The sequence below is a fragment of the Pseudomonas taiwanensis DSM 21245 genome (genome assembly GCF_000425785.1).
Lineage (GTDB): Bacteria > Pseudomonadota > Gammaproteobacteria > Pseudomonadales > Pseudomonadaceae > Aquipseudomonas > Aquipseudomonas taiwanensis.
Genome location: NZ_KE384450.1, coordinates 278,216 through 455,682 on the forward strand (window position 1 = coordinate 278,216; position 177,467 = coordinate 455,682).

Here is a 177,467-nt window from a genome sequence, read left to right on the forward strand (position 1 = left end):
GGACTGATGCCCAGTTCGTTGGCGATCTCAAGGGTCGAGACATTGGGTTCGCCCTGCTGGTTGAACAACTGCAGGGCGCATTCGAGGATACGGTCGCGGGTCTTCATCCGGTCAAGGTGCTCAGCGTGCCAGTACGTAGCTGCCTGGCGCGGGGCCCAGCGGTGGATAGGTGCTGTTGCCTAGCTCCAGGCGCGGGGCCTTGAGCGGGCCGGAACGCGGTGTGATCCATTCCAGCCACAGCGGCCACCAGCTGCCATCGCTGCGCTTGGCGTCATGGAACCAGGCGCGAGGGTCGCTGGAGAGCTTTGGGTTGTCCAGGTAGTAGGACTTGGGGTTGCCAGGCGGGTTGATGATGCTCTGGATGTGCCCGCTGTTGGCCAGCACGAAGCGCCGCTCGCCCCCCAGCAGCAACGCCGATCGGTACACCGCGTCCCACGGGGTGATGTGGTCGTTGCTGCCAGCCACGGTAAAACTGTCGAGATCGACCTGCTTGAGGTCGATGGGCGTGCCACACACTTCCAGCCCCGCAGGGTGGGTCAGTGGATTGTGTTTGAAGAAGTCCAGCAGGTCGCCATGCAGCGCGGCGGGTAGGCGCGTGCTGTCGGCGTTCCAGTAGAGGATGTCGAAGGCCGGTGGGGCCTTGCCGAGCAGATAGTTGTTGACCCAGTAGTTCCAGATCAGGTCGTTGGGCCGCATCCAGGCGAAGATCCGCGCTACCTCGGCGCCATCGAGGACGCCACGTTGGTACGAGCGGCGTTTGGCTGCCTCGATGGTCTGCTCGTCTGCGAACAGGCTGGCCGGGCTGTCGAACTTGCTGTCGAGCAGGCTGACCAGGTAAGTCGCGCTGCGTACCCGGCGCAACTGATGCTTGGCTTGCAGGTGGCCCTGCAACGCCGCCATGGTCAGGCCACCCGCGCAGGCGCCCATCAGGTTGGGGTCACGGTTGCCGCTGATACTGCGGCAGGCATTGAGCGCTTCTTCGACGGCCTGGACGTAGGTGGACAGCCCCCATTCGCGGTGGCGTGGGTCGGGGTTGCGCCAGCTGATCATGAATACCTGCAGACCATTCTTGAGCATGTACTGGACGAAGCTGTTGGTCGGCCCCAGGTCGAAGATGTAGAACTTGTTGATCTGCGGCGGCACCACCAGTAGTGGCCGTGCATGCTGCTTCTCGCTCATTGGCTTGTACTGGATCAGCTCCAGCAGCTCATTGCGAAACACCACTGCGCCCGGGGTCGAAGCCAGGTTGCCGCCGACTTCGAAGGCGCGTTCGTCGACCTGGCGTGGCAGACCGTCGTTGTGGCGCAGGTCGTCGAGCAGGTGGGACACGCCCCTTAACAGGCTTTGGCCGCCAGTATTGAGCAGTTCTTTCACCGCCAGCGGGTTGAGCAGCGAGTTGCTTGGCGCCAGGGCATCGTTGATCAAGGTGAACAGAAACTGCGCGCGAGCCCGGTCGTCATCGGACAGTGAACTGTCTTCGATCCAGAGGCGGGTTTGCTTCTGCCAGGCCAGGTAGGCTTGCAGGCCACGACTGTAGAGCGGATTCTGGCTCCAGGTCGGATCGCTGAAGCGGTTATCGCGGGGGTTGGGCTGGTTGGGCGTATCGCCGAGCATCACCCGTCCCAGCTGGCCACCCAAGGCCAGCAGGTGGCGTGCGGTATGCAGCGGGTTGCGCAGGCCATGGCGCCCGACATGGCGCAGGGTGGAAATCAGGTCGCGACCACGCAGGCCGACGATGGCGCTCTGCACGTTCATGCTGCTCACGGGAGCGTGGATCGTCCCTCTTTCCGGTTTCTCTTTCATGTCAACACTCCCTCGTTGAACCGTTCTCACCTTCACGCCGTACAAACAAGAGCGCAGCGCGCTGCTCAGCCACCAGAGGCGGGCCGAGGGTGCATGACTGCCCGTTGGCGTTCTTCGTGGAGGAACTTCATGATGATCGGGGCCACGGCTTCTGCCCGTGTAATCAGGAACAGGTGGCCATCGTCGATTATGTGTAGCTCGGCGTTGGGAATTCGCCAGGCCAGCAAACGCATGTTGATCAGCGGGATCAGTGGGTCGTCGTCGCCTGCCAGTACCAGCGTGGGCTGGCTGATCTTGTGCAGCCAGTGAATGCTGGTCCAGCCAAGCCCCGCGAACAGTTGCCAGTAGTAGCCCATCTTGCCGCCGGAGCGAACCTTGGCGGCATGGTGCATGGCCAGTTCAGGGTCGCGGCGAAAACCGCCGCCGTAGATCAACGGTGCGATGCGGATTACATGGGAAGGCTGCACGTAGCGCCGGGGACTGGCCATCATCCACAACACCTTGGGCTTGCCTGGCACCATCACCGCGCCCGCGGCAGTCGCCGCCAGCACCAGTTTCTTGCAGCGCTCGGGGTAGTCATGAGCGAATTGCTGGGCAAGCGCTCCGCCCCAGGACACTCCGATGACGTTGACTTGGCCATAGTCGAGGTAGTCGAGCATGCGTGCGGTAAGCTTGGCCAAGCCGGGAAAGCGATAGGGGTGGCGTGGGGTCGACGAACCCCCGACGCCGGGCACATCGAAGGCGATGACTTCCAGGTCTGGGTCCAGGGCCTCGATGAACGGAAACACCAGTTCCAGGTTGGCACCGATGCCATTGAATATCAGCAACGGCGTCAAGTGCGGCTTGCCTGGTCGGACGGCGGTGCGGATGGACTGGTTGTCCAGCTCGACAGTCCTGAATATGTAAGGTTGCGGCATGCGCGTGACTCTGTGGTGAAAGTAGCGCCGTGGCTCACCGCTCGGTGGCCACGGCTGTGCAACTTAACGTTCGTGGACGTAGGTGCCTGGCGATGCCTCCCCGGCAGCGTAGGTGCGATTGCCAAGGCGCGTCGGTGCTTTCTTGAGCTCGCCTGCACGCTCGCCCAGCCAGCTTTGCCAGTGCAGCCACCAGGAGTCGGCGTGCTTGGTGGCGTTTTCCTGCCAGGCCAGTGGGTCGCCGGGGCGGTCGGCACCGGTCATGAAGCGCGCCTTGGGGTTGCCCGGCGGGTTGAGAATGCTCTGGATATGGCCGCTGCTGGAAAGCACGAACTCGATCTTGCCACCGAACAGATGCGCCGAGCGGTAGCATGACTGCCATGGCGTGATGTGGTCGGCAGTACCGGCAAGGCTATAGATATCGCATTTGACCTGTTTCAGGTCGATGGCTGTGCCGCACACTTCCAGCGCGTCGGGGCGGGTCAGCGGGTTGTTCTTGAACATCTCGATGAGGTCGCCGTGGAAGGCGGCCGGCAGGCGCGTGGTGTCGTTGTTCCAGAACAGGATGTCGAACACCGGTGGCTCGTTGCCCAGCAGGTAGTTGTTGACCCAGTAGTTCCAGATCAGGTCGTTGGGGCGCATCCAGGCGAAGACCTTGGCCATGTCGCTGCCTTCGAGCACGCCGGCCTGGTAGGAGTGGCGCTTGGCCGACTCGAGGGTCTGCTCGTCGACGAACAGCGCGACCTGGTTGTCCACCGTGGTGTCCAGCACACTGACCAGCAAGGTCAGGGCATTGACCTTCTTCTCACCCAGTGCGGCGTAGTGCCCGACCAGCGCGGTGCAGGTGATGCCGCCGGAGCAGGCGCCGAGCATGTTCAGGTCCTTGCTGCCGGTGATCGACAGCACGGCGTCCACCGCCTCCTTGAGCGCATCGATGTAGGTCGACAGGCCCCATTCGCGCTGGGCCTTGGTCGGGTTGCGCCAGCTGATGATGAATGTCTGCTGCTGGGAGCGCAGGCAGAAGCGTGCCAGGCTCTTTTCCGGGCTCAGGTCGAAGACATAGAACTTGTTGATCTGCGGCGGTACCACCAGCAGCGGGCGACTGTGCACCTGTTCGGTGATCGGGCTGTACTGGATCAGCTCCAGCACGTCGTTGCGGTACACCACCGCGCCCTCGCTGGTGCCGAGGTTCTTGCCCACTTCAAACGCCTTCATGTTCACCTGGCTGGGCATGCCGCCATTGTGCACGAGGTCCTTGGCCAGATTGGACAGGCCATCGAGCAGGCTCTTGCCGCCGGTTTCGAAGAAGCGTTTGACTGCTGCCGGGTTGGACAGGGTATTGGTCGGCGCCATCGCTTCGGTCATCAGGTTGATGACGAACTGGCCGCGACTGATGTCTTGCGGGGACAGGTCGCTTTCACCGATCCAGTCGTGCAGCTCCTTGCGCCAGGCCAGGTAGGTCTGCAGGTAACGACGGTACAGTGGGTTGTTGCTCCAGGCCGGATCGGTGAAGCGACGGTCGTCGTTCTCGGGTTTCAGGGCGGACTTGCCCAGCAACACGTTTTTCAATTCCAGGCCGAAATGCGCCACGTGCTTGGCACTGTGCAGGGGTTGGCGCACCGCCTGGCGCAGTACGGTACGAGCAGAGCTCAGCAGGTCCTTGCGGCGAATGCCGATGACCGGGTTCAACCCCAGGGTGTTTTCCGAGGCTTGCCGCTGCAACTCATCGTTGTTCTTGTTACTCATCTACGACGCTCCGTTGTCCTGAGACGCGTACCGGTTTTCCGTGACAGGTGCACGGACGACAGCCCGGTACTACTACTCGGTTGACCAGTGATAAGGAACAGCGGTACTGCGACCGGGTGCGTGTCGGTGATGAGCTGCGGGGATTCTGCGTGTGAAGACAGCCTGCTTTCGCTCGCGACCTCTACAACAACCAGCCTCTCCCCCGAACGCATGAATAGCGATGCAGGGAACTTGCCAGCTCCATTGGTTACCCGACTTTCATGTAATGCGCAAGACAACCCGTAGCGGGTCGTCACTAAGGCATTCAAGCAGATGAGATTAGAAAATGCGCTCTAATGCGTGCGGCCATTGAGCTAGAGCATCAGCTTGACGACGGATTCCGAGGGATCGCGGGATTTTCCGGCCTTGTGCAGTTCATCCAGGTACTCGGCCCAGAGTTGTTCCTGGCGCAGGCACAGTTGCTCGAGGTACTCCCAAGTGAACAAACCGCTGTCATGCCCGTCGTCGAAGGTCAATTTCAGTGCATATTGACCCGCCGGTTCCAAACCGACCAGACCGACGTTGATCTTGCCAAATTGCAAGATGGGATTGCCGTGGCCCTGGACCTCGGCGGAGGGGGAGTGCACCCGCAGGAATTCGGCAGGCAGGTGGTAGACCTCGTCGGGGCCGTAGGTGAGGCTGAGGGTTTTCGAAGCTTTGTGCAGGTTGATGGCGGTGGGCAGGCGGGCCATGGGGCGAATCTCTCGGACGCGGATATCGCTAGCTTCCAGCTTCCGCTGCAGGGATTCAAGGGCCCATTCGCGGCTAAACCCACCGCCACAGGCTCACGGGTGATCCTATGGCGGCGGGTTTAGCCTTGATGCAGTTGCCAGTCTTACAGGATGTAGCGCGACAGGTCTTCGTTCTGCGCCAGCTCACCCAGGTGGCCATTGACGTAAGCTGCGTCGATCTTGATCGGCGTCTCGTCATGAGCGCTGGCCAGATCGCCAGCACTGAACGACACCTCTTCGAGCAGGCGCTCGAGCAGGGTGTGCAGGCGACGGGCACCGATGTTCTCGGTCTTCTCGTTGACTTGGTAGGCGATCTCGGCCAGGCGCTTGATGCCGTCGGCGGCGAACTCGATGTTCAGGCCTTCGGTTTTCAGCAGCGCGGCGTACTGCTCGGTCAGCGATGCGTGCGGCTCTTGCAGGATGCGCTCGAAGTCTTCCGGGGTCAGCGCCTTGAGCTCCACGCGGATCGGCAGACGGCCTTGCAGCTCGGGCACCAGGTCGCTTGGCTTGCTCAGGTGGAACGCACCTGAGGCAATGAACAGGATGTGGTCGGTCTTGACCATGCCCAGCTTGGTATTGACGGTGCAGCCTTCGATCAGCGGCAGCAGGTCGCGCTGCACGCCTTCACGGGACACATCGGCACCGCCGACGTTGCCACGCTTGGCCACCTTGTCGATTTCGTCGATGAACACGATGCCGTGCTGTTCGACCGCTTCCAGGGCCTTGGCCTTGAGCTCTTCCTCGTTGACCAGGCGGCTCGCCTCTTCGTCGCGCACCATCTTAAGCGCTTCCTTGACCTTGAGCTTGCGCGACTTGCGCTTGCCCTTGCCCATGTTGGCGAACAGGCTTTGCAGCTGGTTGGTCATCTCTTCCATGCCCGGCGGCGCGGCGATTTCGACGCCCATGGAGTCAGCCACTTCGATCTCGATTTCCTTGTCGTCCAGCTGGCCTTCGCGCAGGCGCTTGCGGAACAGCTGGCGGGTGTTGGAGTCGGTGCTGGTCTGTGCGGCCTCTTCGGCGAAGCTGCTGACACGGGCTTGCGGCAGCAGTGCGTCGAGGATGCGATCTTCGGCAGCGTCTTCGGCGCGGTGGCGCACGCGGATGATCTCTTGCTCGCGCAGCATCTTCAGGGCGGCATCGGCCAAGTCGCGGATGATCGATTCGACATCGCGGCCCACATAGCCCACCTCGGTGAACTTGGTAGCTTCGACCTTGAGGAACGGCGCGTTGGCCAGCTTGGCCAGTCGGCGGGCGATTTCGGTCTTGCCGACGCCGGTAGGGCCGATCATCAGGATGTTCTTCGGGGTTACCTCGGCGCGCAGCTCGGCGGGCAGCTGCATGCGCCGCCAGCGGTTGCGCAGGGCGATCGCCACGGCGCGCTTGGCGTCGTCCTGGCCGATGATGTGGCGGTTGAGTTCGTGGACGATCTCGCGGGGGGTCATGGACATGGTCAAAACGGTCCTTGGGCGGAGTGGTTCAGTGTGGAAAAGCCCCATCACCGGGAGGGGGCGCCAGAACAACTGATTACTCGGCCAGGTCCTGCTCCTCGATGGTCAGGTTATGGTTGGTGAACACGCAGATGTCGGCGGCGATGTTCAGGGCGGATTCGGCGATCTCGCGCGCCGAAAGGTCGGTCTTGTCCAGCAGGGCGCGGGCTGCGGCCTGGGCGTAGGCGCCGCCGGAACCCATGGCGATCAGGCCATCTTCGGGTTCGACTACGTCGCCGTTGCCGGTGATGATCAGGGAGGCGTCCTTGTTGGCGACGGCCAGCATGGCTTCCAGGCGGCTCAGGGAGCGGTCGGTACGCCATTCCTTGGCCAGCTCGACGGCGGCGCGGATCAAATGGCCTTGGTGCTTTTCCAGCTGGCCTTCGAAGCGCTCGAACAGGGTGAAGGCGTCGGCAGTGGCGCCAGCGAAGCCCGCGATGACCTGTCCGTGGTACAGGCGGCGCACCTTCTTGGCATTGCCTTTCATCACGGTGTTGCCAAGGGATACCTGGCCGTCGCCGCCCATGACGACTTTGCCGTTACGGCGGACAGAAACGATGGTGGTCAAGGGGAGAGTCTCCACGCAGCGGGGCGAAAGTGCCTGATGCAGACTCATATGGGGGTGTGGGGAAGGATTTCAACCGCGGGGGATGAATGGTCAGGCTTGGCAGGTAGGCCTGTGTCGGATCATTCGCGGGTAAACCCGCTCCTACAGGTCTTGCGCTGCCCTTGAAAACAGCCGTGTCCCAGTAGAAGCGGGTTTGCCCGCGAATGTCTTGACTCAGGCCTCGTGGCAGAGGTGCCCATCGACCAAGGTATAACGCACCGCACCCGGCAGGCAGTGGCCGATGAACGGACAGTTCTCACCCCGGGAGAACCACTGTTCGCCAGCAACCGTCGACGCTTTGGGATCGAACAGCACCAGGTCGGCCGCGCCGCCTGCTTTGAGCTCACCGGCCGGCAGGCGCAGGGCTGCAGCCGGGCCACTGGTCAGGCGAGCCAGCAGGGTCGGCAGATCCAGCAGGCCGTCGTCAACCAGGGTCATGGCCAGTGGCAGCAAAAGCTCGACGCTGCTGATGCCTGGCTCGGTCGCGCCGAAGGGGGCCAGCTTGGCGTCACGTTCGTGGGGTTGGTGGTGGCTGGAGATCGCCTGGATCACCCCCGACTTGACCGCCTCGCGCAGGCCATCGCGGTCAGCGGCGGTGCGCAGCGGCGGTTGTACGTGGTACAGGCTGGAGAAATCTCGCAGCGATTCGTCGGTGAGAATCAACTGGTACAGTGCCACGTCAGCGGTCACCGGCAGCCCCAACTGCTGCGCCTGGGCGATCAGCCGGGCGCCGCGGGCGCTGGTGATCTGGGTGAAGTGCGCACGCACGCCGGTCTGCTCGACCAGCAGCAGGTTGCGCGCCAGGGCAACGGTCTCGGCGGTTTCCGGGATGCCCGGCAAGCCGAGGAAGCTGGCCATGGCGCCTTCGTGAGCCAGGCCGCCTTGGGCCAGGTCGCGGTCCTGGGAGTGGAACACCACTGTCAGGTCGAAGGTGGCGGCGTACTCCAAGGCACGAGCCAGGGTGCGGTTGTTGGGGATTTCCTTGAGGCCGTTGCCGAAGGCTACGCAACCGGTGTCGCGCAGGGCCACCAGCTCGGCCAGTTGCTCGCCTTCCAGGCCTTTGGTCAGGGCGCCGATGGGGTAGACCTTGCTGTTGCCTGCCTCGCGCGCGCGGTCGAGGATCAGTTCGGCCACCGCCGAAGTGTCCAGCACTGGGCGGGTTTGTGGCGGGCAGCACAGGCTGGTCACGCCGCCAGCCACGGCCGCACGGGTTTCACTGGCAATGTTGCCTTTGCGGCTGTAGCCCGGTTCGCGCAGCGAAACACCCAGGTCTACCAGGCCGGGCGCGGCGACCAGGCCGTCGGCCTGGATCGTGCGGCTGGCGCTGAAACCTGCCGGTGCCGCCCCGATGGCAGCGATGCGGCCACCGTCCAGGTGCAGGTCGGTGACCTGGTCCAGGCCAGTCTTGGGATCGATGACCCGGGCGCCGAGAATACTGATGGTCACTGGGCGTTCTCCTGGTCGAGTTGACGTTGCGCGTTCTGCCCGCTCATGGCCATGGACAGCACGGCCATGCGCACGGCGATGCCGTAGGTGACCTGATTGAGGATCACCGAGTGTTTGCCATCGGCCACTGCCGACTCGATTTCCACGCCGCGGTTGATCGGCCCCGGGTGCATGACGATGGCGTCGGGCTTGGCGGTGGCCAGACGAGCGGTGGTCAGGCCGAACAAACGGTAGAACTCGCCTTCGCTGGGCAGCAGGCCACCGGCCATGCGCTCGCGCTGAAGGCGCAGCATGATCACCACGTCGACATCCTTCAGGCCTTCGGCGAGGTCGGTGTAGACCTTCACGCCGTATTGCTCGATGCCGATCGGAATCAGGGTTTTCGGGCCGACCACGCGGATGTCCGGGCAGCCCAGGGCCTTGAGCGCCAGCATGTCGGAGCGGGCGACCCGCGAATGCAGGATATCGCCGACGATGGCCACCGAAAGGTTCTCGAAGCTGCCTTTGTGGCGGCGGATGGTGAGCATGTCGAGCATGCCCTGGGTGGGGTGTGCATGGCGGCCGTCACCGCCGTTGATCACCGCGACATCCGGGCAGACATGCTCGGCGATGAAGTGGGCGGCACCGGAGTCGGAGTGGCGTACGACGAACATGTCGGCGGCCATCGCTTCGAGGTTGCGCAGGGTGTCGAACAGGGTCTCGCCCTTGCTGGTCGAGGAGGTCGATACGTTGAGGCTGATCACGTCAGCCGACAGGCGTTGGGCAGCCAGTTCGAAGGTGGTGCGGGTTCGGGTGGAGTTCTCGAAGAACACGTTGCACACGGTCTTGCCGCGCAGCAAAGGAACTTTCTTGACGGCCCGGGCGCCGACTTCCAGGAAGGAGTCGGCAGTGTCGAGGATCTCGGTCAGCAGTTCGCGGGGCAAACCGTCGAGCGAGAGGAAGTGGCGCAGCTGGCCCTGATCATTGAGCTGCAGCGGGCGCTTGGCGTCGAGTGGCGTCATCGCGGGGGACTCTTAAAGGGCGGAAGCGGTGGCGAGGTCCTGGCGCTCGAGTGCGAGCGGTGCGGGTCCGGTCAATTTTACCCGCTCATTGGGGGCCAGCGACAGGGTGGCACCGAGCACGTTCGGACGGATCGGCAGTTCACCGGCGTCGAGATCGACCAGGCAGACCAGTGTCACGCTGGCCGGGCGGCCGTAGTCGAACAGTTCGTTGAGGGCGGCGCGGATGGTGCGGCCGCTCATCAGCACGTCATCGATCAGCACCAGATGCTGGCCTTCGACCTCGAACGGCAGCTCGGACGGCCGCACCTGCGGATGCAGGCCGTTCTGGCTGAAGTCGTCACGGTAGAACGAGACATCCAGGGTCCCCAATGGGCTGCTATCACCCATTTCCTGCTGCAGGGCCTGGGCTACCCAGACACCGCCCGTGCGGATGCCGATGAAGCGGGGTTCGGTAATGGCGCGGCGGGCCAGATGGGCGCGAAGATCGACAGCCATCTGCCGGATCAGCTCGGCGGGGTTGGGTAGGCTCATTGCGTGCTCCTTGGGAGGGCGCCGGGTTGGCCCGGCGGCAAAGCGGATTTAAGTGTTGGCCTCCAGCCAGCCTTGCAGCAGCAGGGCAGCGGCGATGGCATCGACCGGGTTGTCGCGGTAGCTGCCGTGCCGGCCGCCACGGGCCATCTGCTCGCCTTTGGCTTCAAAGGTAGTCAGGCGTTCATCGTGGGTGTGCACGGGCAGGTTGAAGCGGCCATTGAGGCGGCGGGCAAACTTTTCAGCACGCTCGCTCATGTCGCTGGGCGTGCCGTCCATGTTCAGCGGCAGGCCGACGACGATGGCGTCGGGTTTCCATTCCTTGATCAGCTTCTCCACCTGGTTCCAGTCCGGTACGCCGTTCTGCGCCTTGAGCACACATAGCTCGCGGGCTTGTCCGGTGATCACTTGGCCCACTGCCACGCCAATTTGTTTACTGCCGTAGTCGAAGCCCAGCAGCAGGCGAAGTTCGGCCATCAGGCGTGGCCCGCCTGGCTGGTCAGCAGATTGAGGTTGATCCCCAGGCTGGCGGCGGCGGCATCAAGCCGCAGGTCGCTGGCCAGGCCAAAGATGATCTCGGGGTCGAAGGGGCAGTTGAGCCAGGCGTTGTCGGCCAGTTCGGCCTCCAGCTGGCCAGCTTCCCAGCCCGCGTAGCCCAGGGTGATAAGGCTCTGTTTAGGGCCCACCCCGGCAGCGATGGCCAGCAGCACGTCCTGCGAAGTGGTCAGCGACAGGCCGTCGAGGGCGACGGTGGCCTGGAAGCTGCATTCGTTGGTGTGCAGGACGAACCCTCGGTCGGTCTGCACCGGGCCGCCTTGGTAGATCGGCACCTGCAAGGTGCTGGCCGGTGGCTCCTCGTCCGGGCGCAACTGCTCGAGAATGTCGGCCAGGTTCAGCTCCTGAGGTCGGTTGACCACCAGGCCCATGGCGCCATTGGCGTTATGCTCGACGATGTACGTGAGGGTCTGGGCAAAGTTCGGATCGGTCATGTGTGGCATGGCGATCAGGAACTGGTGCTTGAGGTAGCTCGGAGTGAGGGTTTTCATGGGAGATAGTGTGGCGCCAGGTGGCGAGACTGACAAGGTGCTCTGTATGTCGGGAGGTTTTTGGCGTTTGTGGGATTGGGCGCCGCTTGTGCGGCGCATCGCGAGCAAGGCTCGCTCCTACGAGGGGGGAGCGGTGTCGGGTGCAAGTTATGCTGGCGTGACTGGCCCGGAACAAGCTGGCGTTTGTGGGATTGAGCGCCGCTTGTGCGGCGCATCGCGAGCAAGGCTCGCTCCTACGGGGAGGGGCGGGTGCTAATTACGCTGGCGTGACCGGCCCGAACAAAGCGTAGGAGCGAGCCTTGCTCGCGATGCGCAGCGCGAGCGACGCTCGATTCACGCCCCACCACAAGCCCCAGACCGTACCCTCTCGATCAATTACTGGACAGCCGGTCCCCACGGGCAAATCGCCAGGTCCGAATGATCTCCAGTCGATCGAACTCCGCCAGATCCCCGGTAAACGGCGCAAACGGCGCAGCCAGCCGCACGATTCGTTGCGCCGCCTGGTCCAATACTGGCTGTCCGGATGACTCCAGCACCAGCACCTCGTACAGCGAACCATCGCGGTTGATCGACACCATCATCCGCAAGTTGCCGTAGATCTGCTGCCGGCGCGCCTCTTCGGGGTAGTTGAGGTTGCCCACCCGTTCGACCTTCTTGCGCCACTCCTCTTTGTACCAGGCGCCCTTGTCGCGCATGGTCGAGGCCGCGTTGAGCCGGTGGATGCGCGGGCGTTTGGCATACAGCTGCTGCTCGTGGGACAACTCGGCCTCGAGGCTGGCGATCTGGCTGGACAATTGCGAGCTGTCGAAGTCCGGTGCGGGCACCGCAGGCTTGGGCTGCGGTTTGCTCTCCTTGGGCTTGGGCTCGACCTTCTGCGGTTTGGGCGCCTTGGTGGCCACTGCGGATTGTTGCGGCGCCGGTGGTGGCTCCACGTCAGGCTTCGCCGCTGGAGGAGGGGTGACCTTGTTGATCTTGCTGTCCTGGAACGGTGCAACCTCGGTGGTCTTCGGGACCGCCTTTTTGTCCAGGGTACCGCTGCCTTGCTGGTCGTTCTGTGCCTGGAAGTCGGCCTTCTCCGGCGGCTTCTCGCTCTTGAAGGTGGCCAGGGTGATGTCCATGGTGTGACGGATCTGCGCCGGTTCGACGGCGCTGAAGCCCACACCAAGGATCAGCGCCAGGTGAACCAGGGCAGCCAGGAACAGGGTGAAGCCAAGCCGGTCCACCGGGCGAACGCGGGGTGGCAGCAGGTCGGCGGGGATGTCGGCAGGCAGCGTCATCAGGTATCCAGCAACCGCGGGGCGGGGCAGCAGGTCAGTTGTAAAGGACCGGCATCATACCCCACTCCGCGTATTTGCCGCGTGTCGGCGGTCAGCGCGTCTTCAACTGGCGATCAATGGCGTCCATCAGCTTGCCGCCGATGTCCGTGTTGTAGGCCGCATCGATCTCGCGGATGCAGGTCGGGCTGGTGACGTTGATTTCGGTCAGGTAGTCGCCGATCACATCCAGGCCGACGAACAGTAGGCCCTTCTCTCGAAGGGTCGGGCCCACCTGGGCGGCGATCCAGCGGTCGCGCTCGGTCAGCGGGCGGGCTTCGCCACGGCCGCCGGCGGCCAGGTTGCCACGGGTTTCGCCACTGGCCGGAATGCGCGCCAGGCAATAGTCGACCGGCTCGCCGTCGATCATCAGGATGCGCTTGTCGCCGTCCTTGATCTGGGGCAGGTAGGCCTGGGCCATGATCTGCTGGCCGCCGTGCTGGGTCAGGGTCTCGAGGATCACCGAGAGATTGGGGTCGCCCGGGCGGTGGCGGAATACCGAAGTGCCGCCCATGCCATCCAGTGGCTTGAGGATCACGTCGCCATGGGTGGCCGCGAATTTGCGCAGGATGTCGGCGCGACGGCTGACCAGGGTCGGGGCCATGCACTGCGGGAATTGCGTGGCAAAGAGCTTTTCGTTGCAGTCGCGCAGGCTTTGCGGGCGGTTGACCACCAGCAGGCCGTCACGCTCGGCCTGCTCCAGCAGGTAGGTGCTGTAGACGAACTCCATGTCGAAGGGTGGGTCCTTGCGCATCAGCACCACGTCCAGATCGGTCAGCGCGCTGTCCTGCTCCTCACCCAGCTCGAACCAGCGGGCCGGGTCGGCGAATACCTTCAGTGGGCGCATCTGCGCACGGGCCTGGCCTGCACCCAGGTACAGGTCACGCTGTTCCATGTAGAACAGGCTCCAGCCACGGGCCTGGGCGGCCAGCAGCATGGCCAGCGAACTGTCCTTCTTGTAGGAGATGGACGCGATGGGGTCCATGACAATGCCGAGGCGAACGCTCATGGGGTGGTTCCTCTTGGCGGCCCGAGGCCGCGATGGATCGAAAGAAAAGTGGCTCAGGGTGGCGCCGGGAACGCGGCTGGTCAAGGGGCGCGGCAGATGGAATGGCCTTGCGGAGTATGCTAAAAGTGCAGCTGCAAGCACTTTGTGGCGTCTGTGTCGCAGCGGGCGCACAGCCCATCGCCGGCAAGCCTGCGCTCACCGTGTAGGCGCCGGCTTGCCGGCGATGGCCGCACCACTTGCAGCTAACTTCCACTGGTAGGCATTTATGGAACAACCCCTGAAGGTGATGGTGATCGACGATTCACGCACGATCCGCCGCACCGCGCAGATGTTGCTCGGCGAAGCGGGCTGCGAGGTGATCACCGCCAGCGACGGCTTCGATGCCCTGGTCAAGATCGTCGACCACCAACCGCAGATCATCTTCGTCGATGTGTTGATGCCGCGTCTGGACGGGTATCAGACCTGCGCCGTGATCAAGCACAACAGCGCCTACAGGGACATCCCGGTCATTCTGCTGTCGTCCCGCGATGGCCTGTTCGACAAGGCTCGCGGCCGGGTGGTCGGCTCGGACCAGTTCCTGACCAAACCCTTCAGCAAGGAAGAGCTGCTCGACGCGATCAGGGCGCATGTCCCTGGTTTCGCCGCGCCCGAACAACACGCACCCTGATCGCGCCCGCCATGGCGCCGTTTTCATTGTCCTGATGGGGAACCAGCATGGCCCGAGTTCTGATTGTCGACGATTCGCCGACAGAGATGTACCGATTGACCGAGTGGCTTGAAAAACGCGGCTACCAGGTGCTCAAGGCCAACAACGGTGCCGATGGTGTCGCCTTGGCCCGCCAGGAAAAGCCCGACGCGGTGCTGATGGACATCGTCATGCCAGGCATGAATGGTTTCCAGGCTACCCGGCAGCTCAGCAAGGACCCGGAAACCAGCGCCATCCCGGTGATCGTGGTCACCACCAAGGACCAGGAAACCGACCGCATCTGGGCCACGCGCCAGGGCGCCCGTGACTTCCTGACCAAGCCCGTGGAAGAAGACGCACTGATCGCCAAGCTCAAAGAGGTGCTGGGCGCTTGACCACCCGTCCGCAAGGCGCGTCGCTCACCGCTTTCGAGCTGTTGCTGGACATAGACCGGCGCTGCCGTTTGCTGGTGGCTGACCAGCCACCGCAGGATACCCGCCTGCAACAGTGGAGCGGCATCGGCTTTCGCATTGCCGGACAATGGTTCGTAGCACCCATGGGCGAAGTCGCCGAAGTGCTGCGTGAGCCGCGCAGCAGTCGGGTGCCGGGCGTGCAGCCGTGGGTATGCGGTGTGGCCAATCTGCGTGGCCGGTTGCTGCCGGTCATGGACCTGAGCAGCTTTTTCGGCCTCGGCCCGGCGGCTCCGGGCAAGCAGCGTCGGGTCCTGGTGCTGGACCACGAAGACCTCTTCGTTGGGCTGTTGGTCGACGAGGTGCTGGGCCTGCAGCACTTCGCCTTGAGCAGCCTTGAACTGTCGCCGCCCCAGCCGTTGCTGCGTGCTGCGACGCGTTTCGTCCAGGGGCATTTCCCCCGCGAGCGCAACTGGGCGATTTTCAGCCCCTTCGCCCTGGCCCAGGCCCCGGGCTTTCTCGATGTGGCGTTATAGGACCTTCGAACGTGAACAAGCCGGCCACCAGTGTCACTCCGCCCCCAGTGACCCAGCGCACGCGCAGCAGCGCGCAGATCACCGTGTTGTTCGTGGTGTTGATTCTGTCGATCATCCTGCTGTTCGCCAATTTCGCCTACCTCAACACCCAGTCCAACCACGACAAGCAGTACATCGGTCATGCTGGCGAGTTGCGCGTGCTGTCCCAACGCATCGCCAAGAACGCCACCGAGGCGGCCGCCGGGAAGGCCCTGGCTTTCAAGCTGCTGTCCGATGCACGCAACGACTTCGAGCGGCGCTGGAGCTACCTGCGCGAAGGTGACAAGTCCACTGGCTTGCCTGCAGCGCCTGTCGCGGTGCGCGACGAGATGGAGGCGGTGCGCCAGGACTGGGAAAACCTGCGCAAGAACACCGATACCATCCTGGCCAGCGAGCAGACCGTGTTGTCGCTGCACCAGGTAGCGGCAACCCTGGCTGAGACCGTGCCGCAGTTGCAGGTCGAGTACGAAAAAGTCGTGGAGATCCTGCTGCAGAGCGGCGCCCCGGCCAACCAGGTGGTGGTCGCCCAGCGCCAGTTGTTGCTGGCCGAACGTATTCTCGGTTCGGTCAACACGGTGTTGGCGGGTGATGACACGGCCGCCCAGGCTGCCGACGCCTTTGGTCGCGATGCCAGCCGGTTCGGGCAGGTGCTCGAAGGCATGCTCGGGGGCAACCCGGCGATTCAGGTCACGCGCGTGGAGGACGCCGATGCGCGGGCGCGGTTGGCCGAAATTGCCGAGCTGTTCCAGTTCGTGGCCGGTTCGGTGGACGAAATTCTTGAAACTTCGCCCGAGCTGTTCCGCGTGCGCGAGGCTGCCAGCAACATCTTCAGCCTCTCGCAAACGTTGCTGGACGAGGCCTCGCACCTGGCCAACAGCTTCGAGAACCTGGCCAGTGGGCGCACCCTCGACACCGTCGGCGGTTACGTGCTGGGTCTGCTTGCACTGGCCTCGATCATCCTCATCGGCCTGGTGATGGTGCGGACAACGCATCGGCAGTTGCAGGAAACAGCAGAAAAGAACGAGCGCAACCAGCAGGCGATCATGCGCCTGCTCGATGAGATCGAAGAACTGGCCGACGGCGACCTGACCGTGACGGTGTCGGTGACCGAGGACTTTACCGGCGCCATCGCCGACTCGATCAACTATTCCGTGGACCAGCTCCGCGATCTGGTCGCGACCATCAACCACAGCGCCGAACAGGTCGCCGCGGCGGTGCAGGACACCCAGAACACCGCGCGCCAGCTGGCCAAGGCTTCGGAGCATCAGGCCGAGCAGATCAGCGAGGCGTCGCTGGCGGTGGGCGACATGGTCGAGTCGATCGACCGGGTATCGGCCCATGCCTACGAGTCGGCCAAGGTAGCCGAACGGTCGGTGGCCATCGCCAACAAAGGCAATGAGGTGGTGCACAACACCATCAACGGCATGGACAACATCCGCGAGCAGATCCAGGACACCGCCAAGCGGATCAAGCGGCTTGGCGAGTCCTCCCAGGAGATCGGTGATATCGTCAGCCTGATCGACGACATTGCCGACCAGACCAACATCCTTGCCCTTAACGCGGCAATCCAGGCATCGCTGGCGGGCGAAGCCGGTCGCGGCTTTGCCGTGGTCGCCGACGAGGTGCAGCGCCTGGCGGAGCGCTCCTCCTCGGCAACGCGGCAGATCGAGGCCTTGGTACGCACCATTCAGGCCGATACCAACGAAGCGGTCATCTCGATGGAACAGACCACCGCCGAAGTGGTGCGCGGCGCGCGCCTGGCGCAGGATGCCGGGGTAGCACTGGCTGAGATCGAAGGCGTGTCGCAGAACCTTGCCGAGCTGATCCACAGCATTTCCGATGCCGCCCAGTTGCAGACGTCGTCGGCTGGTCAGATTTCCCACACCATGGCGGTGATCCAGCAAATTACCGCGCAGACCTCCGCAGGCTCTGGGGCGACCGCCGACAGTATCCGCCACCTGGCTCGCATGGCCAGCGAGATGCGTCGCTCGGTGTCCGGCTTCACCTTGCCGGCACCTGCCGAGCCACGCTGAGGAGTTGTCCATGGCGTCTGCCGCAGTCACCCCCGAACGTCACGATACGGTTGCCCTGGCCTGGACCAAGGCAGCCATCCTCGATTGCCTTGGTCAGGCCCGCCAGGCGCTGGAGCGCTTTGCCGGGGAACCGGGCGACCTGTCGATACTGGCGTTCGTCGTCGATAACCTGCACCAGGTTCATGGTTGCTTGCGCATGCTTGAATTGCGGGGCGCGGCCCACCTGGCTGAAGAATTGGAGCTACTGGCCAGGGCCTTGGCCGAAGGCCAGGTCAGCCCACGAGGAGAGTGCCTGGGCGCGGTGTTCCGGGGCCTGGAGCAGTTGCCCTCCTATCTGGAGCGGTTGCGCGGTGCGCGCCACGACTTGCCCTTGGTGATGTTGCCCTTGCTCAACCAACTGCGCACCTGCCGTGGTGTAGGCCCGCTGGCCCAAGGCAGCCTGATCGGCGGCGCCGCCGAGCGCTTCGCCGGGGCCGACGACCTCGCCAACCTCGACCTGTCGCTGGGCAACTGGCGCGAGCAGATGCAGGCGGGGCCAGGGCGCGATGCCCTGCGCTCGGTGGTGACGGCGTTGTGCGATGACCTGATGCGCATCAAAGAGCGCCTGGACCATTTCGTGCGTGGCGACCGTCAGCACAGCGAGCAACTGGAAGACTTGCTGGCGCCCCTGCGCCATGTCGCCGACACCTTGGCGGTGTTGGGTTTCCAGCAACCACGACGGGTGATCATCGACCAGGTTCTGGCCCTGCAGGCACTGGCGCTCGGCGAGCGTGCAGCGGATGACGCCGTGCTGATGGATGTGGCAGGCGCGTTGCTGTACGTCGAAGCCACCCTCAACGGCATGGTCGGGCCACTGGAGGAAGGCGGCCAGGGCGGGCTGCCTGGCTCGGACCTGGCCGAAATTCGACAGCTGGTGCTGAGCGAGTCGCTGTCAGTGGTGCAGCAGGCCAAGGACCTGATCGGTGACTGCCTGGAATCCGGCTGGCCCCGGCAACGTCTGCAGCCCCTGCCAGGCTTGCTGCAGCAGGTGCGCGGCGCGTTGTCGATGCTCATGCTGCCGGTTGCCGCCGAGGTGTTTGCCGGCTGCGCAAGTTACGTCCAGGGGTGGTTGCAGCACCTGGACGTCGAACCGCCAGCGGACGAGCTCACGCACCTGGCCGAAGCACTGAGCGCTGCTGAGTGCTACTTGCAATGGCGGGTGGCCGATCCATTGGCCGATGGCCAGCCCTTCATCGACATGGCCCGTGCCAGCCTGGCGGCATTGGGGGTGCAATGCACGCTGGTCGAGACTGGCGCCGACTCGTCGGCCGGAAGCGACGGCATCGACGACGAACTGCGCCAGGTGTTCCTTGAGGAAGCCGGCGAATTGCTGCCGGACATCGAACGGCATTGGTTGCGCTGGCGGGCCGACAACCACCTGCGTGAAGCCTTGATCGAAGTGCGCCGCGCCCTGCACACGCTCAAGGGCAGTGGGCGCATGGTGCATGCCGAGGCGGTAGCGGAGCTGGCCTGGGGCGCCGAGCATTTGCTCAACCGCGTGCTGGAAGGGCGCATCGCGCTGGTGCCGGAGGCCGTGGTGACGTTGCAGCGGGTATTCGTTCACCTGCCCGACCTGCTGGCCGACTTTGCGGCAGGGCAGTTGCCACAACTGACCGAAATCGAACAGCTGGCGAGTCACCTGCACGTGCTGGCCGAGAACGATGCACCTGCCAGCACCGAGGTCGAGGGTCTCGACCCGCAACTACTGGACATTTTCCGCAACGAGGCACAGGGGCACCTGGCTTGCCTGGACAGCTTCCTGCAGGAGGCGGCCGGCCACGACACCCCGGTGAGCGATGCCCTGCAGCGTGCCTTGCATACCTTGAAAGGCAGCGCGGCCATGGCGGGTGTCATGCCGATCGCCGAGCTGGCCACCGCATTCGACCGGCTGGTTCGTGAATACAAGGGGCATCAGTTGCCGCTGCAAGTCGCCGAGCTGCAATGGCTGGAAGCAGCGCGCACCTTGTTCCACCTTGGCCTGGCCCAGCTCGGCAGTACGCCGCTGGCGGCCATTGCCGGTGCGGCGCAATTGATAGAGCAGGTCGGGCAAAGGGTGGACGAGCGCCTGGCCACGCTGCATGAAGACCCCCAGCATGGGCGTCGAAGCAAACGGGATCCGCAATTGATCGCCAGTTTCCTGGGGCAAGGCATGGACATCCTGCTCGATGCCGAGTCGCTGCTTTCACGCTGGCAGGAGCACCCCGGCCAGCGGCAGGAACTGGACACCCTGCTGGATGAACTGACCACCCTCGGTCACGGCGCGCACTTGGCGGACCTGTGGCAGATGGATGATGTCTGCGAGGCGCTGCTGGATCTTTACGGGGCAGTGGAAGAGGGCAGCCTGGTTGCGGATGCGCGCTTCTTCGCCCAGGCCCAGCAGGCCCACGAGGCGCTGCTGGACATGCTCGACGAAGTGGCGGCGGGGCAGGAGGTCACGGCCAGGCCGGAGCGGATCGATGCGTTGCGCAGCCTGCTGGCCGAGGCCCTGGCACCGGATGCCACCGGCCTGGTGGGCCGCGATTCGGTCAAGCCTCTGCCGCCCGCCGTGGACCTTGAAGACCCGGCGTTGGCGCAACTGTTCCTCGAAGAGGCGCGGGACATCCTCGACAGTGCCGACCAGGCCTTGGAGCAATGGGGTCAGGAACCGGACAATCTTTCCACGCTCTCGTCCCTGCAACACGACATGCAGACCCTCAAGGGGGCTGCACAAATGGCTGCGGTCGGCGCGGTCGAGCGGCTGGCCCAAGAGCTTGGCCTTTTTTACGAGGCCCTGGTCGACCGCCGTCTTGGCTCAAGTACCGGGTTGATCGCTTTGCTACGGCGGGGCCACGCGGCCCTGGGCGAGATGCTCGACACTTTGCGCCAGGGCCAGCCGCCGTCTTCGGCGGTCGACTTGTTGGGCGAAATGCGCGAGGTGCGCCACGCGCCGCCACCGCCCAGCAGCGAGGCGATTGTGGAAGAGGCGGACAGCCCGGGCGACAAGGAACTGCTGGAAGTCTTCCTGGAAGAGAGCTCGGACATCGTCGAAAGTGCCGCCGAGGCCCTGGCGCGCTGGCAAGCCGACCCGCGCAGCAGCGTCGAGGTGGATAACCTGCTGCGTGACCTGCACACCCTCAAGGGCGGGGCACGCATGGTCGAAATCGCGGCCATCGGCGACCTGGCCCATGAGCTGGAGTTCCTCTACGAACTGCTGGCCGCCGGGCGTCTGCCACCCAGCCCGCCATTGTTCGCCTTGCTGCAAAACTGTCACGACCGCCTGGCGCACATGCTCGATGCCGTGCGCCTGGGCCAGCCGTTGCATGCAGCCACGGCGCTGATCGACTACATCCGTAACTTCAGCAGTGCGGCCCTGACCGACAGCGCTGCCGGCCAGGCCCCGGCCGACGCGACACCGGCCGAAGCGCCCGCCACGACGCCCGAGCGGGCAGCGGGCGATATGGTCAAGGTCGATGCCGAGTTGCTCGATGAGCTGGGTAACCTGGCCGGCGAGCATTCGGTGATTCGCGGGCGTATCGAGCAGCAGGTCAACGACGCGCAGTTCGCGTTGAACGAAATGGAAACCACGCTGGAGCGCATGCGCGATCAACTGCTGCGCCTGGACATCGAGACCCAGGGGCGGATTTCCAGCCGTCAGCAAATCGAGGGCGATGCCTACGACGACTTCGACCCGCTGGAAATGGACCGTCACTCCCAGTTGCAGCAGCTGTCGCGGGCACTGTTCGAGTCGGCCTCCGACTTGCTCGACCTCAAGGAAACCCTGGCTCAGCGCGCCCAGGAGGCCTACAGCCTGCTGCAGCAGCAGGCACGGGTAGCCAGCCAGTTGCAGGAAGGCCTGACCGCGACCCTGATGGTGCCGTTCGAGCGGCTGGTGCCGCGCTTGCAGCGAGTGGTACGGCAGGTGGCGACCGAGCTGGGCAAGCAGGTGGAGCTGGTGGTCGGCAATGCCGAAGGCGAACTGGATCGCAGCGTTCTGGAGCGCATGGTAGCGCCCCTGGAACATATGCTGCGCAATGCCGTGGACCATGGTCTGGAGTCGCGTGAGGCACGCCTGGCCGCTGGCAAGCCGGAGCAGGGCACCATTCACCTGAACCTGCTGCACGAAGGCGCCGACATCGTCATCGAAATGACCGACGATGGTGCCGGTGTGCCGTTGGAGGCGGTGCGGCGCAAAGCGATCAAGCGCGGGTTGCTGGACCCGCAAGCACAATTGAGCGATCACGAAATCCTGCAGTTCATCCTGCGCCCAGGTTTTTCCACGGCCGAGAAGATCACCCAGATTTCAGGGCGCGGACTGGGCATGGATGTGGTCCATGAAGAGGTCAAGCAGCTGGGCGGCTCGATGAGCATCGAGTCGGCCCAAGGCAAGGGCGCGCGTTTCCTGATTCGCTTGCCGTTCACGGTGTCGATCAACCGCGCTCTGATGGTGCACCTGGGGGAAGAGCAGTACGCCATTCCGCTCAATACCATCGAAGGTATCGTCCGCGTGCCGCCAGCGGAACTCGATGCCTGCTACCAACTGAGTTCGCCTCGCTATGTGTACGCCGGCCATGCCTACGAGCTGCGTTATCTTGGCGAGTTGCTGCAGGGCGTGGCGCGGCCCAGCTTGCTGGGCCAGAGCGTGCCCCTGCCGGTCTTGCTGGTTCATTCCCAGGAGCAATCGTTCGCCATCCAGGTCGACAGCCTGTCACCCAGCCGTGAGATCGTGGTGAAGAGTCTGGGCCCGCAGTTCGCCGCAGTGGCGGGGCTGTCCGGTGCGACCCTGCTCGGTGACGGCCGCGTGGTGCTGATTCTTGACCTGCTGGGCCAGCTGCGGGGTCAGCAACGGCGTCTGGCACGCCTGCCGGGAGGCAGCGATGCGCAGCGCCAGGCATTTGGCCCCGCGCCACGACGGGCGCTGCTGGTGATGGTGGTGGACGACTCGGTTACCGTGCGAAAGGTCACCAGCCGCCTGCTGGAGCGTCACGGCATGAGCGTGTTGACGGCCAAGGACGGTGTAGATGCCATGACCCAGCTCGAAGAGCATCGGCCCGATGTGCTGCTGCTGGATATCGAAATGCCGCGCATGGACGGTTTCGAGGTGGCCACCCGCATTCGCCGCGACGAGCGCCTCAAGGACCTGCCGATCATCATGATCACCTCGCGTACTGGGCAGAAGCACCGTGATCGGGCGATGGCCATCGGCGTCAACGAATACCTCGGCAAGCCTTATCAGGAGTCGGTCCTGTTGCAGAGCATCGCCCACTGGAGCCAGACCCATGCTTGAACTGATCGCAGGTCAGCGCAGCAGCCTGACCGGGTTGCTGCTGCCCCTGGGGGACCGCACCTTGGTATTGCCCAACGTTGCCGTGGCCGAGTTGCTTGGCCGACGTTCGCTGCCGTGCGAGCGCAACGCGCTGGCCTGGCACCTGGGCTGGATCGACTGGCGCCAGCAGCACTTGCCGTTGATCGGTTTCGAAGCGGCCTGCGGCGGCGAAACCCCCTGTGGCGAACGCGCGCGCATCGTCGTGCTCAATGCCTTGGGCGACACCGGGCTGCGTTACCTGGCGTTGTTGCTGCAGGACATTCCCCGTTCGTGCAAGCTCGACAGCCAGCTCAACTATGTGGATGTGGCGCTGGGCAGCCTGGAGCTGGCAGCGGTGCAGGTGGGCGAGCAGGTGGCGCGGGTGCCGGACCTGGTGGCGCTGGAGCGGTTGGTGCGTGACGCGCAACTGCAACCTGTCGCCAGTTAGCATGTGCTTTGGCTGGCCCCTACACACAGCGAGTTGTAGAAGCCGGCTTGCCGACGATAGAGTCGGAATCGACCAAGACAGGAACCCTGCCCACCTCAGGAGGTCTGTGTTTGCATGTATTACGGTGAACGCTTCAACGCCTGGACGCATCTGGTCGGTGCTGTGCTGGCCTGCATCGGCGCCATCTGGCTGATCGTGGTAGCGGGCCTGCAGGGCGACCCCTGGAAAATCGTCAGTTTCTCCATCTATGGCAGCACATTGCTGCTGCTTTACAGCATTTCCACTCTCTACCACAGCACTCGTGGACGGGCGAAAGTGATCATGCGCAAGCTCGATCATCTTTCGATCTACCTGCTGATCGCCGGCAGCTACACGCCATTCTGCCTGGTCAGCTTGCGGGGGCCTTGGGGCTGGACCCTGTTTGGCGTGGTCTGGGGCCTGGCGGTGATTGGGATGCTGCAGGAAATCAAGCCGCGTTCCGAAGCTCGGATCCTGTCGATCGTCATCTACGCGGTGATGGGCTGGATCGTCCTGGTCGCGGTCGAACCGTTGTTGCGCAGCCTGGGTGGCGCCGGCTTCGCCTGGTTGGCGGCCGGCGGGGTGTTCTACACCGTGGGCATCATCTTCTTCGCCTTCGACAGTCGCTTCCGCCACTGGCATGGCATCTGGCACCTGTTCGTGATCGCCGGCAGCCTGATGCACTTCATTGCCGTGTCGTTCTACGTGCGTTAGAAGTCGCCCCACAACTGCTGTGCCACCGACAGCGCCACCACCGGTGCAGTTTCGGTGCGCAGCACCCGTGGGCCGAGCCGGGCGGCGTGGTAGCCGGCGGCTTTTGCCTGGTCGACTTCCGCTTCGCTCAGGCCGCCTTCCGGGCCAATCAGGAAGGCCAGGCGCGTCGGTTTGGCGTGGCGGGTCAGAGGCTCTGCTACCGGGTGCAATACCAGCTTGAGGTCGGCTTCGGTGCTTTTGAGCCACTCGGCGAGGGTGACGGGAGGGTGAATGATCGGCAGGGTGGATCGGCCACATTGCTCGCAGGCGCTGATCGCCACCTGGCGCCAATGGGCCAGGCGCTTGTCGGCGCGCTCGTCCTTCAGGCGCACTTCACAGCGTTCGCTGACGATTGGGGTAATCTCGTTCGCCCCAAGCTCGGTGGCTTTCTGAATCGCCCAGTCCATGCGTTCGCCTCGGGACAAGCCCTGGCCGAGATGAATGTGCAGTGGCGATTCGGCCTGCCCAGGCAGAGCCTGGTCAAGGCTGACGCGTACGCTTTTCTTGCCCACCTCCAACAGTTGGCCGAGGTACTCCTGGCCGCTGCCGTCGAACAGTTGCACGGCATCGCCAGCCGCCATGCGCAGCACGCGGCCAATGTAGTGGGCCTGCGCTTCGGGCAGGTCGTGCTCGCCTGGGCTCAGGGGGGCGTCTATGAAGAAGCGGGACAGTCTCATGGTTCTGCTCGGAGTATTGAGGGTACGAATCTCCCGGTGGGAGCGGCGAAATGCGAGGTCAGCCCGGATCACGGAAGCCAGGGTGGAAATCAGCCGGCACCGCGACACTCACACTGTCGCGCGTGGCGATGTCGATACCTTCGCTGGCCACGTCGGCAAGGAAGTCGATCTGCTCAGGGGTGATCACGTACGGCGGCAGGAAGTACACCACGCTGCCCAGCGGGCGCAGCAGTGCGCCGCGTGTCAGGGCATGCTCGAACACTTTCAGGCCGCGACGCTCTTGCCAGGGGTAGGCGACCTTGCCGGCTTTGTCCTGGACCATCTCGATGGCCAAGGCCATGCCGGTCTGACGGATTTCCGCGACATGCGCGTGATCGGCCAGGTGCGCAGTGGCACTGGCCATGCGCTTGGCCAGGGCCTTGTTGGCTTCGATGACGTTGTCTTGCTCGAAGATGTCCAGGGTCGCAAGTGCCGCTGCGCAGGCCAACGGGTTACCGGTGTAGCTGTGCGAATGGAGGAAGGCCCGCAGGGTCGGGTAATCGTCGTAGAACGCCTGGTACACGGTGTCTGTGGTCAGGCACGCGGCCAACGGCAGGTAGCCGCCGGTAAGGGCCTTGGACAAACACAGGAAGTCCGGACGTATGCCAGCCTGTTCGCACGCGAACATCGTCCCGGTGCGGCCGAAGCCGACGGCGATCTCGTCGTGGATCAGGTGCACGCCATAGCGGTCGCAGGCTTCGCGCAGCAGTTTGAGGTAGACCGGGTGGTACATGCGCATGCCGCCGGCACCCTGGATCAGCGGTTCGATGATAACGGCCGAGAGGGTCTGGTGGTGCTCGGCCAGGGTTTGCTCCATGGCCGCGAACATGTTGCGCGAGTGCTCTTCCCAGCTCATGCCTTCCGGGCGCAGGTAGCAATCCGGGCTAGGCACCTTGATGGTATCGAGCAGCAGCGCCTTGTAGGTTTCGGTGAACAGCGGCACGTCGCCCACCGACATCGCGGCGATGGTCTCGCCGTGGTAGCTGTTGGTCAGAGTGACGAAGCGCTTTTTCGCCGGCTTGCCGATGTTCTGCCAGTAATGGAAGCTCATCTTCAACGCCACTTCGATGCACGATGAGCCGTTGTCGGCGTAGAACACCCGGTCGAGCCCGGCCGGTGTCATGGCGACCAAGCGCTCGGACAGCTCGATGACCGGCTGGTGGCTGAAACCGGCCAGGATGACGTGCTCCAGCTGGTCGACCTGGTCCTTGATGCGCTGGTTGATGCGTGGGTTGGCGTGACCGAATACGTTGACCCACCAACTGCTGACGGCGTCCAGGTAGCGCTTGCCTTCGAAGTCCTCGAGCCACACACCTTCGCCGCGTTTGATCGGGATCAGCGGCAGCTGCTCGTGGTCTTTCATCTGGGTGCAGGGGTGCCACAGGACCTTCAGGTCACGTTGCATCCACTGATCGTTGAGGCCCATCGGCGCTTCTCCTGGCATTGCAGCTTGGTTTGACCGCGTAAGCCTAAGCAATGCCGCCGGGCACGACAACCGCTGCCGTCAGATGGCGACAGGTGCGCGTCCAGGCCCGCTTGGGCAAGGTGCTGAAAATCGTGTGCTGGCGAGACGCAAAAACAAAAATGTCAGTTGGCAAAGGCACTTGATATCACTGAGCTGGCAGGGTCTGCAGACCTGACGTATTCTTAACGCATCTCCCTCGGGGCATCCCTGCCTCTCCCTATTCTGTTGCTTTTAACTCGGAGTTCGCCGATATGGCCGCTGCTTGGGTGCGCCTGTGCGCGTTGGTATTGATTGGTGTGTCCAGCGGTGCCGCGCTGGCAAAGGACAAGACACCCTCGGCAATCGTGGTGGGTGGCGGCCTGGCAGGCCTGACCGCCGCTTACGAGCTGCAGAACAAGGGCTGGCAGGTGACTCTGCTGGAAGCCAAGTCGGGCATGGGTGGTCGCTCGGGGCTGGCCACCAGCGAGTGGATCGGCAACAGCAAGGCCCAGCCGGTGCTGAACCAGTACCTGGACCGTTTCAAGCTTGAAACACTGCCCGCGCCAGAGTTCGTTCGTACCCCTGGCTACCTGATCGACGGCGAGTATTTCAGTGCCACGGACCTGGCCGCCAAGCAGCCGGCCACCGCCGAAGCCATCAAGCGCTACGAGAAGACGCTCGATGATCTGGCCCGCTCGATCGAGGACCCGCTGAACCCGCAGGCAACCAGCACCCTGTTCGCTCTGGACCAGATCAACGTCTCCACCTGGCTCGACAAGTTGCAGTTGCCGACCACTGCACGACAGTTGATCAACCAGCAGATCCGTACCCGCTATGACGAGCCGTCGCGTCTGTCGCTGCTCTACTTCGCACAGCAGAACCGTGTCTATCGTGGGGTCAGTGACCGCGATCTGCGCGCCGCCCGTCTGCCCGGGGGTAGCCCGGTCCTGGCGCAGGCTTTCGTCAAGCAGCTCAAGACCATCAAAACCAGCTCGCCGGTGACCTCCATCGTGCAGGACAAGGACGGCGTGACGGTCAAGGTCGGTAGCGTCGGCTATCAGGCGGACTACCTGGTGATGGCCGTGCCGCTGCGTGCCCTGGCCAAGATCCAGATGACCCCAGGCCTGGACAGCCAGCACCTGGCGGCCCTCAAGGGCACCAACTATGGCTGGCGCGACCAGCTGATGCTCAAGTTCAAGCAGCCTGTGTGGGAAAGCAAGGCCCGGATGTCGGGTGAAATCTTCAGCAACGCTGGCCTTGGCATGCTGTGGATCGAACCAGCGCTCAAGGGCGGTGCCAACGTCGTTATCAACTTGTCCGGCGACAATGCCCGCCTGTTGCAGGCATTTGGCGACAAGCAGATGGTCGACCAGGTACTGATCCGGTTGCACGCGTTCTATCCAAAGGCCCGTGGCTCGTTCTCTGGGTATGAACTCAAGCGCTACAGCACCGACGCCAACACTGGCGGCGCTTACTTGGCCTATGGCCCAGGCCAGATCAGCAAGTACTGGCGCCTGTGGGAGCGTCCGGTGCAACGCATTAGCTTCGCCGGCGAGCACACCGATGCATTGTACCCAGGCACTCTCGAAGGCGCCCTGCGCAGTGGTCAGCGTGCTGCCAGCCAGGTTCAGGACCTGCTGGCAGGCAAGTCGTTCGACCCGGCTAAAGCGGCGCCGGTGGCTGCAGCTGCGGCAACCGGTGCTGTAGCGGCCAAGAAGGAGGGTGGGTTCTTCTCGCGTCTGTTTGGCGGCGGCGACAAACCCGAAACCAAACCAGCAGCCGTTGTGAAAACAGATGCGGTGGCTCCGGCCCCGGCCCCGGCCCCTGTCGCCACCCCTGCGCCGACCCCTGTAGCAGCGCCTGCGGTCGTGGCCAAGGAAGAGCCGGCCAAGCCTGCCGCTACCAAGGCCACCCCGGCCAAGCACGCCCCGGCGCACAAGCCGGCAGTCAAGCAGGCGCACAAACCTGTCGAGGCGAAGAAGGCTACGGTCAAATCGGAGCCGGTCAAGAAAGCGGTAAACAACACCCAAGCGAAAGCTGACTGAAGCCCGCGTACCGGCTCCTGCACGACCTGCAGGAGCCGGCCTGTCGGCGCTGAGTCCGGCACTGACAAGCGATCCCTCCCCGACTATTGTTAATGTTTCCTTAATAGGAAACGTTCACAATCGGCATCGGAATTTTCGATTAATCGAAGCAACTTTTTGTGCTTTTCTTCGATACGTTACGCGTTAGTCTGTGCACAGCTTTCACGGGGGAACACGTCGACATGCAACTGCGCAACTCACCCGCTCGTTACGGCGCGGTCAGCATCTTTTTGCACTGGGGCGTGGCCCTGGCGGTCTTCGGGCTTTTTGGCCTGGGCCTGTGGATGGTCGGCCTCGACTACTACAGCCCATGGCGCAAATCCGGCCCTGATCTGCACAAGAGTATCGGTCTGGTGCTACTGGTGGTGATGGTATTGCGTGTGGTTTGGCGCTTCATCAGCCCACCGCCTCCAGCGCCGGCCAACCATGGGCCGCTGACGCGTGTAGCTGCCAAACTGGGCCATCTGGCACTGTACCTGGGGCTGTTCGCGGTGATGATCGCCGGTTACCTGATCTCCACCGCCGATGGCGTCGGTATTCCGGTGTTCGGCTTGTTCGAAGTGCCGGCTCTGGTCAGTGATTTGCCCGACCAGGCCGATCTGGCTGGCGAGATTCATCTCTACCTGGCTTGGGCGCTGGTGATTTTCGCCGCCTTGCATGGCCTGGCAGCGCTGAAGCACCACTTCATCGACCGTGACGCGACCCTGACCCGCATGCTGGGCCGCAAAGCTTGATTCTCAACCTCAATTGCAAAGGAAAGAAAGGATGTTGAAAAAGACTTTTGCCGCTCTGGCGCTCGGTACCGCTCTGATCTCTGCTGGCCAGGCCATGGCCGCCGAGTACAAGATCGACAAGGAAGGCCAGCACGCGTTCGTCGACTGGAAGATCAGCCATCTGGGCTATAGCTTCATCCACGGCACCTTCAAGGACTTCGACGGTAACTTCACCTGGGACAGCGCCAAGCCTGAAGCCAGCAAGATCAATGTCGACCTGAAGACCGCCAGCCTGTGGTCCAACCATGCCGAGCGTGACAAGCACATCGCCAGTGCCGACTTCCTGGATGTGAAGAAGTATCCGCAAGCCAAGTTCGTCTCCACCAGCGTCAAGTCCACCGGTGCCAAGACTGCTGACGTGACTGGCGACCTGACCCTGCACGGCGTCACCAAGCCGGTCACCTTCAAGGCTGTGTTCAACGGCGAAGGCAAAGACCCATGGGGCGGTGAGCGTGCTGGTTTCAACGCCACCACCACGCTGAACCTGAATGACTTCGGAATCAAAGGCCCAGGCCCTACCTCGCAGACCCTTGACCTGGATATCAGCGTCGAAGGTGTGAAGCAGAAGTAATTCGCGCTAGCAATGAAAACGCCGCCCAATGGGCGGCGTTTTCATTTGTAGCCGAACGATCAGCGATTGCGGGTCAGCAGCGCAGGGCGCTCACCACGCGGCCGGCTCGGCAGCTCTTCCAGTTGTTCCGGCGTTGGGTAGCGGTCGAGCTTGGATTCCTTGCGGATGATCACCGGCTGATGCTGCGGTTCGCGCGGACTACGCACTGCCGGTTCCTGCCGTGTGTTGTCGCTGCGACCGGCCGAGCGGTTACGACCACCCGCGTTACCATCACGGCGCGCACCGCCACCTCCACCGCCATTGTTGTTGCGGGGCGGGCGTTTCTCGCCGCTGGCGCCGCGTTGCTGGCCGCCATTTCGGCCTTGGCCCTGGCTGCCGCCGTTGCTGCGCTGTCCCTGACCTTGCTGTTGACCCTGGCCTGCGGCGCCTGGGCGACGGTTGCGGCCCTGGTTCTTGGCGTTTTGGTAGGGGCTGACGTAGTCGGCACGGTTACCGAAGTTGTCGATCTCGTCATCCAGGAACTCTTCTGGATCACGGTCGGCAGGTACTTTCGGCACAGCGTTGGTGCTGGCCTGCTGCTGGCGAGGCTTCTTGTCGCGTTGCTTGCGCTGCTGTTGCTGGCGCTCGCCGGACTTCTCCTTGTCAGCGGGTTTGTCGGCGGCCTGTTGCTTGGCCTTGCCTTTGTCCTTTCCCTTGTCCTTGCGTCCGCCACTGCCTTCCTGGCCTGCTTCGCCACGGGCCTGCTGGTTGCGACCACCACGGCCATTGTGCTGCTGACGCTCACGGGTTTCTGGCTTCTCGGCTTCGACCTTGCTGGCATCGAAGCCCATCAGGTCGCCGTCCGGGATCTTCTGCTTGGTGACGCGCTCAATGCTCTTGAGCAGCTTCTCTTCATCAGGAGCGACCATCGAGATCGCTTCGCCCGAACGTCCGGCGCGGCCGGTGCGGCCGATACGGTGGACGTAGTCTTCCTCGACATTGGGCAGCTCGAAGTTGACCACATGGGGCAACTGGTCGATGTCCAGGCCGCGGGCGGCGATGTCGGTGGCGACCAGTACGCGAACACTGTTGGCCTTGAAGTCAGCCAATGCCTTGGTGCGGGCGTTCTGGCTCTTGTTGCCATGGATCGCCGCGGCGGTGAGGCCGTGCTTTTCCAGGTATTCGGCCAGGCGGTTGGCGCCATGCTTGGTACGGGTGAAGACCAGCACTTGTTCCCAGGCGCCGAGGGTGATCAGGTGAGCCAGCAGTGCGCGCTTGTGGCTGGCGGGCAGACGGTAGACGCGCTGTTCGATTCGCTCGACCGTGGTATTCGGTGGTGTGACCTCGATACGCTCCGGGTTGTGCAGGAGCTTATCGGCCAGGTCGGTGATGTCCTTGGAGAAGGTAGCCGAGAACAGCAGGTTCTGGCGCTTGGCCGGCAGGCGGGCAAGGACTTTCTTCACGTCATGGATGAAGCCCATGTCGAGCATGCGGTCGGCTTCGTCGAGCACCAGGATTTCCACATGGGATAGATCGACACTGCCTTGGCCTGCCAAGTCCAGCAAGCGACCCGGGCAGGCGACCAGGACATCGACGCCCTTGGCCATGGCCTGAATCTGCGGGTTCATGCCGACGCCACCGAAGATGCAGGCGCTGACCAGGGAAAGGTCACGGGCATAGACCTTGAAGCTGTCATGGACCTGGGCCGCCAATTCGCGGGTTGGCGTCAGAACCAGCACGCGAGGCTGGCGTGGGCCATGGCGTTGCGATTTGTCGGGGTGGCCACCCGGGAACAGGCGCTCGAGGATCGGCAGGGCAAAACCGCCAGTTTTGCCAGTACCTGTCTGGGCGGCGACCATCAGGTCGCGACCTTGCAACACGGCGGGAATGGCCCGCTGTTGCACCGGAGTCGGCTGGGTGTAGCCCGCTGCCTCGATAGCGCGGACAAGAGCCTCGGAGAGACCGAGGGAAGCAAAGGACATGGGCAATCCTGTTCTCGTGGGGGCTGGGCCCGTTGGGATATTCTGCCTGGCGCGACGGGCATCGGCGGGATGCGATCGCGTCCGGTCCAGCTGGGCTTTCACTGCGCATCCGGGCAGCGGAGGGCGAGCGCGAAGGGGCGTCGTTACCGATCAGGATGCCTGTTGCGAGGCCGAGCGTCCGGGCGTGAGCCGGGCGGGAAGGCCCGAGTATAACAGAGCTATCGCTGCGTGCTGCGTTCCTGCTGCTCAACGGCGCCAGGAATATTGCCGAAGTCGTCGGAGTAGCGGTTGTTGATCGCCGCGTAGGCCGGTTCCTGCTTGAAGCGTTGCAGCTCTTCGGAGAAATGCCTGGCCAGGTCCTCGCGCCCAGGTTTGCGGGCCAAACCCAGGTATTGCGCCTGGCGACTGATCATCAGTGGCAGCTCCTCGACCTGCCGTTCGAGCCCCAATTGCTTGCGGAGATAACGACCGACCCGGCGGTCGGTCACCAGCAAGTCGATGCGGCCGAGCATCAATTTGCCGAAGTTGGCCTCATGGGTAGGGGCCGCCTCCCGGCGAAAGTAAGGCGATTCGCTGAACGAGGCGCCGTAGGAGTAGCCGGGCGAAGTGCCCACCGTCAGCCCGGTCAGGTCTTCCAGGCGGGTGACGGGGTGGCGGCGCACGCTGGCTTGGAACAGGACGAACTCGACGTCCGACATAGGCTCGTCGGGGTAGACCATGTACGGTTTGCGCGATTCGGTCTCGAAAATATCCATCACCCCGTCGGCCAGCCCTTGCTCGACCATGGCCAAGCACCGTTTCCAGGGTAGGAACTGCCATTCGACATCGAAGCCCAGTCGCTTGAACACTTCGGTGGTGACTTCGTAGTCGATGCCTTTGGGCTGGCCGTCGTGCTGGTACACGTACGGCGCCCAGTCGTCGGTGACCAGGCGCAAACGTTCACCCAAGGCCAGAGGGCTCAGGCAGGCGAACAACAGGAGGCACAGCAGGCGGGCGACGTCATGCATGGCCGCAGATTACGCGCTCGCTTAGGCCAAGGCCAGATATCGGCGCGCCAGTTCAGGTCTGCGGGACGTCGAGCAGGTGGCCCTCGATTTCCTTACGCCGGCCACCGAGTGACAGACGCATGCCCGGATGGCGCAGGCAGCGGCGCAATTGCTCGGGCTCCATGCGGCCCTCGCGCGCCACATAGTTCTCCAGGGCTTTGTCCCACCAGGCCGGGGCGCAGGCCCGGTCGAACTCGTTGCCATACGGGTAGCAGCCGTACAGCAGTTCTCGGGCGAACTGGCGTTCCTGGCTCGGCAAGGTCAGCGTCAGTGCCTTGTAGCCCAACCGGTGCAGGGCTGGCGGGCGCGGCAGTCGGTCATTGACCTGCAGCACGTCGGCCCGGGCCGCCTCACTGAGTGGTTCATCGGCGTGCTTGCGCAGCCAGGCCTGGATCTTGGCGCGGAACTGCTGCTTGCGGCTCCAGTAGTGGTGGATCACATCGGTGCACTCGGCCAGCGCGAGGGTGCGGTGGGCGGCCACTGCAAGGCAGAACTCTTCGAGTGTGTAGGCGGTGGGTGCCAAGGGATAGAACTCGTCCATCATGGCAATGGAGCGGTCCAGTATCTGAGCATCAGCCTGGGTCAGGCCGATGACTCCGGAGTTGACCATGCGCGTCTGATCGTCAGCCAGTCCGCGTTGGCGAAGTATGGCGTGAAGGCTTTCGTACAGCACGGCCTTGCGGTTCGCGCCGTAGGGCGCGCCAATGAAGTTGCACAGCAACTGGCCTGGCTTGACGCGTTCGAACAGGCGCAGCGGCGAGGTGCGGAAGAACGTATCGGTGTCGATCAGTACCGCCAGCGGATGCTGTTCGAGCACTTGGCGCAATAGCACGTGCTTGCTGCGAAAGTGATAACCATGGGGAAGATTCCAGGCCGTGCGCGTCGCAGCGTCCAGCACGTGGACGTTGACGGGCAGTTTGCCGTAGGGCGCCGGGTTGTCGGTGTAGACATGGATGTCAACGGCGGCGCCAGGCGTTTCACCCAGGTGAGTGAGGGCGCTGACGATGCTGAAACAGGCCTCTTGGTGATAAGTCACCGGGCCGAACGCGAGGTAGATGAGCTGCGAGCGTGCAGGCGACGGTGTCTGCATATCGGGCAAACCTGGCTGTCCACAGGGATAATAAGGCTTTAGTGTAAGACTAAAGCCTTAATTGTTCCTTAAACAGATGTTTCCAAGTTGTTTCAGCGAGGCAGCTTCAGGTTGTTCCAGATAGCCAGACTTGGCTCGGCCTGGTTCAGGGTGTAGAAGTGCAGGCCCGGTGCGCCGCCTTGCAGCAGTTGTTCGCACATGCGGCTGATCACGTCTTCGCCGAAGGCCTGGATGCTGGCGGTGTCATCGCCATAGGCTTCCAGCTGCTTGCGGATCCAACGTGGAATCTCGGCGCCGCAGGCGTCGGAGAAACGGGCCAGCTTGCTGTAGTTGGTGATGGGCATGATGCCCGGCACTACAGGGATGTCCACGCCCATCTTCTGTGCGCGCTCGACGAAATAGAAGTAGCTGTCGGCGTTGAAGAAGTATTGGGTGATGGCGCTGTCGGCACCGGCCTTGACCTTGTGCACGAAATTGGCCAGGTCGTGTTCGAAGTTGCGTGCCTGCGGATGCATTTCCGGATAAGCGGCAACTTCCAGGTGGAAGTGATCGCCGGTTTCCTGGCGGATGAACTCGACCAGATCGCTGGCGTAGCGCAGCTCGCCGCTGGCCATGCCCATGCCCGATGGCAGGTCACCACGCAGGGCGACGATGCGCTTGATGCCGGCGGCCTGGTACTGGTTAAGCAGGGCGCGCAACTCGTCCTTGCTATCGCCGACGCAGGACAGGTGGGGGGCGGCCGGTACCTTAACTTCGCTTTCCAGCTGCAGCACGGTATTGAGCGTGCGGTCGCGGGTCGAACCACCGGCACCGTAGGTGCAGGAGAAGAAGTCGGGGTTGTAGCTGGCCAGCTGGCGGGCAACGCCCATCAGTTTTTCGTGGCCGGCATCGGTCTTGGTGGGGAAGAACTCGAAACTGTAGCGGCGTTCTTGTGACATCTCTCGTTCCTTCAGCTGCCAGCGCCAGGCGGGCAACTGCAAATAAAAGCCAGGGCGGTTTGGGCCGGCCTGGCTCGGGCATCGTTGCGAAGCGTTGCCTGCAAGGGCCAGGCAAGGTGCCTGGCCCTTGGGCCGCTGATCAGTAGCGGTAGGCGTGCGGCTTGAACGGGCCTTCGACAGTCACACCGATGTACTCTGCCTGCTGCGGGGTCAGCTGGGTGACCACGCCGCCGAAGCCGCGGACCATTTCCAGGGCCACTTCTTCGTCGAGTTTCTTCGGCAGCACTTCAACGGTCAGGCGCTCGGCTTTCTTGGCGGCTGGCAGGTCGGCGAACTTCTGCTCGAACAGGAAGATCTGGGCCAGTACCTGGTTGGCGAACGAACCATCCATGATGCGGCTTGGGTGGCCAGTGGCGTTACCCAGGTTAACCAGGCGGCCTTCGGCCAGCAGGATCAGGTAGTCGTCGTTGTGCGGGTCGAAGGTACCAGCGCCGGTGCGGTGGATCTTGTGGACCTGTGGCTTGACCTCTTCCCATGCCCAGTTCTTGCGCATGAAGGCGGTGTCGATTTCGTTGTCGAAGTGGCCGATGTTGCAGACCACGGCACGCTTCTTCAGGGCCTTGAGCATGTTGGCGTCGCAGACGTTGACGTTACCGGTGGTGGTGACGATCAGGTCGATGCGGCCCAGCAGGTCGGCGTTGATGCCAGCTTCGGTACCGGTGTTGATACCGTCCTTGAACGGCGAGACGACTTCGAAGCCGTCCATGCAAGCCTGCATGGCGCAGATCGGGTCGATTTCGGTGACCTTGACGATCATGCCTTCCTGGCGCAGGGACTGGGCCGAGCCCTTGCCCACGTCACCGTAGCCGATCACCAGGGCTTGCTTGCCCGACAGCAGGTGGTCGGTGCCGCGCTTGATGGCGTCGTTCAGGCTGTGACGGCAGCCGTACTTGTTGTCGTTCTTGCTTTTGGTGACCGAGTCGTTGACGTTGATCGCCGGGACTTTCAGCTCGCCCTTGGCCAGCATGTCCAGCAGGCGGTGCACGCCAGTGGTGGTCTCTTCGGTCACGCCGTGGATTTTCTCCAGCATGGCCGGGTATTTCTTGTGCAGGATTTCGGTCAGGTCACCGCCGTCGTCCAGGACCATGTTGGCATCCCATGGCTGGCCGTCCTTGAGGATGGTCTGCTCGATGCACCATTCGTATTCCTGCTCGGTTTCGCCTTTCCAGGCGAACACAGGGATACCGGCGGCGGCGATGGCCGCGGCAGCCTGGTCCTGGGTGGAGAAGATGTTGCAGGACGACCAGCGAACTTCGGCACCCAGGGCAACCAGGGTTTCGATCAGCACGGCGGTCTGAATGGTCATGTGGATGCAGCCGATGATCTTAGCGCCCTTGAGCGGTTGCTCAGCCTGGTACTTGCGGCGCAGGCCCATCAGCGCTGGCATTTCCGATTCGGCGATGATGACTTCCTTGCGGCCCCAGTCGGCCAGGGAGATGTCGGCGACCTTGAAGTCGGAAAAACCTGCAGGCGTGTTTACAGCGCTCATTGAGAGCCTCCATTCGTAGTGTGCGAATGGGCGCCGTTGTGCGTTGAGCGTCCGCGTCGCGGACAACGCCCCAACCGAGCCTGACAGGCCGAGCCTGCTGCAGCGCCCCTCGGATGGGTGGCGGGCATGGCGCCACAGTGGGCGACCATGTTAAACGGCAGGGATTATAGCCTTGGCTGTGTGACACACCCAAGGCTTTCTGTCGATTAATCGCGACGATAGTCGATGTTCAATGGAGCGCCGGCGGCCGCTCTGCCATCATTACTCCACGTTAGCCAAGCAGGTCAGGAGTACCGATGAACTTTCACACCCGCAAATGGGTAAAGCCCGAAGACCTCAACCCCAATGGCACCCTGTTCGGCGGCAGTCTGCTGCGCTGGATCGACGAGGAGGCGGCGATCTACGCCATCGTGCAGCTGGGTAACCAGCGCGTGGTGACCAAGTACATGTCGGAGATCAACTTCGTCAGCGCCTCGCGTCAGGGCGACATCATCGAGCTGGGCATCACCGCCACCGAATTCGGCCGCACATCCATCACTCTCAAGTGTGAAGTACGCAACAAGATTACCCGCAAGATGATCCTCACCGTCGACAAGATGGTCTTCGTCAACCTGGGTGAGGACGGGCTGCCGGCGCCGCACGGGCGGACCGAAATCAAGTACATCCAGGACCAGTTCCCGGATACCGCTGTCGAGTAAGCGTCGCCCAAAGGTAGGAGCCAGCCTTGCTGGCGAACCAAGCACCACGGTGCATGGCGCCGGCTGTGCTGGTGTTCGCCGGCAAGGCCGGCTCCTACGCCGCGTGTCATTCGGCCGGTTGGCTCACCTTGCGCACCATCTTGCCGACCGTCAGACCCTGCACCAGGATCGACGACAGCACCACGATGTAGGTGATCGACAGCAACAGGTCACGCTCGTCGCCCACCGGCAGCGACAGTGCCAGTGCTACCGACACCCCTCCACGCAGGCCGCCCCAGGTCAGCACGCGCACGGTCCCCTTGGGCACGCTTCTCCAGCGGCGCAGCAGGACGATGGCCGGTGCCACGGTCAGCAGCCGTGACAGCAGTACCGCAACCGCCAGCACGCCGCCTGCCGCCAAGTGCAGCCAGTTGAATGGCAGCAGCAACAGTTCCAGGCCGATCAGGGCGAACAGCAGGGCGTTGAGCATGTCGTCGATCAGTTCCCAGAAACCGTCCATGTAGCGACGGGTCATGTCGTTCATCGCCAGGTTGCGCCCCAGGTTCCCGATGATCAGGCCTGCCACCACCATGGCGATGGGGGCCGAGACATGCAGTTCGTAGCACATCGCCGAGCCACCAATCACCAGCGCCAGGGTCAGCATCACCTCGACCTGGTATTGCTCGACGCTTTTGATCATCCGGTAGGTGGCATAGCCGATCAGTCCGCCAAACAACACGCCACCCACGGCTTCGTGAACGAACAGCATGGCGGTTTCAGCGACGCTCGGCGTCTCGCCCATCTGGATGATGCCCAGCAGCACGGTGAACACCACGACCGCGGTGCCGTCATTGAACAGCGACTCGCCAACGATGGTGGTCTTCAGCGGTTTGGAGGCGTTCGCAGTACGTAGTGCACCGAGTACGGCAATGGGGTCGGTCGGTGAAATCAGTGCGCCGAACAGCAGGCAGTAGATCAGCGGCACGTTCCAGCCGAACAGGGCGAACACCCAGTGGGCGAGATAGCCGATGACGAAGGTGGCGATCAACACGCCAAGGGTGGCCAGCAGGCCGATCGGCCAACGGTAGCTGCGCAGGTCGGTGAGGTTGACGTGCAGTGCGCCGGCGAACAGCAGGAACGACAGCATCCAGTGCATCAGCAGGTCGTTGAAGTCGATCTGGTTCATCAGCCCTTCGACGCGCTCTTCCAGGCCAGGAAAGCCAATCAGGCTCAGGCCCTGCAGCATCAGGGAAAACAGCAGAGCAGTCACCATCACGCCGATGGCGGGGGGGAGACCGATGAACCGGTAATTGACGTAAGTGAGGAGGGTGGTAAGGCAGATAAACGCTGCAACTAGTTCAAGCATCCCAAATCCTGTGACGGTGGCTTCCAAGTCGTAACCCGAATGGCTCGGGCAGTTCTTTGATGGCCTGGCGCGGGGTTCGGGACACATACTTTGACCGGATTCTTTCGAATCGTTCCCGATATGGACTGTTGCACTGCCTAGATTCCATAGCAGCCGGTCTGCCGGCGATGCGGCGCACAGGGCGCCTCAATCGCTATATATTCACAGGCTTGAAACGTCACAAGGATACAAGGCGTGTTGGCAACATCCCTGGTGCTGGTCGCCGCCCTGCTGCATGCGACCTGGAACACCCTGATCAAATTCAGTGGCGAGCGACTGCTGGTCATTGCCAGCATGGATGCGGTGGCATTGGTCTTTGCGGTGTTGGCGGTAGCCTTCGTCGCGTTTCCTCCGGCTGAAATCTGGCCATGGCTGCTGGCGTCGGCCCTGGCCGAGCAGTTGTACCGTGTCCTGCTGATCAAGGCCTACCGGGTTGGCGACCTGGGGCTGGTCTATCCTCTGATGCGTGGCTTGTCGCCGCTGGTGGTGCTGGGGCTAACGCTGGCATTCGCGGGCGAGTCACTGAGCCAGCAGCAGATCATCGGTATCTTGCTGATCCCCTGCGGCATGGCGTGTCTGCTCTGGCAGGGCGGCGGCGGTGAGCGGCTGCCGTGGTCGATGCTGCCAGTGGTTGCACTGATCGGCTTGTGTATCGGTTGTTACACCTGGTTCGACGGGCAGGCCGTAAGGCTCTGGGGCAAGCCCTGGGACTACCTGGTCTGGCTGACGTTGCTGAGCGCCTGGCCCTTCCCGGTCCTGGCGTGTGTGGCCCGGCGGCCGCAGTTTGCGCTGTTTTGGCAAACCCAGTGGCGGCTGGGGTTGGCGGTGGGTTTGTGCGTGCTGTTCAGCTATGCATTGGTGTTGTGGGCCATGCACCTGGGGTCGGTGGCCGAAGCTGCCGCGCTGCGCGAACTGAGCGTGATTCTGGTGGTGCTGCTTGGCATGCGCTATCTCAAAGAACCTTTTGGCGGCCCGAGACTCCTAGCTTGCGGGCTGGTCCTGGCTGGCATGCTGGTGATGAAGCTCTAACCCCGAACTCGAACAAGGAGTCCTGAACATGACCGTTGCCCTGTGGTGCATCCTGATCGCGCTCGTGCTGCCACCGCTTTGTGCCTTGATCGCCAAGACGAGTGGTCGTTTCGGCCTGAAGGATAATCACGACCCGCGCGGCTTCCTCGACACATTGTCGGGTTTGCCACGTCGTGCCCATGCTGCGCAGCAGAACGGGTACGAGGCATTCCCAGCGTTTGCGGCGGCGGTGCTGGTGGCCGATATCGTCGGCAATGCGGAGCAGGTGACCCAGGATGTGCTGGCGGTGCTCTACATCACCAGCCGGCTGCTGTACATCATCTGCTACCTGGCAGACTGGGCTGCCCTGCGTTCGCTGGTGTGGTTTGCCGGGTTGGGCCTGATCGTTTCGTTCTTCGTGGTATCGATCTGAGTTGAAGTGGCGCTCATCGCCGGCTTGGCGGCGATGAGCCTGTGCAACCTCAAGGCACTTTAGGCACCTCAGGCAGCGGCTTGTCCTTGGGCCAGAGCATCCAGATCTGTCCCTGCTGCTTCATGTTACCGGCCAGTTCACCCGCTTCGGGCCCAGTGCCCCAGAACAGGTCCGCGCGCACCTCGCCGGTGATCGCGCCACCGGTGTCCTGAGCGCCCACCGGGCGTACCACGGGGGAGCCATCAGGGCGAGTGGTAGACAACCACAGCAAGCTGCCCAGCGGGATCACCTTGCGGTCGATCGCCACGCTGTAGCCAGCGGTCAGCGGCACGTTGAGCGAACCACGCGGCCCTTCGTTGCTGTCTGGGCGGGTGCTGAAGAAGACATAGCTGGGGTTGCTGGCCAGCAGCTCTGGCACTCGTTGTGGGTTCGCTTGTGCCCAGGCGTGGATGCTGCCCATGGTGACATCTTCTTTCTTCAATTGGCCTTGTTCGACCAGCCAGCGCCCAATGGGGCGATAGGGGTGGCCATTCTGGTCGGCGTAACCCAGGCGCACCTGTCGGCCATCTTCCAGCTGGATACGGCCCGAACCCTGGATCTGCAGGAACTGCAAGTCCATCGGGTCGGTCAGCCAAGCCAGCACTGGCGCTTTCACGCCATCGCGGTTGATCACTTCGGCCGTGTCATAGGGCTTGAGCACGCGACCGTCGAGCCGCCCGCGCAGGCGCTTGCCCTTGAGCTCCGGATAAACGCTGGCCAGGTCGACCACGATCATGTCCTCGGGAACGCCGTACACCGCGACCCGTGCTGCGTCGGTGCGCTCCAGGCTGCCGGGGTAGACCGGCTCGTAGTAGCCAGTGATCAGGCCGGTGGCGTTGTTCTCGGCCGAGCGCAGCCCCAGTACTTGCAACTGCTGTTGCAGGAAGGCGCGGATCTGCATCGCGTTGTCAGGCACTTTGGCCGCTGCTTCGCAGGTTGCAGCCCAGACAGGGTCGCGCTTGAGCTTTTCGCAGCCGTTGCGCCAAGCCTGGAAACCGGCCCGCAGGTCACTGTCGCTGACGCTGGGTAAGTCGTTCCAGGTGGCGGGGGCGTAGGTGGCAATGGCGTGGGGTTCGGGTTTGGCGTTCTCACCGCCGTTGCAGCCGGCCAGCAGGGCCAGGGCAGGCAGCGCCCAGGCGAGGTGGCGCAGAGCAGATTTCATGGCTGAATCCTTGAGGGGAGGCCTTGGAGCTTCCCTTGTTTTTCGTAAGGGTATTGGTCTTTGTCGAGCAGGCGAGGATACTGTCGGCCCTTTCCTTCTGCCAATGTGACCGTGATGTTCAAATGTTTCACAGCCCTGCTGCTGATCAGCCTGGCCCTGGTGGGCTGCGACCGTGTCGATCCTAACTCACCTTTGGGGCAGCGCAAGGCGATCTTCAAGCAGATGCTCAAGACCAGTGAGGATATGGGCGGCATGTTGCGCGGACGTTTGCCGTTCGATGGTGTGAAGTTCGCCGACGGGGCGGTGAAGCTCGATGGCCTGGCTCATGCGCCGTGGCAGCATTTTCCCCAGGTCAAGGATGAAGGTGACAGCAGTGCCCGGCCTGAAGTCTGGGAACGACAGGCGCGCTTTCACGACCTGGCGATGCAGTTGGAAGGGGTGACGGGCGAGTTGGTCGATGTTACCCGTAAGCAACCGCTGGATGCGGCAAGTCTGAAAGCGCCGATGGACAGGGTCGAAGCGGCTTGCAAAGCCTGTCATACGGAATTTCGTAACCATTGAGGGAGGGCGCCTCTCCCGAAGGTTCAGGGGAGGCGATGGGCGGGTCAGCGGTCCAGTTGGTCCACGGCTTCCTGCAGTTCCTTGCGGGACTCGGCAAGCTTGTCCTTGCGCTTGTTGATTTTTTCCGCGTCGCCTTTGGCTTCGGCCTTCTTCAGGTCCTTCTCGCGTTGCGCCACTTCATGGCGCGCATCGAGCACCTTCTGTTCGCGCTCTTTGCGCAGGCTGGCATCATTGCAGTTCTCAACCCCGCGCAGGGCTTCCTCCAGGCCCGCGACCTGAGCATCGTTACCGTGATCGCGGGCAATTTTCAGCTGATTCTCGATGGCGCTGCGCTTGGCGGCGCAGCCGGTCAGGCCTTCGTCCGGTTGAGCGGCCTGTACGGCGGTGGCCGCAAGGCCAAGTGTTGCCAGCAGGACGAGGGTGTGAACGCGTTTCATGAGGGCCTCCTTGACGGGGCGGGGCAGCAAAAGTTGGGGGAAATCCTGCCTTGGTTTTGCGGATTTATAAACCCTTGTTGGTTTTTCTAGCCCAGACAAAGATTTTTCCTACATGTTTTTAGGGGGTTCTTTGTTGAGCGGACCCGTCACCGATCATGAAACCGCGAATACCCGCCGCGCTCAGTCGAGCGGCTATGGTTTGCAGTTCATCGTCCACGAAAAAGGCGGCGAGCTGCTTCGATCGGGTGTCACCGATGCCTGGCAAGGCTTGCCAGTCCCTGGCGGACCTACCCGCCAGCGTTTCCCAATCGCCATCAAGTGCCAGGTTGCCCGGTGCGGGTATGCCGAGGCCGCGCAGCCAATGGGCAAAGGGGCGTGATCGGCCAGCTTCGAAGCTGTGCTTGAGCTGGCGGGCGCTGGCATGGCTGATGCCCGGAACTTCGGTCAATTGCTCCGAATCCAGCGTCAGCCAATCCGTCAAAGTGCGTACCTTGCCGCCCTGGACCAGGCGGCGCCAGGTGCCGGGGCCTACACCAGGCATGGCCAGCCCATGCTTGCCACTGAGCCAGGTGAGCCTGGCGATGAATTGCTCTTCGCAATCGTGGCTTGCTTGCCAGCAGCTTCTGGTGTGATACCGATCGGGCGTGGGGGATGCCACGGGTTGCCGCGCCAGGGCGCGGTGCACCACCTGCTCGAAGCGTGGAATGGTCAGTCCTGCCAGGCTGATCGCTACCTGGTCTCCCGGGCGTACGTCGAGTGCCTGCCAGCGAGCCAGTGAGCCCAGACTTACCTGGCTGATCATCCGGTCATCCAGGCGTATGGGCTGCAGTTGCAGCACAGGAGTGACCTTGCCCGTGCGCCCGACACGAAAGCGTACTTCGCGAACCGAGGCCAGCGCTTGCGAGTAGGGGTACTTCCATGCGGCGATCCAGTATGGCGCCTTGGCTTGCCAGCGCTCGGCGGGCGGTCGGTTGTCCTGGCGCAGAATGATGCCGTCGGTAGCGAAGGGCAGAGGGGTGCGGTACCAGTGTTGCCTCCAGTGGGCGGCATCGCTCGCTTGAACGATAGCCTTGCTGAAGCGTTGGCTGTCCGGAAACCCCAGCGCAGCCAACTGCGCCATGCGTTCGACCTGGGTGGACGGCCCATGAGGCCAGTCCCACACGAACAATCCGATGCTGGCGCCTTGTTCGGGTGAAAGCTGCTGACGCGCCAGCAGCCCTGCGACGGTCCCTCGGGCATTCATGCCACCGGCCTTGGCCTGAACGTGCTCTTCGAGGCGGTGGTACAGCTCTCCCTGCAGCACCAGGTCGATGGTTTGGGGTAGCTGCCGGGTGATCGACCCCAGATGCGGGATGTGGCGGCTCCAGTCATGGCCGTGGATGCCATCGCCCCGGCTCAGCAGACGGACCAGTCGACCTTGCCGGTAGACCAGCGAGACGGCGACCCCGTCGACCTTGGGTTGCACCCAAACGTCCGTCTTCCCAGTCAGCCAGCGTTCGGCCTCGGTGTTGTCGCTCAACTTGTCGACGCCGGTGTGGGGGACCGGGTGCGGGATCGGCCCTCGTGCACTTGCCAGGGGATTTGCGTGACCGGCGAGGCCGAAGCAGGTTTCCAGGTGTTTCAGGCGCAGGCGGCTCTGGTCGTAGATGTCGTCAGCGACTTCGGCCTTGCCCAGGCGATGGTAATGGTCATCCCAGCCGGCCAGGGTGCCGCGTAGCTGGGCGATTTCGGCCTTGGCTTGTGAGAGTGGCCAGTCATGGCATGGCGCGGCGAAGGCCCCGCAGGCTTGGAACAGCAACAGCGAGAGCAGCAAGCGTTTGAGTGGCATGGCCAGCATCCTTGCATGGCGGGTGGAGCCCTCAGCCTAGGCAAGTACGGGGTCCGCTGCGGTGAACAGTTGTCAGTGCATATGTCATGAAAAAGCCCCTGCCGATCACTCGGCAGGGGCTTTCATTTCACCGCTGTAGGAAAATTACAGCCCGGCAGCGTCACGCAGCGACTGGGCGCGGTCGGTACGCTCCCAGGTGAAGGTGGTGAAGGTGTCGTCGCCGACAGTCTTCTGCTGCGGGGTACGGCCGAAGTGACCGTAGGCGGCGGTTTCCTGGTACATCGGGTGCAGCAGGTCGAGCATCTTGGTGATCGCGTATGGACGCAGGTCGAAGCACTCGCGCACCAGCTGGATGATCTTGTCGTCGGAGACCTTGCCGGTACCGAAGGTGTTGATCGAGATGGAGGTTGGCTGGGCTACGCCGATGGCATAGGACACCTGGATCTCGCAGCGCTCGGCCAGGCCGGCGGCAACGATGTTCTTGGCCACGTAGCGGCCAGCATAGGCGGCGGAGCGGTCGACCTTGGACGGGTCCTTGCCGGAGAACGCGCCACCACCGTGACGGGCCATGCCGCCGTAGGAGTCGACGATGATCTTGCGACCGGTCAGGCCGCAGTCGCCCACCGGGCCACCGATGATGAAGTTACCGGTCGGGTTGATGTGGTACTGGGTGCCTTTGTGCAGCAGCTCGGCCGGCAGGGTGTGCTTGACGATCAGCTCCATCACCGCTTCCTGCAGGTCTTTCTGCGAAACCTCAGGGTTGTGTTGGGTCGACAGCACCACGGCGTCGATGCCGACTACCTTGCCGTTCTCGTAGCGGCAGGTGACCTGCGACTTGGCGTCCGGGCGGAGCCATGGCAGCAGGCCGGACTTGCGCGCTTCAGCCTGGCGCTCGACCAGACGGTGCGAGAAGCAGATCGGTGCCGGCATCAGTACTTCGGTTTCGTTGCTGGCATAGCCGAACATCAGGCCCTGGTCGCCAGCGCCCTGGTCTTCAGGCTTGGAGCGGTCAACGCCTTGGGCGATGTCCACCGACTGCTTGCCGATGATGTTCATCACGGCGCAGGTGGCGCCGTCGAAGCCGACGTCGGAGCTGTTGTAGCCGATGTCGATGATGACTTTGCGCACCAGGTCTTCCAGGTCGACCCAGGCAGACGTGGTGACTTCGCCGGCGATGATGGCGACACCGGTCTTGACCAGGGTTTCACAGGCTACGCGAGCGTACTTGTCCTGGGCGATGATGGCGTCCAGGACCGCGTCGGAAATCTGGTCGGCGATCTTGTCCGGATGCCCTTCGGACACGGACTCGGAGGTGAAAAGGGAATATTCGCTCATCTCGACGGGTTCCTAAAATTTACCGATGGTGAGTGTCGCCAGCCGTCCGCTGGAAATGTCGGACCTGAATCTGGAAACCGTTACGCAAGCCTACATAGAGGCTGTCCCCGGGTGTCAGCCCGGCAGCATGGGCCCAGCGGGCCAGGTCGTCCTGCTCGAAACCTAGCCAGAGGTCGCCGCAGGCTTCCCGCGCCCAACTCTGGTCATGGCTGCACAGCTCGGTGACCAGCAGGCTGCCGCCGGCCTTCACCCGTTTGGCCAACTGGCACAAGGCCTGGGCCGGGTCGCTGAAATGGTGCAGGACCATGTTCAGCACAACGCAGTCGGCTTCCACATCCGTTGCACCCAGTGCATCGGCCAACTGCAGATTTACATTACCCAGGCCTTGGCGTTCGCAGACCTGGCGGGCCAGCTCGAGCATGGTCGGGCTGTTGTCCATGGCGGTGACCTGAGTGAAGCGCTGGGCCAGGTCTGGCAGGAAACCGCCGTCCCCTGGGCCGACTTCCAGGGCCGTGGCCGTGGGCGTGAAACTGAGATTGTCCAGCAGTGCCAACAGGCTTTCGCGGTACTGGGGCAGCCCCGCGATCAGGTCTTGCTGGGCGCGGAATTTTTCTTCCACCCGCAGGAAGAAGTCCTGGCTGGTGGCGGCGCGGCGTTGTTGCACCTGCGCGATTCGGGCCAGCACGTCTTCTGGCAGGGCCAGGTCGTCGACTTCTTCGAGCAGCGCCGCATGCAGCCGGCCGCCTGGGCGAAGGCCGTCGGGCAAGGCGCGGCGGTAGAAAATGGCATTGCCTTCGCGACGGGTGGCCACCAGTTCAGCCTGGGCCAGCACTTTCAGGTGATGGCTCATGCCCGACTGGCCGATGTCGAAAATCTGTGCCAGCTCCAGCACCCCGAACGAGTCGCTGGCCAGTGCGCGCAGGACATTCAGGCGCAGCGCGTCGCCACTGGCCTTGCACAGGGCGGCCAGGGTGTCGCTTCGCTGAATGGAAATGGGCTGCGCACGTAGGTTCATGACGCGGCAGTCTAGACAGGCAGGGCTACCCCCGCAATAGCAATATCAAAAAGTTTTGATATTGGGTGATGAGCGGAGCACGCACCCAGCACCACGTGAGCCTGCGCAAGCGGGTTTACCCGTGATCAATCCACCGCCGCTCCCTGTGTTTCCCCCGAATTGGAGGCCAATCACAGGAAAAATGCCCGACTGCGACCATCCGTCATTGCCCCCGAGCCCGCCTGTGGGCGAAAATGGCCGCCTTTTTTCGTTTCACTACCTATTCAAGCCCCAGGAGATTAGCGATGCCCAGCCGTCGTGAGCGTGCCAACGCCATTCGTGCCCTCAGCATGGATGCCGTGCAAAAGGCCAACAGCGGCCACCCAGGTGCCCCCATGGGCATGGCGGATATCGCCGAAGTGCTTTGGCGCGATTACCTGAAGCACAACCCGAGCAACCCGAAATTCGCCGACCGCGACCGCTTCGTGCTGTCCAACGGCCACGGCTCGATGCTGATCTACTCGCTGCTGCACCTGACCGGCTACGACGTCACCATCGATGACCTCAAAGGCTTCCGCCAGTTGCACAGCCGCACCCCGGGCCACCCCGAATATGGCTACACCCCAGGCGTCGAGACCACCACTGGCCCACTCGGCCAAGGTATCGCCAACGCCGTGGGCTTCGCCCTGGCCGAAAAGGTCCTGGCAGCCCAGTTCAACCGTGAAGGCCACAACATCGTAGACCACCACACCTACGTGTTCCTGGGCGATGGCTGCATGATGGAAGGTATTTCCCATGAAGTCGCCTCGCTGGCCGGCACCCTGGGCCTGAACAAGCTGATCGCCTTCTATGACGACAACGGCATTTCCATCGACGGCGAAGTGCACGGCTGGTTCACCGACAATACCCCGGCACGTTTCGAAGCGTACAACTGGCAGGTGATCCGCAACGTCGACGGCCATGACGCCGACGAAATCAAGACGGCCATCGAGACCGCTCGCAAGAGCGACCGTCCGACCCTGATCTGCTGCAAGACCATCATCGGCTTCGGCTCGCCGAACAAGCAGGGTAAAGAGGATTGCCACGGTGCCCCGCTGGGCAACGATGAGATCGCCCTGGCCCGCAAGGAACTGAATTGGAACCACGGCCCCTTCGAAATCCCTGCCGACATCTATGCCGAGTGGGATGCCAAGGCCGCTGGCGCCAAGGCAGAAGCCGACTGGAACCAGCGTTTCGACGCCTACGCCAAGGCCTACCCGGAACTGGCGGCCGAGTTCAAGCGCCGCGAGAGCGGTGAGCTGCCGGCTGACTTCTCCGAGAAAGCCCAGGCCTACATCAACGAAGTGGCTGCCAAGGGCGAAACCATCGCCAGCCGTAAAGCCAGCCAGAATGCCCTGAACGCATTCGGCCCGCTGCTGCCGGAGTTCCTGGGCGGTTCGGCCGACCTGGCCGGCTCCAACCTGACCCTGTGGAAAGGTTGCAAGGGCGTCGAAGCCAACGATGCCAGCGGCAACTACGTGTTCTACGGTGTGCGCGAATTCGGCATGACCGCCATCATGAACGGCGTTGCCCTGCACGGCGGCCTGGTACCTTACGGCGCGACCTTCCTGATGTTCATGGAATACGCCCGCAACGCCGTGCGCATGTCGGCACTGATGAAGCAGCGCGTCATCCACGTCTATACCCACGACTCCATCGGTCTGGGCGAAGACGGCCCGACCCACCAGCCGATCGAACAACTGACCAGCCTGCGCAGCACCCCGAACCTCGACACCTGGCGCCCGGCCGACGCGGTCGAATCCGCCGTGTCCTGGAAAGCTGCCCTGGAGCGCAAGGATGGCCCATCGGCGCTGATCTTCTCGCGTCAGAACCTGCAGCATCAGGACCGCGACGCCGACCAGATCGCCAACATCGCCCGTGGCGGCTACGTGCTGAAGGACTGCGCCGGCGAGCCTGAACTGATCCTGATCGCTACCGGTTCGGAAGTCGGCCTGGCCACCCAGGCACACGCCAAGCTCACCGAGCAAGGCCGCAAGGTTCGCGTCGTCTCGATGCCGTGCACCAGCGTGTTCGATGCCCAGGACGCGGCTTACAAGCAGTCCGTGCTGCCGGTCGAAGTCGGTGCGCGTATCGCCATCGAAGCCGCCCATGCTGACTTCTGGTACAAGTACGTCGGCCTGGAAGGTCGTATCATCGGCATGACCACCTACGGCGAGTCGGCTCCGGCCAGCGCGCTGTTCGAAGAGTTCGGCTTCACCCTGGACAACATCCTGGGTACCGCCGAAGAGCTGCTGGAAGACTGATACAGGCGTAAGGCGAGGGCATAGCCCTCGTTTCGCGACACAAGGCCGCTCCCACAAGGTTACTGCACGTGCGGTCCCTGTGGGAGCGGCCTTGCGTCGCGATGGGCCGCAACGCGGCCCCAACCGCCATCATGCGTTAGCGAGCCAACGAATGTCCCACCTGCGTCCCTACAAAGTTGCACTCAACGGTTACGGCCGCATCGGCCGCTGTGTCCTGCGCGCACTGTTCGAACGTGGGGCAACGGCCGGTTTCGAGATCGTTGCGCTCAATGACCTGGCCGACCAGGCCAGCGTCGAATACCTGACTCGTTTCGACTCCACCCACGGGCGCTTCCCCGGCGAGGTGAAGGTCGATGGCGACTGTCTGCATATCAATGGCGACTGCGTGAAGGTAATGCGCAGCGCCACGCCGGAAGGCGTCGACTGGGCGGCACTGGGCATCGACCTGGTGCTGGAGTGCTCCGGCGCCTACCACACCCGTGCCGATGGCCAGCGTTTCCTGGATGCCGGCGCGCCACGGGTATTGTTCTCTCAACCGATGGCCAGCGAGGCGGACGTGGATGCCACGGTGGTCTATGGCATCAACCAAGACTGCCTGAGCGGCAATGAACGCCTGGTGTCCAACGCCTCCTGCACCACCAACTGCGGCGTGCCTCTGCTGCGGGTGCTGGACCAGGCTTTCGGCATCGAGTACGTGCAGATCACCACCATTCACTCGGCGATGAACGACCAGCCAGTGATCGACGCCTATCACCACGAAGACCTGCGCCGCACGCGCTCTGCCTTCCAGTCGGTGATACCGGTGTCCACCGGTCTTGCTCGTGGTATCGAACGCCTGCTTCCGGAACTTGCCGGACGAATTCAGGCCAAAGCGGTACGCGTGCCGACCGTGAACGTGTCGTGCCTGGACATCACCCTGCAGACCGCCCGCGACACCAGCGCGGCCGAGGTCAACCGGGTGCTGCGAGAGGCGGCGCTGGATGGCCCGCTGAAAGGCTTGCTGGCCTATACCGAGCTGCCGCACGCCAGCTGTGACTTTAACCATGACCCGCATTCGGCCATCGTCGATGCCAGCCAGACCCGTGTTTCAGGCCCACGCCTGGTCAACCTGCTGGCATGGTTCGACAACGAATGGGGGTTCGCCAACCGTATGCTCGACGTAGCCGAACATTTTCTGCACGTCGTACACCCAACCCGCACCAAACAGCCCTGAAGGACTGCATTCATGACCGTGTTGAAGATGACCGACCTCGACCTGCAAGGTAAGCGCGTTTTGATCCGCGAAGACCTCAACGTCCCTGTGAAGGACGGTGTGGTAGCCAGCGACGCGCGTATCCTGGCAGCGCTGCCGACCATCAAGCTGGCCCTGGAAAAGGGCGCGGCGGTAATGGTTTGCTCGCACCTGGGCCGCCCGACCGAGGGTGAGTTCTCTGCCGAGAACAGCCTCAAGCCAGTTGCCGACTACCTGAGCAAGGCGCTGGGCCGCGAAGTGCCGCTGGTGGCCGACTACCTGGACGGCGTCGAGGTCAAGGCGGGTGATCTGGTGCTGTTCGAGAACGTACGCTTCAACAAGGGCGAGAAGAAGAACGCCGACGAGCTGGCGCAGAAGTACGCCGCCCTGTGCGATGTGTTTGTCATGGACGCCTTCGGGACTGCCCACCGCGCCGAAGGCTCGACCCACGGTGTCGCCAAGTTCGCCAAGGTCGCCGCTGCCGGCCCGCTGCTGGCTGCCGAGCTGGATGCCCTGGGCAAGGCCCTGAAGGCCCCGGCCAAACCGATGGCGGCCATCGTTGCCGGCTCCAAGGTGTCCACCAAGCTGGACGTGCTGAACAGCCTCAGCGCGGTCTGCGACCAACTGATCGTCGGTGGCGGCATCGCCAACACCTTCCTCGCTGCCGCAGGTCACCCGGTTGGCAAGTCGCTTTACGAACCGGACCTGGTCGATACCGCCAAGGCCATCGCCGCCAAGGTCAGCGTTCCGCTGCCCGTGGACGTGGTGGTTGCCAAGGCGTTCGCCGAGAGCGCTGAAGCCACCGTCAAGGCCATCGCCGACGTGGCTGCCGACGACATGATCCTGGATATCGGCCCACAGACCGCTGCCAACTTCGCCGAGCTACTGAAGTCGTCCAAGACCATCCTGTGGAACGGCCCGGTTGGCGTGTTCGAGTTCGACCAGTTCGGTAACGGCACCAAGGTACTGGCCAAGGCCATCGCCGACAGCGCCGCCTTCTCCATCGCAGGTGGCGGTGACACCCTGGCGGCCATCGACAAATATGGCGTTGGCGCCGATATCTCCTACATTTCTACCGGTGGCGGTGCGTTCCTCGAATTCGTCGAGGGCAAGGTCCTGCCTGCCGTGGCAATCCTGGAAGAACGGGCCAAGGCCTGATAGAGAAGGCGCCTGGCAAAGGGAGCGACCGGATGGTCAAGCAATTGCCTGTGATGATCCTTGCCGGACTGCTGGGCGCATGCTCCAGCAGCCCGTCCTCGGATGCCGAAGGCCCGCAACCGCCCAAAGGCGGTTGCTACCAGTCTGAATGGCAGGCCGAGACCGTGCCGGTGATCAACAAGCGCCTGGGGCCGACCGGCCTGGAAAAGTACGACGACGAGCATCAGCGCAAAGCGCCCGGCTGCCCTTGATCGGGTGGCAGGCAACCTGACGGGTATTTCGTGGTCTGCGTGATGAGGAGCCGGCTTGCCGGCGATGGGCTGCAATGCAGCTTCAAGCGGAGTAATTTGATGAAAGCGCTGCTGGCCTCGATGGCCCTGGCGACACTGGCAGGATGCTCACTGCTGCAACCGGCGCAGCCCGCGCCGACGGACAACTGGACCCGTTGGGTCTGCGACACCCAGACCGAAGTCCTGTGGCGTTTCGCTGATGCGAAACGGGATGAAGTCGACGTACGCCTTGGCGGCGGTGACCAGGTCTACCGGCTCAAGTCCGAACCGGGTGCTTCCGGCGCGCTGTACAGCGATGGCGTGCTGGCCTTCCACACCAAGGGCGAAGAAGGCCTGGTGTACTGGGTGGCGACGAACGATCTGATTGGGCGGGGCTGCAAGGCACCGTGACTGGCCGGGCCGCGCTGGCGGCCCACACTACTTGAACAGCAACCGCCCCTGCGGCAGGCTTGCACGAAACAAACGACGCTTGTCGGGAGAGAGATACACAATGGCACTCATTAGCATGCGCCAGATGCTGGACCACGCCGCCGAGTTCGGTTACGGCGTTCCGGCTTTCAACGTCAACAACCTCGAGCAGATGCGCGCCATCATGGAAGCGGCCGACAAGACCGACTCCCCGGTGATCGTCCAGGCCTCGGCCGGCGCCCGCAAATATGCCGGTGCCCCTTTCCTGCGCCACCTGATCCTGGCGGCCATCGAAGAATTCCCGCACATTCCGGTGTGCATGCACCAGGACCACGGCACCAGCCCTGACGTCTGCCAGCGCTCCATCCAGCTGGGCTTCAGTTCGGTCATGATGGACGGTTCGCTCAAGGAAGACGGCAAGACTCCGTCCGACTACGAGTACAACGTTCGCGTCACCCAGCAGACCGTGGCATTCGCCCACGCCTGCGGTGTATCGGTAGAAGGCGAGCTGGGTTGCCTGGGCAGCCTGGAAACCGGCCAGGCCGGTGAAGAGGACGGTGTGGGCGCCGAAGGCATCCTGGACCACAGCCAGATGCTGACCGACCCGGAAGAAGCCGCTGACTTCGTCAAGAAGACCCAGGTCGATGCCCTGGCCATCGCCATCGGTACCAGCCACGGTGCCTACAAGTTCACCAAGCCGCCAACCGGCGACATCCTGGCCATCGACCGCATCAAGGAAATCCACAAGCGCATCCCGAACACCCACCTGGTGATGCACGGCTCCTCCTCGGTACCTCAGGAGTGGCTGAAAGTGATCAACGAGTACGGCGGTGACATCAAGGAAACCTACGGCGTGCCGGTCGAAGAAATCGTCGAAGGCATCAAGTACGGTGTACGCAAGGTCAACATCGACACCGACCTGCGCCTGGCTTCCACGGGTGCCATCCGTCGCTACATGGCTCAGCACCCGAGCGAGTTCGACCCACGCAAGTTCTTCGCCGAAACCGTGAAGGCCATGCGTGACGTGTGCATCGCCCGTTACGAAGCCTTCGGCACTGCGGGCAATGCCTCGAAGATCAAACCGATCTCCCTGGAAGGCATGTTCCAACGTTATGCCAAGGGTGAGCTGGCCGCCAAGGTCAACTGATCCGGCTGCTGCGTAACCCGAAAAGCCCGCATTCGATATGCGGGCTTTTTGTTTGTGCAAGGCTTGACCGGCTTCCCAGGCCTTGCTCGACTTTTTGCTGGTGGCGGGTTGACCGTTAGTCGGCTACCGTCCTAGTTGATGGCGCTTAGCCATTCCTTGCATTGCGCGTTTGGTCATCAAGGCTAGAGTTCATAATCGGATCCAATTGGATTCGAAGGCAGTCTTACAAGAGAAGCAGCATGGATGGCGCTCATACTCAATTGCCGGATGGCAACTCGGTTTTACTGGTTGTAGACGACTACCCGGAAAACCTCATCAGCATGCGGGCGCTCTTGGCCCGCAAGGATTGGCAGGTGTTGACGGCGAGCTCGGGGATGGAAGCCCTTAGCGCGTTGCTCGAGCACGATGTCGATTTGGTGCTGCTGGACGTTCAGATGCCGGAAATGGACGGCTTCGAAGTCGCCCGCCTGATGCGCGGCAGTCAGCGCACGCGGCTGACGCCGATCATTTTCCTGACGGCCAACGAGCAGTCCGACGAAGCCGTGCTCAAGGGGTACGCCAGCGGCGCCGTGGACTACATGTTCAAGCCGTTCGACCCGCAGATACTCAAGCCCAAGGTCCAGGCTTTGCTCGACCAGCAGAGTAACCGGCGCATGCTCCAGCGCCTGACCCGGGAGCTGGAGGCTGCCAGGGCGTTCAATGCCTCGATTCTGGAGAATGCCGCCGAGGGCATTCTAGTGGTGGATGCTACAGGCATCATCAGTTTCGCCAACCCGGCTATCTCGCGGCTGTTGCAGGCGCCGGTCGAGCAATTGCAGGGCGTGTCCGTACTGGACTTGGTGCAACTGCCCAATGTCAGCCTGTGGGTCGATTCAGAGTTCTACCAGGCCTACCTGGCACGGCGGATTTTTCGTGTGCATGACGCCCAGCTGCGTACCCAGACCGGTCAGTTGGTACCGGTGGCGCTGTCGTGCGCGCCACTGCCCGCCGAGCAGCAGGCCATGGTAGTGACGGTGCTGGACATGTCGGTGGTGCGCAACCTGCATCAGCAGCTCGAATATCAAGCCGTGACCGACCCCCTCACGGGCCTGCTCAATCGTCGCGGCTTCTATCAGGCGGCCGACGCGGTGCTGATGCGTAACGAACACTCGGACAAGTGCCAGGCGCTCATGTACATGGATCTGGACGGGTTCAAGCGCATCAATGACTCCCTGGGTCACGACGCCGGTGATCGTGTGCTGCGTTGGGTCGGCGAGCAGCTCAAGGACTGCTTGGGTAATGAAGCCCTGCTGGCACGCATGGGGGGCGATGAATTCACCGCGCTGTTCGACGGGCTACCGTATCCGGAACAGGCCGGGCGTTTTGCCGAGCGACTGCTCGAGCGGATGTCCAGCTGCCAGCATATAGATGATCTGGACCTGAACCTGGGGGTCAGCATCGGGATCGCCACGTACCCGGACTGCGGTGCCAGCGTCGAAGGCCTGCTGCGGGCCGCCGATGTGGCGATGTATGCAGCCAAGCGAGCCGGACGTCAGCAATACCGCTTCTATGATCAGGAGCTCAACGGCCGAGCACGTTCGAGGCTGATGCTCGAAGACGGTGTCCGCGCTGCCATCGAGGAACGCGCCTTCACCCTGGTGTATCAGCCCCAGGTCAGTTTCGCCGACGGTCACCTGCGTGGTTTCGAGGCATTGTTGCGCTGGCAGCACCCTAGTGTCGGCGATGTGCCGCCGGGGCTGTTCATTCCATTGCTGGAAGAGGCCCGGTTGATCAACCGCCTGGCCAGTTGGATCTATCGTCAGGGCGTGTCCCAGCGCCGGGCCTGGCGTGAACACTTCGCGCCGGACGTGGTACTGGGTATCAGCCTCAGTCGCGCACAGTTTTCCATGCCCAGCCTGGTGGACGAACTGCAGCGGGTAATCAACGAACAAGGGCTGAGCCCGTCGCAGTTGGAGGTCGAGGTCGCGGAGACTTCGCTGATGTACAACATCGACGAGGCGGTCAAGCAGGTCAATCGTTTGCGTGAGCTGGGTGTTCGGGTAGCCCTGGACGACTTTGGCGCAGGCGATTGTTCGCTGCGCATGCTGCGCGACCTGCCAATAGATACCTTGAAGATCGACCGTCATCTGGTTGCACGACTGCCGGACTCCGCGGTTGATGCAGCCCTGGTGCGCAGCGTGATCGCCTTGTGCGCGGACTACGCCATCACGGTCATCGCCGAAGGCGTTGAAACCCCGGCCCAGGCAGCTTGGCTCAAAGCCAACGGTTGTGCGTACGTGCAGGGTTTCATCGTCGCCCACCCGATGACGGCAGCGGATGCCGGGCGCTTCCCGACAATTTTCCCCTGGCCGAGGCTATGATTGGCTAAACTCGCCCTTCGTTCCGCCATACCCTGTGCCATGACCGCATTACGCTACTTGCAAGCCTACCCGCCGCACCTGCAGGCGCAGGTGCGCCAGATGATCGACAGCAACCGCCTGGGCGATTACCTGCAACGCCGTTACCCTGAACGTCACGACATTCAGAGCGACAAGGCGTTGTACGGTTATGCCCAGGATTTGCGTCAGCAGTACCTGCGCAGTGCGCCGAGCCTGGACAAGGTGTTGTTCGATAATCGTCTGGACCTCACCCACCGTGCGTTGGGGCTGAACACGGCGGTGTCGAGGATCCAGGGCGGCAAGCTCAAGGCAAAGAAGGAAATCCGCATTGCCTCGCTGTTCAAGGAGGCTGCGCCACAGTTCCTGCGCATGATCGTGGTGCATGAGCTGGCCCATCTGCGGGAGCGGGAGCACAACAAGGCGTTCTACCAGCTCTGTCAGCACATGGAGCCGGACTATCACCAACTGGAATTCGACCTGCGCGTCTACCTGACCTATCGGGAGCTGCAGGGCAATTGTTAAGGACCAAGCGGCATGGATGTGAGCAAGACCAAGAGCAGTTTCTATCGTCGTCTGTATGTGGCCTGGCTGATCGATAGTCAGACAGCCACCAGCGTACCGGCGCTGATGGAGGCCACCGGTATGCCACGGCGCACGGCGCAAGACACCATTGCCGCGCTGGCCGACCTGGATATCGTCTGCGAGTTCGAGCAACAGGAAGGTGCGCGCAACCATGCCGGGCATTACCGCATCCATGACTGGGGGGCCATCGACAAGCAGTGGATCATCCAGCACCTGCGGCAGATCCGTGAAGTCTTGGGGTACCCTTGACCGCTGTGGCGCGAGCCCCCTTGAACAGCGCAAGGCCGTCCTCCAGATCGCATCCATACGCCAGGAATTTGCAGATGTCCGCTAATCGGCAGGCTCTATCCCCTCGTTTCAGTAATTACGCCGCCATGGCCGATGGCGTTGCTACCCTGCTGTTCCCCCATGCCGAAGTCGTGGTTCACGACCTGCGCAGCCAGACCGTGGTGCATATCGCCAACAACATCTCCAAGCGCCAGCTGGGGGATGATTCGGCGCTGGATGACCTGCCCGCCGAACTGGACCCCTCGGCGCCCCTGGGGCCCTACGAAAAGCTCAATTGGAATGGCCAGAAGATCCGCTCCATCAGCAGCGTGATGGTCGATGAGTCCGGTCAGCCGGAAGCGCTGCTGTGCATCAATTTCAACATCTCGGTGCTCGAGCAGGCCAAGCAGGCGCTGGACCTGTTCTTCCAGGCCAGCCGCTTGCTGCCACAGCCAGAAGCACTGTTCCGCGACGATTGGCAGGAGCGGATCAATACCTTCCTGCACGCCTGGCTCGCGGACAAGGGGTTGAGCCTCGGCAGCCTCGACCGTGACCACAAGCGTGAGCTGGTGCAGGCCCTGCATGGACAAGGGGCTTTTCGTGGCAAGAGTGCCTATGACTACGTGGCCAATGTCCTGGGCATGGGGCGGGCGACGGTCTACAAGTATGTGAAGCTCATGCGGGAAGCGTGAAGGCAGGTCTCCAGCGACAGGCGATGCTTGCTGTTTGTAGATAAATATTCTACGGTGGACGAATATTCTATTAGTGGCGGCACTGTGGCCGCCTTTCACCCCGGAGAACCCGTCCATGGAAATCAACGATGCCGAGCTCGACGCGCTGTTTCTGTCGATCTTCCAGGCCCATCAGGCGCTACGCCCGCAGGTACCCGTCACCCCGTTGCTCCCCAGTGCTGGGTTGTCCGCGCTGACCGGCTGTAACGTTCTTCTGAAGTGCGAGCACTTGCAGTGCACGGGGTCGTTCAAATTCAGGGGGGCCAGTAACAAGCTGCGGCTGTTGGATGCTCAGCAGCGTCACCTCGGGGTAATCGCCGCGTCCTCGGGCAACCATGGCCAAGGCCTGGCGCTGGCTGGCCAATTGCTGGGGGTGCCCGTCACGGTCTACGCCAGCAGCGAGGCATCGCCGGTGAAGATCGACGCCATGCGCGCGCTGGGTGCCAATGTCCAATTGCTGGATTGCGACCCGCTTGAGGTCGAGCTCGAGGCAGGACGCCGGGCAAGGCAGCAAGGCAAGCCGTTCGTCTCGCCGTACAACGATCTGGAGGTCATCGCCGGGCAGGGCACCATCGGCATGGAATTGCTGGAGCAGCATTTCGACCTGGATGCAGTGTTCGTTGCCGTCGGTGGCGGGGGGATGATTTCCGGCATCGCTGCCGCGCTGCATAAACTCAAGCCGTCGGTGGAGGTGATCGGTTGCTGGCCGGTCAATGCGCCGACGCTGCAGCGCTCGCTGGTAGCGGGACGGATCATCGAGGTCGAAGAAACCGACACGCTCTCGGACGGCACCGCAGGCGGAGTCGAACCCGACAGCATCACTTTCGGCCTATGCCAGCGGCTGCTGGACAGGACCGTGCTGGTCAGCGAGCGTGAAATCAAGGACGCAATGCGCGATGTCGCCTCCCATGAACGCTGGATCATCGAAGGCGCGGCAGCGGTCGCTCTGGCGGGCATGAAGCAATTGGCCAAAGACTATCAAGGCAAGAAAGTCGCGGTGGTGCTGTGCGGGCGCAACATCCAACTGGAGCAATACCTGGAGGCGATCGCATGAACGTCTTCGACAGGCACCGCATCGAACAACATCTTGACCTGGGCGTGGCCGAGCGTTGGCTCGAAGAGGGTTTCATCGCCTATTCCCAGGGAAAGGTCCAGGCACCCCCGGTCCAGACCTTCGTTTTTGCCCAGTCCAATGGTGACTGTTGCATCAAGTCGGCCTACGTGGAAGGCAGCGAGACCTTTACCGTCAAAGTGTCCACCGGCTTCTACGACAACCCTGCACGAGGATTGGAGAGCAATGACGGCTTGATGCTGGTGCTCTGTGCCCGAACCGGTCAGCCGCTGGCGTTGCTGGCGGACCAAGGTTGGCTGACCGGCATGCGTACAGCATTGGCCGGGCGGATCGTCGCGCGGCGGATGGCACCCGCGAAGGTCGAGGCGATCGGGATTCTTGGGACTGGAACCCAGGCGCGAATGCAACTGGCGCAACTCATGCCCGTTACCACGTGCCGCGAGGTGAGTGTGTGGGGGCGCAGCGATGCGGGGCTGGCTGCCTACCGGGATTACGCCCAGGCACTGGGGTTCGACGTGCGGGTGGAACGTGAGCCCAAGGCGGTCGCCGAAGCGGCCAACCTGATCGTCTGCACCACCCCGTCTCGTGAGGCCTTGCTGCAACGTGAATGGATACGGCCCGGTACGCACATCACTGCGTTGGGCGCCGACACGTCCGGCAAGCAAGAACTCGACCCAAGGCTGGTAGCCAGTGCCGACCGCATCGTGGTCGACTCGATCCGCCAGTGCAGTCAATATGGCGAGGTGTCCCACGCCTTGCAGGCTGGCTTGATGAGCCCGGCCAGGCTAGTGGAAATCGGGACTGTGCTCGCCGGTGACGCCATCGCTCGCGAAGATGAGGGGCAATTGACCGTGGCGGACCTGACCGGTGTCGCGGTTCAGGATGCGCAGATCGCGCGCTGTGCCTTCGAGTCGCTGCGTGGCTGAGAATCAGGCCTCGCAATGAGGCCTGAACATTACGCCCAGTCATGGCGGCATATCGTAGACCAAAATAGAGGCTATTTGACATCATTGCCCGCTATCGCTTACCTCTCCCGATGTGTAACCTGCAAGTCCTGTAGTTGCGAAGACCGCCTTCAATAGCGTGAGCCCTCTACTACAAAAGGACTTGAGCATGCGGCCACTGCTGTGCGTTCTGGGGTTACTGGGAGTGTTGCTGGCCATGCCTGCCGTGGGCCAGGAGAAGTTGCGGCTGGTAGCCGACAACTGGCCTCCGTTCACCGACAGTGGCATGCCAGGGGGGGGATTAGCCACCCGCATCGTCACCACGGCGTTCGCCCGCGCAGGCTACGACAGCGAAGTGGAAGAGGTGCCTTGGGCGCGGGCACTGATGGGGGTCGGGGAGGGGCGCTATGACGTCCTGATCGACGCGTGGTACACCGACTCACGGACGCAGATTGGCCACTTTTCCAAAGCCTACCTGACCAACCGCATTCGTCTGCTCCAGCGTAAGGGAAGCAACGTGCGCTACCAGCGTCAGTCGGATCTGTATCCCTACAGCATTGCCGTGGTACGCGATTATGCCTATTCGCCGCAATTCGATGGCGACAGCCGTCTGAACAAGGTGACTGTACGAAACTTTTCCACTGCCTTGCGCATGCTGGCCGCAGGACGGGTTCAGCTGGCGGTGGAGGATGAGTACGTTGCCCGCTACAACCTGCAGCGTGAATCTTCGAAAGTGCGCGATGAAGTCGAGTTGGTCGAGCCACCACTGGGGGAGAACAGCCTGCACATTCTGGTCAGCCTAAAAAGGCCCGACCATCTGCAGATCGTCGATCGTTTCGAGCACGCCATCGCAGCGATGAAAGCCGATGGCAGCTATGCCCGCCTCATGCACCAGTACGGCTTCTGATCCCACCCTCTGAAACCGGCGTGCCGGCGATAGGGTGTACAGGTCAATCAGCCCGGTGCACCCTCCTTGATCAGATGCGCCGCCAGCGTTCGCAGCGGCCCCAGTTGCCGGCAGATCAATGCCAATTGGGTCTGTACCAACCGCTGTTGTTCATCCAGCTCTTCCGGCATCTGCTCCAGCGTGTTGGCCAAGGCCTCTTCGGTATCGCTATGGATCGGCACCGGCAGTCGCGCCGCCAGTCCGTTGGCGATTTCGTCCAGGCTGCTGGCCAGGCTCTGGCCGGCACCTTCGATCAACTGCTCCTGAACTTCGGTCGGCAGCGTCGTATCGCGGTGGGCACCCAGCCCGGAGAGGTAGCTGAGCAAGGTATGCGACAGCACCAGGAAACGGAAACCGACATCGGCCTCTTTGCGAAAGTGCCCAGGCTCCATCAGCATGTTGGCCAGGGTAGTGGACAGCGCCGCATCGGCGTTGTGAGCATTGCGCCGCGCCAGGCGATAGGCCAGGTCATCGCGCTTGCCATGGGCATACTGCTGCATGATCTGGCGCAGGTACGCGCTGGCGCAGGTCAGGGTGTTGGCCAGCGCCTTGTTCAGGTTACGGCCCTGCCAGTCAGGAAGGAACAGGAATACCGCGAGAATGGCGATCAGGCTACCCACCAGGGTATCGAACAGACGCGGCAGGAACAGCCCGTAACCGTCGCCGATCTGGTTGAAGCAGAACAGCACCATCAGGGTGATCGCAGCGGTGGCCAAAGTGTAGCGGGTCGTGCGGTTGACGAAGAACACCACGCCGGCGACCACGGCGAACATTGACTGGATGATCGGGCTGGGGAACAGGTCGAACAACGCCCAACCCACCGTGAGGCCGATGGCTGTGCCGATGACCCGCTGCACCAGTTTGCGCCGCGTGGCGCCGTAGTTGGGCTGGCAGACGAACAGCGTGGTAAGGATGATCCAGTAGCCCTGGGTCGGGTGAATCAGGTGCACCATGCCGTAGCCGACCGACAGTGCCAACGGCAGGCGCAGGGCATGGCGGAACAGCAACGAGGTGGGCGTAAGCTGCGTCCGCAGGCGGTTCCATACGTCCTTGAGGTTGCGTGGCGAACGGTCGAGCAGGCTGCTGTCGCTGGCGTCGGCAAGGCTGTCCGGGTTGCTTGCCGCCCCTAGAAGCCGGTCAAGGGTGGCAAGGTTGGCCGCCAGCGCACGCAATGAGCGCAGCAGCCCACGCCAGGCCGGGTTGCTCTGGATGCGCAAGTGCTCCAGTGAGGCGTTGAGGTCTTCCAGTGCTTCGGCAAAGCCAGTGTCCAGGACGAAGGGCTGGCGCAGGCGGATCGAGCGCGACAGCTCCTGGCACGCCGAACCCTGCTGGCGCAGCAGGCGCTGGCAGCGGAACATGACGTCACTGTGGAAGAACGCCTCGGCCAGGGCATTGTAGGGGTAGTGCGAGGCGCTGACCCGCTCGTGAATGTCTTGTGCCAGGAAGTACAGCTTCAGGTAGCGGCTGAGCTTGGAGTTCGGCTGGCTGTTGCCTACCCGGTGCAGAATGATTTCCTTGGCTGCGTTCAAGGCCGCTACGACCTTGCCGTTCTGCTGGGCCAGTTCCAGCCGCCGGGCCTCCACGTCGAGGTTGCGGATGGGCTCGAACAGATTGGCCTTGAGCTTAAGGTAGTGCCCCAGTTCACGGAATAACTTGGCCAGACTCTGTTGCACCGGCTGGTTGGAAAACAGTGCCTGCCACAAAACCGACAGCAGACCATACCAGGCGGCGCCTGCCACCAGCAGCAGTGGTTCGTGCCAGAAATCGGTTACCTGGCCGCCGCGCTGGTCCACGCCAATCATGGTGTAGACCGAAAGAATCAACGTTGCCGAGGCGATCGCGCCGTAGCGCTCGCCCAAGGCGCCGAGCATGGTCAGGCTGAAGGCTGCCAGGGCCAGGGCTGCGGCGAAGATCCAGGGATAGGGGAACAGCAACTCGACCGACAGGGCGGCGATGGCGAAGCACGCCAGGGTAACCGCCAGTGCGCTGAGACGGCCCTGCCAACTGTCATCGGTTTCGGCCAGGGCGCTGGCGATGATACCGAGGAACAGCGGGATCAGCAGTGCCATCTCGTCTTGATACCAGCACAGGGCCATGCTGCCGGTCAGGGCGATCGTTACCCGAATGCTGTAGCTGAACTTGTCTTGGCCCCACAAACGACGCAATGAATGGCGGAACGAGCTCGATGACATGATGGCCTTGGGCAGTGATCGAATGAATACCTTTCGAGGCCGGGCAATCGGGGCCGTTCACATCAGCCCCGGAAAACCGGCACTCCGCGCACAGACCAGCAAGAAGCGTTCCGTGCTGCTGAATGGATTCTACTCTACACGAACTGCGCCGCGGCGTTAGCAGATGCCCAAGCCCATTGGAAATTGAAGCCGCCCAGGTGCCCGGTCACGTCCAGCACTTCTCCGATGAAGTAAAGACCTGGGCTCTTGAGCGACTCCATGGTCTTGGACGACACCTCTCGGGTGTCCACGCCGCCCAGGGTTACCTCGGCGGTGCGATAACCCTCGGTGCCGGCGGGCACCAGTTGCCAGGCCGACAACTTGTCGGCGATCTGGCCAAGCTCCGCCGGGGTGTACTGCTTCATGGGCTTGGACTCGAACCACTGCTCGGCCAACAGGTTGGCCAGCTTGCGGGTGAAAACTTCACCAAGCACGGTCTTCAGTTCGGCGTTGGCGCGCTCGGTCTGCTGTTGCTGCAACCATTCCAGCGCGTCGCGATCCGGCAGCAGGTTGATCTCGACCGTGTCGCCGGCTTCCCAGAACGACGAAATCTGCAGAATTGCCGGCCCGCTCAGGCCGCGGTGAGTGAACAGCAGGTTCTCGCGGAAACGGGTGCCGTTGCAGCTGGCGGTGCAGTCCAGCGAGGTGCCCGAAAGCTCGCTGCACAATGCCTTGAGTTGGGGCTCGGTGATGGTGAATGGCACCAAGCCGGCGCGGGTCGGCAGTAGGGTATGGCCGAACTGGCGGGCCACCTGGTAACCAAAGCCGGTGGCGCCCAGTGTCGGGATCGACAGCCCGCCCGTGGCGATCACCAGCGACTGGCAGGCGAACGGGCCGGCGCTGGTCTGCAGCAGGTAACCCTGCTCGGTCTTTTCGATGTGCTCGATGCGCGTTTCCATGCGCAGTTCGGCACCCGCTTCATCGCACTCGGCCAGCAGCATGTTGAGGATGTCGCTGGACTTGTTGTCGCAGAACAGCTGGCCGAGCTTCTTCTCGTGGTAGGGCACGCCATGCTTGGCCACCAGTTCGATGAAGTCCCACTGGGTGTAGCGGGCCAGGGCCGACTTGCAGAAGTGCGGGTTCTGCGACAGGAAGTTGGACGGCTCGGTGTACATGTTGGTGAAGTTGCAGCGCCCGCCGCCGGACATGAGGATTTTCTTGCCTGGCTTGTTGGCGTGGTCGAGCAGCAACACACGGCGGCCTCGGCGGGCACTGAGCTGGGCGCACATCAGGCCGGCGGCGCCGGCGCCGAGGATGATTACATCGGTGGAATGCACGGTGTAAACCTGTCGGTATGAAACACGGAACCCTATGGCAGCGGGTTGACCCGCGAATACGGGGGTGCATTCGCTGGCGCATTCGCGGGTCAACCCGCTCCCACAGGATAGGCGTTTGGTTTTAGAGGATGCGAACCTTCAGGGAGCGTCCCTTGATCTTGCCGCTATTGAGCCGCTGCATGGCCTGCTTGGCCAGAGGACGCTCCACCGCCACGAACGCCTGGAAGTCGAAGATGGCGATCTTGCCCACCTGCTTACCCGGAATTCCGGCGTCACCCGTCAGCGCACCCAGGATATCGCCCGGGCGCAGCTTGTCCTTGCGGCCAGCCGCGATGCACAGCGTGGTCATTGGCGGAAGCAACGGCTCGCCGCCCTTGTGCTTCAGGCTGTCCAACTGGTCCCAGCGCAGCGGGCTCTTCTGCAGGGTCTCGATGGCCTGGGCGCGGTGACCTTCAGCCGGGGCCACCAGGCTGATGGCGATGCCTTTCTCGCCAGCACGGCCAGTCCGGCCGACACGGTGCACGTGGATTTCCGCGTCGCGGGCCAGTTCAACGTTGATGACCATGTCCAGGCCGTCGATATCCAGGCCTCGGGCGGCCACGTCGGTGGCCACCAGTACCGAGCTGCTGCGGTTGGCGAACATGGTTAGCACCTGATCGCGATCACGTTGCTCCAGGTCACCATGCAACGCCTGGGCGACGATGCCTTTGGCGGTGAGGTGGGCGACCACGTCTTCGCATTGTTGCTTGGTGAAGCAGAACGCCACGCAGGACTGCGGGCGATAGTGGCCCAGTACACGGGTGACCGCCTCCAGGCGCTGCTGTGGGTCGATCTCGATGAAGCGCTGCTCGATCTGGTTGTCGGCGTGCAGGCTCTCGACCTTCACTTGCTGTGGCTTGCGCATGAAATCGGCAGCCAACTGCTCGATGCCTGCCGGGTAGGTGGCGGAGAACAGCAGGGTCTGACGGCGCGACGGGGTCTTGCCGATGATGCTGGCGATGGCGTCGAAGAAGCCCATGTCGAGCATGCGGTCGGCTTCGTCCAGCACCAGGGTGTTAAGGCCGTCGAGCACCAGGGTGCCCTTGTCCAGGTGCTGCTGCACCCGGCCTGGCGTGCCGACGATGATGTGCGCACCATGCTCCAGCGAAGCGATCTGCGGGCCGAGCGAAACACCGCCACACAGGGTGAGGATCTTGATGTTGTCCTCGGCACGGGCCAGACGACGCAACTCCTTGGCCACCTGGTCGGCGAGCTCGCGGGTCGGGCATAGCACCAGGGCCTGGCAGCCGAAGTAGCGCGGGTTGATCGGGTTGAGCAGGCCAATGCCGAAGGCGGCAGTCTTGCCGCTGCCGGTCTTGGCCTGGGCGATCAGGTCCTGGCCCTTGAGAATGACCGGCAGGCTCTGGGCCTGGATCGGCGTCATCGAGGCGTAGCCGAGGGCGTCCAGGTTGGCCAGCATGGCAGCGGACAACGGCAAAGTGGCAAAGGCGGTGGTTTCGGTGGTCACGAGGCGGGCCTGCGGTGCGAAGCGAAAAATGCCGCACAGTCTACCAGCCTCGTGGCCATTCGCCCTACGAATCCATGTGGGCTTCCTGACGACGGGCACGCCTTCCGTCAGTCGGGGCCAGTTGCAGGAAGATCGCAGCGGCCAGCATGGCCATGATGCCAACCGTCAAGAACGTGAGCTGGAAGGCGCCAAGTGTCGTTTCCACGCCTTCGGCGCTGCCCGCCGCGGTGAAGCCGCCAAGCAGGGCGCCAGCGCAGGCTACGCCCAGGCTCAGCGACAATTGCGCGACCACCGACAACAAGCTGTTGCCGCTGCTGGCGCTGGCGTCGTCCAGGTCGATCAGGGTCACCGTGTTCATGGCGGTGAACTGCAACGAGTTCACCGCGCCGAGCAAGGCCAGTTGCACCAGCAGCAGGGCATAGGGCGTCTGCTCATCGACCAGGCCCAGGCTGGCCAGGAGCATGCCCAGCAGCAGCGTATTGCCGGTCAGCACGATGCGATAGCCCAGGCGCTCGATCATCGGTCTGGCGACCGACTTGGCCACCATCGCTGCGGCGGCCAACGGAATCATGCTCATGCCGGCCTGGGACGGCGAGTAGCCTAGAGCGACCTGCAGCAGCAACGGCACCAGGAAGGGCAGGGCGCCGCTACCCAGGCGTGCGAACAGGTTGCCAAGGATGCCGATGGCGAATGTACGCACGCGGAATAGGCTGGGCGAAAACAGCGGCTGTGGGTCGCGCCCGGCGCGCAGCCAGTAGGCGGCCAGGCAGGCCATGCCGGCGAACAGCAACAGCATCACCCGCAGGTGCGGCAAATGCAGCTCGCCCAGGCCCTCCATGGCGATGGTGATCAGCACCATCGCTGCGCCGAACAGGATGAAGCCGGGCGTGTCGAAGGAGGTACGCTCGGCGCCGCGCAGGTCGGGGATGAACTTCCACACCGCCAGGCAACCGATTGCCCCTACCGGCAGGTTGAGCAGGAAGATCCAGTGCCAGCTCAGGATTTCTACCAGCCAGCCGCCCAGGGTTGGGCCCAGCAGCGGGCCGAGCAGGCCGGGGATGGTGATGAAGCTCATGATCCGCACCAGCTCTGAGCGCGGATAGGCACGCAGCACCACCAACCTGCCGACCGGCAGCATCAGCGCGCCCCCCAGGCCTTGCACGACGCGGGCGAAAATCAGGAAACCCAGGCTGTTGGCGGCGGCGCACAGCAGCGAGCCGAAGCTGAACAGCAAGATGGCGCTGAAGAAAATGTGCTTGGTACCGAAACGGTCGGCGATCCAGCCCGAGGCTGGAATCAGCAAGGCCACGGTCAGCATGTAGGAGATGATCACGCCCTGCATGCGCAACGGGTCCTCCTGCAGCGAGCGGGCCATGGCCGGCAGGGCGGTGTTGAGGATGGTGCCGTCCAGGGACTGCATGAAAAAGGCGATGGCCACCACCCAGGGGATCCAGCGGGCGGTGACGGGGTCCATCGGTGCACGATCAGGCATGACGTCCTCTTTTGTCTGTGCCGGCCGCTTCGCGGGCATACCGGTAATGCACCGGATGCTGTGCACTACCCTCAGGTACGGGCTTGCCCACGAAGAGGCCGCTAATGCCTATCACAATGTCAGGGTCAGGCTTTTGACCAGCGCCCCTGGTAAATGACTCGACCCGGTACTGCGCTGTCCATAGGTGCTGGTCGACAGGATCATTTCGCGCTCGCGGGTCAGGTCCTGCAGTTGGCTACCCAGCAGGTTGAACAGGCTGTCATCGAAACGCATGGTGCTCACCGGTCCCTGGATCTTGCCGTCTTCCACCCAGAACGTGGCGAAGCGGGTCAGCCCGGTCATGCGTGCTGCCGGCAAGTCCGAGTAATTCAGGTACCAGAGGTTGCTGATGTACAGACCAGTGCCAAGCCGTTGGAGAACCTCCGAGCGGGACAGGTTTCCTGCAGCCATGCTCAGCGCGCATGGCGATTCATGGCTGTCGGCCCCATTGGCCACCCCTTCGAACTCGGCTGCACTGCGCGCACTGATCAGCCGCTGCAACGCCTCGCCTTGCTGGATCAATGGCACGTCCATGCGCGGCGAGCCCTCATCGGAAAATGCCGGGCTCAGTGAACCGCTGACTTGCTCCGTGAAGCTGACCAGCGGACTCAGCCTGGCATCCCCGTTGTAAAGGCGCTGCAAGGGGCTGTTACCGGTAGCCAGGGCCTGGGCCGAAAAGCCTCCCCAGCACAGCATGCTGGCGATTTCGTCCATGGCGGCGGGCGCCAGGTAGGCACGGTAGCTGCCAGGTTCGAGGTTAATCGCTGGGCGACCGAGGAAGCCCAACTGCTCGCGTGCCTGGCGCAGGCGGGCGGTGAAGTCATCGGCGCTCCAGACCTGTCCTGCATAGTTGGACTTCACGGCCTGGCCGTTTGCGTGGAACAGGCTCCAGTCGAAGTTGAAACTGTTGGCCTGGTGCCAGCCGAAAGCCCCGAACGAGCTGGCAAAACCTCGGTAGATCGGCCCGGCGGCGTAGATGCCGACCAGATCCAGGTCGCCGGCCTCCCGGTCAAGCAGGGCCAGTACTTCGCTCAGTTCCGGAAGTGACTGCTCCTGCAGGCTGTGGCTGTTCCAGGCGTTTTCGTCCAGGCGCAGGTAGGGGTCGACTGCCAACAGTGGCAAGGTCTGGCGCAGTTGTGCGAGAGCGTCGAACAGGCGCTGTTGGTCAAGCTGGGCGTCACCACTCAACGTCACGTGCTGTTCCGCCTGGCGTCCGTCGCGAATCAGCCGCATCTGCGCGCTGGCCTGGCTGACTTCGCCGGCCTGGCGCACCCTGGCGTGGTTGAAACGCACGAATTGCGACTGCTCGGCGCCATAGCCGAGCGTGAACTGCTCGCCCGGTTGCAGGGCGCTGCGCACCGCGCCGACCAGGGCTTCGAAAGTGCGTTTCATCAGGCGTCTCCCCCGAATACGTCGATCTGGCGGAATACGCAGGCTGGCGAAGCATGGCCGACCCGTACCACTTGGTTGGGTTCGCCCTTGCCGCAGTTGGGCGTACCGAGAACCTGGAAAGTACTACGGTCGCCGACCGCCGAGAGGTTACGCCAGAACTGCGCGGAGATGCCGCGGTAATTGGGGTTCTTGACGATGCCCTTGAGCTCGCCGTTCTCGATCAACTGGCCCCATTCGCAGCCGAACTGGAACTTGTTGCGTGCGTCGTCAATGGACCATGAGCGATTGGTGCGCATCAGGATGCCATGCTCGATGCCCTGGATCAGTTGTTCGAGCGACTGGTCGCCTGGCTCGATGTTGAGGTTGGCCATGCGGTCGATGGGTGCGCGGTTCCAGCCGCATGCCCGGCTGTTGGCCACGCCATCGAGGCCGGAGCGGAACTGCGACAGGGCGCCGCCCAGCGGGCGCAGCAACAGGCCGTCGCGAATCAGGAATTGCTTGCTGGCCTCGGTGCCGTCGTCATCGAAGCTGTAGCTGGCCAGTTCTTCGCCGATGGTGGGATCGAAGGTCACGTTCAGCAGCGTCGAGCCGTATTGCAGGTGACCGAAATCAGTGGTCTTGACGAAGCTGGTGCCGGCGTAGTTGCGTTCGTCACCCAGGATTCGGTCCATTTCCAGCGGATGGCCGATGGACTCGTGAATCTGCAGCATCATCTGGTCAGGCATCAGCAGCAGGTCACGTGGCCCGCTGGGGGTATTGGGCGCCAGCAGCAATTGCAGCGCTTCATCGGCAACACGGCGGGCCGCGCCAACCAGGCCGCAGCGCTCGATGATTTCGAAGCCCCCTTGCTGGCCAAAGTTCTCGCGGCCCAGGCTCCGGCTTTGGCTGTCCTGGCCATCGCTGGCGGTCACGCTCAGCCCAGGGAACAGGAAGCGTTGGGCATGGCGCAGCTCGGCACCGGCAGAGTTCAGGAAGGTTTGCTCGACCAGGCTAAGGCCAAGGCTCGCCTGCCAGTCCACCAGGCGGCTGTCCTTGGGTACGCTGGCCGACTCGTCGGCGAGCAGATCCAGGCAGTCGGCAAGGCTCGGCAGCGACTGGTCGTAGTTGGGCGAGATGTGATCGTGGCGTGCGCAGGCGACTGGTTGTTCGCGCAGGTCGAGCAGGCTGTGCGCAGCAATTTGCCGGGCCAGTGCCTCGGCCTGCTCCAACGCCCGCTGCAGGCCCACCTGAGACAGGTCGGCGGTGGCCGCGTAGGCCTCGACGCCATTGAGCCGGACGCTGAGCATGGCACCTTCGTCCTGGCTGAAGAGCGGCGGCTCGGCCACGTTGCGACGTACGGAAAGTGACTGGTGCGACTGCTTTACATGACGCAGGGAAAACAACTCGGCCGTACTGCGCAGCGCGGCGAAGCGCTGACGCAGCAGGGCGCCGGAATCGAACATGCGGAAACCTCCGTTGGCACGGTGGCTCCCCCTAGAACCACCCGTCTTGCATGGCGAGGCAGGTGTCGTCGCGTGCCTCGAGCAATGCCAGGTCATTATGGCAGGGCGGCAGTTCCCAGGTCAGGAAATAACGAGCGGCTTGCAGCTTGCTGAGCCGGCTCACGCCGCTACAGCGCAGAGAAAAGAGAAAAGCCCTACGCGCTATCAGGAATTGGCTGGCTAACCTTTTTTGTGGAGTGGGAGCTTGATGGATTTTTGATCAGTTGGTGTCCACATGATACTTCTGATTCCTCGCTCGAAAGCGGACGTTCACTGTTCATTTCGCTTCGAAACGCCTTTCTTTGCCGTTTATCGTGTGTCCGAATCCTTGTTAAGGCCGGACGATTTGCCGGGGCTGCATGAGCTAATCCAAGAGTGCGGATTTTCACCCCATGAGTGCTTATTTGAGTACGCCAAAAATATCACTCTAAAAAAAGTCGGTGATGGTGATTGGTTGCTAGCGTGTTCAGAGCCAATCAGTCCATTCAAGCCTAAAAGGGCTGAGTTTTGGCCCCTGCACAGCTCTCATGGCCAAGATTATTTGGAGTCAGTGACAGACAGTGCACGGGCAGAGGTTTTTTCAGCAGGATCGAACCCAACGGAAACCAGCGGGCCAGGAAAGTGGTTGTTAAAAGTGATCGATAATGATGCGTTGTGGAACATATTGGCAATAGCCTCGAATAGAACCGGCACGATTGCCAATGAAGGAAGTATGTTTTTTTCGGATGGTAAGGACTGGGCAAATACTAGCCGTACACTCACACATGAATGGACTAGACTGGCGGATGACGAGCAGCACTTCGAGTCGGGCTCTGCGGTTTACCGTTATGGCACTCTGAAAAAAACGGTTCAGAAGTATGTGGAGTCGGATGACAATTGGGCGGTGAAAGGCCTGTCATGGTATTGGGTGCCGGTGACGCCCAATATTATTTTCGAACGGAAGCATTAAATGGATGAGAGGGTAGCGAGGAAGTACGTGTGGTGGGGATGGGGCGCCTTGGATGCACTGTATATGTTGAACTATGTGGCGAAGAGTGTGCTGCAAGATCGGCTCCCCTTTTTCTCAGACGCGCTGAGTGCGTTGAGGATCATTGATGATCACGGCAGCTATGCCGCTGTATTCATAACGCTGGGGTGGTGTTTGCAGTTGTCCATTGCTGCAAGTGGTATCTTGCTCTTGCGCAGGAGTCGGTGGGGTGAACGCTTGGTTTGGCTGCAGTTGCCATTTAGGTTATTGCTGTTCGTACCTTCTGCATCGGTGCTGTTTTATTATATGGCTCCTCATTTTTCGCAGGGCTCAGTTGTAGGGATTGCACTTGTGGTTGCTAGCGAGCTCGCAAAGGTCTGGAGCCTGTGGTTTTTCAAAGAATCTGCACCCTCCACAGGAAGCATCACATAACGGGGAGTCGAGTTGGTATGAGCCACCGTGTTCTCGGTGGCTCCCCCTTTAGAACCACCCGTCTTGCATGGCGAGGCAGGTGTCGTCGCGTACCTCGAGCAATGCCAGGTCATTATGGCAGGGCGGCAGTTCCCAGGTCAGGAAATAACGAGCGGCTTGCAGCTTGCCGAGGTAGAAGTCGCGGTCCGCTTCGGTGCCCTTGATCAAGCCCAGCTCGGCATGAATTGCCTGCTCCAGCCAGCGCCAGCCAATGACGCAGTGGCCGAAGGCCTTGAGGTACAGCGCCGAGTTGGCCAAGGCTCCTGCGACCTTGCCCTGGGCCAAATCGCCGAGCAAGGCAAGGGTCACGGCTTGCAGCCGATTGACCAGCTGCTCGAGAGGTTGGCGCAGCGCGTCGAGGCTCGGGTGGTGGCTGGCGCGCTCGGCAGTGGCGGCGATCAGACGGACCAGCTGCTTGAGCCCGGAGCCACCGTTTTGCGCGAGCTTGCGGCCCAGCAAATCGAGTGACTGGATGCCGTGGGTGCCTTCGTGGATCGGATTCAGGCGGTTGTCGCGGTAGTACTGCTCGACCGGGTATTCGCGGGTGTAGCCGTGGCCGCCGAGAATCTGGATGGCCAGTTCGTTGGCCTTGAGGCAGAACTGCGAAGGCCATGACTTGACGATGGGCGTCAGCAGGTCGAGCAGTTCGTGGGCCTGGCGGCGTGCTGCGTCGTCGCTGGCGGTTTGAGTGTCATCGAACAGCCGCGCGGCATACAGGCCGAGGTCGAAGGCACCCTCGACATAAGCTTTCTGTGCCAGCAGCATGCGCCTGACATCAGTGTGAGCGATGATCGGCACTGCCGGGCTCTGAGGATCTTTGTTGTCCGGTAGTCGTCCTTGTGGCCGCTGGCGGGCGTATTCCAGTGAGTACAGGTAGCCTGCATAACCCAACATCACCGCACCCATGCCCACGCCGATGCGAGCTTCATTCATCATCTGGAACATGCACGCCAGGCCTTGGTGTGGCTGGCCGATCAGGTAGCCGACGCACGCGCCGTTGTCACCGAAGTTCAGTGCAGTGGACGTGGTGCCGCGCCAGCCCATCTTGTGGAACAGCCCGGCCAGCAGTACATCGTTGCGCGCGCCGCGGCTGCCATCTTCGTTGACCCGGTACTTGGGCACGATGAACAGCGAGATGCCCTTCACTCCGGGGGGCGCATCCGGCAGTTTGGCCAGGACCATGTGCACGATGTTTTCCGACAGTTCGTGATCGCCGCCGGAAATGAAAATCTTGTTGCCCTTGATGCGGTAGCTGCCGTCGCCAGCAGGTTCGGCGCGGGTGCGGATGTCGGCCAGCGACGAGCCCGCGTGGGGTTCGGTCAGGGCCATGGTGCCGAAGTAGCGGCCCTCGATCATCGGCTGGAGGAACAGGCGTTTCTGTTCCTCGGTGCCGAAGCTTTCGATCAGGTTGGCCGCACCCATGGTCAGGAACGGGTAGGCCGTGGTGCCAGCGTTGGCGGCCTGGAAATGGGCGAAGCAGGCCTGCGAGAGCAGGCTTGGCAGCTGCATGCCGCCCACTTCGAAGTCACGGTTGGCGTTGAGGAAGCCGGCTTCCAGAAACGCATCGACGGCCGGTTTCACGTCCGGGATCAATTCCGCGCGGCCATCCACGTAGCGCGGCTCGTGCTCGTCGCCTTTGCGGTTGTGTGGGGCGAAGAACTTTTCGGCGATGGTACGGGCGGTGGTGAGCGCCGCGTCGAAAGTCTCGCGGCTGTGCTCGGCGAAGCGCGGGCGCTGGGTCAGGGCCTCGGCGTCGAGGACTTCGTAGAGTTCGAAGGCAAGGTTGCGTGGGCTGAGCAGGGTCTCGGGCATGGTGGCGGTCCTTGGACGGGCTTGGGGCGAGTCTAGGGCTGCTGTTTTGGTAGGGACAGGGTTATTGGTATTGGTGATATGGGAGAAGAAGGCGGAGCGGCAGCTGGATGGAAGGCGTGATGGCGGGCAGGTGCTTGTCGTTGGTTTGGCTGGGGTCTTGAGATCGAGCGCCGCCCGCGCGGCGCATCGCGAGCAAGGCTCGCTCCTACGGCTGTTTCGGGCCAGTAACGCCAGTGGCAGACGCGCGCGACCGTCTTGTTTGGACGACTCGATATCGCGCCGTTCACCAAAGCGGTCGCGCGCCAATATCACAGGAATAATTGGCCCGAAACAAACGTAGGAGCGAGCCTTGCTCGCGATGCGCCGCGCGGGCGGCGCTCGATCTCACGGCCACTGCAACGCCAACGTCGAACCCCCCTGAAGCATCGCCATATGCATTACCTGAACGCCAGCCAAAAAAAAAGGAGAGCCTAAGCTCTCCTTCCTTTTCGCATCAGCCCAATCAGCCAATGGTCATCAAGCTGGCGTTACCGCCCGCCGCTGCGGTGTTCACACTTACCGCGCGCTCGATCACCAATCGCTCCAGCGCAATCTGATGGTCGCCGCTGGACAGCCCGTGAACGCCGACGATCGCACCGGCACGCTTGGCCACCTGTTGGCAAATGCCGCGCAGCTGGTCCGAGTCGCCATGATGGAGGACTGCATCGAAGGCCACTTCGTCCTTGTTCCAGTCAGCCACCAGCTTGACCTTGGCCTGCAGCTCTTTCGGCAGGCGGGCGCGCAGGCTCTTGGCCGGTTCGCCATCCTGGAACACCGCCGAGCTGCCGACCGCCAGCACTGCAGCCAACTGAGCCAGCAGGTCCGCTTCGTTGTCCGCCAGGCACAGCACGTGCTCGCGTGGCAGGATGGTGTAGCTGTTGCGCTCGCCAGTCGGTCCTGGCAGGACGCGGGAGATACCGCTTTGCGACTGCGCGGCGAACTGCTCGCAGAGGGCGGCCAGATCGCTCAGCTGGTTGCTGTCTGCCCAGGCCTTGAGGCTGTGCAGCGGCTTGGTCAGCTGTTCGTGCAAGGTGCGGTCCGGCTTGCCTTCGCCATCCTGATGCTGGAAGTGACGGGCAATGGCATCGGCCGGACGGGTCGACAGCAGGCGATACAGGTACAGCGGGCCGCCCGCTTTCGGGCCGGTGCCGGACAGGCCTTCGCCACCGAATGGCTGTACACCCACCACCGCGCCGACGATGTTGCGGTTGACGTACATGTTGCCAGCGTTAGCGGTCTCGACCACCTTGGCGATGGTCTCGTCGATACGGGTATGCACGCCGAGGGTCAGGCCATAGCCGGAAGCATTGATCTGCTCGATCAGCTGGTCGAGGTTGCGGCGGTTGTAGCGCACGACGTGCAGCACAGGACCAAAGATCTCGCGCTTGAGCTCGTCGAAGCTCTCCAGTTCGATCAGGGTCGGCATGACGAAGGTGCCGCGCTTGCATTCCTCGGCGTTGGCGATGGCGACCTGGTAGACCGAGCGACCTTTCTCGCGCATACCCTGGATGTGCTTCTCGATGCCAGCCTTGGCCTCGGCGTCGATCACCGGGCCGATGTCCACGGCCAAGCGGTCCGGGTTGCCCAGGCGGCTTTCGGCCATGGCGCCCTTGAGCATCTCGATCACGCGGTCAGCGGAGTCTTCCTGCAGGCACAGGACCCGCAGGGCCGAGCAACGCTGGCCAGCACTGTCGAAGGCCGAGGACACCACGTCGATCACCACCTGTTCGGTCAGGGCCGAAGAGTCGACGATCATTGCGTTCTGGCCACCGGTTTCGGCGATCAGCGGAATTGGGCGGCCCTGATTGTCCAGGCGACCGGCGACGTTGCGTTGCAGCAGGCGAGCAACTTCGGTGGAGCCGGTGAACATGACACCCTTGACGCGCTCGTCACCGACCAGGCCGGCGCCGACGGTTTCACCGCGGCCTGGCAGCAGTTGCAGCACGCCTTCCGGAATGCCGGCTTCCAGCAGCAGACGCACGGCCTGGGCTGCGATCAGCGGGGTTTGCTCGGCCGGCTTGGCCAGCACCGGGTTACCGGCAGCCAGCGCCGCGGCCACTTGGCCGGTGAAGATCGCCAGCGGGAAGTTCCACGGGCTGATGCACACCACCGGGCCCAGTGGGCGGTGGGCGTCGTTGCTGAAGTCGTTGCGTGCCTGTACTGCGTAGTAGCGCAGGAAGTCCACCGCCTCGCGCACTTCGGCGATGGCGTTGGCGAAGGTCTTGCCGGCTTCGCGGATGAGCAGGCCCATCAGCGGCTGGATCTCGGCTTCCATCAGGTCGGCGGTGCGTTCGAGGATCGCCGCGCGTTCGGCCGGTGGAGTGGCCTGCCAGATCGGCCCGGCATTGAGCGCGCACTGGATGGCGTTGTCTACGTCGGCAACCGTGGCTTCCTGAACGTGACCGACCACGTCACGATGGTCGGCTGGGTTCAGTACCGGCGCGGCAGTGCTTTCGCTGGCGGCGCAGGCCAGCAGCGGGGCGGCTTTCCAGTCGTTGTGAGCGGTGGCCAGCATGGCGCAGGACAGCGACGCCAGGCGATGTTCGTTGGCCATGTCGATACCGGCGGAGTTGGCTCGCTCGGTGCCGTACAGATCACGCGGCAGCGGGATGCGCGGGTGTGGCAGGCCGATGCTGCCTTCCTGAGTGGCCATGCGCTCGATGCTGGCGACTGGGTCGGCGACCAGTTCCTGGATCGAGATCGAGTGGTCGGCAATGCGGTTGACGAACGAGGTGTTGGCGCCGTTTTCCAGCAGACGACGTACCAGGTAGGCCAGCAGCGTTTCGTGCGTACCGACCGGTGCATAGACGCGGCACGGGCGGTTGAGCTTGCCTTCGGAGATCTTGCCGACAACCTGCTCGTACAGCGGCTCGCCCATGCCGTGCAGGCACTGGAACTCATACTGGCCCGGATAGTAGTTCTGGCCGGCGATGTGGTAGATGGCCGACAGGGTGTGGGCGTTGTGGGTGGCGAACTGCGGGTAGATGGCTTCTGGCACCGACAGCAGCTTGCGGGCACAGGCGATGTAGGAAACGTCGGTGTACACCTTGCGGGTATAGACCGGGTAGCCTTCCAGGCCTTCCACTTGGGCGCGCTTGATCTCGCTGTCCCAGTAGGCGCCTTTCACCAGTCGGATCATCAGGCGGTGACGGCTGCGCTTGGCCAGGTCGATGACGTAGTCGATCACGTACGGGCAGCGCTTCTGATAGGCCTGGATAACGAAACCGATACCGTTCCAGCCTGCCAGCGACGGCTCGAAGCACAGGCGCTCGAGCAGGTCGAGGGACAGTTCGAGGCGGTCGGCTTCTTCGGCGTCGATGTTCAGGCCGATGTCGTACTGCTTGGCCAGCAGGGTCAGTGACAGCAGGCGCGGGTACAGCTCTTCCATCACGCGCTCGTACTGGGCGCGGCTGTAGCGTGGGTGCAGGGCCGACAGCTTGATGGAGATGCCCGGGCCTTCATAGATGCCGCGGCCATGGGAGGCCTTGCCGATCGAGTGAATGGCTTGTTCGTAGGACGCCAGGTATTTCTGCGCATCGTGCTCGGTCAGTGCGGCTTCGCCGAGCATGTCGTAGGAATAGCGGAAACCTTTGGACTCGAAACGGCTGGCGTTGGCCAGGGCTTCGGCGATGGTTTCACCGGTGACGAACTGCTCACCCATCAGGCGCATGGCCATGTCGACGCCCTTGCGGATCATCGGTTCGCCGCTCTTGCCGATGATGCGGGTGAGCGAGGAGGTCAGGCCGGATTCGTTGTGGGTGCTGACCAGCTTGCCGGTCAGCAGCAGGCCCCAGGTGGCGGCATTGACGAACAGCGACGGGCTGTTGCCCAGGTGCGGCTGCCAGTTGCCAGTACTGATCTTGTCGCGGATCAGGGCGTCGCGAGTGCCTTTGTCAGGGATGCGCAGCAGGGCTTCGGCCAGGCACATCAGGGCTACGCCCTCCTGGGACGACAGCGAAAACTCCTGCAGCAGGCCCTGGACGATACCGGCACGGCCTCCAGCGCTCTTCTGGTTACGCAATTTTTCAGCGATGCCGGCGGCCATCTTGTTGGTGGCTTCGGCTTGCGCTGCGCTCAGGCGAGCCTGCTCCAGCAGCATCGGAATGACTTCCTGCTCCGGACGGCGATAGGCGGCAGTGATGGCCGAGCGCAGTACCGATTGCGGCAGGATGCTCTCGGCGAACTCGAGGAAGCACTGGTGGACGTGGTCGGGCTGGACTTCGCCAGCTTCGTCCGCCAGGTTGCTGGCATGACCGTTGAGTTCGGTCAGGGTGGCGCCACCCTCTAGCTTCTCCAGATAGTTGAAGATCGCTTGCTTGATCAACCAATGCGGCGTGCGGTCGATGGACTGCGCAGCTGCTTTGAGTCGCTCACGGGTCGGGTCGTCGAGTTTGACCCCAAGGGTGGTCGTCGCCATTTCTTATCCTCGTTATTGCCACGGCTGTGGCCTAAGCTGTGCCAAGAGTATCCGTAGGTGTTTCCGGGTGCAACCAGGTGCAACCCGAATTTTTTCGGGAAAAGGTGCAACTCGTCCGGTCGGGTGCTTGGCATCCGAAAATGAGGCGTTCCTGGTGCATTTTCTTCTGAAAAACGGGGTTTTTGCTCCAAAAGGGAGCAAGAAATCGGCTTTCTCTGAAAACGCTCGGGCAGGTGCAACTTGCAAGTGAAAAATGGTTGCACCCACTTTGCGTTGTTGCATAGGATTCGCCGCCTGGGTGCAACCGTCTCGCTACGGTTGCGCATGAGATAAAAACAAACGCCAGGGCACACGCATGGGCAATCCACTAACGATCACCTTCGTGATCTACATCGCGGCAATGGTGCTGATCGGCTTCGCCGCCTATCGCTCCACCAAGAACCTTTCCGACTACATCCTTGGCGGTCGTAGCCTGGGCAGCGTGGTTACCGCGCTTTCCGCCGGCGCTTCCGACATGAGCGGCTGGCTGCTGATGGGCCTGCCGGGCGCCATCTACTTCGCAGGTCTTTCCGAAGCCTGGATCGCCATTGGTCTGACCATCGGTGCCTACCTCAACTGGCTGTTCGTCGCCGGTCGTCTGCGTGTGCAGACCGAGTACAACGGCGATGCGCTGACCCTGCCGGACTATTTCTCGAGCCGGTTCGAGGACAACAGCGGTCTGCTGCGAGTCATCTCGGCCATCGTGATCCTGGTGTTCTTCACCATCTATTGCGCCTCCGGCATCGTTGCGGGCGCCCGTCTGTTCGAAAGCACCTTCGGCATGTCCTACGAGACTGCACTGTGGGCCGGTGCTGCCGCGACCATCGCCTACACCTTCGTCGGCGGCTTCCTGGCAGTGAGCTGGACCGACACCGTGCAGGCTTCGCTGATGATCTTCGCGCTGATCCTCACCCCGATCATCGTGCTGATCTCCACTGGCGGCTTCGATACCACCTTCCTGGCCATCGAGGCGCAGAACCCGGCGAACTTCGACATGTTCCGCGGTGCGACCTTCATCGGTGTCATCTCGCTGATGGGTTGGGGCCTGGGCTACTTCGGCCAGCCGCACATCCTGGCACGCTTCATGGCAGCCGATTCGGTCAAGTCCATCGCCAACGCCCGTCGCATTTCGATGACCTGGATGATCCTGTGCCTGGCCGGTACCTGCGCCGTCGGCTTCTTCGGCATCGCCTACTTCTCGGCTCACCCTGAGCTGGCAGGCCCGGTCACCGAAAACCACGAGCGCGTATTCATCGAGCTGGCCAAGATCCTGTTCAACCCTTGGATCGCCGGTGTGCTGCTGTCGGCCATTTTGGCGGCGGTGATGAGCACCCTGAGCTGCCAGCTGCTGGTGTGCTCCAGTGCGCTGACCGAAGACTTCTACAAATCGTTCCTGCGCAAGAATGCGTCCCAGAAGGAACTGGTCTGGGTCGGTCGCCTGATGGTGCTGGCCGTTGCCCTGATCGCCATCGCCATGGCGTCCAATCCGGAAAACCGCGTGCTGGGCCTGGTGGCATACGCCTGGGCAGGCTTCGGCGCCGCGTTCGGTCCGGTCGTTCTGATCTCGGTGCTGTGGAAAGGCATGACCCGTAACGGCGCGCTGGCTGGCATCGTGGTCGGTGCACTCACCGTGATCCTGTGGAAGAACTATGTAGGTCTGGGTCTGTACGAAATCATTCCAGGCTTCCTGTTCGCCACCCTCGCCATCCTGTTGGTGAGCAAGCTGGGCAGCCCGTCGAAGAGCATGGTCACTTGCTTCGAGAAGGCTGATGCCGCGTATCACGCTGGCAAGTAATGCCTGCTGACTCGGTGTAGTCCTGCGCCGCCAAGCCGGCTCCTGCGTCCCCTGCAGGAGTCGGCCTGCCGGCGAAGGCTGGCCACCGATCGGCTGCCGGGCCTGACTCCGCCCGCAAGGCAAGGTAAACTTGCCGCCCCCGCAGGAGTTGCCATGAACTATCGTCACGCCTTCCACGCCGGCAACCACGCCGACGTCCTCAAGCACATCGTGCTGACTCGCCTCATCGCCCTGATGTCGCGCAAGGAACAGCCGTTCGCCTATATCGACACCCACGCCGGCCTTGGGCTGTATGACCTGCAAGGCGACCAGGCTACCCGCACCGGCGAGTATCTCGAAGGCGTCGCCCGGCTGTGGAATCGCGATGACCTGCCGGCAGCGACCGCCGATTACCTGCGCATCATCAAACGCCTGAATGCCGATGGCGAGCTGCGTTACTACCCCGGTTCGCCTGAGCTGGCCCGGCGCCTGATGCGCCAGCAGGACCGTGCGCTGCTCAACGAGAAGCACCCTGAAGACGGTCCGCTGCTCAAGGAAAACATGAAGAAAGACCCGCGTGTGGTCGTGCACCTGGGTGAGGGTTGGCATGTGCCGCGGGCATTGCTGCCGGTACAGGAAAAGCGCGCGATCATGCTGATCGATCCGCCATTCGAGCAGGCTGACGAGCTCAAGCGTTGTACCGTGGCGATGAAAGAGGCCATCGGCCGCATGCGCCAGACCGTCGCGGCCATCTGGTACCCGATCAAGGACCAGCGCTCGCTGACCCGCTTCTATCAGGACCTGACCAGCACCGGCGCGCCGAAGCTGCTGCGGGTCGAGCTGTACGTGCATCACCAGGACAGCCCGCAGGGGCTCAACGGCTCCGGCCTGGCCATCGCCAACCCGCCATGGGGCCTGGAGGAAGAGCTCAAGGAGCTGCTGCCATGGCTGGCCAAGGAGCTGGCCCAAACCGCGGGCAGCTATCGTATGGACTGGCTGATCGCTGAATAACCGATCGGCATGTTTCACTGTGGGGGCGGCCTTGTGTCGCGAAAGGCTTGCACGACACCCCCGCCAATCCCGCAGTGAGCTCGGCGCGCGTCGGCGGCCCTTTCGCGACACAAGGCCGCCCCTACAACGACCGTGCAGGCCATGCTGTTTGCGTTATAATCCCGCCTTTTAGCCGCCACCCGCCTATGAGGCCGCTGGCGCATCTCTACCGAATGAAGAGGCTAGTCCCTTGGCATTGACGATTCTTGGCCTGTCCGGCGCCCTTAGCCATGACCCTTCCGCGGCCCTGTACATCGACGGCAAACTGATTGCCGCCGCCGAAGAAGAGCGCTTCGTGCGTGACAAGCATGCGAAGAGCCGCATGCCCTACGAGTCGGCGAAGTTCTGCCTGGAGCAGGCTGGCATCAAACCGTCCGATGTGGACGTGGTGGCCATTCCGTTCGCCCCGATCAGCCTGTTCGGCAAGGCCCGCTGGCACTATGCCAAGCGCTATTGGTACGCCCCGGACCGCGCGCTCGACGCCATCCTGATGGGCAACCGTCGCTACAAGCGCTACCGCAAGAAGATCGTCTGGTGCCTGGAACAACTCGGCTTCGACCCGAAAAAGGTCAAGATCGAACCCGTCGAACACCACCTGGCGCACGCTTCCAGTGCCTACCACTGCTCGGGCTTCAAGGAAAAAACCGCGATCCTCGGCATCGACGGCAAGGGCGAGTACGCCACCACCTTCTTTGGCTACGGCGAAAACGGCAAGATCCACAAGATCAAGGAGTTCTTCGATCCGGACTCGCTGGGCGGCCTGTATGGCGCGATCACCGAGTTCCTCGGTTTCGAAATGCTCGACGGCGAGTTCAAGGTCATGGGCATGGCGCCGTACGGCGATGCCAGCAAGTACGACTTCTCCCGCCTGGCCAGCTTCGAGAATGGCGAACTGGTGATCAACACCGAGTACGCCAACGTCATCGGCCTGCGCCGCTATAAAGAGAAGGGCAAAGGCTTCTACTTCTCGCCGAAGCTCATCGAGTGGCTGGGGCCGAAGCGTGAAGGCGATATCGCCGACGAGCCGTACATTCACTACGCGGCCAGCATGCAGGCGCTGTTCGAGAAAATCGCCCTGCAGATGATCGACTACTACCTGGGCGACACCCTCAAGCAGACCGGCAAGCTCGCTTTCGCCGGCGGCTGCGCGCTGAACGTCAAGCTCAACCAGAAAATCATCGCTCGCCCCGACGTCAAGGAGCTGTTCGTCCAGCCGGCTTCCGGCGACGCCGGTACCGCCGTGGGTGCCGCAGCCTATGTTTCCCATGCCCGGGGCGTGCCGGTCGAGAAGATGGAACACGTCTACCTCGGCCCGTCCTACTCCAACGAGGACGTGATCGCCGCCTGTGCCCGTCACCCGAGCGCGCCGAAGTGGCGCAAGATCGACGACATGCCGCAGCGCATCGCCAAGATCATGGTCGACGGCAACCCGGTGGCCTGGTTCCAGGGCCGGATGGAGTTCGGTCCGCGTGCCCTGGGCGGCCGTTCCATCATCGGCTGCCCGAGCGTGCCGGGCGTGGCCGACCGCATCAACGAGCAGATCAAGTTCCGCGAACGCTGGAGACCTTTCTGCCCGTCGATGCTCGACACCGTGGCACCGCAGATGATCAAGGTCGATCACCCTGCGCCGTTCATGACCTTCACCTTCGAAGTGGCCGAAGAGTGGAAGACCCGTGTGCCGGAAGTGGTCCACGAGGACGGCACCTCCCGTGCCCAGGTGCTCAAGCGCGAGTACAACCCGCGTTACTACGACATGATGAAGGCCCTGGAAGACCTGACTGGCAACGGTGTGTCGCTGAACACCTCGTTGAACCGTCGTGGCGAACCCATGATCTGCTCGCCGACCGATGCCTTGAACATGTTCTTCGGCTCGGACCTGCAGTACCTGATCATGGAAGACATCCTGGTCGTCAAGGACGGTGCGGCCCCGTATGACCAGCCGCTCTGACCTGCGCGTCCTGCAGTTCTGCCATGGCTATGACGGGCCGTTCCTCGACTGTGCCCGTCAGTACGCCAGCCTGTTCCAGGGCACCGGCTACAAAGTCACCACGGTGTTCCTCACCGGCGCCGCCGACCCGCAGGTTGCCGCTGGCTGTGCGTCGGACGAGGTGCTGTTCCTGGAGTTCAGCTCCAAGGCCGTGCGTGGCCTGAAGCTCGGGGCTATCCGCGCATTGCGCCGGATTGCCGCCGAGCGCGAATTCAGTTTCTGCATCGCCCACCGCTTCAAGCCGATCTATATTGCGTTGCTGGGCACAGGGTTGCCGGTGATCGGCGTGCACCATGCCTTCGGTGACTATGAGCGCAAAGGTCGTCGGCTGTTCGCCAACCTGTTCAGCAAGCGCTTGAGCCTGCTCGGTGTGTCCGATGCCGTGCGTGACGACATGCGCCGTTGCTTGCCACAGTGGCCGGCTGAGCGTATCCAGACGCTCTACAACCGAATCGACATCCAAGCCTTGCAGGCCTCGCTCGTGCCCCGAGCCCAAGCCCGCGAGGCCTTGGGCCTGGATGCGCAGGCCTGGGTCGTCGGCAACGTTGGCCGGCTGCATCCAGACAAGGACCAGGCGACCTTGCTGCGAGGCTTTGCCCAGGCACTGCCAGGGCTGCCCGCCGGATCGCGGCTGGCCATACTGGGGCAAGGGCGTCTGGAGGGTAAGCTCAAGGCGCTGGCCGGCGAGTTGGGTATCGCCGGCCAGGTGGATTTCCTGGGCCAGGTGCCGAACGCTCGCTGTTATTTCCAGGCGTTCGATGTTTTTGCCCTGAGCTCTGACCACGAACCTTTCGGCATGGTCCTGCTCGAAGCCATGGTTGCCGGGGTGCCGGTGCTGGCCACGGCCTGCGGCGGTGCCCGCGAAGTGGTCGAGGGCGTGGGCGTGCTGTTCACGCTGGGCGATGCTGCGCAGCTGGCGCAGGGCCTGCAGCACATGGCGCAGCTGGATGCGCAGCAACGCCAGGCCTGCGCCGGACACATGCTTGAGCGCCTGCACGAGCGTTTCTCCGACGCGGCCGTGCGTGAGGCCTTCTGGCAGTTGCCGCAGGTGCGTGCGATGGTGGCGCAGGCGTGATGCTCAATCATATTCAAGCGTTTCGCGAGCGTGGCTGGCAGGCCATCGACGCTGCAACCTATGCCGAAGTCTGGGGGCGGTACGGGGGAAGCGTCGCGACGCATCCGCTGGTGGTCGAGCAGTTGGCCCAACTGGCGCGAATTCCCGTGCGTTACCTGGGCTGGCAGCAGGGCGGCGAGCTCAAGGCCGCGATTCCCACCTGGGGGCGACACCTGGCGCTGTCCAAGGACGTGCTCAAACGTGCCGGCAAGAAAGGCCTTTTCGACCTGGGCAATGCCGAGATCATCCTGCCTGCCGCCGCGCAGGCAGGAGCCCCGTTGCGTCATGCCGGGCGTTATTTGTCCGAGCTCAACCAGGGGCGGTTCATCGGCCTCAAGGCGCAACCAGAGCAACTGGCTATGGCGCGGGCACACGAAGACCTGTCGAAGAAATTTCGCTACAACCAGCGCCGCGAGCTGCGCCTGTTGGAAGAGGCGGGCGGTGTGGTACGCCCGATCGGCGACTTCAGCGCCAGCGACATCGCCGCCATGTACTGCGACCTGTTCCAGCGGCGCTGGGGCTTCCCGGCCACCGGTGCGGCGCACATGGCCGAGGTGCTGGAGCGTCTTCGCGAGCTGCTGATCGGCTCGGTGCTGATGCTGGATGGCAATGCTATTGCGATCCAGTTGGTGTATCGGGTCGAGGCGCCGGAGTGGGTCAGCGTCGAGTACATCAACGGCGGCGTCGATCCCGAAACCAAGGCCTTCAGCCCCGGTAGTGTGTTGAGCTTCCTCAATACCCAGGCGGCCTGGGACGACGCACAGGCGCGCAACAAGCCACTGCGTTTCTCGTTCGGGCGCGCCGACCGCGAGTACAAGGACCGCTGGTGCAACCCCGTGCCGGTGTTCCAGGTATGAGCCGCAAGCAGCAGTTGCTCAAGCGTCACCGGCGCAACAAACGCCTTGGCCTGCTGGCCAGCCTCGGGCTCTTGCTGGCCTTGGGCTGGCTGACCTGGTGGTGGCTGGCGCTGCTGCTGTTGCCTGTCCTGTGGGCGGCCCATGAGGCTTGGTTCGCCGACCACCTGTTCTATACCCCGGGGGAAGACTACGTCTATCGCTTCGGTGACCAGACCCGCGAGGCAAAGGCCAGCCTGCAAGGTGGCACGCTGCGCACCGACGCCGCACTGAATGGCGATGAAACCTTGGTGCTGCAAGTGCGCGTCAAGAGCCGCTGGCTCGGGCGCTTCCTCGACCCGCGTGTCGAACTGTTCAGCGACGGAGGGCAGGACAGCCAGGCATTCGAGCGTGGCGTCGATGGCGTGCGTTTTCTCAACCTTACCGGCCTTGCTGCCCCGCTACAGGCAGGGAAATTGCGGTTGCGCGGACGTTGCTGCCGGCTGCAGGGCGAGCCACGGCTGTGGATAACCCCCAGCGTCGAGCTGCAGCGTCGCCGGGTGATGGTCATCGCTCCCCACGCCGATGACGCCGAGCTGGCGGCCTATGGACTCTACAGCCAGGCTGACGAAACCTGGGTGGTGACGCTGACTGCAGGCGAGATCGAAGCCGAGCATTACCAGCGGATGGGAATGAGCGGTGCCGAGGCGGCGCGGTTGAAGGGTCGCCTGCGCGCCTGGGACAGCATTGCCGTACCGCGTTGGGCCGGCGTTCCGGAGTCTCGCTGCGTCCAGCTGGGTTATTTCTGCCTGCAATTGCCCGCCATGCAGGCCGCGCCCGACCAGCCAGCTGTTTCCCGTGAAGCCGAGATGGTCGATATTCGCCCGTTTCGCCAGTTCAACCCGTTCCCGTTGCCGGCCGACAGCGATGGCCGGCCGACCTGGAACAACCTGCTGGCCGACCTGCGTGCCCTGTTGGAGCTGGCCAGGCCCGAGGTGCTGGTGATGCCGCATCCGCAACTCGACCCTCATCCAGACCATATCTGTGCCCAGGCTGCTGTGCTGGAGGCCCTGCAGGGCCTGGCGTGGCAACCGCAGACCCTGCTGTGCTACGCCAACCATCTGCACGACAACGACCGCTGGCCGATGGGGGACAGTGGCGATGGCGTAGCCTTGCCGCCGCAGCTGAGCGCCGACCAAGCCTGGGCGCCTTGCAGCCTGGTGCTGGACGTGGCAACTCAGCGCGACAAGGCGATGGCCCTGGGCATGATGCACGACCTGCAACCGCCCGCGCCGTTCAAGCGACGTGTGCGTCGGCTGCTGCAGCGCTGGCTGGCCGGGCGCCGTCCATCGCCCTACGGGGAGAACGAATTCTTCCGTAAGGCCGTGCGCCGGCATGAACTGTTCTGGCGGCGTGAGCTGTAACACGCCTCCGGTTGACCGAGTTGGCGCCGAGCGCCCAAGGAATGCAATGAAAGTCCTATTTCTGGTGCAGAAGGAACAACGGGCGATTCTCGACCGCCTGTACGATGGCGTCGCGGCCAACTGCGAGTGCGACCTGCGCTGGCTGAGCAGCGAGGAGCAACGCAACCTGCGCCGTTACTTCAAGCATGAAGTGGATGTCGAGCGCTACGACCGGATTCTGTTCTTCCTGCGTTTCAAGCAGGAGATCCGCCAGGTGGCATTCATCCGCAGCGTACCGAACCTGGTCATCCTCGAACACGATGCCTACCAGAACTACATCCCCTGCAAGTACACCGGCAAGTTCAGCGCGCACTACCGCAAGCTGCCGTGGGCGCGGGTGATCAGTTCGGGCTACATGGTCAGCGAACGCCTGCGCCAGGAGGGTTTCGACGCGGTGTTCGTGCCCAAGGGCTATGATGAGCAACTGCTGGCCGACCAGGGGCGCGAGCGCGATATCGAACTCGCGTTCGTCGGCAGCACCAAAAGCGTGGCCTACAGTGGCCGCAAGGCCCTGCTGGACGAACTGGGACGGGTCGAAAACCTGGTGGTGACCCGCACCAAGTCGGGTGAGGACTACTGCAACACGCTCAATCGCATCCGCTTCTTCGTCAGCGCCGATGTCGGCATGGGCGAGTACATGATCAAGAATTTCGAGGCCATGGCCTGCGGCTGCGTGCTGCTGGCCTATGATCAGGGCGAAGCGGAGAACCGCGCCCTGGGACTTGAGGACATGCACAACGTAGTCCTTTACGACAGCATTCCAATGCTGCAGGAAAAACTTCGTATACTGCGTGCAGACCCTTCTCTGGCTCAGCGGATTGCAGAAAATGGACGACGTTTGTCCGTATCCCGTTTCAGCTTCGCGGAAGTAGGTCGTAGCATCGTCGAACACATGCGCCCTGCACTGAGGCCTCATCCCCCGCTGACGTTCTTGCAGCGGCTTCGTCTCAAGCTCGGCATCTGACCAGCAGGCGTTTCGCTCGCCAGGGACGGTGAGCAGCGGTTGAAAGCATTGCGGAGGGAATCCGGTGCGCTTTTCCGTTGATAGTGACATCACGCTCGTCGTGACCAGTTGTGGACGGTTCGATCTGCTCAGGCAGACCCTGGACAGTTTCGACCGTTGCAACACAGCACCCATTCGCGAGGTCTTCATCACCGAGGACTCAGGCGACGACGCCGTGCACGCCTGCGTGCCCGAGCACTGGAAGCCCCACTGCCAGGTGTTCGTCAATCGGCCCAAGCTCGGTCAGTTGGCCTCGATCGACCTGGCCTACCGTCACGTCAAGACACCCTACATCTTCCACTGCGAGGATGACTGGAAGTTCTACCGGCAAGGTTTCGTCGAGGACTCCCATGCCATTCTGGAGGCCAGTCCGAGCCTTTTGCAGGTCTGGCTTCGCAGTTACGCGCACGATCTGGCGATTCACAGCCCCTACATTCACCTGGGTGAGCGCCAGGTGATTGCCGGCGTGCCCTGTTATCCGTTGCTTTCCGACAAGGCCGACTGGCAGGCGTTTTCCCTCAATCCCGGCCTGCGACGGCTGAGCGATTATCAGCGGCTTGCACCATTTGCCGCCTATGCTGGGGAGAAGGCGCTTTCCCGACGTTACGCCGAGTTGAACCTGGCCGCCGTGACTCTTGAGGGCGATGCGGTCTTGCACACCGGCTTCGGCATGCATGTGACCTTGCCCGGAGAAGACCGGCGCAAGGCCAGGCGGCGCAAGCGTGATCGGGTGAAGCTGGCATTGACGCTGCTGATAGGCGCGCTGCTTGGTATGGGAATTACCCTGTTCGTTCACTGAGATCGCAGTCCCACCTGGTTCGAGCGGGAGGGGAGCGTTATGCCATGAACATCGTCAACATGATGTGGTCGGGTGGTTCGCGGTACATCTCCATCCACAAGGTGCATTGTCAGGTGCTTGCCTGCATTGGCACCGATGCGCGCATCAGCAACTGGTTGTTGCTGGGCAGCGGCGTGTGCCATGCACTCGGACCGACCCAGGAGTGGCATCTGCCACCGAGGGCCCTGAAGGGCCGCCACCTCTGGCGCCTGCTGCGCCCGTGGCTGCGCAGGCGCCTGCGCAAGGCGCTGGTCGAGGCCCGGGCCGAAGTGCTGCTGCTCGACGGCGTGGGTGTTGCCCGTCTGGTCCTGCCGCTATTGCGACAGGTGCCAGAACTACGGGCCAATGTGTTGTTCCATGGCGGAACCCGGCTAAGCGCCGCCGACATTCGCCTGCTGCGTGAACAGCCCTCCGACCGTCTGAATCTTGCGGCGGTTTCGCAAACCCTTGCCCAATCCCTGTCGCACGACCTGGGCAAGCCGGTCAGGACGCTGCGTATCGCGCTCGACCCGAAGGCTGTTGCCGAGTCGTCACTCAACGCGGCGCAAGCCCGACATACCCTGAAGCTGCTGCCGCCGCCAAACCTGGTCTTTGGGGCCGTGGGCCGCCTGGTGGAGGGGAAGGGGTTCGAGATGCTGATCGAGGCCTTCGCCAAGGCCGCCTCCCGGCAAGCGCACCTACACTTGGCGATCCTCGGCGATGGGCCGCTGCACGCCACCCTGCAGGCGCGAATCGAGGCGTTGGGCTTGGCCGAGCGCATACATTTGCGCGGTCATCGAGAGGACGTGCAGCAGCTGTACCGCGCATTCGACTGGGTGTTGATCCCTTCGCGCTCGGAAGGTTTGGGGCTGGTGGTGCAGGAAGCGGTGCTGGCCGGTGTGCCTGTGATTTGCAGCGACCTGCCGGTATTTCGCGAGCAGTTGCAGGACGCCGGCTGCTATTTACCTGTGGGCGACGCTTGCGAGTGGGCGGTGGCGATAGAGCGCTGCATCACGCTCGACCCTGCCTCCATGGCTGCTCGGCAGCGCCAGGTGCTGGCGCCGGAACAGGCATGGCAGATGTTTCAGGAAAGCTCGGCGAGCCTTCTGCGTGGCTGACCCTCAGCGGGCCAGCAGACTGGCTTCGAATTCGGCGAGCGGGAAGCGATCGCCCAGTTTCTCTCGTTCGATATAGCGCACCATGTGCTGGACGTTGCGTCGGATCATCCGCGCCGACAGCGGTGGGCGCAGGAAGCGCATGTCCGCCACGTCGATCAGCCCCAGGCGCTGGTCGGGGGTAACGACCACGTTGCCCAGGTGCAGCGAGCGGAAGTAGATGCCAGAGCGGTGCAAGTGGCGAATCAGCGTGATCAGTTCTGGCAGGTAGGTGTCCCAGCTGAAGCCTTCGTCGCGCGACATCTGCAACAATGTCCGGCCTGGCAGCGGGCGGTACAGCACCGCCGTCCTGCCCGGCAGGTCGAGCTTGTGCTGACTGATGACCTCCAGTGTCGGAATACCCAACTGCGCCAGGCGTGCGGCGTTGTCGACGAAGCGCTGGGAGTAGGGGCGCAGCAGCGCAGATGAAATCAGACGCTTGCGGCGGAAAACCTTGAGGAAATTGCCATCCTTGAGCAGATAGACTTTGGCTCCATGGCTGTCTGCCTCGAGCACCTGGGCGCCGAGTGTCAGCTGATCGAATTCGACCTGGGTGAGCCGGGAGCTATGCATGAGTAGGGCCTTGCCGTCTGGCGAACAAAATGACCGGCAATAATGCCGAAAATAACGCGTGAGCACCATGTCGGTGTCGGTGATTCACAGGGAGCGCAGATGTTGCATCAGAAAAGCTGGGCGCAGGTCTGGTTGGGTTTCGGTCTGGTCTGGTTCATGGCGGCAATCGCACTGGCACCCAGCAACAAGGTCTACCAGCAGGGTTTGATCCTGTTCCTTTGGTTGCCGACCCTGATCATGGCATGGCCTGCCCGACAGGTGCTGGCCGAGGCCTTTCGGCGTCAGCCCGTATTGTGGTGCAGCGTGCTGTTGCTGCTGGCCTGGGGCGCCATCAGCCTGGCCTGGTCAGCGAACCCTCAAGTGCTGCGTGAAAGCAAGCGCCTGCTGTATATCCTGGTGTTCCTGCTGGCGTTCCCCTTGCTGGCGCAGGCTGGCGAGCCCAGGCTGCGGCGCTTGCTGCAGGCCGGTGGGCTGTTGCTGGCGGTCGCGGCGCTGGTATCGATGATCAACTTCTACGGGGTGCATGGGCTCGCGCTGCGGTCCAGGCTGCAAGGCATCGGCGAGATTTCGCACCCCATCCTGGGTGCCTATGTCATTGGCGCTGGATTGCTGGTGTTGTTGTACGAGGTTCCGCTTCATCGTGGCCTGCAGTTGGCCTGGCTGCTGGCTTTGCTACTGCTGGGGGCATTCGTCGCGTTCAGTCAGAGCCGTGGGGCGATCCTGTCGCTGGTCTTTACCGTGGTGGTTGCGCCGCTGTGGTTCCGTGACCGGTACAGCCGCCTGGTGGCGGCTTTGGCACTGCTGGCCAGTGGCATGGCGTTGTTCTTCATGTACGACCTGCTCACCCTGCGCGGTGCGTCCTATCGGCCCGAGATCTTCCAGGTGGCGTTGCAGATGATCGCCCAGCATCCATGGACCGGCGTGGGGCTGGGGGGTGATTACAACGTGTTTGCAGCGGGCAGGCGCTTCGACCACACCCATAACATGTTCACCCATGTGGCCCTTGAACTGGGGGTGCCGGGGATGTTGCTGTGGATTGCCGTGTGGCTGTCGGCCCTGCGGGAAATCCTGCGTGCCCGGAGCAGCCTGTTCGGCAAGGTGTTGCTCGGCCTTTGGCTATTCTCCACGCTGGCCATGCAATTCGATGCCGCCAGTCTTACCGCTACGCCCCGTGCAGAGTGGTTCATCAGCTGGCTGCCCGTGGGTTTGGCCATGTTGTTACCCTGGGGAGTGCCGAAAATGACGCCTGTGGTAAAATTCGCCGTTCAACCTCAACAGCGAGCTCAATGATGGCCGAAACACCGCGACCTGCGGAGCATACCTCCAGCCTGAAGATCTATTTCCGGCTGCTGAGCTACGTGAAACCTTACGTCGGCATTTTCCTGCTGAGTATCGTGGGTTTCGTTATATTCGCCTCGACCCAGCCAATGTTGGCCGGGATCCTCAAGTATTTCGTCGACGGCCTGAGCAACCCGGAAGCGGTGTTGTTCCCCAATGTACCTTACCTGCGCGACCTGCAATTGCTGCAGGCAGTCCCCTTGCTGATCATTTTGATCGCCGCGTGGCAGGGGCTGGGGTCCTTCCTCGGCAACTACTTCCTGGCCAAGGTTTCCCTGTGCCTGGTGCACGATCTGCGCGTCGAGCTGTTCAACAAGTTGCTGGTGTTGCCTAACCGTTACTTCGACAACCACAACTCGGGGCACCTGATTTCGCGCATCACCTTCAACGTGACCATGGTGACCGGCGCGGCAACCGATGCGATCAAGGTAGTCATCCGTGAAGGCCTTACCGTGGTGTTCCTGTTCGCCTACCTGCTGTGGATGAACTGGCACCTGACCCTGGTGATGGTCGCCATCCTGCCAGTGATCGCGGTCATGGTGAGCGTGGCCAGCAAGAAATTCCGCAAGCAGAGCAAGAAGATCCAGGTGGCCATGGGCGATGTGACCCATGTTGCCTCCGAGACCATCCAGGGCTACCGCGTGGTGCGCAGCTTCGGCGGCGAGGCCTACGAAGAGCGCCGCTTCGGTCGTGCCAGCCAGAGCAACACCGACAAGCAGCTGCGCATGACCAAGACTGGCGCGTTGTACACGCCCATGTTGCAGCTGGTGATCTACACCGCCATGGCTGCCCTGATGTTCCTGGTCCTGTTCCTGCGTGGCGAGTCCACCGCCGGTGACCTGGTGGCTTACATCACCGCGGCAGGCCTGCTGCCCAAGCCGATCCGTCAGCTTTCCGAAGTCAGCTCGACCATCCAGAAAGGCCTCGCAGGTGCGGAAAGCATCTTCGAGCAGCTCGACGAAGAGCCGGAAGTCGACACGGGCACGGTCGAGAAGGCGCGTGTGGACGGCCGTCTTGAAGTTCGGAACCTGAGCTTCACCTATCCAGGGACCGACCGCGAAGTGCTCAGCGACATCAGCTTTGTCGCAGAACCTGGGCAGATGATCGCTCTGGTAGGGCGTTCGGGTAGCGGCAAGTCGACCCTGGCGGCGCTGATTCCGCGCTTCTATCACCATGACAAGGGGCAGATCCTGCTCGATGGCGTGGAGATCGAGAACTACCGCTTGCGCAATCTGCGTCGCCATGTGTCTCAGGTGAACCAGCACGTGACCCTGTTCAACGACACCGTGGCCAACAACATTGCCTACGGCGACCTGGCCGGGGCTCCGCGCGCGGATATCGAAGCCGCAGCCGCCGATGCCTATGCCAAGGAGTTCATCGACCAGCTGCCCAAGGGCTTCGACACCGAGGTCGGCGAGAACGGCGTGCTGTTGTCCGGCGGCCAGCGCCAGCGCCTGGCCATTGCTCGTGCGCTGCTCAAGAACGCGCCATTGCTCATTCTCGATGAGGCGACTTCGGCGCTGGATACCGAGTCCGAACGGCATATCCAGGCGGCACTGGACCATGTGATGCAAGGTCGTACCACGCTGGTGATCGCCCACCGATTGTCTACCATCGAAAAGGCAGACCAGATTCTGGTGATGGACCAGGGGCGTTTGGTGGAGCGCGGCACCCATGCCGAGCTGCTCGCAGCCAATGGCTATTATGCCCGCTTGCACGCCATGGGCCTGGACGAGCCCGAAAAGGCCGACATCACCTGAAACACCCTGTGTCGGGGCCCTTGTGGCCCCGATTGTCACCGGAATTTTCCAGGGCCTGATCTGGCCGTAAAGCCGTCGTCCACCCTGTGCTAATATCCTGCCCCTGTTCATTTTTTCATTTTGGGTTGCCCATGAAGTTGTCCATGCCGCGTTTCGATCAAGCCCCGGTACTGGTGGTCGGCGATGTCATGCTTGACCGCTACTGGCATGGCGGTACTTCGCGTATCTCGCCGGAAGCGCCAGTGCCGGTGGTCAAGGTCGATCAGATCGAGGATCGTCCCGGCGGTGCGGCCAACGTTGCCTTGAACATCGCGGCGCTCGGCGCGCCTGCGTTGCTGGTCGGTGTCACCGGCCAGGACGAGGCCGCCGACAGCCTGGCCAACAGCCTGCATGCCGCTGGCGTGCGTTCGGTGTTCCAGCGCATTGCGCACCAGCCGACCATCGTCAAGCTTCGGGTCATGAGCCGTCACCAGCAGCTGCTGCGTATCGACTTCGAAGAACCCTTCGCCACCGACCCGCTGTCGCTGGGCGCTGAGGTCGACAACCTGCTCGAAGGCGTCAAGGTGTTGGTGCTATCCGACTACGGCAAAGGCGCTTTGCGCAATCACCAAAGCCTGATCCAGGCGGCGCGGGCCAAAGGCATTCCGGTGCTGGCCGACCCCAAGGGCAAGGACTTTTCCATCTACCGTGGCGCGAGCCTGATTACCCCGAACCTCAGCGAGTTCGAAACCATCGTCGGCCGCTGCGCCGATGAGACCGAACTGGTCGCCAAAGGGCTGCAACTGTTGCAGGACCTGGACCTGGGAGCACTGCTGGTGACCCGTGGCGAGCACGGCATGACCTTGCTGCGTGCGGGTCAGCCAGCCCTTCACCTGCCCGCGCGTGCCCGTGAAGTGTTCGATGTCACCGGTGCCGGCGACACCGTGATTTCCACCCTGGCGGCCGCCATCGCTGCTGGCGAGGACCTGCCCCACGCGGTGGCGCTGGCCAACCTGGCGGCCGGTATCGTGGTCGGCAAGCTGGGTACTGCGGCCATCAGCGCGCCTGAATTGCGCCGGGCGATTCAGCGCGAGGAGGGCTCCGAGCGCGGTGTGCTGGGCCTGGAGCAGTTGTTGCTGGCTATCGACGATGCCCGCGCGCACAAAGAGAAGATCGTCTTCACCAACGGTTGCTTCGACATCCTGCATGCCGGCCATGTCACCTACCTGGAGCAGGCAAGGGCCCAGGGCGATCGCCTGATCGTCGCGGTCAATGACGATGCTTCGGTCAGCCGTCTGAAAGGCCCTGGGCGGCCGATCAATAGCGTCGACCGGCGCATGGCCGTGCTGGCAGGCCTGGGTGCGGTGGACTGGGTGATCAGCTTCCCTGAGAGTACGCCGGAGAACCTGCTGAGCCAGGTCAAGCCGGATGTGCTGGTCAAAGGCGGTGACTACGGCATCGACCAGGTAGTGGGCGCTGATATCGTCAAGGCTTACGGCGGTACCGTGAAGGTGCTGGGGCTGGTCGAGAACAGCTCGACCACGGCGATCGTCGAGAAAATCCGCAAGCACTGAAATAGGTTAGAGGGGCCGCTTCGCGGCCCCACGCGTTACTTGTGCAACGAGGTTCGCGCCCGCGCCAGCAACGCCCGTGCCTTTTCACCGAACCGGCGCAAGTGCGAGCCGGTATTGCTATCGGCCAACCCCTGCTGTTTCAGCCAATCCTTCCAGCGTATCCGCTCTTCCTTGACGACCCATCCTGTCTGGTTGGCGAAACTCTCCGCCAGGTAAAGCCCTCGTGTGCTGGCCGGCACCAGTTCGTCTTTCTTCAGGGTGTACAGCTCGGCCAGCGGTTGGCCGTCTTTCAGGGGCATCAGGTACAGGTCAGGCCGTTTGCGGTTGAGTCGCGCCACCAGCTGGTCACCCTCCAGCCGCTCATCGACGTGAAACAGGCTGAGTTTCTTGGCGTCCCGGGGTACCTGCAGGCGCATGTCGTAGATCAACTGCAACGAGGCGGTGGGCAAATGCACATAGGCCCTGGGCCGCTCCAGTAGCATCAGGTTGCCGCAATGCACAGGGCGAGCGGCGCCGGATTCCGGTGTGAGGATGAAGGGCAAGGTTTCACGATAATGCAAGGCAGCGGCATAGGGCGCGGGTAGCCAGGTGTCGTTGAAGCGTCCCCCCAGCCAGCCTTCCGGGGTTTCCAGCAAGCATTCCTCGGCCACCTCCTGCACTGCCGTGTGCAGGGGCAGGTTGAGCTCTTGTGCGGGGACATATCCGGATATCAGTTTCAGCACCACATCGCCCCGGTCCTGGCGGCGCTGGCGCACCAGCACCCAGTAGTCGCGGTGCTGCCAGTGTAGGGTCAGGCGTACCGAGACGCCCAGGTTGGCTAGCTCGACCACGAAACGCTGGTCGTCCGGCAGCTCGATGGCCTTGCGCCGCTGCTGGGTCTGAGCGAAGTTCAGCGGCATGCCGATGCTCTGGTAGATCAGGCCTTCGGGCGTCGCTTCGACATGCAGGGGCAGTGTCTTGAAGTTGCTTGGGTTCTTGCGAATCAGCGTACGCGGCACGAGGCTCCTCCTTGCGTCGGATCAGTCTCCAGACCTTGGGCCCAGACGGCTCAGTGCTGGCTCAGGATGCGGGCGACAGTGGCCACGTTGTGGGCCAGATGCAACGGATTGATGGTGCCGACGATAGCACTGCTCACACCAGGGTGGGAGAACAGCAGCTCGAAGCTGGCTTGCACCGGGTCGACACCAGGGGCCAGGCAGATGTGCCCGCTGGCCAGGGCCTTCTTCACCAGAATGGCTTTGCCATGTTCGGCAGCGTAGTCCAGGACCGGGCGCTCTGCCTGCTCGTTGAGGTTGTAGGTGACCATGGCGCAATCGCCGGTTTCCAGCGCCTTCAGGCCGCCGGCGACCGTCTTGCCGGAAAAGCCGAAGCCCAGGATCTTGCCCTCTTGCTTGAGCTCGGCAAGGGTCTGATAGACCTCCTGCTGCTCGAGAATGGCCAGGTCATTGCCGTCCGAGTGCACCAGCACCAGTTCGATGCGGTCGGTTTCCAGGCGGCGCAGGCTGCGCTCAACCGAGCGGCGGGTATGGGCGGCGCTGAAATCGAAGTGCGACTGGCCGTTCTCGAATTCCTCGCCGACCTTGCTGACGATCACCCATTGCTCGCGCTGGCCGCGCAGCAGTGGGCCCAGACGTTCTTCGCTGCGGCCATAGGCCGGTGCGGTGTCGATCAGGTTGATACCCAGCTCGCGGGCCTGGGCCAGCAGCAGGCGTGCTTCGTCATCGTCTGGAATGGTGAAGCCGTTCGGGTATTTGACGCCCTGGTCGCGGCCGAGCTTGACCGTTCCCAGGCCCAAGGGCGACACCTTGAAGCCGGTGCTGCCCAGCGGGCGGTGAATGTCGTGCAGGGTAGGCAGGGTCATGGCAGCAGTTGCTCCCAGGCCGGTACGCCCAGCGCCGGGCGCGGAAGGTTATCGAGGGCGGGTTGAGCGCTTGGGCGAATGCCATCGCGATCGAGACTTGCCAGTACCCGATCACTGAAGTCGGGGGCCAATGCCAGTTTGGTCGGCCAGCCGACCAGCAGACGCTGCTGGTCGGCCAGGAAGGCATTGTCCGGGCGTACCAGGCCAGATTGCGCGGGTTCGGCGCGATCCACACGCAAGGTCGCCCATTTCAGTAGCGTCTGGTCTACCCATGGCAGCAGGTGAGCGATTTCCTTTTGCGCCGCGGCGATCTGCGCGGCTGGGTCGCGGGCTACGCCATCGGCTTCGGCCAGGTCGCCACCCATGTACCACACCCACTGGCCATCGGCTGCCGGGTGAGTGGTGATCGTCACCCGTGGCTTCGGGCCGCCGCCCAGGCAGTGGGCGTAGAGGGGTTTGAGGTTCGGCCCTTTGGCCATGACCATGTGCAGCGGCCGCAACTGCATCGCTGGCTGGTTGAGGCCGAGGGCCTGCAACAGCGCCTCGGTACCGCCACCTGCACTGAGGACGATGCGCTGGGCGCGGATTTCACGGCCATCGACGCGCAAGCCGACCAGCGCTTGGCCTTCACGCAAGGGTTCGATCTGCTCGCCCGCCAGCAGACTGTCACCGGCCAGCTCGGCCAGGTTGGCAAGCAGGCTGGGGACGTCGATCACCAGTTCGGCCAGGCGATAGACCTTGCCCTTGAACGCGCGGTCTTGAAGGGCAGGCGGCAGTTGCTCGCCCTTGACCTGGTCTACCCGGCCACGCACTGCCTTGCTGGCGAAAAAGCTGGTGAGGTTGCCGGCCAGGGTGCCGGGGGACCACAGGTAGTGCGCATCGGACAGCAGGCGGGTCTTGTCCAGCGCCAGCTCGCCGGTGCCGGCCAAGGCTTCGCGCCAACGTCGCGGCATGTCGGCGATGGCTTCCGAGGCGCCGGTCAGGGCGCCGTGCAGGGCGTACTTGGTGCCGCCATGGATGATGCCTTGCGATTTGATGGTCTGCTCACCGCCCAGGCTGGCACGCTCCACCAGCACTGTCGAATAGCCCAGTCTGCGCAGACGAGCATTGAGCCAGAGGCCTGCGACCCCGGCGCCGACGATCAATACGTCAGTGGAAATGGCAGATGGCATGGCGGTACCTCGGAGACTGGGACAGCTGGCAAGTATACAGGCTTACCTTGTCATGACCCTATCGCTGCGCTATCCGCCTCCTTCAACGACCGCGGCCGGCTTGCCGGGGAGGCCGAACACCCAGGCGACTCAGTGTCCGGCAGTCTTCGAAAACAGCTGGATCACTACCACGCCCCCGACGATCATCGCCATCCCCAGCATTGCCGGTACATCCAGCTTCTGCCCGTAGATCACCAGCGCTGCCACGCTGATCAGCACGATGCCCAGCCCAGACCAGATCGCGTAGGCAATGCCCACCGGTATGCTGCGCACCACCAGGGTCAGCATCCAGAAGGCGATGGCGTAGCCACACACCATCAGCAACAGCGGCAGCGGCGTGCTCAAGCCCTTGACCGCTTTCATGGAGGCGGTGGCGATGACTTCGGCGCAGATGGCGATGGCCAGGTAGGTGTAGGCATTCATGGTGGTTTCCTCCGGTTTCTGCCGGGCATTTTAGGCATGTGCTGGATGGGGTAAAGTCATTACCTATCAGTATTGGAGATAGGTTGATGGCAGAGCAGTGGAATCTCGAGCAACTGCGCGTGTTCGTGCGTGTCGCCGAACTGCGGTCCTTTTCCGCGGTGGCCCGGGAGCAGCGCCGGGCGCAGTCGGCGGTCAGCAGTGCCATCGCAATGCTCGAAACGGACTTGGGTGTGACCTTGTTCGAGCGCAGCAGCGGTCGTCAGCCCAAGTTGACGGAAAACGGCGTGGCCTTGCTGGAGGATGCCCGCGAGCTGTTGCGCCAGTGCGAGCGCCTGGACGGCCGTGCGCTGGCGTTGATGCGTGGGCAGGAGGCGCTGTTGCGGGTTGCTCAGGACGAGGCCATGCCCTATCAGCCGGTGATCGACAGCCTTGACGAGTTGGCCAGCCGTTTTCCCTTCCTGGAAGTGCAGTTGGCCAGCGGCGCCCAAGGGGATGTGGCACGCAAGCTGGTGGAACGGCGCGCCGACCTGGGGTTGTTCTTCCATCACGAAAGCATCCCCAGTTCGCTGGAGCGGCGCGCCCTGGGCAGCGTGGAAATGGTCACTGTCTGCGCGGTCGGGCATCCGCTCGCCAAGGAGCTACGGGTCACCCGCCAGCAATTGGCGCGGCATCGACAGTTGTTGATCACCCCCCAGCAGAGCGGCTACCCGGGTGGCGAAGCGATCAGTCCGCAGATCTGGCGTGCGGACAGCTTCTATGCCATGGCCGAACTGCTGATGCGCGGCCTCGGCTGGGCCTGGTTGCCACAGCATGTGGTGCAGTATCCGACCTATCAGACACAGATGGTCGAGTTGGACAGCGAATGGCGACCACCTGCTTTGGTGGCGGAGCTTGCCTGGCGGCGCGACGAGCCCTTGGGACCGGCGGCGCAATGGCTGGCCGAGCGCTTCGCGGTGCACCTGCGCGCGATCGGCTAGCCATTTTCCAGATGGTTCCTAGTACACTTCGCCACCATGAACAGAACCCTTTATTCCTTGTTGTTTCACCTGGGCCTGCCGCTGGTCGCGCTACGCCTGTTCCTGCGTGCCCGCAAGGCGCCGGCCTACGGCCAGCGCATCGCTGAGCGCTTTGCCCTGAACCTTCCGGCCATGCGCCAAGGGGGGATCTGGGTGCATGCGGTGTCGGTAGGCGAGAGCATTGCCGCCGCACCCATGGTTCGCGCCCTGCTCAAGGCCTACCCGGACCTGCCGATCACCCTCACCTGCATGACCCCGACTGGATCGGAGCGCATCCGCGCGATGTTCGGCGACGAGCCGCGCATCCAGCATTGCTACCTGCCCTATGACCTGCCGTGGGCGGCGGGGCGCTTTCTGGACCATGTGCGTCCACGTCTGGGCATCATCATGGAAACCGAACTTTGGCCCAATCACATTCACCAGTGCGCCAAGCGCGGCATTCCCGTGGCCTTGGCCAATGCACGGCTATCCGAACGGTCGGCCCGTGGCTACGCACGGTTTGCTGGCCTGACCCGGCCGATGCTCACCGAGATGAACCTCATCGCGGTGCAAACCGAAACCGAAGCCCAGCGATTCCGTGACCTGGGCGCACGGCCTGAATGCGTGAAGGTGACCGGCTCGATCAAGTTCGACTTGAAGATCGACGAGCAACTGCAGCCTCGGGCGCAGGCATTGCGCGGGCAGTGGGGGGGCGACCAGCGCCCGGTGTGGATCGCCGCCAGTACCCACGAAGGCGAAGACGCCCTGATCTTGCAGGCGCACCGCCAGTTGCTGCAGGTACATGGCGACGCGCTGCTGATTCTGGTGCCTCGCCACCCTGAGCGCTTCAATGCCGTGCATGCCCTGTGCCGTGAGCAGTTCACTACTGTGCGCCGCTCCTCGGGTGGTGCCGTCGACAGCCAGACCCAGGTGCTGCTGGGCGACACCATGGGTGAGTTGCTGTTCCTCTATGCGCTGGCCGATATCGCCTTCGTCGGCGGCAGTCTTGTCGCCACCGGCGGTCATAACCCGTTAGAGCCAGCGGCGCTGTCGTTGCCGGTGATCATGGGCCCACATGTGTTCAACTTCCTCGAGATCAGCGCGATGTTGCGAGACGCAGGGGCGTTGCAGCAGGTGGATGATGTCGAAGGGCTGGCGGCGGCAGTACGTCGGCTGGTCGAGCTGCCTCAGGATGCCCAGCGCATGGGGGCGGCGGGCAAGCAGGTGATGTTGGCGAACCAGGGGGCGTTGCAGCGGTTGCTGGATGGGCTTGGGGCGTTGATTGGCTGAAATCCGAGCAGGCATCATCGCCGGCACGCCGGCGATGATGCAGCACCGACCTACGGCCTGCGCTCGAAATTCTTCGCCGCCGCCGCTGCCAAATCCGGTGGCAGGAAGTCCTTGTCCGGGTTGTAGTCTGGCTTCAGATACCGCTTGAGGTCCTGCAGGTCCTGCGGGCTCAAGGTTCCGGCAGCCTGTTTCAGGCTCAGGTTGTCGAGAATGTAGTCATACCGGCTGTTGTTGTAGTCGCGCACCGAGGTATACAGCTGGCGCTGGGCGTCGAGCACGTCGACGATGTTGCGGGTACCGACCTGGTAGCCGATCTCGGTGGCTTCGAGCGCGCTCTGGTTGGAAATGATCGACTGCTTGCGCGCCTGGACCTGTTCCACGTCGGTGTTGACCGCGCGGTGCAGGTTACGGGTGTTTTCCACCACTTGGCGGCGCAGGCTTTCGCGCTGCTGCTCGCTCTGGCTCAGGCGCTGGTAGGCCTCGCGTACCTGTGAGCTGGTCAGACCGCCGCTGTAGATCGGGATGTTCAGTTGCAGGCCGATGCTGGTTTGCTCAACGTCGCCGGCATAGCGCACGTTTGGCTGCGGGTTGCTGAATCCGAGGCTGTCGTTATCGCCCTTCTGGTAGCGAGCTACCGCATCGACCGTGGGCGCATGGCCGGCCTTGCGCTGGCGCAAGGTCTCTTCAGCGGCGGTGACGGCATAGTTGGTGGCCAGAAGGTTGAGGTTCTGGCGAGCAGCGGTTTCGACCCAGGCCTTGGCATCATTGGGCGTGGGCACCTGCACCGGCAGGGTGTGGACCACGCCCTGGATCGAGGCGTATTCGCGATTGGTCAGGGTCACCAGGGCCTCGAAGGCATCCTGGACCTGGCGTTCGGCAATGATCCGGTTGGCCCGGGCAGTGTCGTAGCTGGCTTGCGATTGCAGGACGTCGGTCTTGTCGGAGAGGCCCACGTCGAAACGTTCGTTGGACTGATCCAGCTGGCGCTTGAACGCCGCCTCCTCGGCCTTGGTGGCAGCCAGGTTGTCTTGGGCGCGGAGTACGGCGAAATAGTTCTGCGCGGTTTGCAGGATCAGGTTCTGCTCGGTGGCCGACAGCTCAAGCGCCGCCTGTTCATTGACAGACTCGGCTGCCTTCAACTGGAACCAGCGGTCGGCGCGGAAAATCGGTTGCGAGAGGGTCGCGCTCCACGAATTGCCGCTGCGGTTGGAGGTGATCGATGGCTCATCGAACTTGGTGCGGGTGTTCATCATTTCGGCACCTGCCGACAGGTTCGGCAGCAACCCGGCCCTGGCCTGGGGCACCACCTCGCGACGGGCGCCGTAGTCGGCGCGGGCCGCAGCCAGGTCGGCGTTGTTATCGACCGCTTCCTGGTAGACGCTGACCAGATCGGTCTTTACCGTTGCGGGCACATCCGCTGCCCAGACCACTCCGTTGGACGCACAAGACACGGCTATCGCCAGTGAGAGTTTGCGCAGCATAGAGGCAATCCTTGTACGAAATTTAATTACTGAACTGTTGAGTATCGAAAGACCGGCCAGTGTAGTGCCATGTGCAGCTGGCAACAATCGTCGACGGTGCCTTTCATCATCCGTGCGTTTTAGTCGCTTGGCTTTGCCGACCACTCCAGTCTAGACTGCGCATGTTCTTGTCGGGGTGCCTTGAAGCAAAGGCTGAGATCGGAAAGTTCCGGATCCCGTTGAACCTGATCAGGTTAGCGCCTGCGTAGGGAACAAGATTGCTCGCCTTCCCGGGGAGCCTCTTGTGCCAGGTCCGGGAATGTCACAGCTCGCGTAGCTCAAGGCACCTCCATGTACCGGCACTGCACACCCGTCCAGGGGGTGCGTCCGCGTCTTTCAGGTTCACCCCGACATTCCGTCCGCAAGGAAGACGTCTGGAGAGCCTGTGATGAGTAAACAAGAAAAAACGATCAACCTCAGCGAGTCGGCACAAGTCGACCAGCAGTCCGTGCAACCCTTCCCGCGTTCGCGCAAGGTGTACGTCGAAGGTTCGCGCCCGGACATCCGCGTGCCCATGCGCGAGATCAGCCTGCACGACACCCCCACCGATTTTGGCGGCGAGACCAACGCACCGGTGCTGGTCTATGACACCTCCGGCCCCTACACCGACCCCAATGTCGTCATTGACGTGCGCAAAGGCTTGGCCGATGTTCGTTCGTCCTGGATCGATGCCCGTGGCGACACCCTGCGCCTGGACGGGCTGAGCTCTGATTTCGGCCAGCAGCGCCTGAACGATGCCGAGCTGGCCAAGCTGCGCTTCGCCCATGTGCGCAATCCGCGTCGCGCCAAGCCTGGTGCCAACGTCACGCAGATGCACTACGCCCGCCAGGGCATCATCACCGCCGAGATGGAATACGTTGCCATCCGCGAAAACATGAAGCTGCAGGAAGCCCGCGCCGCCGGCCTGCTGAACCAGCAGCACGCTGGCCACAGCTTCGGTGCCAGCATCCCGAAGGAAATCACACCCGAGTTCGTTCGCGAGGAAATCGCTCGCGGCCGCGCGATCATCCCGGCCAACATCAACCACCCGGAACTGGAGCCGATGATCATCGGCCGCAACTTCCTGGTGAAGATCAATGGCAACATCGGCAACAGTGCCCTGGGTTCCTCCATCGAGGAAGAAGTGGCCAAACTGACCTGGGGTATCCGCTGGGGCTCGGATACCGTCATGGACCTGTCCACCGGCAAGCACATCCATGAAACCCGCGAGTGGATCATCCGCAACTCGCCGGTGCCGATCGGCACGGTGCCGATCTACCAGGCCCTGGAAAAGGTCAATGGTATCGCTGAGGACCTGACCTGGGAGTTGTTCCGCGACACCCTGATCGAACAGGCCGAGCAGGGCGTTGACTACTTCACCATCCATGCTGGCGTACTGCTGCGCTACGTGCCGCTGACCGCCAAGCGGGTTACCGGCATCGTCAGCCGTGGCGGCTCGATCATGGCCAAGTGGTGTCTGGCGCATCACAAGGAAAACTTCCTGTACACGCACTTCGACGAGATCTGCGAAATCATGAAGGCCTACGACGTCAGCTTCTCGCTGGGCGATGGTCTGCGCCCAGGCTCGATCGCCGACGCCAATGACGCCGCCCAGTTCGGTGAACTGGAAACCCTCGGCGAGCTGACCAAGATCGCCTGGAAACACGACGTGCAGTGCATGATCGAAGGTCCTGGCCATGTGCCGATGCAGTTGATCAAAGAGAACATGGACAAGCAGCTGGAGTGCTGTGACGAGGCGCCGTTCTACACCCTCGGTCCGCTGACGACCGACATCGCCCCAGGCTACGACCACATCACCTCTGGCATTGGTGCGGCGATGATCGGTTGGTTCGGTTGCGCCATGCTTTGCTATGTAACCCCCAAGGAGCACCTGGGCCTGCCGAACAAGGATGACGTCAAGACCGGCATCATCACCTACAAGATCGCCGCCCATGCGGCCGACCTTGCCAAAGGCCACCCTGGCGCGCAAATTCGTGACAACGCTTTGTCCAAGGCACGCTTCGAATTCCGTTGGGAAGACCAGTTCAACCTCGGTCTGGACCCGGACACTGCCCGCGCGTTCCACGACGAGACCCTGCCGAAGGAGTCGGCCAAGGTCGCCCACTTCTGCTCGATGTGCGGGCCGAAGTTCTGTTCGATGAAGATCACCCAGGAAGTACGTGAATATGCCGCCAACCAGCGTATCGACTCGGTCGATGTGTCGGTTGAGGAGGGCATGCGCGAGCAGGCCGAGCGGTTCCGCCAGGAAGGTAGCCAGCTCTACAAAAAGGTGTAAGTAGACCTTGGGGCCGCTTTGCAGCCCTTTCGCGACACAAGGCCGCTCCCCCTTAGATCGCGTGATCTTTGTGGGAGCGGCCTTGTGCCGCGCCAACCCCAACAACAAATCCGGCGAGCTACAAGCATGACCACCCCCAGCCACTTCTCCGCGGACCACCCGGTCCCCTCCAGCCACCGCCTGTTCGGTGCCCGCGACCTGTTCGCACTCTGGTTCTCCCTCGGCATCGGCCTGATGGTCCTGCAGGTCGGTGCCATGCTTGCCCCCGGCCTGGGGCTGGCGGGAGCCGTTCTGGCCATCGCCCTCGGCACAGGCGTGGGCGTGCTGTTGCTCGGGGCCGCTGGCGTCATCGGCAGCGACACCGGCCTGCCCGCCATGGGCACCCTGCGCTTGAGCCTGGGCCGCCATGGCGCCCGACTGCCGGCAGTGCTCAACCTGCTGCAACTGGTTGGTTGGGGCGCGTTCGAGATCATCGTCATGCGCGATGCCGCCAGCCTGCTCGGCGCACGCGCCTTCGGCGAGGACAGCCTGTGGAACAGCCCGATGCTGTGGACGGTGTGTTTCGGTGCCATGGCGACCTTGCTTGCGGTCAGCGGGCCGCTGGCTTTCGTACGCAAGATTCTGCGCAAATGGGGTATCTGGGTGTTGATGGCCGCCTGCCTGTGGCTGACCTGGAACCTGTTCGCCAAGGCCGACCTGGCCGAGCTGTGGGCACGTGCCGGTGACGGTTCGATGTCGCTGGCCGTAGGCTTTGACATCGTCATCGCCATGCCGCTGTCCTGGTTGCCGCTGATTGCCGACTACTCGCGTTTCGCCAGCAGTGCCAAGCGCGTCTTCGGCGGTACCGTGCTGGGTTACTTCATCGGCAACACCTGGCTGATGAGCCTGGGCGTGGCCTACACCCTGGCCTTTGCGTCGAGTGGCGAGGCCAATGCCCTGCTGTTGGCCCTGGCTGGCGCGGGTATCGGTATCCCGCTGTTGCTGATCCTGCTGGACGAGTCGGAGAAGGCGTTCGCCGATATCCACTCCGCTGCAGTCTCGACCAGCGTGCTGGTGCGCTTCAAAGTCGAGCACTTGGCCCTGGCCATCGGCGTGGTGTGCACCCTCATCGCGCTGCTGGCGCCGCTGGCCCAGTACGAGAACTTCCTGCTGCTGATCGGTTCTGTGTTCGCGCCGCTGTTCGGCGTGGTGCTGATGGACCACTTCGTGATCCGCCGCCGCCGCGCGCCAGCGTTGGTCGAAGGGCTGCACTGGCAAGCGCTGGTGGCCTGGGTGGTGGGTGTTGCCGCTTATCACACGATTGCCGCGCAGGCCCCTGAGTTTGGCGCGACCCTGCCAGCACTGGTACTGGCAGGTGGGCTGCATGCGCTACTGAGCGTCAGCCGCGGCCGGGAAACAGTTCGGGCTTGAGCACGCCATTGAGGCGTGGGTACGGGATCTTCAGCTCGACGTGGCCCATGGAATAGGGCGCGATGGAATAGACTTCGTACTTCACCACTACCGCGCCGTACGTCAGGGCGATGTGCGGCGACTTCTTGAACGGCCAGGTCTTCACGAACTCGGCATCCTTGTCCATGCCAACGCTGATCAGCCAAGCGCGGTGGGACTCTTCGACGGTCTTCCAGAAGGTGTCTTCCTGGCCGGGCACCAGCATGTCCTGCAAGGTCAGCACTTTGTCCAGCTTGCGCGAGTAGTTGATGAAGCCGCGTCCTGGCATGCCATGTGCACCGCCGCTGTCCAGGTAGCTGGACAGTTCGATGATCACCAGTCCGTCATGCTGCTCGCGTACCTTGGCCTGCAGGTAGCTGCTATTGCGCTTGTCGGCGCTGGCCAGGTAGTGCTGTTCGTAGGCCTGCAGCGAGGCAGGCGCGGTGCCACGCTGGTTATCTTCGGTCAGTTGCAGCAGGCGTTGCTCGACGATGCCGTCGAGCTTGGGCAGCGCCGGGAAGTGGATGGTGTCGATGTTCACCAGCGGGCAGTCGCTTTCGGTGCAACCAGGTTTTACATGCTCCCAGGCGTCGCGCTTGACCTCCAGCGGAGCCCGGTAGTTGGGTGCGAACACGCTTTGGCAGGCACCAAGCGCCAGTGCCAGCACGGCCACGGAAGTCAGTTTGACCAGTGTCATGATGATCCTTGCAGAACAGGAAAAGTCGCCCTTTGACCGTCGGCGCGGCCTTCAGTTCGCCACTAAGCTAACAGAGAGAAGGCCTGCTGTCCCGAGTGGGCGAACGGTTGCCAGAAAGGGATGAAACAGGCTGGCGTGCAGAGTAGGATGGCGCGATGCGGTAAATGAGGTCATGAGGATTTCCATGTCAGACACGTTCAATTCGGTGCCCAAGGCGGTCGAGATCGTCAAGCGGGTCAATTGCTTCCAGGGTTTCTACAAGCTCGACAAGGTGCACCTGCGCCACGAGCTGTTCGCTGGAGGCATGGGCCGCGAGATCAGTCGCGAACTGTTCGTGCGGCATGACGCGGTCTGTGTGCTGCCCTACGACCCGTTGCGCGATGAGGTGGTGCTGATCGAGCAGTTTCGCGTGGGCGCCATGGACAAGGTCGCCAACCCGTGGCTGATCGAGATGGTGGCGGGGCTGATCGACAAGGACGAGCAGCCAGAAGAAGTCGCCCATCGCGAGGCTGAAGAGGAAGCAGGGCTTACCTTCAGCGCGCTGTGGCCAATGACCCGCTACTTCCCGTCTCCGGGCGGTAGCGATGAGTACGTTCATCTGTTCCTCGGTCGTTGCAGCAGCGAAGGCGCCGGTGGCCTGCATGGCCTGGAAGAAGAGGGCGAGGACATTCGTGTTCGCGTGTGGTCATTCGAAGATGCCCTGCAAGCGGTACGTGACGGGCGTATCTGCAATGCCGCGACCATAATCGGGTTGCAGTGGCTGGCGTTGAATCGAGACGAAGTACGAGGTATGTGGAAGTGAACCTGTTGCGTGAGCGTTATCGGGTAGATCTGGCCGGGCTGCAGGCAGCCTGTGAGGCCAACTATGCCCGGCTCATGCGCTTGCTGCCAGACATGCGCACCACCCAGAGTTCGCGCCGCATCGGCATGACCCAGGGCGACCAGATGCTTGGCGTACTGGTGCTCGACGTGGTGCTGGCATGCCCCTATACCACCACCTTGCGCGTACGCCAGGAGCACAGCCTGCCCTGGCTGCCGGTGCCGCACCTGGAGGTGCAGGTGTATCACGATGCGCGCATGGCCGAGGTGGTCAGTGCCGAGCACGCCCGACGCCTGCGCAGCATCTACCCGTACCCCAATGCCGCCATGCACCAGCCGGACGAAAAAGCCCAGCTCAATCTGTTCCTGGGCGAATGGCTGAGTCACTGCCTGGCCTGTGGTCACGAACTGGCAAGTGTGCGCTGAAATGTGACGCGGGTTGGTTTCGAGTATTTGCTCGAAAGCCTTCCGCCGCCATAATCCGTGCAATATCCGTTCGAGGAGACGGCCGTTGCCGCACCCAGACTCCCTACCGGCACCCATTCATGTGGTGCAACTGACCGACGCCCACCTGTTCGCCGACCCGGCTGGTTCGCTGCTGGGCTTGAGGACTCGGGACAGCCTGCGCCACGTGATTGCCCAGGTGCGCCGTGAGCAGCCGCGCATCGACTTGCTGCTGTGCACAGGTGACCTATCCCAGGACGCCAGCGTGGCTTCCTACCAGGCTTTTCGAGCGCTCACCGCTGAGTTCGGTGCGCCGTCCCGCTGGTTGCCAGGCAATCATGACGAAGCCCGGGTGATGGCCGAGGTAGCGCCGGAGCAGACGCAGGCCGTGACCGATATCGGCGCCTGGCGCATCGTGATGCTCGATTCGGCAGTCGTCGGCGCAACCCACGGCTTGCTGGCAGATCAGCAACTGGCCACGCTGGACGCAGCGCTGGCAGGTGCCGGCGAGCGCCACTGCCTGGTGTGCTGCCACCATCAGCCGGTGGACATCGGTTGCGCCTGGATCGCCCCGATCGGCCTGCGTAACGCCGATGTACTGCTGCAGCGCCTGCTACGTTATCCACAGGTGAAGGCGTTGCTGTGGGGGCATGTTCACCAAGAGTGGGATGAAGTGCGCGATGGGCTGCGTTTGCTGGCCACACCCTCGACCTGCATCCAATTCGCAGCGCGCAGCGAAGAGTTCAAGGTGAGTGAGGAACAGCCAGGGTATCGCTGGTTGCGTCTGCATGCCGACGGACGGTTGGAGACCGGCGTGGAGCGGGCGCTGGATTTCGAAGTGAAGCTCGACTTCGACAGCCCCGGCTACTGAGGTGAACGCCCGTCGACGCGCCCTGGTGTCGCCAGCGGGCCACATCGCGGCCGATGCTTGATTGAAGATTGTGTTGCGAAATTCCCGATCCAGCGCCAAAACCCGGCGAACACGCTACACTGCGCGTCCCTGCGCCCACTCCGATCGGGCGCGAAGCCACAGATTCCGGGGGCAGCATGTCGGGTTCCATCCTCTATATCCATGGCTTCAACAGCTCGCCGCTTTCAACCAAGGCGCGGCAGCTGGAGGCCGTCATGCAGCAGTTGGGGCTGTCCGACCACGTGCGCATACCCGCTTTGCACCATCATCCGCGCCAGGCCATCGCCCAGCTCGAAGCGGCCATCGCCGAACTGGGCAAGCCCCTGCTGGTAGGCAGTTCGCTCGGCGGCTACTATGCCACCCATCTGGCCGAGCGCCATGGCCTCAAGGCCTTGCTGGTCAACCCAGCGGTTACCCCGCACAAGCTGTTCGACGGCTACCTGGGTACCCAGCGCAACTTCTACACCGATGAAACCTGGGAGCTGACCCTGGATCATGTGCAGGCCCTGGCCGAACTGGAAGTGCCGGCGCCCACGGACCCAAGCCGCTATCAAGTGTGGCTGCAGACCGCCGATGAAACCCTGGACTACCGCCACGCCGAGCGCTATTACCGCGCGTGCGCCCTGCGTATCCAGGCCGGAGGCGATCACGGCTTCCAAGGCTTTGCCCAGCGGTTGCCGGCTTTGCTGGCGTTTGCCGGTATTGCCCGAGGGCAGTACGCAGCGCTCGATTTTTCTGTATTTTGATCTTTTTGCATTCACCAGACTGACGACGAGAACCCATGGCCAATCCCAGCGCTAGCGCCTATAACGCAGACGCCATCGAAGTCCTCTCGGGCCTTGACCCGGTCCGTAAGCGGCCGGGCATGTACACCGATACCAGCCGGCCGAACCACCTGGCTCAGGAAGTCATCGACAACAGTGTCGACGAAGCCTTGGCCGGCCACGCCCGTTCGGTGCAGGTGATCCTCCACGCCGACCACTCGCTGGAAGTCAGCGACGATGGCCGCGGCATGCCGGTGGACATCCACCCTGAAGAAGGCGTGTCGGGGGTCGAGCTGATCCTGACCAAGCTGCACGCAGGCGGCAAGTTCTCCAACAAGAACTACCAGTTCTCCGGCGGCCTGCATGGTGTCGGTATTTCCGTGGTCAACGCCCTGTCGACCCAGGTGCGTGTGCGCGTCAAGCGCGACGGCAACGAATACCAGATGACCTTCGCCGACGGCTTCAAGGCCAGCGAGCTGGAAGTGGTCGGTACGGTGGGCAAGCGCAACACCGGTACCAGCGTGTACTTCAGCCCCGACCCGAAGTATTTCGATTCGCCGAAGTTTTCCATCAGCCGCCTCAAGCATGTGCTCAAGGCCAAGGCCGTGTTGTGCCCGGGCCTGCTGGTCAGCTTCGAGGACAAGTCCACGGGCGAGAAAGTCGAGTGGCATTACGAGGACGGCCTGCGTTCTTACCTGGTCGACTCGGTCAGCGAGTTCCAGCGCCTGCCCGATGAGCCGTTTTGTGGCAGCCTGGCGGGCAACAAGGAAGCCGTCGACTGGGCACTGTTGTGGTTGCCTGAGGGCGGTGACAGTGTTCAGGAAAGCTACGTCAACCTGATTCCCACCGCCCAGGGCGGTACCCACGTCAATGGCCTGCGCCAGGGCCTGCTCGACGCCATGCGCGAGTTCTGCGAGTTCCGTAACCTGCTGCCACGGGGTGTGAAGCTGGCGCCGGAAGATGTCTGGGAGCGCATCACCTTCGTCCTGTCGATGAAGATGCAGGAACCCCAGTTTTCCGGTCAGACCAAGGAGCGCTTGTCCTCCCGCGAGGCGGCGGCGTTCGTCTCGGGCGTGGTCAAGGACGCGTTCAGCCTGTGGCTCAACGCCCACCCCGAGATGGGTATGCAACTGGCGGAGCTTGCCATCAGTAACGCCGGCCGCCGCCTCAAAGCCAGCAAGAAGGTCGAGCGCAAGCGCGTGACCCAGGGCCCGGCGCTGCCTGGCAAACTGGCGGACTGCGCAGGTCAGGACCCGATGCGGGCCGAGCTTTTCCTGGTCGAGGGTGATTCGGCCGGTGGCTCGGCCAAGCAGGCGCGCGACAAGGAGTTCCAGGCGATCCTGCCGCTGCGCGGCAAGATCCTCAACACCTGGGAAGTGGACGGTGGCGAAGTCCTGGCCAGCCAGGAAGTGCACAACATCGCCGTTGCCATCGGCGTCGATCCGGGTGCCGCGGACCTGTCGCAGCTGCGTTACGGCAAGATCTGCATCCTCGCCGACGCCGACTCCGACGGCCTGCACATCGCAACCTTGTTGTGTGCCCTGTTTGTGCAGCACTTCCGGCCGCTGGTCGAGGCCGGCCACGTCTATGTGGCGATGCCGCCGCTGTACCGCATCGACCTGGGCAAGGAAATCTACTACGCCCTCGACGAGGCTGAGCGCGACGGTATTCTCGACCGCCTGGTGGCCGAGAAGAAGCGTGGCAAGCCGCAGGTCACCCGATTCAAGGGCCTGGGTGAAATGAACCCGCCGCAGCTGCGCGAGACCACTATGGATCCGAACACCCGGCGCCTGGTCCAACTGACCCTGGATGATCTGCAGGGCACCACCGAAATCATGGACATGCTGTTGGCCAAGAAGCGTGCCGGTGACCGCAAGAGCTGGCTGGAAACCAAAGGTAACCTGGCCGAGGTCCTGGTTTGATTCGTCTGCTGTTCGCGGCCTGCCTTGCGTTGGTTGCCCTGCCGAGCCTGGCGGGCAACTGGCCGGAGCTCAAGCTCACCGCAGAGCACCCGATCGAGGGCATGCGTGGTGGCAACCTGTCCGGTCTGGCCTTTTGCCGCGGCGGCTTATGGGGCGTGTCCGACCGGGATGACGACCGCATCTACCGCTTCGACCAGCAAGGTGCAGTCTGGCGTGCCCAGCCGCTGACCTTCACGCCGCCGCCCGTGCCGGAAAGCGGCTTGCCCTGGGGGCTGAAGTCGCGCAACTGGGCGGCTTCGTACATTCGCGGTGGCGAATTGGACTACGAAGGCATTACCTGCGATCAGGCAGGCAATATCTTCCTGGTCAGCGAGGCCCACGCGGCGGTGCTGCAGTTGCCCGTCGACGGGGAGCCAGTCTGGTTGAAGATCGACCCTGCGATGATTCGCCAGGCCCGTGCCAGTGGCATGCTGCTGAACTTCAATGCCTTGTTCGAAGGACTGGCGATCAACCCGGCGGGCGACCGCCTGTGGTTGGCAGCAGAGCGTGAGCGCCGGGGCCTGGTGGCGGTGCAGCGCCAGCAGTCGGTCTGGACCTGCGAGCGCAGTTGCGTGCTGCTCAGCGAGGCCGGTGTCGAGATGCAGCCCGCACAGATGCCTAACCCGCAAGCGTTATCGCGAGACTTTTCCGATCTGGCCTGGTTCGACGGCAAGCTATTCACGCTCGAGCGCAACGCCTACCGCATCTGCCGTCGCGATGCCGGTACGGGCACGGTCGAGCGTTGCTGGTCGTTCGCCGCCGATGCCCTGGTGGAGGGGCGCCGGTATGATCAGCCGTTCGGTCTGGCCGAGGCCTTGGTAATCGATGCGAAAGGGGCCTGGGTCGGCCTGGACAACAACAACGGCGACCGTGCCGACGGTGAAACGCGCCCGATCGTCTGGCGCTTCGCTGCGCCCGAAGGTGGTTGGAGTGCCAAGCCATGAGCCAGCCACCGGGAAAGCGCGCGGGCAAGGTCCTGATGTTCGTCGCCTGGGTGGCGGCGCTGTTTCTGGCCACGCGTTTTTTTGGTGATTGGGAAGCCCGTGAACACAATCCGAACGTGCACGTGCAGTCCGAGCATGGCGAAGGTTTCATCGAGGTGCGCTTGCTGAGCAATGGCCAGGGCCATTTCGTCGCGGACGGCGCGATCAATGGCCAGGGGGTGCATTTCATGCTCGACACTGGCGCTACGGATGTGGCGATACCCGAAACGCTGGCCCGCGACCTGGACCTGGAGCGGGGCAGCCCGGTGACCCTGAGCACCGCCAACGGTCGCACCGAGGGCTATCGGACTCGCCTGGACAGCCTGCAGTTGGGCGATATCCGCCTGCAAGGCGTGCGCGCACTGGTGGTGCCCGGTCTGGATGGCCAGACGGTACTGCTGGGCATGAGCGCGCTGAAACAACTTGAATTTACCCAGCGCGGCGGCACCATGCTGCTGCGCCAGAACCTGAAATGACGAGGCCCGCATGAGCGACTCACTGGAACTCAGCCTCGACGGCGTCGAACGCCGCTCGCTGGCTGACTTCACCGAACAGGCCTACCTCAACTATTCCATGTACGTGATCATGGACCGGGCCCTGCCGCATATCGGCGACGGCCTGAAGCCGGTGCAGCGACGCATCGTCTACGCCATGAGCGAGTTGGGGCTCGATGCCGACGCCAAGCACAAGAAATCCGCCCGTACCGTCGGTGACGTGCTCGGCAAGTTCCACCCCCACGGCGACTCGGCCTGCTACGAAGCGATGGTGTTGATGGCGCAGCCGTTCAGCTACCGCTACACCCTGGTCGATGGCCAGGGTAACTGGGGTGCGCCGGATGATCCGAAGTCGTTCGCCGCGATGCGTTACACCGAGGCGCGCCTGTCGCGTTACTCCGAAGTGCTGCTCAGCGAGCTGGGCCAAGGTACGGTGGACTGGGTGCCGAACTTCGACGGTACCTTGCAGGAGCCGGCGGTGCTGCCGGCGCGCCTGCCGAACATCCTGCTCAACGGCACCACGGGTATCGCCGTGGGCATGGCGACCGACGTGCCGCCGCACAACCTGCGCGAGGTGGCCAGCGCCTGTGTGCGCCTGCTCGACGAGCCCAAGGCCACCATCGAGCAACTGTGCGAGCATATCCAGGGCCCGGATTACCCGACCGAAGCCGAAATCGTCACGCCGCGTGCCGAGATCCTCAAGATCTACGAAAGTGGCCGCGGCTCGATCCGCATGCGTGCGGTCTATCGCGTCGAAGACGGCGATATCGTGGTCACCGCGCTGCCGCATCAGGTCTCCGGTGCCAAGGTGCTGGAGCAGATCGCCGCGCAGATGCAGGCAAAGAAGCTGCCGATGGTTGCCGACCTGCGCGATGAGTCGGACCACGAGAACCCTTGCCGTATCGTCATCATCCCGCGTTCCAACCGTGTGGATGCCGCCGAACTGATGCAGCACCTGTTCGCTACCACTGATCTGGAAAGCAGTTATCGGGTCAACGTCAACATCATTGGTCTGGATGGCCGTCCGCAGCTCAAGAATCTGCGTGCGCTGTTGCTGGAGTGGCTGGAATACCGCATCGGTACTGTCCGCCGCCGCCTGCAGCACCGTCTGGAAAAGGTCGAGAAGCGCCTGCACCTGTTGGAGGGTTTGCTCACCGCGTTCCTCAACCTGGACGAAGTGATCCACATCATCCGCACCGAGGACCAGCCCAAGCAGGCCCTGATCGCGCGTTTCGACCTGACTGAAATCCAGGCCGAGTACATCCTTGAAACCCGCTTGCGCCAGCTGGCTCGCCTGGAAGAAATGAAAATCCGTGGCGAGCAGGACGAGTTGCTCAAGGAACAGGCCAAGCTGCTCGCGCTGCTTGGCAGCGATGCGAAACTGCGCAAGCTGGTGCGCAGCGAGCTGATCAAGGACGCTGAAACCTACGGCGACGACCGCCGTTCGCCGATCGTCGAGCGCGCAGAGGCCAAGGCGCTGTCGGAAAATGAGCTGATGCCGACTGAGCCTGTGACCGTGGTGTTGTCGGAAAAGGGCTGGGTACGCTGCGCCAAAGGCCACGATATCGATGCCACCGGGCTTTCGTACAAGGCGGGCGACGGCTTCAAGGCGGCGGCTGCTGGTCGCTCCAACCAGTTTGCCGTGCTCATCGACTCGACCGGCCGCAGCTATTCGCTGGCTGCGCACACCCTGCCTTCGGCACGGGGCCAGGGTGAGCCACTGACCGGTCGTCTGACACCGCCGCCAGGTGCCACCTTCGAGTGCGTGCTATTGCCGGACGACGATGCGCTCTACGTGGTGGCTTCGGACGCCGGTTACGGCTTCGTGGTCAAGGGCGAGGACCTGCAGGCGAAGAACAAGGCCGGCAAGGGCCTGCTGAGCCTGCCAAACGGTGCCAAGGTGATGACTCCGCGCCCGGTGGCCAACCGTGAGCAGGACTGGCTGGCCGCGGTGACGAGCGAAGGGCGCCTGCTGGTGTTCAAGGTTGCCGACCTGCCGCAGTTGGCCAAGGGCAAGGGCAACAAGATCATTGGCGTGCCCGGTGATCGAGTGGCCAGCCGTGAAGAATTTGTCACAGATTTGGCCGTCATCGCCGAGGGAGCGACTCTTGTGTTGCAAGCTGGCAAGCGTACCCTATCCCTGAAACCAGATGACCTTGAGCACTACAAGGGTGAGCGGGGCCGACGCGGTAGTAAGCTGCCACGCGGGTTCCAGCGGGTAGACGGGTTGCAGGTGGAAGTCCCGGCATAAGCGAGTAGTCTGTCTGGAACGGCAATTTCAGCGTCGTTCCAGGCAGAAATGCTGGAGTCGGGCCAATATTTCGCGGATGATAGTGCCCTTGTGGTGCCGGCGTGGCCGAGTACCCGATTGAATCTACATGAGTATCACTGCGGTTTGCCTGGTGGCGACCGCCTGGATGGGATGAATGAAATTCCTGCGCCTTCCATTTGCGCTGCTGATGACGGGTTTGCTGGGACTGGGCGGATGCAGCATGCATCAGCCCATGGCCCTGTACCAACTCGATAGTGGTGATCCCGGCCAGCCTTCGCAGAGTGCGGGCATGGCCGTGGTGCTCGGCCCGGTATCGATCGCCGATTACCTGCAGCGCGAAACCTTCCTGCAGCGTCAGCCTGACGGCAGCTTGAGTTCGGCCACCGATGGCCGTTGGGCGGGCAGCCTGTCGGCGGATATCGATCAATTGCTGGTACGTCAGCTGGCCTGGCGCCTGGACAGCCAGCGCGTCGTCCTGGCCCCGGCGAGCACGGGCTTCACGCCGGACGTGCAGGTGCTGCTGTCGATTACCCGCCTGGATTCGGGCAAGAACCAACCGGCGATCCTCGACGCCCAGTGGCGTCTGCTCGACCGTCGTGGCCACGTCCGTGACAACCGCATCGTCCACCTCGAGCAGCCGCACGAGGGTAGCGAAGCTTCGCAAGTGCAAGCCCAGGGGCAGTTGCTGCAGAAGCTGGCTGAACAGTTGAGCACCGCGGTCAAGCCGTTGGCCAATCAACCGGCCATCGCCGAAGAGGCGCCGAAGAAACCCGCTGCACCGGTGCAGGTGAAGAAAGGGCCAGAGAAATCCAAGATTCCGATGGCGTCACCGATTCGTACCGATATGGAAGTCTATCGGTTCTGATCGAACCGCCAGGCAAAAAAAGGCCCGCATCGCTGCGGGCTTTTTTGTGCCTGGCATTCTGGCCATGCAGCCTCTGCAGGGCGCCGGCTCCAGGAACGCTTGGCCGGCGATCAGGCTCGGCGCTCGTGCATGCGCGCCAGTTGCCGCTCCAGCATCGACGGATAAGGCTCCATCAAGCGTTCTACGCAGCACGCGCCTTCAGGGCTGGCGATCGGCCGGATACGAGCCCGCTGGCGAATCAGGTTGTCATCGCTGATCTGGCGCTCGACCAGCAGCAGGTTGCGGCTGTGCTGGGACAGGGCCAGGGCGTCCTGGGCCTTTTCGGTCATCAGCAGGTCGACCTGCTCCATACCTTGCAGATCATCGCCCGATACGAGGCCCAACTGCAGTTGCAGGGTAATACCGCTGTCCGCCACTTCGATCTGCAGTGCATGGCCCAAGGCGCGCAGCAACTCGCCACAGCAGATGGCATTGGTCAGGTAGTCCTCGCCACTGTCGCCACTGTGGAAGAGCACCAGGGTGCTGCCGTCATTGAGCGTGTAGGTTTCGCCTTCGTACAGCGACGCCGCTTGTTCCAGGCAGTCGCGGTAACGCTCCAGCAGCTCGGTCAGGCGTGTGCGTGGCAAACGGCGCAGCTGCTCCTGGGAGCCCAGCTGGACCGCTAGCACTGCGGTGTTCTGCGGCTCGCTGGAGGAGACAGCGCTGGCCTTGGGGGGGCTGTCTTCGTCCAACAGCCCGGCAAACGCCTCATCGTCTTCGTCGTCCGCCTGCGCCACGGCGTGCGCTCGTGGTGCTGGCTTGGCGGTGGTGGCGACGTCGTGCAGGTCGTCGAAGCTGTCCTCGTCGTCTTCCTCTTCCTCCGGCTCCGGGGGCGGAGGAGGGGCCAGGCGTGCGTGCAGTTGGCGAGCCAGGTCGCCGATTTCATCCTGACGGTCGGTAGCCGGGGTATAGGGGTGCGGATCACGCAGCCATACGCGCAGTTGCAGCAGCGGCGTGGTGATGTAACGGCCCTGGCGCAGGCTCAGGCTCAAAGCCAGTGCCAGTAGGATCGCAGCCAGGATGCCCATGCTTTGCAGGCTGATCAGCATCGGTTGCTGGAACTGGCTCATGTCCAGGCTGATGCGCAGTTGCCCGGCGGTCACGTCCTGGAAGGTGATTTTGGTCTGATACAGGCCCTCGGCCTCGCCCAGCAGGCTGTTGCGCGGGCGCTGGCCGGCTTCGGCCAGTATGCGGTTATCCACGCTGTAGATGGCGGCATGGGCTACCAGCGGGTTCTTCACCAGGTTGCCCAGCAGCACGTTGAGGCTGAGGATGTCGTTGGACACCAGCAACTCGGTCGCCGAGGTGGCGGTCTGGGTGGTCAGGCTCTGGCCAAGGGCGTCGGCCTGTTCGTGCATGGCCTGCTTGAATTGCAGGCCCATCACGCAGGCGTAGATCACTAACGCTAGCGCCACCAGGAAAATGTTGGTGATGGCGATGCGCAGTGCCAGGGGAATGCGACGTTGGCGCAGGGCACGGAAGATCATCAGGAAGAAGTTGTCTGGTTTGACGGGCGTAGGCCGGTTCACAGAGCGCGGCTCTTTATGGCGGAAAAGTGTTGCGCAGTATAGCGAGCCGTGTTTTGTCGGCAAAGTATCGTTGGCGCCCGATGGTCACGGAAAATCGGTAGAATGCGCATTTTTCATCGAAGTCGGAGCCAGGTTGTGCGCGAAATCGTCCTGATCAACATCACCGGTGAGGACCGTCCCGGTCTCACTGCGGCCATTACCGGCGTCCTGCTCCAGGGCGGAGTGAACATCCTCGACATAGGTCTTGCGGTCATGCATGGCACGTTGTCGTTCGGCATCCTGGTCGATATCCCGGACAACGAAGTGTCCACCCGCCTGCTGCAAGCCGTCCAGGCCAAGGCCCATGAGCTGAACCTGCAGGCGCGCTACACGCCCATTTCCGAGGCTGACTACCAGCACTGGGCTGACGGTCACGGTGAGGCACGCCACATCGTTACGCTGCTCAGCCGTAAGATCACCCCCGAGCAATTGCAACGGGTGAGTGCGGTCATCAGTAAGTACGAGCTGACCATCGAGCGCATCGAGCGCCTGTCGGCCCGGGTGGTGCTGGATGCCCAGCAGGAAAAAGGCAAGGCCGCCCTGGAGATCTCCGTCCGTGGCGAACCGAGCGATGCCCAGGCCCTGCGCGCGGACTTCTTCGCCCTGTCGGACGAGTTGAAGATCGACATCGCCTTCCAGAAGGACGACCTGTATCGCCGCAATCGCCGTCTGGCGGTGTTCGACATGGACTCGACGCTGATTGAGGCCGAGGTCATCGACGAGTTGGCCAAGGCCGCGGGTGTGGGCGAACAGGTCTCGGCGATCACCGAGCGGGCGATGCGCGGCGAGCTGGATTTTCGCGCCAGCTTCAAGGAGCGCATGGCGCTGCTCAAGGGCCTGGATGTGGGCGTACTGGACGAGATCGGCGCTTCCCTGCGTCTGACCGAGGGTGCCGAGAACCTGTTCGCCGAGCTCAAGCGCCTGGGTTACAAGACCGCGATCCTCTCGGGCGGCTTCTCCTACTTCGCCAAGCAGGTCCAGGCGCGCCTGGGCATCGACTATGTGTTCGCCAACGAACTGGAAGTGGTCGATGGCAAAGTGACCGGCGTGGCCGTGGAGCCGATCGTCGACGCCCAGCGCAAGGCCGACCTGCTGCAGCAACTGGCGAGCGAAGAGGGCCTGCAACTGGACCAGACCATCGCCGTGGGCGACGGTGCCAACGACTTGCCGATGCTCTCGCTGGCCGGCCTGGGCGTGGCCTTCCGGGCCAAACCACTGGTGCGTCAGTCGGCCAAACAGGCGATTTCCACCTTGGGCCTCGACGGCGTGCTGTATTTGCTGGGCATGCGCGACCGCGACGCGCGGGGTTGATCCCAGCCTCTGGTGCCCTGCACGGCACCGTGGGAGCGGCCTCGAGTCGCCAGAGGGCCGCCTGGCGGCCCTTTCCCGGTACAAGGCGGCGTCTGCGGGGCTGAGGGGCGTGGCAACTGGCTGCTACATCGCTGATTGCGAACTGTTCTAAGTCATCCTTTGATCACCATCTAGGCTTGGATCCGTACGGTTCACCCATCGACCGTGCTGGCCCGGGGGGAGTCCTCGTGGCTATCAACTTCAAGGAGATGAAGTTCATGTTCAAGTACGCAGTGGAGAATCAGTGGGGCGGTAACTCGGCACCTTGGCACCCGGGCGGAATCTGGGTAATCGGTGGCCGCGACAATCAGAAGGTGGTGTCGGTGGACGTCAAGTCGACCGATGGAGGTCAGACTCTGCAAGGTGTCATGACCTATGCCGGCGAGGGACCGATCGGCTTCCAGGGCAAGCGCATCGCGCAGAACCGCTACCAGGTGCAGAACCAGTGGGGTGGCAGCAGTGCCCCTTGGCATCCGGGCGGGGAGTGGGTGATCGGTGGGCGCGACAACCAGAGCGTCGTCGCCTTGAGCGTCAGGTCCGAGGATGGCGGGCTTACTCTCAACGGTACCAACACTTACAACAACGAGGGCCCGATCGGCTTCCGCAGCCTGCTCGGTTAGCCATTGCTGCCAAGAAGACGCCCCCGGCCTTGCGCCGGGGGCGTTGAAGCGATCAACCTTGTTGCGGCTGAGCCAGCAGCTGGCCCATGCGCACCGCCGAGCCAGCGCCCAGCGACTCGGCCCACTTCACTTGCTCTGGACCGAACAGCACGATGGCGGTCGAGCCCAGCTTGAAGCGACCCAGTTCGGCGCCTTTTTCCAGATGAATCGGCGCACGGCTGCCTTCGTCATAGCGGAACGTCTTCAGCTCACGCTTGGGGGGCGTGACCAGGCCTGCCCAAACGGTTTCGATCGAGGCGACGATCATCGCACCGACCAGCACCACGGCCATCGGGCCCCGCTCGGTATCGAACAGGCAGACCACACGCTCGTTGCGAGCGAACAGTTCGGGGACGTTCTCCGCGGTGGTCTGGTTGACCGAGAACAGGCGGCCCGGCACATAGACCATTTCGCGCAGGGTGCCGGCAAGCGGCATGTGCACGCGGTGGTAGTCCTTGGGCGACAGGTAGATGGTGGCGAATTCACCGCCCATGAAGGGCGCCGCCAGGGCAGGGTCGCCGCCCAGCAGCTCCAGCGCGCTGAAGCTGTGGCCCTTGGCCTGGAAGATCCGGCCGTGCTCGATCGGGCCCAGTTGGCTCACCGCACCGTCGGCCGGGCAAAGGATCGCGCCGGGGGTTTCGTCCAGCGGGCGCGCGCCTGGCTTGAGGGCGCGGGTGAAGAAGGCGTTGAAGTGCTCGTAGGCGGTGAGGTCTTCGACCAGTGCTTCGTTCATGTTCACCTGGTAGCGCTTGGCGAACCAGGCGGTAAAGGCATTCTTGAACCAGCGCGCGCGGCACTCGGCGATGCAGCCCGCCAGCCGCGACAGCAGATGATGCGGCAGCAGGTACTGGCTGATGATGAACAAACGGGATTTCATGCAGGTTCCTTAGACTTCTACAGGCGTGTCCGGGTGGTTGCCCCATTCGCTCCACGAACCGGCGTAAGCCTTGATGCGCGGGTAGCCAAGGGCTTTGGCCACCAGGTAGGTGAAACCGGAGCGGCGGTGGGTCTGGCAGTGGGTGATCACTTCCTTGTCCGGCGTGATGCCCAGGCTCTGGAGGACTTCGGCGATGTCCTTGCGGATGCGCAGGTGGTCGTTGAGGTCCATGCCTGCGGTCCACTCGAAGTTGATGGCCCCTGGAATGTGTCCGCCCTTGGCCGCCAGCACCTTCTCGCCAGAAAACTCTTGTGGGCCGCGGGCATCCCAGATCACCAGGTCGTCGGCATCCAGGCGGCTTTGCAGGTATTCGCGGGTGGCGGTGGGCTCCTGGTGCAGGTGCAGTCTCACCGATGTGCTGGCCGCGGCAGGCACGTCGGTGGACAGCTTGTCGGCCGGCCACGACTGGATACCGCCATTGAGGTAGTGGTAGGCCTTGTGACCAATCACATCCAGCAGCCAGATGAAGCGGCCGGCCCAGCCGCCCCCTTCATCGTCGTAGACCACATAGACGGCATCGTCGCGATGGCCGAGTTCGCCGAACAGCTTCTCCAGGTCAGTCAGGGCTGGCAGCAGGCCTGGCGCTGGCGGCTGGCCGAGCTGGGTGCGCTTGCCCTCGACGAAGCGTGCCCCGGGGATATGCCCGCTGACATAGCGGTTGGCGCTGCTCAGGTCGACCAGGATCAGTTGCGGCGAATTCAGGCGTGGCAACAGGTCCTCGGGTTCGATCACCAGGGGCAATCCGGAAAAGTCAGTCATCCACGTTCTCCAGTGTGGAAAGAGGGGCGATTGTAGCGCAAGGCTCAGGCGTTGCGGGTGGCAAACACCGCCAGAGCACGCTCGATGCATTGCGCGGTCTTGCCGAAAGCTTGCACGCTGACATCGGCCAGTGGCTTGCCGCCCTGGTCGGCCACGGCCAGCATCAGCACCTGGTCGTTGACCGCCAGCGAACGCAGCAACACATGCTCGCTGCGAAAGAACGCGCGCAGGGGGGGAGGCAGCAGTGCTGAGAACTGGGCATGGTTTTCGGGTGTCAGGCGCAGCTGGCCGGCCTTGCTGACCAGCTTCTGCAACAGCCTGTTCTGAGCAACCGGCAAGGCGATCGCCGCCGCCTCCTTGGGCAGCCCGGCGGCTTGCTGGACGCGCAGCAGGTCGCTGGCCTTGTCCAGGGTCAACAGCAGGATGCGCTGCATGCCGCATGCCTGCAAGGCTTGGCGCGCCTGGTTGGACAAGTGCACGGCGTTGGTGAATGGGCTGGGTTGCGCGAGCATCTGCTCGCACAGCTTGCGCCAGGCGCCCAGGTCCTCGCGGGTAGGGGGCGGTGGTGCCAGCATGTCAGGGTGCGGGCGGCGCTGATGCCATGGCCAGATAAGGGCTTCGGCAGGGTGGAACAGGGCATGCCTGGCGTGGCGGCGGGCGCTGGCGGCCGCCTGTTGGTGAACCTGTTGCTGCACGTCTTCCAGCGAAGTCTGCAGGTAGAGCGCGGTCAGTAACTGCCAGCGCAGTAGGTGCGGATTGTCCCAGCCGACCTGGGCCGCCAGCGCGAGGTTGTTGGCCAGCAGCACGGTGTTGGCCGGTTGATTGAACCAGCGGCTCAGGGCGGGCGCTTCGTCCAGGCGATGCTGCTGGCTCAGCAGGTCCTGATCGCGGGCGATGCTCAGGATCTGGCTCAGTTGCTCACGTTCTTCCAGCAGCAGGCGATAGCCTTGTGTCACCCATTGCGACAGGCGCCAGTGCTCGGCCACGGCTTGGCACAGCGCCAGGATGCGCACGCCAAACAGTTCGGACTCGACCTCTGCGGCCTCTTCGCCTTTGTGGATAACACGCAGCTCCCAGGCATCGAGCAGCTTCGGGTAGGCCAAGGCCATGGGCCACAAGGGCGACAGGAACAGCAGGCTGCCCCAGTGGATCTCTTGCCACAGCCGCGCCAGGCGGCTGGCGAACAGGCCGTTGGCCTGCTGCGAGGCGTGCTGGCTGATCAGCAGGAATTGGCGCAGCACGGGCGGGATATCGTCATCGGGCAGCGCGGGCAAGCGCATCAGCAGTTCCCGGGTGCGCCCCAGGCCCAGGCGATTGAGGGCGATTTCCAGGCTTTCGGCCGGTTCCGCCAGGCTGGCGTTGGCCGGGTGATTGGCCTCGCGCATCACTGACAGCACCAGGGCCGGGCTGTCCTGCATCAGTTCGGCAATGTCGCGCAGGGAGCGGCGGCTGTCGTTGATCGCCGACAATACTGTGTCATGGCTCTGCTTCGGCACCGGCAATCGGACACTGTCCAGCAGTTTGATCCACGCGTCTAATGTACGCGGAGCCTGAGTAGGTACCTTAGTTTCAATTGGCATTTTGACATCAGTCCGAACTGGCTTTTCGCATTGAGTGGCTATAGTCTGGCGCAGTTCTGCCGATAAGTAGAAGAAGAGTTTTAAGGCTCCCGTCCCTCATCCTGACCACGACTGCAAGTGCTTTGAACCTATGGCTAAAATTATCGGCATCATCGTCGTATTCGCGAGCGTGCTCGGCGGGTACGTGCTTTCCCACGGCAAGATCGCGGCACTGATCCAGCCGTTCGAAGTGCTGATCATCGGTGGGGCGGCCTTCGGCGCCTTCATGCAGGCCAACCCTGGTTACATGACCATGCATGTAATCAAGAAGTCGCTGAAGATGTTTGGCTCGCGTTTTACCCATACCTTCTACTTGGAGGTGCTGGGCCTGGTGTACGAAATCCTCAACAAGAGCCGTCGCGAAGGCATGATGGCCATCGAGAGCGATATCGAGGATGCAGCGGCCAGCCCGATCTTCGCAAAATACCCCGCAGTGCTTGGCGATGAGCGCATGACCGCGTTCATCTGCGACTACTTGCGCATCATGTCCACCGGCAACATGGCGCCCCACGAGCTGGAAGGGCTGTTCGACATGGAGCTGCTGAGCATGAAGGAAGAGCTCGAGCACCCATCCCATGCGGTCAACGGCATCGCCGACGGCATGCCCGGTTTCGGTATCGTCGCGGCGGTACTGGGTATCGTGGTGACCATGGCTTCGCTGGGTGATGGCGACCAGAAATCGATCGGTCTGCACGTGGGTGCGGCGCTGGTCGGTACCTTCTTCGGTATTCTGGCGGCCTATGGTTTCTTCGGCCCACTGGCCAAGTGCCTGGAGCACGATGCCAAGGAAGAACTCAACCTCTACGAGGCGATCAAGGCCTCGCTGGTGGCCTCGGCCTCTGGTATGCCGCCTTCGCTGGCCGTCGAGTTCGGTCGCAAGGTGCTGTATCCGAAGCATCGTCCGAGCTTTGCCGAATTGGAACAAGCGGTTCGCGGTCGCTGAGTCATGGAAAACAACCAGCCGATAATCATCAAGCGCGTCAAGCGCTACGGCGGCGGTCACCATGGCGGCGCCTGGAAGATCGCCTTCGCCGACTTCGCCACGGCGATGATGGCGTTCTTCCTGGTGTTGTGGTTGCTGTCTACCGCCACGCCCGAGCAGAAACTCGCCATCGCCGGTTATTTCAAGGACCCGATCGGATTCACCGAAAGCGGCACACCCTTCATCATCGACTTGGGTGGTTCGCCGCAGTTGGCTCCGGAAAAGACCATCAACCCGGAGCAAAAATCCGAGCCTACACCTGATACCAGCATTCAGCTGAACGAAGACCAGGTGCAAACCATGGCCGAGCAGGTGGAGCGCGAGCGCCTCGAACTGCTGCTGCAGGAGTTGCAGAACAAAGTCGAGGAGAACCCGCAGCTGCAGAAGTTCAAGGACCAGATTCTCTTCGAGATCACCCAGGACGGCTTGCGTATCCAGATCATGGACGCCGAGAACCGCCCGATGTTCGACCTGGGCAGCGCACGCCTGCAGCCGTACTTCGAAGATATCCTGCTGGCCATGGCTGACACCATCAAGGCGGTGCCTAACAAGATCAGCATCAGCGGTCACACCGATGCCAAGCCTTATGCCGGTACCGGCGAGTTCGGCAACTGGGAGCTTTCGGCCAACCGAGCCAATGCGGCGCGCCGTGCACTTGTCGCAGGCGGCTACCCGGATGAGCAGGTGGCGCGGGTAGTAGGCTATGCCTCATCGTCGCTGTTCGATCGCAAGAACCCGTTCAACCCGGTCAACCGGCGTATCGACATCATCGTGCTGACGAAAAAGGCCCAGCGCACCATCGAGGGTGAGCAAGGTACACCGGAGACGCCGCCTGCCGAGACGCCCGCGCCCGCAGCGCCTGGAGCACCCGGAGCATCGGCGGCGCCGGCGCCGACCGAGGCACCGATGCAGCCGCGTGAGCTACGGCAGAAGCTGAACATCTTCGAAGACGGTGTGTTGAAGATGGACGAGGCCAAGGACCAGTAGCCGGTCAGGGCCGCTTTGCGGCCCATTGCCGAGGCTCAGTAACTGTCTTCGGGCAAACTGGCGATGATCGAGCGGTAGCTGTTCATCCGCTGCTGCTTGATGCGCCCATCCTCCAGCGCCTTGAGCAGTGCGCAACCCGGCTCGCGATCATGCTTGCAGTCGCGGAAGCGGCACGTCCCGAACAGGTCGCGAAACTCGATGAATCCATCCTCGACATCGTTGCGGCTGACGTGACCCAGGCCGAACTCACGGATCCCCGGTGAGTCGATCAGGTCGCCGCCGTTGGGGAAGTGGTACAGCCGTGCGGTAGTGGTGGTGTGGGTGCCTTGGCCCGACCACTCCGACAGATCGCCGACGCGGGTGCTGGCCTCGGGCAGCAGGCTGTTGACCAGCGAAGACTTGCCAACCCCGGATTGACCGACGAACACGCTGATGTGCTCGTTCAGCATCTGCTGCAGGCGTTGCATGCCATCGCCGTGATGCGCCGAAACCTCAAGCAGCGGGTAGCCCAGGTCGCGGTAGACCTCGAGCAGGGCATGCAGCGCCGGGCCGTTCTCTTCGTTGATGAGGTCGGCCTTGTTCAGCAGCAGCAGCGGGCGAATACCGGCGTGCTCGGCGGCCACCAGGTAGCGGTCGATCAGGTTGGGGTGCGGTTCGGGCGCCGGGGCGAAGACGATCACGATCAAGTCGACGTTGGCCGCCACCGGTTTGAGCTGGCCATGGTTGTTCGGTCGGCACAGCTCGGTACTGCGGGGCATCTGCGCGACGATCACGCCGATGCCTTGGTTGCCTGCACGCCAGACTACGCGGTCGCCGGTCACCAGCGCTGGCAGGTTGGCCCGCAGGTGGCAGCGAAACACCTGGCCGGCAACCTCGCCGTCCTGGGCCTCGACCTCGACTTGTACGCCGAAGTGGGCGATCACCAGGCCCAATTGCTCCGGCCCCAGGTCGCCGCCCTCCAGCTCCTGCAGGACATGCTGCTCGCGTTTGGCGGCGCGAGCGGCGCGCTCGTTCTGGATTTTTTCGATGCGCCAGTTCTGGCGGCGGTTGAGCTGGCGTTTGGCCATGAAGGTTCCGTGTTGGCGGTGCACAAAAGAAAACGGCACGCAGTTTAGCATGCCGGGCGACGGACCATTCTCGTTACCTTTGCGCTTCGAATGCATCGGTCAGCCCCGCTAGGCTACTATGACGGCCTATACGAGGAGCCCCTTTCATGCAGAACCCACAGAACCTGATCTGGATCGATCTGGAAATGACCGGCCTGGATCCGGACAACGACGTCATCATCGAGATGGCCACCATCGTTACCGACAGCGACCTGAACACCTTGGCCGAAGGCCCAGTGATCGCCATCCACCACAGTGACGAAGTGCTGGCGCGCATGGACGAATGGAACACTCGCACCCACGGTGCCTCGGGGCTGACCCAGCGCGTGCGCGAGAGCAGTATCAGCATGGCCGAGGCCGAGGCGCAGACCATCGCTTTCCTCGAACAGTGGGTGCCCAAAGGCAAGTCGCCGATCTGCGGCAACAGCATCTGTCAGGACCGCCGTTTCCTTTACCGGCACATGCGCGAGCTGGAAAACTACTTCCACTACCGCAACCTTGACGTCTCGACCCTCAAGGAGTTGGCCGCACGCTGGGCGCCTAACGTGCGCGACAGCTTCAAGAAGGGCGGAACCCATCTGGCGCTGGACGATATCCGCGAATCGATCGCCGAATTGCGCCACTATCGCGAGCACTTCATCAAGGTTTGAGCCGTGAGGGTGCAGATATTGTCTGCACGCCCTCTTTTGGTGCCCTTGGCAACTGGTTAGACTGCGCGCCTTTTTCGCAGGGACCTGCACCATGTTGTTGATGCTCTATCTCATTGCCATCACCGCAGAAGCCATGACCGGCGCCTTGTCCGCCGGTCGACGTGGCATGGACTGGTTTGGCGTGGTGCTGATCGCCTGCGTCACGGCCCTTGGGGGCGGCTCGGTGCGTGATGTCTTGCTCGGCCATTATCCGTTGACCTGGGTGAAGCACCCGGAGTACCTGGTGCTGACCAGCTGCGCTGCGCTGCTGACGATTTTCATCGCGCCGATGATGCGTCGCCTGCGCTCGTTGTTCCTGGTGCTCGATGCGCTGGGGCTGGTGGCCTTTACCCTGATTGGCTGCATGACGGCGCTGGAGATGGGGCAGGGGATGCTGGTGGCCTCGATCAGCGGAGTGATCACCGGGGTGTTTGGCGGGATCTTGCGGGATATCTTCTGCAACGATATTCCGCTGGTGTTCCGTCGGGAGCTGTATGCCAGTGTGTCGTTCGCGGCGGCTTGGTTCTACCTGGGGTGCGTGCATTTCCAGGTGCCAGCGGAGCAGGCCATGCTACTGACCTTGTTCGGTGGGTTCCTGTTGCGCTTGCTGGCAATCAGGTTCCATTGGGAAATGCCCAAGTTTCACTATAACGACCAGCAGTAAGAGCGGGCTGCGACGGGCAGTAATGCCAGTGGTTCGAATGGGCCTGAGATCGCGGTAGGCGCGAGCGTTGCTCGCGATACGCCCGCGCGGGCGGCGCTCGATCTCCCACGCACTGAACGCTGCGAGACGACCCCGCCAGCTTCGACCTCCTCTACAGCGCTCCATGCCGCCCCAGCGCCCATTCCACGTGCTCGCGCACCAGCGCCGAAGGGTCGTCCCGGCGCGCCTTCAACGCTTCCAGCACCGGAATCGTCGTCGGCGCATTGCCCAACCCCACCGCCAGGTTGCGCAGCCAGCGCTCGTACCCGGCGCGGCGCAATGGCCCTCCTTCGGTCTTGCGCAGGAAGGTCCTCTCGTCCCACAGGAACATCTCGGCCAGTTCGCTGTTCTCCAGCCCGTGTCGAGGCATGAAGTCGTCCTCGCGGGTGTGGCTGGCGAATCGGTTCCACGGGCAGACGATCTGGCAGTCGTCGCAACCGAATACCCGGTTGCCGATCATCGCGCGCAGTTCCACCGGAATGGCACCCTTGAGCTCGATGGTCAGGTAGGAGATACAGCGCCTGGCATCCAGCACGTAGGGCCCCACGAACGCCTGGGTCGGACAGATGTCCAGGCATGCCTGGCAGCGTCCGCAGTGCTCGCTGGTGTGGGCTTCGTCCACCGGTAACGGCAGGTCGACGAACAGTTCGGCGAGGAAGAAGTAGCTTCCGGCCTTGCGGTTGAGCAGCAGGGTGTTCTTGCCAATCCAGCCAAGCCCGGCCTGTTCGGCAATGGCCTTTTCCAGCACCGGGGCACTGTCGACGAAGGCGCGATAGCCGAAGGGGCCGATCACCTCCTGGATGCGGTCGGCCAGATGCTGCACGCGCTTGCGCACCAGCTTGTGGTAGTCGCGGCCCAGGGCGTAGCGCGAGACGTAGGCTTTTTCCGGCTGGGCCAGGCGCTGGGCCATCTGGGTATCGCCGGGCAGGTAGTCCATGCGCAGCGACACCACCCGAAGGGTGCCAGGAATCAGCTGGTCGGGGTGCGAGCGCTTGCTGCCGTGGGTCGCCAGGTAGTCCATCTCGCCCTGGTAGCCTGCATCCAGCCAGCGCCGCAGGTGCTGTTCGTGCTCGCCAAGGTCGACGCCGGCGATGCCAACGTGGGCAAAACCGAGTTCGCGGCCGAAATCCTTGATCGATTGGGCCAGTGCGGCGAGGTCAGGTGTGGAGACAGGCATGGATGGGTAAGGCAATACAGGCTCAGGTGCGTATAATTCTGCCAGACATTGGAGCCTTTGACCCCATGCCCCAGACCAAACAACCCGGCAATGCCCCGCTGCGACTCGACCGCGAGACCGTCGCGGGCCTGCCTGCACGTTCTGCACAGGCTCACAAAGGCGATTTTGGCCACGTGCTGGTGGTGGGCGGCGACCTCGGCACCGGGGGCGCCGTGTTGCTCAGTGCCGAGGCGGCATTGCGCTGTGGTGCCGGGCTGGTCAGTGTGGCCACCCGTCCCGAGCACGTTGCAGCGGGCCTGGCTCGGCTGCCCGAGGTGATGTGCCTTGGGGTGAGTTCGGCGAACCAACTGGTGAGCGTGCTGGAGCGGGCGTCGGTGCTGGTTGTCGGCCCAGGCCTCGGGCAGGCTGCCTGGGGACGCAGCCTGCTGTCTGCGGTAGCCAATGCCGATCAACCTCAGGTGTGGGATGCCGATGCCCTGAATCTGCTGGCACGCACGCCTTTGGCCTTGCCCAGCGGGAGCATCCTTACCCCACACCCTGGTGAGGCTGCGCGTCTGCTGGGTATTTCCACCGAGGCGGTGCAGGCGGATCGACCTGGGGCGGCGCGTAAGCTGGCTCGCCGCTATGCCAGTGTGTGCGTGCTCAAGGGGGCGGGCTCACTGGTAGCCGACCCATCAGGGCGGTTGGCATTGTGTGAGCGTGGTCATCCGGCGATGGCCGGAGCAGGCCTCGGCGATGTGTTGACCGGCGTGCTGGGGGCATTGCTGGCCCAGGGGCAGGATGCTTGGCGTGCAGCCTGCCTCGGCGTATGGCTGCATGCTTGCGCGGGTGAGCGTCTGGGCGTCGAAGGTAGAGGCTTGGCGGCCAGTGATCTGGCGCCGGTCATTCGTGAGTTGTTGGAGGAGCATTCTGCGTGTCAGGCATAACCCTTTTTCTGGCCGATGAAGAGGCCATGGTCGCCTTTGGTGCGAAGCTGGCTGGAGTGACCGGCGGTCACGGCGTGATCTTTCTCGAAGGCGACCTGGGCGCGGGCAAGACCACGCTGTCGCGGGGCCTGATTCGCGGCCTGGGCCATACGGGCGCAGTGAAAAGCCCCACGTTCACCGTGGTCGAGCCCTACGAAATCGGTGATGTGCGCGCCTTCCATTTCGACCTTTACCGCCTGGTCGATCCTGAAGAGCTCGAGTTCATGGGGATTCGTGACTATTTCGAAGGTGACCCGTTGTGTCTGTTCGAGTGGCCACAAAAGGGTGCGGGCGTTTTGCCAAAGCCTGACCTGACCATTACCATAAGCCCCCAAGCGGGCGGACGCTCGCTGAACCTGTCGCCGCAGGGGGCTCGCGGCGAGGCATGGTGCCTGGCACTGGCCAAAGACTATAAACAGTAAGTGGGGTAGGTATGCGCATACGCGCACTGGTCGCCGTGGTAGGGCTGCTGCTGACAGCGGTGACCGTTGACGCTCTGGCCGTCACACAAGTCAAGAGCATGCGCCTGTGGCGCGCGCCGGACAACACGCGGCTGGTCTTCGACCTGTCTGGCCCCGTGCAGCACAGCGTCTTCACCTTGAGCGCTCCGGATCGCCTGGTCATCGACATCAACGGTGCGACCTTGGCCGCGCCGCTGAACGTCTCCACGTCCAATACGCCGATCAGCAGCGTGCGTTCCGCCCAGCGGACCCCCACCGACCTGCGCGTGGTGGTCGACCTGAAGAAGTCGGTCACGCCAAAGAGCTTCACCCTGGCGCCCAATGCCCAGTATGGCAACCGCCTGGTGGTCGACCTGTACGACCAGGAAGCCGATGCCGTTGCTGCCAGCACGCCAGCCGCGCCGCCAGCACAGGCGCCTGCGACCACCCCTGCGGTCCCAGTAACCCCAGCCCAGCCGGCCATCAAGTTGCCGCCGGTGCCCAGTGGCAAGCGCGATATCGTGGTTGCCATCGACGCCGGCCACGGTGGCGAAGACCCGGGGGCTTCGGGTTCGCGTGGTCAGCACGAGAAAGACATCGTGCTGCAGATCGCCAAGGAGCTGCAGCGCCAGATCAATACCGAGAAGGGCTACCGCGCCGAGCTGACCCGCACCGGCGACTACTTCATTCCGCTGCGTAAACGCACCGAGATTGCCCGTAAGAAAGGCGCAGACCTGTTCATTTCTATCCACGCCGATGCCGCGCCGTCCCGTGCCGCCTTCGGTGCCTCGGTGTTCGCGTTGTCCGATCGAGGTGCCACTTCCGAGACTGCCCGCTGGCTGGCGGACACGGAAAACCGCTCCGACCTGATCGGTGGTGCGGGCAACGTCAGTCTGGACGACAAGGACCGCATGCTGGCCGGAGTGCTGCTCGACCTGTCGATGACCGCCACGCTCAGCTCGAGTCTCAATGTCGGCCAGAAGGTGCTGGGCAACATGGGACGGGTCACTTCCCTGCACAAACAGCGGGTCGAGCAGGCCGGGTTCATGGTGTTGAAGTCACCTGATATCCCGTCGATCCTCGTGGAAACCGGGTTCATCTCCAACAACAACGAAGCTGCCAAACTGGCCACCGCCAGCCACCAGCAAGCCCTGGCGCGCTCGATCCATACCGGCGTACGCCAGTACTTCCAGCAGAACCCGCCACCTGGCACCTACATCGCCTGGCTGCGCGACAGTGGCAAGATCGCCCAGGGCCCGCGTGAACATACCGTGCGTCCCGGCGAAACATTGGCGATGATCGCCGTGCGCTACCAGGTCAGCGTGGCCAGCCTGCGCAGCAGCAACAGCCTCAAGAGCGATGAGCTGAAGGTCGGCCAGCACCTCGATATCCCCGCCACCACCCTGGCCTCTCAGCAATGAGTGGGGGCTCGCGCATCCAGCTGCTCAGCCCGCGGCTGGCCAACCAGATCGCTGCGGGCGAGGTGGTCGAGCGCCCTGCTTCGGTGGCCAAGGAACTGCTGGAAAACAGCCTTGACTCGGGCGCACGTCGCATCGATGTCGAAGTGGAGCAGGGCGGGGTCAAGTTGCTGCGGGTCCGCGACGACGGTGGCGGTATCTCCGCCGACGACCTGCCGCTGGCCCTGGCTCGACACGCCACCAGCAAGATCCGCGAACTGGAAGACCTTGAAGGTGTATTGAGCCTCGGTTTCCGTGGCGAGGCACTGGCGTCGATCAGTTCGGTGGCGCGGCTGACCCTTACCTCGCGCACTGCCGATGCCACCGAAGCCTGGCAGGTCGAAACCGAGGGGCGGGACATGACCCCGCGCGTACAGCCTGCCGCGCACCCGGTCGGCACTTCGGTAGAGGTGCGCGACCTGTTCTTCAATACCCCGGCCCGACGTAAGTTCCTCAAGGCCGAGAAAACCGAATTCGATCATCTGCAGGAAGTCATCCGACGCCTTGCGCTGGCGCGATTCGACGTGGGTTTCCACCTGCGCCACAACGGCAAGAGCATCCTCAGCCTGCACGAGGCCCACGACGAGGTTGCGCGGGCGCGACGGGTCGGCGCCATTTGTGGGCCGGGGTTCCTGGAGCAGGCACTGCCGATCGACGTCGAGCGCAACGGTTTGCGTCTGTGGGGTTGGGTCGGACTGCCCACGTTCTCGCGCAGCCAGGCCGACTTGCAGTACTTCTTCGTCAATGGCCGCGCGGTGCGCGACAAGCTGGTCGCCCACGCGGTGCGCCAAGCCTACCGCGACGTGCTGTTCAATGGCCGGCACCCGACCTTCGTGCTGTTCCTGGAGCTGGAGCCCAACGGCGTCGACGTCAACGTGCACCCGACCAAGCACGAAGTGCGGTTCCGCGAAGGGCGCATGGTGCACGACTTCCTGTACGGCACCTTGCACCGGGCCTTGGCCGATGTGCGTCCGGAAGACCAGCTGGCGGCACCGGCCCCTGCGGCGGAAATCGTCCGTCCCAGTGGTCTGCAGGCGGGAGAGTTCGGCCCGCAGGGCGAAATGCGCCTGGCCTCGCCAGTGCTCGAGCAGCCCCAGGCCGAGCCGCGTTCCTATTCCAGTACTGGCAGTGGCGGTAACGGTGCCGGTTACCAGTACTCGTATACGCCGCGCCCGTCCCAGCCGGTACCGGCTGCCGAGGCGCAAGCGGTCTATCGCGAGTTCTACGCGCCGTTGGGCGGCACCACCGGCGCGCCAGTATCGCTGCCTGAGGGCAAGGGTGACATTCCGCCCCTCGGTTACGCCCTGGCGCAGTTGAAGGGCATTTACATCCTCGCCGAGAACGCGATCGGCCTAGTGTTGGTGGACATGCACGCCGCCCATGAGCGGATCATGTATGAACGCCTCAAGGTGGCCATGGCCAGCGAGGGGCTCAGTGGCCAGCCGTTGCTCGTGCCTGAGACGCTGGCCTTGAGCCAGCGAGAAGCCGACTGCGCCGAAGAGCACGCCCAATGGTTCCAGCGACTGGGTTTCGAATTGCAGCGCCTGGGCCCCGAGACCCTGGCGATCAGGCAGATTCCGGCACTGCTCAAGCAGGCCGAGGCCAACCGTCTGGTGCAGGACGTGCTCGCTGACCTGATGGAGTATGGCACCAGCGACCGTATCCAGGCGCACCTGAACGAACTGCTGGGCACCATGGCCTGCCACGGCGCGGTGCGCGCCAACCGGCGCCTGGCCATCCCAGAGATGAACGCCCTGCTGCGCGACATGGAAAACACCGAGCGCAGCGGGCAGTGCAACCATGGCCGACCCACCTGGACCCAGATGGGCCTGGACGACCTGGACAAACTTTTCCTGCGCGGTCGATGACATGAGCGGCAAGCCTCCAGCGATTTTTCTCATGGGCCCGACAGCGGCCGGCAAGACCGACCTCGCCATCGAGCTGACCAAGGTGCTGCCGTGCGAACTGATCAGCGTCGATTCGGCGCTGGTCTATCGCGGCATGGACATTGGTACCGCCAAGCCTTCCAAAGAGGTGTTGGCCGCCCATCCGCACCGGCTTATCGATATTCTCGATCCGGCTGAAAGCTATTCGGCGGCGCATTTCTGTCGTGATGCCCTGGAGGCCATGGCCGAGATTACCGCGCGCGGCAAGATCCCACTGCTGGTCGGTGGCACCATGCTCTACTACAAGGCCTTGGTCGAAGGGTTGGCTGATATGCCCGCCTCGGACACCGCGGTACGCGCAGAACTCGAAGCCTTGGCCAACGAACAGGGCCTCGGCCAATTGCACCGCCAATTGGCCGAGGTCGACCCGGAATCGGCAGCGCGTATTCACCCCAATGACCCTCAGCGGCTGATTCGCGCCCTGGAGGTTTACCGAGTCAGTGGCGAGACAATGACGGCACATCGCCAGCGTCAATACGCGGAAAGTCGCGCCGCAGACGCAGGCGCGGGCGGGCATTTGCCCTATACTGTCGCGAGTTTGGCGATAGCTCCTACAGATCGTCACATTTTGCATCGGCGAATTGCGCTACGATTTTCGCAGATGCTGGAACAGGGCTTCGTCGACGAGGTCCGATCGCTGCGAGCCAGAAGTGACTTGCACGCCGGACTGCCGTCTATACGGGCAGTGGGGTATCGGCAGGTCTGGGATTACCTCGATGGCCAGCTGACTGAGAATGAGATGCGCGAACGCGGTATCATTGCCACCAGGCAGCTGGCCAAGCGGCAGTTCACCTGGTTGCGAGGCTGGAACGATGTCCATTGGCTCGACAGCCTGGCCTGCGACAATCTGTCCCGCACCTTGAAATACCTGGAGACCGTCTCCATATTGAGCTGAGTCCCTGCTCATTGCCGTCTATTCTTGCGATGGGGCGGCAGAATTTATTGATTTTTCTGATTTTCTACTATTGATCCTTACAGGAGTGCGGCATATGTCAAAAGGGCATTCGCTACAAGACCCTTACTTGAACACCTTGAGAAAAGAAAAGGTCCCGGTTTCCATCTACCTGGTAAACGGTATCAAGCTGCAGGGCTCGATCGAATCTTTCGACCAGTTCGTGGTACTGCTGAAGAACACCGTCAGCCAGATGGTCTACAAGCACGCCATTTCGACCGTGGTTCCAGCCCGTCCGGTTCGCCTGCCAAGCCCGTCCGATTCCGAACACGGCGACAGCGAGCCAGGCAACGCCTGATAGGAGCCTGCATTGTTCTTTGAGCGCCACGGTGGTGGTGAGCGGGCACTGCTCGTTCACTTGGAAGGTCAGAACCCTGAGGCGCGCGAAGACCCGCAGGAGTTTCAGGAGCTGGCGCTGTCGGCCGGAGCGGATATCGTTTCGCTGGTTACAGTGGCAAGGCACCAGCCCACAGCCAAATACCTGATTGGCAGCGGTAAGGTCGAGGAATTGCGCGACCTGGTCAAAGCCGAGCAGGTAGACCTGGTGATTTTCAATCACACCCTCACGCCCAGTCAGGAGCGCAACCTCGAGCGAGTCTTCGAGTGTCGCGTGCTTGACCGTACCGGGCTGATCCTCGATATCTTCGCCCAACGGGCGCGTACCCATGAAGGGAAGCTGCAGGTCGAACTGGCCCAGCTCGAGCACATGAGCACGCGACTGGTGCGCGGCTGGACCCACCTCGAACGACAGAAAGGGGGTATCGGCCTTCGCGGTCCGGGTGAAACCCAGCTGGAAACCGACCGCCGCCTGTTGCGGGTTCGCCTGCGTCAGATCAAGGCGCGGCTGGAGAAGGTGCGCAGCCAGCGCGAGCAGGCCCGCCGTGGCCGCAAGCGCGCGGAAATCCCGTCGGTGTCGCTGGTGGGTTACACCAACGCCGGCAAATCCACCTTGTTCAACGCCCTGACCGCTTCCGAGGTCTATGCTGCCGACCAACTGTTCGCCACCCTCGACCCGACCTTGCGCCGTCTTGAACTGGACGACCTTGGGCCGATCGTGCTGGCCGATACCGTGGGCTTCATTCGTCATTTGCCGCACAAGCTGGTCGAGGCATTTCGGGCTACGCTCGAAGAGTCGAGCAACTCCGACCTGCTGTTGCATGTAATCGATGCCCATGAGCCAGAGCGCATGGAGCAGATCGAGCAGGTGCTGGCGGTTCTGGGCGAGATCGGTGCCGAAGGCTTGCCGATCCTCGAGGTCTATAACAAACTCGACCTGCTCGAAGATGTCGAGCCGCAGATCCAGCGCGATGCCGATGGCAAGCCGCAGCGGGTCTGGGTGTCGGCTCGTGATGGGCGTGGTCTGGAGCTGGTTGGCCAGGCGATTGCCGAGTTGCTGGGGGATGATCTGTTTGTCGGTACCCTTTGCCTGGAGCAACGTTTTGCCCGCTTGCGTGCGCAATTCTTCGCCCTGGGTGCCGTGCAAAGTGAAGAGCATGACGAAGAAGGGCGCAGCCTGCTGAGTATCCGGCTGTCCAAGGTCGAGTTGAATCGCCTGGTCAGCCGCGAAGGCATGGAGCCGCAAGTGTTTGTCGAGCAACACACTTTGCAATAAATGCCCGGTGAGGTCGTCGGGCAGCAGTGGCAGGCATTCTGTAGCATTGGACGGCGCGCCGTGGGCGCGTCTTTGCTTTATCAGATGGAGAGCGCTATGGCTTGGAACGAGCCGGGTGGCAACTCGAACAATCAGGATCCCTGGGGCGGCCGTCGCGGTGGCGGCGGTGGTGGCGACAAGAAAGGTCCGCCGGATCTGGACGAGGCCTTCCGCAAGCTGCAGGACAGCCTGAACGGCATGTTCGGCAGTGGCAAGAAACGCGGTGGTGACCGCAACGTCGGCAAAGGTGGAGGCCTGGGCCTGCTGGGCATAGGCCTGGCAGTACTGGCGGCCATCTGGCTGTACAGCGCCGTGTACGTGGTCGACGAGCAGGAGCAGGCCGTCGTGCTGCGCTTCGGCAAGTACTATGAAACGGTCGGTCCCGGCCTGAACATCTACTTCCCGCCCATCGATCGCAAGTTCATGGAAAACGTCACGCGTGAGCGTGCCTATACCAAGCAGGGCCAGATGCTGACCGAAGACGAGAACATCGTCGAGGTGCCGCTGACCGTCCAGTACAAGATCAGCAACCTGCAGGACTTCGTGCTCAACGTCGACCAGCCTGAGGTGAGCCTGCAGCACGCGACCGAAAGTGCCCTGCGCCATGTGGTGGGCTCCACCTCCATGGACCAGGTGCTGACCGAAGGTCGTGAGCAGATGGCCGTGGATATCCGCGAACGCCTGCAGCGCTTCCTCGACACCTACCGTACCGGTATCACCGTTACCCAGGTCAACGTACAGAGCGCGGCAGCCCCGCGTGAAGTGCAGGAAGCCTTCGACGACGTGATCCGTGCCCGCGAGGACGAGCAACGTGCCCGCAACCAGGCTGAGTCCTACGCCAACGGCGTGGTGCCGGAAGCCCGTGGTCAGGCTCAGCGCATCATCGAGGATGCCAACGGCTATCGCGACGAAGTGATCGCCCGCGCCAAGGGTGAAGCCGACCGCTTCACCAAGCTGGTCGCCGAGTACCGCAAGGCACCTGACGTCACCCGTCAACGTCTGTACCTGGAAACCATGCAAGAGGTGTACAGCAACTCGAGCAAGGTCATGGTGGCAACCAAGGATGGGCAGAACAACCTGCTCTACCTGCCGTTGGACAAGATGGTCGAGGGCAGCCGCAATGCTGCCGCACCGGTCGGCAGCGTGCCTGCCTCGGTCAACGATGCCGCGTCGCGTGCGGTGCAGGACATGCAACAGCAACAGCCGCCGCGCACTAGGGAGAGCCGCTGATGAGCAATAAATCGCTGATCGCCCTGATCGCCGCTGTGGTGCTGGCCATCGTGGCCTGGAACAGCTTCTACATCGTGTCTCAGACCGAACGTGCGGTACTGCTGCGCTTCGGTAAGGTGGTCCAGGCGGATGTCCAGCCTGGTCTGCACGTGAAGATTCCGTATGTGAACCAGGTGCGCAAGTTCGACGCCCGCCTGATGACCCTCGACGCTCCGACCCAGCGCTTCCTGACCCTGGAGAAGAAGGCGGTGATGGTCGACGCCTACGCCAAGTGGCGCGTCAAGGATGCCGAGCGCTTCTACACGGCCACGTCCGGCATGAAGCAGATCGCCGACGAGCGTCTGTCGCGTCGCCTGGAGAGCGGCCTGCGTGACCAGTTCGGTAAGCGCACTCTGCACGAAGTGGTCTCCGGTGAGCGCGATGCGTTGATGGCTGACATCACCGCCTCGCTGAACCGCATGGCCAGCAAGGAGCTGGGTATCGAAGTCATCGACGTCCGCGTCAAGGCCATCGACCTGCCGAAGGAAGTCAACCGCAGCGTGTTCGACCGCATGAGCACCGAGCGTGAGCGTGAAGCCCGTGAACACCGCGCCAAAGGTAACGAATTGGCCGAAGGTATTCGCGCCGATGCCGACCGTCAGCGCCGTGTACTGCTGGCTGAAGCCTATCGCGAAGCTGAAGAGACCCGAGGTGATGGCGATGCCCAGGCGGCAGCCATCTACGCCAAGGCCTACACCCAGGACGCCGATTTCTATGCGTTCTACCGTAGCCTGCAGGCGTACCGCGAGAGCTTCTCCAGCAAGAGCGACGTGCTGGTCCTGGATCCGAAGAACGAGTTCTTCCGCTTCCTGGACAAGAGCAAGCCATGATGATCTGACCCCTTATCGGACCAGAAACCACCCCGCCTGGCAGCTAAAACACCAGTCGGGGTGCATCCTGAATGAAAAGGGGTGTATGATGCGGCAGCCGGGAAATTTCCCGGCTTTTTTGCGTCTGCAAGGTTGATTGGTCGAAGGCCAGTTGACGGTTTGGTCAGGACGCAAGGCAATTCGAGGGTATTGGCTACGGTGGTTGCGCCGGGATCGGTGCTGCCCGCTACTGTGCGCCAATACCTGCTTCACTGACGGCTAGCCACAGGCAGGCCGCCCGGACCAGAGGGGAAATGGCGTAATGGCAACGGTAGACCGCTGGCTGCTGCCAGATGGCATCGAGGAAGTACTGCCACCTGAGGCTGCGCGCATCGAGATCGCGCGTCGCCAGGTGTTGGACCTGTTCCAGAGTTGGGGCTACGAACTGGTCGTCACCCCACATATCGAGTACCTGGAGTCGCTGTTGACCGGCGCCGGCCAGGACCTGGATCAGCGCACCTTCAAAGTGGTCGACCCGCAGTCTGGCCGCCTGATGGGCTTCCGCGCCGACTTCACCCCGCAGGTAGCGCGCATCGACGCCCACACCCTGCGCCGTGAGGGCCCGAGCCGCCTGTGCTACGCCGGCAGCGTGCTGCATGCCCAGCCGCGTGCCCTGTCCACTTCGCGCAGCCCGATCCAGCTGGGCGCCGAGCTGTACGGTGATGCCAGCCCCACCAGTGATGTCGAGGTCATCAGCCTGATGCTCGCCACGCTGCAACTGGCCGATGTGCCGGATGTACACATGGACCTTGGCCACGTCGGTATTTACCGAGGTCTGGCCCGAGCCGCCGGCCTGTCCGGTGCGGTCGAGCAGCAGCTGTTCGATGCGCTGCAGCGCAAGGCGGTCGATGAAGTGCAGGCGCTCACCGCCGACTTGCCGAAAGACCTGGGCAACATGCTGCGTGCCCTGGTCGAGCTGTGCGGTGGTCGCGAAGTACTGGCCGAAGCCCGCGTGCGCCTGGGCCGTGCCCCGGCCAGCGTGCTGGCGGCGCTGGATGATCTGCTGGCGATCGCCGATCGCCTGGCGTCGCGCTACCCGGACTTGCCGCTGTACTTCGACCTTGGCGAGTTGCGCGGTTACCACTATCACACTGGCGTGGTGTTCGCGGTGTTCGTGCCTGGCGAGGGTCAATCGATCGCCCAGGGCGGCCGTTACGACGACATCGGCGCCGATTTTGGCCGGGCACGCCCTGCCACCGGTTTCTCCACGGATTTGAAGACCCTGGTCACACTGGGGCGAGCGGAGGTCGTATTGCCAACTGGCGGCATCTGGATGCCCGACAGTGGCGACGCGGCCCTCTGGCAGCAGGTCTGCCAGTTGCGCAACGAGGGCCAGCGTGTGGTCCAGGCCCTGCCTGGCCAGCCGTTGAGTGCTGCTCTCGAGGCGGATTGTGATCGGCAATTGATTCAGCAAGACGGGCGCTGGCAGGTACTGCCGCTGACCCAGTGAGATTCTTCGTCGGCGATGGCCGGCAACCAAGTTTGCGTGAATGAGGACAAGTGTTATGGGTAAGAATGTCGTCGTCCTGGGCACCCAGTGGGGTGATGAGGGCAAAGGCAAGATCGTCGATCTGCTGACCGAACATGCTGCCGCCGTAGTGCGCTACCAGGGCGGTCACAACGCGGGCCACACCCTGGTGATCAACGGTGAGAAAACCGTTTTGCACCTGATCCCTTCCGGTATCCTGCGTGAAGGCGTTCAGTGCCTGATCGGCAACGGCGTCGTCGTTGCTCCGGATGCCCTGATGCGTGAGATCACCAAGCTGGAAGAGAAGGGCGTGCCAGTGCGCGAGCGCCTGCGTATCAGCCCGGCTGCCCCGCTGATCCTGTCGTACCACGTGGCCCTGGACCAGGCTCGCGAAAAAGCCCGTGGCGAAGCCAAGATCGGCACTACCGGTCGTGGTATCGGCCCAGCGTACGAAGACAAAGTCGCCCGTCGCGGCCTGCGCGTCGGTGACCTGTTCCACCGTGAGCGTTTCGCCGCCAAGCTCGGTGAGCTGCTGGACTACCACAACTTCCAGCTGGTGAACTACTACAAAGAGCCGGCCATCGACTTCCAGCAGACCCTGGACGAGTGCATGGCCTACGCCGAGCAGCTCAAGCCGATGATGCTCGACGTGACCGCCGAACTGCACAACCTGCGTCGCGCCGGCAAGGACATCATGTTCGAAGGTGCCCAAGGTTCGCTGCTGGACATCGACCACGGCACTTACCCGTACGTCACCAGCTCCAACACCACCGCTGGCGGTATCTCCACCGGTTCCGGCGTTGGCCCGATGTACCTGGACTACATCCTGGGTATCACCAAGGCCTACACCACCCGTGTCGGTTCCGGTCCGTTCCCGACCGAGCTGTTCGACGAAACCGGCGCCACCCTGGCCAAGCGTGGCCATGAGTTCGGTTCCACCACCGGCCGTGCCCGTCGTTGCGGCTGGTTCGATGCCGTCATCCTGCGTCGCGCCATCGACGTCAACAGCATTTCGGGCATCTGCCTGACCAAGCTGGACGTACTGGATGGCCTGGAAACCATCAACATCTGCGTTGGCTACAAGAACGAGAATGGCGCCGTCATCGACGCACCGTCCGATGCCGACAGCTACATCGGCCTGGAGCCGGTGTACGAAGAGATGCCAGGCTGGAGCGAATCGACCTTGGGCGTGAAGACCCTGGAAGAGCTGCCACAAGCGGCGCGCAACTACATCAAGCGCATCGAGGAGCTGATTGGCGCGCCGATCGATATCATCTCCACTGGCCCGGACCGCAACGAGACCATCGTGCTGCGTCACCCGTTCGCCTGATCTGCCTTCCTGGCTGATCGAACGCCGCGGTCCTGAGAGGGACCGCGGCGTTTTCGTTCAGGGGGGCTGCGCAGGCCCTGGCGCGGGCGAACCCGCTCTTACTGAATCTCCATGGTTCCAGAAACCCGCGAAAGTGTCGGCCTGGACAATCCCTTGCTGGACCTTGGCGTATATCCCTGCTGCCCCCGGCACAACCCTTGCTGTAAGAAGCTTCTGTAGATGCCATCAGAATAATGGCGCCAGAAAACACGAGGGTTACACCGTGTCTGCCATCCTCTCACTGTTACGAAGCCGCCTCTTGCGGCCTGTGTTTGTTGCCCTTGGTATCGCTCTTTTGGTGCAGGTGCTGGTTGCCGTTGCGCTGACCCGGAGCACCGTTACAGCCTTGGAAGCCGATCTTGGGGAACGGCTGGGGGCTGACAGCAGGAAACTGGGTGCCGAACTGGAGCAAGCCGGCCAGGACGTTCGTTCCGGCCTTGAAAGCCTTTCGAGCAGCACCCGTCAGCGTCTGAGCGCTGGATTGTCCGAGCGGTTGCAAAGCGAGCAGCAACAACTGCGCGCCACTCTGGAAAAGAACCTCAAGGACTCCGCCAACGACATGGCCGAACTGCTGGCCTCGGTGGCACCGCGCGCCATCTGGGACAACGATGTGCCGATGCTTTCGGACTTCGCCCGACGGGCCCAGCGCAATCCCAACGTATTGTTCGTGATCTACGACGACGCCCAGGGCCAGCACCTGACGCGTTACCTCAATCGACAAAACCCCATCAACCAGGCCCTGATGGAGAAAGGGCAGGGTGAGCGAGCCTTGGACAAGGTGCTCGATGCTGCCCGTCGCGACCCGTCGGTGTATTTCGTCCAGGCATCGATCAACCCCAACGGCGCGGAAATCGGCAAAGTGCTGATGGGCGTCTCCACCGCTGGGGTCGACCAGGAGCTGAAGGCCCTCGACCAGCGCTTTGCGGCCCTGATTGCCAGTGGCGAGCAACTGGTGGGCGACAGCCTCGGTGCTGCGGCCGCCGACAGCGGAAAGACCCTGCGCGAGCGGCTGGAAACCGCCCAGAACAGCGCCACGGCCATGCAGGCCAACACGGCGCATACCGTGCGCGAGGCGGCGGCCGAGTTGCGCTGGCGCATTGGCCTGGGCCTGGTGCTCGTTGGTCTGGGGGTTCTGCTGGTGGTGGCGCTGGTGTTGGGTCGCCGGGTACTCAGCAAGCTGCGCCTGCTGATCGCAGCGCTCAATGACCTGGCGGCCGGTGAAGGCGACCTGACCAAGCGCGTCCCTCTCGACAGCCGTGATGAGATCGGCGACATGGCCTCGGCGGTGAACCGCTTCGTCGACAAATTGCAGCCCATCGTTCGCGAGGCCGGGGAGGTCGCGCAGCGTACCGGTGTGGAGATCGGCGCCATGGCCCAACGCAACGCGGGTGCCGATGCCGCCGCAGCCTTGCAGCGTGACGAGGTTGCGGCCAGCCTGCGCGACCTTTCCAGCATGGCAGACGAAGCCCAGGCGGAAAGCCACGCAATGCAGGCAGCGCTGCAACAGGTGGTGGACATTCGCCAGGCCACGGATGAGAACAGTCGCACCTCCTCGCAACTGGCGGGGCTGATCGAAAACCTTGCCGGCCAGGTCGATACCGGCTCCCAGGTGATCGAGCGGTTGGCCAAGCAGAGCGAGCAGATCGAAGTGGTGTTGACGGTCATTCATGGCATTGCCGAGCAGACCAATCTGCTTGCGCTCAATGCTGCCATCGAGGCCGCGCGGGCCGGTGAAACTGGGCGTGGCTTCGCCGTGGTGGCCGATGAGGTGAGGGCATTGGCGAGCAAGACACAAAGCTCCACCGGCGATATCCAGGCGCATATCGCTGCCTTGCAGAAAGGTGCCAAGGAGGCGGTGGCAACCATTGGCCAGGCAGGTGTGAAGGCCAGCGAAGGGCTGCTCGTGCTGCGTGACAGCGAGCGTCGCCAACAGTCGGTGCAAGCTGCGGTGGAGCAGGTGCACGCTGCGATTGGCCTGGCGACGCGTGCGGCTGAGCAGCAGGCCCATGGCGCGCAGGCAGTGCGGGGCCGGGTGGAGAACATTCATGCCCAAGCCGAACGCTCCGCTGAGGTGGTGATGCAGACCACTGCCAGCAGCAAGGTGCTGGACGAGCTGGCGGCGCAGTTGCGGGCGAGTTTGGGCCAGTTCAGGGCCTGATAACGGGCCGTTCGATCAGCGGCATTCGGGGCTTGGGAGGATAAATGCAGGGACGCGCCATCCGTTAGAAGATATCGAATTGATATTGCTCAATGCCGATGTCGACCAGATGGTCTAGACTCGCGCGCCACGTGAGCAGCAGGGCATGGACATGCTCTGGATTCAGGGAGGGAGAGCGATGATGCAATGGATGGGCGATGTGTTATCGGCGGCCTACGACGCGCAGGACGCGCAAGGGCTGCTGGACAGGATTCAGGCAGCGGCGCGGACCCTGGGGTTCGAGTACTGTGCTTACGGTCTGCGCGCTCCGCTGCCGGTGACCAAGCCCCGCGTGACGCTGCTCAGCACCTACAGCCGGACGTGGTGCGACCATTATCGACGATCGGGTTATCTGGCATTGGACCCTACCGTCCTGCACTGCCAGCAATCGGTTCAGCCGGTGGTCTGGGGGGATCGGGTTTTCCAGGATGCCCCGCAGCTCTGGGATGATGCCCGCAATGCCGGTTTGCGCCATGGCTGGGCTCAATCCTGCCTGGAGGGCCGCAACGCCGGCGGCATGCTGACCTTGGCCCGCTCCGCCGAAGCGCTGGGAGACTGTGAGCTGAGGTGTAACGAGGCGAAGATGCGCTGGCTGGCCAATGTCGCCCACCAGGGCTTCTCACGCTTGCTGTCGCCCACCTGGCAGCCCAACCCCGCCTCGCCATTGTCCAGCCGTGAGCGCGAAGTGCTGCGCTGGGCGGCCGATGGCAAGACGCTCAACGAAGTTGCCGACATCCTGGCCTTGTCGATCGAGACCGTGAAATTCCACACCCGCAATGCGGCGGTGAAGCTCGGCGCAGTCAACCGTACCGCTGCCGTGGCCCGGGCGGCCTTGCTGGGGTTGTTGGCCTGAGGGCAGGCCTGGACCTGCCAAATAGTGGAGTTTTCCGCCGTCAGCGCTTGAAGTCGAATACGCGTCCTTTCTCCCCAGGCAACAGGACGCGACATGGACATCGTCATTGGCACACGGCAGCAACTCGGGAGCGCCCGACTTGCGCAAATGGAGCGTTACCGCTATCGCGTCTTCGTCGACGAACTGGGTTGGGACCTGACCTGTGAGCCGCAGTGCGAACGCGATCAGTTCGACCACGACAACACGCTCTACCTGCTGGCCTGCAACGGGCGGGACGACATCGTCGGCACGGCGCGCCTGTTGCCGACCCATCGCCCCTATCTGCTCGACGAGGTGTTTCCACAACTGATGGCTGGCCAGGCGCTGCCGCACAGTGCCCAGGTCTGGGAGCTTTCCAGGTTCGCGGCGATGGATTTCGCCGGGCCAGGCCTGCGCGGGCGCGGGCAGTTCTCGTCCACGATTGCGGTGCAGCTGCTCGATGCGGTGTTGCGCTGCGCTGCCGGCCATGGGGCGCAACGATTGATCACCGTGTCACCCCTGGGCATCGAACGGCTGTTGCGACGGGCCGGTTATCGCTACCAGCGAGCGGCGGCCCCGGTACGTGTCGGCGCGCATTGGCTGTTCGCCTGCTGGCTCGACGTAGCCGCGCAGCCCTACACAATTGGTGAGGTTACAAAGGCCCCGGCCTGTCGTTCAATGCACCGCGCTGCCTGACTGGCCCCCTGCCTGTTGGCATCAACCCTAAAAGGATTTCGAACATGGAAAACGTTCTGGTCGTCATCGGTCATCCGGACCTGAGCACCTCGCGCGCCAACGCAGCGATCGTCGAGGCGCTGCGCGACAGCAAGGTCACCCTGCATCCGCTCAGCGCCGCCCTTGGCAGCGATGGCTTCGACATTGCCGCCGAACAGAAGCTGCTGTGCCAGCACCAGCGCATCGTGTTGCTGTTCCCGCTGTACTGGTATTCGTGCCCGGCATTGATGAAGCGCTGGATCGATGACGTCTTCACCCCAGGCTTTGCCTACGCGCGGGGTGGCGACAAGCTGCAGGACAAGGAATTCATGATCGTCACCAGCGTCGGTGCACCGGCTTCCGGCTACCGTGCAGGTGGTTTCAACCGGTTCACCCTGGATGAATTGCTGCGCCCGCTGCAGCAGACGGTCGCGTATGTCAAAGGTCGCTACCTGCCGCCGATTCCGCTGTACGAGTCGGTGTTCATCGCCGACGACGCGCTGGACCAGGCAGCGCGCGAAATAGCCGGCCTGATCACCAGCAACCAGGAGTCGCCTGACGAGGCCTATGAAAAGCTGCTGCTCAAGGCTGAGCTGGCGGCCATCGCCTTGCTCCAGCAATGACACGGAGCCTGTCCCATGTCTCGAACCCTGGCCTTGGCGCCTGAGTGCGTGCAGTTGGTAGCGCCTGTCGAGCGCCTGGACTTTTTGCACTGCGACGCCGCACAGCTCGCCGCGCCGGTCACTGCGCTGGGCGTTTACCACGCGATGACATCGGACATTCCGGCATGGCTGGCCGCGGCGTTTCGCCTTCGCGATTTCATCTCGCGCCGGTTCAATGTCGCCGACATCCGGGGTTTTTCTGCACGCCCCCCGGAACGGGCGCCTGTGGTGGGCGAGCGCTTGGACTTCTTCACGGTGGAGGCGCTGAGCGACAGCCAGTTGGTGCTGACTTCGCGAGATACGCACCTCGCCGTGATGGTGTGCATGGATCTGCAGCACACCAGACCAGGCACGCAGCATCTGAGCGTGACCACGTCGGTGCAGTGCTTCAATGCGTTCGGGCGCCTGTACATGTTGCCGGTGGGCCCCGCCCATGGGCCGATCGTCAGGCGCATGCTGCGCAATGCCGTGGCGGCTTTTCCCGTCCAAACCCGTTAGGTGATCAACATGGATCGTCAATTACCGTTGAGTCCGCAGGTCCTGCACAAGGGCACGGCGGAGGATGTACTGCTTTCAGAATTCCAGGACTTGTTGCCCGCCCGACTCACCTGTCGGGAGGTCGAGCGGTTGCAAGGCGAGCTGGACCCGGCGGGTCTGACAGCCCTGCACCATGCATACCGCGAGGATGCCCGGCAGGGTTGGGTACTCGCCAGCTTGCCTGCCTCGATCAGCGAGACTGACTTTGCCGTGCTCGGCGGTTTCGAGATGAACGTGCAAGGTTTCTACGCGCTGCGCGACGGCGTCTACCATCTCGCTGCACCCTGGTTGCCACGCCAGGTAGAGCTATACCTGCAGCGCCACTTCGGGCTGCCCGCAGTGGACCAGGCGCAGGTGGCCCTGCTGGCGGACAGGCTGCATGTTCTGCCCGGTTGGGAGCGGGCCAACCTGTCGTCCTACACCGTGCTGAATGACACCAACAATTACTTCTTCTACAACAAGCCTCACGAGCATGTGCCTGGGCTGATGCTCATCGAGGTCGCGCGTCAGGCCATGTACCACTACTTCTACAGCCACTCCGGCTACCGTCGTGGCGATGTGTCCATCTCGATCGAGGACCTCGCGGTCTCGTTCAACAATTACACCGAGTCGACCTATGCGGTCGAAGTGGTGGTGCAACACAGTGCTGGTCAGAAACGGCATCAGCCGCGCACGGTGGACAAGACGGCGATGTTCTACCAGAACGGCAGCCTGGTCACGACCCTCCGGCTGCGTGGCAGCGCCATGAAGATGCCGCTGTTCAAGCGCATGCGCACGGTCAACTTCCCTGAGCACCATTGGTTCGCGCCCTCCAACCGGGTGCTACCGCAGGTGTTGCTGGGCATGAGCGATGGCAGCAGCGTGGAAGGCCGACTGGAGCATGTGTCTCTGCGGGGCGTGCGCTTCACGGCGCAACTGCCCCACGCAGCGTCGAGCGTGCGGCAGTTGTCGATCTACGTCAGAGATAGCGGGTTTCTCAGCTTTGCGATCGCCGCGGTTCACCCCTCGCGGCAGGAGGGCGTGCAACTGGCGATGTTCGCCAAGCTCGACCGCGCCACGCTGTCGACCCTCAAGGAGGTCATCAAGTGCCACTGCTTCCATGAGCCTCTGCTGGAGTATGCCGCGGTGGCCGATGCGAGTAACGATCCTTTGGCCAGTCCGTGTGTCCGGCAGAGCGTGTGAGCATGACTTCGGGTTATCCGCTGACACGCCAACCCATCGACCTGGGGCGGCACCTTCAGTTGAAGAACCGGGTGTACTTTGCGCCGATGGGCATCGATCTCGGGCGTGACGGCTGCCTTACCGAGGAGATGTTTGGGTTCTACCGAGGCATCATCGACGGCGGTTGCGCCATGGTCGTGCTGGCCAACTCGGCGGTGGATGCCTCCACGCGCCTGCATTCAGGCGGCCTGTGCCTGTATGACGAGCAGCATGCCGAGTGTCTGGCGCCGTTGATTGATTATGGCCGGCAGCACGCTTGTCCGGTGGTCGTGCAATTGCAGCATTACGGTGCGCAGGGCAATCGAGCCCTTGGCGGTGGGGTGTTGCTGGCGCCCAGCCGGAGCGCGCCCGGCAAGCGCCAGCCTGGTGTCCGGGTGATGACCCACGCCGATATCCGAGCGGTCTGCAGCCAGTTCGCCCATGCCGCTCGGCTGGCTCGGCAGGCGGGCTCGCGTGCGGTCCAGTTGCAGGCGTCCAATGGATATCTGTTGAGCAGTTTTCTCTCACCTCACACCAACCGCCGAACCGACCGTTATGGCGGTTCGCCCCTGCGGCGAGCGCGTCTGCTGTTGGAGGTGATCGAGGCCATTGCCGAGGCGACGCAGGGTGAAGTCGATATCTCCGTCCGCCTTGGCATCGATGATTGTCTTGGTGAGAAAGGCCAGCAGCCCGCGCTGCTCGAGCACGTGGTGCCAGCCTTGCAACAGGCTGGCGTGAGCGCGCTGATGTGTTCGGCAGCCGTTCGTGAAACCTTCCACTACATGTTGCGTGCCGACCCCAGGGTGCATGCCCTGCTCGTGCAGGGTGTGCGGCACATACGCGAGTTGACCTCGCTGCCGGTCGGTTTCGCCGGTTTCACCGGTTCGCTCGCCCAGGCCGAGGCGTTGCTCGATCTGGGCGTAACCGACCTGGTGGGCATGAGCCGGGCGCTGTTTGCCGACAACGACCTGGTCAACAAGTCCCTGGCCGGCAAGCCGGGCAGCGTCAATGCCTGCCGCTTCGACGGCAATTGTTTCCGTGACAAGAGCAACCCGAGGCTGGACCGGGTGTATTGCTGCGTGAACGACAAGTACAAGCGGCCCGATTCGATTCGATATGACTAAGGAGAGTCCAATGCAATTCGAGGAAAAGACCGTTGCTGTCACCGGCGGCACGAATGGGATCGGTCTGGAGGTGGCTCAACGCCTGGTCGCGCAGGGCGCACGGGTGGTGGTGCTGGGCCGCAGCCTGGAAAAGGGGCGTGCGGCCATGGCACTGCTGGGTGAACGGGCATCGTTCATTGCCTGCGATGTGGCCGAGGCGGGCGCCGTGCGAGACGCCTTCTGTGAAATCGAAACGCGCTTCGGTGGCCTTGATCATGCGGTGAACGCGGCGGGGGTGACTGCCCCCTACGCGCCAGTAGCCGACTTGCAGCCGCAGGACTGGGATCGGGTCATGCGTATCAATCTGCATGGTCCGCTTTACTGCCTGCAGCAAGAGCTGCGTCTGATCGGCCAACGGGCAGGTGGTGCGATCGTCAATGTCTCGTCCTGCGCCGGCGTGATGGCCATGCCCAACCAGGCTGCCTACGTTGCCAGCAAGGCCGCACTCAATGCCCTGACCCAGGTGGTGGCGATGGAAAGCGCCACCGATCGCGATGGCCGTCACGCCGTTCGAGTCAATGCCGTCGCGCCAGGCCCGATCCTCGGCGGCATGAATTCGCCGGAGCGACTGGCGGCCAGCCCCGCGAACACGCAGCGCAAGATCAATGCGACGGCCATGAAGCGCTTCGGTGAGGCCGGCGAGGTCGCCGATGCGGTGTTGTTCCTGCTGAGCGCAACCGCCTCCTACATCACCGGTAGCGTATTGAGCGTCGATGGTGGCTATCACATCGGCAAGTTCGAGTGAGGACCTCATGAACCACGTTTTCATCAGTGGCGTCAGTTCGGGCATCGGCCATGCGCTGGCCGCCTTGCACCTGGCGCGGGGCGACGAGGTATGGGGTGTCTCGCGGCGTGCGCCCGAAGATCTGCTGCGTCACGCGGGCTTCCATTTTCGCGGCCTGGACCTGTGCGCGCCTTCGGGCTCGGAGGCTGCGCTCCAGGTGTTTCTCGGCGAGACCTGCTTCGACACCGCCTACCTCAATGCCGGGACTTTCGGTTCTGCCCCGGACCTGGCCTGCAACACCTCGGCCGAGGCCTTTCGCGAGGTCATGGAGCTGAACGTGGTGGCGGTCAAATGGGTGCTCGATCTGCTGCTCAAGCGTGATGCGCTGCCACGTCAGGTCGTGTTCTCGGCTTCCGTCTCGGGCATTCGTCAGCGCGCTGGGATGCTGTCCTACAGCGTGTCCAAGGCGGCGTTGAATGCGCTGGCCAAGGTCTATCACCTGGAGAACCCGGAGGTGTTCTTCGCCGTGCTCGGTCTTTGCAATGTCGACACCACGGTGGCCCATACCATCCTGCAGGCCGATGAACGCTTTCCCGAACTGGTCGCCTTGCGCGAGCGCGCCGCACAGCCTGGCTACGTTGCCAGCCCGCAGGAGCGCGCACGCGATATCGTCACGCTGTTGGCACGGCGACAGGCCATTGCCCTGCAGTCAGGGCAATTCTACGAAGTCAGGCAACTTCTCGAACGTTTGAACATGGAGGTTTGAGCCGCATGAATCAGTCCCGCTACGCCACTATCGTCCGCGTCGGTGCGGTATACGACGTGATCGCCACCCTGCCATTCGCCATTCCATTCGTCGCTGGCTGGGCCTTGCAAGTGTTTGCCGGCCTGGATGCCTGGCTGGGCCTGGGCACGCCATTCGCCAGGCTCGATGCGACGTCGCTGTTCTTCATCAACCTGGGTGCTTTGGCTTACGTGGTCTGGGGCATTGCCCGTTGGCGCCAGCCCACGGTGAGCAACGGTCGGCTGGATGCGGCGCTGCGCCTGGCGGTCATCGGCTTGCAGCTGTATGCCCTGAGCCAGGGAGCCACGCCAATCCTGTGGGGGCTGGCGGCAGTGTTGTTATTGCTGGCGGTGCTGCAGCTGCGCACGCCTGCGTCAGTCGGGCAGGTAGATGAGGGGCGTGCGCTGTTCACGCGTTGAGTCGGTGGCCGTGAAGCCCCCTGCTCCAGTTGGAGCAGGAGGTGCAGGTTCATGCCTTGTTCAGGTACATCCGCGTGGTCAGCAGGTACACCGGCAACCCCGACACCACGATCAGCAACGCCGCATAAGGCGCCGCCGCCGCGAACTCGACGTTGGCGGTATGAGCCCACACCTCGGTGGCCAGGGTTGTCATCCCGGTCGGGCTGAGCAGCAGGGTGGCGGTCAGCTCCTTCATCGCATCCAGGAACACCAGGGCAAAGGCCGCTGCCATCGCCGGGAAGATGATCGGCAAGGTCACCCGGCAGAACGCCGCGAAGCTGCTGGCGCCCAAGGTCCGTGCCGCTTCTTCCAGCGTTGGCGAGGCTTTGTTCAATGCGGTGCGTACCGGTGATTGGGCCAGCGGCAGGAACAATAGTGCATACGCCAGTAGCAACAGCGCTGTGGTCTGGTATAGCGCCGGCACATAGTGCAGGGCGAAGAACACCAGCGTCAGTGCGATGACCAGCCCGGGCAGGGCATGCAGCAAGTAAGGCAGACGCTCGGCCCAGATCGCCAGGCGGCCTTTGAAGCGCACCACCAGGAAGCTGATCGGCAGGGCCAGCAACACGCAGAAGCCGGCGCCACCCAGCGACACCGACAGCGAAGTCAGCAACGCCTTGCTGATCGCCGCTACAGGGAAGGCCGCCGATGAACCCACGCTCAACCAATAGCCAAGCATGGCCAAGGGTATGCCGCTGCCCAGGATCGCCAGGCCCAGGCAGAACAGCTGCGCCACGGGCATCCAGGCACGTAGGCGAACCGGCTGCGCCCGACGGGCAACGCCCTGGCCAATCCTTACATGGCGTGCCTTGCCGCGTACCCGCAGCTCCAACCAGAGCATGATCAGGCACAGCACCAGCAGCACGGCCGATAGCATGGCCGCGTTGGCATTGCTGAATTCGAGCTCGAACTGTTGGTAGATCGCGGTGGTGAAGGTCTGCAGCCCAAGGATCGACAACGCGCCGAATTCCACCAGCATGTGCAGCGCAATCAGCAGCGCGCCGCCCAGCATCGAGGGCCAAAGCAGCGGCAAGGTGACTTTGATGAACACGCCCCAACGGCTGCAGCCCAAGGTGCGCGCAGACTCTTCCAGCGAGGTGTCGAGGTTGCGCAGGGTTGCTGCCACCGGCAGGAATACCAGCGGATACTTGGACAAGGCCATGACCATGATCGCCCCGCCCAGGCCCTCAAAGTCCGAACTCAGCGACACCCAGGTGAAGCTGCTGACGAACGAAGGCACAGCGAAGGGCAGGCACAACACCACGCCCCACAGGCGCCGACCAGGCAAGTTGCTGCGTTCGAGCAGCCAGGCCAGGGCCAGACCGACGATCATGCACGTCAGGGTCACGCCCACCATGAGCATCATGGTGTTGCGCATCAGCCCCCAGACGAAGGGACGCCACAACAGGTGCAGCGCCTCGCGCCAGCCGGCGTCCCAGGTCTTGATGGCGACGTACAGCAACGGCAACACGCTCATTGCCACCAGGAACAGGACAGGCAGCACCACCCAGATCGACGGGCGTTTGCGGCGCGGCACGAAACGTACCGGCACAGGTTCGGACAGGGCGGCGGTCATCAGAGCAAGCCGACCTCGCGCTCGAGCTCGATGGCTTCCTCGGCATTGCCCAGGTCAGCTGGCGAGATCTTCGGCGGACGCAGGTCTTCGAACGGCTTCAGGCCGCGATCGGAGACCATGCCTTTATGCAGTGGGTACTCAGCGGTGGTCTGGGTGATCACGCGCTGGCCTTCTTCACTGGCCATCCAGTTGAGCAGGGCCTGGGCTTCTTTAGGGTGTTTGCTGGCTTTGACCACGGCGGCGCCAGAGATGGTCACCAGGTTGCCGGCATCGCCATCGGCCAGGTAGTACAGCTTCGACTCCAGTTTGCCGCGTTCGCGCTCGAGTGCGTACCAGTAGTAGTTGTTCACCAGCACGGCGGCGACTTCACCTTTTTCCACCGCCTTCAGGGCGACCATGTTGTTGGTGTAGGTCTTGCCGAAGGCCTTCAGGCCGGTCAGCCACTCTTCGGTGGCGTCGCGACCATGCATCTTGAGGATGGCCACGGCTTGTTCCTGGAAGGCGCCGCTGGTGGGTACGTAACCGACCCGACCTTCCCACTCAGGGTTGGCGAAGTCCATGACCGTGGTCGGCAGGTCTTTCTCGTCGACCTTCTTGGGGTTGTACACCACGATCCGCGTGCGGGCAGTGATACCCATCCAGGTGCCGTTGGCGCCCACGTATTCCTTGGGCATCATGCTCTGCGTGGCATCGTCGATCTTCGCCAGCAGGCCCAATTCACCCAAGTTGTTCAGGGGAGGGGACTCTTCGGTGTAGATGATGTCGGCTGGCGAACGGTCGCCTTCTTCGATGATCTGGCTGGCCAGCTGATTGCTGCTGCCCTTGCGGATGTTGATATGGATACCGGTCTTGGCCTCGTAGGCCTTGGCGATGGCCTCGCCGATTTCCTTGTGTTGACCGTTGTACAGGGTCAGTGTCACCGGGTCGTCTGCCATGGCGGCCGGAGCGCCAATCACCAGGCTCAGGACTGCGGCGGCCAGGGTGCGCATCAGCGGTTGCGGACGGATCGTCATGCGGGTACTTCCTCGCTTGCGGCTACATATTTGGAAACAATGGTAAACGAAATCGTTTCTCAAGTGGCCGTGTGACGAGAAATTCATGGGCAGACCATGGTTCAACGTCTGGGGGCGCGGGACAGCTTGCGGGGGAGGGGGATAAAAATCGCAGGCAAGAAAAAAACCCACTAGCAAGCTAGTGGGTTTTTGTATGGTGCCCAGGAGAAGACTCGAACTTCCACGACCGTTAAGTCACTGATACCTGAAACCAGCGCGTCTACCAATTCCGCCACCTGGGCAAAGCTTTGCATCATCTGTAGAAGGCGACTATCGTTCGCTTTCACACAGTAGTAACAGATCCTTGGTCATCTATTACTTGAAATTTTTGGTGCCCAGGAGAAGACTCGAACTTCCACGGCCGTTAAGCCACTGATACCTGAAACCAGCGCGTCTACCAATTCCGCCACCTGGGCACACATTCGAGATTACATGATGCTTTACAGCGCCGTTCATCTCTACTACAACTTCGGGGTTGTCCGTCGTTGTGGTGCGCACTATACGGACGCTCCGGAGGGCTGTAAAGCCCCTGATCGAAAAAAAATTCAAAAAATTCAACTTGTTGATTCCGCAGGCCTATTGCTTCGCTCCGGACATGCCGCTGGGGCTGTCCAAGGCTGACATTTCCGGTTTCAATACGCCTATGCCAGAATTCCTATCTATATACCCCAAGGTGAACCCCTTCTGATGGCCGATTGGCAATCCCTCGATCCCGAGGCCGCTCGCGAAGCGGAAAAATACGAAAACCCTATTCCCAGCCGTGAGCTGATCCTGCAGCGTCTTGCCGACCGTGGTGAACCGGCGGCACGCGAAGAACTGGCGGCCGAGTTCGGCCTCTACGATGAAGACCAGATCGAAGCCCTGCGCCGCCGCTTGCGTGCCATGGAGCGTGACGGTCAGCTTATCTATACCCGGCGCGGCACCTATGCCCCGGTGGATAAGCTGGACCTGATCTGCGGCCGTGTCTCTGGCCACCGCGACGGTTTCGGTTTCCTTATTCCCGACGATGGCAGCGACGACCTGTTCCTCAGCCCATCGCAGATGCGCCTGGTGTTCGATGGCGACCGTGGCCTGGCCCGGGTTTCCGGTGTCGACCGCCGTGGCCGCCGCGAAGGCGTGCTGGTGGAAGTCATTTCCCGCGCCCATGAAACCGTGGTCGGTCGCTACTTCGAAGAAGGCGGCATCGGTTACGTGACGCCCGACAACCCGAAGATCCAACAGGAGGTGCTGGTTACCGCCGGTCGCAACGGCGGTGCCAAGATCGGCCAGTTCGTCGAGATCAAGATCACCCACTGGCCGACCCCGCGCTTCCAGCCGCAGGGCGATGTGATCGAAGTGATCGGCAACTATATGGCGCCGGGCATGGAAATCGATGTCGCCCTGCGCAGCTATGACATTCCGCATGTCTGGCCCCAGGAAGTGATCAAGGAAGCGCGCAAGTTCCGCTCCGAAGTCGAAGAAAAGGACAAGGAAAAACGCGTCAACCTGCGCCACTTGCCGTTCGTCACCATCGACGGCGAAGACGCTCGCGACTTCGACGACGCCGTCTACTGCGAACCGCTGGGCAAGCTGCGCCTGTTCTCCGGTGGCTGGCGCTTGTACGTCGCGATCGCCGACGTCTCCAGCTATGTTCGCCTGGGCTCGGCCCTGGACGTCGAGGCCCAGCAGCGCGGCAACTCGGTGTACTTCCCCGAGCGTGTGGTGCCGATGCTCCCCGAGGAGCTGTCCAACGGCCTGTGCTCGCTGAACCCGCACGTCGATCGCCTGGCCATGGTCTGCGAAATGACCATCAACAAGACCGGTCAGATGGTCGATTACCAGTTCTACGAAGGCGTGATCCACTCCCATGCGCGTCTGACCTACAACAAGGTCAGCAGCATGCTCGAGCATGCCCGCACCCGCGAAGGCAAGGCGCTTCGCGAGGAGTACAAGGAGGTCCTGCCGGATCTGAAGAACCTGTACAACCTCTACAAAGTGCTGGTGGCGGCCCGTCACACTCGTGGGGCCATCGACTTCGAGACCCAAGAAACCCGCATCATCTTCGGCGACCAGCGCAAGATCGCGGAAATCCGCCCCACCGTGCGCAACGACGCGCACAAGCTGATCGAAGAGTGCATGCTGGCGGCCAACGTGGCCACCGCCGAGTTCCTGCAGAAGCACGGGGTTCCGGCCCTGTACCGCGTGCACGACGGTCCGCCGCCGGAGCGTCTGGAAAAACTGCGAGCCTTCCTGGGTGAGCTGGGGCTGACCCTGCACAAGGGCAAGGACCCGTCGCCCAAGGACTACCAGGCCTTGCTGGCCAGCATCGCCGATCGTCCGGATTTCCACCTGATCCAGACCGTGATGCTGCGCTCGTTGAGCCAGGCGGTGTACAGCACCGACAACAACGGCCACTTCGGTTTGAACTACGAGGCGTATACCCACTTCACCTCGCCGATCCGTCGCTACCCGGACCTGCTGGTGCACCGCGCCATCCGCAGCATCATCCGCTCCAAGGTCGAGACCCCGCACGTCAAGCGGGCTGGCGCGATGAGTATTCCGAAGGCGCGTATCTACCCGTACGACGAAAACACCCTCGAGCAATTGGGCGAACAGTGTTCGATGACCGAGCGCCGTGCCGACGAGGCCACCCGCGACGTGGTCAACTGGCTCAAGTGCGAGTACATGAAGGATCGCGTGGGTGAAACCTTCCCCGGCGTGATCACTGCCGTGACCGGTTTCGGCCTGTTCGTCGAACTGACCGATATCTACGTGGAAGGCCTGGTGCATGTCAGTGCGCTGCCGGGCGACTACTACCACTTCGACCCCGTGCACCATCGTCTGTCGGGCGAGCGCAGTGGGCGCACCTTCCGCCTGGGCGACACCATTGAGGTCAAGGTCATGCGCGTCGACCTGGACGAGCGCAAGATCGACTTCGAGGTGTCCGAGCAGCAGCTCAGCGCACCAGTGGGCCGTAAAGGTCGTAACGCCGCTCCAGTCGCCGACAAGTCCGAGGCCCCGAAGGTCGAAGCCAAGGCGACGCCCAAGCCGCGCAGCCGCAAGAGCGAGGCCGCCGAGGCGTACTTCCCGAAAGACGCGGTCCAGCGTAACGCCGAAGTGCGCAAGAGCCGTGAAATGAAAAAGGCGCTGATGAGCGAAGCCCGCAGCAGCGGCCATGCCAGCAGCAAGTCGGACAAAGGCGGCAAGTCGTCCGGCAAGCCGACCAAGCACCGTAAAGGTCCGTCCAAATCTGGCGGGCCACGCAAAGGCAAGAGCAAGCCATGAGTCAGCTGGAAAAAATCTACGGCGTGCACGCCGTGCAGGCGCTGCTGCAGCACCATCCGAAGCGGGTCAAGCAGATCTGGCTGTCTGAGGGGCGCAGCGAGCCACGTGTCCAGGGCTTGCTGGCGCTGGCCGCCGAGAACCGCGTACCGGTCGGCCAGGCCGAGCGCCGTGAGCTGGACGCCTGGGTCGAAGGTGTTCACCAGGGTGTGGTTGCCGAGGTCAGCCCGAGCCAGGTCTGGGGTGAGGCGATGCTCGACGAGTTGCTCGAACGCACCGAAACCCCACCGCTGATCCTGGTGCTCGACGGCGTCACCGACCCGCATAATCTCGGTGCCTGCCTGCGCACCGCGGATGCCGCCGGTGCCACAGCCGTGGTCATTCCCAAGGACAAGTCGGCCACGTTGACCGGCGTGGTGCGCAAGGTGGCGTGTGGTGCGGCAGAGGTGATTCCGCTGGTGGCTGTGACCAACCTGGCGCGTACGCTGGAGAAGTTGCAGCAGCGCGGGCTGTGGGTGGTCGGTACCGCAGGCGAAGCCGAGCAGGAGATCTACCAGCAAGACCTGACCGGGCCGCTGGTGATGATCATGGGCGCGGAAGGCAAGGGCATGCGCCGCCTGACCCGCGAGCACTGCGATTTCCTGGTGAAGTTGCCGATGGCCGGCAGTGTCAGCAGCCTGAACGTGTCGGTAGCGACCGGCGTCTGCCTGTTCGAAGCCGTTCGTCAGCGCCAGGCCAAGCGCTGACCCTCAGCCTGTACCGCCCTTTTCGCGGTTTTACCCGCGAAAAGGGCGGTAGCTCGTGAATATGTTTCTGGCTGTTCAAATATTCACCAATCACCTTGCTTGTGCGTCCAGCCTTCTCTACAATTGCGCCCCTTGCCGAGCTGGCAGGTGCGCATGTGCCTCTACTCCCTGGCAAGACACACCAGTGTCATTCACTCCTTGTCTGACCAGATTCGCTGGCAGACTACTAACCCGTAAGGAGCATTCATGCGTCATTACGAAATCATCTTCCTGGTTCACCCGGACCAGAGCGAGCAAGTCGGCGGCATGGTTGAGCGTTACACCAAGCTGATCGAAGAAGATGGTGGCAAGATCCACCGCCTGGAAGACTGGGGCCGTCGTCAACTGGCCTACGCAATCAACAATGTTCACAAGGCTCACTACGTGATGCTGAACGTTGAGTGCACCGGCAAGGCCCTGGCCGAGCTGGAAGACAACTTCCGCTACAACGATGCCGTTATCCGTAACCTGGTCATCCGTCGCGACGAAGCCGTTACCGGTCAGTCCGAGATGCTGAAGGCAGAAGAGAACCGCAGCGAGCGCCGTGAGCGTCGTGAACGTCCTGAGCATGCTGACTCCGCCGAAGGCGATGACAGCAATGACAGCGACAACAGCGATAACGCTGACGAGTAATCCACGGACCTTTTGAGGAGCCTATTACATGGCACGTTTCTTCCGTCGTCGTAAATTCTGCCGCTTCACTGCTGAAGACGTGAAAGAGATCGACTTCAAAGATCTCAACACCCTGAAAGCTTACGTATCCGAAACCGGCAAGATCGTTCCGAGCCGTATCACTGGTACCAAAGCTCGTTATCAGCGTCAGCTGGCTACCGCTATCAAGCGCGCCCGCTTCCTGGCCCTGCTGCCCTACACCGACAGCCACGGCCGCTGAGACCGGGTCGTCGACAAGAAGTAAGGGATAAGCATGCGAGCGTTAGCTGATTTCATCATGCGCGGTCGTGTGCAGGCCACCCTGGTGGTGGTCGCAAGTGCGGTATTACCGCTGCTGTTCTGGTTGAGTGCCGCTGCCGGAAGCCTGGTGCTTCTGCGGCGCGGATTCAAGGACGCTTCAACGGTCATCGCCTGGGGCCTTTTGCCTGCGGTGGCCATTTGGGTCTTCGGCGATCCAAGCACCTTGCTGGTGCTGTTGGGAACGCTGGGGCTGGCCGCCTTGTTGCGTGCCGGGCATTCCTGGAGTCGGGTGTTGATGTCCAGTGTTGTGTTGGGGTTGGTCTACAGCCTCATCCTGGACACGGTACTGCGCGAAACCTTCGAGGTGTTGGCCAAGGCGCTTGTGAAAGCCCTGCCGCAAATCGAAGGCAAGCCGGTTATTCCCGGTGAGCTGATCGGCCCCGTGCTGGTCGCTTCCACAGCGGTGATGTTGCAATTGTTCAGCGTGCTGGCGTTGATGCTGGCGCGTTATTGGCAAGCGGTGTTGTACAACCCTGGAGGCTTCGGTCGCGAGTTTCGCGCCCTGAGGCTGCCACGGGGTGCCATGTTGGCGTTGGTTGCAGTGATGGTGTTGGGCCCGTTCATCGGCCCGCAGTTCATCGTCCTGGCATCCGCGTCCAGCCTGGTGCTCGTTCTGGCCGGCATCGCCTTGATGCATGGACTGGTGGCGCAGGGGCGACTGGCTGGTTTCTGGCTGGTTGGCATGTACGTGACACTGCCGCTGATCATGCAGCTGATTTATCCGTTGCTCGTGGTTTTGGCCATTGTCGACAGCCTGATTGATTTTCGCGGTCGCAAGTCCCCTCAGGGGAATGACTCCGCGAACGGTGAAGGTTAAAAGTTAAGAGGTTTTACCAAATGGAACTGATCCTGCTGGAAAAAGTCGCCAACCTGGGCAACCTGGGCGACAAAGTAAAGGTTAAGGCTGGTTACGGCCGTAACTTCCTGCTGCCATTCGGCAAGGCCACCGTTGCCAACGCCGCCAACCTGGCTGCGTTCGAAGAGCGCCGCGCCGAGCTGGAAAAAGCAGCTGCCGAGAAGAAATCGTCGGCTGAAACCCGCGCAGCCCAACTGGCTGAGCTGGAAGTCACCATCACCGCCACCGCTGGCGATGAAGGCAAGCTGTTCGGTTCGATCGGCACCCACGACATCGCTGACGCCCTGACCGCCTCCGGCGTTGAAGTGGCCAAGGCTGAAGTTCGTCTGCCGAACGGCACCATCCGTCAGGTTGGCGAATACGACGTAGCCGTGCACCTGCACAGCGACGTTGAAGCCACCGTACGCGTGGTCGTCGTAGCTGCCTAAGCTGCGCTGATCGGCTGGCCCCTCGCGGTTCAGCCGGTTAACATCGGGCACGGTCCTGTCTTTCACAGGCCGTGCCCTTTGTCTTTTTCATCCTCCAGAATTCTTTCGTGGCCATGAACGAGATCACCAATCCCGAACAGCTAGACTTGCAGACCGCAGCCCTGAAGGTGCCCCCGCATTCCATCGAGGCCGAACAGGCCGTGCTCGGTGGCTTGATGCTGGACAACAACGCTTGGGAGCGGGTGCTGGATCAGGTCTCGGACGGTGACTTCTACCGGCATGACCACCGCCTGATCTTCCGCGCCGTGCACAAGTTGGCGGACGCCAACCAGCCGTTCGACGTGGTGACCCTGCACGAGCAGTTGGACAAGGAAGGCTTGTCGAGCCAGGTGGGCGGGCTTGCCTATCTGGCGGAGTTGGCCAAGAACACCCCGTCGGTGGCCAACATCAAGGCCTACGCGGCGATCATTCGTGAACGTGCCACGCTTCGGCAACTGATCAGCATCAGTACGGACATCGCCGACAACGCCTTCAACCCCCAAGGCCGCAATGCCGAGGAAATCCTCGACGATGCCGAGCGGCAGATCTTCCAGATCGCCGAGGCGCGCCCCAAGACTGGCGGCCCGGTGGGGGTCAACGAGCTGTTGACCATGGCCATCGACCGGATCGACACGTTGTTCAACTCCGACAGCGACATCACCGGCGTATCCACGGGCTTCACCGACCTGGACGAGAAGACCAGCGGCCTGCAGCCCGCCGACCTGATCATCGTCGCCGGTCGTCCGTCGATGGGTAAGACCACGTTTGCCATGAACCTGGTCGAGAACGCCGTACTGCGCACCGACAAGGCGGTACTGGTGTTCTCCCTCGAGATGCCAGGCGAATCGCTGGTCATGCGTATGCTTTCGTCCCTGGGCCGTATCGACCAGACCAAGGTGCGTTCCGGCCAGCTGGACGACGACGATTGGCCGCGGCTGACCTCGGCGGTCAACCTGCTCAACGACCGCAAGCTGTTCATCGACGATACCGCCGGTATCAGCCCATCGGAAATGCGTGCACGAACCCGACGCCTGGCCCGTGAGCACGGCGACATCGCGCTGATCATGGTCGACTACCTGCAGCTGATGCAGATTCCGGGCTCGGCCGGTGATAACCGGACCAACGAAATCTCCGAGATCTCCCGCTCGCTCAAGGCCCTGGCCAAGGAATTCAACTGCCCGGTCATTGCCTTGTCGCAGCTCAACCGCTCCCTGGAGCAACGCCCGAACAAACGCCCGGTGAACTCCGACTTGCGTGAATCCGGTGCGATCGAGCAGGACGCCGACGTGATCATGTTCGTTTACCGCGACGAGGTGTACCACCCCGATACCGAGCACAAGGGCGTGGCCGAAATCATCATCGGTAAGCAGCGTAACGGCCCCATCGGCTTCGTGCGCCTGGCGTTCATCGGCAAGTACACCCGCTTCGAGAACCTCGCGCCGGGCATGTACAACTTCGATGATGACGAATAATGGCTGTACTCACTGGGCTGCGGATAATTCATTGATTCAGTAGGGCACTGTGGGATCGCCTGCGAGCTCAGGTTTTCAAGCTGCGGAGCATCCCACTTGTGCTTGGCTGACGATCCGACCTTCGCTCATGGTGATCACCCGGTCAAATCTTGGCAGAGCGTTCTGATCATGCGTTACGCAGATCAGCCCTTTCCCTTGGAATGTTTCGAATAGCAGATCCCAGGTACGCTCCGCCGACCCGGCATCAAGGCCACTTGTGGGTTCGTCGAAGAAATTGAACTCGCCAGGCTGATTAAGTAGGCGTAGCAGTGTCAGCCTGCGAGCTTCGCCGCCAGAAATGGAGTCTGCGCGTGCATCCAGCTCGCGTTCGTACCAGTCTTTGTTCAGGCCTAGCCGTTCAAGCCACAGTTCGATTTGAGCTCGATCATGAGTGTGCTCGAACAGAACTGCTCGGGGCAGCGCTCCTGGAATGAAATGGGGGGCTTGAGGGCAAAGGCGTAAACGGCTGAACTGCTCGCTTGCGTCGAACTGTGCCAGACATCTGCCCTGGAGATAGACATGTTCACGCAACTGGAACACCGTTCCCGCCATGGCGTGCAGTAGCGTCGACTTGCCACATCCGCTGGGCCCAATCAGCGCGACCCGTTCACCATTGCGCAGCGCCAACGGCTCATCCAGTTGCAATTGCAATGTGTTGCGAGTGCTGAGTTGACAGGGGGCGATGCGCAGCCCTGCGCCTTCGTCGTTGGATTGAATGTCTGTCGTGGATGATGGACCGAACAGCGGGAGTTGAAGCCAGTGTTCAAGTTTGCGTTTGTCGAGCCGAAACTGATCGAGCATTCGCCAGGCATCGGCCATTTGCGCGACCCCCGACAGCAGTCCACTCACCAAGGTAAATAGAGCAACCAGTTCACCCAGGCTCAATTGCGGTGATGTCAGGGATTGATCATTTATACCCCACATCAGCAAGCCGCCACTGCCCAGACCGATGAACAGAATACGCAGGGCCTGAAGCCAGCCGCCGCTGTAGGCTACCCGAACGGCTGAATCGGCGTAGTCAGATAGTGTCTGGTTGACCGGAATCATTGCTGCAGCCTCGGCTTTTTCCAGCTTGACCGTAGACGCACTGGCAAAGGTATCCACCCACTGTTCGGCCAGTTCGTCCTCTCGCGAGTTCACCGCCTCGATATGCGGTCGGCGCCAACGCACCAAGCGATCATTGGCCCATAAGTACACCAAGCTCAAAGGAATGAGACCAATCAGGACCGAGCTAGCCCCCAGATAGGCGAACAGTGTGGCCAGCAGCATCGCCTCCGCCAACACTGGCCATGCTGATCCGATCAGAAAGCCGAGCCATCGCTCTTGGGCCGTTATTCCCCTATCCAGTACTTTTACCAAGGTTCCGCCATGGAGTTGTCCATAGGCTTCGAAGCGTTTGTCCAGCAATCCTCGGCACCAACGGATGGAGAGTTGCTTCACACGGTCTTGGCAGAGGCGTGCCAGGCTCCAGGCTTGTATAGGGGTCAATGAGGCTTGCAATGCGATAAGGCATATGAAGGCTCCGAGCAAAAACTGGGAAGACGAGACGGAGATCGACAGGTTATCGATAACGTTGGCCAAAATCAGGGCTGGTACGACGGTCGCGACTTTCAATATCAATGTCGTGCTCAAGGCAGCGACAACGCCTCGATAAATATGCATGTCAGTCCCTTGTGTCTTTGAATACGGATTGCGGGGCGACTGGAATGCCGGACCTGATCAAATGGAATCGCTCCAGTCCAGGTATGAAAACCTGCACGACTGTGGCGAAATTCGGGTGCGCATAAAGGGTGCGGTAAAATATGGCTCTATTGTGCTTGCCCAGATTTATCAATGTGCGCTTTATCTGCCTGCGTACGCTGAGTTCGGGGCTCTGGGGGTGCCAGGTAGGTACGGTATGAGTGGGGCAGGGGTTCAGAAGGGCGGCAAGTCGCTCGGATTGTAGCAGCATCGTTGCTGTAGAAAGGTCTTCTTGTTTTTCCACATGACCATGAAGTTGTTCGCATTGAATATTTTCAGTCACGGCGCGATACATTGCGATGGATGGGCTTATGGAGCAGCCGGAGCCTACATGGCAGAGTGTGCCGATTCTTTTTTCGGGTGAAACGGCAATGCAAAATGGCACGTCATAAAAGTCATGGGACAGGAAAATATTCAAATTCTTGGCGTGGCGAAAAAGCGCATTGTCATGAGTGAAAACTTCTTCCAGGAAAGTGTCCGAGGGGCGGTAAAGTTCTGGTGGAGAAGACAATCCACAGAGCGATAGATAATACAGGGAGAGCGCATGGCGCTCGATGGCCTCATTGATGGCATGCAACAGTGCTTCATTCTCTGTGCAACCCAGCGCCATGCCAGCGTTCGTTGCATATTTGGCAAGGAAGCCAGCGGCAGTCCTTTCGATTTCGTCTACATTTTGGGGTGAGGGAGCCATCATTATCGCCGGTACGTTAATTTCGGCGTGGCTGTCCAGGGCTTCGAGCTTGAAATAAGGTATTTGGCAGTTGGAAGGTATAGACTTTAGCAGCCAATCGTCGAACGGCTCCATGGACTTTAAGATATGGTCGCTGCTGATCAGGGTGGGAGCGATGGCATCCATAAAGTAGTGTTCAAGGCTCTCGGCAAGTGCGCCTAGCTCACAGTATTCTCCCTTGCCGGCACCACTGGAAACCTCTTTAAAGGATCTGTCGTATAAATGGCAGGTGGCGACCAGTCCCTTTTTTTTCGAGTGATGTATCCTCGCATGCAAGCCTAGCTGACGATGCAACCCTGTCAGGCGGTTGTAGGCTTCCTCAATATTCAGTTCTCGCTCGGTTATCATTTCTGGCTCCTAGGCGTGATCAGAAGGGGCGGTTGCCCCTTCTGGTCAAGGTCTTACATCATGTTGAGGAAGTCGATCTCGGACTCAGTGAACGTATAGTTCATTGCGCGAGAGATCTGCAGGGTGTGAATTTCAGAACGACGACGTCCCATGGTATGTGCTCCTTTTAGTTGTTTGAGTTGCGCGTGTCAGCGCATGGGTGTTGTAACACTTGCTTTTTTGTTTGTTCAATATTGGTTTTGGCATTGCAAGGGAAAGTTTGTGTAGGTTTTTTTACTTGAGTGTGAAGTCTTGCTCCTACAGTTCTCGGTGGAGTTGGTAAATATTTGTTGATAATTAGTGGGTTAATGTTTTTTTAGGGGGAAGGGGGGAATCATTTTGTAAAAGATTGAATGGATTGCTAACGGTTGGCTGGGAAAACAGGGAAGGGGACGGAGGTCTGATGGTCGGGATTTCCATTGGCAACCTGTCCAGGCGTCGGGCAGGTCATCAATTCCCAGGAAGGTGGTCGGATTTGGTCAAAATTTGTGCTATATTCCGCGCCCGCGATTTCCCTGCACACCAGAACCGGTCACTGACATGCAAGCAGCCAAACCACTCTACGACTATCCAAAGTACTGGGCCGAATGCTTCGGGCCAGCGCCTTTCCTGCCCATGAGCAGGGAGGAGATGGATCTGCTCGGCTGGGATTCCTGCGACATCATCATCGTGACCGGCGACGCCTACGTCGACCACCCGTCGTTCGGCATGGCCATCATTGGCCGCCTGCTGGAAGCCCAGGGCTTTCGCGTGGGGATCATCGCCCAGCCGAACTGGCAGTCCAAAGACGACTTCATGAAGCTCGGCGAGCCGAACCTGTTCTTCGGTGTGGCCGCGGGCAACATGGACTCGATGATCAACCGCTACACCGCGGACAAGAAGATCCGTTCCGACGACGCCTATACCCCAGGTGGCCTGGCCGGCAAGCGTCCGGATCGCGCCAGCCTGGTGTACAGCCAGCGCTGCAAGGAAGCCTACAAGCATGTGCCGATCGTGCTTGGTGGCATCGAGGCTTCGCTGCGCCGTATCGCCCACTACGACTACTGGCAGGACAAGGTCCGCCACTCGATCCTGATCGACGCCAGCGCCGATATCCTGCTGTTCGGCAACGCCGAGCGGGCGGTGGTCGAGGTGGCTCAGCGCTTGTCCAACGGCGAGAAGATCGAAACCATCACCGATGTGCGCGGCACAGCCTTCGTGCGCCGTGACACGCCAGAGGGCTGGTACGAGATCGACTCCACCCGTATCGACCGTCCGGGCCGTGTCGACAAGATCATCAACCCGTACGTGAACACCCAGGACACCCAGGCCTGCGCCATCGAGCAGGCCAAGGGCGAGGTCGAAGACCCGAACGAAGCCAAGGTTGTGCAGATTCTCGATAGCCCGCGCATGACCCGGGAGAAGTCGGTCATTCGCCTGCCGTCGTTCGAAAAGGTTCGTAACGACCCGGTGCTGTATGCCCACGCCAACCGAGTGCTGCACCTGGAGACCAACCCTGGCAACGCCCGCGCCCTGGTGCAGAAGCATGGCGAAGTGGACGTGTGGTTCAACCCACCACCCATCCCCATGACCACCGAGGAAATGGACTACGTGTTCGGCATGCCCTACGCCCGTGTACCGCACCCGGCCTATGGCAAGGAGCGCATCCCGGCCTACGAGATGATCCGATTCTCGGTGAACATCATGCGTGGCTGCTTTGGTGGCTGCACCTTCTGCTCGATCACCGAGCACGAAGGCCGGATCATCCAGAACCGCTCGCACGAGTCGATTCTTCACGAAATCGAAGAGATGCGCGACAAGGTGCCGGGCTTCACCGGCGTGGTCTCCGACCTGGGCGGGCCAACCGCCAACATGTACCGCATCGCGTGCAAGAGCCCCGACATCGAGAAGCACTGCCGCAAGCCGTCGTGCGTGTTCCCAGGTATCTGCGAGAACCTCAACACCGACCACAGCTCGCTGATCGAGCTGTACCGCAAGGCGCGTGCCTTGCCGGGTGTGAAGAAGATCCTGATCGCCTCGGGCCTGCGCTACGACCTGGCTGTCGAATCGCCGGAGTACGTCAAGGAACTGGTCACCCACCACGTTGGCGGATACCTGAAGATTGCCCCGGAACACACCGAGCGTGGCCCGCTGGACAAGATGATGAAGCCAGGTATCGGTACCTACGACCGCTTCAAGCGCATGTTCGAGAAGTTCTCGAAAGAGGCGGGCAAGGAGCAGTACCTGATTCCTTACTTCATCGCGGCGCACCCTGGCACGACCGACGAAGACATGATGAACCTGGCCCTGTGGCTCAAGAGCAACGGCTTCCGTGCCGACCAGGTGCAAGCGTTCTACCCTTCGCCGATGGCATCGGCCACGGCCATGTACCACTCGGGCAAGAACCCGCTGCGCAAGGTGACCTACAAGAGCGAAGGGGTGGAGATCGTCAAGAGCGAGGAGCAGCGTCGTCTGCACAAGGCGTTCCTGCGCTACCACGATCCGAAGGGCTGGCCGATGCTGCGTGAGGCGCTGCAGCGCATGGGTCGTGCTGACCTGATCGGCCCGGGCAAGCATCAGTTGATTCCGTTGCACCAGCCGCAGACCGACACTTACCAGAGTGCCCGTCGCAAGAACTCGACGCCGGCCGGTAGCCATAAAGTGGGCAAGGACCAGAAGATCCTCACCCAGCACACCGGCCTGCCGCCGCGTGCCAGCGATGGCAGCAAGCCTTGGGACAAGCGCGAAAAGGCCAAGGCCGAAGCGTTCGCCCGCAATCAACAGGCGGCCAAGGAGCGCAGGGAGTCGGCGAAGGGTGGCAAGGGCAAGAAGCCGCGTCAGCCAGTAATCCCGCGCTGATCGAGCGCTAGAACCCTGTGGGAGCGGGTTACCCGCACGAGGGTGGATTCACCGACGTATGTGCGGATGAACCCACTCCCACAGGTTAGCTGTCAGGCTATCGATCGAGATCAATCAGGTTTCTTGTCTACCCACTTTGGCGCCACTGGCGCGACAAAGTTGTCCATCCCATCCAGTAGCTCATCCGGCTGCTCACCCAGCAGCAACATCGCCCGATGCTGCGGCCGCACGAATCCTTCTTCGACGATATGGTCGAGGAACCCGCCCAGCTTTTCATAGAAACCCTTCACATCGAGCAACCCTAGCGGCTTGGCGTGATAGCCCAGTTGCCCCCAGGTCCAGACCTCGAACAGTTCTTCAAGCGTACCCAAGCCACCGGGCAGCGCGATAAAGGCATCGCTCAGCTCAGCCATGCGCGCCTTGCGTGCGTGCATGCCGTCGACCACCTCCAGGCGGGTCAGGTTCTTGTGGCCGATTTCAGCGTTCATCAGGCTCTCGGGGATGATCCCGATCACTTCGCCACCTGCGGCCAGGGCCGCGTCGGCCACGGTGCCCATCAGGCCGACCGCGCCGCCGCCATACACCAGGGTCAGGCCGCGTCGGGCAATGGCCTGGCCAAGGGCCACGGCTGCTTCGCGGTAGGCAGGGTTGGCACCGATGCTGGCGCCGCAGAACACACAAACGGAACGTACAGGCATTGCTCATCTCCAGTCGCATGCGGTGACAGGGTACGGCTCATGCCTGCTGGTTCCAAGGGCGGTTTCACTCTGGGCGGGAGAATTCGCACATCGCGCCACTGGCACCGTGGGCGTAAGCGGCGAGCAGGCTGTTCATCAGGCTTCCAAGGGACATTTCGGGTGACTCCTAATTGAGAGGTTGTCCCATCGTCCACTATAAGGGCATGATGTGCTCTTAGATTGGTTGTATACAATCAATCGAACAATTCTACTGACTGGCCTCTTGACACCCCTTTGATTCACATCAGGTGGGGGCTGAACGGTTTCAGGCAGTCTCGCAATTGATAAAACCCTGCCAAGGAGATTCATGATGTTTGCGAAAGCTGTAGCGGTATCCCTGCTGACCCTCGCCAGCGCCTCTGTCTTCGCAGCCGAGTGTTCGGTAACTGTCGACTCGACCGACCAGATGTCCTACACCACCAAGGAAATCACCGTCGACAAGAGCTGCAAGGAATTTACGGTCAAACTGACCCACTCCGGCAACCTGCCGAAGAACGTCATGGGCCACAACCTGGTGATCAGCAAGACTGCCGACATGCAGGGCATTGCCACCGAGGGGATGAGCAAGGGCCTTGATAACGATTACATCAACGCCGCCAATGCCGGGATCATTGCCCACACCAAGATGATCGGCGCACCGGAAAAAGAAACCGAGGTGAAGTTCGACACCTCCAAGCTCGAAGCGGGTGGCGACTACAGCTTCTTCTGCACCTTCCCTGGCCACATCTCGATGATGAAGGGCAAGGTGGTCGTCAAGTAATGATGGCTTGAACCAGGGGAGGTCTTTGCCCTCCCTACGCGACGCAAGGCCGCTCCCACAGGATTTAGCGCTTTCTCAAGCACTGCGCAGTCCTCGTGGGCGCGGCCTTGTGTCGCGACAGGGCCGCAAAGCGGCACCAGACGGCTCAAGGGGCGAACGGCAGTTCGCGCTTGTGCTGGGTCTTGCGGTAGGTGTTCACGATGATGTTGAACGCTTCCTGATCCACTGGCAGCCCATGCAGGAACGCGTCGATCTGCTGGTAGGTCACACCATGGGACGCTTCGTCCGGCTTGCCCGGCGCGAGGTCTTCGAGGTCCGCGGTCGGCACTTTCTCCACCAATGATTCCGGCGCACCGAAACGACGGGCGATCGCTCGTACCTGGTTTTTCACCAGACCGCTCAGCGGAGCCAGGTCACACGCACCATCACCGAACTTGGTAAAGAAGCCCATTACCGCCTCTGCGGCGTGATCGGTACCGATCACCAGGCCAGCGCGGGCGCCCGCGATGGTGTATTGGGCCACCATGCGCATGCGGGCCTTGGTATTGCCCACCACGAAATCCACCATCGACGGCGAGCCGCCTTCCAGTGCTTTCACTTCAGATGCCAGGGCGCGTACTGCCGGGGCGATATCCACCGTGTGCACTTCGTCGGCCTTGATCACGTCCAGGCAGGCCTGGGCGTCATGCTCATCGTGCTGCACCTGGTAAGGCAGGCGCACGGCGATGAAGGTATAGGCCTTATCGCCAGTCTCGGCGCGCAACTCGTTGATCGCCCGCTGGGCGAGCAGGGCGGCGGTCAGCGAGTCGACACCGCCGCTGATGCCCAGTACCAAGGTCTTGAGCCGGGCATTGGCCAGGCAATCCTTGATGAAGGCCACGCGCCGGGCGACTTCGGCCTCGATTGCGGCTGCGTCGGCGAACGGCGGCTGTACCTTGAGCGCCTGGGCAATCTCTTGCTGAACGGCTTGCATGGGTTACTCCTTGCTGGGGATTTTGAATACGTGGCGCATGTAGGCGACGAAGTTTTCATCGCGGCACTGGGTCTTGGCAGCCTCGTCGGAGATCTTGGCCACCGGCGAGCCGTTGCAGTCGGTCATTTTAAGCACGATGTTCATTGGCGCCACCCCAGGAATGTCGCAGGTCAGGTTGGTGCCGATGCCAAAACTGACATTGATGCGACCGCGCAGGGCGCGGAAGATTTCCAGCGAGCGGGTCAGGTTCAGGCCATCGGAAAACACCAGGGTCTTGGTCATGGGGTCTATACCGAGTTTCTGGTAATGGGCGATGGCCTTTTCCGCCCAAGCCACCGGGTCCCCCGAGTCATGGCGCAGGCCATCGAACAGCTTGGCGAAGTACAAGTCGAAATCGCTCAGGAATGCGTCCATGGTGATGCAGTCGGTCAGGGCGATACCGAGCAGGCCACGGTATTCGCGGACCCAGCAATCGAGGGCGGCGATCTGGCTGTCGATCAGCCGTGGCCCCAGTTGCTGGTGCGCCATGATCCATTCATGGGCCATGGTGCCGAGAGGTTTGACATCCAGTTTCCATGCCAGGTCGACGTTGCTGGTGCCGACGAACCGCGCCGGGAAGTCATCGCGCAACACCCGCACCACCTCTTCCTGGACGCGGCTTGAAAAGCGCCGACGTGTGCCGAAGTCAGCGACCTGCAATTCGGCCAGCTCGTCTTCACTGGCATGGGCGCGCAGCCAGTCGAACTTGCGATGCAACTGGTCGCGAGCCTCGGCCAGGCGCATGCGCGGGTGCAAGTGGCGGTTGCGCACTTCGCTGATGATGGCCAGCAGGGGCACTTCGAAGAGGATCACATGCAGCCATGGGCCGCGCAGCCGAAGGCACAGCTGGTTGTTCTCGATGCCCAGATGGACGTAGCTCAGGTTGAAGCGGAACAGCCCGAGAAAGCGCAGGAAGTCGGGTTTGAGAAAACTGATGCGTTCGAGAAAGGCCAACTGGCCTTTGTCCAAGGTCAGGTCGCCGAGCCGTTCGATCTGGTTGCGAATCTCGCCAAGGTAGGGACGAAGGTCTTCGCCGTTACGACAGCGGAATTCCCATTCCACATCGGCATCCGGGTAGTTGTGCAGCACGCCCTGCATCATGGTGAGCTTGTAGAAGTCGGTGTCGAGCAGGTTATGCACGATGCGCTCGGCGAATGCGCTCTCGCTCATTAAAGGGGCTCCAAAAGCGGCGAATGGCGAACATTGTGCCAGCCTTTTCAGTGCTGATGTGTCGATGCAGGTGCTGTGGCGGGGAAGTCGAGTCGTGCAGACAGGTAACGATTGAAGGCGTTTCGGGCAAATCAGGTGTTTTTTCGTGCACGAGCTAGCCTTGAAGCGGTGCGGTCTGTAGCAGTCGCGCACCAGCGGTGTGCACTTCGGTGACGTCCGCTGTTACAGGCAGGTTGCACGTAAACACTTGCCGAGGTTGCAATGATGGCACCCGATGGTTGCTCCTTGTCTGTACGTGTGGTGGCGCCCGCCGCGCGGCAGACGGTTGCACGCTCAATAAAGAAAAGGCCGTCGGTCGCTTGGACACGACCCTTGCAGTGAGTTTTTCCAGTTCTTATTACCGATGGCACGGCCCTTGCTCCAAGTACAGGGCTGAGAAGTTGTAGTGCCAACCAAAAAAACTCTAGGAGCACCACCTCATGTCGCAGACGTTTTACAAGAAAGGTTTCCTGGCTCTGGCCGTAGCTACGGCACTGGGTGTTTCTTCGTATGTTCAGGCCGACATCAAGATCGGCGTCGCTGGCCCCATGACGGGTGCCAACGCAGCGTTTGGCGAGCAGTACATGAAGGGCGCCCAAGCGGCAGCCGACAAGATCAACGCCGAGGGTGGCATCAACGGCGAGAAGATCGTTCTGGTAAAAGGCGATGATGCCTGCGAACCGAAGCAAGCCGTGGCCGTGGCCAACCGCCTGGTTGACCAGGACAAGGTGGCCGGCGTGGTGGGCCACTTCTGTTCCTCCAACACCATCCCCGCTTCCGAGGTCTACGATGAGGCTGGCGTGATCGCCATCACCCCAGGCTCCACCAACCCGCAGGTCACCGAGCGCGGGCTTTCCGCCATGTTCCGCATGTGTGGGCGCGACGACCAGCAGGGCATCGTCGCTGGCGATTACATCGTTGACGTGCTCAAGGGCAAGAAGGTAGCCGTCCTGCACGACAAGGATACCTATGGCCAAGGCCTGGCCGACGCGACCAAGGCGCAGCTGGAGAAGCGTGGCGTCAAGCCGGTGCTGTACGAAGGCCTGACCCGCGGCGAGAAAGACTTCAGCGCCGTGGTCACCAAGATCCGCTCTGCCGGTGCCGACGTTGTCTACTTCGGCGGCCTGCACCCAGAGGCTGGCCCGCTGGTGCGCCAGCTGCGCGAACAAGGCCTGAAGGACGTCAAGTTCATGTCCGATGACGGCATCGTCACCGACGAACTGGTCTCCACCGCTGGCGGCGCCCAATACGTCGATGGCGTCTACATGACCTTCGGTGCCGACCCGCGCCTGCTGCCGGACAGCAAGTCGGTGGTGGAAGAGTTCCGCAAGGCCGGTACCGAGCCTGAAGGCTACACCCTGTATGCCTACGCCTCGCTCCAGGCGCTGGCTGCCGCGTTCAATGGCGCGAAGTCGAACAAAGGCGAAGATGCTGCCAAGTGGCTCAAGGCCAACCCGGTCAAGACGGTCATGGGCGAGAAGAAGTGGGACAGCAAGGGCGACCTGACCGTGTCCGACTACGTGGTCTACCAGTGGGATGCCAACGGCAAGTACCACCAGCTGGATAAACAAAAATAAGAACGGCCAGGCCCGGGGCATGCTTCGGGCCATAGCCCCGCGGTACCTGTCTTTATCCGTAGATCTGCACAGTTCTGCGCTGCGAGGGCCGCTTCATCCGTGGCCCGCCGTGGTCGGCGCTCGTGCAATCTCAATCAGGTGAGATTGCGTTATGGATGGTATTTTCCTGCAGCAACTGGTCAACGGCCTGACCCTAGGGTCGGTCTATGGCCTGATCGCCATCGGCTACACAATGGTCTATGGCATCATCGGCATGATCAACTTCGCGCACGGCGAGGTGTACATGATTTCCGCGTACCTCGCGGCGATCAGCCTGGCATTGCTGGCTTACTTCGGTATCGAGTCGTTCCCCCTGCTGATGCTGGGCACCCTGTTGTTCACCATCGTCGTCACTGGCGTCTACGGCTTTACCATCGAGCGCATCGCCTACAAACCCTTGCGTAACTCCACCCGACTGGCACCGCTGATCAGTGCCATCGGCATCTCGCTGATCCTGCAGAACTATGCGCAGATCAGCCAGGGTGCTCGCCAGCAAGGCGTTCCAACGCTGCTGGAAGGCGCCTGGCGCGTCGAAGTCGGCACCGGCTTCGTGCAACTGACCTACACCAAGATCTTCATTCTGGTAGCCGCTTTCGTCGGCATGGGCTTGCTCACCTACGTGATCAAGTACACCAAGCTCGGCCGTATGTGCCGCGCCACCCAGCAAGACCGCAAGATGGCCTCGATCCTGGGTATCAATACCGACCGGGTGATTTCCTACGTGTTCGTCATTGGCGCGGTGATGGCCGCCCTAGCCGGCGTACTGATCACCATGAACTACGGCACCTTCGACTTCTATGCCGGGTTCATCATCGGGATCAAGGCGTTCACCGCAGCGGTACTCGGCGGCATCGGCTCGCTTCCTGGCGCGATGCTGGGCGGGATCATCCTGGGGATTTCCGAGTCGCTGTTCTCTGGCCTGATCAACTCAGACTACAAGGATGTGTTCAGCTTCTCGTTGCTGGTGATGATCCTTATCTTCCGCCCACAAGGCCTGCTGGGTCGCCCGCTCGTGGCTAAGGTGTGAACATGTCCGCTGCCAATACTGCCCCTGTTATCGAAAAAGGTTTCGACCTCAAACGCAGCTTGCTGGAGACCATCGTCGCCGGCCTGCTGGCACTCATTGTCTTCGGTCCGGTCGTCGGCGTGGTGCTCGACGGCTATAGCTTCAACGCCGAGCCCACCCGTGTCGCCTGGCTGGTCGGCGGGGTGATGGCCGGGCGTTTCCTGCTCAGCCTGTACCTGCAGACCGCCGCCGGACGCCGCATGCTCCAGGGCTTCGAGAGTGGTGGCTCGGGCGTGCATGTGCGTGCGCCTGACTACAAGTCGCGCCTGCGCTACATCATCCCGGCGCTGGTGGTGATCGCCATCGTCTTCCCGGTGTTTGCCAACAAGTACCTGCTTACCGTGGTCATCCTCGGCCTGATCTACGTGCTGCTGGGCCTTGGCCTGAATATCGTGGTCGGTCTGGCCGGTCTGCTCGACCTGGGTTACGTGGCCTTCTATGCCATTGGCGCCTACGGTCTGGCCCTGGGTTATCAATACCTTGGGCTGGGCTTCTGGAGCGTGCTGCCATTGGCCGCCATCGCCGCGGCGTTAGCGGGGTGCATACTCGGCTTCCCGGTGTTGCGCATGCACGGTGACTACCTGGCGATCGTGACCCTGGGCTTCGGCGAGATCATCCGCCTGGTGCTGAACAACTGGCTGTCGTTCACCGGTGGTCCCAATGGCATGCCGGCGCCGTCACCGACCTTCTTCGGGCTGGAGTTCGGTCGTCGGGCCAAGGATGGTGGGGTGCCTATCCATGAATTCCTCGGCATCGACTACAACGCCAACTTGAAGTTCGTGTTCATCTACGCCGTGCTGTTCCTGGTGGTGCTGGCGGTGCTCTACATCAAGCATCGGCTCACCCGCATGCCCGTCGGTCGTGCCTGGGAAGCGCTGCGCGAAGATGAAATCGCCTGTCGTTCGATGGGCCTGAACCACGTACTGGTCAAACTCTCGGCCTTCACCCTGGGCGCTTCCACCGCTGGCCTGGCCGGTGTGTTCTTCGCCACCTACCAAGGCTTCGTCAACCCGTCCTCGTTCACCTTCTTCGAGTCAGCGCTGATTCTGGCCATCGTCGTGCTCGGCGGTATGGGCTCGACCGTGGGTGTGGTGATTGCGGCGTTCGTGCTGACGGTGGCGCCAGAACTGCTGCGCAGTTTCTCGGAGTACCGTGTATTGCTGTTCGGCGTGTTGATGGTGTTGATGATGATCTGGCGACCGCGTGGGCTGATCCGCATCAGCCGCACCGGTGTGGTCCCGCGTAAAGGAGTGGCGCCATGAGCGACGATATCATTCTCTCGGTCGACAACCTGATGATGCAGTTCGGCGGCATCAAGGCGCTCAGCGATGTGAGCCTGAAGGTCAAGCGGAACCAAATCTTCGCCCTGATCGGCCCCAACGGCGCGGGCAAGACCACAGTGTTCAACTGCCTCACCGGCTTCTACAAGGCCAGTGGCGGGCGCATCGAACTGAATGTGCGCGGCAGCCACACCAATGTGATCCAGTTGCTCGGCGAGCGTTTCCAGGCTGCGGACTTCGTCTCGCCCGCGCGCTTTGCCAACCGTTTGTACTACAAGATGTTCGGCGGCACCCACCTGGTGAACCGTGCGGGCCTGGCGCGCACTTTCCAGAACATTCGCCTGTTCAAGGAAATGTCGGTGGTGGAAAACCTGCTGGTGGCCCAGCACATGTGGGTCAACCGCAACCTGCTGGCCGGAGTGCTCAACACCAAGGCTTACCGCAAGGCCGAAAGCGATGCACTCGACCATGCGTTCTATTGGCTGGAGGTGGTCGACCTGGTCGACTGTGCCAACCGCCTGGCGGGCGAGTTGTCGTATGGTCAGCAGCGGCGCCTGGAAATTGCCCGCGCCATGTGCACCCGGCCGAAGATCATCTGCCTGGACGAACCGGCTGCCGGCCTCAACCCGCAGGAAACCGAAGCCCTGAGCGGCATGATCCGTGTGCTGCGTGACGAGCATGACATCACCGTGGTGCTGATCGAGCACGACATGGGCATGGTCATGAGTATTTCCGACCACATCGTCGTGCTGGACCACGGCAACGTGATCGCCGAAGGCTCGCCACAGGATATTCGCCACAACCCGACGGTGATTGCCGCCTATCTGGGTGCCGATGAAGAGGAACTGGTATGAGTGCACCCATTCTCGAGCTGAAGGACCTGGACGTGTTCTACGGGCCGATCCAGGCGCTGAAGAAAGTCTCGATGCATATCAACGAAGGCGAGACGGTCAGCCTGATCGGCGCCAACGGGGCTGGCAAGTCGACACTGCTGATGTCGATATTCGGTCAACCGCGGGCTGCGTCCGGGCAAATCATTTATCGCGGTACCGACATTACCCGCAAGTCGTCGCACTACATCGCCTCCAACGGTATCGCCCAGTCGCCGGAAGGGCGTCGGGTGTTCCCCGACATGACCGTCGAGGAAAACCTCATGATGGGCACCATCCCCATTGGCGACCAATACGCCAACGAAGACATGCAGCGCATGTTCGAGCTGTTCCCACGGCTGAAGGAGCGCCGCAACCAGCGGGCCATGACCATGTCCGGTGGTGAGCAGCAGATGCTGGCCATCGCTCGCGCGCTCATGAGCCGGCCGAAGTTGCTGCTGCTCGACGAGCCATCGCTGGGGTTGGCGCCGATCGTGGTCAAGCAGATCTTCTCCACCCTGCGGGAGCTGGCCAAGACCGGCATGACCATCTTCCTGGTAGAGCAGAACGCCAACCATGCGCTGAAGCTGTCGGACCGGGCATACGTGATGGTCAACGGGCAGATTCGCATGACCGGCACGGGGCAGGAGTTGTTGGTGAACGAGGAGGTGCGCAACGCCTACCTGGGCGGGCACTGAGTCATCCAAACGCCGGGAAGCCGGTTCCTGCAGCGAGCGCTTCAACCTGTAGGAGCCGGCTTGCCGGCGATGTGGACAACTTGTCGCATATCTTTTCCGAAGCACGCCAGAATCCACTCGCAAGTCATTGTTTCCACAGTTTCTATTTTTCCACGGATAATGTGGAACCGCCTGTGGAAAACATGGTGGCATCTCGTTGTATCCCTTTAACGACGGGGCCTGCAAAGGATCGGTCGTTTTTTGATCAAGCAGCCTTAGTACATGACTTTCCTGGGGATTCTTGCCCAGGCAGGGATGATCGACGCGCGTTCAATGCCTGTGGATAACTCTGTGAAAAAGCCTTGGACAGTCCGCTGTAGGCGGCATGTTTGAAAGCCCTGGGCCATCATGAAGACCGTGGCGGACGACCGCAGTAAGCTGAAAGGGTTCCGCTGTGTCGATAAGTTGCCCCCAATCCGTGGGGAAAGCCTTGTGGATAAGTTCTGCATACCTGCCGGCGGGCCCTCTGTTCCGAGGCTTCCGAGCATATGTACAAAAAATGACCAGCGCAGGACACGGCTTGCTGCCCGCGCGCTCGGAAGGCATGCTGCAAACCCTGCCGACGATAATCCACAGCGAGGAACAGAGCATGACGTCCACCGTATTCATCACAGGCGCGACTTCCGGTTTCGGCGAGGCCACCGCACGGCGCTTTGCCGAGGCGGGTTGGAAGCTGATCCTGACAGGCCGCCGCAAGGATCGCCTGGACGCCCTGTGCGCTGAGTTGGCGGCCAAGACCGAAGTGCACGGCCTGGTCCTGGATGTGCGTGACCGCAAGGCCATGGAACATGCCATTGCCAACCTGCCGGCAGGCTTTGAGAAATTGCGCGGCCTGGTCAACAACGCGGGCCTGGCGCTGGGGGCGGACCCGGCGCAGAAGTGCGACCTGGATGACTGGGAAACCATGGTCGACACCAACATCAAGGGCCTGATGTACACCACCCGCCTGCTGCTGCCGCGGTTGATCGCCCATGGCCGTGGTGCGTCGATCCTCAATGTGGGTTCGGTGGCCGGCAACTATCCGTACCCTGGCAGCCACGTGTATGGCGGTACCAAGGCGTTCGTCGGTCAATTCTCGTTGAGCTTGCGTTGCGACTTGCGTGGCACTGGCGTGCGCGTCAGCAACATCGAACCGGGCCTGTGCGAGAGCGAATTCTCGCTGGTGCGTTTCGGGGGCGACCAAGCCAAGTATGACGCCACTTACGCTGGCGCCGAGCCGATTCAGCCGCAGGATATCGCCGACACGATCTTCTGGATCCTCAACCAGCCGGCGCACATCAACATCAACAGCCTGGAGCTGATGCCGGTGAGCCAAGACTGGGCAGGTTTTTCGATCGACCGTTCGGCCAAGGGCTGATCGGCGGCCAGCCCGCTCCTGCAAGGCTCGCATGAGCCTTCGGGAGCGGAATTGCGTCAGTTCAGGCGCTGTAGGCCTTGCAGGCAGGTCGCCAAGTGATAGGGGGTGGTTGAAGGCATGTCGTGGCGGCTGACAGCGCCCTGACCATCCCGGCACTCATACCAGCCGCCAGCGTGAAGGAACCGTTGATCCATCGCCTTCAACTGCGCAGGCAGTTTCGCGAGTCCCTCTGGCCGCAACACCAGCGCCCGCAGGTATTCCGCCTGTGCCCAGATCCGCTGGGTGGCATCGAGCACCTTGCCGTTCACATCCAGCATCGCCAGCACGGCCGCGTCCTTCACGCCGCACCGCTCGGCATAGTCGAATGCGCGGTCTATCGCTGCATGCAGTGGGGTTTCGCGCAGCAGCGGTGAGGTATCGAGCAGGTAGAACCATTCGAACTGATGGCCCGGCTCGAACCAGTTATCCACAGCATCGCGCGGTTTTTCCAGCATCAGGCCGTGCTCCGACTCGATGAAGTGCGCGTGCAGGGCGTCGCACAGCCGCAGCAGTGCCTGGCGTGCCTGGTCGTCCTCGCGCACTGCCAGTACCTGAAGCAGGGCCTCGGCCAGGTGCATCTGCGGGTTCTGCAGCGGTCCGCTACCCAGATCCGACCAATCCTGGTCCAGGCTGGCTTCGTACAGGCCGTCGTCGCGGGCAAATTGTTGCGCGATGACTGTCAGGGCTGCGTTGAGGGTGGACTCCACCAGGCTCTCGCGCACCTTGCCCCAGTAGTGTGCGCAGGCGAACACGATGAATGCGTGGGTGTAGAGGTCCTTGCGGGTGTCCAGTGGCTTGCCGTCGGCATCGATGCTGTAGAACCAGCCGCCGTGCTCGGCATCGTGGAAATGCCGCTGCAATGAGCGGAACAGCGCGGCGGCACGTTCCGCTGCACCGGGCTGCTCGATGCGGCTGCTGAACAGGTAGAGTTGGCGGGCGCAGGCCATGGCGCGGTAGCGCTGGACCGGCAGCGGGCGATGCTGGGCGTCCAGCGCCTCGTAGGGCAGGGCCATGTCGGCGTTCCAGCCCGGGCCTTGCCACAGCGGCACGATGCGCTCGGCGAAGTGCTGGTTGAAGCGGGCCAGTTCGGGCAGGGTGGGGCGGGGGTCGGACATGAAGGCGCTCGTCGCAATCGGGCAGTGCGCCATGTTAGCAGAAGTGAGGTTGGGGATTGTTCGTGCCAGCCTGCCAGGAGCCCGGCCGCTGCAGCCAGTCGATCAGCCAGGATTGCCCAACCCCTGCCAATGTCGTGCCCCGACGAAGATGAAGCGCAGTTGCTGGGTGATCTTCTCTTGTGGCGTCAGTGCCTGTGGATAACCAGGCTCCGGACTGTCGATCAGTTCGGGCAAGGTTGCGAACACGGTTTTGACCACAAGGTCGGCCATCACGGCCAACGCGGCCTGATCCAGATGTTGCCAGCGCTTCATGCGTCCAAGGTCGGTCGCCAGGTCGTTGCTGATGCCTTGGCGCAAACCGGCGATGGCTTGACGTACTGCCTGTGAACCCCCGTATTGCTCGCGGGCCAGAAACAGGAACTGGGCACGGTGAGCCGCGACCACATCGAGGAAGATGCGTACCGAAGCATCGGTGATGCCGCCAAGTTCGAATTCGTTGTGCCGAACAAGGCGAATGGTCTGGCGGAAGGTGGCGTCGACCTCGGCGACCAGGGCCAGGCCCAGGGCGTCCATGTCAGGGAAATGCCGGTAGAAACCGGTGGGTACGATGCCCGCGGCCCTGGCGACTTCACGCAGGCTGATGCTGCCGAACCCACGGCCGCTCTCCATCAACTGGCAGGCAGCGTCCAGCAGGGCCTGGCGGGTCTGTAGCTTTTGTTCGGCGCGAGGCAGCATGGGGGCGAATTCTGTGGCTGTACGGCTGGGCATTCTGGATAAAAAAACAAAGCCCGGTCAATGGACCGGGCTTGGAGGGGAGCAGGCGCTTTGCGTGGGATTGTTCTTTTCGGCCATGGCGATCAGCTCACACGGCTGAGTTCGACCAGACGATCCGAACCACCCTCGGCGACACGGCTGGAGCGTTCGATCAGACGGTCCGAGCCACCTTCGGCAACACGACCGGAGCGTTCGATCAGACGGTCCGAGCCACCTTCGGCAACACGGCCGGAGC

The 177,467-nt window shown here is 62.6% G+C and carries 151 protein-coding genes, 2 tRNA genes, 4 pseudogenes and 2 riboswitches (1 of these 159 cut by a window edge); of the genes and pseudogenes, 97 read left to right on the top strand and 60 right to left on the bottom strand.

Annotation, left to right across the window (positions count from 1 at the left end; genetic code table 11):
- The 14 genes from H620_RS0120190 to gshB form a co-directional block, all read right to left on the bottom strand.
- Positions 1-107, bottom strand: the beginning of a protein-coding gene (locus H620_RS0120190) for a TetR/AcrR family transcriptional regulator (protein ID WP_023378322.1). Its footprint begins 508 nt before the window's first position; the window shows 107 of its 615 coding nt (coding positions 1-107); the start codon lies at positions 105-107; its stop codon lies beyond the left edge, outside the window.
- A gap of 13 nt (positions 108-120) precedes the next feature.
- The gene (gene phaC / locus H620_RS0120195; RefSeq protein ID WP_023378323.1) at positions 121-1,803 is read right to left on the bottom strand and encodes a class II poly(R)-hydroxyalkanoic acid synthase; all 1,683 of its coding nucleotides are present in this window, start codon (positions 1,801-1,803) and stop codon (positions 121-123) included.
- A gap of 65 nt (positions 1,804-1,868) precedes the next feature.
- On the bottom strand, positions 1,869-2,720 hold the full coding sequence (gene phaZ, locus H620_RS0120200) for a poly(3-hydroxyalkanoate) depolymerase (protein ID WP_023378324.1): 852 nt from the start codon (positions 2,718-2,720) through the stop codon (positions 1,869-1,871).
- A gap of 63 nt (positions 2,721-2,783) precedes the next feature.
- Positions 2,784-4,463, bottom strand: coding sequence for a class II poly(R)-hydroxyalkanoic acid synthase (phaC, locus tag H620_RS0120205; protein ID WP_023378325.1), 1,680 nt, complete (start codon positions 4,461-4,463; stop codon positions 2,784-2,786).
- 353 nt (positions 4,464-4,816) lie between these two features.
- On the bottom strand, positions 4,817-5,194 hold the full coding sequence (locus H620_RS0120210; RefSeq protein ID WP_023378326.1) for a gamma-butyrobetaine hydroxylase family protein: 378 nt from the start codon (positions 5,192-5,194) through the stop codon (positions 4,817-4,819).
- A 143-nt stretch (positions 5,195-5,337) separates the two neighbouring features.
- Positions 5,338-6,681, bottom strand: coding sequence for an ATP-dependent protease ATPase subunit HslU (gene hslU / locus H620_RS0120215; protein WP_023378327.1), 1,344 nt, complete (start codon positions 6,679-6,681; stop codon positions 5,338-5,340).
- Positions 6,682-6,757: 76 nt separating this feature from the next.
- Positions 6,758-7,288, bottom strand: coding sequence for an ATP-dependent protease subunit HslV (gene hslV / locus H620_RS0120220; protein WP_023378328.1), 531 nt, complete (start codon positions 7,286-7,288; stop codon positions 6,758-6,760).
- Between the two features lie 213 nt (positions 7,289-7,501).
- Positions 7,502-8,773 carry a dihydroorotase gene (locus H620_RS0120225; protein ID WP_023378329.1) on the bottom strand — a complete coding sequence of 424 codons (1,272 nt, stop codon included), beginning with the start codon at positions 8,771-8,773 and terminating at the stop codon, positions 7,502-7,504.
- The gene (locus tag H620_RS0120230) at positions 8,770-9,774 is read right to left on the bottom strand and encodes an aspartate carbamoyltransferase catalytic subunit (protein ID WP_027907939.1); all 1,005 of its coding nucleotides are present in this window, start codon (positions 9,772-9,774) and stop codon (positions 8,770-8,772) included. The genes H620_RS0120225 and H620_RS0120230 overlap by 4 nt, the downstream gene beginning before the upstream one ends.
- Positions 9,775-9,786: 12 nt before the next feature.
- A complete protein-coding gene (pyrR, locus tag H620_RS0120235) occupies positions 9,787-10,305 on the bottom strand; it encodes a bifunctional pyr operon transcriptional regulator/uracil phosphoribosyltransferase PyrR (RefSeq protein ID WP_023378331.1) in 519 nt (172 codons plus the stop codon).
- Positions 10,306-10,353: 48 nt separating this feature from the next.
- Positions 10,354-10,779 carry a Holliday junction resolvase RuvX gene (gene ruvX, locus H620_RS0120240; RefSeq protein WP_023378332.1) on the bottom strand — a complete coding sequence of 142 codons (426 nt, stop codon included), beginning with the start codon at positions 10,777-10,779 and terminating at the stop codon, positions 10,354-10,356.
- Entirely contained in the window at positions 10,779-11,348 is a 570-nt protein-coding gene (locus tag H620_RS0120245; RefSeq protein ID WP_023378333.1) for a YqgE/AlgH family protein, read from the bottom strand. Before H620_RS0120245 ends, ruvX begins: the two co-directional genes overlap by 1 nt.
- Before the next feature lie 371 nt (positions 11,349-11,719).
- The gene (locus H620_RS0120250; RefSeq protein ID WP_027907940.1) at positions 11,720-12,625 is read right to left on the bottom strand and encodes an energy transducer TonB; all 906 of its coding nucleotides are present in this window, start codon (positions 12,623-12,625) and stop codon (positions 11,720-11,722) included.
- 91 nt (positions 12,626-12,716) lie between these two features.
- Positions 12,717-13,670: a glutathione synthase gene (gshB, locus tag H620_RS0120255; protein WP_023378335.1), complete on the bottom strand. Its 954-nt coding sequence runs from the start codon at positions 13,668-13,670 to the stop codon at positions 12,717-12,719.
- Between the two features lie 265 nt (positions 13,671-13,935).
- Here gshB and H620_RS0120260 point away from each other — a divergent pair, with 265 nt between their 5' ends.
- From H620_RS0120260 to trhA, 7 genes are all read left to right on the top strand, one after another.
- Positions 13,936-14,337 (top strand): response regulator, encoded by a 402-nt coding sequence (locus H620_RS0120260; RefSeq protein WP_023378336.1) that lies wholly within the window; start codon positions 13,936-13,938, stop codon positions 14,335-14,337.
- Positions 14,338-14,384: 47 nt separating this feature from the next.
- Positions 14,385-14,750, top strand: a complete 366-nt coding sequence (gene pilH, locus H620_RS0120265) for a twitching motility response regulator PilH (RefSeq protein ID WP_023378337.1) — start codon at positions 14,385-14,387, stop codon at positions 14,748-14,750.
- On the top strand, positions 14,747-15,301 hold the full coding sequence (locus H620_RS0120270; protein ID WP_023378338.1) for a chemotaxis protein CheW: 555 nt from the start codon (positions 14,747-14,749) through the stop codon (positions 15,299-15,301). The genes pilH and H620_RS0120270 overlap by 4 nt, the downstream gene beginning before the upstream one ends.
- A gap of 11 nt (positions 15,302-15,312) precedes the next feature.
- Entirely contained in the window at positions 15,313-17,373 is a 2,061-nt protein-coding gene (locus H620_RS0120275; RefSeq protein ID WP_023378339.1) for a methyl-accepting chemotaxis protein, read from the top strand.
- A 10-nt stretch (positions 17,374-17,383) separates the two neighbouring features.
- Positions 17,384-22,675, top strand: a complete 5,292-nt coding sequence (locus H620_RS0120280; protein WP_049818836.1) for an Hpt domain-containing protein — start codon at positions 17,384-17,386, stop codon at positions 22,673-22,675.
- On the top strand, positions 22,668-23,141 hold the full coding sequence (locus H620_RS0120285) for a chemotaxis protein CheW (RefSeq protein ID WP_023378341.1): 474 nt from the start codon (positions 22,668-22,670) through the stop codon (positions 23,139-23,141). Before H620_RS0120280 ends, H620_RS0120285 begins: the two co-directional genes overlap by 8 nt.
- A gap of 114 nt (positions 23,142-23,255) precedes the next feature.
- The gene (gene trhA / locus H620_RS0120290; protein ID WP_027907942.1) at positions 23,256-23,873 is read left to right on the top strand and encodes a PAQR family membrane homeostasis protein TrhA; all 618 of its coding nucleotides are present in this window, start codon (positions 23,256-23,258) and stop codon (positions 23,871-23,873) included.
- Here trhA and H620_RS0120295 read toward each other — a convergent pair.
- Entirely contained in the window at positions 23,870-24,589 is a 720-nt protein-coding gene (locus H620_RS0120295; RefSeq protein WP_023378344.1) for a 16S rRNA (uracil(1498)-N(3))-methyltransferase, read from the bottom strand. The two genes, trhA and H620_RS0120295, sit on opposite strands and share 4 nt — an antisense overlap.
- A 58-nt stretch (positions 24,590-24,647) precedes the next feature.
- Entirely contained in the window at positions 24,648-26,054 is a 1,407-nt protein-coding gene (locus tag H620_RS0120300) for an adenosylmethionine--8-amino-7-oxononanoate transaminase (protein WP_027907943.1), read from the bottom strand.
- Between the two features lie 290 nt (positions 26,055-26,344).
- On the opposite strand from H620_RS0120300, the gene H620_RS0120305 reads away from it, so the two are divergent.
- From H620_RS0120305 to H620_RS0120315, 3 genes are all read left to right on the top strand, one after another.
- A complete protein-coding gene (locus tag H620_RS0120305) occupies positions 26,345-28,117 on the top strand; it encodes an FAD-dependent oxidoreductase (RefSeq protein WP_023378347.1) in 1,773 nt (590 codons plus the stop codon).
- A gap of 221 nt (positions 28,118-28,338) precedes the next feature.
- Positions 28,339-28,890 (top strand): cytochrome b, encoded by a 552-nt coding sequence (locus tag H620_RS0120310; protein WP_023378355.1) that lies wholly within the window; start codon positions 28,339-28,341, stop codon positions 28,888-28,890.
- Between the two features lie 31 nt (positions 28,891-28,921).
- Positions 28,922-29,500 (top strand): YceI family protein, encoded by a 579-nt coding sequence (locus H620_RS0120315; RefSeq protein ID WP_027907944.1) that lies wholly within the window; start codon positions 28,922-28,924, stop codon positions 29,498-29,500.
- A 59-nt stretch (positions 29,501-29,559) separates the two neighbouring features.
- Here H620_RS0120315 and rhlE2 read toward each other — a convergent pair whose 3' ends face one another.
- From rhlE2 to ahcY, 5 genes are all read right to left on the bottom strand, one after another.
- A complete protein-coding gene (rhlE2, locus tag H620_RS0120320; protein ID WP_023378358.1) occupies positions 29,560-31,461 on the bottom strand; it encodes an RNA helicase RhlE2 in 1,902 nt (633 codons plus the stop codon).
- 218 nt (positions 31,462-31,679) lie between these two features.
- A complete protein-coding gene (locus H620_RS0120325; RefSeq protein ID WP_023378359.1) occupies positions 31,680-32,468 on the bottom strand; it encodes a substrate-binding periplasmic protein in 789 nt (262 codons plus the stop codon).
- 52 nt (positions 32,469-32,520) lie between these two features.
- Positions 32,521-33,597 carry a hypothetical protein gene (locus tag H620_RS0120330; RefSeq protein WP_027907945.1) on the bottom strand — a complete coding sequence of 359 codons (1,077 nt, stop codon included), beginning with the start codon at positions 33,595-33,597 and terminating at the stop codon, positions 32,521-32,523.
- A 92-nt stretch (positions 33,598-33,689) separates the two neighbouring features.
- Positions 33,690-34,535 (bottom strand): methylenetetrahydrofolate reductase [NAD(P)H], encoded by an 846-nt coding sequence (gene metF / locus H620_RS0120335; RefSeq protein ID WP_023378361.1) that lies wholly within the window; start codon positions 34,533-34,535, stop codon positions 33,690-33,692.
- A gap of 139 nt (positions 34,536-34,674) precedes the next feature.
- Positions 34,675-36,084 carry an adenosylhomocysteinase gene (ahcY, locus tag H620_RS0120340; protein WP_023378362.1) on the bottom strand — a complete coding sequence of 470 codons (1,410 nt, stop codon included), beginning with the start codon at positions 36,082-36,084 and terminating at the stop codon, positions 34,675-34,677.
- Positions 36,085-36,105: 21 nt separating this feature from the next.
- A riboswitch (S-adenosyl-L-homocysteine riboswitch) is annotated at positions 36,106-36,201 on the bottom strand.
- Between the two features lie 179 nt (positions 36,202-36,380).
- Between ahcY and H620_RS0120345 the strand changes: the two genes are divergently transcribed.
- On the top strand, positions 36,381-36,782 hold the full coding sequence (locus H620_RS0120345; RefSeq protein ID WP_023378363.1) for an acyl-CoA thioesterase: 402 nt from the start codon (positions 36,381-36,383) through the stop codon (positions 36,780-36,782).
- A 106-nt stretch (positions 36,783-36,888) separates the two neighbouring features.
- On the opposite strand, the gene H620_RS0120350 is transcribed toward H620_RS0120345, so the two are convergent.
- Positions 36,889-38,127 carry a cation:proton antiporter gene (locus H620_RS0120350; RefSeq protein ID WP_023378364.1) on the bottom strand — a complete coding sequence of 413 codons (1,239 nt, stop codon included), beginning with the start codon at positions 38,125-38,127 and terminating at the stop codon, positions 36,889-36,891.
- A gap of 234 nt (positions 38,128-38,361) precedes the next feature.
- On the opposite strand from H620_RS0120350, the gene H620_RS0120355 reads away from it, so the two are divergent.
- Positions 38,362-39,195, top strand: a complete 834-nt coding sequence (locus H620_RS0120355) for a DMT family transporter (protein WP_023378366.1) — start codon at positions 38,362-38,364, stop codon at positions 39,193-39,195.
- 28 nt (positions 39,196-39,223) lie between these two features.
- Complete coding sequence (locus H620_RS0120360; RefSeq protein ID WP_023378368.1) at positions 39,224-39,607, top strand: MAPEG family protein; 384 nt, start codon at positions 39,224-39,226, stop codon at positions 39,605-39,607.
- Between the two features lie 49 nt (positions 39,608-39,656).
- Here H620_RS0120360 and mltA read toward each other — a convergent pair whose 3' ends face one another.
- Positions 39,657-40,808, bottom strand: coding sequence for a murein transglycosylase A (gene mltA / locus H620_RS0120365; RefSeq protein ID WP_023378369.1), 1,152 nt, complete (start codon positions 40,806-40,808; stop codon positions 39,657-39,659).
- A gap of 114 nt (positions 40,809-40,922) precedes the next feature.
- On the opposite strand from mltA, the gene H620_RS0120370 reads away from it, so the two are divergent.
- Entirely contained in the window at positions 40,923-41,369 is a 447-nt protein-coding gene (locus H620_RS0120370; RefSeq protein ID WP_023378370.1) for a c-type cytochrome, read from the top strand.
- 44 nt (positions 41,370-41,413) lie between these two features.
- Here H620_RS0120370 and H620_RS0120375 read toward each other — a convergent pair whose 3' ends face one another.
- The 4 genes from H620_RS0120375 to H620_RS0120390 form a co-directional block, all read right to left on the bottom strand.
- A complete protein-coding gene (locus H620_RS0120375; protein ID WP_023378371.1) occupies positions 41,414-41,806 on the bottom strand; it encodes a DUF1090 domain-containing protein in 393 nt (130 codons plus the stop codon).
- 118 nt (positions 41,807-41,924) lie between these two features.
- Positions 41,925-43,634 (bottom strand): NAD-dependent DNA ligase LigB, encoded by a 1,710-nt coding sequence (gene ligB / locus H620_RS26030; protein ID WP_049818837.1) that lies wholly within the window; start codon positions 43,632-43,634, stop codon positions 41,925-41,927.
- Between the two features lie 144 nt (positions 43,635-43,778).
- Positions 43,779-44,969, bottom strand: coding sequence for a methionine adenosyltransferase (metK, locus tag H620_RS0120385; protein WP_023378373.1), 1,191 nt, complete (start codon positions 44,967-44,969; stop codon positions 43,779-43,781).
- Between the two features lie 19 nt (positions 44,970-44,988).
- Positions 44,989-45,984: an ArsR/SmtB family transcription factor gene (locus tag H620_RS0120390; RefSeq protein ID WP_023378374.1), complete on the bottom strand. Its 996-nt coding sequence runs from the start codon at positions 45,982-45,984 to the stop codon at positions 44,989-44,991.
- A gap of 284 nt (positions 45,985-46,268) precedes the next feature.
- Between H620_RS0120390 and tkt the strand changes: the two genes are divergently transcribed.
- The 13 genes from tkt (at position 46,269) to H620_RS0120455 (ending at position 59,381) form a co-directional block, all read left to right on the top strand.
- Positions 46,269-48,266, top strand: coding sequence for a transketolase (gene tkt / locus H620_RS0120395; protein ID WP_023378375.1), 1,998 nt, complete (start codon positions 46,269-46,271; stop codon positions 48,264-48,266).
- A 151-nt stretch (positions 48,267-48,417) separates the two neighbouring features.
- The gene (gene epd, locus H620_RS0120400) at positions 48,418-49,479 is read left to right on the top strand and encodes an erythrose-4-phosphate dehydrogenase (protein ID WP_027907946.1); all 1,062 of its coding nucleotides are present in this window, start codon (positions 48,418-48,420) and stop codon (positions 49,477-49,479) included.
- 12 nt (positions 49,480-49,491) lie between these two features.
- Positions 49,492-50,655: a phosphoglycerate kinase gene (locus H620_RS0120405; RefSeq protein ID WP_023378377.1), complete on the top strand. Its 1,164-nt coding sequence runs from the start codon at positions 49,492-49,494 to the stop codon at positions 50,653-50,655.
- Positions 50,655-50,906 carry a hypothetical protein gene (locus H620_RS0120410; RefSeq protein ID WP_104882256.1) on the top strand — a complete coding sequence of 84 codons (252 nt, stop codon included), beginning with the start codon at positions 50,655-50,657 and terminating at the stop codon, positions 50,904-50,906. Before H620_RS0120405 ends, H620_RS0120410 begins: the two co-directional genes overlap by 1 nt.
- A gap of 99 nt (positions 50,907-51,005) precedes the next feature.
- Positions 51,006-51,335, top strand: a complete 330-nt coding sequence (locus H620_RS0120415) for an MliC family protein (protein ID WP_023378381.1) — start codon at positions 51,006-51,008, stop codon at positions 51,333-51,335.
- Positions 51,336-51,435: 100 nt separating this feature from the next.
- The gene (fba, locus tag H620_RS0120420) at positions 51,436-52,500 is read left to right on the top strand and encodes a class II fructose-bisphosphate aldolase (RefSeq protein WP_023378382.1); all 1,065 of its coding nucleotides are present in this window, start codon (positions 51,436-51,438) and stop codon (positions 52,498-52,500) included.
- Between the two features lie 239 nt (positions 52,501-52,739).
- Positions 52,740-54,860, top strand: a complete 2,121-nt coding sequence (locus tag H620_RS0120425) for a putative bifunctional diguanylate cyclase/phosphodiesterase (protein ID WP_023378384.1) — start codon at positions 52,740-52,742, stop codon at positions 54,858-54,860.
- A gap of 39 nt (positions 54,861-54,899) precedes the next feature.
- On the top strand, positions 54,900-55,400 hold the full coding sequence (locus tag H620_RS0120430; protein ID WP_023378386.1) for a M48 metallopeptidase family protein: 501 nt from the start codon (positions 54,900-54,902) through the stop codon (positions 55,398-55,400).
- Between the two features lie 12 nt (positions 55,401-55,412).
- Positions 55,413-55,709: a winged helix-turn-helix domain-containing protein gene (locus H620_RS0120435; protein ID WP_023378388.1), complete on the top strand. Its 297-nt coding sequence runs from the start codon at positions 55,413-55,415 to the stop codon at positions 55,707-55,709.
- A gap of 74 nt (positions 55,710-55,783) precedes the next feature.
- Entirely contained in the window at positions 55,784-56,419 is a 636-nt protein-coding gene (locus H620_RS0120440; RefSeq protein ID WP_027907947.1) for a helix-turn-helix transcriptional regulator, read from the top strand.
- Positions 56,420-56,534: 115 nt separating this feature from the next.
- A complete protein-coding gene (locus H620_RS0120445; RefSeq protein WP_023378391.1) occupies positions 56,535-57,512 on the top strand; it encodes a threonine/serine dehydratase in 978 nt (325 codons plus the stop codon).
- Positions 57,509-58,456 carry an ornithine cyclodeaminase family protein gene (locus H620_RS0120450; RefSeq protein ID WP_023378393.1) on the top strand — a complete coding sequence of 316 codons (948 nt, stop codon included), beginning with the start codon at positions 57,509-57,511 and terminating at the stop codon, positions 58,454-58,456. The genes H620_RS0120445 and H620_RS0120450 overlap by 4 nt, the downstream gene beginning before the upstream one ends.
- Before the next feature lie 187 nt (positions 58,457-58,643).
- On the top strand, positions 58,644-59,381 hold the full coding sequence (locus H620_RS0120455; protein WP_023378395.1) for a substrate-binding periplasmic protein: 738 nt from the start codon (positions 58,644-58,646) through the stop codon (positions 59,379-59,381).
- 47 nt (positions 59,382-59,428) lie between these two features.
- Here H620_RS0120455 and yccS read toward each other — a convergent pair whose 3' ends face one another.
- The 7 genes and pseudogenes from yccS to H620_RS27920 form a co-directional block, all read right to left on the bottom strand.
- Positions 59,429-61,612 carry a YccS family putative transporter gene (gene yccS / locus H620_RS0120460; protein WP_023378396.1) on the bottom strand — a complete coding sequence of 728 codons (2,184 nt, stop codon included), beginning with the start codon at positions 61,610-61,612 and terminating at the stop codon, positions 59,429-59,431.
- Between the two features lie 134 nt (positions 61,613-61,746).
- Positions 61,747-62,928 carry a BaiN/RdsA family NAD(P)/FAD-dependent oxidoreductase gene (locus H620_RS0120465; RefSeq protein WP_023378398.1) on the bottom strand — a complete coding sequence of 394 codons (1,182 nt, stop codon included), beginning with the start codon at positions 62,926-62,928 and terminating at the stop codon, positions 61,747-61,749.
- Between the two features lie 121 nt (positions 62,929-63,049).
- On the bottom strand, positions 63,050-64,387 hold the full coding sequence (dbpA, locus tag H620_RS0120470) for an ATP-dependent RNA helicase DbpA (RefSeq protein WP_238346403.1): 1,338 nt from the start codon (positions 64,385-64,387) through the stop codon (positions 63,050-63,052).
- Between the two features lie 112 nt (positions 64,388-64,499).
- On the bottom strand, positions 64,500-65,927 hold the full coding sequence (gene mdtD / locus H620_RS0120475; RefSeq protein WP_023378401.1) for a multidrug transporter subunit MdtD: 1,428 nt from the start codon (positions 65,925-65,927) through the stop codon (positions 64,500-64,502).
- 111 nt (positions 65,928-66,038) lie between these two features.
- Positions 66,039-67,358: a TldD/PmbA family protein gene (locus tag H620_RS0120480; protein WP_023378402.1), complete on the bottom strand. Its 1,320-nt coding sequence runs from the start codon at positions 67,356-67,358 to the stop codon at positions 66,039-66,041.
- Positions 67,358-68,800: a TldD/PmbA family protein gene (locus tag H620_RS0120485; RefSeq protein WP_027907948.1), complete on the bottom strand. Its 1,443-nt coding sequence runs from the start codon at positions 68,798-68,800 to the stop codon at positions 67,358-67,360. Before H620_RS0120485 ends, H620_RS0120480 begins: the two co-directional genes overlap by 1 nt.
- A 31-nt stretch (positions 68,801-68,831) precedes the next feature.
- A pseudogene (locus H620_RS27920) lies at positions 68,832-68,948 on the bottom strand (hypothetical protein); the annotation flags it as partial.
- A gap of 126 nt (positions 68,949-69,074) precedes the next feature.
- Here H620_RS27920 and H620_RS27030 point away from each other — a divergent pair.
- Entirely contained in the window at positions 69,075-69,788 is a 714-nt protein-coding gene (locus H620_RS27030) for a hypothetical protein (RefSeq protein ID WP_148299900.1), read from the top strand.
- Positions 69,789-70,238, top strand: coding sequence for a hypothetical protein (locus tag H620_RS0120500; RefSeq protein WP_023378408.1), 450 nt, complete (start codon positions 69,789-69,791; stop codon positions 70,236-70,238).
- Positions 70,239-70,286: 48 nt separating this feature from the next.
- Here the strand turns inward: H620_RS0120500 and H620_RS0120505 are convergent, their stop codons facing one another.
- Positions 70,287-72,089, bottom strand: a complete 1,803-nt coding sequence (locus H620_RS0120505; RefSeq protein WP_023378409.1) for an acyl-CoA dehydrogenase — start codon at positions 72,087-72,089, stop codon at positions 70,287-70,289.
- Positions 72,090-72,591: 502 nt separating this feature from the next.
- A complete protein-coding gene (gene putA / locus H620_RS0120510) occupies positions 72,592-76,545 on the bottom strand; it encodes a trifunctional transcriptional regulator/proline dehydrogenase/L-glutamate gamma-semialdehyde dehydrogenase (protein ID WP_023378410.1) in 3,954 nt (1,317 codons plus the stop codon).
- Positions 76,546-76,900: 355 nt separating this feature from the next.
- On the opposite strand from putA, the gene putP reads away from it, so the two are divergent.
- From putP to H620_RS0120555, 9 genes are all read left to right on the top strand, one after another.
- Positions 76,901-78,379, top strand: a complete 1,479-nt coding sequence (gene putP / locus H620_RS0120515; RefSeq protein ID WP_023378411.1) for a sodium/proline symporter PutP — start codon at positions 76,901-76,903, stop codon at positions 78,377-78,379.
- 153 nt (positions 78,380-78,532) lie between these two features.
- A complete protein-coding gene (locus tag H620_RS0120520) occupies positions 78,533-79,369 on the top strand; it encodes a 23S rRNA (adenine(2030)-N(6))-methyltransferase RlmJ (protein ID WP_023378412.1) in 837 nt (278 codons plus the stop codon).
- Positions 79,370-79,598: 229 nt separating this feature from the next.
- Positions 79,599-81,356 carry a carbamoyltransferase family protein gene (locus H620_RS0120525; RefSeq protein ID WP_027907950.1) on the top strand — a complete coding sequence of 586 codons (1,758 nt, stop codon included), beginning with the start codon at positions 79,599-79,601 and terminating at the stop codon, positions 81,354-81,356.
- On the top strand, positions 81,340-82,470 hold the full coding sequence (locus tag H620_RS0120530) for a glycosyltransferase (protein ID WP_023378414.1): 1,131 nt from the start codon (positions 81,340-81,342) through the stop codon (positions 82,468-82,470). The genes H620_RS0120525 and H620_RS0120530 overlap by 17 nt, the downstream gene beginning before the upstream one ends.
- Entirely contained in the window at positions 82,470-83,366 is an 897-nt protein-coding gene (locus H620_RS0120535) for an antimicrobial resistance protein Mig-14 (RefSeq protein ID WP_023378415.1), read from the top strand. The genes H620_RS0120530 and H620_RS0120535 overlap by 1 nt, the downstream gene beginning before the upstream one ends.
- Positions 83,363-84,766: a PIG-L deacetylase family protein gene (locus H620_RS0120540; RefSeq protein ID WP_023378416.1), complete on the top strand. Its 1,404-nt coding sequence runs from the start codon at positions 83,363-83,365 to the stop codon at positions 84,764-84,766. The genes H620_RS0120535 and H620_RS0120540 overlap by 4 nt, the downstream gene beginning before the upstream one ends.
- A 46-nt stretch (positions 84,767-84,812) precedes the next feature.
- On the top strand, positions 84,813-85,769 hold the full coding sequence (locus H620_RS0120545) for a glycosyltransferase family protein (RefSeq protein WP_027907951.1): 957 nt from the start codon (positions 84,813-84,815) through the stop codon (positions 85,767-85,769).
- Between the two features lie 64 nt (positions 85,770-85,833).
- Positions 85,834-86,607 (top strand): glycosyltransferase family 2 protein, encoded by a 774-nt coding sequence (locus H620_RS0120550; protein WP_023378418.1) that lies wholly within the window; start codon positions 85,834-85,836, stop codon positions 86,605-86,607.
- Positions 86,608-86,651: 44 nt separating this feature from the next.
- A complete protein-coding gene (locus H620_RS0120555) occupies positions 86,652-87,743 on the top strand; it encodes a glycosyltransferase (RefSeq protein WP_023378419.1) in 1,092 nt (363 codons plus the stop codon).
- A gap of 3 nt (positions 87,744-87,746) precedes the next feature.
- On the opposite strand, the gene H620_RS0120560 is transcribed toward H620_RS0120555, so the two are convergent.
- Positions 87,747-88,352: a BUD32 family EKC/KEOPS complex subunit gene (locus H620_RS0120560; RefSeq protein WP_023378420.1), complete on the bottom strand. Its 606-nt coding sequence runs from the start codon at positions 88,350-88,352 to the stop codon at positions 87,747-87,749.
- Between the two features lie 99 nt (positions 88,353-88,451).
- Between H620_RS0120560 and H620_RS0120565 the strand changes: the two are divergent.
- From H620_RS0120565 to hldE, 3 genes and pseudogenes are all read left to right on the top strand, one after another.
- Positions 88,452-89,623, top strand: a pseudogene (locus H620_RS0120565) (O-antigen ligase family protein); the annotation flags it as partial.
- Between the two features lie 18 nt (positions 89,624-89,641).
- The gene (gene msbA / locus H620_RS0120570; protein WP_023378422.1) at positions 89,642-91,450 is read left to right on the top strand and encodes a lipid A export permease/ATP-binding protein MsbA; all 1,809 of its coding nucleotides are present in this window, start codon (positions 89,642-89,644) and stop codon (positions 91,448-91,450) included.
- Between the two features lie 131 nt (positions 91,451-91,581).
- Positions 91,582-93,003, top strand: a complete 1,422-nt coding sequence (hldE, locus tag H620_RS0120575) for a bifunctional D-glycero-beta-D-manno-heptose-7-phosphate kinase/D-glycero-beta-D-manno-heptose 1-phosphate adenylyltransferase HldE (protein ID WP_023378423.1) — start codon at positions 91,582-91,584, stop codon at positions 93,001-93,003.
- A 35-nt stretch (positions 93,004-93,038) separates the two neighbouring features.
- On the opposite strand, the gene H620_RS0120580 is transcribed toward hldE, so the two are convergent.
- The 4 genes from H620_RS0120580 to H620_RS0120595 all read right to left on the bottom strand — a co-directional run bounded on the left by H620_RS0120580 (position 93,039) and on the right by H620_RS0120595 (position 96,498).
- Positions 93,039-94,001 (bottom strand): hypothetical protein, encoded by a 963-nt coding sequence (locus H620_RS0120580; RefSeq protein ID WP_027907952.1) that lies wholly within the window; start codon positions 93,999-94,001, stop codon positions 93,039-93,041.
- Positions 94,002-94,051: 50 nt separating this feature from the next.
- Positions 94,052-94,864, bottom strand: a complete 813-nt coding sequence (locus H620_RS0120585; RefSeq protein WP_023378425.1) for an aldo/keto reductase — start codon at positions 94,862-94,864, stop codon at positions 94,052-94,054.
- The gene (locus tag H620_RS0120590) at positions 94,861-96,036 is read right to left on the bottom strand and encodes an NAD(P)/FAD-dependent oxidoreductase (RefSeq protein ID WP_027907953.1); all 1,176 of its coding nucleotides are present in this window, start codon (positions 96,034-96,036) and stop codon (positions 94,861-94,863) included. The genes H620_RS0120585 and H620_RS0120590 overlap by 4 nt, the downstream gene beginning before the upstream one ends.
- Positions 96,037-96,165: 129 nt before the next feature.
- The gene (locus H620_RS0120595) at positions 96,166-96,498 is read right to left on the bottom strand and encodes a DMT family transporter (protein ID WP_023378427.1); all 333 of its coding nucleotides are present in this window, start codon (positions 96,496-96,498) and stop codon (positions 96,166-96,168) included.
- Between the two features lie 86 nt (positions 96,499-96,584).
- Here H620_RS0120595 and H620_RS0120600 point away from each other — a divergent pair, with 86 nt between their 5' ends.
- Both H620_RS0120600 and waaA read left to right on the top strand, forming a co-directional pair.
- Positions 96,585-97,475 carry a LysR family transcriptional regulator gene (locus H620_RS0120600; protein WP_027907954.1) on the top strand — a complete coding sequence of 297 codons (891 nt, stop codon included), beginning with the start codon at positions 96,585-96,587 and terminating at the stop codon, positions 97,473-97,475.
- 36 nt (positions 97,476-97,511) lie between these two features.
- A complete protein-coding gene (gene waaA, locus H620_RS0120605) occupies positions 97,512-98,783 on the top strand; it encodes a lipid IV(A) 3-deoxy-D-manno-octulosonic acid transferase (RefSeq protein WP_027907955.1) in 1,272 nt (423 codons plus the stop codon).
- Between the two features lie 50 nt (positions 98,784-98,833).
- Here the strand turns inward: waaA and H620_RS0120610 are convergent, their stop codons facing one another.
- Entirely contained in the window at positions 98,834-100,264 is a 1,431-nt protein-coding gene (locus H620_RS0120610) for a TolC family outer membrane protein (protein WP_027907956.1), read from the bottom strand.
- 161 nt (positions 100,265-100,425) lie between these two features.
- A riboswitch (TPP riboswitch) is annotated at positions 100,426-100,532 on the top strand.
- Positions 100,533-100,691: 159 nt separating this feature from the next.
- Between H620_RS0120610 and thiC the strand changes: the two genes are divergently transcribed.
- Positions 100,692-102,578 carry a phosphomethylpyrimidine synthase ThiC gene (gene thiC / locus H620_RS0120615; RefSeq protein WP_023378431.1) on the top strand — a complete coding sequence of 629 codons (1,887 nt, stop codon included), beginning with the start codon at positions 100,692-100,694 and terminating at the stop codon, positions 102,576-102,578.
- A 126-nt stretch (positions 102,579-102,704) separates the two neighbouring features.
- Positions 102,705-103,988, top strand: a complete 1,284-nt coding sequence (cytX, locus tag H620_RS0120620; RefSeq protein ID WP_027907957.1) for a putative hydroxymethylpyrimidine transporter CytX — start codon at positions 102,705-102,707, stop codon at positions 103,986-103,988.
- Here cytX and H620_RS0120625 read toward each other — a convergent pair.
- Positions 103,957-104,703 carry an RsiV family protein gene (locus H620_RS0120625; RefSeq protein WP_023378435.1) on the bottom strand — a complete coding sequence of 249 codons (747 nt, stop codon included), beginning with the start codon at positions 104,701-104,703 and terminating at the stop codon, positions 103,957-103,959. The genes cytX and H620_RS0120625 overlap by 32 nt on opposite strands.
- Positions 104,704-104,887: 184 nt before the next feature.
- Between H620_RS0120625 and H620_RS0120630 the strand changes: the two genes are divergently transcribed.
- The 9 genes from H620_RS0120630 to H620_RS0120670 all read left to right on the top strand — a co-directional run bounded on the left by H620_RS0120630 (position 104,888) and on the right by H620_RS0120670 (position 114,215).
- Positions 104,888-105,505, top strand: coding sequence for an NUDIX domain-containing protein (locus H620_RS0120630; protein ID WP_023378437.1), 618 nt, complete (start codon positions 104,888-104,890; stop codon positions 105,503-105,505).
- The gene (locus tag H620_RS0120635; protein WP_027907958.1) at positions 105,496-105,948 is read left to right on the top strand and encodes a DUF1249 domain-containing protein; all 453 of its coding nucleotides are present in this window, start codon (positions 105,496-105,498) and stop codon (positions 105,946-105,948) included. The genes H620_RS0120630 and H620_RS0120635 overlap by 10 nt, the downstream gene beginning before the upstream one ends.
- Positions 105,949-106,033: 85 nt before the next feature.
- The gene (gene cpdA / locus H620_RS0120640) at positions 106,034-106,837 is read left to right on the top strand and encodes a 3',5'-cyclic-AMP phosphodiesterase (protein ID WP_023378440.1); all 804 of its coding nucleotides are present in this window, start codon (positions 106,034-106,036) and stop codon (positions 106,835-106,837) included.
- A gap of 176 nt (positions 106,838-107,013) precedes the next feature.
- Positions 107,014-107,622, top strand: a complete 609-nt coding sequence (locus tag H620_RS0120645) for a YqiA/YcfP family alpha/beta fold hydrolase (RefSeq protein WP_023378442.1) — start codon at positions 107,014-107,016, stop codon at positions 107,620-107,622.
- A 35-nt stretch (positions 107,623-107,657) separates the two neighbouring features.
- Positions 107,658-109,562: a DNA topoisomerase IV subunit B gene (gene parE, locus H620_RS0120650; RefSeq protein ID WP_027907959.1), complete on the top strand. Its 1,905-nt coding sequence runs from the start codon at positions 107,658-107,660 to the stop codon at positions 109,560-109,562.
- Positions 109,559-110,545, top strand: coding sequence for an esterase-like activity of phytase family protein (locus H620_RS0120655; protein WP_023378445.1), 987 nt, complete (start codon positions 109,559-109,561; stop codon positions 110,543-110,545). Before parE ends, H620_RS0120655 begins: the two co-directional genes overlap by 4 nt.
- Positions 110,542-111,060: a retropepsin-like aspartic protease family protein gene (locus H620_RS0120660; protein WP_023378447.1), complete on the top strand. Its 519-nt coding sequence runs from the start codon at positions 110,542-110,544 to the stop codon at positions 111,058-111,060. The genes H620_RS0120655 and H620_RS0120660 overlap by 4 nt, the downstream gene beginning before the upstream one ends.
- Positions 111,061-111,070: 10 nt before the next feature.
- Positions 111,071-113,329 carry a DNA topoisomerase IV subunit A gene (gene parC, locus H620_RS0120665; RefSeq protein ID WP_023378448.1) on the top strand — a complete coding sequence of 753 codons (2,259 nt, stop codon included), beginning with the start codon at positions 111,071-111,073 and terminating at the stop codon, positions 113,327-113,329.
- 175 nt (positions 113,330-113,504) lie between these two features.
- On the top strand, positions 113,505-114,215 hold the full coding sequence (locus H620_RS0120670; protein WP_027907960.1) for a PqiC family protein: 711 nt from the start codon (positions 113,505-113,507) through the stop codon (positions 114,213-114,215).
- A gap of 110 nt (positions 114,216-114,325) precedes the next feature.
- Here the strand turns inward: H620_RS0120670 and H620_RS0120675 are convergent, their stop codons facing one another.
- A complete protein-coding gene (locus tag H620_RS0120675) occupies positions 114,326-115,783 on the bottom strand; it encodes an AhpA/YtjB family protein (protein WP_027907961.1) in 1,458 nt (485 codons plus the stop codon).
- A 135-nt stretch (positions 115,784-115,918) separates the two neighbouring features.
- On the opposite strand from H620_RS0120675, the gene serB reads away from it, so the two are divergent.
- Together serB and H620_RS0120685 are read left to right on the top strand one after the other, a co-directional pair.
- Positions 115,919-117,133 carry a phosphoserine phosphatase SerB gene (gene serB / locus H620_RS0120680; protein ID WP_023378452.1) on the top strand — a complete coding sequence of 405 codons (1,215 nt, stop codon included), beginning with the start codon at positions 115,919-115,921 and terminating at the stop codon, positions 117,131-117,133.
- Positions 117,134-117,360: 227 nt separating this feature from the next.
- Positions 117,361-117,792 carry a lectin OAA family protein gene (locus H620_RS0120685; protein WP_023378453.1) on the top strand — a complete coding sequence of 144 codons (432 nt, stop codon included), beginning with the start codon at positions 117,361-117,363 and terminating at the stop codon, positions 117,790-117,792.
- A 52-nt stretch (positions 117,793-117,844) separates the two neighbouring features.
- Here H620_RS0120685 and asd read toward each other — a convergent pair whose 3' ends face one another.
- The 3 genes from asd to H620_RS0120700 are packed head-to-tail and all read right to left on the bottom strand — an operon-like array spanning position 117,845 to position 121,107.
- Positions 117,845-118,708 (bottom strand): archaetidylserine decarboxylase, encoded by an 864-nt coding sequence (gene asd / locus H620_RS27520; RefSeq protein ID WP_023378454.1) that lies wholly within the window; start codon positions 118,706-118,708, stop codon positions 117,845-117,847.
- Between the two features lie 9 nt (positions 118,709-118,717).
- On the bottom strand, positions 118,718-119,527 hold the full coding sequence (locus H620_RS27525) for a rhodanese-like domain-containing protein (protein ID WP_027907963.1): 810 nt from the start codon (positions 119,525-119,527) through the stop codon (positions 118,718-118,720).
- A gap of 44 nt (positions 119,528-119,571) precedes the next feature.
- On the bottom strand, positions 119,572-121,107 hold the full coding sequence (locus H620_RS0120700) for an HDOD domain-containing protein (protein WP_023378456.1): 1,536 nt from the start codon (positions 121,105-121,107) through the stop codon (positions 119,572-119,574).
- A 130-nt stretch (positions 121,108-121,237) separates the two neighbouring features.
- Here H620_RS0120700 and motA point away from each other — a divergent pair, with 130 nt between their 5' ends.
- Positions 121,238-122,089: a flagellar motor stator protein MotA gene (motA, locus tag H620_RS0120705; RefSeq protein ID WP_023378457.1), complete on the top strand. Its 852-nt coding sequence runs from the start codon at positions 121,238-121,240 to the stop codon at positions 122,087-122,089.
- 3 nt (positions 122,090-122,092) lie between these two features.
- On the top strand, positions 122,093-123,115 hold the full coding sequence (gene motB / locus H620_RS0120710; RefSeq protein ID WP_023378458.1) for a flagellar motor protein MotB: 1,023 nt from the start codon (positions 122,093-122,095) through the stop codon (positions 123,113-123,115).
- 35 nt (positions 123,116-123,150) lie between these two features.
- On the opposite strand, the gene rsgA is transcribed toward motB, so the two are convergent.
- Positions 123,151-124,182 (bottom strand): small ribosomal subunit biogenesis GTPase RsgA, encoded by a 1,032-nt coding sequence (gene rsgA, locus H620_RS0120715; protein ID WP_023378459.1) that lies wholly within the window; start codon positions 124,180-124,182, stop codon positions 123,151-123,153.
- Between the two features lie 146 nt (positions 124,183-124,328).
- Between rsgA and orn the strand changes: the two genes are divergently transcribed.
- Together orn and H620_RS0120725 are read left to right on the top strand one after the other, a co-directional pair.
- The gene (gene orn, locus H620_RS0120720) at positions 124,329-124,871 is read left to right on the top strand and encodes an oligoribonuclease (RefSeq protein WP_023378460.1); all 543 of its coding nucleotides are present in this window, start codon (positions 124,329-124,331) and stop codon (positions 124,869-124,871) included.
- A gap of 91 nt (positions 124,872-124,962) precedes the next feature.
- Positions 124,963-125,574, top strand: coding sequence for a trimeric intracellular cation channel family protein (locus tag H620_RS0120725; protein WP_023378461.1), 612 nt, complete (start codon positions 124,963-124,965; stop codon positions 125,572-125,574).
- 151 nt (positions 125,575-125,725) lie between these two features.
- Here H620_RS0120725 and queG read toward each other — a convergent pair whose 3' ends face one another.
- Positions 125,726-126,790, bottom strand: coding sequence for a tRNA epoxyqueuosine(34) reductase QueG (queG, locus tag H620_RS0120730; RefSeq protein WP_027907964.1), 1,065 nt, complete (start codon positions 126,788-126,790; stop codon positions 125,726-125,728).
- A 65-nt stretch (positions 126,791-126,855) separates the two neighbouring features.
- Between queG and H620_RS0120735 the strand changes: the two genes are divergently transcribed.
- The 22 genes and pseudogenes from H620_RS0120735 to H620_RS26050 all read left to right on the top strand — a co-directional run bounded on the left by H620_RS0120735 (position 126,856) and on the right by H620_RS26050 (position 148,447).
- Positions 126,856-127,716 carry an NAD(P)H-hydrate dehydratase gene (locus H620_RS0120735; protein WP_023378463.1) on the top strand — a complete coding sequence of 287 codons (861 nt, stop codon included), beginning with the start codon at positions 126,856-126,858 and terminating at the stop codon, positions 127,714-127,716.
- Positions 127,704-128,177 carry a tRNA (adenosine(37)-N6)-threonylcarbamoyltransferase complex ATPase subunit type 1 TsaE gene (tsaE, locus tag H620_RS0120740; protein ID WP_023378464.1) on the top strand — a complete coding sequence of 158 codons (474 nt, stop codon included), beginning with the start codon at positions 127,704-127,706 and terminating at the stop codon, positions 128,175-128,177. Before H620_RS0120735 ends, tsaE begins: the two co-directional genes overlap by 13 nt.
- Before the next feature lie 11 nt (positions 128,178-128,188).
- Entirely contained in the window at positions 128,189-129,616 is a 1,428-nt protein-coding gene (locus tag H620_RS0120745) for an N-acetylmuramoyl-L-alanine amidase (protein WP_023378465.1), read from the top strand.
- Positions 129,613-131,520, top strand: coding sequence for a DNA mismatch repair endonuclease MutL (mutL, locus tag H620_RS0120750; RefSeq protein WP_023378466.1), 1,908 nt, complete (start codon positions 129,613-129,615; stop codon positions 131,518-131,520). The genes H620_RS0120745 and mutL overlap by 4 nt, the downstream gene beginning before the upstream one ends.
- A 1-nt stretch (position 131,521) precedes the next feature.
- Complete coding sequence (miaA, locus tag H620_RS0120755) at positions 131,522-132,493, top strand: tRNA (adenosine(37)-N6)-dimethylallyltransferase MiaA (RefSeq protein WP_027907965.1); 972 nt, start codon at positions 131,522-131,524, stop codon at positions 132,491-132,493.
- Between the two features lie 94 nt (positions 132,494-132,587).
- Positions 132,588-132,848 carry an RNA chaperone Hfq gene (hfq, locus tag H620_RS0120760; protein ID WP_003258160.1) on the top strand — a complete coding sequence of 87 codons (261 nt, stop codon included), beginning with the start codon at positions 132,588-132,590 and terminating at the stop codon, positions 132,846-132,848.
- A 12-nt stretch (positions 132,849-132,860) separates the two neighbouring features.
- On the top strand, positions 132,861-134,162 hold the full coding sequence (gene hflX, locus H620_RS0120765; protein WP_023378468.1) for a ribosome rescue GTPase HflX: 1,302 nt from the start codon (positions 132,861-132,863) through the stop codon (positions 134,160-134,162).
- Between the two features lie 96 nt (positions 134,163-134,258).
- Positions 134,259-135,431: an FtsH protease activity modulator HflK gene (gene hflK, locus H620_RS0120770; protein ID WP_023378469.1), complete on the top strand. Its 1,173-nt coding sequence runs from the start codon at positions 134,259-134,261 to the stop codon at positions 135,429-135,431.
- A complete protein-coding gene (gene hflC, locus H620_RS0120775; protein WP_023378470.1) occupies positions 135,431-136,300 on the top strand; it encodes a protease modulator HflC in 870 nt (289 codons plus the stop codon). Before hflK ends, hflC begins: the two co-directional genes overlap by 1 nt.
- A 301-nt stretch (positions 136,301-136,601) precedes the next feature.
- A complete protein-coding gene (locus H620_RS0120780) occupies positions 136,602-137,789 on the top strand; it encodes an ATP phosphoribosyltransferase regulatory subunit (RefSeq protein WP_023378471.1) in 1,188 nt (395 codons plus the stop codon).
- A 55-nt stretch (positions 137,790-137,844) separates the two neighbouring features.
- A complete protein-coding gene (locus tag H620_RS0120785; RefSeq protein WP_023378472.1) occupies positions 137,845-139,137 on the top strand; it encodes an adenylosuccinate synthase in 1,293 nt (430 codons plus the stop codon).
- A gap of 1,078 nt (positions 139,138-140,215) precedes the next feature.
- Positions 140,216-140,428, top strand: a pseudogene (locus tag H620_RS27925) (methyl-accepting chemotaxis protein); the annotation flags it as partial.
- Between the two features lie 390 nt (positions 140,429-140,818).
- A pseudogene (locus H620_RS27930) lies at positions 140,819-141,334 on the top strand (methyl-accepting chemotaxis protein); the annotation flags it as partial.
- Between the two features lie 178 nt (positions 141,335-141,512).
- Positions 141,513-142,226 carry an autoinducer binding domain-containing protein gene (locus tag H620_RS0120795; protein ID WP_023378474.1) on the top strand — a complete coding sequence of 238 codons (714 nt, stop codon included), beginning with the start codon at positions 141,513-141,515 and terminating at the stop codon, positions 142,224-142,226.
- A gap of 93 nt (positions 142,227-142,319) precedes the next feature.
- Positions 142,320-142,940 carry an acyl-homoserine-lactone synthase gene (locus tag H620_RS26035; RefSeq protein ID WP_049818839.1) on the top strand — a complete coding sequence of 207 codons (621 nt, stop codon included), beginning with the start codon at positions 142,320-142,322 and terminating at the stop codon, positions 142,938-142,940.
- A 44-nt stretch (positions 142,941-142,984) separates the two neighbouring features.
- Entirely contained in the window at positions 142,985-143,581 is a 597-nt protein-coding gene (locus tag H620_RS26040) for an NAD(P)H-dependent oxidoreductase (protein ID WP_023378476.1), read from the top strand.
- A gap of 15 nt (positions 143,582-143,596) precedes the next feature.
- Positions 143,597-144,118, top strand: a complete 522-nt coding sequence (locus H620_RS0120810) for a DUF2867 domain-containing protein (protein WP_023378477.1) — start codon at positions 143,597-143,599, stop codon at positions 144,116-144,118.
- A 9-nt stretch (positions 144,119-144,127) separates the two neighbouring features.
- Positions 144,128-145,339: an AfsA-related hotdog domain-containing protein gene (locus H620_RS26045; RefSeq protein ID WP_049818840.1), complete on the top strand. Its 1,212-nt coding sequence runs from the start codon at positions 144,128-144,130 to the stop codon at positions 145,337-145,339.
- 2 nt (positions 145,340-145,341) lie between these two features.
- The gene (locus tag H620_RS0120820) at positions 145,342-146,481 is read left to right on the top strand and encodes an NADH:flavin oxidoreductase (RefSeq protein WP_023378479.1); all 1,140 of its coding nucleotides are present in this window, start codon (positions 145,342-145,344) and stop codon (positions 146,479-146,481) included.
- 10 nt (positions 146,482-146,491) lie between these two features.
- Positions 146,492-147,265 carry an SDR family NAD(P)-dependent oxidoreductase gene (locus tag H620_RS0120825; protein WP_023378480.1) on the top strand — a complete coding sequence of 258 codons (774 nt, stop codon included), beginning with the start codon at positions 146,492-146,494 and terminating at the stop codon, positions 147,263-147,265.
- Positions 147,266-147,272: 7 nt separating this feature from the next.
- On the top strand, positions 147,273-148,010 hold the full coding sequence (locus H620_RS0120830; protein WP_023378481.1) for an SDR family NAD(P)-dependent oxidoreductase: 738 nt from the start codon (positions 147,273-147,275) through the stop codon (positions 148,008-148,010).
- 5 nt (positions 148,011-148,015) lie between these two features.
- Complete coding sequence (locus H620_RS26050; protein ID WP_023378482.1) at positions 148,016-148,447, top strand: hypothetical protein; 432 nt, start codon at positions 148,016-148,018, stop codon at positions 148,445-148,447.
- Positions 148,448-148,496: 49 nt separating this feature from the next.
- On the opposite strand, the gene H620_RS0120840 is transcribed toward H620_RS26050, so the two are convergent.
- The 4 genes from H620_RS0120840 to H620_RS0120855 form a co-directional block, all read right to left on the bottom strand.
- Positions 148,497-150,062, bottom strand: a complete 1,566-nt coding sequence (locus H620_RS0120840) for an ABC transporter permease (RefSeq protein WP_023378483.1) — start codon at positions 150,060-150,062, stop codon at positions 148,497-148,499.
- Entirely contained in the window at positions 150,062-151,075 is a 1,014-nt protein-coding gene (locus H620_RS0120845; RefSeq protein WP_023378484.1) for an extracellular solute-binding protein, read from the bottom strand. The genes H620_RS0120840 and H620_RS0120845 overlap by 1 nt, the downstream gene beginning before the upstream one ends.
- A 194-nt stretch (positions 151,076-151,269) precedes the next feature.
- A tRNA-Leu gene (locus H620_RS0120850) sits at positions 151,270-151,356 on the bottom strand.
- A gap of 87 nt (positions 151,357-151,443) precedes the next feature.
- Positions 151,444-151,530, bottom strand: a tRNA-Leu gene (locus H620_RS0120855).
- A gap of 271 nt (positions 151,531-151,801) precedes the next feature.
- Here H620_RS0120855 and rnr point away from each other — a divergent pair.
- The 7 genes from rnr to dnaB all read left to right on the top strand — a co-directional run bounded on the left by rnr (position 151,802) and on the right by dnaB (position 158,927).
- Positions 151,802-154,378 carry a ribonuclease R gene (gene rnr / locus H620_RS0120860; protein ID WP_027907968.1) on the top strand — a complete coding sequence of 859 codons (2,577 nt, stop codon included), beginning with the start codon at positions 151,802-151,804 and terminating at the stop codon, positions 154,376-154,378.
- A complete protein-coding gene (gene rlmB / locus H620_RS0120865; RefSeq protein ID WP_023378486.1) occupies positions 154,375-155,121 on the top strand; it encodes a 23S rRNA (guanosine(2251)-2'-O)-methyltransferase RlmB in 747 nt (248 codons plus the stop codon). Before rnr ends, rlmB begins: the two co-directional genes overlap by 4 nt.
- Positions 155,122-155,367: 246 nt before the next feature.
- Positions 155,368-155,793 (top strand): 30S ribosomal protein S6, encoded by a 426-nt coding sequence (gene rpsF, locus H620_RS0120870; protein ID WP_023378487.1) that lies wholly within the window; start codon positions 155,368-155,370, stop codon positions 155,791-155,793.
- 28 nt (positions 155,794-155,821) lie between these two features.
- A complete protein-coding gene (gene rpsR / locus H620_RS0120875; protein WP_003249563.1) occupies positions 155,822-156,052 on the top strand; it encodes a 30S ribosomal protein S18 in 231 nt (76 codons plus the stop codon).
- 33 nt (positions 156,053-156,085) lie between these two features.
- Complete coding sequence (locus tag H620_RS0120880; protein WP_023378488.1) at positions 156,086-156,949, top strand: YybS family protein; 864 nt, start codon at positions 156,086-156,088, stop codon at positions 156,947-156,949.
- Positions 156,950-156,969: 20 nt separating this feature from the next.
- Complete coding sequence (rplI, locus tag H620_RS0120885) at positions 156,970-157,416, top strand: 50S ribosomal protein L9 (protein WP_023378489.1); 447 nt, start codon at positions 156,970-156,972, stop codon at positions 157,414-157,416.
- Between the two features lie 113 nt (positions 157,417-157,529).
- Positions 157,530-158,927 carry a replicative DNA helicase gene (gene dnaB, locus H620_RS0120890; RefSeq protein ID WP_023378490.1) on the top strand — a complete coding sequence of 466 codons (1,398 nt, stop codon included), beginning with the start codon at positions 157,530-157,532 and terminating at the stop codon, positions 158,925-158,927.
- Positions 158,928-159,002: 75 nt separating this feature from the next.
- Here the strand turns inward: dnaB and H620_RS0120895 are convergent, their stop codons facing one another.
- Both H620_RS0120895 and H620_RS0120900 read right to left on the bottom strand, forming a co-directional pair.
- Positions 159,003-160,628 (bottom strand): ATP-binding cassette domain-containing protein, encoded by a 1,626-nt coding sequence (locus H620_RS0120895; protein ID WP_027907969.1) that lies wholly within the window; start codon positions 160,626-160,628, stop codon positions 159,003-159,005.
- 1 nt (position 160,629) lies between these two features.
- On the bottom strand, positions 160,630-161,784 hold the full coding sequence (locus tag H620_RS0120900) for a YcaO-like family protein (RefSeq protein ID WP_027907970.1): 1,155 nt from the start codon (positions 161,782-161,784) through the stop codon (positions 160,630-160,632).
- Positions 161,785-162,363: 579 nt separating this feature from the next.
- On the opposite strand from H620_RS0120900, the gene H620_RS0120910 reads away from it, so the two are divergent.
- Positions 162,364-164,661: a YgiQ family radical SAM protein gene (locus H620_RS0120910; RefSeq protein ID WP_027907972.1), complete on the top strand. Its 2,298-nt coding sequence runs from the start codon at positions 162,364-162,366 to the stop codon at positions 164,659-164,661.
- A gap of 110 nt (positions 164,662-164,771) precedes the next feature.
- On the opposite strand, the gene H620_RS0120915 is transcribed toward H620_RS0120910, so the two are convergent.
- On the bottom strand, positions 164,772-165,359 hold the full coding sequence (locus tag H620_RS0120915; protein WP_023378494.1) for a cytokinin riboside 5'-monophosphate phosphoribohydrolase: 588 nt from the start codon (positions 165,357-165,359) through the stop codon (positions 164,772-164,774).
- A gap of 349 nt (positions 165,360-165,708) precedes the next feature.
- On the opposite strand from H620_RS0120915, the gene azu reads away from it, so the two are divergent.
- Positions 165,709-166,158, top strand: a complete 450-nt coding sequence (gene azu / locus H620_RS0120925) for an azurin (protein ID WP_027907973.1) — start codon at positions 165,709-165,711, stop codon at positions 166,156-166,158.
- 145 nt (positions 166,159-166,303) lie between these two features.
- Here the strand turns inward: azu and nadE are convergent, their stop codons facing one another.
- Positions 166,304-167,131 (bottom strand): ammonia-dependent NAD(+) synthetase, encoded by an 828-nt coding sequence (gene nadE / locus H620_RS0120930; protein ID WP_023378497.1) that lies wholly within the window; start codon positions 167,129-167,131, stop codon positions 166,304-166,306.
- A 3-nt stretch (positions 167,132-167,134) separates the two neighbouring features.
- Positions 167,135-168,340, bottom strand: a complete 1,206-nt coding sequence (gene pncB / locus H620_RS0120935) for a nicotinate phosphoribosyltransferase (RefSeq protein WP_027907974.1) — start codon at positions 168,338-168,340, stop codon at positions 167,135-167,137.
- Between the two features lie 479 nt (positions 168,341-168,819).
- On the opposite strand from pncB, the gene H620_RS0120940 reads away from it, so the two are divergent.
- The 6 genes from H620_RS0120940 to H620_RS0120965 all read left to right on the top strand — a co-directional run bounded on the left by H620_RS0120940 (position 168,820) and on the right by H620_RS0120965 (position 175,304).
- Positions 168,820-169,956, top strand: a complete 1,137-nt coding sequence (locus H620_RS0120940; RefSeq protein ID WP_023378500.1) for a branched-chain amino acid ABC transporter substrate-binding protein — start codon at positions 168,820-168,822, stop codon at positions 169,954-169,956.
- Between the two features lie 151 nt (positions 169,957-170,107).
- On the top strand, positions 170,108-171,022 hold the full coding sequence (locus H620_RS0120945; RefSeq protein ID WP_013974411.1) for an ABC transporter permease subunit: 915 nt from the start codon (positions 170,108-170,110) through the stop codon (positions 171,020-171,022).
- Positions 171,023-171,024: 2 nt separating this feature from the next.
- Complete coding sequence (gene livM / locus H620_RS0120950; protein WP_023378502.1) at positions 171,025-172,323, top strand: high-affinity branched-chain amino acid ABC transporter permease LivM; 1,299 nt, start codon at positions 171,025-171,027, stop codon at positions 172,321-172,323.
- Positions 172,320-173,195: an ATP-binding cassette domain-containing protein gene (locus H620_RS0120955; RefSeq protein WP_023378503.1), complete on the top strand. Its 876-nt coding sequence runs from the start codon at positions 172,320-172,322 to the stop codon at positions 173,193-173,195. The genes livM and H620_RS0120955 overlap by 4 nt, the downstream gene beginning before the upstream one ends.
- Complete coding sequence (locus tag H620_RS0120960) at positions 173,192-173,908, top strand: ABC transporter ATP-binding protein (RefSeq protein ID WP_027907975.1); 717 nt, start codon at positions 173,192-173,194, stop codon at positions 173,906-173,908. The genes H620_RS0120955 and H620_RS0120960 overlap by 4 nt, the downstream gene beginning before the upstream one ends.
- A 628-nt stretch (positions 173,909-174,536) precedes the next feature.
- Positions 174,537-175,304, top strand: coding sequence for an SDR family oxidoreductase (locus H620_RS0120965; RefSeq protein ID WP_023378505.1), 768 nt, complete (start codon positions 174,537-174,539; stop codon positions 175,302-175,304).
- Between the two features lie 56 nt (positions 175,305-175,360).
- Here the strand turns inward: H620_RS0120965 and H620_RS0120970 are convergent, their stop codons facing one another.
- Positions 175,361-176,458 (bottom strand): AGE family epimerase/isomerase, encoded by a 1,098-nt coding sequence (locus H620_RS0120970; protein ID WP_027907976.1) that lies wholly within the window; start codon positions 176,456-176,458, stop codon positions 175,361-175,363.
- 102 nt (positions 176,459-176,560) lie between these two features.
- Positions 176,561-177,193: a TetR family transcriptional regulator gene (locus tag H620_RS0120975; protein ID WP_023378507.1), complete on the bottom strand. Its 633-nt coding sequence runs from the start codon at positions 177,191-177,193 to the stop codon at positions 176,561-176,563.
- Positions 177,194-177,467 lie beyond the last annotated feature (274 nt).

What these genes read in the sequence shown, in the direction of transcription:
- phaC (WP_023378323.1), bottom strand. Translation starts at nt 1,803, where the DNA reads ATGAAAGAGAAACCGGAAAGAGGGACGATCCACGCTCCCGTGAGCAGC.
- phaZ (WP_023378324.1), bottom strand. Translation starts at nt 2,720, where the DNA reads ATGCCGCAACCTTACATATTCAGGACTGTCGAGCTGGACAACCAGTCC.
- phaC (WP_023378325.1), bottom strand. Translation starts at nt 4,463, where the DNA reads ATGAGTAACAAGAACAACGATGAGTTGCAGCGGCAAGCCTCGGAAAAC.
- H620_RS0120210 (WP_023378326.1), bottom strand. Translation starts at nt 5,194, where the DNA reads ATGGCCCGCCTGCCCACCGCCATCAACCTGCACAAAGCTTCGAAAACC.
- hslU (WP_023378327.1), bottom strand. Translation starts at nt 6,681, where the DNA reads ATGTCCATGACCCCCCGCGAGATCGTCCACGAACTCAACCGCCACATC.
- H620_RS0120230 (WP_027907939.1), bottom strand. Translation starts at nt 9,774, where the DNA reads ATGACGCCACTCGACGCCAAGCGCCCGCTGCAGCTCAATGATCAGGGC.
- pyrR (WP_023378331.1), bottom strand. Translation starts at nt 10,305, where the DNA reads ATGAGCCTACCCAACCCCGCCGAGCTGATCCGGCAGATGGCTGTCGAT.
- ruvX (WP_023378332.1), bottom strand. Translation starts at nt 10,779, where the DNA reads ATGGCCGAACTTCGCCTGCTGCTGGGCTTCGACTACGGCAGTAAACAA.
- H620_RS0120245 (WP_023378333.1), bottom strand. Translation starts at nt 11,348, where the DNA reads ATGAAAACCCTCACTCCGAGCTACCTCAAGCACCAGTTCCTGATCGCC.
- H620_RS0120250 (WP_027907940.1), bottom strand. Translation starts at nt 12,625, where the DNA reads ATGACGCTGCCTGCCGACATCCCCGCCGACCTGCTGCCACCCCGCGTT.
- gshB (WP_023378335.1), bottom strand. Translation starts at nt 13,670, where the DNA reads ATGAGCGTTCGCCTCGGCATTGTCATGGACCCCATCGCGTCCATCTCC.
- H620_RS0120260 (WP_023378336.1), top strand. Translation starts at nt 13,936, where the DNA reads ATGGAACAACCCCTGAAGGTGATGGTGATCGACGATTCACGCACGATC.
- pilH (WP_023378337.1), top strand. Translation starts at nt 14,385, where the DNA reads ATGGCCCGAGTTCTGATTGTCGACGATTCGCCGACAGAGATGTACCGA.
- H620_RS0120280 (WP_049818836.1), top strand. Translation starts at nt 17,384, where the DNA reads ATGGCGTCTGCCGCAGTCACCCCCGAACGTCACGATACGGTTGCCCTG.
- H620_RS0120285 (WP_023378341.1), top strand. Translation starts at nt 22,668, where the DNA reads ATGCTTGAACTGATCGCAGGTCAGCGCAGCAGCCTGACCGGGTTGCTG.
- trhA (WP_027907942.1), top strand. Translation starts at nt 23,256, where the DNA reads ATGTATTACGGTGAACGCTTCAACGCCTGGACGCATCTGGTCGGTGCT.
- H620_RS0120295 (WP_023378344.1), bottom strand. Translation starts at nt 24,589, where the DNA reads ATGAGACTGTCCCGCTTCTTCATAGACGCCCCCCTGAGCCCAGGCGAG.
- H620_RS0120300 (WP_027907943.1), bottom strand. Translation starts at nt 26,054, where the DNA reads ATGGGCCTCAACGATCAGTGGATGCAACGTGACCTGAAGGTCCTGTGG.
- H620_RS0120305 (WP_023378347.1), top strand. Translation starts at nt 26,345, where the DNA reads ATGGCCGCTGCTTGGGTGCGCCTGTGCGCGTTGGTATTGATTGGTGTG.
- H620_RS0120310 (WP_023378355.1), top strand. Translation starts at nt 28,339, where the DNA reads ATGCAACTGCGCAACTCACCCGCTCGTTACGGCGCGGTCAGCATCTTT.
- H620_RS0120315 (WP_027907944.1), top strand. Translation starts at nt 28,922, where the DNA reads ATGTTGAAAAAGACTTTTGCCGCTCTGGCGCTCGGTACCGCTCTGATC.
- rhlE2 (WP_023378358.1), bottom strand. Translation starts at nt 31,461, where the DNA reads ATGTCCTTTGCTTCCCTCGGTCTCTCCGAGGCTCTTGTCCGCGCTATC.
- H620_RS0120325 (WP_023378359.1), bottom strand. Translation starts at nt 32,468, where the DNA reads ATGCATGACGTCGCCCGCCTGCTGTGCCTCCTGTTGTTCGCCTGCCTG.
- H620_RS0120330 (WP_027907945.1), bottom strand. Translation starts at nt 33,597, where the DNA reads ATGCAGACACCGTCGCCTGCACGCTCGCAGCTCATCTACCTCGCGTTC.
- metF (WP_023378361.1), bottom strand. Translation starts at nt 34,535, where the DNA reads ATGTCACAAGAACGCCGCTACAGTTTCGAGTTCTTCCCCACCAAGACC.
- ahcY (WP_023378362.1), bottom strand. Translation starts at nt 36,084, where the DNA reads ATGAGCGCTGTAAACACGCCTGCAGGTTTTTCCGACTTCAAGGTCGCC.
- H620_RS0120345 (WP_023378363.1), top strand. Translation starts at nt 36,381, where the DNA reads ATGAACTTTCACACCCGCAAATGGGTAAAGCCCGAAGACCTCAACCCC.
- H620_RS0120350 (WP_023378364.1), bottom strand. Translation starts at nt 38,127, where the DNA reads ATGCTTGAACTAGTTGCAGCGTTTATCTGCCTTACCACCCTCCTCACT.
- H620_RS0120360 (WP_023378368.1), top strand. Translation starts at nt 39,224, where the DNA reads ATGACCGTTGCCCTGTGGTGCATCCTGATCGCGCTCGTGCTGCCACCG.
- mltA (WP_023378369.1), bottom strand. Translation starts at nt 40,808, where the DNA reads ATGAAATCTGCTCTGCGCCACCTCGCCTGGGCGCTGCCTGCCCTGGCC.
- H620_RS0120370 (WP_023378370.1), top strand. Translation starts at nt 40,923, where the DNA reads ATGTTCAAATGTTTCACAGCCCTGCTGCTGATCAGCCTGGCCCTGGTG.
- H620_RS0120375 (WP_023378371.1), bottom strand. Translation starts at nt 41,806, where the DNA reads ATGAAACGCGTTCACACCCTCGTCCTGCTGGCAACACTTGGCCTTGCG.
- ligB (WP_049818837.1), bottom strand. Translation starts at nt 43,634, where the DNA reads ATGCCACTCAAACGCTTGCTGCTCTCGCTGTTGCTGTTCCAAGCCTGC.
- metK (WP_023378373.1), bottom strand. Translation starts at nt 44,969, where the DNA reads ATGAGCGAATATTCCCTTTTCACCTCCGAGTCCGTGTCCGAAGGGCAT.
- H620_RS0120390 (WP_023378374.1), bottom strand. Translation starts at nt 45,984, where the DNA reads ATGAACCTACGTGCGCAGCCCATTTCCATTCAGCGAAGCGACACCCTG.
- tkt (WP_023378375.1), top strand. Translation starts at nt 46,269, where the DNA reads ATGCCCAGCCGTCGTGAGCGTGCCAACGCCATTCGTGCCCTCAGCATG.
- epd (WP_027907946.1), top strand. Translation starts at nt 48,418, where the DNA reads ATGTCCCACCTGCGTCCCTACAAAGTTGCACTCAACGGTTACGGCCGC.
- H620_RS0120405 (WP_023378377.1), top strand. Translation starts at nt 49,492, where the DNA reads ATGACCGTGTTGAAGATGACCGACCTCGACCTGCAAGGTAAGCGCGTT.
- H620_RS0120415 (WP_023378381.1), top strand. Translation starts at nt 51,006, where the DNA reads ATGAAAGCGCTGCTGGCCTCGATGGCCCTGGCGACACTGGCAGGATGC.
- fba (WP_023378382.1), top strand. Translation starts at nt 51,436, where the DNA reads ATGGCACTCATTAGCATGCGCCAGATGCTGGACCACGCCGCCGAGTTC.
- H620_RS0120425 (WP_023378384.1), top strand. Translation starts at nt 52,740, where the DNA reads ATGGATGGCGCTCATACTCAATTGCCGGATGGCAACTCGGTTTTACTG.
- H620_RS0120430 (WP_023378386.1), top strand. Translation starts at nt 54,900, where the DNA reads ATGACCGCATTACGCTACTTGCAAGCCTACCCGCCGCACCTGCAGGCG.
- H620_RS0120435 (WP_023378388.1), top strand. Translation starts at nt 55,413, where the DNA reads ATGGATGTGAGCAAGACCAAGAGCAGTTTCTATCGTCGTCTGTATGTG.
- H620_RS0120440 (WP_027907947.1), top strand. Translation starts at nt 55,784, where the DNA reads ATGTCCGCTAATCGGCAGGCTCTATCCCCTCGTTTCAGTAATTACGCC.
- H620_RS0120445 (WP_023378391.1), top strand. Translation starts at nt 56,535, where the DNA reads ATGGAAATCAACGATGCCGAGCTCGACGCGCTGTTTCTGTCGATCTTC.
- H620_RS0120450 (WP_023378393.1), top strand. Translation starts at nt 57,509, where the DNA reads ATGAACGTCTTCGACAGGCACCGCATCGAACAACATCTTGACCTGGGC.
- H620_RS0120455 (WP_023378395.1), top strand. Translation starts at nt 58,644, where the DNA reads ATGCGGCCACTGCTGTGCGTTCTGGGGTTACTGGGAGTGTTGCTGGCC.
- yccS (WP_023378396.1), bottom strand. Translation starts at nt 61,612, where the DNA reads ATGTCATCGAGCTCGTTCCGCCATTCATTGCGTCGTTTGTGGGGCCAA.
- dbpA (WP_238346403.1), bottom strand. Translation starts at nt 64,387, where the DNA reads ATGCTGGCCAACCTGGACGCCCTCGGCTACGCCTCGATGACGCCGATC.
- mdtD (WP_023378401.1), bottom strand. Translation starts at nt 65,927, where the DNA reads ATGCCTGATCGTGCACCGATGGACCCCGTCACCGCCCGCTGGATCCCC.
- H620_RS0120480 (WP_023378402.1), bottom strand. Translation starts at nt 67,358, where the DNA reads ATGAAACGCACTTTCGAAGCCCTGGTCGGCGCGGTGCGCAGCGCCCTG.
- H620_RS0120485 (WP_027907948.1), bottom strand. Translation starts at nt 68,800, where the DNA reads ATGTTCGATTCCGGCGCCCTGCTGCGTCAGCGCTTCGCCGCGCTGCGC.
- H620_RS27030 (WP_148299900.1), top strand. Translation starts at nt 69,075, where the DNA reads ATGATACTTCTGATTCCTCGCTCGAAAGCGGACGTTCACTGTTCATTT.
- H620_RS0120500 (WP_023378408.1), top strand. Translation starts at nt 69,789, where the DNA reads ATGGATGAGAGGGTAGCGAGGAAGTACGTGTGGTGGGGATGGGGCGCC.
- H620_RS0120505 (WP_023378409.1), bottom strand. Translation starts at nt 72,089, where the DNA reads ATGCCCGAGACCCTGCTCAGCCCACGCAACCTTGCCTTCGAACTCTAC.
- putA (WP_023378410.1), bottom strand. Translation starts at nt 76,545, where the DNA reads ATGGCGACGACCACCCTTGGGGTCAAACTCGACGACCCGACCCGTGAG.
- putP (WP_023378411.1), top strand. Translation starts at nt 76,901, where the DNA reads ATGGGCAATCCACTAACGATCACCTTCGTGATCTACATCGCGGCAATG.
- H620_RS0120520 (WP_023378412.1), top strand. Translation starts at nt 78,533, where the DNA reads ATGAACTATCGTCACGCCTTCCACGCCGGCAACCACGCCGACGTCCTC.
- H620_RS0120530 (WP_023378414.1), top strand. Translation starts at nt 81,340, where the DNA reads ATGACCAGCCGCTCTGACCTGCGCGTCCTGCAGTTCTGCCATGGCTAT.
- H620_RS0120535 (WP_023378415.1), top strand. Translation starts at nt 82,470, where the DNA reads ATGCTCAATCATATTCAAGCGTTTCGCGAGCGTGGCTGGCAGGCCATC.
- H620_RS0120540 (WP_023378416.1), top strand. Translation starts at nt 83,363, where the DNA reads ATGAGCCGCAAGCAGCAGTTGCTCAAGCGTCACCGGCGCAACAAACGC.
- H620_RS0120545 (WP_027907951.1), top strand. Translation starts at nt 84,813, where the DNA reads ATGAAAGTCCTATTTCTGGTGCAGAAGGAACAACGGGCGATTCTCGAC.
- H620_RS0120555 (WP_023378419.1), top strand. Translation starts at nt 86,652, where the DNA reads ATGAACATCGTCAACATGATGTGGTCGGGTGGTTCGCGGTACATCTCC.
- H620_RS0120560 (WP_023378420.1), bottom strand. Translation starts at nt 88,352, where the DNA reads ATGCATAGCTCCCGGCTCACCCAGGTCGAATTCGATCAGCTGACACTC.
- msbA (WP_023378422.1), top strand. Translation starts at nt 89,642, where the DNA reads ATGGCCGAAACACCGCGACCTGCGGAGCATACCTCCAGCCTGAAGATC.
- hldE (WP_023378423.1), top strand. Translation starts at nt 91,582, where the DNA reads ATGAAGTTGTCCATGCCGCGTTTCGATCAAGCCCCGGTACTGGTGGTC.
- H620_RS0120585 (WP_023378425.1), bottom strand. Translation starts at nt 94,864, where the DNA reads ATGACCCTGCCTACCCTGCACGACATTCACCGCCCGCTGGGCAGCACC.
- H620_RS0120590 (WP_027907953.1), bottom strand. Translation starts at nt 96,036, where the DNA reads ATGCCATCTGCCATTTCCACTGACGTATTGATCGTCGGCGCCGGGGTC.
- H620_RS0120595 (WP_023378427.1), bottom strand. Translation starts at nt 96,498, where the DNA reads ATGAATGCCTACACCTACCTGGCCATCGCCATCTGCGCCGAAGTCATC.
- H620_RS0120600 (WP_027907954.1), top strand. Translation starts at nt 96,585, where the DNA reads ATGGCAGAGCAGTGGAATCTCGAGCAACTGCGCGTGTTCGTGCGTGTC.
- waaA (WP_027907955.1), top strand. Translation starts at nt 97,512, where the DNA reads ATGAACAGAACCCTTTATTCCTTGTTGTTTCACCTGGGCCTGCCGCTG.
- H620_RS0120610 (WP_027907956.1), bottom strand. Translation starts at nt 100,264, where the DNA reads ATGCTGCGCAAACTCTCACTGGCGATAGCCGTGTCTTGTGCGTCCAAC.
- thiC (WP_023378431.1), top strand. Translation starts at nt 100,692, where the DNA reads ATGAGTAAACAAGAAAAAACGATCAACCTCAGCGAGTCGGCACAAGTC.
- cytX (WP_027907957.1), top strand. Translation starts at nt 102,705, where the DNA reads ATGACCACCCCCAGCCACTTCTCCGCGGACCACCCGGTCCCCTCCAGC.
- H620_RS0120625 (WP_023378435.1), bottom strand. Translation starts at nt 104,703, where the DNA reads ATGACACTGGTCAAACTGACTTCCGTGGCCGTGCTGGCACTGGCGCTT.
- H620_RS0120630 (WP_023378437.1), top strand. Translation starts at nt 104,888, where the DNA reads ATGTCAGACACGTTCAATTCGGTGCCCAAGGCGGTCGAGATCGTCAAG.
- H620_RS0120645 (WP_023378442.1), top strand. Translation starts at nt 107,014, where the DNA reads ATGTCGGGTTCCATCCTCTATATCCATGGCTTCAACAGCTCGCCGCTT.
- parE (WP_027907959.1), top strand. Translation starts at nt 107,658, where the DNA reads ATGGCCAATCCCAGCGCTAGCGCCTATAACGCAGACGCCATCGAAGTC.
- H620_RS0120660 (WP_023378447.1), top strand. Translation starts at nt 110,542, where the DNA reads ATGAGCCAGCCACCGGGAAAGCGCGCGGGCAAGGTCCTGATGTTCGTC.
- parC (WP_023378448.1), top strand. Translation starts at nt 111,071, where the DNA reads ATGAGCGACTCACTGGAACTCAGCCTCGACGGCGTCGAACGCCGCTCG.
- H620_RS0120670 (WP_027907960.1), top strand. Translation starts at nt 113,505, where the DNA reads ATGAAATTCCTGCGCCTTCCATTTGCGCTGCTGATGACGGGTTTGCTG.
- asd (WP_023378454.1), bottom strand. Translation starts at nt 118,708, where the DNA reads ATGAAATCCCGTTTGTTCATCATCAGCCAGTACCTGCTGCCGCATCAT.
- H620_RS27525 (WP_027907963.1), bottom strand. Translation starts at nt 119,527, where the DNA reads ATGACTGACTTTTCCGGATTGCCCCTGGTGATCGAACCCGAGGACCTG.
- H620_RS0120700 (WP_023378456.1), bottom strand. Translation starts at nt 121,107, where the DNA reads ATGCCAATTGAAACTAAGGTACCTACTCAGGCTCCGCGTACATTAGAC.
- motA (WP_023378457.1), top strand. Translation starts at nt 121,238, where the DNA reads ATGGCTAAAATTATCGGCATCATCGTCGTATTCGCGAGCGTGCTCGGC.
- motB (WP_023378458.1), top strand. Translation starts at nt 122,093, where the DNA reads ATGGAAAACAACCAGCCGATAATCATCAAGCGCGTCAAGCGCTACGGC.
- rsgA (WP_023378459.1), bottom strand. Translation starts at nt 124,182, where the DNA reads ATGGCCAAACGCCAGCTCAACCGCCGCCAGAACTGGCGCATCGAAAAA.
- orn (WP_023378460.1), top strand. Translation starts at nt 124,329, where the DNA reads ATGCAGAACCCACAGAACCTGATCTGGATCGATCTGGAAATGACCGGC.
- H620_RS0120725 (WP_023378461.1), top strand. Translation starts at nt 124,963, where the DNA reads ATGTTGTTGATGCTCTATCTCATTGCCATCACCGCAGAAGCCATGACC.
- queG (WP_027907964.1), bottom strand. Translation starts at nt 126,790, where the DNA reads ATGCCTGTCTCCACACCTGACCTCGCCGCACTGGCCCAATCGATCAAG.
- H620_RS0120735 (WP_023378463.1), top strand. Translation starts at nt 126,856, where the DNA reads ATGCCCCAGACCAAACAACCCGGCAATGCCCCGCTGCGACTCGACCGC.
- H620_RS0120745 (WP_023378465.1), top strand. Translation starts at nt 128,189, where the DNA reads ATGCGCATACGCGCACTGGTCGCCGTGGTAGGGCTGCTGCTGACAGCG.
- mutL (WP_023378466.1), top strand. Translation starts at nt 129,613, where the DNA reads ATGAGTGGGGGCTCGCGCATCCAGCTGCTCAGCCCGCGGCTGGCCAAC.
- miaA (WP_027907965.1), top strand. Translation starts at nt 131,522, where the DNA reads ATGAGCGGCAAGCCTCCAGCGATTTTTCTCATGGGCCCGACAGCGGCC.
- hfq (WP_003258160.1), top strand. Translation starts at nt 132,588, where the DNA reads ATGTCAAAAGGGCATTCGCTACAAGACCCTTACTTGAACACCTTGAGA.
- hflK (WP_023378469.1), top strand. Translation starts at nt 134,259, where the DNA reads ATGGCTTGGAACGAGCCGGGTGGCAACTCGAACAATCAGGATCCCTGG.
- hflC (WP_023378470.1), top strand. Translation starts at nt 135,431, where the DNA reads ATGAGCAATAAATCGCTGATCGCCCTGATCGCCGCTGTGGTGCTGGCC.
- H620_RS0120780 (WP_023378471.1), top strand. Translation starts at nt 136,602, where the DNA reads ATGGCAACGGTAGACCGCTGGCTGCTGCCAGATGGCATCGAGGAAGTA.
- H620_RS0120785 (WP_023378472.1), top strand. Translation starts at nt 137,845, where the DNA reads ATGGGTAAGAATGTCGTCGTCCTGGGCACCCAGTGGGGTGATGAGGGC.
- H620_RS0120795 (WP_023378474.1), top strand. Translation starts at nt 141,513, where the DNA reads ATGATGCAATGGATGGGCGATGTGTTATCGGCGGCCTACGACGCGCAG.
- H620_RS26035 (WP_049818839.1), top strand. Translation starts at nt 142,320, where the DNA reads ATGGACATCGTCATTGGCACACGGCAGCAACTCGGGAGCGCCCGACTT.
- H620_RS26040 (WP_023378476.1), top strand. Translation starts at nt 142,985, where the DNA reads ATGGAAAACGTTCTGGTCGTCATCGGTCATCCGGACCTGAGCACCTCG.
- H620_RS0120810 (WP_023378477.1), top strand. Translation starts at nt 143,597, where the DNA reads ATGTCTCGAACCCTGGCCTTGGCGCCTGAGTGCGTGCAGTTGGTAGCG.
- H620_RS26045 (WP_049818840.1), top strand. Translation starts at nt 144,128, where the DNA reads ATGGATCGTCAATTACCGTTGAGTCCGCAGGTCCTGCACAAGGGCACG.
- H620_RS0120820 (WP_023378479.1), top strand. Translation starts at nt 145,342, where the DNA reads ATGACTTCGGGTTATCCGCTGACACGCCAACCCATCGACCTGGGGCGG.
- H620_RS0120825 (WP_023378480.1), top strand. Translation starts at nt 146,492, where the DNA reads ATGCAATTCGAGGAAAAGACCGTTGCTGTCACCGGCGGCACGAATGGG.
- H620_RS0120830 (WP_023378481.1), top strand. Translation starts at nt 147,273, where the DNA reads ATGAACCACGTTTTCATCAGTGGCGTCAGTTCGGGCATCGGCCATGCG.
- H620_RS26050 (WP_023378482.1), top strand. Translation starts at nt 148,016, where the DNA reads ATGAATCAGTCCCGCTACGCCACTATCGTCCGCGTCGGTGCGGTATAC.
- H620_RS0120840 (WP_023378483.1), bottom strand. Translation starts at nt 150,062, where the DNA reads ATGACCGCCGCCCTGTCCGAACCTGTGCCGGTACGTTTCGTGCCGCGC.
- H620_RS0120845 (WP_023378484.1), bottom strand. Translation starts at nt 151,075, where the DNA reads ATGACGATCCGTCCGCAACCGCTGATGCGCACCCTGGCCGCCGCAGTC.
- rnr (WP_027907968.1), top strand. Translation starts at nt 151,802, where the DNA reads ATGGCCGATTGGCAATCCCTCGATCCCGAGGCCGCTCGCGAAGCGGAA.
- rlmB (WP_023378486.1), top strand. Translation starts at nt 154,375, where the DNA reads ATGAGTCAGCTGGAAAAAATCTACGGCGTGCACGCCGTGCAGGCGCTG.
- rpsF (WP_023378487.1), top strand. Translation starts at nt 155,368, where the DNA reads ATGCGTCATTACGAAATCATCTTCCTGGTTCACCCGGACCAGAGCGAG.
- rpsR (WP_003249563.1), top strand. Translation starts at nt 155,822, where the DNA reads ATGGCACGTTTCTTCCGTCGTCGTAAATTCTGCCGCTTCACTGCTGAA.
- H620_RS0120880 (WP_023378488.1), top strand. Translation starts at nt 156,086, where the DNA reads ATGCGAGCGTTAGCTGATTTCATCATGCGCGGTCGTGTGCAGGCCACC.
- rplI (WP_023378489.1), top strand. Translation starts at nt 156,970, where the DNA reads ATGGAACTGATCCTGCTGGAAAAAGTCGCCAACCTGGGCAACCTGGGC.
- dnaB (WP_023378490.1), top strand. Translation starts at nt 157,530, where the DNA reads ATGAACGAGATCACCAATCCCGAACAGCTAGACTTGCAGACCGCAGCC.
- H620_RS0120895 (WP_027907969.1), bottom strand. Translation starts at nt 160,628, where the DNA reads ATGCATATTTATCGAGGCGTTGTCGCTGCCTTGAGCACGACATTGATA.
- H620_RS0120900 (WP_027907970.1), bottom strand. Translation starts at nt 161,784, where the DNA reads ATGATAACCGAGCGAGAACTGAATATTGAGGAAGCCTACAACCGCCTG.
- H620_RS0120910 (WP_027907972.1), top strand. Translation starts at nt 162,364, where the DNA reads ATGCAAGCAGCCAAACCACTCTACGACTATCCAAAGTACTGGGCCGAA.
- H620_RS0120915 (WP_023378494.1), bottom strand. Translation starts at nt 165,359, where the DNA reads ATGCCTGTACGTTCCGTTTGTGTGTTCTGCGGCGCCAGCATCGGTGCC.
- azu (WP_027907973.1), top strand. Translation starts at nt 165,709, where the DNA reads ATGTTTGCGAAAGCTGTAGCGGTATCCCTGCTGACCCTCGCCAGCGCC.
- nadE (WP_023378497.1), bottom strand. Translation starts at nt 167,131, where the DNA reads ATGCAAGCCGTTCAGCAAGAGATTGCCCAGGCGCTCAAGGTACAGCCG.
- pncB (WP_027907974.1), bottom strand. Translation starts at nt 168,340, where the DNA reads ATGAGCGAGAGCGCATTCGCCGAGCGCATCGTGCATAACCTGCTCGAC.
- H620_RS0120940 (WP_023378500.1), top strand. Translation starts at nt 168,820, where the DNA reads ATGTCGCAGACGTTTTACAAGAAAGGTTTCCTGGCTCTGGCCGTAGCT.
- H620_RS0120945 (WP_013974411.1), top strand. Translation starts at nt 170,108, where the DNA reads ATGGATGGTATTTTCCTGCAGCAACTGGTCAACGGCCTGACCCTAGGG.
- livM (WP_023378502.1), top strand. Translation starts at nt 171,025, where the DNA reads ATGTCCGCTGCCAATACTGCCCCTGTTATCGAAAAAGGTTTCGACCTC.
- H620_RS0120955 (WP_023378503.1), top strand. Translation starts at nt 172,320, where the DNA reads ATGAGCGACGATATCATTCTCTCGGTCGACAACCTGATGATGCAGTTC.
- H620_RS0120960 (WP_027907975.1), top strand. Translation starts at nt 173,192, where the DNA reads ATGAGTGCACCCATTCTCGAGCTGAAGGACCTGGACGTGTTCTACGGG.
- H620_RS0120965 (WP_023378505.1), top strand. Translation starts at nt 174,537, where the DNA reads ATGACGTCCACCGTATTCATCACAGGCGCGACTTCCGGTTTCGGCGAG.
- H620_RS0120970 (WP_027907976.1), bottom strand. Translation starts at nt 176,458, where the DNA reads ATGTCCGACCCCCGCCCCACCCTGCCCGAACTGGCCCGCTTCAACCAG.
- H620_RS0120975 (WP_023378507.1), bottom strand. Translation starts at nt 177,193, where the DNA reads ATGCTGCCTCGCGCCGAACAAAAGCTACAGACCCGCCAGGCCCTGCTG.